At 32.7% G+C, this 174,829-nt stretch carries 173 protein-coding genes, 1 tRNA gene and 17 pseudogenes (2 of these 191 only partly in view); 180 read left to right on the forward strand and 11 right to left on the reverse strand.

The features are described from left to right. The 10 genes from infB to recA all read left to right on the forward strand — a co-directional run. Nucleotides 1–687, forward strand: partial view of a translation initiation factor IF-2 gene (gene infB, locus C7D97_RS00310; RefSeq protein WP_105300234.1) — the final stretch only. 1,440 nt of this gene lie to the left of the window's left edge; the window shows 687 of its 2,127 coding nt (coding positions 1,441–2,127); the start codon falls outside the window, past its left edge; the stop codon is at nucleotides 685–687. Then, the gene (gene rbfA, locus C7D97_RS00315) at nucleotides 687–1,073 is read left to right on the forward strand and encodes a 30S ribosome-binding factor RbfA (RefSeq protein WP_105300235.1); all 387 of its coding nucleotides are present in this window, start codon (nucleotides 687–689) and stop codon (nucleotides 1,071–1,073) included. Before infB ends, rbfA begins: the two co-directional genes overlap by 1 nt. Next, nucleotides 1,051–2,025 carry a DHH family phosphoesterase gene (locus tag C7D97_RS00320; protein WP_105300236.1) on the forward strand — a complete coding sequence of 325 codons (975 nt, stop codon included), beginning with the start codon at nucleotides 1,051–1,053 and terminating at the stop codon, nucleotides 2,023–2,025. Before rbfA ends, C7D97_RS00320 begins: the two co-directional genes overlap by 23 nt. Next, entirely contained in the window at nucleotides 2,018–2,905 is an 888-nt protein-coding gene (truB, locus tag C7D97_RS00325) for a tRNA pseudouridine(55) synthase TruB (protein ID WP_105300237.1), read from the forward strand. The genes C7D97_RS00320 and truB overlap by 8 nt, the downstream gene beginning before the upstream one ends. After that, complete coding sequence (locus C7D97_RS00330) at nucleotides 2,889–3,848, forward strand: bifunctional riboflavin kinase/FAD synthetase (protein WP_105300238.1); 960 nt, start codon at nucleotides 2,889–2,891, stop codon at nucleotides 3,846–3,848. The genes truB and C7D97_RS00330 overlap by 17 nt, the downstream gene beginning before the upstream one ends. Before the next feature lie 80 nt (nucleotides 3,849–3,928). Further along, the gene (rpsO, locus tag C7D97_RS00335) at nucleotides 3,929–4,195 is read left to right on the forward strand and encodes a 30S ribosomal protein S15 (protein ID WP_105300239.1); all 267 of its coding nucleotides are present in this window, start codon (nucleotides 3,929–3,931) and stop codon (nucleotides 4,193–4,195) included. Between the two features lie 53 nt (nucleotides 4,196–4,248). Next, nucleotides 4,249–6,384, forward strand: a complete 2,136-nt coding sequence (pnp, locus tag C7D97_RS00340) for a polyribonucleotide nucleotidyltransferase (RefSeq protein ID WP_105300240.1) — start codon at nucleotides 4,249–4,251, stop codon at nucleotides 6,382–6,384. Nucleotides 6,385–6,578: 194 nt separating this feature from the next. Next, nucleotides 6,579–8,891: a DNA translocase FtsK 4TM domain-containing protein gene (locus tag C7D97_RS00345; RefSeq protein WP_105300241.1), complete on the forward strand. Its 2,313-nt coding sequence runs from the start codon at nucleotides 6,579–6,581 to the stop codon at nucleotides 8,889–8,891. Beyond that, nucleotides 8,878–9,408, forward strand: a complete 531-nt coding sequence (gene pgsA, locus C7D97_RS00350) for a CDP-diacylglycerol--glycerol-3-phosphate 3-phosphatidyltransferase (protein ID WP_105300242.1) — start codon at nucleotides 8,878–8,880, stop codon at nucleotides 9,406–9,408. The genes C7D97_RS00345 and pgsA overlap by 14 nt, the downstream gene beginning before the upstream one ends. 237 nt (nucleotides 9,409–9,645) lie before the next feature. Beyond that, a complete protein-coding gene (gene recA, locus C7D97_RS00355) occupies nucleotides 9,646–10,683 on the forward strand; it encodes a recombinase RecA (protein ID WP_105300243.1) in 1,038 nt (345 codons plus the stop codon). Between the two features lie 53 nt (nucleotides 10,684–10,736). Here the strand turns inward: recA and C7D97_RS00360 are convergent, their stop codons facing one another. After that, nucleotides 10,737–11,774 carry a DNA polymerase IV gene (locus C7D97_RS00360; RefSeq protein WP_105300244.1) on the reverse strand — a complete coding sequence of 346 codons (1,038 nt, stop codon included), beginning with the start codon at nucleotides 11,772–11,774 and terminating at the stop codon, nucleotides 10,737–10,739. A gap of 87 nt (nucleotides 11,775–11,861) precedes the next feature. Here C7D97_RS00360 and C7D97_RS00365 point away from each other — a divergent pair, with 87 nt between their 5' ends. The 35 genes and pseudogenes from C7D97_RS00365 to C7D97_RS00535 all read left to right on the forward strand — a co-directional run bounded on the left by C7D97_RS00365 (nucleotide 11,862) and on the right by C7D97_RS00535 (nucleotide 36,929). Beyond that, nucleotides 11,862–12,107, forward strand: coding sequence for an RNA-binding S4 domain-containing protein (locus C7D97_RS00365; RefSeq protein WP_105300245.1), 246 nt, complete (start codon nucleotides 11,862–11,864; stop codon nucleotides 12,105–12,107). Next, complete coding sequence (locus C7D97_RS00370; RefSeq protein ID WP_015777573.1) at nucleotides 12,100–12,417, forward strand: FtsB family cell division protein; 318 nt, start codon at nucleotides 12,100–12,102, stop codon at nucleotides 12,415–12,417. Before C7D97_RS00365 ends, C7D97_RS00370 begins: the two co-directional genes overlap by 8 nt. Further along, nucleotides 12,401–13,771, forward strand: coding sequence for a tRNA lysidine(34) synthetase TilS (gene tilS / locus C7D97_RS00375; RefSeq protein WP_105301834.1), 1,371 nt, complete (start codon nucleotides 12,401–12,403; stop codon nucleotides 13,769–13,771). The genes C7D97_RS00370 and tilS overlap by 17 nt, the downstream gene beginning before the upstream one ends. Beyond that, nucleotides 13,761–14,330 carry a hypoxanthine phosphoribosyltransferase gene (gene hpt / locus C7D97_RS00380; RefSeq protein ID WP_105300246.1) on the forward strand — a complete coding sequence of 190 codons (570 nt, stop codon included), beginning with the start codon at nucleotides 13,761–13,763 and terminating at the stop codon, nucleotides 14,328–14,330. The genes tilS and hpt overlap by 11 nt, the downstream gene beginning before the upstream one ends. A gap of 34 nt (nucleotides 14,331–14,364) precedes the next feature. Continuing rightward, a complete protein-coding gene (locus C7D97_RS00385; protein WP_105300247.1) occupies nucleotides 14,365–14,856 on the forward strand; it encodes a DUF5673 domain-containing protein in 492 nt (163 codons plus the stop codon). A 64-nt stretch (nucleotides 14,857–14,920) separates the two neighbouring features. After that, complete coding sequence (locus C7D97_RS00390) at nucleotides 14,921–15,712, forward strand: type III pantothenate kinase (protein WP_105300248.1); 792 nt, start codon at nucleotides 14,921–14,923, stop codon at nucleotides 15,710–15,712. Then, complete coding sequence (gene dusB / locus C7D97_RS00395; protein WP_105300249.1) at nucleotides 15,690–16,670, forward strand: tRNA dihydrouridine synthase DusB; 981 nt, start codon at nucleotides 15,690–15,692, stop codon at nucleotides 16,668–16,670. The genes C7D97_RS00390 and dusB overlap by 23 nt, the downstream gene beginning before the upstream one ends. Then, nucleotides 16,657–17,130, forward strand: coding sequence for a transcription elongation factor GreA (greA, locus tag C7D97_RS00400; RefSeq protein WP_015777579.1), 474 nt, complete (start codon nucleotides 16,657–16,659; stop codon nucleotides 17,128–17,130). Before dusB ends, greA begins: the two co-directional genes overlap by 14 nt. A gap of 10 nt (nucleotides 17,131–17,140) precedes the next feature. Continuing rightward, on the forward strand, nucleotides 17,141–19,036 hold the full coding sequence (gene lysS, locus C7D97_RS00405; RefSeq protein ID WP_105300250.1) for a lysine--tRNA ligase: 1,896 nt from the start codon (nucleotides 17,141–17,143) through the stop codon (nucleotides 19,034–19,036). A gap of 246 nt (nucleotides 19,037–19,282) precedes the next feature. Next, nucleotides 19,283–19,575, forward strand: a pseudogene (locus C7D97_RS10625) (VirD4-like conjugal transfer protein, CD1115 family); the annotation flags it as partial. A gap of 63 nt (nucleotides 19,576–19,638) precedes the next feature. Beyond that, the gene (locus C7D97_RS00410) at nucleotides 19,639–20,157 is read left to right on the forward strand and encodes a ClbS/DfsB family four-helix bundle protein (RefSeq protein WP_105300251.1); all 519 of its coding nucleotides are present in this window, start codon (nucleotides 19,639–19,641) and stop codon (nucleotides 20,155–20,157) included. A gap of 37 nt (nucleotides 20,158–20,194) precedes the next feature. Further along, entirely contained in the window at nucleotides 20,195–20,617 is a 423-nt protein-coding gene (locus C7D97_RS00415) for an SRPBCC family protein (protein ID WP_105300252.1), read from the forward strand. Nucleotides 20,618–20,684: 67 nt separating this feature from the next. Beyond that, nucleotides 20,685–21,302 carry an SAP domain-containing protein gene (locus C7D97_RS00420; RefSeq protein WP_105300253.1) on the forward strand — a complete coding sequence of 206 codons (618 nt, stop codon included), beginning with the start codon at nucleotides 20,685–20,687 and terminating at the stop codon, nucleotides 21,300–21,302. Between the two features lie 104 nt (nucleotides 21,303–21,406). Next, nucleotides 21,407–21,695: pseudogene (locus C7D97_RS00425) on the forward strand (DUF3847 domain-containing protein). Nucleotides 21,696–21,934: 239 nt separating this feature from the next. Then, complete coding sequence (locus C7D97_RS00430) at nucleotides 21,935–22,678, forward strand: ABC transporter ATP-binding protein (RefSeq protein ID WP_105300254.1); 744 nt, start codon at nucleotides 21,935–21,937, stop codon at nucleotides 22,676–22,678. Continuing rightward, a complete protein-coding gene (locus C7D97_RS00435) occupies nucleotides 22,659–23,384 on the forward strand; it encodes a hypothetical protein (RefSeq protein ID WP_105300255.1) in 726 nt (241 codons plus the stop codon). Before C7D97_RS00430 ends, C7D97_RS00435 begins: the two co-directional genes overlap by 20 nt. Before the next feature lie 8 nt (nucleotides 23,385–23,392). Next, nucleotides 23,393–24,160 (forward strand): hypothetical protein, encoded by a 768-nt coding sequence (locus C7D97_RS00440; protein ID WP_105300256.1) that lies wholly within the window; start codon nucleotides 23,393–23,395, stop codon nucleotides 24,158–24,160. An 11-nt stretch (nucleotides 24,161–24,171) separates the two neighbouring features. Further along, nucleotides 24,172–24,852 (forward strand): response regulator transcription factor, encoded by a 681-nt coding sequence (locus tag C7D97_RS00445; RefSeq protein WP_105300257.1) that lies wholly within the window; start codon nucleotides 24,172–24,174, stop codon nucleotides 24,850–24,852. Then, entirely contained in the window at nucleotides 24,842–25,918 is a 1,077-nt protein-coding gene (locus tag C7D97_RS00450) for a sensor histidine kinase (RefSeq protein ID WP_105300258.1), read from the forward strand. The genes C7D97_RS00445 and C7D97_RS00450 overlap by 11 nt, the downstream gene beginning before the upstream one ends. A gap of 91 nt (nucleotides 25,919–26,009) precedes the next feature. Continuing rightward, nucleotides 26,010–26,316, forward strand: a pseudogene (locus C7D97_RS00455) (VirD4-like conjugal transfer protein, CD1115 family); the annotation flags it as partial. 79 nt (nucleotides 26,317–26,395) lie between these two features. After that, a pseudogene (locus C7D97_RS10630) lies at nucleotides 26,396–26,581 on the forward strand (KilA-N domain-containing protein); the annotation flags it as partial. 59 nt (nucleotides 26,582–26,640) lie between these two features. After that, entirely contained in the window at nucleotides 26,641–27,081 is a 441-nt protein-coding gene (locus tag C7D97_RS00465) for a GNAT family N-acetyltransferase (RefSeq protein WP_105300259.1), read from the forward strand. An 81-nt stretch (nucleotides 27,082–27,162) separates the two neighbouring features. Beyond that, a pseudogene (locus C7D97_RS10635) lies at nucleotides 27,163–27,328 on the forward strand (conjugal transfer protein); the annotation flags it as partial. Nucleotides 27,329–27,870: 542 nt separating this feature from the next. Then, complete coding sequence (locus tag C7D97_RS00475) at nucleotides 27,871–28,902, forward strand: PDDEXK nuclease domain-containing protein (protein WP_105300260.1); 1,032 nt, start codon at nucleotides 27,871–27,873, stop codon at nucleotides 28,900–28,902. A 65-nt stretch (nucleotides 28,903–28,967) separates the two neighbouring features. After that, nucleotides 28,968–29,531, forward strand: a complete 564-nt coding sequence (locus tag C7D97_RS00480) for a phage replisome organizer N-terminal domain-containing protein (RefSeq protein WP_105300261.1) — start codon at nucleotides 28,968–28,970, stop codon at nucleotides 29,529–29,531. A 245-nt stretch (nucleotides 29,532–29,776) separates the two neighbouring features. Beyond that, nucleotides 29,777–30,069: pseudogene (locus C7D97_RS10640) on the forward strand (VirD4-like conjugal transfer protein, CD1115 family); the annotation flags it as partial. Nucleotides 30,070–30,132: 63 nt separating this feature from the next. Continuing rightward, entirely contained in the window at nucleotides 30,133–30,651 is a 519-nt protein-coding gene (locus tag C7D97_RS00485; protein WP_105300251.1) for a ClbS/DfsB family four-helix bundle protein, read from the forward strand. 37 nt (nucleotides 30,652–30,688) lie between these two features. Continuing rightward, complete coding sequence (locus tag C7D97_RS00490) at nucleotides 30,689–31,111, forward strand: polyketide cyclase (protein ID WP_105300262.1); 423 nt, start codon at nucleotides 30,689–30,691, stop codon at nucleotides 31,109–31,111. 67 nt (nucleotides 31,112–31,178) lie between these two features. After that, nucleotides 31,179–31,796 carry an SAP domain-containing protein gene (locus tag C7D97_RS00495; protein WP_105300263.1) on the forward strand — a complete coding sequence of 206 codons (618 nt, stop codon included), beginning with the start codon at nucleotides 31,179–31,181 and terminating at the stop codon, nucleotides 31,794–31,796. Nucleotides 31,797–31,900: 104 nt separating this feature from the next. Beyond that, nucleotides 31,901–32,188 (forward strand): DUF3847 domain-containing protein, encoded by a 288-nt coding sequence (locus C7D97_RS00500; protein WP_105300264.1) that lies wholly within the window; start codon nucleotides 31,901–31,903, stop codon nucleotides 32,186–32,188. A 422-nt stretch (nucleotides 32,189–32,610) separates the two neighbouring features. Then, a complete protein-coding gene (locus C7D97_RS00505) occupies nucleotides 32,611–33,030 on the forward strand; it encodes a hypothetical protein (RefSeq protein WP_005398221.1) in 420 nt (139 codons plus the stop codon). Between the two features lies 1 nt (nucleotide 33,031). After that, nucleotides 33,032–33,457 (forward strand): MarR family winged helix-turn-helix transcriptional regulator, encoded by a 426-nt coding sequence (locus C7D97_RS00510; protein ID WP_002840511.1) that lies wholly within the window; start codon nucleotides 33,032–33,034, stop codon nucleotides 33,455–33,457. Nucleotides 33,458–33,951: 494 nt separating this feature from the next. Beyond that, complete coding sequence (locus C7D97_RS00515) at nucleotides 33,952–34,272, forward strand: DUF3847 domain-containing protein (protein WP_205408041.1); 321 nt, start codon at nucleotides 33,952–33,954, stop codon at nucleotides 34,270–34,272. A 313-nt stretch (nucleotides 34,273–34,585) separates the two neighbouring features. Then, nucleotides 34,586–36,223: pseudogene (mobQ, locus tag C7D97_RS00525) on the forward strand (MobQ family relaxase). 199 nt (nucleotides 36,224–36,422) lie between these two features. Further along, complete coding sequence (locus C7D97_RS00535) at nucleotides 36,423–36,929, forward strand: GNAT family N-acetyltransferase (protein WP_105300267.1); 507 nt, start codon at nucleotides 36,423–36,425, stop codon at nucleotides 36,927–36,929. A 404-nt stretch (nucleotides 36,930–37,333) separates the two neighbouring features. Here C7D97_RS00535 and C7D97_RS00540 read toward each other — a convergent pair whose 3' ends face one another. Then, nucleotides 37,334–38,239 (reverse strand): diacylglycerol/lipid kinase family protein, encoded by a 906-nt coding sequence (locus C7D97_RS00540; RefSeq protein ID WP_105300268.1) that lies wholly within the window; start codon nucleotides 38,237–38,239, stop codon nucleotides 37,334–37,336. A gap of 123 nt (nucleotides 38,240–38,362) precedes the next feature. Here C7D97_RS00540 and C7D97_RS00545 point away from each other — a divergent pair, with 123 nt between their 5' ends. The 29 genes from C7D97_RS00545 to C7D97_RS00685 all read left to right on the forward strand — a co-directional run bounded on the left by C7D97_RS00545 (nucleotide 38,363) and on the right by C7D97_RS00685 (nucleotide 65,871). After that, entirely contained in the window at nucleotides 38,363–39,793 is a 1,431-nt protein-coding gene (locus C7D97_RS00545; protein WP_105300269.1) for a CapA family protein, read from the forward strand. Beyond that, on the forward strand, nucleotides 39,793–40,350 hold the full coding sequence (locus C7D97_RS00550; RefSeq protein WP_105300270.1) for a phosphatase PAP2 family protein: 558 nt from the start codon (nucleotides 39,793–39,795) through the stop codon (nucleotides 40,348–40,350). The genes C7D97_RS00545 and C7D97_RS00550 overlap by 1 nt, the downstream gene beginning before the upstream one ends. A 26-nt stretch (nucleotides 40,351–40,376) precedes the next feature. After that, nucleotides 40,377–40,463: transfer RNA gene (locus tag C7D97_RS00555), tRNA-Leu, on the forward strand. A 164-nt stretch (nucleotides 40,464–40,627) separates the two neighbouring features. Next, on the forward strand, nucleotides 40,628–42,016 hold the full coding sequence (locus C7D97_RS00560) for an MATE family efflux transporter (RefSeq protein WP_105300271.1): 1,389 nt from the start codon (nucleotides 40,628–40,630) through the stop codon (nucleotides 42,014–42,016). 75 nt (nucleotides 42,017–42,091) lie between these two features. Then, nucleotides 42,092–42,808 (forward strand): UMP kinase, encoded by a 717-nt coding sequence (pyrH, locus tag C7D97_RS00565; protein WP_105300272.1) that lies wholly within the window; start codon nucleotides 42,092–42,094, stop codon nucleotides 42,806–42,808. Continuing rightward, on the forward strand, nucleotides 42,808–43,368 hold the full coding sequence (frr, locus tag C7D97_RS00570) for a ribosome recycling factor (protein ID WP_105300273.1): 561 nt from the start codon (nucleotides 42,808–42,810) through the stop codon (nucleotides 43,366–43,368). Before pyrH ends, frr begins: the two co-directional genes overlap by 1 nt. 40 nt (nucleotides 43,369–43,408) lie before the next feature. Next, on the forward strand, nucleotides 43,409–44,467 hold the full coding sequence (locus C7D97_RS00575) for a type II secretion system F family protein (protein WP_105300274.1): 1,059 nt from the start codon (nucleotides 43,409–43,411) through the stop codon (nucleotides 44,465–44,467). A gap of 9 nt (nucleotides 44,468–44,476) precedes the next feature. After that, nucleotides 44,477–44,833: a prepilin-type N-terminal cleavage/methylation domain-containing protein gene (locus C7D97_RS00580; protein WP_105300275.1), complete on the forward strand. Its 357-nt coding sequence runs from the start codon at nucleotides 44,477–44,479 to the stop codon at nucleotides 44,831–44,833. Between the two features lie 5 nt (nucleotides 44,834–44,838). Then, nucleotides 44,839–45,549 carry a prepilin peptidase gene (locus tag C7D97_RS00585; protein WP_105300276.1) on the forward strand — a complete coding sequence of 237 codons (711 nt, stop codon included), beginning with the start codon at nucleotides 44,839–44,841 and terminating at the stop codon, nucleotides 45,547–45,549. Then, nucleotides 45,546–45,995 (forward strand): prepilin-type N-terminal cleavage/methylation domain-containing protein, encoded by a 450-nt coding sequence (locus tag C7D97_RS00590; RefSeq protein WP_105300277.1) that lies wholly within the window; start codon nucleotides 45,546–45,548, stop codon nucleotides 45,993–45,995. The genes C7D97_RS00585 and C7D97_RS00590 overlap by 4 nt, the downstream gene beginning before the upstream one ends. Continuing rightward, nucleotides 45,976–46,287 carry a competence type IV pilus minor pilin ComGE gene (comGE, locus tag C7D97_RS00595; protein WP_105300278.1) on the forward strand — a complete coding sequence of 104 codons (312 nt, stop codon included), beginning with the start codon at nucleotides 45,976–45,978 and terminating at the stop codon, nucleotides 46,285–46,287. Before C7D97_RS00590 ends, comGE begins: the two co-directional genes overlap by 20 nt. A 1-nt stretch (nucleotide 46,288) precedes the next feature. Continuing rightward, nucleotides 46,289–46,783 (forward strand): PilW family protein, encoded by a 495-nt coding sequence (locus tag C7D97_RS00600; RefSeq protein WP_105300279.1) that lies wholly within the window; start codon nucleotides 46,289–46,291, stop codon nucleotides 46,781–46,783. Further along, on the forward strand, nucleotides 46,780–47,577 hold the full coding sequence (locus C7D97_RS00605) for a hypothetical protein (protein WP_105300280.1): 798 nt from the start codon (nucleotides 46,780–46,782) through the stop codon (nucleotides 47,575–47,577). Before C7D97_RS00600 ends, C7D97_RS00605 begins: the two co-directional genes overlap by 4 nt. Nucleotides 47,578–47,642: 65 nt before the next feature. Next, complete coding sequence (locus C7D97_RS00610; protein WP_105300281.1) at nucleotides 47,643–48,836, forward strand: acetate/propionate family kinase; 1,194 nt, start codon at nucleotides 47,643–47,645, stop codon at nucleotides 48,834–48,836. 63 nt (nucleotides 48,837–48,899) lie between these two features. Continuing rightward, on the forward strand, nucleotides 48,900–49,079 hold the full coding sequence (gene rpmF, locus C7D97_RS00615) for a 50S ribosomal protein L32 (protein WP_015777605.1): 180 nt from the start codon (nucleotides 48,900–48,902) through the stop codon (nucleotides 49,077–49,079). Between the two features lie 51 nt (nucleotides 49,080–49,130). Continuing rightward, nucleotides 49,131–50,105, forward strand: coding sequence for a phosphate acyltransferase PlsX (plsX, locus tag C7D97_RS00620; RefSeq protein ID WP_105300282.1), 975 nt, complete (start codon nucleotides 49,131–49,133; stop codon nucleotides 50,103–50,105). Continuing rightward, nucleotides 50,102–50,326, forward strand: a complete 225-nt coding sequence (locus C7D97_RS00625; protein ID WP_105300283.1) for an acyl carrier protein — start codon at nucleotides 50,102–50,104, stop codon at nucleotides 50,324–50,326. Before plsX ends, C7D97_RS00625 begins: the two co-directional genes overlap by 4 nt. Then, on the forward strand, nucleotides 50,326–51,045 hold the full coding sequence (gene rnc, locus C7D97_RS00630; RefSeq protein ID WP_105300284.1) for a ribonuclease III: 720 nt from the start codon (nucleotides 50,326–50,328) through the stop codon (nucleotides 51,043–51,045). Before C7D97_RS00625 ends, rnc begins: the two co-directional genes overlap by 1 nt. After that, entirely contained in the window at nucleotides 51,038–52,117 is a 1,080-nt protein-coding gene (locus tag C7D97_RS00635) for an elongator complex protein 3 (RefSeq protein WP_105300285.1), read from the forward strand. The genes rnc and C7D97_RS00635 overlap by 8 nt, the downstream gene beginning before the upstream one ends. Then, nucleotides 52,108–55,626, forward strand: a complete 3,519-nt coding sequence (smc, locus tag C7D97_RS00640) for a chromosome segregation protein SMC (RefSeq protein ID WP_105300286.1) — start codon at nucleotides 52,108–52,110, stop codon at nucleotides 55,624–55,626. Before C7D97_RS00635 ends, smc begins: the two co-directional genes overlap by 10 nt. A gap of 44 nt (nucleotides 55,627–55,670) precedes the next feature. Then, entirely contained in the window at nucleotides 55,671–56,147 is a 477-nt protein-coding gene (gene def / locus C7D97_RS00645; protein WP_105300287.1) for a peptide deformylase, read from the forward strand. Further along, the gene (gene fmt / locus C7D97_RS00650) at nucleotides 56,140–57,078 is read left to right on the forward strand and encodes a methionyl-tRNA formyltransferase (protein WP_105300288.1); all 939 of its coding nucleotides are present in this window, start codon (nucleotides 56,140–56,142) and stop codon (nucleotides 57,076–57,078) included. The genes def and fmt overlap by 8 nt, the downstream gene beginning before the upstream one ends. Continuing rightward, entirely contained in the window at nucleotides 57,071–58,363 is a 1,293-nt protein-coding gene (gene rsmB / locus C7D97_RS00655) for a 16S rRNA (cytosine(967)-C(5))-methyltransferase RsmB (protein WP_105300289.1), read from the forward strand. Before fmt ends, rsmB begins: the two co-directional genes overlap by 8 nt. After that, nucleotides 58,353–59,378, forward strand: a complete 1,026-nt coding sequence (gene rlmN, locus C7D97_RS00660) for a dual-specificity RNA methyltransferase RlmN (protein ID WP_205408043.1) — start codon at nucleotides 58,353–58,355, stop codon at nucleotides 59,376–59,378. Before rsmB ends, rlmN begins: the two co-directional genes overlap by 11 nt. 2 nt (nucleotides 59,379–59,380) lie before the next feature. Continuing rightward, the gene (locus tag C7D97_RS00665; RefSeq protein ID WP_105300291.1) at nucleotides 59,381–60,106 is read left to right on the forward strand and encodes a Stp1/IreP family PP2C-type Ser/Thr phosphatase; all 726 of its coding nucleotides are present in this window, start codon (nucleotides 59,381–59,383) and stop codon (nucleotides 60,104–60,106) included. Between the two features lie 8 nt (nucleotides 60,107–60,114). Then, nucleotides 60,115–62,118: a Stk1 family PASTA domain-containing Ser/Thr kinase gene (gene pknB / locus C7D97_RS00670; protein WP_105300292.1), complete on the forward strand. Its 2,004-nt coding sequence runs from the start codon at nucleotides 60,115–60,117 to the stop codon at nucleotides 62,116–62,118. After that, on the forward strand, nucleotides 62,115–62,987 hold the full coding sequence (gene rsgA / locus C7D97_RS00675) for a ribosome small subunit-dependent GTPase A (protein WP_105300293.1): 873 nt from the start codon (nucleotides 62,115–62,117) through the stop codon (nucleotides 62,985–62,987). Before pknB ends, rsgA begins: the two co-directional genes overlap by 4 nt. Further along, nucleotides 62,981–63,649 (forward strand): ribulose-phosphate 3-epimerase, encoded by a 669-nt coding sequence (gene rpe, locus C7D97_RS00680; protein ID WP_105300294.1) that lies wholly within the window; start codon nucleotides 62,981–62,983, stop codon nucleotides 63,647–63,649. The genes rsgA and rpe overlap by 7 nt, the downstream gene beginning before the upstream one ends. A gap of 95 nt (nucleotides 63,650–63,744) precedes the next feature. Beyond that, nucleotides 63,745–65,871, forward strand: a complete 2,127-nt coding sequence (locus tag C7D97_RS00685; protein WP_205408044.1) for a catalase — start codon at nucleotides 63,745–63,747, stop codon at nucleotides 65,869–65,871. Nucleotides 65,872–65,951: 80 nt separating this feature from the next. Here the strand turns inward: C7D97_RS00685 and rpmB are convergent, their stop codons facing one another. Beyond that, nucleotides 65,952–66,140 (reverse strand): 50S ribosomal protein L28, encoded by a 189-nt coding sequence (rpmB, locus tag C7D97_RS00690; protein WP_105300295.1) that lies wholly within the window; start codon nucleotides 66,138–66,140, stop codon nucleotides 65,952–65,954. Between the two features lie 180 nt (nucleotides 66,141–66,320). Here rpmB and murB point away from each other — a divergent pair, with 180 nt between their 5' ends. The 17 genes and pseudogenes from murB to C7D97_RS00775 all read left to right on the forward strand — a co-directional run bounded on the left by murB (nucleotide 66,321) and on the right by C7D97_RS00775 (nucleotide 84,429). Beyond that, nucleotides 66,321–67,223, forward strand: coding sequence for a UDP-N-acetylmuramate dehydrogenase (gene murB, locus C7D97_RS00695; RefSeq protein WP_105300296.1), 903 nt, complete (start codon nucleotides 66,321–66,323; stop codon nucleotides 67,221–67,223). Then, on the forward strand, nucleotides 67,223–68,071 hold the full coding sequence (gene rapZ / locus C7D97_RS00700; RefSeq protein ID WP_105300297.1) for an RNase adapter RapZ: 849 nt from the start codon (nucleotides 67,223–67,225) through the stop codon (nucleotides 68,069–68,071). The genes murB and rapZ overlap by 1 nt, the downstream gene beginning before the upstream one ends. Continuing rightward, nucleotides 68,065–68,787 (forward strand): tyrosine-protein phosphatase, encoded by a 723-nt coding sequence (locus tag C7D97_RS00705; RefSeq protein WP_105300298.1) that lies wholly within the window; start codon nucleotides 68,065–68,067, stop codon nucleotides 68,785–68,787. The genes rapZ and C7D97_RS00705 overlap by 7 nt, the downstream gene beginning before the upstream one ends. Before the next feature lie 12 nt (nucleotides 68,788–68,799). Then, entirely contained in the window at nucleotides 68,800–69,702 is a 903-nt protein-coding gene (whiA, locus tag C7D97_RS00710; RefSeq protein WP_105300299.1) for a DNA-binding protein WhiA, read from the forward strand. A 10-nt stretch (nucleotides 69,703–69,712) separates the two neighbouring features. After that, nucleotides 69,713–73,159 (forward strand): DNA polymerase III subunit alpha, encoded by a 3,447-nt coding sequence (locus C7D97_RS00715; RefSeq protein ID WP_105300300.1) that lies wholly within the window; start codon nucleotides 69,713–69,715, stop codon nucleotides 73,157–73,159. Nucleotides 73,160–73,168: 9 nt separating this feature from the next. Next, nucleotides 73,169–74,128 (forward strand): 6-phosphofructokinase, encoded by a 960-nt coding sequence (pfkA, locus tag C7D97_RS00720; RefSeq protein WP_015777625.1) that lies wholly within the window; start codon nucleotides 73,169–73,171, stop codon nucleotides 74,126–74,128. Between the two features lie 8 nt (nucleotides 74,129–74,136). Next, entirely contained in the window at nucleotides 74,137–75,909 is a 1,773-nt protein-coding gene (gene pyk, locus C7D97_RS00725; RefSeq protein ID WP_105300301.1) for a pyruvate kinase, read from the forward strand. Further along, a complete protein-coding gene (gene rlmD, locus C7D97_RS00730) occupies nucleotides 75,909–77,156 on the forward strand; it encodes a 23S rRNA (uracil(1939)-C(5))-methyltransferase RlmD (protein ID WP_105300302.1) in 1,248 nt (415 codons plus the stop codon). The genes pyk and rlmD overlap by 1 nt, the downstream gene beginning before the upstream one ends. Before the next feature lie 230 nt (nucleotides 77,157–77,386). Beyond that, nucleotides 77,387–78,160: a replication initiator protein A gene (locus tag C7D97_RS00735; RefSeq protein ID WP_105300303.1), complete on the forward strand. Its 774-nt coding sequence runs from the start codon at nucleotides 77,387–77,389 to the stop codon at nucleotides 78,158–78,160. Next, a complete protein-coding gene (locus tag C7D97_RS00740; protein ID WP_023058859.1) occupies nucleotides 78,157–78,984 on the forward strand; it encodes an ATP-binding protein in 828 nt (275 codons plus the stop codon). Before C7D97_RS00735 ends, C7D97_RS00740 begins: the two co-directional genes overlap by 4 nt. Then, the gene (locus tag C7D97_RS00745; RefSeq protein ID WP_000606600.1) at nucleotides 78,977–79,462 is read left to right on the forward strand and encodes a PcfB family protein; all 486 of its coding nucleotides are present in this window, start codon (nucleotides 78,977–78,979) and stop codon (nucleotides 79,460–79,462) included. Before C7D97_RS00740 ends, C7D97_RS00745 begins: the two co-directional genes overlap by 8 nt. After that, a complete protein-coding gene (locus C7D97_RS00750; RefSeq protein WP_054253454.1) occupies nucleotides 79,459–80,193 on the forward strand; it encodes a phage antirepressor KilAC domain-containing protein in 735 nt (244 codons plus the stop codon). Before C7D97_RS00745 ends, C7D97_RS00750 begins: the two co-directional genes overlap by 4 nt. Further along, nucleotides 80,186–81,982, forward strand: coding sequence for a VirD4-like conjugal transfer protein, CD1115 family (locus C7D97_RS00755; RefSeq protein ID WP_054253453.1), 1,797 nt, complete (start codon nucleotides 80,186–80,188; stop codon nucleotides 81,980–81,982). Before C7D97_RS00750 ends, C7D97_RS00755 begins: the two co-directional genes overlap by 8 nt. A gap of 18 nt (nucleotides 81,983–82,000) precedes the next feature. After that, complete coding sequence (locus C7D97_RS00760) at nucleotides 82,001–82,276, forward strand: hypothetical protein (RefSeq protein ID WP_105300304.1); 276 nt, start codon at nucleotides 82,001–82,003, stop codon at nucleotides 82,274–82,276. Nucleotides 82,277–82,316: 40 nt separating this feature from the next. Continuing rightward, nucleotides 82,317–82,766, forward strand: a pseudogene (locus C7D97_RS00765) (TraM recognition domain-containing protein); the annotation flags it as partial. A 164-nt stretch (nucleotides 82,767–82,930) separates the two neighbouring features. Then, nucleotides 82,931–83,845 (forward strand): Kiwa anti-phage protein KwaB-like domain-containing protein, encoded by a 915-nt coding sequence (locus C7D97_RS00770; protein WP_105300305.1) that lies wholly within the window; start codon nucleotides 82,931–82,933, stop codon nucleotides 83,843–83,845. Nucleotides 83,846–83,859: 14 nt separating this feature from the next. Next, nucleotides 83,860–84,429, forward strand: a complete 570-nt coding sequence (locus tag C7D97_RS00775; protein ID WP_105300306.1) for a hypothetical protein — start codon at nucleotides 83,860–83,862, stop codon at nucleotides 84,427–84,429. 288 nt (nucleotides 84,430–84,717) lie between these two features. Here C7D97_RS00775 and C7D97_RS00780 read toward each other — a convergent pair whose 3' ends face one another. Then, nucleotides 84,718–85,893: an IS110 family RNA-guided transposase gene (locus tag C7D97_RS00780; protein WP_105300307.1), complete on the reverse strand. Its 1,176-nt coding sequence runs from the start codon at nucleotides 85,891–85,893 to the stop codon at nucleotides 84,718–84,720. Nucleotides 85,894–86,169: 276 nt separating this feature from the next. Here C7D97_RS00780 and C7D97_RS00785 point away from each other — a divergent pair, with 276 nt between their 5' ends. The 36 genes and pseudogenes from C7D97_RS00785 to C7D97_RS00955 all read left to right on the forward strand — a co-directional run bounded on the left by C7D97_RS00785 (nucleotide 86,170) and on the right by C7D97_RS00955 (nucleotide 115,799). Next, complete coding sequence (locus C7D97_RS00785) at nucleotides 86,170–86,481, forward strand: single-stranded DNA-binding protein (protein ID WP_105300308.1); 312 nt, start codon at nucleotides 86,170–86,172, stop codon at nucleotides 86,479–86,481. A gap of 1 nt (nucleotide 86,482) precedes the next feature. Next, complete coding sequence (locus C7D97_RS00790; protein ID WP_004825242.1) at nucleotides 86,483–86,641, forward strand: Maff2 family mobile element protein; 159 nt, start codon at nucleotides 86,483–86,485, stop codon at nucleotides 86,639–86,641. A 117-nt stretch (nucleotides 86,642–86,758) separates the two neighbouring features. Further along, nucleotides 86,759–86,977, forward strand: coding sequence for a helix-turn-helix domain-containing protein (locus C7D97_RS00795; protein WP_019133880.1), 219 nt, complete (start codon nucleotides 86,759–86,761; stop codon nucleotides 86,975–86,977). 3 nt (nucleotides 86,978–86,980) lie between these two features. Then, nucleotides 86,981–87,358 (forward strand): hypothetical protein, encoded by a 378-nt coding sequence (locus C7D97_RS00800; RefSeq protein WP_020999723.1) that lies wholly within the window; start codon nucleotides 86,981–86,983, stop codon nucleotides 87,356–87,358. Nucleotides 87,359–87,853: 495 nt separating this feature from the next. Then, a pseudogene (locus tag C7D97_RS00810) lies at nucleotides 87,854–88,204 on the forward strand (MarR family transcriptional regulator); the annotation flags it as partial. Continuing rightward, nucleotides 88,194–89,525, forward strand: coding sequence for an MATE family efflux transporter (locus C7D97_RS00815; RefSeq protein WP_105300309.1), 1,332 nt, complete (start codon nucleotides 88,194–88,196; stop codon nucleotides 89,523–89,525). The pseudogene C7D97_RS00810 and the gene C7D97_RS00815, both read left to right, overlap by 11 nt. A 40-nt stretch (nucleotides 89,526–89,565) precedes the next feature. Continuing rightward, on the forward strand, nucleotides 89,566–89,715 hold the full coding sequence (locus tag C7D97_RS00820; protein WP_172975147.1) for a cysteine-rich KTR domain-containing protein: 150 nt from the start codon (nucleotides 89,566–89,568) through the stop codon (nucleotides 89,713–89,715). A 374-nt stretch (nucleotides 89,716–90,089) separates the two neighbouring features. Next, nucleotides 90,090–90,149 carry an erythromycin resistance leader peptide gene (locus C7D97_RS10790; protein ID WP_146743586.1) on the forward strand — a complete coding sequence of 20 codons (60 nt, stop codon included), beginning with the start codon at nucleotides 90,090–90,092 and terminating at the stop codon, nucleotides 90,147–90,149. A 57-nt stretch (nucleotides 90,150–90,206) separates the two neighbouring features. Further along, nucleotides 90,207–90,938 (forward strand): 23S rRNA (adenine(2058)-N(6))-methyltransferase Erm(A), encoded by a 732-nt coding sequence (erm(A), locus tag C7D97_RS00825; RefSeq protein WP_023610344.1) that lies wholly within the window; start codon nucleotides 90,207–90,209, stop codon nucleotides 90,936–90,938. Between the two features lie 216 nt (nucleotides 90,939–91,154). Beyond that, nucleotides 91,155–91,679 (forward strand): phosphotransferase, encoded by a 525-nt coding sequence (locus tag C7D97_RS00830; RefSeq protein WP_020999721.1) that lies wholly within the window; start codon nucleotides 91,155–91,157, stop codon nucleotides 91,677–91,679. A 45-nt stretch (nucleotides 91,680–91,724) separates the two neighbouring features. Further along, a complete protein-coding gene (locus C7D97_RS10645; protein WP_023610342.1) occupies nucleotides 91,725–91,865 on the forward strand; it encodes a hypothetical protein in 141 nt (46 codons plus the stop codon). A 57-nt stretch (nucleotides 91,866–91,922) separates the two neighbouring features. Beyond that, entirely contained in the window at nucleotides 91,923–92,237 is a 315-nt protein-coding gene (locus C7D97_RS00835) for a DUF3847 domain-containing protein (RefSeq protein ID WP_020999720.1), read from the forward strand. 349 nt (nucleotides 92,238–92,586) lie between these two features. Then, nucleotides 92,587–94,227 carry a MobQ family relaxase gene (gene mobQ / locus C7D97_RS00840; protein WP_020999719.1) on the forward strand — a complete coding sequence of 547 codons (1,641 nt, stop codon included), beginning with the start codon at nucleotides 92,587–92,589 and terminating at the stop codon, nucleotides 94,225–94,227. A gap of 73 nt (nucleotides 94,228–94,300) precedes the next feature. After that, complete coding sequence (locus C7D97_RS10560) at nucleotides 94,301–94,474, forward strand: hypothetical protein (RefSeq protein ID WP_020999718.1); 174 nt, start codon at nucleotides 94,301–94,303, stop codon at nucleotides 94,472–94,474. Between the two features lie 183 nt (nucleotides 94,475–94,657). Then, nucleotides 94,658–95,185: a PcfB family protein gene (locus C7D97_RS00845; protein ID WP_023610324.1), complete on the forward strand. Its 528-nt coding sequence runs from the start codon at nucleotides 94,658–94,660 to the stop codon at nucleotides 95,183–95,185. 202 nt (nucleotides 95,186–95,387) lie between these two features. Continuing rightward, the gene (locus C7D97_RS00850) at nucleotides 95,388–96,419 is read left to right on the forward strand and encodes a PDDEXK nuclease domain-containing protein (protein WP_023610325.1); all 1,032 of its coding nucleotides are present in this window, start codon (nucleotides 95,388–95,390) and stop codon (nucleotides 96,417–96,419) included. A 65-nt stretch (nucleotides 96,420–96,484) separates the two neighbouring features. Next, nucleotides 96,485–97,213, forward strand: coding sequence for a phage replisome organizer N-terminal domain-containing protein (locus C7D97_RS00855; RefSeq protein WP_023610341.1), 729 nt, complete (start codon nucleotides 96,485–96,487; stop codon nucleotides 97,211–97,213). Between the two features lie 154 nt (nucleotides 97,214–97,367). Then, nucleotides 97,368–97,592 carry a hypothetical protein gene (locus C7D97_RS00860; RefSeq protein ID WP_004825731.1) on the forward strand — a complete coding sequence of 75 codons (225 nt, stop codon included), beginning with the start codon at nucleotides 97,368–97,370 and terminating at the stop codon, nucleotides 97,590–97,592. Between the two features lie 3 nt (nucleotides 97,593–97,595). After that, nucleotides 97,596–99,242, forward strand: coding sequence for a recombinase family protein (locus C7D97_RS00865; protein ID WP_023610347.1), 1,647 nt, complete (start codon nucleotides 97,596–97,598; stop codon nucleotides 99,240–99,242). 6 nt (nucleotides 99,243–99,248) lie between these two features. Beyond that, nucleotides 99,249–99,329 carry a Maff2 family mobile element protein gene (locus tag C7D97_RS00870; RefSeq protein WP_425277032.1) on the forward strand — a complete coding sequence of 27 codons (81 nt, stop codon included), beginning with the start codon at nucleotides 99,249–99,251 and terminating at the stop codon, nucleotides 99,327–99,329. 10 nt (nucleotides 99,330–99,339) lie between these two features. Beyond that, nucleotides 99,340–100,203, forward strand: a complete 864-nt coding sequence (locus C7D97_RS00875; RefSeq protein ID WP_000466914.1) for a VirB6/TrbL-like conjugal transfer protein, CD1112 family — start codon at nucleotides 99,340–99,342, stop codon at nucleotides 100,201–100,203. 9 nt (nucleotides 100,204–100,212) lie between these two features. Continuing rightward, nucleotides 100,213–100,503 carry a hypothetical protein gene (locus C7D97_RS00880; RefSeq protein ID WP_000914148.1) on the forward strand — a complete coding sequence of 97 codons (291 nt, stop codon included), beginning with the start codon at nucleotides 100,213–100,215 and terminating at the stop codon, nucleotides 100,501–100,503. A gap of 1 nt (nucleotide 100,504) precedes the next feature. Continuing rightward, nucleotides 100,505–100,915, forward strand: a complete 411-nt coding sequence (locus C7D97_RS00885) for a PrgI family protein (RefSeq protein WP_105300310.1) — start codon at nucleotides 100,505–100,507, stop codon at nucleotides 100,913–100,915. After that, entirely contained in the window at nucleotides 100,827–103,229 is a 2,403-nt protein-coding gene (locus C7D97_RS00890) for a VirB4-like conjugal transfer ATPase, CD1110 family (RefSeq protein ID WP_420807423.1), read from the forward strand. The genes C7D97_RS00885 and C7D97_RS00890 overlap by 89 nt, the downstream gene beginning before the upstream one ends. Nucleotides 103,230–103,236: 7 nt before the next feature. Then, nucleotides 103,237–105,816, forward strand: coding sequence for a C40 family peptidase (locus C7D97_RS00895; protein WP_105300312.1), 2,580 nt, complete (start codon nucleotides 103,237–103,239; stop codon nucleotides 105,814–105,816). Between the two features lie 14 nt (nucleotides 105,817–105,830). Beyond that, a complete protein-coding gene (locus C7D97_RS00900) occupies nucleotides 105,831–106,070 on the forward strand; it encodes a hypothetical protein (protein WP_001080402.1) in 240 nt (79 codons plus the stop codon). Then, nucleotides 106,057–107,640 (forward strand): stalk domain-containing protein, encoded by a 1,584-nt coding sequence (locus C7D97_RS00905; RefSeq protein ID WP_105300313.1) that lies wholly within the window; start codon nucleotides 106,057–106,059, stop codon nucleotides 107,638–107,640. Before C7D97_RS00900 ends, C7D97_RS00905 begins: the two co-directional genes overlap by 14 nt. Before the next feature lie 14 nt (nucleotides 107,641–107,654). Continuing rightward, nucleotides 107,655–108,515, forward strand: coding sequence for a CD1107 family mobile element protein (locus tag C7D97_RS00910; protein WP_105300314.1), 861 nt, complete (start codon nucleotides 107,655–107,657; stop codon nucleotides 108,513–108,515). Between the two features lie 74 nt (nucleotides 108,516–108,589). Further along, complete coding sequence (locus C7D97_RS00915; protein ID WP_105300315.1) at nucleotides 108,590–109,201, forward strand: DUF6088 family protein; 612 nt, start codon at nucleotides 108,590–108,592, stop codon at nucleotides 109,199–109,201. Then, a pseudogene (locus C7D97_RS00920) lies at nucleotides 109,194–110,173 on the forward strand (nucleotidyl transferase AbiEii/AbiGii toxin family protein). Before C7D97_RS00915 ends, C7D97_RS00920 begins: the two are co-directional and overlap by 8 nt. Before the next feature lie 89 nt (nucleotides 110,174–110,262). Continuing rightward, nucleotides 110,263–110,670, forward strand: a complete 408-nt coding sequence (locus C7D97_RS00925) for a DUF1492 domain-containing protein (RefSeq protein WP_105300316.1) — start codon at nucleotides 110,263–110,265, stop codon at nucleotides 110,668–110,670. Nucleotides 110,671–111,127: 457 nt separating this feature from the next. Further along, a pseudogene (locus C7D97_RS00930) lies at nucleotides 111,128–112,420 on the forward strand (MATE family efflux transporter). A 295-nt stretch (nucleotides 112,421–112,715) separates the two neighbouring features. Next, nucleotides 112,716–113,218, forward strand: a pseudogene (locus C7D97_RS00940) (DNA cytosine methyltransferase); the annotation flags it as partial. A gap of 18 nt (nucleotides 113,219–113,236) precedes the next feature. Beyond that, nucleotides 113,237–113,458: pseudogene (locus tag C7D97_RS00945) on the forward strand (stalk domain-containing protein); the annotation flags it as partial. 14 nt (nucleotides 113,459–113,472) lie between these two features. After that, the gene (locus tag C7D97_RS00950) at nucleotides 113,473–114,300 is read left to right on the forward strand and encodes a CD1107 family mobile element protein (protein ID WP_105300317.1); all 828 of its coding nucleotides are present in this window, start codon (nucleotides 113,473–113,475) and stop codon (nucleotides 114,298–114,300) included. 80 nt (nucleotides 114,301–114,380) lie between these two features. After that, the gene (locus C7D97_RS00955; RefSeq protein ID WP_105300318.1) at nucleotides 114,381–115,799 is read left to right on the forward strand and encodes an AlbA family DNA-binding domain-containing protein; all 1,419 of its coding nucleotides are present in this window, start codon (nucleotides 114,381–114,383) and stop codon (nucleotides 115,797–115,799) included. A gap of 726 nt (nucleotides 115,800–116,525) precedes the next feature. On the opposite strand, the gene C7D97_RS00960 is transcribed toward C7D97_RS00955, so the two are convergent. Beyond that, nucleotides 116,526–117,749 (reverse strand): IS110 family RNA-guided transposase, encoded by a 1,224-nt coding sequence (locus C7D97_RS00960; RefSeq protein ID WP_105300319.1) that lies wholly within the window; start codon nucleotides 117,747–117,749, stop codon nucleotides 116,526–116,528. A 607-nt stretch (nucleotides 117,750–118,356) separates the two neighbouring features. Between C7D97_RS00960 and C7D97_RS10650 the strand changes: the two genes are divergently transcribed. From C7D97_RS10650 to C7D97_RS01005, 9 genes are all read left to right on the forward strand, one after another. After that, nucleotides 118,357–118,593 carry a flavin reductase gene (locus C7D97_RS10650; RefSeq protein ID WP_240308869.1) on the forward strand — a complete coding sequence of 79 codons (237 nt, stop codon included), beginning with the start codon at nucleotides 118,357–118,359 and terminating at the stop codon, nucleotides 118,591–118,593. Between the two features lie 51 nt (nucleotides 118,594–118,644). Further along, nucleotides 118,645–118,920: a hypothetical protein gene (locus C7D97_RS10655; protein ID WP_240308870.1), complete on the forward strand. Its 276-nt coding sequence runs from the start codon at nucleotides 118,645–118,647 to the stop codon at nucleotides 118,918–118,920. Between the two features lie 255 nt (nucleotides 118,921–119,175). After that, nucleotides 119,176–119,775: a DUF4143 domain-containing protein gene (locus C7D97_RS00970; protein WP_240308871.1), complete on the forward strand. Its 600-nt coding sequence runs from the start codon at nucleotides 119,176–119,178 to the stop codon at nucleotides 119,773–119,775. Nucleotides 119,776–119,924: 149 nt separating this feature from the next. After that, nucleotides 119,925–120,395 carry a hypothetical protein gene (locus C7D97_RS00975; protein WP_105300320.1) on the forward strand — a complete coding sequence of 157 codons (471 nt, stop codon included), beginning with the start codon at nucleotides 119,925–119,927 and terminating at the stop codon, nucleotides 120,393–120,395. A 22-nt stretch (nucleotides 120,396–120,417) separates the two neighbouring features. Continuing rightward, complete coding sequence (locus tag C7D97_RS00980; protein WP_105300321.1) at nucleotides 120,418–120,939, forward strand: DUF2975 domain-containing protein; 522 nt, start codon at nucleotides 120,418–120,420, stop codon at nucleotides 120,937–120,939. Nucleotides 120,940–120,941: 2 nt separating this feature from the next. Next, nucleotides 120,942–121,166 carry a helix-turn-helix domain-containing protein gene (locus tag C7D97_RS00985; RefSeq protein ID WP_004816332.1) on the forward strand — a complete coding sequence of 75 codons (225 nt, stop codon included), beginning with the start codon at nucleotides 120,942–120,944 and terminating at the stop codon, nucleotides 121,164–121,166. 80 nt (nucleotides 121,167–121,246) lie between these two features. Then, nucleotides 121,247–121,519: a type II toxin-antitoxin system RelB/DinJ family antitoxin gene (locus C7D97_RS00990; RefSeq protein WP_004812197.1), complete on the forward strand. Its 273-nt coding sequence runs from the start codon at nucleotides 121,247–121,249 to the stop codon at nucleotides 121,517–121,519. Nucleotides 121,520–122,442: 923 nt separating this feature from the next. After that, nucleotides 122,443–123,126, forward strand: coding sequence for a response regulator transcription factor (locus C7D97_RS01000; RefSeq protein ID WP_004816327.1), 684 nt, complete (start codon nucleotides 122,443–122,445; stop codon nucleotides 123,124–123,126). After that, nucleotides 123,119–124,165, forward strand: coding sequence for a sensor histidine kinase (locus C7D97_RS01005; protein ID WP_004816329.1), 1,047 nt, complete (start codon nucleotides 123,119–123,121; stop codon nucleotides 124,163–124,165). Before C7D97_RS01000 ends, C7D97_RS01005 begins: the two co-directional genes overlap by 8 nt. 503 nt (nucleotides 124,166–124,668) lie before the next feature. Here C7D97_RS01005 and C7D97_RS01015 read toward each other — a convergent pair. After that, entirely contained in the window at nucleotides 124,669–125,892 is a 1,224-nt protein-coding gene (locus C7D97_RS01015) for an IS110 family RNA-guided transposase (protein WP_105300322.1), read from the reverse strand. Nucleotides 125,893–126,151: 259 nt separating this feature from the next. Between C7D97_RS01015 and C7D97_RS01020 the strand changes: the two genes are divergently transcribed. From C7D97_RS01020 to C7D97_RS01100, 16 genes and pseudogenes are all read left to right on the forward strand, one after another. Continuing rightward, a complete protein-coding gene (locus C7D97_RS01020) occupies nucleotides 126,152–126,466 on the forward strand; it encodes a YdcP family protein (RefSeq protein ID WP_000420682.1) in 315 nt (104 codons plus the stop codon). Between the two features lie 15 nt (nucleotides 126,467–126,481). Continuing rightward, nucleotides 126,482–126,868, forward strand: a complete 387-nt coding sequence (locus C7D97_RS01025) for a YdcP family protein (RefSeq protein ID WP_000985015.1) — start codon at nucleotides 126,482–126,484, stop codon at nucleotides 126,866–126,868. Between the two features lie 28 nt (nucleotides 126,869–126,896). Next, on the forward strand, nucleotides 126,897–128,282 hold the full coding sequence (locus tag C7D97_RS01030) for an FtsK/SpoIIIE domain-containing protein (protein WP_000813488.1): 1,386 nt from the start codon (nucleotides 126,897–126,899) through the stop codon (nucleotides 128,280–128,282). 177 nt (nucleotides 128,283–128,459) lie between these two features. Continuing rightward, a complete protein-coding gene (gene mobT, locus C7D97_RS01040) occupies nucleotides 128,460–129,665 on the forward strand; it encodes a MobT family relaxase (RefSeq protein WP_000398284.1) in 1,206 nt (401 codons plus the stop codon). 42 nt (nucleotides 129,666–129,707) lie between these two features. Continuing rightward, the gene (locus C7D97_RS01045; protein WP_001009056.1) at nucleotides 129,708–129,929 is read left to right on the forward strand and encodes a hypothetical protein; all 222 of its coding nucleotides are present in this window, start codon (nucleotides 129,708–129,710) and stop codon (nucleotides 129,927–129,929) included. Between the two features lie 116 nt (nucleotides 129,930–130,045). Next, the gene (locus tag C7D97_RS01050; protein WP_000342539.1) at nucleotides 130,046–130,543 is read left to right on the forward strand and encodes an antirestriction protein ArdA; all 498 of its coding nucleotides are present in this window, start codon (nucleotides 130,046–130,048) and stop codon (nucleotides 130,541–130,543) included. Nucleotides 130,544–130,631: 88 nt separating this feature from the next. Then, entirely contained in the window at nucleotides 130,632–131,024 is a 393-nt protein-coding gene (locus C7D97_RS01055) for a conjugal transfer protein (RefSeq protein ID WP_000723888.1), read from the forward strand. Beyond that, nucleotides 131,008–133,455, forward strand: a complete 2,448-nt coding sequence (tcpF, locus tag C7D97_RS01060; RefSeq protein ID WP_000331160.1) for a conjugal transfer ATPase TcpF — start codon at nucleotides 131,008–131,010, stop codon at nucleotides 133,453–133,455. Before C7D97_RS01055 ends, tcpF begins: the two co-directional genes overlap by 17 nt. Before the next feature lie 2 nt (nucleotides 133,456–133,457). Continuing rightward, nucleotides 133,458–135,635, forward strand: a complete 2,178-nt coding sequence (locus C7D97_RS01065; RefSeq protein ID WP_000804748.1) for a CD3337/EF1877 family mobilome membrane protein — start codon at nucleotides 133,458–133,460, stop codon at nucleotides 135,633–135,635. Further along, a complete protein-coding gene (locus C7D97_RS01070) occupies nucleotides 135,632–136,633 on the forward strand; it encodes a bifunctional lytic transglycosylase/C40 family peptidase (RefSeq protein ID WP_000769868.1) in 1,002 nt (333 codons plus the stop codon). The genes C7D97_RS01065 and C7D97_RS01070 overlap by 4 nt, the downstream gene beginning before the upstream one ends. A gap of 14 nt (nucleotides 136,634–136,647) precedes the next feature. Further along, nucleotides 136,648–137,562: a conjugal transfer protein gene (locus C7D97_RS01075; protein ID WP_000975333.1), complete on the forward strand. Its 915-nt coding sequence runs from the start codon at nucleotides 136,648–136,650 to the stop codon at nucleotides 137,560–137,562. Nucleotides 137,563–137,836: 274 nt separating this feature from the next. Then, nucleotides 137,837–137,923: a tetracycline resistance determinant leader peptide gene (locus tag C7D97_RS01080; protein ID WP_011058339.1), complete on the forward strand. Its 87-nt coding sequence runs from the start codon at nucleotides 137,837–137,839 to the stop codon at nucleotides 137,921–137,923. A 15-nt stretch (nucleotides 137,924–137,938) separates the two neighbouring features. After that, nucleotides 137,939–138,319 (forward strand): annotated as a pseudogene (locus C7D97_RS01085) (GTP-binding protein); the annotation flags it as partial. 232 nt (nucleotides 138,320–138,551) lie between these two features. Beyond that, nucleotides 138,552–139,775 (forward strand): IS110 family RNA-guided transposase, encoded by a 1,224-nt coding sequence (locus C7D97_RS01090; RefSeq protein ID WP_105300322.1) that lies wholly within the window; start codon nucleotides 138,552–138,554, stop codon nucleotides 139,773–139,775. Between the two features lie 131 nt (nucleotides 139,776–139,906). Continuing rightward, nucleotides 139,907–141,451, forward strand: a pseudogene (locus tag C7D97_RS01095) (tetracycline resistance ribosomal protection protein); the annotation flags it as partial. Between the two features lie 118 nt (nucleotides 141,452–141,569). Next, the gene (locus C7D97_RS01100; protein WP_000336323.1) at nucleotides 141,570–141,737 is read left to right on the forward strand and encodes a cysteine-rich KTR domain-containing protein; all 168 of its coding nucleotides are present in this window, start codon (nucleotides 141,570–141,572) and stop codon (nucleotides 141,735–141,737) included. A gap of 59 nt (nucleotides 141,738–141,796) precedes the next feature. Here the strand turns inward: C7D97_RS01100 and C7D97_RS01105 are convergent, their stop codons facing one another. After that, nucleotides 141,797–142,150: a helix-turn-helix transcriptional regulator gene (locus tag C7D97_RS01105; protein ID WP_001227347.1), complete on the reverse strand. Its 354-nt coding sequence runs from the start codon at nucleotides 142,148–142,150 to the stop codon at nucleotides 141,797–141,799. 504 nt (nucleotides 142,151–142,654) lie between these two features. Between C7D97_RS01105 and C7D97_RS01110 the strand changes: the two genes are divergently transcribed. The 11 genes from C7D97_RS01110 (at nucleotide 142,655) to C7D97_RS01160 (ending at nucleotide 151,145) form a co-directional block, all read left to right on the forward strand. Continuing rightward, a complete protein-coding gene (locus tag C7D97_RS01110) occupies nucleotides 142,655–143,077 on the forward strand; it encodes a sigma-70 family RNA polymerase sigma factor (RefSeq protein ID WP_105300323.1) in 423 nt (140 codons plus the stop codon). 14 nt (nucleotides 143,078–143,091) lie between these two features. Next, entirely contained in the window at nucleotides 143,092–143,304 is a 213-nt protein-coding gene (locus C7D97_RS01115) for a helix-turn-helix domain-containing protein (RefSeq protein ID WP_050212332.1), read from the forward strand. Between the two features lie 456 nt (nucleotides 143,305–143,760). After that, nucleotides 143,761–143,964, forward strand: a complete 204-nt coding sequence (locus tag C7D97_RS01125) for an excisionase (RefSeq protein WP_105300324.1) — start codon at nucleotides 143,761–143,763, stop codon at nucleotides 143,962–143,964. Between the two features lie 81 nt (nucleotides 143,965–144,045). Further along, a complete protein-coding gene (locus tag C7D97_RS01130; protein WP_050255545.1) occupies nucleotides 144,046–145,263 on the forward strand; it encodes a tyrosine-type recombinase/integrase in 1,218 nt (405 codons plus the stop codon). Nucleotides 145,264–145,605: 342 nt separating this feature from the next. Then, nucleotides 145,606–146,493 carry an ABC transporter ATP-binding protein gene (locus C7D97_RS01135; protein ID WP_004818904.1) on the forward strand — a complete coding sequence of 296 codons (888 nt, stop codon included), beginning with the start codon at nucleotides 145,606–145,608 and terminating at the stop codon, nucleotides 146,491–146,493. A gap of 1 nt (nucleotide 146,494) precedes the next feature. Beyond that, entirely contained in the window at nucleotides 146,495–147,769 is a 1,275-nt protein-coding gene (locus C7D97_RS01140; RefSeq protein WP_004818871.1) for an ABC transporter permease, read from the forward strand. After that, on the forward strand, nucleotides 147,735–148,025 hold the full coding sequence (locus C7D97_RS01145; protein ID WP_004818854.1) for a hypothetical protein: 291 nt from the start codon (nucleotides 147,735–147,737) through the stop codon (nucleotides 148,023–148,025). Before C7D97_RS01140 ends, C7D97_RS01145 begins: the two co-directional genes overlap by 35 nt. 169 nt (nucleotides 148,026–148,194) lie before the next feature. Further along, entirely contained in the window at nucleotides 148,195–149,424 is a 1,230-nt protein-coding gene (locus tag C7D97_RS01150; protein WP_004827278.1) for an ABC transporter permease, read from the forward strand. Between the two features lie 30 nt (nucleotides 149,425–149,454). Continuing rightward, nucleotides 149,455–149,865 (forward strand): ABC transporter transmembrane domain-containing protein, encoded by a 411-nt coding sequence (locus C7D97_RS10665; protein ID WP_236587200.1) that lies wholly within the window; start codon nucleotides 149,455–149,457, stop codon nucleotides 149,863–149,865. A 95-nt stretch (nucleotides 149,866–149,960) separates the two neighbouring features. Further along, on the forward strand, nucleotides 149,961–150,596 hold the full coding sequence (locus C7D97_RS10670; RefSeq protein ID WP_240308911.1) for an ATP-binding cassette domain-containing protein: 636 nt from the start codon (nucleotides 149,961–149,963) through the stop codon (nucleotides 150,594–150,596). A 27-nt stretch (nucleotides 150,597–150,623) separates the two neighbouring features. Next, on the forward strand, nucleotides 150,624–151,145 hold the full coding sequence (locus tag C7D97_RS01160; protein WP_105300325.1) for a VanZ family protein: 522 nt from the start codon (nucleotides 150,624–150,626) through the stop codon (nucleotides 151,143–151,145). Between the two features lie 146 nt (nucleotides 151,146–151,291). Here the strand turns inward: C7D97_RS01160 and C7D97_RS01165 are convergent, their stop codons facing one another. Both C7D97_RS01165 and mobC read right to left on the reverse strand, forming a co-directional pair. Beyond that, nucleotides 151,292–152,623, reverse strand: coding sequence for a relaxase/mobilization nuclease domain-containing protein (locus C7D97_RS01165; RefSeq protein WP_105300326.1), 1,332 nt, complete (start codon nucleotides 152,621–152,623; stop codon nucleotides 151,292–151,294). A gap of 1 nt (nucleotide 152,624) precedes the next feature. Further along, a pseudogene (gene mobC, locus C7D97_RS01170) lies at nucleotides 152,625–152,801 on the reverse strand (plasmid mobilization relaxosome protein MobC); the annotation flags it as partial. Nucleotides 152,802–152,826: 25 nt separating this feature from the next. On the opposite strand from mobC, the gene C7D97_RS10675 reads away from it, so the two are divergent. The 8 genes from C7D97_RS10675 (at nucleotide 152,827) to C7D97_RS01215 (ending at nucleotide 160,594) form a co-directional block, all read left to right on the forward strand. After that, nucleotides 152,827–152,994, forward strand: coding sequence for a hypothetical protein (locus C7D97_RS10675; protein ID WP_240308872.1), 168 nt, complete (start codon nucleotides 152,827–152,829; stop codon nucleotides 152,992–152,994). A 210-nt stretch (nucleotides 152,995–153,204) separates the two neighbouring features. After that, nucleotides 153,205–154,347 (forward strand): AlbA family DNA-binding domain-containing protein, encoded by a 1,143-nt coding sequence (locus tag C7D97_RS01180; RefSeq protein ID WP_105300327.1) that lies wholly within the window; start codon nucleotides 153,205–153,207, stop codon nucleotides 154,345–154,347. Between the two features lie 138 nt (nucleotides 154,348–154,485). Further along, nucleotides 154,486–155,160, forward strand: coding sequence for a DNA alkylation repair protein (locus tag C7D97_RS01185; RefSeq protein WP_105300328.1), 675 nt, complete (start codon nucleotides 154,486–154,488; stop codon nucleotides 155,158–155,160). A 1,208-nt stretch (nucleotides 155,161–156,368) separates the two neighbouring features. Then, nucleotides 156,369–157,061: a response regulator transcription factor gene (locus C7D97_RS01195; protein ID WP_105300329.1), complete on the forward strand. Its 693-nt coding sequence runs from the start codon at nucleotides 156,369–156,371 to the stop codon at nucleotides 157,059–157,061. Nucleotides 157,062–157,064: 3 nt separating this feature from the next. Then, on the forward strand, nucleotides 157,065–157,997 hold the full coding sequence (locus tag C7D97_RS01200; RefSeq protein WP_240308873.1) for a sensor histidine kinase: 933 nt from the start codon (nucleotides 157,065–157,067) through the stop codon (nucleotides 157,995–157,997). Nucleotides 157,998–158,116: 119 nt separating this feature from the next. Further along, nucleotides 158,117–159,040 (forward strand): ABC transporter ATP-binding protein, encoded by a 924-nt coding sequence (locus C7D97_RS01205; protein WP_105300330.1) that lies wholly within the window; start codon nucleotides 158,117–158,119, stop codon nucleotides 159,038–159,040. After that, the gene (locus tag C7D97_RS01210; protein WP_105300331.1) at nucleotides 159,033–159,818 is read left to right on the forward strand and encodes an ABC transporter permease; all 786 of its coding nucleotides are present in this window, start codon (nucleotides 159,033–159,035) and stop codon (nucleotides 159,816–159,818) included. Before C7D97_RS01205 ends, C7D97_RS01210 begins: the two co-directional genes overlap by 8 nt. 2 nt (nucleotides 159,819–159,820) lie before the next feature. After that, nucleotides 159,821–160,594 (forward strand): ABC transporter permease, encoded by a 774-nt coding sequence (locus C7D97_RS01215; RefSeq protein ID WP_105300332.1) that lies wholly within the window; start codon nucleotides 159,821–159,823, stop codon nucleotides 160,592–160,594. Between the two features lie 474 nt (nucleotides 160,595–161,068). On the opposite strand, the gene C7D97_RS01220 is transcribed toward C7D97_RS01215, so the two are convergent. Both C7D97_RS01220 and C7D97_RS01225 read right to left on the reverse strand, forming a co-directional pair. Beyond that, nucleotides 161,069–161,743 (reverse strand): DNA alkylation repair protein, encoded by a 675-nt coding sequence (locus tag C7D97_RS01220; RefSeq protein WP_105300333.1) that lies wholly within the window; start codon nucleotides 161,741–161,743, stop codon nucleotides 161,069–161,071. 516 nt (nucleotides 161,744–162,259) lie between these two features. After that, nucleotides 162,260–162,607 carry a DUF3784 domain-containing protein gene (locus tag C7D97_RS01225; RefSeq protein ID WP_105300334.1) on the reverse strand — a complete coding sequence of 116 codons (348 nt, stop codon included), beginning with the start codon at nucleotides 162,605–162,607 and terminating at the stop codon, nucleotides 162,260–162,262. Between the two features lie 490 nt (nucleotides 162,608–163,097). Between C7D97_RS01225 and C7D97_RS10680 the strand changes: the two are divergent. From C7D97_RS10680 to C7D97_RS01285, 9 genes and pseudogenes are all read left to right on the forward strand, one after another. Further along, nucleotides 163,098–163,948: pseudogene (locus C7D97_RS10680) on the forward strand (IS256 family transposase); the annotation flags it as partial. Nucleotides 163,949–164,413: 465 nt separating this feature from the next. Beyond that, nucleotides 164,414–165,100: a response regulator transcription factor gene (locus tag C7D97_RS01245; RefSeq protein WP_105300337.1), complete on the forward strand. Its 687-nt coding sequence runs from the start codon at nucleotides 164,414–164,416 to the stop codon at nucleotides 165,098–165,100. A 9-nt stretch (nucleotides 165,101–165,109) separates the two neighbouring features. Beyond that, nucleotides 165,110–166,150 carry a sensor histidine kinase gene (locus C7D97_RS01250; protein WP_205408046.1) on the forward strand — a complete coding sequence of 347 codons (1,041 nt, stop codon included), beginning with the start codon at nucleotides 165,110–165,112 and terminating at the stop codon, nucleotides 166,148–166,150. A gap of 70 nt (nucleotides 166,151–166,220) precedes the next feature. After that, nucleotides 166,221–166,916, forward strand: a complete 696-nt coding sequence (locus C7D97_RS01255) for an ABC transporter ATP-binding protein (RefSeq protein ID WP_105300338.1) — start codon at nucleotides 166,221–166,223, stop codon at nucleotides 166,914–166,916. Beyond that, a complete protein-coding gene (locus C7D97_RS01260) occupies nucleotides 166,900–168,711 on the forward strand; it encodes an ABC transporter permease (protein WP_105300339.1) in 1,812 nt (603 codons plus the stop codon). The genes C7D97_RS01255 and C7D97_RS01260 overlap by 17 nt, the downstream gene beginning before the upstream one ends. 1,023 nt (nucleotides 168,712–169,734) lie before the next feature. After that, nucleotides 169,735–170,325 (forward strand): TetR/AcrR family transcriptional regulator, encoded by a 591-nt coding sequence (locus C7D97_RS01270; RefSeq protein ID WP_105300340.1) that lies wholly within the window; start codon nucleotides 169,735–169,737, stop codon nucleotides 170,323–170,325. Between the two features lie 99 nt (nucleotides 170,326–170,424). Further along, on the forward strand, nucleotides 170,425–172,218 hold the full coding sequence (locus tag C7D97_RS01275; RefSeq protein ID WP_105300341.1) for an oleate hydratase: 1,794 nt from the start codon (nucleotides 170,425–170,427) through the stop codon (nucleotides 172,216–172,218). Nucleotides 172,219–172,281: 63 nt separating this feature from the next. Continuing rightward, the gene (locus C7D97_RS01280) at nucleotides 172,282–174,354 is read left to right on the forward strand and encodes a ring-infected erythrocyte surface antigen domain-containing protein (RefSeq protein ID WP_240308875.1); all 2,073 of its coding nucleotides are present in this window, start codon (nucleotides 172,282–172,284) and stop codon (nucleotides 174,352–174,354) included. After that, nucleotides 174,351–174,829, forward strand: the start of a protein-coding gene (locus C7D97_RS01285) for a hypothetical protein (RefSeq protein WP_105300343.1). The gene runs 730 nt beyond the window's last position; the window shows 479 of its 1,209 coding nt (coding positions 1–479); its start codon is at nucleotides 174,351–174,353; its stop codon lies off the right edge, out of view. The genes C7D97_RS01280 and C7D97_RS01285 overlap by 4 nt, the downstream gene beginning before the upstream one ends.

Genomic DNA, 174,829 nt, shown 5'->3' on the forward strand with positions numbered 1-174,829 from the left:
AAACGTGAAGAGCACCTTAAGGCAAAGGCTAATACCAACCTTGAAGATATGTACTCAGATATCGGAGATGGTGAGCTAAAAGAACTTAATATTATAGTTAAGACAGACGTTAAAGGAACAGTAGATGCTGTAAGCCACTCACTAGTAAAACTTTCTAATGAAGAAGTTAAGGTTTCTGTTATAGCAGGAGCTGTAGGAGGAATCACAGAATCAGATATCCTTCTTGCCCAAGCGTCTAACGCAGTTATCATAGGATTTAATGTAAGACCAACCCAAGGAGCTTTGGAAAGAGCAAAGGATAATAACATTGAAATCAGAACATATTCTGTAATCTATGAAGCAATCGAAGATGTAGAAAAAGCTATCAAGGGTATGCTTGATCCAGAATTTAAGGAAGTTGTCCTTGGTAGGGCTGAAGTACGTGATACCTTCAAGGTTCCAGGAGCAGGAACAGTTGCTGGTGTTATGGTTACAAATGGTTCTATTCCAAGAAGAGCAAGCATCAGACTTCTCCGTGACAATATCGTAATATTTGATGGTGATATTTCATCAATGAAAAGATTTAAGGACGATGCCAAAGAACTTGCAGGTGGTTACGAGGGAGGTATTGGTCTAAACAGATTCAACGATATCAAGGTTGGAGATGTCATGGAAGCCTATGAAATGGTTGAAAAGGAAAGAGATTAATGAATAAAAGAAGAACAGAAAGAATCTCATCTGAAGTCAAAAAAGAATTATCTAAAATTCTAAGAGATGACTTAAATGATCCAAGACTTAGCACAGAGGCTATGGTTACTATAACAGATGTGGAAGTAACCAACGACCTCTCTTACGCGGATTGTTTCGTAAGCGTACTAGGAGATACTACAAACAAGGAAGATGTAATCGAAGCCCTAGAACAAGCTAAAGGCTACATCAAAATTCTTATTGGAGAGAGGATGAGACTTAGATCTATGCCAGAATTTAGATTCAAAATTGATAACTCGATCGAACACGGAGCTTACATGGATAAGCTAATAGCTGAAACAATTGCAAAGGATAAGAAAGCTAATGAAGAAAGAGAAAATCAGTAAAGAAAAACTCGATAAATTTAAAGAACTTGTCGATAATGCCGAAACAATCGCAATAGCAAGCCACATCAACCCAGATGGAGACAATCTGGGTTCTACCCTTGCCCTCAGGAAATCCCTAGAGCTTTATGGTAAGAATGTCGAGCTTCTAGCCAATGATACCATAGATGATTATCTACACTTCTTGCCTGAGAAGGAAAATTACAAGGAAGCCTCAAGGGACGCTTATGACTTATTTATGATTTTGGACTGCTCAGAATTTGATAGGATAGGCGATAGCCTTACACCTATTGCTAAAGCTTCCAAAAACACCTTGGTTATAGACCATCACGTAGGAGGAGGAATAGATACAGACCTCAATCTAATCTATGACACAGCTCCTGCTACATGTGAGCTTGTATTTGAAATTATCGAAAGACTAGACCTTCCTATAGATAAGGATATAGCAAGTTTAATCTATACAGGACTATGCACAGATACCAACAGATTCCTATACTCAAATGTAACAGAATATACTTTCTATGTTGCAGGAAGACTTCTAAGCCTTGGAGCAGACAGCGAATATATCTATAGAAACCTATATCAATCAAAGCCTATGAAGGTAATGAAATTCCAAACAGAAGTTATCTCAAATGCTGAGTTTATGGACAAAAAAGCTTATTCTATTATCTCCAAGGGCCTTGTCAAAAAACACGGAGTCCAAATGGGAGATGCTGAAACAATCGTAGGCATGCTAAGAGATATAGATGAAGTTGAAGTTTCTATGATTCTTAAAGAATACGACAAGGGCGAATACAAGGTATCCCTAAGAAGTAAGGATGTCGATGTAGCAAAAGTTGCCCGTGAAAACGGAGGCGGAGGCCATATCAAGGCGAGTGGATTTTCAATTTTTGATGATTCCCTAGAAGCTGCAAGCAAGAAGGCTATTGCTATTCTAAAGGAAATTGATGTATAGCGGAATTCTAAATGTAGATAAGGAAAAGGGCATATCTTCAGCAAGGGTGGTATCTCTCGTAAGGCGAGCCCTAAATCAGAAGAAAGTTGGTCACACAGGAACCCTTGACCTTGAGGCAAGTGGGGTCCTTCCTATTGTTGTTGGGAAAGCAACTAGGGTATCCGACTACATGATGGATAAGGATAAGACCTACGAATGTCTAATGGAATTTGGGAAAAAGACCGACACTCTGGATGCAGCAGGGGAAGTTATCAAAGAAAGCTCTAAGACTTGCAAGAGGGAAGACTTAGAAGAAGTTCTAGAAAAATACAAGGGCGAGATAGAACAAATTCCTCCCATGTATTCTGCCCTAAAGGTAGACGGCAAGAAGCTTTACGACCTTGCAAGAAGCGGTAAAGAAATCGAAAGAAAGAAAAGAAAGGTCAAGATCTATGACCTTAAGCTAATAGACTTTGACTTTCCCTATGCCAAAATCTCCGTAACTTGCTCCAAAGGCACCTATATTAGAACTCTTGTAGATGATATAGGAGAAGATTTAGGGTGCTTGTCTTTTGTAAAAGAGCTTAGACGAGTTAGGGTTGGAGACTTTCTAGTAGATGAGGCAGTTAAGTCTTCTGATATTTTGGAAATGGATAAGGATAAGCTTATATTGAAACTTGAAAGAGTAGATAAGGCCCTTGATAAGTTTCCAAGATTCGACCTTTCTGATAATCTTTTCGAGAAGGCCGTAAATGGCATGACCATAAAGATAGATGAAGAGATAGACGAAGAAATTAGAGTATACTCGAGAAATGAATTTATTGGCTTGGCAAAGAGTTTTGAGAGTAGGGGCGGATATTTTCTAAAGATGGAGAAAGTATTTTATGATAGAGAAAATTAAAATATATGACCTAAATATGGACTTACCAGATCTTGAAAAAAAGGCGGTAAGTCTTGGAAACTTCGATGGAGTTCACTTAGGCCATCAAAAATTAATGAAAAATAACCTAGAAATTAGCAAAAAGTATGACCTAGAGCCTTCAGTCTTGTTGTTTAAGGAAAACACTAAACTAAGACTAAAGGATGAGAAAGAATATATGACAAGTCTTGAAGATAAGATCGAGATTTTGGCATCGATGGGGATTAATACCTTTTGCTTGATAGATTTTGATGAAAAGTTTATGAATCTTTCTCCAAGAGAATTTATAGCTGAGATTATTAACAAAAAGCTCAACGCATCCTACGTTATTTGTGGCAAGGACTACAGATTTGGTAGGAAGGCCTCAGGTGATGTCGAAACTCTTAGAAAGCTTGAAGATGAATATGATTACAAGACTTCAGTAGTTGAATTTGAAAAGGAAGATGAGGTAAACAAAATCTCATCCAATCACCTAAGAGATTTAATAAGAGAAGGAAATATCAGAAAAGTAAACAAACTCCTTGGTAGAAATTACAAGATAAAAGGAAGAGTTGTAGATGGAGCTAAAAGAGGAAGGACCTTAAACTTTCCTACAGCAAACCTTAAGCTCAGCTTTAACTATGTCCTTCCAGTAGATGGAGTTTACTTTACAAAAGTTAATATTGGCGGAGCGTCTTTTTACGCCTTAAGCAATGTAGGTACCAACCCCACCTTTGATGAAAGCCACAGAAAGGTAGAGACCTATATTCTTGACTTTAATCAAAATATTTACGGTAAGGATATTTCTATAGAATTTATAGAGTTTTTCCGTTATGATATCAGATTTGATAGCAAGGAAGCCTTGATAGATCAGATGAATTCAGATAAGGAAAAAGCCTATGCGTATCTAGAAAATATTTTGCAAAAGGAAAATGAGAAAGTATAATAGTAGACGGTACCTTTGCTAAGTAAATGATACCTCGACCTTTACTTGGTAAATGGCAAATATTATAAATGGAGGAAATTATGTTAAAAGCAGAAGAAAAACAAGCAATAATCAAAGAATACCAACTAGAAGAAGGAGATACAGGTTCTCCAGAAGTTCAAATCGCAATCCTTTCAAAAAGAATTGCTGATCTTACAGAACACTTAAAGAACAACAAAAAAGACCACTCTTCAAGAAGAGGTCTTTACAAAATGATTAGACGTAGAAAAGGCATGTTAAACTACCTAAGAGAAAATGATATTGATAGATACAGATCAATCATCGAGAGACTAGGTCTAAGAGGTTAATTATTGGCGGGGCATTCCCGCCTTATTTTATATAGAAAAACATAGGAGTAAAGATGGTAAAAACTTACAAATACGAATCAAAATTAGGCAAAGATTTTGAAGTTACTATTGGTAAATTCGCAGAACAGGCCAATGGTGAATGCTACATAAAAAGTGGCGATACTTCTTTGCTTGTAACAGCAGTTGCAAGTGAGAAGCCTAGGGAAGGGATAGACTTTTTCCCACTAATCTGTGATTTTCAAGAAAAGCTATACGCAGTAGGAAAAATTCCTGGGGGATTTCTCAAAAGAGAAGGAAAGGCAAGTGATGAGGCAACCCTTATCTCTCGTCAAATGGATAGACCTCTAAGACCACTTTTCCCAGAAAACTACTACAATGACGTACAAATCATAGCCACAGTTTTGTCTATGGATGAAGATAACCTTCCAGACCCACTTACAACAATTGGAGCTTCAATCGCTCTAGGTATATCTGACATACCATTCGATGGTCCTGTTGGAGCTTGTATGGTTGGTAAAGTTGGAGATAAGCTAATCATAAATCCAAACAAGGAAGAAAGAGAAAAATCAAGCCTTGAACTTACTGTAGCAGGTAAGAAGGGCGCTATCAACATGGTAGAAGCTGGAGCAAAGGAGATTTCTGAAGAAGAAATGCTTGAAGCAATGCTTCTTGCCCTAGAAGAAATTGGTAATATTTCTGACTTTATCCAAACTATAATCGATGATATAGGAAAAGAAAAAATCGAAGTAGATGGGGCAGAAGAGACAGAACTTGATAGAAAGATTTCAGCTGATTTTGAAGAAGAAATCAAAAACTCAATCAGAACTACAGATAAGACTGAAAGAGAAGATAATATCTTCAATATTGAGGAAGCTGCTAAGGAAAAATATCTAGAAGAATATCCAGAAAGTGAAGATGAAATTCACAGAAGGATAGATAATATCATGAAAAAAGAAGTACGTCGTATGATCTCAATCGATAAGATTAGACCAGATGGACGTGATCTTACAGAAATCAGACCACTTTCTGCAGAGGCAGGACTTCTTCCAAGAGTACACGGATCAGGACTTTTCCAAAGAGGTCAAACTCAAGTTTTATCTGTTGTAACCCTAGGCTCTCCTGCTGATGTTCAAATTATAGATGGACTTAATAGAGAAGAAATTCAAAAAAGATACATCCACCAATACAACTTCCCACCATTTTGTGTTGGAGATGTAAGACCACTTAGAGGACCAGGTCGTCGTGAGATTGGTCACGGACGTTTGGCTGAAAGAGCCCTAATACCAGTTCTTCCAGATGAAAAAGACTTCCCTTACACAATTAGAGTTGTATCAGAAGTATTATCATCAAACGGTTCAAGCTCTCAAGCCTCTATCTGTGGATCAACCCTTTCCCTAATGGATGCAGGTGTACCAATATCAAAACCTGTTGCAGGAATTGCCATGGGTCTTATCAAGGAAGATGACTCTATATCAATCCTTACAGATATCCAAGGTCTGGAAGACCACTTAGGAGATATGGACTTTAAGGTAGCTGGAACTCGTGATGGAATCACAGCCCTACAAATGGATATGAAAATCGACGGAATAACAAGAGAAGTTCTAGAAGAATCTCTAAACGATGCTCACAGTGCTAGAATGAGAATCCTAGATGTTATAGAATCTGCGATCGATAAGCCAAGAAGCGACATATCTAATTATGCGCCAAGACTATTTACAATCGACATCGATCCAGAAAAGGTTCGTGATGTAATAGGTTCCGGTGGAAAGACAATCAACAAGATTATAGATGCTACTGGAGTGAAGATCGAAACAGAAGATGATGGACACATTACAGTTGCTTCAGAAGATGGCGAAAGCGGCAAGAAAGCAATTGATATGATCAAATCTATCGTAACAGATCCAAAGCCAGGCGATATCTATACAGGTAAGGTAGTTAGGATTATGAACTTCGGAGCCTTTGTAGAAATTGCAATTGGTAAGGAAGGTCTCCTTCACATCTCTCAAATAGATCATCATAGAGTAGAAAAGGTTGAAGATGTATTAAGCGTAGGAGATGAGGTTAAGGTAAAGGTAACAGAGATTGATAGACAAGGAAGAATTAACCTATCAAGAAAGGCCCTCCTAGAAAAACCAGAAGCATGGCCAGTAGACGAATCACCTTACAGAAAAGATAAAAAAGATAAGTAAGAGCACTTAAATAAACTGTTTGAGATAGTGAAGGCTTTGACAATCCTATGTTTCTTTAAGCTAGGCGTTAGAATTTCTTCGCTTAGCTTGGAGTAGGTCTTAAGTTTACGTTTCATAAACATAGTCTCTAAGCTAAACTGTCATGGGCAGTTTATTTTTTATGCCTCTTAATATATAATTATAGAGAGGTGGATATGACTAGTAAAAATCAAAATAGAATCAGAAAAAAATCGAATAAAAAATCACCCAACAGGACCAAGACTAAAAAGCCTAGGGAAAGTAAGTTTGATTTTAGGAGATTTTCTCTAATAATGATGGCAATCCAGGTCATTTTATTTATATTTATTTTAAGTTCTAATACCGGACTTATGGGAGATGTCTTATCAGATTTCTTTGCTAAAATCTTTGGAAAATTTGCCCTAGTTTTCCCTGTTCTTGTATTTATAAGCTTTCTATCAGAGCTTAGGGGAAGATTTAGGGAAAATATATCTAAGTTCTTGCTCTTGTATGTAATATACCTACTTACCCTAGCATTGTTTTCTAGAGCTTTTATAAGAAATGAGCTTTCCTGGTCTGTCCAATATGCAGCGAGCCAAAAAACTGATGGGGGAGGAGCAATCGGTGGTGCAATTTCATTTTTCCTAGTAAATCTAATAGGAAATCTTGGCCTTTATATCCTTTATGGCCTTTCAATATTTGCTTTATTAATCGATATAAGTCCCCTAACTTATGGAGAATTTTTTGCTAAAGTTAAGGAAAGCTTTACCAAACTAGGGCAAAGCATAAAAGATTTGACCCTAAGAGCTAAAAGCTCAATCGATGAAAGAAAAAAAAGACAGGAAGAAGAAAGAATCGAAGATAAGAGAGAAGACGATTTAGGAGAAAGAAAAGCTCCAGTAAAGGAAAATCCTGTAAGTGTAAAAGAAAAAGAAGCTCCTAAAAAGGGAGAAGTAAAAAGAAGCCCTGTCAAAAACTTCGACTTAGATAGCTTAGGCGATGCCAAGGTAAATAATTACAAGTCCCGCCAAGTTGAGATGTCTGATTTCAATGAAAGTTTTAGGAGAGAATTTGGAGATTATACCTATCCATCCATCGATCTTTTGGAAGATATAAATGAAGATGGGGGAGTTGATGATAGAGAAATCAGATCTCGAGCAGTAGCTATAGAAGAGACTCTAGATTCATTCGGCATAGACGGTAAGGTTGTACAAATTGATGTAGGTCCTACAGTAACTTGTTATGAGCTAAAACCTCAAAGAGGAGTTAAGGTTAGTAAAATTGTAAACTTATCTGATGATCTAGCCCTTGCCCTTGCTACAAGCGGTATAAGAATACTCGCTCCAATTCCTGGCAAAAGCCATGTTGGAATCGAGGTTCCCAATGATAAGAAGGAAGTCGTTGGTCTTAAGGAAATCTTATCTTCAGAAAACTTCGTCAAATCCAAATATATTATTCCCTTTGCCATGGGTAAATCTGTATCAGGTGATGTTGAAGTTTCAGCGATTGAGAAGATGCCCCACCTTCTGGTATCAGGAGCGACAGGATCTGGTAAGTCCGTTTGTATCAATACCATCATAATGTCGATTCTCTATAAGCATTCGCCAAATGATGTAAAACTTCTCCTAGTAGACCCTAAGGTTGTAGAGCTTTCTATCTACAATGGCATCCCACATCTTATTATGCCAGTAATTACTGATCCTAAGAAGGCTTCATCTTCCCTTTTTTGGGCCATCAGCGAGATGGAAAAAAGATACAAATTATTTGAGAAAAATCACGTTAGAGATATAGTTGGATATAAGAAGGCCCAAGAATCTGACGATTCTATGGAAAATCTTCCATATATAGTAATTATAATAGACGAGCTTGCAGATTTGATGATGACTGTAGGAGCAGAGGTAGAAGATTATATAACAAGGCTTGCCCAAAAGTCGAGAGCTTGCGGCATTCACTTAATCATTGCGACTCAAAGACCAACAGTTGATGTTATAACAGGAACTATCAAGGCAAATATTCCTTCTAGGATTTCCTTTGCAGTAACAAGTCAAATAGACTCTAGAACAATTCTTGATAGCCAAGGAGCAGAAAAGCTTTTAGGCAAGGGTGATATGCTCTACGCTTCAAGCGATTCTATGAGACCAACTAGGATTCAGGGAGCCTTTGTTTCTGATGATGAGGTAATAAGCGTCGTCAGAGAAATCAAGGAAGGAAACGAGACCAACTACGACGAAGAAGCCATAGAGAAGGTAGAGGAAAACGTAGATAGTCCAAGCGAAGCTTCAGATGATGAGGATGAGTTAATAGATGAAGCTATAAAGCTTATAATTAACGAAAATACAGCCTCAGTATCCATGCTTCAAAGAAAGCTTAAGATAGGCTACGCTAGGGCTGGAAGGATAATAGACCAGTTGGAACAAAGAGGAGTAGTTGGAGGATATGAAGGATCTAAGCCAAGAAAGGTCTTAGTAGATAGGTCTTATTTAGAAGGAGAAGAAAATGAATTTAGCTAACAAAATAACCCTTGTAAGACTCTTTTTAATCCCTGTCTTTGTAATAATCTTTATGATTAGCGGAAGGGATATGAATATAGCAGCTATCGTCTTTATTATAGCAAGTTTTACAGATGCAGTAGATGGTCATATAGCAAGAAGCAGAAACATGATAACGAACTTTGGTAAGTTTACTGATCCATTGATAGATAAGGTCCTAACCATGGCAGCTTTCTTGGTACTAGTAGAAGATAATACAATACCTGCATGGCCTGTTATAATAATAATATCAAGGGAGCTTATCATAACAGGATTTAGGACTCTTGCGGCAGATTCTGGAATAACAATTGCAGCAAGCATGTGGGGCAAGGCAAAGACAACAAGCCAAATGATCTCGCTAGTGATGCTTTTACTAAATGCACCTAGTCTAAATAAAGCTGGAATTTTTGTCTTCTATATAGCAGTAATTCTCACGGTAATATCTGGAGTGGACTATATAGTTAAGAATAAAAAAGTCCTAGACTTAGAAAATATATAAGAGCTTTAGGAAGAAAAATAGAATAATATTAATAGGATTAGCTTTTGTAAATAATAGTTCTATCATTAAGTTAAGAGTTAAAGCATTCTTAAAAGAACTTTGACCTATAAGCTTGTGATAGAAAAGATTTTGTTTGCGAAAGCTTCTTTATTTTGTATAATGCTTTAAGAAAATTAATAAAATGATATAATAATAGTAAGATTTTGTACAGATTATATAAATAGTAGAGGAGAGTTTATGGATAAAGATAAGCAAAAAGCCTTAGACCAGGCTTTTAAAAATATAGAGAAAAAATACGGTAAGGGAGCTATAATGAAGATGGGTGAAGCTCCTAGAGTTTCAGTATCTGCTATTCCAACTGGAGCAGTCAACCTCGATATAGCTTTAGGTATAGGTGGAATTCCTAGAGGAAGAGTAGTTGAAATCTTTGGACCTGAATCATCCGGTAAGACAACCCTTGCCCTTCATATAGTTGCAGAAGATCAAAAGCAAGATCAGACCTGTGCTTTTATCGATGCTGAGCACGCCCTAGATGCAGAATATGCAGAAAACTTGGGAGTTGATATAGATAACCTAATCCTCTCTCAACCAGATACTGGGGAGCAAGGTCTGGATATAGCTGAAAGTCTTGTAAGAAGTGGAGCGGTTGACCTAATAGTAATCGACTCAGTTGCAGCCCTCGTCCCTAGAGCAGAAATCGAAGGAGAGATGGGAGATAGCCACGTCGGTCTTCAAGCGAGACTTATGAGTCAAGCCCTTAGAAGACTAACCGGTGTAATTGCAAAATCTAACACAACAGTGATTTTTATCAACCAGCTAAGAGAAAAAGTCGGAGTTATGTTTGGATCTCCTGAGACAACACCAGGTGGTCGTGCCCTTAAGTTCTACTCATCTGTAAGACTTGACATCAGAAGGATAAAGACAATAACCCAAGGAGATAATTCTATAGGATCAAGAACTAGGGTTAAAGTTGTCAAAAACAAGGTAGCTCCTCCATTCAAGGTAGTAGAGTTTGATATCATGTATGGTAAGGGTATTTCCAAATCTGGAGTACTTTTAGATACGGCTGTAGATATGGACATAGTTGATAAGGCAGGATCTTGGTTTTCCTACAAGGATGAAAAGCTCGGCCAAGGTAGGGAGAATGTAAAAGATCTCTTAGAAGAAAATTCAGAACTTATGGCCCAAATCGATGCAGAGGTTAGAAAGAGCATAATTCAAGCCCAAGAGGATGAAGAAGAAAATACAGAAGAAGATAAAAAAGAAGAAAAATAATTCATTTTAAAAGAGTACCCCAAATTCCAGTATTCGGATTTGGGGTATTTTTCTTATTCGAGAAAGCTTAATTGATTTAGTTTTCTTTCCTGAAGATTTGATAAAGATATTCCTATTAGCCTAAGCATCTCGCCCTTGTGGATATCTTCTAAGAGACTTAAGGCTTCGTTGTAGATATCTTTTGCCCTATAAATTGGCTCTTGGAGGGTAATAGATCTAGTGTGATTTTTGAATTTGGCATCCTTTATTTTTAAATTTACGGTTTTTCCTTGAATATTTTTGATATCCATCTCATCTTCTATAAGCTCAGATAAGTTTCTAAGATAGGAAGTGAGAATTGCCATATCATTGGTGTTTTGGGCAAAGGTCCTCTCTTTTCCTATACTTTTTCTAACCCTAGAAGGATTAATCTTCCTATCATCAACTCCTCTTATTACCTGATAGATATAGGCTCCTTGCTTACCAAAGTTATCAATCAGGTATTCGTAGTCGAGCTTAAGGAGGTCTTTAACTTTATAGACACCTATTTTATTTAATCTCTCGCTAGTTTTCTTACCTATGCCGTAGACTTTATTTACAGAAATATCAGGTAAGAAGTAATCTAAGTCTTCTTTTCTAATTTGAGTTATCCCATGGGGCTTTTGCCAATCGCTTGCAAGCTTTGCTAGAAACTTGTTGTAGGATATACCGATAGAAATACCTATACCAGTTTCCCTTAAGACTTCGTCTTGAAGCTTTCTAGCAAGCTTTTTGGGAGAGTCTGTTTCTACAAGTAGATAAGCTTCATCTACAGAAACTTGCTCCATTAGCTTAGCATATTCTTTTACAAGAGAAAAAACTTCTTTGGACTTTTCTCTGTAATATTTGTGATCTACTGGCAGAAGAATAAGATTTGGACAAAGTTCTTTCGCCATAAAGACAGGCATAGCTGAATGTAGGCCAAATTCTCTTGCCTTGTAGTTGGCAGTAGTAAGGATTGATTTGTTTGACAAACCTCCAACAGCTAGGGGATGATTTTTCAGTTTTGGATTTCTTAATTCTTCGCATGATGCATAAAAAGCATCACAATCGACATGGAATATGTATTTCATAAGACCATTATACTATTTGCTAGATATTAAGCCCACGATCTATGATAAAGCTTTGCCTATAAAGAGTATATACAGTATGATATTCTTATGAGAATAGATAAATTTTTAAAAAATGCGAGAATTATAAAAAGAAGACAAGTTGCTAAAGAGGCTTGTGAAAACGGCAGGGTTAAGATAAATGAAAAAGAAGCCAAGCCGGGAAGCCTCGTAGAAGAAGGAGACATAGTAGAAGTTGCCTTTGGCAAGAGCAATCTTAAATTTAGGGTTCTAAACTTGATTGACGGAGCCAAGAAAAACGATGCTTTTTCTATGTATGAGGTTATCGATGAGTAAGAAGAATTCGTATCTTAAGCAAAGAAGGAAGAAAAACCAAAGATTTCTATTGACTATCCTATCAATCCTTGCTCTATCGGCGGGATCTTTTAGCCTATACAATAAGGCTATTGAAAAAGAATACGCCAAGGTAAATAAGGATATCGAATCATTGAATAAGAAAAAAGAAGACTTGCAAATTACCATCAAGTCCTTGAAGGAAGATTACGACAATAGAAATACTGATGAGTTTAAGGAAAAGATTGCAAGAGATAGACTAGATATGGTTAAGAAATCTGAAGTGGTCTATGAAGATGACAATAATAAATAAAGTTAGAGAAACTATAATAGCGAATAAACTTATAGAAAAAGGTGATGCTATCATAGTCGGCGCAAGCGGAGGTCCCGATAGTCAGTTTTTAATCTATGCTTTGATGGAACTTAGAAAAGAAATGGATTTTACAATTATCCTTGCCCACCTAAACCACCTCCATAGGAAAGAAGCGGATTTCGATGAGAGTCTAGTCGAGAAGACCTCTGAGAAATTCGGATTAGATTTTAGGAAGAAATCTGCTAGCATGGATGATTACGCCAAGAAATATGGCCTATCTTCAGAAGATGCTGGAAGAAGGCTGAGGTATGAGTTTTTTAGGCAAATTCAAGAAGAATATCCCAAGTCAAAAATTGCCGTCGCCCACAATCTAGATGACCAGGCAGAGACTGTCCTTATGAGGATTATTCGAGGAACTGGGGTAGAAGGTCTTAGGGCTATGGATTATAGGAATGGGGATATAATAAGGCCCATCCTAGATATTAAAAAGGCTATGATCTTAGATTATTTGAACAGTGAACAAATACCCTATGCAATCGATAAGACAAATTTCACGACAGATTATACTAGAAATAAACTAAGACTTGAGATAATTCCTGAGATTGAAAAGATCAATCCGAACTTTAAGGAAAGCCTAGTCAAGCTTTCTGAAATTGCGACTGATGAGATTTCTATTAGCGATTCCTATATAAAAAATATTTATGAAGATATTATTATTCAAAGAAAAACAGATTCTGTAAGCTTTGACAAAAAAGCTTTTGAAAGTCATGATAAGGCCATACAAAGTAAGCTTATAAGAAGAGCTATAGGAGAAATAAAGAGGGAAGTTCGAGATATCTCCAAGGAAAATATTGATACATTCCTAAAGCTAGTTGATCTTGCTAATGGAAAGTCTATCATAAAAGATGATTTAGTTTTTCTTAAGTCCTATAAGTTTTATAAGTTAGGCTTAATAAAAGAAAAATCACAGAAGGGAACAAAACAAATCTCTATAGATATAGGCGAAGAGATAAGCTTTGGAGAAAAAAGGATAAGGGTAAGACAAGTCTCAGATTTTAGCAAAAAACATGGGAGAAATGTTGAATATTTCGATAGAGACAAATTAACTTTTCCCTTACAAATTAGATATAGGAAAAACGGTGATAAGTTTAAGCCGATAGGCTTAGGTCATTCGAAAAAGATTAAAGACTTTTTTATTGATATGAAGGTAGATAAGGAAAAAAGAGAAAAAATCCCCCTTATTTTATCAGAAAATGATATAATATGGGTGACATCTTTTAGAAGCTCGGAGGATTACAAGGTAGATCCTTCTACAAAAAATATTATAAAGATAGAGGTATATGATGAAGACTGACTACAGTGACATAATTGAAAGAGTATTGATTGATGAGGAAAGTTTGAAGCTAAAGATAGAACAATTAGCGAAAACCATCAACAGTCATTACGAGAATAAGGATACTTTAATACTCGTAGGAATTCTCAAGGGTTCGGTAATGTTTATGGCGGAACTTGCCAAAAATTTGAATATCGACCTTCAGATGGACTTTATGGTAGTTTCATCTTATGCGGAAAACACCTATTCAAGTGGAAATGTCAAAATCCTAAAGGACCTTGATATTGATATCAAAGACAAGGAAGTTCTAATTGTCGAAGATATTATAGATACCGGTTATACCTTAAAGAAGACTAAGGAAAACTTAATCAACAGACAGGCAAAAGACGTTAAGATTGTAACCTTACTAGATAAACCTGAAAGAAGAGAAGTAGAAATTAAACCTGACTGGACAGGATTTAAGATACCAAATGAGTATGTTGTAGGTTTTGGTCTAGACTTCGATCAAATGTATAGAAACCTACCATATATTGGCGTTGTCAAAAGATCATTTTATGAAAATATAGAAGATGCTAAATAGGTCTTTGGGCCTATTTTGTTTTTGAGGAGGAAAAATGAGGAATTTAGATTCGATGATTATAATTATGTATGGGGCAATAGTAGTATTTTTCCTATACAGAGTATATAAACAAATGAAAGATAAGAAAAAGCTTGAAGGAGAAATATCAACATTTAAGAGACCTTCATCTAGCTTTGAGATGATTCTTTTTGCAGTATTAGTTGTAACTGGCGGGGTTAATCTATACGCAGGTTACCAACAGGGAAATAAACAGAGTATGCTCACAGCTCTTGTTATGATTGCTCTTGCAATTGTATTCATGATATCAACAAGGGCCAAGCTAAGTGTAGCAGAAAATGGTATCCTTGCTAATTCTAACTTTAGAACCTACAAGGAAATTAGAAAATGGGGCTTCGATACAGACAATGCTGACCTTATTATGGTTGTCAAAGATAGCAAGGGCGAAAGTCGTGAATCAACTAAGGTTAGAAAAGAAGATATAGAAGAGATCAATAGGCTAATTAGAAAATATAAGTTAGGCAAATAAGCTTGAAATTTCACCAAATAACCGTATCATATAAGAGTTAATTTGAAAGTGATTTGGAGATTTTATGTTATTAGTAATAGATATCGGAAACACTAATACGGTTATAGGTGTTTACGAGAAAGAAAATTTGAAATCAAAATTTAGAGTGGCGACCGACCTCAAAAAGACAAGTGATGAATTGGTTGCTACTTTATTTAATATGCTAGCAATTAAGAAAATCAGTGTAGAAGACATCGAAGATACTATTATGAGCTGTGTCGTACCAGATGTGATGTATAACTGGCAGTCTGCTAATAGGAAGCTCTTTGATAGGGAAGCTATAGTGGTAGACTCTGATACGCCAACCTTTCTTACTATTGAGTACGAAAATCCTAGAGAAGTTGGAGCTGATAGGATTGTAGATGCTGTAGCTGCCTTTAGCAAATATGGAGGACCTACTATAGTCGTAGATATGGGAACTGCCATTACCTTTGATGTAATTACAGAAGATAGGAAGTATCTTGGTGGATCGATTGCTCCAGGTATAAGAATTGCCCAAGATGGACTCTTCGGATCTACTGCCAAGCTACCTAAGATCGAGCTAATGGAGCCAGAATCTGCTATTGGTAAAAATACTTCTGAATCCATCAATGCAGGTATAATTTTCGGCTATATAGGAATGATCGATAATATTATTTCAATCTTGGAAAAAGAAATGGAAGACAAATACGATATAGACGAAAGCGATATAACTGTTGTTGCTACAGGAGGTTTCTCTGAGCTAATCTCAGCATCTAGTAAATTTATAGAAATTATTGAACCTGACTTAATGCTTGAAGGATTGAGACTAATCTATGAGCGAAACAAAAATCTTTAATGAAATAATGCTTGCCCCCATGGCGGGAATTACCGATTCAGCCTTTAGGCAAATCTGCGAAGAAAACGGCTGTGATAAGACCTTTACCGAAATGGTTTCAGTAAACGCTCTTGATTTTAATAATAGGGCGACAGAAGAGATAATGTATACAGCAGATAGTGAGAAAAACTGCAATATTCAGATTTTCGGAAAAGACACAGATATTATCGAAAGAGTCATCAAGGATAAGATAAATCCTAGGGAAGACTTTAAGGAAATAAGCTTTAATATGGGCTGTCCTGCTCCAAAGATATTTAATAATGGCCAGGGCTCAGCCCTTATGAAAGATGTGAAGAAAGTCTATGAGATAGGCAAATGCCTTAAAGAATCCACAGACAAGATTGTTAATGTTAAAATCAGAATGGGCATTGATGATGATTCCATAAACTATATAGAAGTCGGTAAGGCCCTCGAAGATAGCGGAATAGATTACGTCATCCTTCATGGAAGAACTCGTAAGCAACAGTATTCTGGCAAGGCAGATTGGCAGGCTATCAGAAAGCTGAAGGAAACTTTATCGATTCCTGTTATAGCCAACGGTGATGTCTTTAGTGTTAAAGATTATAAAGATATGCTCGATGTGACTGGGGCTGATGGGGTAATGATAGCAAGAGGGGCTATGGGTAATCCCTTTATTTTTAGGCAAATTAAAGATTACATCCAAGGAAAAGAGACTAGTCCCATAAGTTATGAAGAAATACTTGCAACTATAAAAAGACAATATGACCTATCTCTTAAGTACAAGAAGGAAAAGCTTGTAATAAATCAAATGAGAAAGCATGTCGGCTGGTACATCAAAGGCCTACCACAAGCTGCAAGCTATAGGGATAGGGCAAATAAATTAAAAACTAGTGAAGAAATATTTGAATTACTAGAAGAATATAGGAAATTTTTAGAGGATAATTATGACAGAAAATAAAGAAGTAATATTAAGTAAAGAATATTTAGAAAAACTTGAAGATGAACTAGAATATCTTAAGACCAAAAAGCGTCCAGAAATTGCTGAAAAAATCAAAGTAGCAAGAAGCTTCGGTGACCTTTCTGAAAATGCTGACTACGATGAAGCTAAAAACGAACAAGGTGAAGTAGAATCTAGGATTGCCAAGGTTGAAGATATGATCAGAAACGCCAAGACAATCGAAGTTATCGAAAACTCAGATGAAGTTGGCGTTGGAAATACTGTAACAGTTTATGATGAAGAGTTCGACGAAGACTTGGAATATAAAATCGTAGGAACTGCTGAGTCAAATCCACTTGAAGGATTTATTTCTAATGAATCTCCAGTTGGTGCTGCCCTTATCGGAAAAAAGGTAGACGAAAGAGTAGAAGTAAGCACACCAAATGGAAAGATGTATTTTGTAATCAAAAATATTAAGTAAAGGAGAAAACATGGCTGATAACAAAGATTTAAATGAAATGCTACAAATTAAGAGAGACAAGCTAGAAGACCTTAAAAATGAAGGCAAAGATCCTCACAAGATCGTAAACTTTAGGGGTAGAATTGCTTCAAGCCTTATCAAAGATAATTTTGAAAAATATGATGGCGAAAAAGTAAGGATTGCTGGAAGAATTATGGCCAAACGTGGGCATGGAAACATGAGCTTTATGGATATCCAAGATGCAGAAGGTCAAATTCAGATAGTAAACCGTAAAAATGTTATTGGCGATGAGTTCAAACAAGTTAAAAAATACGATATAGGTGATATCGTAGGTATAGAAGGAAAAGTATTTAAGACAAATCAAGGAGAAATCTCAATAGAGACAGAAACTCCACAGCTTATGACCAAATCTCTTCAAATGCTTCCTGAAAAATGGCACGGATTAAAGGACCCTGACCTAAGATACAGACAAAGATACCTAGATCTTATAGTAAATCCAGAAGTAAAAAGCGTATTCGTTCAAAGAAGTCAAATCATATCAGAAATCAGGAGATTTCTTGACGGTCAAGGCTTCCTAGAAGTTGAAACTCCAATCCTAAACACAATAGCAGGAGGAGCCACAGCTCGTCCTTTCACAACTCACCACAATTCACTAAACATAGGCATGTATCTAAGAATTGCTTCAGAGCTATACCTTAAGAGATTAATCGTAGGTGGATTTGATAGAGTATACGAAATAGGAAGAATGTTTAGAAATGAAGGAATGGATGCAACTCACAACCCTGAATTTACAACAATGGAACTTTACCAAGCCTATGGAGATTTCGAAGATATGATGGAAATCACAGAAAACATGGTAGAGCATGTTGCAAGTAAAGTTAAGGGAACAACAGTTGTAGAATTCGATGGCCACGAGATAGAACTAAAGGCTCCTTGGAAGAGAATCTCAATGATAGATGCAGTTAAAGAGCATTCTGGTGTAGACTTTAATGAAATCAAAACTGATGAAGAAGCAATCGCTATTGCTAAAGAAAAGGGAGTAGAAGTAAAGGAAACAAGAGGCGAGATTATAGCAGAATTCTTCGATGAATTTGTTGAAGATAAACTAATCCAACCAACCTTTATCGTTGACTATCCAGTAGAAATTTCACCACTTGCAAAAAGAAAGAACGATGATCCTTCCCTAACATATAGGTTCGAAGCCTTCATCAACGGTGCAGAAATAGCTAACGCCTTCTCAGAGCTAAATGATGCCCTAGATCAAAAACAAAGATTCCTTGATCAAGTTGCTAAAAGAGAAGCAGGCGATGACGAAGCACAAATGATGGACTACGACTTCGTAAATGCCCTAGAAATAGGAATGCCTCCAACAGGTGGACTCGGTATAGGAATCGATAGACTAATCATGATCCTAACAGGTCAACACTCTATAAGAGACGTATTACTCTTCCCAACAATGAAGCCAATAGGACTTGAAAAGGAAGAAAGTGATAAGCAAAAGATTGATTCAATTGACGAAGAAGATGTAGAAATTGACTTTTCTAAAGTACAAATCGAAGATATCTATGAAGATGTAGACTTCGATACCTTCAGCAAATCAGACTTCAGGGCAGTTAAAGTTAAAGATTGTGTAGAAGTACCAAAGAGTAAGAAGCTTTTACAATTCACCCTAGATGATGGAACTGGTGAGGATAGAACAATCCTATCAGGAATTAAGGCTTACTATAATCCAGAAGATCTAGTAGGAAGAACCCTACTTGCTATAGTAAACCTACCTGCAAGAAAGATGATGGGAGTAGAAAGCCAAGGAATGCTACTATCAGCAATCCACGAAGAGGAAGGCGAAGAAAAACTAAACCTAATCATCCTATCAAACAGAATTCCTGCTGGAGCAAAATTATATTAAAAGATCGCGCTAATTATGAAACTGGGGTTTGTAATGAATCCCAGTTTAATTTTTATATTAAGTATGATGGGGCTGTTGCAAAACTATGAATAACCATCGTACCATCGTTAGAAGGTTCTCTTAGGAAATTTTACCTCTCCTGGCCGGTGGGCCGATCGGTGCCTGCCGGATGAAGGAGGCAAAATTGACGTGGAGGTTCTTCTAACGATAATGGTACGATTTATTCATTCTGCAACAGCCCCTTCTACTTTAGACCTATATAACACATCAGAAACCAGATCCAACCAAAAATCTTTTGGACTAAATTATCAAAAGACTGGCAAGGAACTTATGAGTCAAGATGAAATAACTGTAATGGATGGATTTACCAGCCAAGAGGAGTAAGACCTTTTCTATCTGATAAATTCGATATTACAAAGCATAAGAATTACAAGTTGTTGGAAGATTATGATAAGAAAAACTTGTTTTATGTGGAAGAGTATTTAAAGAATAGAGATAAAATAAAAATAAACAGGAACAGTTTGATTACAAGATTATGAATTAAGCTTAGGATAAAAATATTTTTGGTATAATATCTATATATAAACCATGGAGGTAGGCATATGAGGTCTTATGAAAGTAAGGAAGAATTAAAAAATGAGATAAAGAAAACTTTTGAAAAGTATATTTCTGAGTTTGATAATATACCGGAAGAACTAAAAGACAAAAAAGTAGAAGAAGTTGATAGGACACCGGCAGAAAATCTTGCCTATCAAGTAGGTTGGACAACTTTACTCTTAAAATGGGAAGAAGATGAGAAAAAAGGACTGGAAGTTAAAACGCCATCAGATAATTTCAAATGGAATCAACTTGGAGAATTATATAAGTGGTTTACAGATACTTATGCTCATAAATCTTTAAAGGAGCTAAAAGAACAACTAACACAAAATGTAGAAAATATTTGTCTTATGATAGATGAATTAACAGATGAGGAGTTATTTAAACCCCATATGAGAAAATGGGCGGATGAAGCAACAAAAACCGCAACTTGGGAAGTTTATAAATTTATTCATGTAAATACAGTAGCGCCATTTGGAACATTTAGGACTAAGATTAGGAAATGGAAGAAATTAGTTCTATAGATAGAAAGGTATAAATAAGTTTACTTAGGAGGATTTTATGGCAGTTTCAAATATCAAAGTTACATTAAATTGCCCAATAGAAAAAGTATGGGATAAAGTTACTGACCTTCGTGATTTTGGTTGGAGAAGTGATATCAAAGATATCAAAATTATTGATGATAAGAATTTTGTAGAGATTACAAAAGATGGGATAGAAACAAATTTTAAAGTTATAGAATGTACGAAACATCAATGCTGGTCTTTTGAAATTGAAAACGCAAATATAAAAGGAACTTGGATAGGAAAATTTTATTCGAATGGAGATAAAACAACATTAGATTTTACAGAAAATATTATTTCTAAAAAATTTATATTTAAACCTTTTGTAGGACTATATTTAAGAAACCAACAAAAACTGTATTTTAAAGATTTGAAGGAAGTACTTAATTGTGAAGAAGCAAGTCATGTTCAAGTGTTATGAAAATAATGAAATAGATAAATTGGAGTAGCCTATTCATATATTCAGATCTTTTCGAAAGGATAAAACAATGATAGAAAGTAGACCTAAGTTTGATAAAATCACATCGTTTGATGAGTTTAATAAATACTATTGGTATCGTGAAGAACTTTCACAGATATGCAAGTTATTAGGATTAGAATATAGAGGTACAAAACAAGAACTCACTTATATTATTGAGCAGTACTTTAAGGGTGATGTGATTAAAAAGTCATCAATAAAAAACATAAAGAAACAAGTTGATTATATTACTTTAGATATGCCTTTACTTGAGTGTGGATTTTCCTTTAATTCAAAATTCAGAGAATATTTTTCTGTTGTAACAGGTGTTTTGCCTTTCAAATTTACTGCAGATATGGCAACGGCTTGGAGAAAAGTGAAAAGACAAAATGATTTGAGTTTTACAATTCAAGATATGCTCAAAGTTTATTATGGAAAATCAGATTATGCTAAGTATGATAATTCGGTTTGTCAATGGAATCAATTTTTAAAGGATTTTTGTGCAGACGAAATTAGTTGTAACTACTCTAATAAAATACAAGTAGCTGCAATTATTTGGAAAGAAGTCAGAGATTCAAAAAACAAAAAAGTTTATTCACGAAAACTTATAAAAAAATATGAGGATAAAATAGAAGACTATCACAAGTAAACAGAAACTATTTTTTTGAATGAAAAAAATTAATACAGATAGATGTTAGGCGATAGAAATTAAAAAACTCTATCGTCTTTTTTAATACAAGAAAGGAGTTATATATGAAAAATTTAGAGCAAATAAGACAAGAATCAAAAGAAATAAAAGACAAAATTGACGATACAGAAGAGAGATTAAGGCAACTAAAAAATCAAGAGAAAAATATTAAAACAAGACATAATAAAAAGAAGAAAAGAAATAACTCATAGGCTAATAACAAGAAGACCAATCTTAGAAAGCCTTATAGAAAATGCAGAAGAACTAACAGACGAAGAAATAAGAATTCTATTAGAAGAAGCAACAAAGACAAAAGAATTTAAAGAAACACTAAAAATAATAAGAAAAAATTAGGAAAAATAAAATAACCAAATCTTTTTATTAAGAATAATAATAGCAGGACTTGTAATAATGCCATTGCAATGCTAGGGCTTGCGAAGATTGTGGTACTAGTTTCGTATCATTAATATGAAATTAAAAGACCAATTAAAATAATATTACTGATTGTTATTCAAAAATTAGTTAAAAATTATGTTGTTTTTATAGTTTTGTTATATTTACCTCTTATAATAGAATCATTAAAGGAGGAAATTATGTCCGAAAAAGTACTTGAAATAAAAAATTTATGTAAATCTTATGGTAAAAGAAAGATTATAAATGATCTGAATATGACTGTGTTTAAAGGAGATGTTTATGGTTTTCTCGGAGCAAATGGAGAGGGGAAAACAACTACTATTAGAATGATTACATCATTAATTAGGTCTGATTCTGGAGAAATTTTAATAAATGAAAAGTCTGTAATAAAAAATAGAGATCAAGCAATTAAAAATATAGGTGCTATGGTAGAAGCTCCTAAGTTTTATGAAAACCTATCTGGATATGAAAATTTAAAATTAATGTCAAAACTAATTGATGGCACAAGTGATAAAGATATTAATAAATTACTTGAATTAGTAGGTTTAAAAGATAGGAGCAAAGATAAATTTGCCTCATACTCCATGGGTATGAAACAAAGACTTGGCATTGCTAATGCCTTATTAGGCAATCCAGATTTAATAATTTTAGATGAACCTACAAATGGACTAGATCCGTATGGTATGAGGGATATAAATGAACTTATAGTATCTTTGGCAAAAACTTCTAATAAAACATTTATAATCTCATCCCATCTTCTCCATGAAATGGAAGGTATTTGCAATAGAGTTGGAATTTTACATGACGGGAAATTATGTATAGAAGGTGATGTAAAAAAATTAGTTTCAGAAAATAATGTTTCTAATCTTGAAGAACTTTTCTTTGATAAAGTAGGTGGGAAAAATGAAAGCATTAATTATTAATGAATTAGAGAAAATCATTAAATCAAAGATAGGATATGTATTTTTATTGTCAGCCGGACTTTTGATTTGGATGAATATTACCATGTATGATCCAAAAGAAGGCGTTTGGAATATTGATAGTTTTTATACTTTTCCTGCAAGCCTTTTAGATATTTATATGCAAATATTAATATTTTTCATACCAATTTTAGCAAATACCTTAGTCACTAAGAACCTAGTAGCAGGTACAATGAAATTGAGCATATTGAAAGAACCGTCAAGAATTAAAAATCTAGTCAGCAAACAAATCGCCTTTATTATATTTTGTATAATGGCAACCACAATTTTTGTTCTCTTGTGCTATTTATTTGGAATCCTATATTTTAAAAATATGAGTGATTTATCTTTAATAAGACCAGGATTTACAAAAGCTAGTGATTTAATCTATACATTCTTAACTTATGGGAAGATTCTTTTACCAACAATTACCTACGGCTTATTAAGTATGTCAATAGGATTATTTATAGAAAATGTTAGCCTAGCAAATATCATTTCTATTGTTGGTCTTATATTTTTCTTTAATACAAGCATGGGAGAAAAATTTACAATGATAAAAAATGTATCAGCTAATGAATTTAATATTCTAATATTAGCAAGCGGGATATTATTAGCTTTATTTTTAATAATAAGCAATATTTATTTAGAAAAGAAGGATATTTTATATTAGGGTAAGATATGAAAAAATTTATAGATTTTGAGTTATATAAACAAAGGAAAAATAAATTTTATTATCTATTTTTTCTAATAATTTTAATTTCTCATATAGTAAAAGCGAATCAATTTATTCATACGGATATGAATTGGATGTCATTTCCCTTAGTTTCAGTTCCAGATACAGTTTTGTTTTTGGTTTTATTTGTGATTTATATATCCTCAGACTTAACAGCTATAGAGTATGAAAAAGGTCTTATCAAATTACCAATAATGGTAAATGGAGCTCGAAACAATTTAATAAAAGCAAAAATATTAACTATAATCATGTGGCTAATAGCCTTAGTGATTTTTGATATAATATCATCTTTTCTAGTTGGAAAAATAATACTTAATGATGGAACAGTTTTAATTTCTGATGGAAAAGATATTTTGCTTGGAGGAGTAAAGTTAGAGGGAATAAGAGCCTTCGTTAGTGTATTTTTTAGTGAAATTTCTATTATTTTGCCACTAATATGTTTAGCTATGATTATTGTGTATGGTGGTCTTGTTTTAAAAAATGCTTCAAGTGTTATGGGAATGGGCTTTTTATATTATATTCTAAGCTTAATAGGTCCTGAAAAATTAAAATATTTATTTTTAGTAAGACATGTTTATAAAATACCATCTCTATTAATCAAAGGGGAATTTGGTATTGAACTTAGCTTGTATATTGCTACTTCATTAATAGGTATTTTAATCTTATATTTTGTCAATATTTTCTATTTTAAAAGGGTAGAAATATTAAAATAGGAGAGGATAGGATGAGTAGGATTTTAATTGTAGAAGATGAACTTGACTTAGCAAATATAATAAAAGATTATCTAGTAAAAGAGCTATATGAGGTAGAAATTTTTACAGAAGGTGATAAGGCAATAGAAATTTTTGATAAATTTAAGCCGTCCTTAGTAATATTAGATTTAATGCTTCCAGGTATGAATGGTTATGAAATCTGCCAAAATATAAGAATAAAATCTACAATACCGATTTTGATTTTGTCGGCAAAAATTGATGAATTTGATAAGGTAAAGGGACTTAATCTTGGAGCAGATGATTATATTACCAAACCCTTTAGACTAAGAGAATTACTTGCAAGAGTTAATGCTCAACTTAGAAGAAGCCAGGTATTTAATAAGGAAAATCTTGAAATAATAGACATAGAAAATATCAGAATATATACTAAAGAATATAAGGTAGAAAAAAATGGTAGGGATCTTGATTTAAGTAGAAATGAATTTGAACTTTTGGTATTTTTATCTGAAAATCCAAGACAAGTTTTTAGTCGAGAACAACTATATGAGAGAATCTGGGGCTTCGATAGTTATGGAGATTTAAATACTGTAACCGTTACTATAAACAGACTCCGCCAAAAAATCGAAGATAATCCAAAGAATCCAAAGTATATATTAACAGTTTGGGGAGTAGGTTATAAATTTGAAATCTAAATCACTTAAAAAAAACTTAATAGTATTTGTCATATCAATCATTCTAATACCAATTTTATTTTTGTTGGTCTTAGGAATACCAGAAAAAGAACCTAAAAGTATTTTATTATCCATAGCATCAATTTTTTTCTTGATTGCTATAGTAATTGCCATCATATCAACTATATTTTTAGTCTACGTCGATAAGATTATTATAAAGCCTATATATAATTTGCTAGATAATTTTAAAAAGTTATCTAAAGGGGAATATGATTTATATATAGAAAATGATAGGGTGGATGAAATAGGAGAATTATTAGATAATTTTAATAAAATGGTAGCGTCATTAAAATCATATAGGGAAAGAGAAAGCAAAGCAAAGGAAGAAAGAGAAGAGCTGATATCATCTATAAGCCATGATTTATCAACTCCCATATCTGTAATACAAGCCCACATAGATGGAATAAGTGACGGAGTTGCTGATAGCCAAGAAAAAAAAGACGAATATATAAGGATAATAAACAAAAAGATCAAACAATTGAATAATCGAATCAAACAACTAAAAGACTATTCATCACTTGGTATATATGACATAGAAATAAATAATATCAGAGCTAGAGAATCTTTGGATAGAATTGTAGATGAATTAAATAAATCATTTACAATTGAAATAGAAAATTTATTTTATCAAAATGATATAAATGAAAGTACAGTGATAGGTTTATCTGACAGGATGCTTGAAATCATATTAGAAAATTTGTTTTCAAATTCTATAAAATATAGAGGAGAAAATCCATTGGAAATTGATATAGTTGCAAAAGAAAACCCAGATACAATTATAATAGAATTTAAAGACAATGGAAAGGGCATAGAGAAATCAGAATTAGATAAGATTTTTAATCCATTGTACACAGTGGATAAAGCTAGGACGACTGATAAAGAATCAATGGGATTAGGCTTATCAATAGTAAAAAAAATACTTAATAATGCTGGAGGAGACATAGGGGTAAGAAGTGAGTTTGGACAATATACAGTATTTTTTATAGAGATACCTATAGCTCGCAAAATCGAAATGTGTGTGAAATAAATAGGATAAATAACCTAGGCGTTAGAAATTAAAAACTCTATCTTCTTTTTTTTATATTAAGCATGGTACTACGTTATTAAACGTGGTTTCTACTTTAGACCTAGATAACACATAAGAAACAAGATCAAATCAAAAATCTTTTAGTCTAAATTACCAAAAAACTGGTAATGAACTTATGAGTCAAGATGAAATAACTGCAATGGATGGTGGTAAGTGTATTTATCAGTTAAGAGGAGTAAGACCTTTTATATCTGATAAATTTGATATTACAAAGCATAAGAATTACAAGTCATTGAAAGATTATGATAAGAAACTTGTTTGTTGTGGAAGAGTATTTAACAAATAGAGATAAGGTAAAGTTAAAATCAAGTTATAAAATAAATAGGTTAAACATGTAAATAGAAATTTAGAAACACAAAAACGTAGTAACGATCGCACAAATGGCTTATATATGATAAGATAATAATATATTATGATGACTATGCAAGTTTAAATGAGTTATTGGTGCTTGCAAATATTGAAAGCTATAATGCAATTCTTATTGGTAAAGGTACAGATCAAAAAGAAAGAATGATATAGCTAAGAAATCTTGCTAGAACACAATTGATGTCACTTAAAAAAATTGGTGAAAGTGATATTAAAAAAAAAGAGGGAAAGAAATAATAATTTTCAAATAAAAAGCACATCAGTTACCGAATAAATATATATTTAAGGTGAAAGTAATGAATGTTAGAGAAATGAATATTAATGATATTAATAAAGTTATTGACCTGTATATTAAATATTATAATAAAATTGAAAAGTCTTGTTGGTCAGAAAAAACAGCTTTTAAAAGAATACATCAAGTATTAACCATGGAGGATTCATTTTCATTAATTTTGGAAGATAATGAAAACAAAGCCATGGGTTTTGTTATGGGATATTTTAAGCAATATGATGATATTGTGGGGTATACTCTTGAAGAAATTATAATTGAATATGACGAACAAAATAAAGGTTATGGAAGTAAACTTTTAAAGGCGATTGAGGAATTAGCTGTGAAGGAGGGGGCGGCCTGTATTGAATTACAAGCAGTTAACGACAAGATGCATTCCCATTTTTATGGTAAAGCAGGTTACTTAGATTCTGAGAGCTTTGTAAATAAAGTAAAGTGGCTTGACTAACATTCGATAGAATTAGCATCCATCAGCTTAAAAAAATCATTGAGTTCCAGAACTGTTGTCATTTACTAAGATTTTACACCCGGAGTAAGACCTTTTATATCTGATAAATTTGATATTACAAAGCATAAGAATTACAAGTCATTGGAATATTATGATAAGAAACTTGTTTGTTGTGGAAGAGTATTTAACAAATAGAGATAAGGGAAAGTTAAAATCAAGATATAAAATAAATAGGTTAAACATATAAATAGAAATTTAGAAACACAAAGACGTCGTAACGATTACACAAATAGCTTATATATGATAAGTTAATGATATATTATGATGACTATGCTGATCATTCTTTAGACATCATCTTTGAGTATTATCCAATCTGGTCAAACACATAGGGTGGGGCTATATGCCACGCATTATTTTGTATATTTATTTAGAGAAAGGGCGTAGGTTATGAAAAAAAATTTTAAAAATTTTTATTTTTCTTGAAATAATACTCTTCGCATATATTTTTAATACTTCTATTTACAACATTTACGAAAAGAATAACATTTCTTCCGAGAATTTGAAGGGTATGTTTTAGAAGAAACTTCTCCAGAAATTCTCGACAAATTTTATACAATATTTACAGAAGAATATTCTCAAAACAAATTAGAACTTATTAATATTACGCTCACTTCTACAGATAAATCCTTTTATGATTTATATTGCTATCCAGTAGAAAGGATATAAAATAGAAGGAACACTATATTTATGATATAATTAAAGCAGTTAAGAGGTCAAAGAGGTGCTTGTATGAATAAGAAAAATAACATAGATAGAGTTCATGATGATGTTTTTAATAGTATAAAAACATTAATGGATAAGGCAAGAAATGAAGTCGCAAGAGAAGTCAATAATATTTTGGTGCAAACTTACTGGGAGATTGGACGTATCATTGTAGAAGATGAGCAAGGTCATTCAGAAAGAGCCGAGTATGGTAAAGAGCTTATAAATGACTTATCTAGACAACTTACAAAGGAGTATGGTAAAGGATTTTCTAAGTCTAATTTATTTAATATGAGAAACCTATATTTATCCTATCCAATATTCCAGACACTGTCTGGAAAATTGACCTGGTCACATTATTGTGAACTTTTATCCATTAGCGATGAGAAAAAGCGAAGTTTTTATGAAAAAGAAAGCATCAACGCAAATTGGTCGGTAAGAGAACTTAAAAGACAAATTAAAACATCGCTTTTTGAAAGATTGCTCTTATCATCAGGAGAAGAGAACAAAGAAAAAGTCCTAGACCTAGCTTTAAAGGGTAATGAAATAAATAAGGCAGCAGACCTTGTAAAAGATCCTTATGTATTTGAATTTTTAGGCTTGCCAGAAGAAAAGCCAATGATGGAAAGTGATTTAGAAAAAGCACTCATAGATCATATCGAAAGATTCTTGCTAGAACTTGGCAAGGGGTTTATGTATGTAGGTAGTCAGCAAAGGGTAACCCTAGGCAACACTCACTATTACGTAGACATGGTATTTTATAATAAAATATTAAGGTCTTATGTCTTAATCGAACTAAAAACAAGCAAGCTGATGCCGGAAGCAGTAGGTCAAATAAATATGTATCTCAATTATTATAAGGCAGAAGTCAATGACGAGATGGACAATGAACCAATAGGAATAATCCTTTGTACAGATAAGGACGGAGTCCAAGCAGAATACGCATTAGGGAATTTATCAAATAAAATATTCGCATCAAAATACACCTTGTATATACCAGACAGGGAAGAGCTTGAAGAACAAGTAGAAAAAGTTATTAAAAAATATAATGAAAAATAAAATATAAATTATAAGGAGAAGTAGAGAAAAAATTTACTTCTTTTTTTATTGCAAAGAGGATTAGAATGGCAGCAAACAAAAGATATTATTGGATAAAACAAAAAGAAGAATTTTTCACAGACAAGAGGATAAAAAGATTAAGAAGAATATCGGGAGAAGATACCTACACGATAATCTACCTCAAACTTCTACTACTAAGCCTAAAAGATGATGGCAAAGAAACTGTAGCAGCAATTGACCAAGAAGATGTAGAAATTGACTTTTCTAAAGTACAAATCGAAGATATCTACGAAGATGTAGACTTTGATACCTTTAGCAAATCAGACTTCAGGGCAGTTAAAGTTAAAGATTGTGTAGAAGTACCAAAGAGTAAGAAGCTTTTACAATTCACCCTAGATGATGGAACTGGTGAGGATAGAACAATCCTATCAGGAATTAAGGATTACTATAATCCAGAAGATCTAGTAGGAAGAACTCTACTTGCTATAGTAAACCTACCTCCAAGAAAGATGATGGGAGTAGAAAGCCAAGGAATGCTATTATCAGCAGTCCACGAAGAAGAAGGCGAAGAAAAACTAAACCTAATCATCCTATCAAACAGAATTACTGGTGGAGCAAAATTATATTAAAAGAACACGCTAATTATTAAACTGGGGTTTGTTATGAATCCCAGTTTAATTTTATATTAAGTATGATGGGGCTGTTGCAAAACTATGAATAACCATCGTACCATCGTTAGAAGGTTCTCTTAGGAAATTTTACCTCTCCTGGCCGGTGGGCCGATCGGTGCCTGCCGGATGAAGGAGGCAAAATTGACGTGGAGGTTCTTCTAACGATAATGGTACGATTTATTCATTCTGCAACAGCCCCTTCTACTTTAGACCTATATAACACATCAGAAACCAGATCCAACCAAAAATCTTTTGGACTAAATTATCAAAAGACTGGCAAGGAACTTATGAGTCAAGATGAAATAACTGTAATGGATGGATTTACCAGCCAAGAGGAGTAAGACCTTTTCTATCTGATAAATTCGATATTACAAAGCATAAGAATTACAAGTTGTTGGAAGATTATGATAAGAAAAACTTGTTTTATGTGGAAGAGTATTTAAAGAATAGAGATAAAATAAAAATAAACAGGAACAGTTTGATTACAAGATTATGAATTAAGCTTAGGATAAAAATATTTTTGGTATAATATCTATATATAAACCATGGAGGTAGGCATATGAGGTCTTATGAAAGTAAGGAAGAATTAAAAAATGAGATAAAGAAAACTTTTGAAAAGTATATTTCTGAGTTTGATAATATACCGGAAGAACTAAAAGACAAAAAAGTAGAAGAAGTTGATAGGACACCGGCAGAAAATCTTGCCTATCAAGTAGGTTGGACAACTTTACTCTTAAAATGGGAAGAAGATGAGAAAAAAGGACTGGAAGTTAAAACGCCATCAGATAATTTCAAATGGAATCAACTTGGAGAATTATATAAGTGGTTTACAGATACTTATGCTCATAAATCTTTAAAGGAGCTAAAAGAACAACTAACACAAAATGTAGAAAATATTTGTCTTATGATAGATGAATTAACAGATGAGGAGTTATTTAAACCCCATATGAGAAAATGGGCGGATGAAGCAACAAAAACCGCAACTTGGGAAGTTTATAAATTTATTCATGTAAATACAGTAGCGCCATTTGGAACATTTAGGACTAAGATTAGGAAATGGAAGAAATTAGTTCTATAGATAGAAAGGTATAAATAAGTTTACTTAGGAGGATTTTATGGCAGTTTCAAATATCAAAGTTACATTAAATTGCCCAATAGAAAAAGTATGGGATAAAGTTACTGACCTTCGTGATTTTGGTTGGAGAAGTGATATCAAAGATATCAAAATTATTGATGATAAGAATTTTGTAGAGATTACAAAAGATGGGATAGAAACAAATTTTAAAGTTATAGAATGTACGAAACATCAATGCTGGTCTTTTGAAATTGAAAACGCAAATATAAAAGGAACTTGGATAGGAAAATTTTATTCGAATGGAGATAAAACAACATTAGATTTTACAGAAAATATTATTTCTAAAAAATTTATATTTAAACTTTTTGTAGGATTATATTTAAGAAACCAACAAAAACTGTATTTTAAAGATTTGAAGGAAGTACTTAATTGTGAAGAAGCAAGTCATGTTCAAGTGTTATGAAAATAATGAAATAGATAAATTGGAGTAGCCTATTCATATATTTAGATCTTTTCGAAAGGATAAAACAATGATAGGAAGTAGACCTAAGTTTGATAAAATCACATCGTTTGATGAGTTTAATAAATACTATTGGTATCGTGAAGAACTTTCACAGATATGCAAGTTATTAGGATTAGAATATAGAGGTACAAAACAAGAACTCACTTATATTATTGAGCAGTACTTTAAGGGTGATGTGATTAAAAAGTCATCAATAAAAAACATAAAGAAACAAGTTGATTATATTACTTTAGATATGCCTTTACTTGAGTGTGGATTTTCCTTTAATTCAAAATTCAGAGAATATTTTTCTGTTGTAACAGGTGTTTTGCCTTTCAAATTTACTGCAGATATGGCAACGGCTTGGAGAAAAGTAAAAAGAGAAAATGATTTGAGTTTTACAATTCAAGATATGCTCAAAGTTTATTATGGAAAATCAGATTATGCTAAGTATGATAATTCGGTTTGTCAATGGAATCAATTTTTAAAGGATTTTTGTGCAGACGAAAATAGTTGTAACTACTCTAATAAAATACAAGTAGCTGCAATTCTTTGGAAAGAAGTCAGAGATTCAAAAAACAAAAAAGTTTATTCACGAGAACTTATAAAAAAATATGAGGATAAAATAGAAGACTATCACATGTAGACAGAAACTATTTTTTTGAATGAAAAAAATTAATACAGATAGATGTTAGGCGATAGAAACTAAAAAACTCTATCGTCTTTTTTAATACAAGAAAGGAGTTATCTATGAAAAAATTAGAACAAATAAGACAAGAGTCAAAAGAAATAAAAGATAAAATAGATGATACAGAAGAAAGATTAAGGCAACTAAAAAATCAAGAAAAGAAGATATTAAAACAAGACATAGTAAAAAAAAAAGAAAGAACTCATAGACTCATAACAAGAGGAGCAATCTTAGAAAGCCTTATAGAAAATGCAGAAGAACTAACAGATGAAGAAATCAAAATCCTATTAGAAGAAGCAACAAAGACAAAAGAATTCAAAGAAACACTAAAAATAATGAGAGAAAATTAATAAAAATAAAGGGTGTTGTAAATAATCAAATCTCCCTTAGATTTTCTAAGGGCGCAATTATACAGCTATCAGAGATTGATGCATTGCGTTCTCCGAAGGCTCATAATCGGAGGGCTGTGATTTGTGCGATCAATGAGCCAAACGGATATACTTGCATATTCACTCGCCGAATGCCCCAACAGCCGACAGAATGTCGGCTTCCGCAGTCATGGTCTGCTCCAAATCAAACACGGACGCTACGCTTCCCCTGCGCTGGCTGCCGCCAGCCACCCTTTGAAAGGAAAAATTTTTATAAACAGTATTTACTACGAAGTTTACCAATAAAATATTATTTTAAGAGATCTAAGCTTAAAAACAAATTAGTTGACGCATCAACTAATTTGTGATATACTTCAGTTATTCTTAAAAGTGAGGTAAGAGTAATGAAATATAAACGTTATATTTTCCCTATATTGATGGGGAGTACAATGAGTTGTATTATGTCTCAGATGAATACTGGAAAAATTGTTTTTCCGTCTATACTTGCAATGATGTTATTACAATCTATAGTTGCAAGTATAGCATCTTTGATTTTTCCGGCTGGACTTATAGGTGCAAAAGTAACAGAGAAACTATATACTGGAAAATCATATATTGTTTTTTTAGTTTTTTCATCAATAATTCCAGCGATATATTTTACTGCAATTATGTCTATAAGCGGATTGTTAAGAATGAAGGGATATGATGAGAATTTCTGGAAAATATATTTTTCCTCATTTCCTATTAATGTTGTATTTGGATATTTTTCTAGTATTTTTTGGAATGTGATATTGGACAAATTTTTAAGAAGAAAAGAGGCATAAAGTGAACAAAAGCATTGGAAAACTTATAACTTATTTATCAAGATGTATTCAGCAAGAATTAAAAAATGTAGTTGTTCCATTTGATATAAGTGTCGGAGAAGAGCCTTATTACATGGCACTTACAAAACAGGATGGATTGACTCAGGATGAATTAACAAAACTTGTGAAAGTAGATAAGGCTGCTACGACTCGAATGGTTAAATCATTAGAGCAAAAGGGATATATCACACGAGAAACAGACCCTAAAGATAAGAGAAACAAAAAAATATATCTTACAGAAAGGGGACGATTAAAATATGAACCTTTAAGTAGAGCATTAAAAGAATTTAATCAGAAGTTAACATCAGAATGGACAGATGAACAATATAAAATCGTTTATCAAAGTCTGGAAATGCTACAAAAAAAATTTGAGATTGATAATAAATAAGTTTTAATTTATTGCTCCTCTTCACATCGGGTCAACTTGCCACTAACTTTCACAACTAAATACCCACCGCTAAAACAGCGGCACACCAAGCAGGAAATCTGAAAAAGGTCTCCTGGTATGGATACAATAAATAATAAGTAATCATAGGAGGATTTTAAATTAGCTAGACACTACGAAGAAGACTTCAAAAGGCAAATAGTAGAAATCTTTAATCAAGGTAACAACACATATAAAAAATTGGGAGAAGAATACGATATAGCACCGTCAATAATCAGAGTATGTTTATTGGAAAATAACCTAAGGGTTAATGGATCATTAGGTTACTTGACACCAGTTAAATATAGGCAATCAAGATTAACTAGTAGTTATTAGTTAATCTAAAATTAGTACGTTCGATTTTAGATTGTACAAATAGGTGTTGACAATCCACAATAAGCTGAAAAACGATTAGAAATAAAAATCTATTCGTTTTTTTATTTTAAGAAATGATACAAATGGCAATTAAAAGAATAAAGTTAAGTATTGAAGAACAGATCGAAAAGAAAGAAGAAAGCATTAAGCAATTAAAAAATCAAAAAATACAGCTGAAGAAAAAACTTAATGAGCAAGAAAGAAAAGCAAGAAACAAAAGACTTATAGAAAAAGGTGCAGTGTTTGAAAGTGTTTTTGAAGAAAGTATTAATTTAACAATAGATGAATTTTATAAGTTAATAAAAATGTTAAATGATGAAGAAATAAGATTAAACATGATGGAAATTTTAGGAGAAAGAATAGATGATAATGCAGGAAAATCATCTAAATATGAAATAACATAATTGTCCCTTGGTTACAAGGGCGCAATTATACACCCTAAAGGGTGCTTGCGTCCTGCGGAGCCAAACCCTTGCAGGGAGCAACAACCATTCGCTTTTTAAAAGTCAAGGGTAAATAAACTCGCTAAGGCTCGCCCTTGACTTTTAAAATTTGAAATGAACAAAACAATTAAGCCGACATACTGAAACAACAAAAATTAATTCAGTAGTCGGCTTTTTCTATTCTATCATTTCAAAACGCTCATTCACAAAGAGGATATAAAAATCTATTAAGCCTCCACCTAAAACAACAAAAAAAGAAAGGAAGTGATAAAAAATGACAGACAGTTTTCATTTTTCAGTAAACATAATATCAAGAGGAAAAGGGAAAAGTGCAGTAGCAAGTGCAGCATATATAAGTGGAGAAAAAATAAAAAATGAATTGGACGGAGTAACCCATGACTATACAAGAAAAGAAAAAGTATAAGTAAAAAATATGATATTGCCTGATCATATATCAAAAGAATTTGATGATGGGTCGGCCTTATGGGATAAGGTAGAAATGGCAGAAAAAAATTCTAATGCACAACTAGCAAGACAATTCATAATAGGACTACCAAAAGAATTAACTTTAAGTGAAAATAAAAACTCAGTTGAAAGATTCATAAAAGAAAATCTAACATCACAAGGAATGATAGTAGATTATGCAATTCATTATGAGAGTCAAGATAAAAATGGAAATATCCATTGTCATATAATGACCATAATGCGACCCATAAACGAAAAAGGAGAGTTCTTAGCAAAGTCAAAAAAAGAATATATACTAGATGAAAAAGGAGAAAAGATTTTAAACAAAAATGGAAAACCAAAGACAAGAAAAGTAGAACTAACAACATTGAACGATAAAGACAATGTAGAAAAATGGAGAGAAAAATTTTCAGACCTTTGCAACGAATACCTAGATAAAAACAAGATAAAAATAAGAGTAGACCATAGGAGTTTTAAAAGACAAAATTCTGATTATCTACCGACAATCCATTTAGGATCAGCAGCAAGTGCAATGGAAAGAAAGGGAATAGAAACTGACAAGGGAAACTATAATAGAGAAATAAGAAAATATAATGACCTTGTAAAAATAATAAAAGAAGAGATAAAAACATTAAAGGGTTGGATAGGGAATTTATTAGATACCTATCTACTGTTTATGAAAAATTTAAGGATATAGAAAGAGATAAGATAATAGACAACCCTAAACTTTTCAATTTAACAAATTATCTATTAACTTATTCAGAAATTCAAAAAGAAAAAAGTAAATATTTAAAAAGATATGCAAAAGCCAATAAAGAAAAATATGACTTTAAGAAGCTAACAAGTGCATATAGTTATTTAAGAAAAAATGACATAGAAACCATAGGTCAGTTACAAACAAAAATAGAAGTTTTAAAGTTTAATAGTTACAAACTAAATAAAAAAGCAAAGACAATCCATAAAGAAATGGAAGATGTAGAAAAGAAAATTCTATACTATGAAATCTACAAAGCCAAAAAAAGAATTTTATAAAGAATATCAAAAGAAAAATATATTCAGAAAAGAAGCATTTTATAATAAACATAAGAAAGATATAGACCAATATAAAGTAGTAAGTGGGAAACTAAAAAACTCCTATCAGATAAGGAAAAAATAAGTTCTAAAAAGTGGAATGAAGAAAAATTCTTTTAATGGCGAATCTTGAAGAAATAAATAAAGAAAAAGACAAGATAAAAGATGAATACCAGGAAATTAATCATATAAAATATTAGTAGATTTTGTAAACAAAGAACTTGGCATAGATTTATCCATAGAAATAGATAAGCTAATAAAACAAGGTGAAAAACCAAGTGTAATAGCACAGATTAAAAAATTCCAAGACCAAGTTAATAAAGATAATGAATACAGAGAAATGATGAAAAACAAGAAAATGAATCAAGAAAGATAAGACATTGTAAAAATATCTTATCCAAGCTATAATATAACCAAGAAAATAAAGGCAGATCTAGGAGGTAATAGAGATGAATAAAAGACAAGAGCTAATAGATGAACTCATAAAAGCAGATCAAGACGGAACATACAAAACCTATAAAAGCACAGAAGAAATAAAAGCAATGAACAATGAATAAATACAAAAGGAGATAAAAATGGAAATAAAAATTAGACCAGCAAATCCAAGTGACGCCGAACAAATATTAGACCACACAAAAATTTGTGGAGGCGAAACAGACAATATGTCCTATGGCGAAGAAGGCTTTAATATAACAATTGAAGAAGAAGAAAAAATCCTAGAGCAAATAGGAAAAAGCCACAAGCAGGCGTTATTTGTAGCTGAAGTTGAAGGACAAATAGTTGGAACAGGTAATTACACAGGATCAAACAACAAGAGAATAGCCCACCGTGGATCCATTGGCCTTTGTGTCCAAAGATTATATTGGGGACAGGGAATCGGATCAGCCCTAATGGAGACCTTAATTGACTTTGGGAAAAATACAGGTCAAGCAAAAATTATTTCCCTAGGAGTAAGGTCTGATAACCAAGCAGCTATCCACCTATACGAAAAATATGATTTCAAAAAAATCGGAACCTTTGAAGGTTACTATGAAATTGAAGGTAAACTCATTGACGTAGATTATATGAATTTGAAACTTTAACTTCCGATACTAAACTTCATTATAAGATAAATTAACAAAAATCATGACTAGGCAAGGAAAGTGCCAGCCTAGTTTTTTAATTCAACAAGCCAGGACTTAAATTTGAAGAATAAATTGAAAAATACGCCCTAAAGCTAAATTATAAAATATATACAAGACCCTTATGTAATTTTTATAGGCGAACTAGGAGATGACTTTATGACTGATAGAATAAATTACCTTTCTAATAAACTAAAGGCAAATATAATTATATTTTATTTTAGATAATTTACGTTTTAAAACCAAGGAAAAAACAGAGGTAAATATTTGCCTTTGTTTAAAAAAATAAAAAATCATAATAAGCTCGCCATTTATATATTATTATTAAAGTTTTGGATTGTATAAAATATTTCGTATATATTTACTTAATGTTCAAAGTAAATCCATGATATAGCGGAAGGTATTAGCTTAAAATCTATTTTATTCGTAGTAAATATTTCTCCATCTATATTAGCAAGAAAGTCCTTATCTGATGAGATTTGTCCGCAACTTATTTTATATTCACTCAGATGAGGGCTAGTCCTGTGCTTACCTTTTTTGTATTTTAGAATCATAAGGGGAAGCTTATAGAAGGGGATTTTTTCTGCTGTGATTAAATTTATTAATCCATCACTAAGGCTCGCTTCTGGAGCTGGATTAAAGCCTGATCCGTAGAAGGCTCCATTACAGATTGCACTTATTAGAAAGTCACCTTTGATTTCCTTACTTTCTCCATTTTCCATTAGCATTTTTATCTTAAGATTCTCATATTGGATGTTTCTAAGTGAAGATATAACTCCTTTGATATAAGCTTTTTTTCCTAGTTTTGGATTTTTTTCTAAAAACTTGTAAGCCTCCTTTAAGACTTGAGTGTCAAATCCAAGGCTTGTCACATTTATACAAAGTTTGTCATTAATTTCTATTAAATCTATAGGCTTTGTGTAAAATGAAAAGATTTTTTCTAGATTAAAGTTTTTGTAATCAAAGTTTTTGGCAAAATCATTTCCTGTTCCTGTAGGTATCAAGCCTATAGAAATATCTTTCCCATAAGATACATTGGCAAGCTCGTTAAGAGAGCCATCTCCTCCACAGATTATGGCGTATTTTTCAAAATTATCTTCTTTGGCAAAGTCTTCAATAATCTTATCGATATGACCCTTGTACTTTGTTTCTATTACTTCTATTATAAGATCACCAGGAGCTTTTTTCTGTAAAGCCAAGAGATCATTTCTATTAACATCAAACTCAGTCTTACCAGCTTTGGAGCTGATTATAAATAATATTTTCTTCATAATATCACCTTCTATATTATACTGAAAACATTTATCATTTAAAGATAAATAAAAAGCTATGACTAGTATTTATGGATGAAATTCATTATAAAAGAGTTAAAATAATAGGTAGGGAGTGATTTAATGAGAAAGAAAATATTTAATCTTATAATGAGTATATTACTTATGACAAGCCTAACTGCTTGTGGTACTAATTCAAATAATAATGTAGAAGTAAGTGCAAAAAGTACGGGAGACCTTATAGAAAATCTAGATCAGGAGAGTACAGAACTTGCAAGTACCGATTCTACTGAGGGAGAAAAATCAAAAGAAAAAACTAGTGACAGAGAAAAGGCTAAGGCCAATTGGGAGATGAGTCTAGCCAAAGAAAAGGAAAATGATAGCAAGAAGGAGAAGGAAAGGGAAAAGGACCTAAAATCCTTTAAGGAAGCATCTGAAGCTAAAAAGCCTGAGAAGGAAAATAAAAATACAGAAAAGGATAAGGATAAAACAGAAGATAAAGACGAAGATTATGCCAAGGTAAAGGTAAAGTTTTTTGGAGATACCATGGCCCACCTCGGTCAAATCCAATATGCCTACTATTATGGAGGAGGAGACTATGATTTCTCTAACCAATTCGCTTATATTTCAGATTTTGTCAAGGATAGTGATTTATCTATCACAAACTACGAGACAACCTCTAATCCAAATAGGGAATACGCTGGTTTTCCTGCCTTCAACGCTCCGCCAGTTTATCTTAAAAATATAAAGGATGCTGGTTTTGATGTAGTTACTACTGCAAACAACCACTCATTGGACACGGACGAAGAAGGAGTTCAGACAACAATCGCAGCTGCCAAGGAAGCAGGCCTAGATTATGTAGGAAGCAAGGAAAAAGAAAGTGATAAGATTCTTTATAAAGAAATAAATGGGATGAAGATTGCAATTCTCGCTTATACTTATGGAGCCAATGGTAAGGAAGACCTCCTAAACTTAAGAGAAGAAGTAGATTCCCTAAACTACCTACACGAAGAAAATATCAAGTCTGATATAGAAGAAGCCAAGGAGAATGGGGCGGACTTTATCATAGTTTATCCTCACTGGGAAATAGAATATCAGTCTTATCCTCAAGAAAGTACAGTGGAACTTGCTCATAATATGATTGATTGGGGAGCAGATCTTGTAATAGGTAACCATCCACACGTTGTCCAACCTGTTGAGATCTACAAGAATAAAGATGGTAAGGAAGGGCTTATAGCCTACGCCCTAGGTAACTTTATCTCTAAGCAATCTCTCGAAGTAAGTGGAGATATAAGATGTGAGCAATCCCTTAGCATTGAGCTAAACCTTAACAAGAACGAAAAAACTGGCAACAAAAAAATCAGCGACATAAAACTTCACCCACTTTGGGTAGGAACAAACTACGATGATTACGGAGCCAGCACCAAGACCTATCTATGTGAAGATTTCCTAGAAGGTGGAGACAAGTATGATTTAGTAGATGATAATCAAAGAGCAAGAATACAACAAGCCTACGATATGACAATGGAGACGGCAAAAACTGAGGTGAACTAATGGGAACATATGAAATAGGAATCCTAAACGCTATACAAAATATAAGAAGTGAAAGTTTGGACAATTTCTTTCTAACTATCACTTCTCTAGGCAATATGTCTATACTGTGGATTAGTATGATCCTAATATTTATGACGACAAAAAGATACAAAAAGATTGGAGAAATAATCTTAATATCATTTTTCTTAAATCTAATAATTGTAAATATAATTCTTAAAATTTCAGTTGGAAGAGTAAGACCCTACGAAGCGGTAGGATTTACTGACTTATTGATAAATAACCTATCAGATAACTCCTTTCCTTCAGGGCACACTTCATACGCAGCTTCCTTTGCGACGATAATAATCCTTCTTGCAAAATCGAAACCTTTAAAATACTACGTAGGGATAATAGCTATACTAATAGCCTTCTCAAGATTATATCTCTACGTCCACTATCCAACAGACGTCCTTGCAGGAGCAATATTAGGAATAATTATAGGAATAGGGTCAATCAAAATATACCAAAGTCCTATGTATAGAAAACTTAAGGAAAAAATTAATTTACAAAGACAGTAATGGATGGTATAATGTATGGGTACTAAGCCGGTGTGTTGGAATTGGCAGACGAGACAGACTCAAACTCTGTTGTCCACCAGGGCGTGTGGGTTCGAGTCCCACCACCGGCACCATTACTTTTTATTGAATATTTTTATTAGGAGTGTTATTAGCAATGCTCTTTTTTATCTCTTATTTTAATATATTTAAACAGATATTTCGCTCTAATATTTAAGTAAAAGTTCCTAAATTCCAAAATCTATGATAAAATTATAGTAATACTTACTTAGGAGTTTATATGAGAAATGATCGAAGGGAATTGATTTTACATGGTAGTATTTACAAGGCTATTTTTGTGATTTCTATACCTATAATTTTAAACTTTTTCATCCAGCAACTATATTCTTTGGCGGATGCTTTCTGGCTTGGCAAGCTTGGGACGGCGGAGTTTGCATCTACTTCCTTCACTTGGCCAGTTATTTTTTTATTTAACTCGATAGGAATGGGGCTTTCTATTGCTGCAACTTCTCTAGTTTCTCAGCTTTTGGGAAGAGATGATGTGGCTAATGCACAGAAATATACTGATACTCTCATTAATATTTCCTTAATCTTTTCTATAGTATTTATGGCCTTAGGTTATTTTACGGCGGAAGGGATTGTAAATCTTATGGGAGCTAATGGAGAGCTTCACGATTTTTCTGTGATATATCTTAAGTATTCCTATTTTGGAATTCCTTTTATATTTTTATATTTTATTTATTCTGCAGTTTTTTCTGCTCAGGGAAAAAATACTGTACCTACTGTGATAAGTACAACTTGTGTAGTCTTAAATATGATTTTAAATCCTTTTTTCATCTTTGATGAGATTCCTATTATAGGTCTTAGAGGACTTGATATGGGAGTTAAGGGGGCTGCTTTAGCCACTGTCCTAACACAAGCTTTGATGTTGATTTTGGGATTTATTCATTTAAGGATTAATAAAGATTATATAAAGCTCAATTATAAATACTTATTTTTCATAAAATGGGAGAAAGATATTCTTAAGAGAATTTACAGGATTGCTACTCCTTCTGTAGTTGGTCAGATGGGAACGGCGATTGGCTTTATAATTTTAAATGCCTTTATCCAGTCATACGGTACAGAAACTGTCGCAGCTTATGGAATGGTAAATAGGATTACAGGTCTTTTAAATATTCCGCCTAGCGGGATTGGTTCAGCTATTACTGGTATTATTGGTCAAAATATTGGAAATAGGAATATCGAAAGGGTGAAGGAAACTTTTAGGAAGGCTTCACTTATAGTAATAGTGATGTCTATAGTAATAGCTATAGTAAGCTTTATCTATAGGTATGAGATCCTTACGTTTTTTATAGACGCACCTAAGGATTCAGAGCTTATGGTTCAGGCCAATACATATATGTTTTATACCTTGCTTACCCTTGTAATGCTTAATATGTTCTTTATATATCAAGGGCTTTTCCAGGGGTCAGGAAATAGCAAATATTCAATGTTTGTTGATTTGTTGAGACTTTGGGCAATAAGAATACCGCTACTGTTTTTCTTTAAGTATTTTACAGACTTAAAGGCAACCGGCATTTGGCTTGCTATGGCTATTTCGAATGTCCTAGTTACTTTTATCGCCCACTTTATCTATGCCAAGGGTGATTGGAAGGGCGGATCTTTCTAGCTTGATGAAAGAAAAATTTGCTCTTGCAAATGTTAACATCAATAGGTTATAATTAGTATGAGTAGGAGGAAAATTTTGCAAGATTATAAAAGAGTTATTCTTAAGTTAAGTGGTGAAGCTTTGGCTGGTGACAAGGGTTTTGGCTTCGACGATGATATTATAATAAATATATGTGAAAATATTAAGGCAGTTACTAAGCTTGGTGTCCAAGTTGCTATTGTTGTAGGCGGAGGCAACTTCTGGCGAGGAAGGTCTGGTAAGGAAATCGACAGAGCAAGCTCTGATACAATCGGTATGCTAGGAACTGTCATGAATGGTTTGAGAGTTCAAGGAACCTTAGAAGAGATGGGTCTTGATACTAGACTTATGACTGCAATCGATATGAAGGAAGTAGCAGAGCCTTATATTAGAAGAAGAGCGGTAAGACATCTGGAGAAGGGAAGGATTGTAATCTTTTCTGCAGGTACTGGTCTTCCATATTTCTCAACAGATACCACAGCAAGTCTAAGAGCCCTAGAAATAAATGCAGACATGATTCTTCTTGGAAAGACTGGAACTGATGGAATCTATGATAAAGATCCAAATGTCTATCATGATGCAGTAAGATTTGATAAGCTTACTTATAAGGAAATTCTTCATAAAGAATTAAAGATAATGGATACAACTGCTACATCATTGTGTATGGATAACGATATGCCTTTGTTTGTCTTTGGCATAGATGATCCAAGCAATTTAGTAAGAATATTTGAAGAGGAAAACCCAATAGGGACTATAGTAAAGGAGAGTTTTTAATGATTTATGAACAAATAAAAAAACAAGCAAAAGATGATATGACTAAGGCACTTGATTCTTTCGATAAGAGAATTGCGACAATCAAGGCTGGTAGAGCGACTGAAGCAATCTTAGATGGTATTACTTTCTCATATTACGGAACAGAAACACCAATCAACCAAGCTGCAACAGTTTCAATCCCAGAGGCAAGACTTCTTGTAATCAAGCCATGGGATAAGACAAATATAGGACCAATAGAGAAGGCTATTCTTAAATCTAATATTGGTATAACTCCTCAAAACGACGGTGAAGTTATTAGACTTCCTTTCCCACAATTAACAGAGGAAAGAAGAAAAGAATACACTAAAGAAGTAGATACTTATGCAGAAGACGCTAAGATTGTCATTAGAAATAAGAGAAGAGAAGCGATGGATGAAGTTAAAAAGAGTGAAAAATCAGGAGACATCACAGAAGATGATAGATACACTCTTGAAGATGAAATCCAAAAGATTACTGACAAGATGATTGAGGATGTTGAAGCATTGGCTTCAAAGAAGAATAAAGAGTTAATGTCAGTATAGTAAATTGAATAAGATTAATTTAAAAAGTTTAGGCGAAATTTTGAATAAGGATATTGGCCCTGGTAGGATACCTGCTAGGACAGTATCCTTATTTCTTAATGAACTTTCACTACTTTTAAGCTCAGGAATAAGTCTCGATGAGAGTCTTTATATCATAAAAGATCAAAATATGGACAAAAAGCTAACTAAGGCTCTTTCGAATATACTTGAAAATTTAAATAGAGGATTCAGTGCCTATGAGTCCTTCAAGAGACAAAGTAAATACTTTAGTCCGATGTTAATAGCCTTCATTAAGTCAGGAGATGAGAGCGGAAATATGGCGGAAATTTTGGCGGAATTCTCTGAGTATTTGTCAAATGATAGCAAAAACAAATCCAAGATTAGACAGGCTTTTATCTACCCAATTATTCTTTTACTAGTGACATTAACAGTAGTAGCCCTGATTGTAACTCTAGTTATGCCGACTTTTACAGAAAGCTTTGCGTCTTATGAAATGGAGCTTCCCTTATCAACGAGGATGCTTTTGGCTATTAGTGCTTTCTTTTCTGAATATGGATTAATAGTATTATTAGTAATTTTAACCATAATGCTACTATATATTTTTATGTACAATAGTAAGTCCTATAGATTAAAACTAGACACATACAATTTTAAATATCTTCCCCTAAAAAGATTCAGAGAGCTTTCTATGGATTATCAGATAAGTTCTCTATTGTATATTCTACGTAGTGGAGATATTGATATAATTAGCTCGATTGGAATAATTAGAGAATCTTTTGCCAATACTTTTATCAAAAAGAAACTTATCCTTATACAAAAAGACCTCCTAGATGGTTTAAGCTTATCCTATGCCTTTAAGAGGGCTGGGATTTTTTCAAATCTTTTAGTTTCTATGATAGAGGTAGGTGAAGATAGCGGATATTTGCTTGAATCTCTTAAGAAGACTTCAGACTACTTTGCAAATGAATACATATATAGGTTAAAGAAGATATCTACCATAGCAGAACCTGTTTTGATCTTGATCATGGCTCTTATTGTAGGATTTGTCGTATTTTCTGTTACAATACCGATGTTTGATTCGGTTAATTACTTATACTAAGGAGATATTATGAAAAAGAAAAAGGGTTTTACGTTAATTGAGCTTGTAATAGTTGTAGCAATAATTACAATACTTGCAGCGATAGCAATTCCTAAATATAAAAACTCTAAGCAAAAGGCAGCCATAGCAGCCCACAACGCCAATGTAGAAATGCTTACAACAGCAGGGACTATGGCAAGCTCCGATGGAGTTAATAATAAGACTTGGACAAGCCAAAGTGATGCGAACGATTATGTACAAAAATGGCCAGAAGTACCAAAGGGAATTGGTCATGATAGTGAAACTTACAATGTTACAATTGATACGAATGGCCATGTGAGTGTAAGTCCAGGACAAATAAAGGAAAATCCAGCTAGTAATAATTAGGTAAAATGATTTATATATTTCTATTTATAATAGGGTCAATATTTGGTTCATTTGCAAATCTCATCGTCCATAGGAGAATGAGAGATGAAAGTATAGTTTTTCCTAGAAGTCATTGTGAATCTTGTGGGAAGTCTCTTAGCCCTTTTGAGCTAATTCCAGTAGTTTCTTTCCTTATTCAAAAGGGAAAATGCAGATCGTGCGGGGCTAGGATTTCTCCTGATAATATTATTATGGAGATTATAGGTGGGAATTTACTAATAATAAGCTCATCCTATGGTCTTAATCTTAAAAGCCTTATAATTTTTGCTTCCTTAATTATAGGTCTTATAATATCTTTGATAGATCTTAGGACTATGGAAATATATAGGAAGCATTTGATTATGCTTTTACTCTTAGGGCTTATTTATAGGTTTCATTTCTTTGATAAAAAATTCTTTATAAATATAATAATATTTTCCTTAATTTATTATTTGATATATAGGATTTCTGGAAGAAATATCGGAGATGGAGATTATTATTTTTACTTAGCCCTAGGGCTTTTCCTAAAGGATAGCTTATTTATTGTTTTTGTCTTATTTTCCGTTTGGATTGGCGGATTTGTTGGACTTTTAATCCTTCTTAGGGAAAGAAAAAGGGGAAGACGCATGCCTTTTGCAGTATTTATCTACCTTTCTTACATAATAGTATTGATAATATATGAGGGAAGAGTCTTATGAGAAAGAAGGGATTTACTTTAATTGAACTAATTGTCGTCATTGGTATTGTTTCTCTTATTTCCTTTGTGGGAATGGTTAGATTTGACTTTTTAGGAAAAATGAGAGCTAAAAACGAACTAAATATCCTGATTAATGATATGTACTATGCTAAGGAAAAGGCCCTAATTAGCGGGAGAAATTGTACAGTTTATTTTCGTGAAGATAAGTATATGCTGAGGTTTTCCAAAGTTTCTGTTATGGATGATATGGAAGATATTGATAGGGATTTAGATTATCTAACTTTGTCGAAGAAAGTAGATCCAGTTGTATTTAATGGAACAGGATCAGTATCTGGAGCAAAAACAATTGTCTTTTCTTCTCCCTACCTTGTGGGAGATGACGGAAATATAAAGCTTATAATAGGAGTTGCAGGAGGTTCTATTAGAATTGAAGAAAATAAAAACTAAGGGCTTTACCCTAATCGAATGTATAATTGCTCTAGGCTTTATGGCAATCCTTTCGCTTATACTTCTTCCAAGTCTCAATAATATAAATAGGATTAATCAGAAATCAGAGGATAAAATTAGGATGATTTATGCCCTTGAAGAAGCTATTGAGAAAAATAAAAATCAGGATTTAGGAGAATATTCTTATAATATAAATGGCTTTGGAGTTGAAGTTAGTATAGAAGAATACTCTCCAGGACTTAAGAAGATTACTGCAAGCTGTGAGGGCTTTGGCCTTGAATTGGTAAGATAAGATGAAAAAAGGATTTACTCTAATAGAGATTTTAGTAAGTATTGCCATAGCAAGTCTTCTTATAGGGGCCTTATCTATGGTATTTTCTCTAAATGTGGGATTTTTAAATAAAAAATATATAGACGAGAGGCATTACAAGAACGCAAGCCATGCCGCCTTATATATAGAAGATAAGATCAGAAGAGCTCATAAAATTGTTAAAACCGAAGATGATAATTGTAATTTCACACTTTATATCAGTGAATACGAACAAGCCCGTGATAAATTTGTGGAATCTGCCTATAGATTTAGTCTAGAGAAAGGAAATGTCCTTTACGCCTATATATATAACACAGATAAATTTTCGGAAAGAGAAGGCAAGGTTAGGATTTGTGAGATAGATGACCTTTATCTTTATTATAACGACGATGATGAGGATAACAAATACATAGAAATGAGGATAGACTCTTCGACTAACTCTATCAAGACATTTATAAACTTAGGAAGACGATTATGAAAAAAGGTTTTATAACAATCTATGTGCTGCTCGTATTGCTTTTCCTATCTATAAGTCTTGCTTTTGTAAGCAGAGAAGTCCAAAGTAAGAATGATTTATCCAAAGATCTTTTAAATAAGAAACAGGCCGTCTATGAGGCAGAAAGCCGAGCCAATATCTTTGTAAATAACTACGAAAATGATATAAAAGAATATATACTGGAAGATTATAAAAGGATAATCGATGACGGTTTAAGTGATATAGGCCACGCTAATGCCAAGAAATATTATATCAATTATAATAATTCAAAGAAAAGCATAATGCTTATGAGAGTTATAGATTCTAATATTGCTCCTAGGAAAGAGAAGGTCTATAGGATATTTGAGCATATCTTTTATAAAAATGTAATAGCTGAAGCAAATATATATCTAAGAGCCCGTGAGAATATACTTATATCTAGCGAAGAAATTGTAAGGTATGAAGATATAAAAGATGAGCTTAATAAATTTGAATTCAAGGAAGATAAAACAATCCATAATGAAATACCGGCTACAAGCAAAGAAAAACCTTATAAGGGAGTAATAATATTAGATCAAGAAACGACAATTGATAAGGACTTATATGTAGAAGGTATTCTGATAGCTAAGGATAGGATTGATACAAAAGGAAAAAAGATAAGGATTAAGGGACTTGCAGCTATAGATCAAAATAAGGGAAATATAGAATATGTTAAGGATTACGGACCTATTATTGATAATATAGTGAACAAAGCTGATCTTATAGAATTAGAAATCTTGTCAAACCATAGCTTTTAGCCTTGCCTAAAAGTTATTTAAGGTATAATGAAAATAGAGAAAATTTGTAAATAATTGGAGGAAACATGAAAATATTAGTAATAAACTGTGGTAGTTCATCACTTAAATATCAATTGTTTGATATGGCAAATGAAGAAGTTATGGTAAAGGGTCTTGTTGAAAGAATAGGAATCGACGGATCAAGACTTATCCAAGAAAAAGGTGATGATGAATTTACAATCGAAGAAGATATGAAAGATCATACTGAAGCAGTTAGTCACGTATTTGATGCCCTAGTTGATAGTGAAAACGGAGTAATCAAAGATCTATCTGAAATCGATGCAGTAGGCCACAGATTCGTACACGGTGGAGAAAAAATCACAAAATCTTGCCTAATCGATAAAGAAGTAAGAGATGCAATCGAAGAATACAGCAAGTTCGCCCCACTTCACAATCCAGCTAACCTTATGGGACTTGAAGCTTGTGAGAAACTACTCGAAGGTGTCCCAAATGTAGCTGTATTTGACACAGCCTTCCACCAAACAATGCCAGAAAAAACTTTCCTATATGGTATAGACTACAAATACTATGAAGAAGATTCTATTAGAAAATATGGTTTCCACGGAACGAGCCACAACTTTATTACTAACAAGACAGCAGAAATCCTAGGCAAAGACGTAAACGATCTAAATATAATTTCTTGCCACCTAGGAAATGGTTCATCAATCACAGCTGTTAAAGAAGGAAAAAGCTATGATACATCAATGGGACTAACCCCACTTGAAGGACTAATCATGGGTACAAGATCAGGTGATATCGACCCAACAGCTGTAACATATATAATGAAAGAAAAAAATCTTACAGCTGATGAGATGGAAAATATCCTAAACAAAGAATCAGGAGTGCTCGGAGTTAGTGGAGTTAGCTCAGACTTTAGAGACCTAGAAGCTGCTGCCAAAGAAGGAAACGAAAGAGCTCAATATGCCCTAGATATGTTTGTAACAAGAGCTAAAAGATATATAGCAGGTTACATGGCAGAAATCGGAAGCGTTGATGCCATAGTATTTACAGGCGGAATCGGTGAAAATTCAATCGATATGAGAAAAGATATCATGGAAGGATTCGAACAATTCGGAATCAAGATTGATGATGAAAAGAACAACGTTCGTGGTGGGGCTCACGAAGTATCTACAGATGATTCAAAAGTTAAGATAATGGTCGTTGCAACTAACGAAGAGTTGATGATTGCAAGAGATACAAAATCAATCGTAGAAGCTTGACAAAAAACTCTTATCATTATATAATATAAAAGATTGCTAAACTGATAAGAGGAGGTGTCAAAGATGGCAGTACCAAAGAGAAGAACATCAAAAACAAGAAAAAATAAAAGAAGAGCCTCAGCTTATACTTTGAATAGATCAAACTATGTTGAGTGTCCAAATTGTCATGAGCCAAAACTACCACACAGAGTTTGCCCAAACTGTGGAGATTATAAAGGCGAAACAATTCTTGATGTAGAGTAAAGATAGTGTTTTACACTATCTTTTTTAATATAATATTTTAAAGAGGTATATATGAAGATATTAATTGATACATACGGTGCAGATAAGGGTGAGAAAGTCTTAGTCGATGGAGCTATAATAGCAAAAGAAAAACGCGACTTTACTCCAGTATTTGTTGGAAATAAAGAAAAAATCGAAGAGTTAATAGATGGAAGAATAAAAGACTATGAGATTATTCACACAGATGAATTCATCTCTAATGACGAAGACCCAGCAAGGGCTATTAGGAGAAAGAAAAATGCCTCTATAGTATTGGCCTTCGAAAAGTCTAAGGAAGAAGGCTATGATGGTGTGCTTTCTGCCGGATCTACCGGGGCACTTCTAGCGGGAGGACTTTTCATAGCTAAAAGGATAAAAGGAATCGACAGGGCCTGTCTTGCTACGAGCCTTCCAACCCTAGGAGAGACTACTCTTCTTATGGATACTGGTGCTAATATGGATTGTAAGAAAGAATTTTTGGAAGAATTCGGATTAATGGGTAAAGTATATCTAGAAAATGTTCTTAATATAGAAAATCCAAAGATTGGCCTACTCAATGTTGGAGTTGAGGAGCACAAGGGAAATAAGCTTGCCAAAGAGACTTATGCTCTATTAAAAGAAGCAAATCTTAATTTTGTAGGAAATATCGAAGCAAGAGATTTATTTACAGGTAAGGTCAATGTTATCCTTGCAGATGGATTCGATGGAAATATTGTCATAAAGACAGCTGAAGGTATATTTAGCCTGATGGGTAAGGAGCTTAAGGATGTATTTTACAAATCCTTATCTAACAAACTTGCAGCAGGAATTTTGAAGAAGGATCTTAAGTCCATGTTTAACAAGTTTTCTGCTGATGAAGTCGGTGGAGCTCCACTTTTAGGAGTAAGGTCCTATGCCTACAAAGCCCATGGCAATGCCAATGAAACAGCAATATCAAACGCCCTTTTGGGGCTTATGGATTATATAGATAAGAATGTTATTGAAAAAATAGAAGGAGAATTGATTTGATTAGAGAAAGACTTAAAGAATTAGCAGTTGAAAACCTTGATCTCAACCCTAGTGAAATTGACTTCGATAGTAAGATTTCTGATTTAGATATCGACTCTATTGACCTAGTTGATTTTATTATGCTAATAGAAGATGAGTACTCAGTAGAGTTTTCTGATGAAGAATTAGATGAGATTGAAACACTCGCTGATATTGTCAGTGTGATTGAGAGCAAAAATTAATGGCTATTTCTAATAATAGACTAAAAAAAATAGAAGAATTTGAAAAAAGTATTGGCTACACCTTCAATGATAAAGATTTGATTGATGTAGCCTTTACTCATTCTTCCTATACAAATGAGGTCAAAGGAAAGAAAAAAAGCAACGAAAGACTAGAGTTTTTGGGAGATTCTATCCTAGATATGATAGTAAGTGAAGTACTATTTAAACACTATTCTATAAAGCCTGAAGGCTGGTTAACCAAAACTAGATCAAGGCTCGTGTGTACCTCATCATTTGCTAAGGCTTGTGAGAAGTTTGAAATGACGACTTTTCTTAACTTTGGAAATGGGGAAAGACAAGGTGGAGGCGAGCTTAAAAAGCATGTCAAGGCGGATACCTTCGAAGCAGTTTGTGCTGCAATCTACCTAGATTCTTCATATGATAACTTGTTTAAGTTTTTAGAGAAAAATTATAAGGAAGAAGCTCTAGAGATCATTAATGACGATACAATCTTCAACGATTATAAGACCAAACTTCAAGAATATCATAATGCAAAAGATAGGAAAATCTTAAAGTATGTTCTAGTAAAAGAAGAAGGACCTGAGCATGAGAAGACCTTTACCATGGCTGTTAAGCTAGGAAACAAGGTATTGGCCCATGGGGTTGGCAAGAATAAAAAGCAAGCAGAGCAAAAAGCTGCCCAAGCTGCATATGAAAAAATAAAGAGAAAAAATGGCTAAGAAAGAATATATAATACCTATATTTATACCTTTTTTGGGATGCCCTCACGATTGTGCCTTTTGCAATCAAGTGAAGATCACAAATTTTAAGGACAAACTAGATAAGGATAAACTCATAGAAGAAATCGAAAAAAATCTTTCATATTTTCCAGGAGAAAAGGCCGATGAAATAGCATTTTTTGGAGGATCTTTCACAGGACTTGACGAAGATGTGATGATAGCTTATCTTGATGTCGCAAAGTCTTACAAAGATAAGGGAATTATTGATAGAATCAGACTTTCTACTAGACCTGATTATATAAATAATTCTATTCTAGATATATTAAAAGAAAAAAGTGTGGATGTAATCGAGCTTGGCATCCAGTCTCTAGACCAGAAAGTATTAGATTATAACGAGAGAGGCCACAAAATAGAGGATTCATACAGGGCAAGTGAGCTTATCAAAGAATACGGCTTCAGCCTAGGTCATCAGATTATGCCAGGGCTTTTCATGGACGAGGATCAAAAATCTATAAAGTCCGCCATAGATTCGGCTAATATGAATCCTAATATGGTAAGAATTTATCCAACTTTAGTTATCAAAGATACGAAGCTTGAAGCTATTTATAGTATCGGAGTCTATAAGCCACTTGACCTAGAAAAGGCGGTCGAGCTTTCTGCCGAGCTTTACATGATCTACAGGGCAAAGGATATAGACGTAATAAGAATTGGCCTACAAACTACTGAAAACATCAATGATAAGGCAGATGTGGTGGCAGGTCCCTTCCATCCAGCTATTAGGCAACTAACGGAATCTTTGGTATATAGGAAATATCTAGAAGAGCTTATCGAAAGAGAAAATATCGATAGAAACTTTACCATACACACAGACAACAGAAGTATTTCCATAATTGCTGGCAACAAAAAATCCAACAAGAAATATTTCTATCAAAAATATGGGATAAATCTCTCCTTTGAGCCTGATAGATTGGATTTTATTAGCTTAGAAGACAGAAAGATTAAGCTTGACTTAGATGGATTTATCTACTCTTATGTAAAGAAATCTTACGGTGGTGATTTGATATTAGATTAGAAAATGTAGAGCTTAAGGGCTTCAAGTCCTTCGCTGATAGAACAAAAATTGAATTTGATGAAAAGATTACAGCTGTGGTAGGTCCCAATGGTTCGGGCAAAAGTAATATATCTGATGCTGTAAGATGGGTTCTAGGAGAGCAATCTGCAAAAAGTCTTAGAGGATCTAAGATGAACGATGTTATCTTTCAAGGAGGAGAAAGCTCCAAGTCCCTTAACCTTGCGGAGGTAAATCTAAACTTTTCAAATGAGGATAAGGCTCTTGATCTAAGTTATGACAAGGTAAAAATCTCAAGGCGAATCTATAGAGACGGAGAAAATGAATATAGGATCAATGGCAAAAAGGTAAGGCTTAAGGATGTAAGAGAACTTTTCCTAGACACCGGAGTCGGCAAGGAAGGTTACTCAATCATCTCCCAAGGTAGGATTGATGAAATTATATCGTATTCTCCTAAGGATAGGAGAAATATCTTTGAAGAAGCGAGCGGTATAGCCAAGCATAAGTTTAGACGAGATGAAGCGGGTAAGAAGCTTGATAGGGTAAGCGATGACCTTGAAGTCATAGAAAGAGACTGGGAATATAAGAAAAAAGAACTAGGCCTTCTTAAAACCTATAAGGAAAATCACGAGGAAAATGAGAGATTAACTGAGAAGCTTGACCAGAAGGCGTATTTTTACCTAAAAGATAAGTCTAAAGCTCTCCTAGATGAGAAAAAAGAAGCGAGTGAAAATATCACAAGGCTTGATAAAGAAATTAGCAAATCTGAAATAGAGCTTGATAATATCAGAAAAAAGCTTGCTCCATTTACAAAAGATTATAAAGAAGTAGAAGAAGATATAGGAAAAACTAAAGATAGTATAGACAAATATAACAAATCAATAGAAAAATCTAAAAGCAAGCTTCTTCTAAACAAGCAAAAATATGATTATAATTCTAAAGATTTAGAAAGACTTAGATCAAATATTTCATCGAATGAAGAAAAAAGAGAGAAGGGTCGAAAAGACCTAGAAAATGAAGAAAAAAACTTAAATGATAATAGGAAAAGGCTTGAAGAAATAAGCCAAAGTCTTAAAGAAAACCAACTTATAGTCAATAAAACACAAAGTGAATTAAAAGACCTAGTCGATAAAAACTCTAAGGAAGAGTTAAGATTAAACAAACTAGCAAGTGAAATTTATAACTACGAAATAGAGGAAAAATCCAAGGCCATAATTGACGAAAAAAAGGCCAAAGATGCCGAAGAAAGGTTGGCCAAAATTAAAGCTATTGACAAGGACTTATCTATCCTTGAAGAAAGCAAAACGAAACTTGAACTTGAGCTTAAAGAAGTTACAAATAAGCTAAAAGATTTCCAGAAAAAAGAAGAAGATTATAGGAAAAATCTCTTAGATAAAAGAAGAAAAAGCGATGACTTATCAAAGGCTAATGCTGAAAATAACATCAATCTTAAGACTTTAATTTCAGAATTTAAGCTTCAAAAGGAAAATCTCGACAAGAATAGGGGATATTTCTATTCAATCCAAGACTTCCTAAATAAAACTAAGGAGTACGGTCTAGATAATTTGTATTTAGATTCCCTTGCTAACCTCATTAGAGTTAAGGAAGGCTATGAGGATGTAATCGACAATCTAATGGGGGCAGGTCTTCAAAACATTGTAACAAGAACTAAGCTTGATACGAGAGAGTTAATCAACTTTGTAAACAAGAATAGATTGGGAAGGATCACCTTTCTTCCTATAGATTCTATAAAATCTTATAGAAAAGATAGGCCAAAAGAGGATGAGGTAATCGCTATGGCCTACGATTTGATCGAAGCAGACCCTGAACTTACAAATATAATAGATCATTTTTTGGGATCGACTGTAGTAGTAAAAGATATTGATAGCGCCGTTAGCCTTTCCAATAAGATAAGAGGCTACAGGATAATTACCTTGAATCTAGATATTATAAATAACTGGGGTTCTATGGTTGCTGGTAATGACAAAAATAGGAAGAAAAATACCAATCTTTTAAATAGAAACAAGAGGCTTGAGGAGATAAAAGAAAGGATTCTCTCCTTAAGAAATAAGAAAGATTCCTATAACAAGACATATAGGGAGATTAGTGCTGATATAAATATCCTCGATGATAAGCTTAAAGAAATTACTAGCCTTATAGAAGAAGAAAGAAACTCATTGAGGGATAGGGAAAACAATCTTTCTTCAGTCAATATAAGAATTGAAAATGCTATCAAGAGAAAAGAGGAGCTTTCTGAAGAAAGCGACTATGATTTAGTCCTTACAGGATCCTTAGATATAGATAGTCTAAGAGAAAATCATGAGAGACTAAAAGAAGAAATCGAAAATATAAAAGTAACCATCGCAAGTAAAGAAAAGATTCTTAGCTTTAAGGAAAAGGAAAGTATTAATCTTGAAAATACTTCTGCTATGATTACTAGAGATATTAATCTCATTATAAATACCATCACAGATCTTAAAAATTCCCTAAGGGATTTAGATAATTCTAATAGGATGGAGATTAAACTTAAGGGTGAAATCGACGATTCTCTAGGAGAAATTGATAAGGAAGATCAAAATCTTGAAAAGGCAATTGACTTTTCTAAGAAAAAAATAAGAGAAGAAGAAGAAAAACTTAAAATCTTATCAGAAGATAAAAGTAAGATGGAAGAAGAAAATTCCAACCTGCTTGATAGAGAAAAGAAAGTCGATGAGAGAATAAAGGAATTAAACATAGAGAAGGTAAAAAGTGATTACGCACTTTCTACTGCGACAAGCAAATATGATTCTATTATTGATGAGATTAGTCCTTTCATTAGCCAAAGCCTAGATGAGATGGATAAGAAATATAGGGACTTAAGTTTTGATAGAATAAGCAAAAAGTCTTTAGTAGATCTTCAAAGAAAGATAAACACTATTGGATTTTTCGATGAAAACTCTCTAGAGGCCTATAAAGAAGCCAAAGAAGAATTTGATTTCTTGGATAAGCAGATGACAGACCTTGTAAATTCCAAGTCAGATATTGAAACCATGATTAAAAGGCTCGAAAAAGATATGAAAGAAGAATTTATCAAAAACTTCAATATTATAAATGAGAAGTTTGCGAGGATTTTCAAGATCCTGTTTATTGGAGGGGATGCAAAGCTAGTTTTAGATAGTGACGATAGCTTAAATGCAGGTATTGAAATAGAAGCTCGTCCTCCATCTAAGTCAGCTAAGTCGATTTCGCTTTTATCAGGTGGGGAGAAGGCCCTTACAGCAGTGGCCTTACTCTTTGCAATCTTTGAGACTAATCCCGCTCCCTTTGCAATCCTGGATGAGATAGATGCTGCCCTAGATGAGACAAATATTAAAAGATATATAGAATATTTGACAAGCTTGTCTGATAAGACCCAGTTTATAATGATAACTCACAGGCAGACGACAATGCAGCTTGCAGAGAGAATCCATGGGGTTACTATTGGCGATGATGGCAAAAGTCAAGTATATTCTATAGACTTTGCAAATAATTGAAAATAAGCTTTACAAAAGTACAATAATGTAGATAAGGAGGAAGTATGGCAATTAGAAATATAAGAAAAGAAGGGGACCCTATTTTAAGGAAAACTTCCAAAGTTGTCCCTGAAATTACAGATAGAATTAAAGTTTTACTAGACGACATGGCTGATACTATGTATGAAGCTGATGGTGTCGGACTTGCTGCTCTTCAAGTCGGAATTTTAAAAAGAATTATAGTGGTAGATCCACATGATGATACTACAGGTCTAGTCAAGCTCGTAAATCCTGAGATTATAGAATCAGATGGAGAACAGATTGGTATTGAAGGTTGTCTTTCTATACCTAATTTTAATGCGACTGTCAAAAGGCCAGAACATCTAAAGGTAAAATATTTAGACGAAGAAGGAAACGAGAAAATCTGGGACGCCCATGGTTTTCCAGCAGAAATCTTATCTCACGAAATAGACCATCTCGATGGAATTTTATTTAGAGATAAGGCTATTGAAGAGGTTAAATTCGATACAGAAAATGATTAATATATGTTTTATGGGCAATCCAAAGTTTGCAGTGCGAACTTTGGATGTTCTTTATAATGATGAAAATATAGATGTCAAACTTGTTGTAAGCTCTCCTGACAAGAAGAGAAATAGGAGAAAAGTTACACCAACAGAGATTAAAAAATATGCTCAGGATAAGGGGATTGATGTCATAACACCAAAGTCAGTAAACAGCCCTGAATTTGTAGAAAAACTCAAAGCTTTAGAGATCGACTACATTGTAGTAGTAGCCTTCGGTCAACTTATAGGAAAACACCTACTTGAAGCCTACGAAGATAGGATTATAAATCTACATCCATCAATCCTTCCTGCCTTAAGAGGAGCAAGCCCTATGCAGTTTTCTCTCCTTAAGGGTGACGATGTGACTGCAGTTACGACTATGCTTATAGAAAAAGGCATGGATTCTGGTGATATACTTATCCAAGAAGAAGTTCCTATAGAAGAAAGTGATGATTATATAAGTCTTGAAGAAAAATTAAGTGAGATTGGAGCAGAGAAAATCAGAGAAACTATCCTAAACTTTGATGAAGTCTATAAGAATAGACAAAAACAAGACGATAGCAAAGCGACTTTCTGTACAAAAATCACAAAAGATATGGGAAGAATTGATTGGAATAAGAATTCTTCAGAAATCATTAATAAAATCAGGGCCTTTGTAGAATACCCAGTGGCCTTTTTTGCTTACGAAGGATCTAATGTTAAGGTTTACAAGGCAGAAATCGCTCAAGGCTATGAAGGAAAGCCTGGCTATGTCTATCAGGCAAATCCTAAGGAAAAGATTGTTATAGGAACAAAAGATGGGGCTATTAGGATAGAGAAAATTCAATTTCCAGGAAAGAAGGCCATGGATACTAAATCCTTCCTCATGGGCAATTCTTTTGAAGAGAAAATTACTTTAGCCAATGAATGATTTAGAACTAATATTAAACTCGCTTGTAAGAATAATCTACGATGATAAGAAGAGTAACGAGGAGATAAATTATCTAGAAAAGAGAGTCGATAATCTCCCATACGCTACCAAAGTTATTTATGGAGTCCTAGAAAATAAAATCTATATAGATTATATGATAGGAAAATTATCTAAGATAAAGCTTAAGAAAATCCACAAAAATGTCCTTACCATTCTAGAAATCGGTGTTTATAACATACATTTTCTAGAAACTAAGGATTATGCCACAGTGGATAAGCTAGTTGAACTTACAAAGAGAAAAAATAAGAGATCATCTGGATTTGTAAATGCTATCTTAAGAAATTTCATAAGAGATGAGAAGGAAATAGCAAAGATTAAGATAAGCGATGATATAAAGTCACTTTCCGTAAGATACTCTATGCCAGAAGAGATTACTAGATATATATTTGATAATTATGGTATGGATTATACCAAAGCCTTCCTCCGCTATAGCAATAAGGAGGCGGTACTTTCTATTAGGATTAATAGATTAAAGGCTTATAAGGAAAGTTTAATTAAAAAGCTAAAAGCTAACGGATTTGAAATAGAAGTGTCAAAGATAAGTGAAAATGCCCTCTTGGTAAAGAATCCTTCAGGTCTTGTAGCCACTAGTGAGTTTAAGGATGGGCTTTTTACTATCCAACAAGAAGCGAGCATGAAGACGGTTGAAGTTCTTGATCCCAAAGAGGATTCAAAAATCCTAGACCTATGTGCAGCCCCTGGGACAAAGACCAGCTACCTTGCTGAATATACGAGAAATACTGGTAAAATAATAGCGAATGACATCTCTAGGAATAAGTTAAGTCTAATAAGAGAAAATATCGAAAGATTAGGCCTTAGTAATATCGAGCTTGACTCTTTTGATGCAAGTGCCTACAGATCTGATTTTGAGGAAGAGTTCGACTATGTCTTAGTCGATTCCCCTTGCTCTGGTCTTGGAGTAATGGCGAGAAAGCCTGAGATTAGATATAACAGAACTATGGCTGATATTAAAGTTTTGGCAGAGCTTCAAAGAAAAATTCTAGCCACTGCAATTAGATATCTAAAGCCTGGGGGCTTTCTAGTTTACTCAACTTGTACCCTAGGCAAGGTCGAAAACCTTGATAATTTTAATTTCTTAAAAGCAGATGAAAGATTAACTTCTTTAGAGATTGATGGCAAGAAATACTTGGAATTTGTAAGTTTTGAGGACGAAACTGACGGATTTTTTATAAGCAAATTTAAGAAGAATGATTATGAAAGATAAATTAAATGACAAATCCATAAAAGAATTGGAAGAAATTTTCACCAAAGAAGGCTATCAAAAATTTAGGGCCAAGCAAGTTTATAGGCAAATTCACGTAAATAAAGTCAGAGACTTTACACAAATGAGCGATCTTTCTAAGGATATGAGGGAGAAATTATCAGAAAAGTATGACTTCCCTCAGATGAAAGTAGAAAGGGAATTTGTATCTGAGCTTGATAATACAAAGAAATACCTATTTTCTCTAGCAGATGGAAATATTATAGAAGCTGTCTTTATGGATTATGATAAGAGAAAAACTATTTGTATCTCTTCACAAATAGGTTGTAGGATGGGGTGTAAGTTCTGTGCTTCAACCAAAAACGGCCTTGAAAGAAACTTAAGTGCAGGAGAACTTATAGAAGAAGTCTATGCACTAGAGAGACTCAATGGAGATATAAATAATATAGTGATAATGGGCATAGGTGAACCTTTGGATAATTATGATAATATTAGAAAATTCATCGAAATTATTACTGACGAAAATGGAAGAAACCTTTCCCATAGGTCAATCACCCTTTCAACATCTGGCCTAAGCCCAATGATTAGAAAGCTTGCTGACAGCGGTCTTGATGTAAATTTAGCAGTCTCCCTGCATTATGCAGATGATGATAAAAGACGCAAATTTATGCCGATTGCTAACAAATACAGTATTGAAAGTCTAATGGAGGCGACAGATTATTATCTGGATAGGACTAAAAGAAGGGTAAGCTTCGAGTATGTAGTTATAGATGGGGTTAATAATCTCGATAGTGACGTATCTAATTTAACTAGCCTACTTAAGGGCAAAAACGTCCATATTAATTTAATCCCTCTAAATCCAATCGAAGAATTTTCCTATGATAGACCAAAGTCAACTGCTCTAAGGGACTTTAGAGACAAGCTTTTAAAGAAAAAATTAAACGCAACCATAAGAAAGTCGATGGGGTCAGATATCGATGCATCTTGTGGCCAGCTTAGAAATAATTATGCGAGGTGAGCATGAAATTTAGTACAATATCAAATATTGGAAAAATAAGGCAGGAAAATGAAGATGCCTATGCAAATACGACCATTGGCGACTTAGATTTTTTTATAGTTGCCGATGGGATGGGAGGCCACAGTAGGGGAGAAGTCGCTAGCAAGCTTGCAAGCAAGTCTTATATAGACTTTATAGAAAATGCAAACTTAGATGACTACTCATCTTACGTCGACCTTCAGGAGGAAGCAATAAAGTATGCCAATAGCGAGATCTATAAACTATCTGACGATAGCGAAGGGCTTAGGATGGGTACAACTGTAGTTTGCATGCTAGTTGATAGAAAAAATGCGATTTATTACATATCTCATGTAGGAGATTCTAGGATTTATATCTATCAAGATAAAAAACTTAGAGTAAGAACTAGAGACCACTCTCTGATAAACGACCTAATAGATACAGGTTCTCTAACAGAAGATGAGGCCGAAAACTTTATCAATAAGTCTGCTATCACAAAGGCTGTCGGTACAGAAGAAGAGATAGAACCAGAAAGTCAGACCTTCTCTATGAAAGATGGAGATGTAGTTTTGATGTTTACAGATGGTTTGTCTAACGAGCTTAAAGATGAAGAGATAACAAAAGTAGTCAACGAATTTGATGAGGCATATGATATTTCATCAAGACTTGTTGAACTAGCACTTAATAAGGGTGGTCGCGATAATATAACAGTGACTACGATTTTGATATAAGAGGTAATATGGAAAAGATAATTTTGGACAATAGGTACGAGATTATAGAGCAGATAGGCGTTGGAGGAATGGCCAAGGTCTACAAGGCCAAAGATAGGCTACTCGATAGATTTGTTGCCATTAAGGTACTTAAGGAGCAGTATGCGGAAGATGAGGAATTTCTAAAGAAATTCAACAACGAAGCTCAATCAGCTGCTAAATTAAATCATGTAAATATAGTAAATGTCTACGATATAGGAGAAGACCTACTTGAAGGAAGAAAAATTTACTATATTGTCATGGAATATGTTGAGGGACAAACTCTTAAGGATCTAATAGATGAAAAGGGAAAGCTTTCTAATCACGATATAATAGATTATTCTGTTCAGATTGCTCAAGCCTTAAAATCCGCTCACGCATCAGGAATTATACACAGGGATATCAAGCCACAAAATATTCTGATAGATAAGTTTGGTCTTGCTAAGGTAACAGACTTTGGTATTGCTAGAGTATCATCAAATGCGACCATAACTTACACATCATCAATTCTAGGAACAGTTCATTATATATCACCTGAACAAGCCAAGGGCAAAATCGTTGATGAAAAAAGCGACCTGTATTCCCTTGGAGCTGTGATGTATGAAATGGCAACCGGAAAGGTACCATTTGATGCTGATAATTCTGTAGGAATTGCTGTAATGCATATCCAAGATAAGGCAAAGCCTGCCAAGGAATTAAATGAAGATTTATCTGATCATCTAAATTTCATTATTATGAAGCTTCTTGAAAAGGAGCCTGGAAATAGATACCTAAATGCGACAGAGCTTATAGAAAGTCTTGAAAATCAAAATTCCGTGAAAGACCAAGCCCTAGAAGAGACAGCGAGAATTCCAATAGTTGTTCCAAATAAGGAAAAGAAAAAGAAAAAAAAGGCAAAGAAGGAAGAGACACCAAAGTCAGAAGAAGCAGTTTATGTTTCTCCGACTGATGAAGCGTCAGAAGATAAAGGGAAAAATAAATCACTTAAAATTTGGCCACTGGCCCTACTTGCTCTGATTTTGGTTTCAGCGGTGTATTACTTTATGTCAAGACCTAAAGAAGACGTTATTGAAGTTCCAACAGTCATAAACCTAAGCCAAGAAATGGCGGTCAAAGAGCTTGAGAAGAGAGGGCTTAAGGCAAATATTTCAAGAACTGAAGAAAGCGACGATTATGACAAGGGCAAGGTCATGAAGCAAGATCCTGAAGCAAATACAGAAGTTAAAAAGTCAACTACGGTAAATCTTGTAATTAGTGCTGGAAGAGAAGTAAGCGTGCCAGACCTTGCTGGATTAAATCTTACAGAGGCAGAAGAAAAACTTAAAGAGCTGGGTCTAAGCATAGGAAGGACAAGCACAGAATATAGCGAAGAAGTTGAAAAAGACTTAATAATTGATCAAAACCCAAGATCTGCTACAAACCTTCAAGCAGGAAGCAAGGTCGACCTTGTAATCAGTGCAGGACCTGAAGAAAAAATTGAAAATATTGAAGTTCCAAGCCTTATAGGAATGAGTGAAGAACAAGCAGAAAGTCTAATTAGTCAGTACGGACTTATCCTTAGAAATATCGACTACAGGGAAAGTGAAGATGTTGAAAAAGGCAACGTTATAAGCCAATCAATATCAGAAGGAACCCAAGTAGCGCCACAATCTCAAATAGATCTAGTAATTTCTACTGGTAAGAAGGAGAAAGAAAAGGAAAAGGATAAGGATAAGGATACGGATAAGGATAAGGAAAAAGAAGAAGATAAGACAGGCCAGGCTAAAAACGTAGATTTAAGACTTAATATAAACAATGGTAAAGATAAATTCAATGTCAAAATATATAAGCTAGACGATAACGACAAGAGAAGTGATATCTTATATGATCAAAATCAAACTAGCAAGGATTTAGATGAGAATCAAGTCTTACAATTAAACTTCCAAGCAATCCAAAATACTAAGTTTGAAGTCTTGGTAGACGATGAATCTTACGGAGTGTATACAGTAAATTGAAAGAAGGAAAGATTACAAAAGCTCAAAAAGAATTATATTATGTAGACTGCGATGGCAAAATCTTAATGGCCAAGGCTAGGGGAAATTTCAGGGTAAAAAAGATTAAACCCCTGGTTGGAGATAATGTAGTAATCGATGATCTTGAAGATCGTAAGGCCTATATTACTGAAATTCTCCCAAGAAAGAACGAAATAAAGAGACCAAATATTTCTAACATAGACCAGATCTTATTATTTGCGACGATCAAAGATCCAATCCTAAATCTCTATAATCTTGATAAATACCTCGCTATGTGTGAATACAAGGATATAGATGTAGTGATAGTTCTTTCGAAGATTGACTTATGTGATGAAAATGAAGTAAAAGATTTCGAAAATATTTATGAAAATATAGGATATAAGATTATAAGTCTTGACAATTTCGACAATTTCCCTAAAGAAAAAATACTCGATATCTTAAAGAACAAGACATCTGCAGTATCAGGAGCAAGCGGAGTAGGTAAGTCCACCTTCCTTAATAACCTAATCGACATGGAAGTAGAGACTGGCTCAATTTCAGAAAAGAGTAAGAGGGGAAAAAACACCACCCGCCATACAGAAATATTCAAAATAGGGGAGTCCAGCTTCCTCTTCGATACTCCTGGCTTTGACTCATTTGATATTGACTTTATAGAAGATGAGACAGAATTAAAGTATTTGTTTAGAGAATTTAGGGATAAGAAATGTAAGTTTAAGGATTGTAATCATATAAATGAACCAGCCTGTGCTGTAAAAAATGAACTAGCTGATGGACTTATTTCTAAGACTAGATATGATAATTACCTCATGCTTTTTGAGGAAGTTAAAAAAAGGAGAGAAAACAAATGGTAGAATTAGCACCTTCAATACTTTCATGTGACTTTTCAAGACTACAAGAAAATCTAGACGATACTAAAGATACTAGACTTAAGATGCTTCATATAGACGTGATGGATGGGATTTTCGTACCAAATATCTCCTTTGGCTTTAAGGTTATAGAGGATATTAGAAAGAGAAATGATTATTTCTTCGATACCCACCTTATGATCGAAAGACCTGAAAGATATATAGAAAGATTCGTAAAAGCAGGCTCTGATAGGATTACTTTTCATATAGAGGCTACTGATAATCCAAGGGAAGTAATTAGACTTATAGAGTCTTTTGGGATTGAAGCAGGAATTACCCTAAAGCCTGCGACAGATCCAAAAGAGGTTTTGCCTTTGCTAAAAGATTTGGATTGTGTCCTTGTAATGAGTGTCGAGCCAGGATTTGGCGGACAAAGCTTTATGGAAGATAGTCTTGATAAGGTGAAGCTTTTTAGAGAATATATTGATAAAAATAAGCTTAATACCAAGATTGAAATCGACGGCGGCATCAAAACCGCTAATGTAAGTAGGGTAATAGAGGCAGGTTGTGATGAGATAGTATCAGGTTCTGATATATTTGCGAAAGATAATATAAAAAATCAAATCAATACTTACTATGATATCTTTGAAGAGATAGAAAATAATTAGGTAAAAGCTTAGCTTACTATTTGACTTAATAATGAGTTAAGCTTTTTTTATTGGGTATAAGTCTAATGATAACGTTAATTTAAAAGGAGGCTCTAATGGCTAAAAAAGATGATAAAAATAAACATGAATTTAAGAAGGCTCCTCTTATTCCCGATGGTGAGAAAAAGCCTAAGAAGGTAGCTGATAACGCTAAACAAAAGGATTTAAAGAAGAATAAGGTAGATAATAAAAATAAGGCATTTACCACAAATAAGGGCCTTAAGATGGCTGAAGATGAATTCTCTTTAAAGGCAGGTGTGAGAGGACCAAGCCTACTTGAAGACTTCCATCTTAGAGAAAAAATCATGCACTTTGACCATGAGAGGATTCCTGAAAGAATCGTTCATGCACGTGGTGTTGGTGCTCACGGTATTTTTAAATGTACAAAAGATATGAGTGAATACACAAAGGCATCCCTATTTACAGAAGTAGGTAAGGAAACTCCTTTATTTACAAGAATTTCTACAGTGGCAGGATTTAGAGGATCTACTGATACTCCTCGTGACGTTCGTGGTTTTGCTCTTAAATTTTATACAGAAGAAGGAAACTACGACATAGCGGGAAACAATATTCCAGTATTTATCATTCAAGATGCGATTAAGTTTCCTGATTTCGTCCATGCAGTAAAACCTGAGCCAGATACAGAAGTTCCTCAAGCTCAATCTGCTCATGATACTTTTTGGGATTTTGTTACGAGAAATCAAGAGTCAGCTCATATGACTATGTGGCAGATGAGTGATAGAGCTATACCAAGATCTCTAAGGATGATTGATGGTTTTGGAGTTCATACTTTTAGATTCGTCAATGCAAAAGGAAAGGGAACTTTTGTAAGATTTCAGTGGAACCCACAACTTGGGGTTCACTCAAGAGTATGGGATGAGACTTTAAAGGTTTCAGGAAATGATCCTGACAGCCAAAGAAAAGACCTCTATGAAGCAATTGATGGAGGAGATTATCCAGTTTGGGACTTCTGTGTTCAACTTTTACCAGAAGAAAAAGAATTTGACTATCCATACGATATCTTAGACCCAACCAAGCTTTGGCCTGAGGAAGATATAGAAAAGATTAAAATCGGTGAGATCATCCTAAACAAAAACGTCGATAACTACTTTGCAGAAACTGAACAAGTTGCCTTTAACCCAGGTAATATAGTACCAGGAATTGACTTTACAAATGACCCACTCTTACAAGGAAGACTTTTCTCCTATACCGATACTCAACTACTAAGACTAGGTGGTCCAAACTTCGCTCAAATTCCAATAAATAGGCCTATAACTGAAGTCCACAACAACCAAAGAGACGGCTGGCACCAACATATGATAAATAAAGGACCAGTTGCTTACCACAAGTCAAGCATAGATGATCAGTCTCCTTACTATGAAAGTGTAGAAGACGGCGGATTTGAACATTATCAAGAAAAGATTGATGGTAAGGTAATTAAGAATCGTGATGATAGTTTTAGAGACCACTTCAGTCAGGCTACAGCCTTCTATAAATCTCTAAGTGATGTAGAAAGAGAACACATTATCAATGCTTTCTCATTTGAATTATCCAAGGTTAAAAGAAGCGCAATTAGACAAAATGTCGTAGATATGTTTGCAAATGTTGATGAAGACATGGCAAAAGCGATAGCAGACAATGTAGGAGCAGACTCTCCAGATAAGGAAAGAGGATTTGATCCAGCGGGAGTAAAACCTACAAAAGAAGCTCTTAAAGTAAGGATGCCAGAATTCTCTCAAGAAAATACAATATTTAAAACGGATACCTTGAAGGTTGGTATATATTCAGATGATGAAGATGATTTTGATTTCAAATCATTGAAAGAAAAAATAGAGGAGAGCAAGGCAAAAGCTGAGATAATTCAAAAAACACTTAAGGAAACAAAGGATGGAGTAAAGGTTGACCATAGATATGATACAGTTCATCCAGTCCTTGAGGATAGCTTGATCATAGTAGTTCCTGAAAAACCTTCAGATGAATTTATGAAAAATGTCAAAGAATTTGCAGAAGAAACATATAAACATTACAAACCATTATGGATAATAGGAGATCCAAAAGACATCTTAGATAAAGATAAGCAAGATGATCCAGGAGTAATGGTCACAAAAGATATGTCTGATGCAGATAAATTTATAAAAAACTTAGAAAAACAAAGATTCTGGGACAGAAACGGATCAATTTAGACAAATAAAAAGGGATGGGGCTTGACCTCATCCTTTTACATTTCTAATATTTTATTGGAAATAAAAAAAACATTTTGCAATTATGCTTTTTCTACTTTACCGCTTTTTAGACATTTTGTACATGCATTAATTGTTTTAGGTGTTCCATCAACTAAAGCTTTTACTCTATGAACATTTGCCTTAAATTTTCTATTGATTTGTCTGTGAGAGAAAGTTACATTCTTACCTGATTGTGTTCCCTTACCGCAGATATCACATGTTCTTGCCATTCTTACACCTCCTAGCTTTTATTCATCTTTATTATTCTACCAAATATCAATACAAATTACAACTTTTTCTTATATTTTCTCGAAAAATGATAGTCAATTTCCCTCAATAGTTATTGGACCTGCTTTATGGTATAGTCTTTGTAGAATTAAAAGAGATTTAAATGAATCGCAGGAGGTAATATGGATTTTGAATCTATATACAAAAATGAGGATATAGGCGAAGTTTTATTTGACCAATCCTTAAGAGACTACACTACTTTTGGCATAGGCGGAAAAGCTGATGTCATGATCAAACCAGAGACTGAAAACCAACTACAAAATATATTAAAGATAAACTCCAGAGAAAATATTAAGACTACAGTTATAGGAAGAGGCTCCAACCTTCTAATCAGTGATAAGGGGATTAGGGGTTGTGTCATAGTTTTAGCAGATAATTTCGACAAAATTGAAAGGGATGGCGATATCCTAACAGCCCTAGCAGGTACAAGCTTAAATGAGCTTGCCCTATTTGCTATCGAAAGAAGCCTAAAAGGTATGGAAGAAATATCAGGTATACCTGGCTCAGTCGGTGGAGCTGTAGCTATGAATGCAGGAGCCTATGGCGGAGAGATAAAGGATATATGTGTAAATGTCAAAGCATTTGACTTTGCGGGTAAAGAATATAATTTTACTAACAGCCAAATGAATTTTTCCTACAGACATTCCAAAATATTTGAAGATGACCTTATAGTTTCTTCTGCAAGCTTTAAATTGAAGGCAGGAGTTAAAGAAAATATAGAAGAAAGATACGAAGACTTCACCAATAGAAGAACTACTAAGCAACCCCTAGATAGAAAATCAGCTGGCTCGACTTTCAAAAGGCCAACTGGATCTTATGCATCCAAGCTAATAGACGAATGTGGTCTTAGGGGCTATAGGAGAGGCGAATGCCAAGTTAGCGAGAAACATTGTGGTTTTATAATCAATGTAGATAATGCTACATGCGAGGATATGCTTTCATTTATAGAAGAAGTTTCTAAGATAGTAAATGAAAAGACAGGATTTGTATTAGAAAGAGAAGTTAAACTAATCGGAGACTTTTAATGATACTTAAAATTATCACAGGCCTAAGCGGTTCAGGCAAGACTACAGCCCTTCGTGCCTTTGAGGACATGGGATATTACGCTATGGACAATGTCCCAGGATATTTGATAGAAAAATTCATAGAGCTTAACGCAAATCAAGAAAAACCTATTGAAAAGATGGCAGTGGTAATAGATTTTAGGTCTTATGCTGTAGACGATGACCTTTACGATTCGCTCCTTAGGCTTAAGAAAGCCAATATAGATACAGAAATCATCTATATATATTCCTCAGATGAGGTGATTTTCAAAAGGTACAACGAATTAAGACGCCCTCATCCTATGGGTGAGTATGGAAATGTTAGCGAAGGAATCGAGAAAGAAAAGGATATGCTTAAGCCTATCAGAAAGATTGCAGATAGGTTTATCGATACAAGCAATTACAAGATTGCAGAGCTTAAGAGGGTAATCGAGGACTCCGCCCTAAAGAAGGATAAAATCATAATAAATCTCATATCTTTTGGTTTCAAATATGGACTTAGTGATAATTTTGAATTTGTATTTGATATGAGATTCTTGCCCAATCCTTACTATATAAAGGAACTTAAAGGGATGAATGGGACTTGTAAGGCCCTACAAGATTATTTAGATAGCTTTGAAATCTCAAAGAAATTTGAGGATGATTTATATGAAATGATAAAAAACTTAGTACCAGAATTCTTAAACCAGGGCAAGGATATAATAAATATTGCCATAGGATGTACAGGAGGCCAACATAGGTCTGTCTATATGGTAGAAAAGCTCTACGAGAGAATGAAAGATGACGATTATATTTTAGTTAAGAAACATAGAGAGAAGGATAGATGGTAAAAAAATATATGAAAAGATATCCCCTAAAGGATGTCCAAAACGCCAGAGACTTAGGTGGAGTACCAACACTTGATGGCAAGGTGACAAACTGGGGAAAGTTTATTAGAACAGCGACTCTAGATGATGCGAAAGATTGGGACATTAACTACCTTAAGGAAATGGGAGTTACTAGAGTAATAGACTTAAGACGTGAAGGTGAGATTGAGCCAAATAAGAAAAGTATTGCCAAAATCAAGGAGAATTTCGACTATTACAATGTATCTCTTGCAGGAGATAGGGAGTTTAGGCAAGAAGATATAGACAAAATTGTAAATAAAGAAATATCAGTAGGAGCAAGTTATAGGAATCTGATTGATAACTATAAGGCAGTCAAAGAGATTATGGAAATATTCGCTGATAATGATGGTATTAGCCTATTTCACTGCCAAGAAGGTAAGGATAGGACAGGGATTATTTCTATGATTCTTATGGGGATTTCTAATGTGGCAAGAGCTGATATTATAGCAGATTATGAAGTAAGCTCGGCCCATCTTGGCTATATCGAAAGATATGATGAGGATGATCCTTTTTCTGTTTTTAGGATTACAAGTCCTTACAATATGAAAGAAGCCTACGACTATATTCTAAGAAAATACAAGACCTTTGACGATTATCTTCTCTATGCAAAGGTCGATAGTGAGACAATAGAAAAAGTGAGGGACAAAATAGCTGGATAGCTAGGGTGATATATGTCTTTTTCAAAAAGATGTAAGAAAGAAGTACTAAAAAAAGAGCCGATATCAAAGATGGGTGAACTTCTATCGATTATTCATTTTATTGGCTCCATTAGAATAAATATGGGTGGTTATAATATTAAGTTTGAAACTGATTCCAACTCATATGCCAGATATATTTATAACCTAATCAAAGACTTGTATGATTATTCTTCAACCTTTGAGATATTTGATAAGTCTTATAAGGATATGGATAGAATTTTTACGGTTCTTGTGGAGGATAATGAAATATCAGAGGATTTGATTAATAAAAAGTCTCATGGTTTTATAGACAACTTTAAAGATATTGAAGATGTCTCCCTTGATGATATCAAGTCTTTTCTTAAGATTGCCTTTATTTATAAGGGGTCTATTAACGACCCTCAAAGAGGCTACAACCTAGAAATCATAGCTCGAGAGAAAAACGAGCTTAGGCTTATCAAAGAATCTATGGATACCTTTGACTTAAATGCGAAAATTAATGATAGGGGAGATTATTATATAGTCTATATCAAAGATTCCGATAAGATAAGCGACTTTCTTGCTATAATTGGAGCAAATAAGTCTTTGTTCGAGCTAGAAAATGTTAGGGCCATGAAGTCTATAAGAAATGATATAAATAGGCAGACAAATTTCGATAAAGCCAATATAGATAGGACAGTCAAGGCTTCCTTAAGGCAAGTAGATGCAATAAAAGCTGTGATTAATAGCGAAGAATACGATAAATTATCAGAAGACATGAAGGAAATTGCAAGTATTAGAATTGATAATCCCTATATTTCTATCGAAGAAATTGGCCAGATGATGGATCCTGTGATGAGCAAGGCCAAGGTTAATTATAGGCTGCAGAAATTTATAAAGCTTGCGGAAGACTTGTAGAGGAGGATAAATGCAAGGAAAATTTACACACTTACACGTTCATACGGAATATTCCTTACTTGACGGGTTCTCAAGAATTGATCTTCTCCTCGATAGGGCCAAAGAGCTCGGAATGGAATCTCTTGCCATAACAGACCATGGTCAGATGTATGGAGTTATAGAATTCTACAAGCAAGCTAAAAAGCGTGGAATCAAGCCCATAATAGGCTGTGAAGTCTATGTTAGTGAAAATGATCATACCATAAAGGAAGCGTCAAATAGGAGATATTATCATTTGATTCTTCTAGCAAAGAATATGGAAGGCTATAAGAATCTCATTAAGATCGTATCAGAAGCCTATGTAAATGGGTTTTACTACAAGCCAAGGGTTTCCTTTGATTTTATTAAAAAGCATAGTGATAATATTATAGCCCTATCCGCTTGCCTTAATGGTGAGGTTAGCCAGAGACTTATAGAAAATGACTATGAAGGGGCAAAAGAAACAGCCAAAAGATATGAAGAGGCCTTCGGCAAGGGAAACTTCTACCTAGAGCTTCAAAATCACGGGATAAAAGAGCAAAATATTGTAAATAGGGGACTTGTAAGAATCCATGAGGAAGAGGATATTCCCTTAGTTGCGACCAATGATATCCATTATATAAATAAAGAAGACGCCTACTATCAAGACGTCCTTTTGTGCATTCAAACAGGAAAGCTCGTTAAAGACGAAGATAGAATGAAGATGCCAGCTAGTGAGTTTTACCTCAAATCTTATGATGAGATGAAGGAGATTTTCGGAGCCTATGAGGGGGCTATCGAAAATACTCAAAAAATCGCTGACCAATGTAATGTAGAATTTACTTTCCATGAACCCCACCTGCCATACTTTACTAAGGTTGAGGAAGGATTAACTGACTTAGAATATCTAAAAAAACTAGTAGATCAAGGACTTATCAAAAAATATGGAAGTATAAATGAGAAGATTAGATCTAGGGCAGATAAGGAAATAATGGTAATTGCTGATATGGGCTATGTCGACTATTTCCTTATAGTTTGGGATTTTGTAAGATATGCCAGGGAAAATGACATAGCTGTAGGACCAGGGAGAGGTTCTGCGGCGGGATCTATAGTATCTTATGCATTGGATATTACTCAAATTGATCCCTTAAAATACAAGCTGATTTTCGAAAGATTCCTAAATCCTGAAAGAGTATCAATGCCTGATATAGATATAGACTTTGACTACGTCCTCCGTGATAAGGTAGTAGAGTATGTGAACGAACTTTACGGTAGAGATCACGTATCCCAAATAGTAACCTTCGGTAGGATGCAGGCAAGAAATGCAGTAAGAGATGTAGGAAGAGTCCTAGATATTTCTTATGCCAAGGTAGATAAGATTGCTAAGCTCATCCCCCAAGCCATAGGGATGACAATCGATAAGGCCTTTGATTCTTCGTCTAAGTTTAAGGAAATATATGAAAGTGATGTCGAAGCGAAAAGACTAATCGATACAGCAAGAAAGGTTGAGGGCCTTCCAAGACATACCTCGATTCACGCTGCAGGAGTGGTGATTTCCAAGGAGGTCCTAACTGATATAATCCCATTAGCCTTATCCAATGATTTGGTAGTTACCCAATACGACATGACTGAAATCGAGGAGCTAGGTCTACTTAAGATGGACTTTTTAGGTCTTAGAAACTTAACAGTCATCAAAAACACCATAAAAGATGTCAAAAAGAATAGGGGAATCGACGTAGACCTATCCAAAATTGATGTAAATGACAAAAATGTTATAGATCAATTCAATAATGCTAAGACGATAGGAATTTTTCAGTTTGAATCGGCAGGGATGAGAAACTTCCTAAAGAATCTAAAGCCGACAGTCTTCGATGATTTAATAGCAGCAAACTCCCTATTTAGACCAGGTCCAATGGATGAGATTCCCAAATACATCCATAACAAAAATAACCCGGCGGATGTGACTTTTATAGATCCGGCCCTTAAGCCAATCCTTGATGTAACGTACGGTATTATTGTCTATCAGGAACAAGTAATGCAGATTGTCCAGAAACTTGCAGGTTACTCCTTGGGAGAAGCGGATAATCTAAGACGAGCCATGTCCAAGAAGAAGATGGCAGTTATGGAAGAAAATAGGGAAATTTTCATCAAGGGGAAAACTGATTCAAGTGGCAATGTTGTAATTCCAGGTTGTATCAGAAATGGAGTTGATGAATCTTCGGCAAATCAAATCTACGATGAAATGATTTCCTTTGCCAAATATGCCTTCAATAAATCTCACTCGGCAGCATATTCTTTGGTTGCTATACAAACGGCTTATCTAAAATACTATTATCCAGAAGAGTACATGGCAAATCTGATCTCTTCTGTGATGGATCAATCATCTAAGCTTTATCTTTATGTAAATGAAACCAAGGCCTTAGGTATAGAAGTCCTACCTCCAGATGTAAACAAGAGCTTTGCTGAGTTTAGTGTAGAAGAAGGTAAGATTATCTTTGGTCTTTCTGGAATCAAAAATGTAGGAAGCAATCTTATCGATTCTATAGTTAAGGCTAGGAAAAAGGATGGGAAGTTTACAAACTTCAAGGACTTCCTCCAAAGAGTTGACGAGATCGATTCGAGATCTCTTAACAAGAAGGGAATAGAATCCCTCATCAAGGCAGGAGCCTTCGATAGCTTAAAATACACTAGGTCTTCCCTCATGGCAATCTATGAAAAAGCAATTTCTGCTGTCTCTGATAATAGAAAGATTAATGTCAAAGGTCAACTTAATTTACTAGACGACTTAGCCGATAAGCCTAAAGAAGATGTTAGGATTCAAGAGATTAATGAATTTCCTAAGAAGACTAAACTAAAGCTAGAAAAAGAGGTCTTAGGCTTTTATATATCTGATCATCCCTTATCAGATCTGGGAGATAGGCTTGGTGATTTTGTTAATTTCACAACAGATTATAAAGACCATATTGATGATACGAGGATTCATTTACTCGATAACAAATTTGTATCGATGGCTGGAGTCATCACAAACAAGTCAGAAATTATGACCAAGAAAAGGCAATTGATGTGCTTTGCTACCCTTGAAGACATGCAGGGGTCAATAGAGATTGTGATTTTCCCAGAAGTCTACAGGAAATATAGGAATGTAATAGATGAAGATAGTGCGGTAATAGTTAAGGGAAATCTTCAAGTAGATGAAAGAGATATAAAACTATTAACAAACGAGTTTGTCGACATAGAGAAGTTAAATTTTAAAACTTTATACTTAAAATCTGAATACTTAGAGTATAATAAAGTTAGAAACATTCTAGTGCAAAATAAGGGGACTACACCCGTTGTTATATATTTTGCTGACAAAAATAAAAGTGTCAAACTAGATAAGAAATTATGGTTTGATATTAATGAAAAAAGCATTAAAGTATTAGAAGAGTTTTTAGGAAAAGAAAATGTTAAGATTACTTAAGGAGTTGTTATGAAAACTATAGGAATACTTACAAGTGGAGGAGATGCTCCAGGTATGAATTCCGCTATAAGAGCTGCGGTAAGAACAGCCCTTAACAGTGGTTTACGTATCAAAGGTATAAGAAACGGTTATGATGGACTGATGCAAGGAGATATCTATGAGATGAATGTATCATCAGTTGCAGATATCATCCATAAGGGTGGTACCATTCTAGGTACTGCAAGAAGCTTAGAGTTCGAAACACCAGAAGGACAAAAAAGAGGTGCACAAATCCTAAATGATTATGGCATTGAAGGCTTAATCGTAATAGGAGGAGACGGATCCTTCAAGGGAGCTAAAGCCCTATCTGATCTTGGAATCAACACAATAGGAATCCCAGGAACAATCGATAATGACATGGGCTATACCGACTTTACAATCGGATTTTTCACAGCGATTGAAACTGTAACAGATGCTATAGGCAAGCTCAGAGATACATCAAGTTCTCACGGCAGGGCTGTAGTTATCGAAGTTATGGGTCGTCACTGCGGAGACCTCGCTCTTTACTCAGGACTTGCAGGAGGAGCTGAGTCTATTATAGTACCAGAGCACAATTTCTCTATCAGTGAAATAATCGATAAGATGGAACACGGTAGAAAAAGAGGTAAGCTTCACCACCTAATCACGCTTGCTGAAGGTGTTGGCGATCCTTATTCTCTTGCCAAAGAGCTAGAAGAGAAGACAGGAATCGAAACTAAGGTTACAATCTTAGGCCACGTACAAAGAGGAGGTTCACCATCTGCGGTAGACAGACTCTTAGGTTCATCAATGGGATCTCGTGCTGTTAGACTGCTTGAAGAGGGAAAGACAAACCTTGCGATCGGCTATGTAGATGGAAGCATTATAGAAGTTAGCATTGATGAAGCAGTAAGCAAAAGAAGCGAATTCGACGAAAAATTATACGAACTTGCAAATTCTTTATCAAGATAGGAGTAATAATGAAACCTGAAATTTTAAAAAAGACAAAAATAGTATGTACAATTGGACCAGCTAGTGAAGATCCAGCAGTTCTTGAAGAACTAATCAACAATGGGATGAATGTCGCAAGACTTAACTTCTCTCACGGAACTCACGAAGAGCACTTAGCAAAGATTAAAACAATCAGAAGAATAAGAAGAAAACTAAACGTACCTGTAGCTATAATGCTAGATACAAAGGGACCAGAAATCAGAACTGGTAACTTTAAGGTTGATGAAATCTACCTTAAACCAGGAGATATCTTTACCCTAACAACAAGAGACGTTGAAGGTGACCAATCAATTGTATCAGTTTCTTATGAAGGACTACCAGAAGATGTATCAGTAGGAAGCGAAATCTATATAGATGATGGATTAGTACAATTAGAAGTAATAGAAATCAAAGACGGAACAGACGTTGTTTGTAAGGCACTAAACAATGGAATCCTTTCAGACCATAAAGGAGTTAACCTACCTGGATCAAAGACAAACCTTCCAGCCATCACTCCAAAAGACGTTGATGATATCAAATTCGGTATAGAAAATGACATTGACATCATCGCAGCATCTTTCGTTCGTAAAAAAGAAGACGTATATGATATCAGAAGGGTTCTAGAAGATCACGGTGGAGAACACATCAAGATTATTTCTAAAATCGAAAGCCAAGAAGGTGTAGACAACCTAGACGAAATCATAGAAGCAAGTGATGGAATCATGGTAGCTAGAGGAGACCTCGGTGTAGAAATTAGAACAGAGCTTATTCCACTAGTACAAAAAGAAGTCATTAGAAAATGTAATGATGCTGCAAAACCAGTTATCACAGCTACACAAATGCTTGACTCAATGATTAGAAACCCAAGACCAACCAGAGCTGAGACAACTGATGTTGCCAACGCTATTATCGATGGAACTGACTGTGTAATGCTTTCAGGAGAAACAGCTGGTGGAAAATACCCAATAGAAGCAGTTAAGACAATGAGAAACATCTGTATCACAACAGAGCTATCAGATGACTTCTATCAAAACATCTACGATGTTAAGATCCACTCAGCAAATACAACAACCAACTCAATAGCAAGATCAACCAAAAATATTGCAGAAGAGCTAAATGCCAAGGCAATAATCTCTTGTACAGCAAGTGGTAACACATCTAGAGTAATCTCTAAATTCAAACCTAAGACAAATATAATAGCTGCCACAATATCTGATAGAGTTGCTAGACAACTATCCATAGTTTGGGGAGTATATCCAATAGTAATCCAAGAAGCAACAGAAACAGATGAGTTAATCGAAAGAGCAATAGTTGGGGCACTCGCTGAAAATTACGTAGAAGAAGGAGACCTAACAGTTGTAACAGCAGGAATCCCTCTAGGAGTATCTGGAACAAGTAACCTAATCAAAGTTCACGTTATTGGAGATATCCTAACAAGCGGAACAGGAATTGGAAGCAAATCAGTATCAGGAAAAGTTGTAATAGGATCAACTAAAAAGGAACTCGAAGGAAAATTTGAAGAAGGCGACATCATAGTTGCGAAATTCACAGATTCTGATATCACTGAATATATAGAAAAAGCCTCAGCTGTAGTAACTGAAACTGGTGGACTAACAAGCCACACAGCAGTAGCCGCAGTTCACTTTGGAATCCCTGCGGTAGTAGGAGCTGTAAATGTAATCAACCTCGTAGAAGAAGGCGAAACAATTACAGTAGACCCAATAGGCGGAGTAATATACAAAGGAGAAACAAAAGTTATCTAATGATCATCAAAGATATTAAGATAATTGATATCCTACAAGACGGCAGAGGAGTTGGCAAGAAAGATTCAAAAGTATATTTTATAGAAGGCGTAACTTTTGGAGAAACTTGTGACATTGAAATAATAAAAGAAAAGAAAAATTTCATAGAAGCAAGAAAAGTCAAAACAACTTCTCAGAGTCCGTATTATACACAACCTCCATGTCCATATTATTATGAATGTGGGGGTTGTACTATTATGGATATAAATTATGATGAGCAAATTGAATTAAAGAAAAACCTAATCACAAAGGCAATCAAGAAAACTTGTGATATAGAAATAGGCGATTTAGAAATAATTACAAGCGAAAATCTGTCATACAGAAATAAAATCAGGCTACAAGTAGACAGCAAGGGAAGGCTTTCCTATAACAAAAAGTCTTCAAATGATCTAGTAGCTATCAAAGATTGTAAGCTAGCGAATAATCATATAAGAAAAAATCTAGAAAAAATCCAAAATCTAGTAACTTCTATAGTTGAAAATCTTGGCAATATAATAAGAGAAATAAGCATAAGAAGTAATAGAGCTGAAATCCTCCTAAATATCTATAGCAAAGAAGAAGAAAAGCTATATAAACATCTAAAAGAAAATTACAAGAACCTTCCATATAATATTAATATAATAAACAAAAAGAAAATAAAAACCATAGGCAAAGACCATCTCATATTCAAAGTGAAAGATAAGTCCTTTAAGGTATCAAGAGATGACTTCTACCAAGTAAATGATTATCAAATAGAAAACTTATATGAAATAGCAAGAACTTACCTAGAAGATGACAAAAAGCTCCTAGACCTCTTCTGCGGATCAGGAATCTCATCAATCGCCCTAAATGATGATAATATAGTGGGAATAGAAATCAACAAAAGCGCCATCAAAGATGCTTTAGAAAATGCTCGAAGAAATAATTTAGACAACTACAAATTTATAGACAAAAATGCCAAATACATCGATCAAAGTTTCATAGAAAAAGAAAAAATACAAACAGTAACAGTAGACCCACCAAGGGCAGGCCTAGATAAAGAAATAATCAAAACCCTAGCAAATACAAAAATAAAAAACATAATCTACATCTCCTGCAACCCCCAAACCCTCGCAAGAGATATTAAAAGATTTATGGATAGAGGCTATGAAGTTAAAGAAATAAAAGCAGTGGATATGTTCCCTCAGACTATGCATGTGGAGACTATAGCGTTGATACAAAAGATGTAAATCTAGAAATCCTGCATTTCAAGCAGTTTTATAAGCATTTTGTCTTCGATAAAGATGAAGAAGGATACGTCAAAAAGACCCAAAAAAACTACATGGACGTAAGAGTAGTTTTGCAACTGGTATGAGGAGACACAAAGAAAAATATAATAAGAAAAAACCCATTTTATACTTTCTACAAGAGTAGCTTAAATAAGGCTGCTCTTTTTTTATTTTAAAGAAAGGAGGTAGTAATGAATTTTGATTATTTTTATAATAGGCAATCTGAAATGTATAACTTCATTAGGTTACCTATGGTATTAATGGAAGATGAGATTTTTGAGAGCATTTCTATAGAAGCAAAAGTTTTGTATTCATATATGCTTAATCGAATGGGTCTTTCATATAAAAATGGCTGGATAGATGAAGATGGAAAAGTCTTTATTTACTACACAATTGAAAGTATAAAAGAGCAATTTAATTGTGCGAGTGAAAAAGCAAATAAACTAATAGCTGAGCTTGATATTAAGTCAGGGATAGGACTTATTGAAAAGAAAAGACAAGGACTTGGAAAGCCTAATAGAATTTATGTTAAAGACTTTATGAGCATATTTAATAATATGGAATTAAAAAATCAAGAAGTTCGAAAAACAAAATTCCAGAAGTTCGATAATCGAAATTCAAGAGATTCGAATATCGAAAGTCAAGATTTTCGAAAATCGGAAGGTAACTATAACAATATTAATAATAATGAGTTAAGAAATAATGATTTTAGTAAAGGGCAAAAGCCTTATGGAATATATAAAAACATATTTTTGACTGATGAAGAATACAAGGACTTAACAAATGAGTTAGGAAGTAGAATTAGTGAATACATTGATAGGTTGTCGTCATATATGAAAGCAAATAATAGAGCCTATCAAGATCACAAGGCAACAATAATTAACTGGTATCTTAATGATCAGGCGAAAAGCATTAATGACAAATCAACAAGAAAAATGAATTACGATATAGGAGAGAGTTTATGAAAAGTTTAAAAGATTTTGTATTAAGAGAAAATGATATTGAAAGAAATGGACATATCTATTGTAAATCATGTGGTAAAAGAGTCGATGGAGAATTACTTGACCTTGGATTTACAAAGTTTATTCCAAGAATTAAATGTGAATGTGAAATAAAAAGAGATATGGAAAATGCAGAAAGAGAAATATTAACGAGAATATCATCGCTAAAAAGAGATTGTTTTTCATCGCCAAACCAACACCAATATACTTTTGAGAAATTCCTAAATGAAAAAGGTCAAGCTTACAAGGTTGCTTACAATTATGCTAAAAGTTTTGAACAAATGAAGGAAGACAATGTTGGACTTTTATTTTATGGAGATGTTGGCAGTGGAAAGACTTATCTTGCTTGTTCTATTGCAAATGAATTAATTGAAAGAGAACAAGTTAAAGTTAAGATTATGAATTTATCTCAGGTTATAAATCAAATACAAAAATCTGCATTTAAGGTTGATTCAAATGAAATAATAAGTAACCTCTCTAATGTTCCTTTGTTAATCTTAGATGACCTTGGAATTGAAAGGGATACATCTTATGCAAGAGAACAAGTATATAACATTATAAACTCAAGATACTTAAAGGGTAGGCCGACAATTTTTACTACAAACTTATCATTGGAAATTATTCAAAATCCTAATATTGAACTTGAGTATCAGAGGATATATTCAAGAATACTTGAAATGACAATACCAGTTAAAGTTACGGGAGAAGATTTTAGAAGAAAAATCCATCAAGAGAAGTTAAGAAAATACAAAGAGTTACTTTTATATGGAGGTGGAATAGATGATTAATGAAGAAGTATCAAGGTCAAGTCTTAATCTTGAAGTAAGACTGGCAAAAGCAACAAGTAAAGCAATTCTTGATGCCTTAAAGAAAGTACACAAGCAAATAGAAGAACAAGGAGGCTTGAAAAATGTAATAAAAAATAACGGAGAAGAAGTAAAACTAAAGGATATGGTTAAAAAGGGACAGTTAGAAGAAATTAATCTAAAAGATCCTGAGTTAAAAGAACTAAAGAAAATTTTAAACAAACACGGAGTGAAGTTTTCTGTTATGAAAGATAAGGAAACTGGTAACCACTCTGTGTTTTTTCAATCTAAGGATATAAAAGTTATGGAACACGCCTTTAAAAAAGCAGTTAAGGCTTCTGAAAGAAAGGCCGATAGAAAAGATTCAATAACGAAGACTATAAATAAGTTTAAAGATATGGCTAAGGACACCATTAGTAAAGATAAAGTTAAAAATAAACATAAGGAGCAAAGCTTATGATAAGTAATTTAAAAACATTTGAAAATAAGAATTTTGGGAAACTCACTGTTATAGAAAAAGACGGTGAGTTTTTCTTTATAGCAAATGAAGTAGCAACTATGTTAGGTTATGTCAATCCGAGGAAAGCTGTTTATGACCATGTAGATGAAGAAGATAAGGGTGTAACGAAATGGAACACCCCTGGAGGAATACAGAATATTTCAATAATTAATGAGTCAGGATTGTATTCACTTATCCTCTCATCAAAACTACCACAAGCAAAAGTATTCAAAGCTTGGGTAACTAGAGAAGTCTTACCAAGTATTAGAAAAAATGGAGGATATATAGTAGGGCAAGAAAAGAAAACTAATGAAGAGTTACTTGCAGATGCAATTCTTGTAGCCAATAGAATTATTGCCGAAAGAGAAGAAGAAATTGAAGTATTAAGACCAAAGGCAGACTATTATGACAAATTAGTAGATTATAACCTACTTACAAACTTTAGAAATACTGCCAAAGAGTTAGGAATACCACAAAACCAATTTATAAATTTTCTAATGGATAAGGGATTAATTTACAGAGATAAGAAAAAGAAACTATTACCTTATGCAGATAAGAACAAGGGATATTTTGAAGTGAAAGAATGGGTTGATCCACTAGGTACACTTGTAGGAATACAAACATTTATAACACCAAAGGGAAGACACTTCCTACTAATTTTATTAGATAGTGAAGGTTACTACGATGAATAAGATATTGGAAGCTATTCTTTCTGATATTAAAAACTTAATTAAAATAGACAACCCAAAGAAATTTATATTAGCAAACATTCCTTATCTATCATTCTTCTATATTGGCAATATTTTTTCTAAGCACATCAATTCTTATGTAGGAGGAGATATTATTGATAGAATAATGGTTGGAATTTCTGATATAGGAACTTTATCTTATGTACCAAGCCTTAATCCAAGGGACTTGTTATTGGGTATTTCAGTTGCTGGTCTTGTTAAGCTAATAGTTTATAGTAAAGGTAAAAATAAAAAGAAATACAGGCAAGGTAAAGAATATGGATCTGCAAGATGGGGAGAAAGTAAGGATATTGCTCCATACATTGACCCTAAGTTTGAAAACAATGTTCTTATAACTAATACTGAAAGACTTACAATGAACTCAAGACCTAAAAACCCTAAATATGCTAGAAATAAAAATGTATTAGTAATAGGAGGTTCTGGATCAGGTAAAACGAGATTTTATGTAAAGCCAAATCTAATGCAAATGCATTCTTCTTATGTAGTAACAGACCCTAAAGGTACACTTGTGTTAGAGTGTGGAAAAATGCTTTATGAAAATGGATATGACATAAAAATTTTAAATACAATAAACTTTAAAAAATCTATGAAATACAATCCCTTTGCTTATCTTCGATCAGAAAAAGATATTTTAAAGCTTGTTCAAACCATAATTGCTAATACCAAGGGAGATGGAGAAAAGGCAGGAGAAGATTTCTGGGTAAAGGCTGAGAAGTTATATTACACTGCTCTTATCGGTTATATCTATTATGAAGCACCAGAAGAAGAAAAGAACTTTAAGACACTTTTAGATATGATTGACGCAAGTGAAGTTAGAGAAGATGACGAAACCTATATGAACCCAATTGATAGGCTCTTTGAAGCTCTTGAAAAGAAAGACCCAAGTCATTTTGCAGTTAAGCAATATAAGAAATATAAGCTTGCAGCAGGAAAAACTGCCAAGTCAATTTTAATATCTTGTGGAGCAAGACTTGCACCTTTTGATATAAGAGAGCTTAGAGAACTAATGAGCGAAGATGAATTAGAACTCGATAAAATTGGAGATAGAAAAACTGCTTTATTCGTAATAATATCAGATACTGACGATACCTTTAACTTTGTAGTTTCAATAATGTATTCTCAACTATTTAATTTATTATGTGACAAGGCAGATGATGTGTATGGTGGAAGACTTCCAGTTCATGTAAGGTGTCTACTTGATGAGTTTGCAAATATAGGCTTAATTCCTAAATTTGAAAAACTAATAGCGACAATTCGATCAAGAGAAATATCAGCAAGTATAATACTGCAAGCACAATCTCAATTAAAAGCAATCTATAAAGACCATGCAGATACAATAGTTGGTAACTGCGACTCAACACTCTTTCTAGGAGGAAAAGAAAAAACAACAGTAAAAGAATTATCAGAAACCTTAGGAAAAGAAACCATAGACCTATATAACACATCAGAAACAAGATCCAACCAAAAATCTTTTGGATTAAATTATCAAAAGACTGGTAAGGAACTTATGAGCCAAGATGAAATAACTGTAATGGATGGTGGTAAGTGTATTTATCAGTTAAGAGGAGTAAGACCTTTTTTATCTGATAAATTTGATATTACAAAGCATAAGAATTATAAGTTGTTGGAAGATTATGATAAGAAAAACTTGTTTGATGTAGAGGAGTATTTAACAAATAGAGATAAGGTAAAGTTAAAATCAAGTTATAAAATAAATAGGTTAAACATTTGATTTTATGGAGAAAGCAAAATGTGTGAAAATAGAAAATCATATTTAATTATATTAAATATAAATGGGGAGCAGTTTATTTTAGAAAGTGATACAGAACTCACTATGGATAAGAAAAATTATATTGAAGCAATATGTGAGACAATGTACGATGAAAGTAATGAATGGTATGAAGATATATACGATATGTCCCCATATGATATAGCTGAGCTATTTGAAAAAACAGTAAAAGACGAAGTAGGAATAACTGTTACATTTAAAGCGATAGACCTTGAAGTATCGATTTTAGAAGACTAGAAATAATGTGTTAATAGGCGATAGAAATTAAAAACTCTAAAGGGAAATATCATCAAGCATAATGCTGCAAGCACAATCTCAATAAAAAGCAATTTATAAAGACCATGCAGATACAATGGTCGGTAACTGTAATTCTACAATCTTTCTAGTAGGAAAAGAAAAAACAGTAGTAAAAGAATTATCAGAAACCTTAGACCTATATAACAAATCGGAAATAAGATCAAATCAAAAATCTTTTGGTTTTAATTAACAAAAAACTGGCAATGAACTTATGAGTCAAGATGAAATAACTGTAATGGATGGTGGTAAGTGCATATACCAACTAAGAGGAGTAAGACATTTTCTATCTAATAAATTTGATATTACAAATCATAAGAACTATAAATTATTAGAAGAATATGATAAGAAGAATTTATTTGATGTTGAAGAGTTTTCAAATAAAAGGGATAAGGTAAAAATAAATACAAACAGTTTGATTACAAGAATATAATTAAATATGAGATTACAAATATTTTTGATATAATCTTTATATGTTTATTCATGGAATTTAAAATATTATATCTTATGAAAGCAAATCTGGATAAAAAAGACCTAAGAGAAGATTGATTCTGTTAAAATCTATGGTAATAAATATATAATAGGAGGATTACGAATATGAGTATTAGTATAGCTGATTTAATTAGTAATTTGAGAGAAAATGATTTGGAATTTAATTTATTTTTTTCACGTAAATTAAGAAATGGTAACTATGTTAGTTTTTCCCCAAATATAGATGCACAAATTTTCGATGATTTATTAAATTTGATAATTGATTACATCGAAACTTTTTCTGAAAAAGAGATAGTTGAATACAATCCGACGGGATATAAAGATGGTACTATAGAAACTTGTGAAACATCTTATATCAATCACTATAATAGCATTATTGAAAGTTTTAATAATAGTGACCATGTAGAGACAGAAATAGATCCAGATAATTATAATTTCTATACATTTGAGATTAAAAAAGAAGATGATAGTTTCCCTAATATAAAAATATTCAGGAGAGTAACTAAATTTAAAAAACTTCATTCCAAGGGAATCATTGCAAGATTTAATGGAAATACATTAAATAAAATAGAAAGTAAATTGATAGGAATAGATGGCGAAGTAGACTTTATAGTTATAGACGATAATATAATAATATTATCTCATTACTCTTTGGAAAGAATATTTAACTTAGATGAACAGTTTAGAGATACTGCATCAGATTTTTTATCCCAAGAAGGTTTAAGTGATGGAATAGTTAATTTTGAAAGTTTTTATGAAGATTGTTTAAATGATGGCCGCTATAGAAAAACTTTAACCAAGATGACTAGTGAAAATATAAATGTATCTAAGACATATGATAATTATGAAAATATAAAGGAAACCATTGAAATGTTTAATTTAGACATAAACTACAATGAGGAACCTTATTTTACAATAGTTTATGAGGAAAAAAATCAAATTATGGATATATTGAGGATATTAAGAGATTCGTATTACTTAAGTATTATTAATAAACAAAAGGGAGTAGATGATAAATAAAGGAGTGTTCTTTAATGAATAGAAAGGTGGATAAATTTTATAATAATTTAGTAAGAACAATTATGTTTATTTCCTCATATTTTCCGCTTTATATTATGATTACAATTCTTTATTACAAAAAAATTATTGAGGGATTTAAGAATATGAATATTTTTTCGATTGTTATTACCTTAATATTAGTTTTATTGATTATTGTATCAATGCTAAGCATTATACTACTGAAATTAGGAAAAGGAAATAAGGAGAAATTAATCGAAAATTTAGAAAGACCGGACGATACTGTTCTTAGTTACATTATGACATATATAATCCCTCTTGTAACAAATGGAGATAACACAACAGAGGTGTATTTAGCTAATATTTTTTTGTTTATCTTAATTGGGTATATCTATCTAAGATTGAATTTGATATATTTAAATCCTTTATGGGCTATGTTTGGTTATATGATTTATAGAGATTCAAATAGGGAGGTAATTATTACAAACATATCAAGAGAGAAATTAAGACATATTAAGAGATTAAAGGGATATTATTTAAGTAATTATGTATTCATTGCTCATAAAAAAGATAATTTAAACTACTAGATAATTAGTTAAAGGCGATAGAAATTAAAAACTCTATCGTCTTTTTTTATATTCAAAATTAGGAGGCTAAAATGGTAAGGATAAGAAGTCCCACTTAAAACAATTTAATATATAAGAAATTTAGCGATTGAAATATAAGTTCAGTCGCTTTTTTAATTGAAATTTATAGATTAAGACCAGCTATCAAATGTCAAGAGAAAATAAAAAATAATTAATCTTGTAATTTGTGGCACACCAAACAAGCCTAAAAATTAGGCTTGGAAAAATTAAATAACAATTGAATAACAACTAAATATTAGGTATGTAAGCTTTGTTATCCCTCAAAACAGCAAAAATAATGTTAGTAAGTTTTCTAGCAACTGCACCAATAGCTGTACCATGAGCTTTACCTCTTTGTCTAAGTTTTTGATAATACACAGACAAAGCAGGATCCTTAAAAGCAGCAACACTAGCAGCAAGCCAAATAGCACGTCTAAGATAAGGAGAACCACGTTTAGAAATCTTAGTATCGGTAGCATTAAAATTGCCAGATTGCTTAACAGCAACATCTAAACCAGCATAAGCAACCAACTGATTAGCTCTCTCAAATCGTGAAATATCACCAATTTCTGAGAAAATAGCAGCACCTAAGACATCACCAATACCGGTGATAGAAGTAATAACAGGGCATAAAGAATTAATCATAGAAGAAATTTCATCTTCAATATCAGCTATCTGATCTTCAAGAAAAGAAATTTGAGCAATAATCTGTTTGATTTGAAAAGAAAAAGACTTCAAAGCAAACTTAACACCAAAAGAATTAGAAGCCTTCTCTTGAATTTCTTTAGCCTTATCAATACCAAAGCGACCCTTACTACACTTAGACAAAAGCTTAGCAAGCTCATCAGCAGGAATAGAAATCATATCCTCAGGCAAAGGATACTTACTCAAAAGCTCTTTAGAAGTAACACCATAAATATTAGAAAAAAGCGAAGAATACTCAGGGAAAACCTGATCTAAAATAGCAACAAGCTTTCTTTTCCAATCAGAAGCTTCATCAACAAGAGCAAACCTGAACCTAGAAAGATTTCTTAAAGCAAAAGTATCCTCATCAGAAAAATGAGAAACAGAAAACTCACCAAACCTAAGAATTTGAGCAATAACAAAAGAATCCACAGAATCATTCTTAGTCTGTCTAATATACATCTTTCTAAAAGCATCAGATTGAATAGGGTTAATAACAATACAAGAAAAACCTAAATCAATAAGGAAAGAATAAAGAGACAGCCAATAATGACCTGTAGCTTCCATACCAATAATACAATTGTTAGAATCAATCGAAAAAGAGGAAATAAATTTCTGAAACTTCTCTAACCCCCTAATAGAATTAGAAAAAGAAAAAGACTCAGAAACAAGTTTCCCATTAGAATCAATTATTGAGGCTTCGTGGTTAGATTTTGCAATATCAACACCAATGTAAAACATAAAATCACCTAGCTTTAATATAAATTTAGATAGAGAAAGAACCCTCAAGAACTTTACGCCAATCAAACCTCGTTAGACATACAGCAACGAAATGTGCTATCCAGCTCATACTGATAAAGACGTAAAGAAGAGGCGTAACCCTTAATCGGGAAGACAAGCTTCAAGGAGGATCGCTACGACCTCTATCTATACAATTATTATCCCACAAGAAAGTGGGATTGAGAATAAAATGTAGTATTTATTACTACAACTATAATATACGAGGAGAAGAAATTAATGGATAGAGAAATGGTAAATATTAATGCAAATTTAGTTAATGAAGCTGAATTTTCAGAATTTGAAAAAGATGGAGAAAATGTTCAAGTAGCAAATTTTGCTCTTGTTAAAAAATATGGAAAGGGCAAAGAATATACAAATTGCTCAGTATATGGAGAAAAGGTAGAAATTGTAAAAGAATTTGAAAAAGGAGATCTAATCCATGTCTTTGGATATTTCAAAGAAAACAAAAAAGGAGATAAGGTCTACAAGAATTTTATAGTTAAATCACTAAACAAAATAGAAAATAAGAAAGAAAACGAGGAGGAATAATATGGAATTTTTTACAGCTGGAGTTGGAGTTTTAAAGACACTTGTAACTGCAATTGGTGCAGGTTTAGGAGCATGGGGAGTTATTAACTTGATGGAAGGTTATGGTAATGATAACCCTGGTGCTAAATCTCAAGGTATTAAGCAATTTATGGCAAAATAAGGACGGAATAACACAACAAATTCTCTAAAACAAATCACTAAATCAATGTAAGATTGAATGAAATCAATATTTATGCTATAATTAAATAAATCTAATACAGAGAAAAAGAGGGATATTATGGCACTTAACTATAAACCATTATGGATACAGTTAGCAAAAAAAGGATTAAAGAAAACAGATGTAATAGCTATGGCAGGACTAACAACAAATGTTATGGCACAAATGGGTAAGGATAAACCAATTACATTTAAGAATTTAGAAAAAATATGTAATGCATTAGATTGCACTCCTAATGATATCATTAGTTTTGAAGATAATTTTAGTGACGAGGAATAGTAAATGACTTTAAGTACAGAAGACCAAGTTAGGGATTATGCAAAAGAAATATTAGGCTTTGATGAAATTGAAGAAAACATCAATCAAGGTACTGGACAAATAACCACTTTTAATCAATTAGGCTTTAAGGAATATTCAGATAAGCCAGATGGTTGGTATTTGCCTAAAAATATGAATGATGTAGCAATAATCCTTGAAACAAAATCAGAAGAAAGAGATATTAGCAAACAAATTTTTATTGATGAGCTAATAAAAAATATAGACATAATTTCAAGCAAATATAAAAAGACAATTGGGATTTTGTACAATGGCAAAGAAATCGCTATATATAAAAATAAGGAACTCATAAGAGTAGCTAATAAACTTCAACATATGCAATAATATATTGATTTGTTTAAAGAAAATTATATAGATAAAAACAAAATTTTCACTCTAACAAAAAGAATAAATGGTATGGATAAAATAAATGGTACAATTTAAAATCGAACATATAGGAACGCTTTGAAACGCTCACAGAGCAGGTGAAACAGGCATAGGGTATCACGGAACAGATAAAGATGGAAAACGCCTTAGAATGGACTGGACGAATGAATAACATACGAGCGTGTGCATGAGAGATTCTAGAAGTAGAAATGATCTTTGCGTAAATACAGAAAAGTAGCAGAGCTTAAAACTCTGTTGCTTTTTTAGTTTTACCTCTTGACAAATAGTACGGTTATGGACTATACTGATTTAGTACGGATATAGACTAAATGTGAGGAGGATATTATGATAAAAAATATTCAATTTATGGAACAACTAAATCAATACTATACAACATGGCAGGAATGGAACTGTATGTATTAAGAATGGGCAAAGGCAAATGGATTATCTGCCAACAGTCTGTTAGTGCTTTCTGCGATTTATGATAGTAAGGAAGAATGCACACAGAAAAAAATCAGTCAAAGATGGTTGGTTCCCAAGCAGACAGTGAACATGATTTTGAAAGATTTTGAAAAACAGGGCTTGGTCGAATTGTCTCCTATGCGGACAGACAAAAGGCGCAAGACAATCTGCTTTACACCAAAGGGAAAAGAATATGCAAAAACCATTTTGTCTAAACTTCGAAAAGTGGAAATGAATGCAATTGATGAGATGGGGATAGAACGTATGAAGCGATTTAATGAAGATGCCGCCTTGTTTGTAAAGCTACTCGGAAAAGCAGAGGGAAAAAATAATGAAATATAAGCATGACATTAGAATTTTTTTTCAATATGTAATTCCCTCCGTATTATCTTTTGCATTATCTGGAGTATATGCGATTGTTGATGGTTTTTTTGTCGGAAACAGTATGGGAGATATAGGCGTTTCCGCTATAAACATAGCATATCCCCTTGTGGCAGTCATTCAATCTCTGGGAACGGGAATTGGAATGGGAGGAGCAATTTATTATTCAATCAGCAGAGCCGAAAAAAAGGAGGCACGAGCAAAAGCGTTTACTGCGGGAGCTGTGTGGCTGTTAATTGTTACAAGTGTTTTTGTAACAATCACATTTTTCTTTTTGAGCAGTTTCCTTTTAAGGCTGTTAGGAGCAGGAAATCAGCTTCTTTCTTTGGGAGAGGACTATATTTCTATTATTGCGTTAGGCGCAGGTTTACAGATTATAGGAACTGGTTTAGTTCCGTTCATCCGTAATCACGGCGGCTCGTCTTATGCAATGTTTTCTATGATTGCAGGGTTTGTGACAAACATAATTTTAGATTATCTGTTCGTATGGGTATTAGGGCAAGGTCTTTCGGGTGCAGCATGGGCTACGGTTATCGGACAGGGTGTTACCATGTTGTCAGCACTTGTCTATTTGTTGTGGAAAAAACAGTTTACGCTGAAGATTGCATTTGGAGATATAGGTAAAGTATCATTATCCATTATAAAGGTTGGGATTGCTCCTTTTGGACTTGCTATGACACCCAACTTATCCATGATTATTATTAATCGTTTTTCCGTATTCTATGGGGGAGAGCAAGCAATTGCAACCTATGCTTCTATTGGCTACGTTATGAGTATTATTTATCTGATTTTACAGAGAGTTGGAGATGGCAGCCAGCCGATTATGAGCAAATATTACGGCGAAAAGGCGTTTGATAGACTGAAAAACATAATGAGATTAGCAAATGGATCTGGGATACTCCTTTCTGTAATAGGCTGTGTGATTATGTATGTGGCAAGAGCAGATATTGGCTTATTATTCGGCACATCAAATGAAGTGAATGCAGAAATCCAAAAAACCATACCCATATTTTTAATTTCTGTACCATTTGTTTCTATTAACCGTATTACAACTGCAAGTTTTTATGCAACAGAAAAAAGTATATTTTCTTATATTTTGTCTTTTGTAGAGCCGATATTTATGCTAATTCTAATGCTTATTTTACCGACTTTATTCGGCGGTCAGATAATGATTTGGTGGAGTACAGTGTTCGCACGAATTTTATCTGCCATTTTGGCATTGATATTAAAACAACATGCCGATGAAAAAGAAATTTTAGTATCAGCAAATAATGAATATTGATAAAAAGTGAGAGGCTATGTAAAATATACAAAACCAATGGTTGTTATGCCTTGTCTGCGGCAATAAAACCTGTACTATGATACGGGAAGATACGGAATTAAAAAACTTTCCTTTCTACTGTCCGAAATGTAAGCGGGAAACAATCATCAATATTCAGGATATGGAAATCACACTTGCAGACAGTAAATAATTATGTAACCCGCCGCTATAGATAACACCATACACGTTGAAGCAGCAATTCTGATGACGTATTGTGGTTTGGACAAGGAATAATAGGAGTCAACCACAACATGTAGTGGTTTGAGTACGAAAATTGGGTCAAAAACAGGCTAAAAAATACCGTTTTTTGACCCTTTTAAATAGGGCATTTGACAGATGACATTTGATGTTTCGGGATTAAAAATCCATAGGGTGAGGTAGATTAGCACAGAACTTTATTGAATAGAGAAATTAAAAGTTATATAATCAGTTGCATAAGGAGGAGTTAAATATGTGTACATGTATTGCAGTAGTAGATATTACTTTATCTCATTTATAATGAAAAAAATTAAAGGAGGTAAAGGTATGGGTATGTTTTCTATATTTGTTATTGAGAGATTTCATTATCAACCAAACCAAAAATAATTGGTTATAATGAGCTCTTAAGATTAGTTCATTATAACCGGCAAGGAGAAGGTTATAATGAAACAGAAAAACCCGAAAAATACGCAAAATTTCATTACATCTAAAAAGCATGTAAAGGAAATATTAAAATATACGAATATCAATAAACAAGATAAAATAATAGAAATTGGGTCAGGAAAAGGACATTTTACCAAGGAACTTGTGGAAATGAGTCAACGGGTGAATGCTATAGAGATTGATGAAGGTTTATGTCATTCCACGAAAAAAGCAGTTGAACCTTTTCAGAATATAAAAGTTATTCATGAGGATATTTTGAAGTTTAGCTTTCCTAAAAATACAGACTATAAAATATTTGGTAATATTCCCTACAATATTAGTACTGATATTGTAAAAAAGATTGCTTTTGATAGTCAAGCGAAATATAGCTACCTTATTGTAGAGAGGGGATTTGCTAAAAGGTTGCAAAATACCCAACGAGCTTTAGGTTTGCTGTTAATGGTGGAAATGGATATAAAAATTCTTAAAAAAGTGCCACGAGCATATTTTCACCCTAAGCCTAATGTAGATTCTGTATTGATTGTACTTGAAAGGCATAAACCATTTATTTTAAAGAAGGACTACAAAAAGTATAGATTTTTCGTTTATAAATGGGTAAACAGGGAATATCATGTTCTTTTTACTAAAAATCAATTAAGACAGGTGCTGAAGCATGCGAATGTTACTGATCTTGATAAATTATCCAATGAACAATTTTTGTCTGTTTTCAATAGTTACAAATTATTTCAATAAATTAAAAATAATTAAGCGTTCTCTAACTTTAAGAGAACGCTTAATCTTATTACATTGAAAAATGCATTCTATTATTTTCAATTATTATGATATAACATAACTATCATTTTACTTATTTGCATATTTGCACGAAAATATAGTTATCGACGACTATTCTGATAATAGCAACTAATATAGTCAATGATAACTCAAAATTTATTGATATAGTAGGTATATGTGCAACTAATTAGGGAAGATTTTATCTTGCCATTTCTGAAACAGCTAAAACAAGTATTGCGTAAAGAATGCGCCAGTCTTCCCATGGACTTAAAATGCTTGCTTGGGGCACACATAAAACCCCTTGAACAATCTATTGACAGAGTTGAAGGACTGTCGGAGATTCTAAGACGAAGTAATCCTAAAATGGCCCTATGCCATACAGATATTCATAATTGGAACTTGATGCAACGGGATGAGCAGTTAGTTCTAATTGACTGGGAAGGCTTGAAATTGGCTCCAGTAAAAGCTGATCTCATGTTTTTTGTTGATAAGCCATATTATGATGTATTTATGAACATATACCTGAAATTACACAAAGATTTTTTAATCAATACGGATGCTTTGTTATTCTATCATATTAGACGTAAACTAGAAGATATATGGGAGTTTATTGAACAACTTTTATATGACAATCAAGAGGATAAGGAAAGAAATGAAACTATAAAAGTTCTTGATGGTGAACTGAATAACTTAGTGTTTTGAAAAAAGAATAACGTATTATTAAGCTAAATAATATTGGAGAAGAAAATGAATAAACAAGAATTATATCAAATTGCTTTCAGTATAATTAATCATAAAAAGTTACGGAACTTTGGAACTTCAGGGCATGTTGTAATATGGGCAGACAAAAAAATAGAAGCGACAAAACAAGTTGTATTAAAACACTAAGCTGAAAAACGATTAGAAAAAATCTAGTCGTTTTTTTATTTTAAGGAAGGAAATATTATGACAAGTAAAAGATTAAGTATTGAAGAACAGATCGAAAAGAAAGAAGAAAGCATCAAGCAATTACAAAATCAGAAAAGACAGTTGAAGAAAAAACTTAATGAACAAGAAAGAAAAGCAAGAAACAAAAGACTTATAGAAAAAGGAGCGGTGTTTGAAAGTATTTTTGAAGAAAGTACTGATTTAACAAAAGATGAATTTTATAAGTTAATAAAAATGTTAAATGATGAAGAAATAAGATTAAACATAATGGAAATTTTAGAAGAAAGAATAGATGATAATGTAGAAAAATCATCTAAAGATGAAATAACATAATTGTCCCTTGGTTACAAGGGCGCAATTATACACCCTAAAGGGTGCTTGCGTGCCTTTAGAGCCAAACCCTTGCAGGGAGCAACAACCATTCGCTTTTTAAAAGTCAAGGGTAAATAAACTCGCTAAGGCTCGCCCTTGACTTTTAAAATTTGAAATGAACAAAACAATTAAGCCGACTAACTGCCTGTACCCGTAAGGGTAAAACAACAAAAATTAATTCAGTAGTCGGCTTTTTCTATTCTATCATTTCAAAACACTCATTCACAAAGAGGCTATAAAAAATCTATTAAACCTCCACCTACTTGTACCCGATAGGGTGAAACAACAAGAAAGAAAGGAAGTGATAAAAATGGCAGACAGTTTTCATTTTTCAGTAAACATAATATCAAGAGGAAAAGGAAAAAGTGCAGTAGCAAGTGCAGCATATATAAGTGGAGAAAAAATAAAAAATGAATGGGACGGAGTAACCCATGACTATACAAGAAAAGAAAAAGTATTAGTAAAAAATATAATATTGCCTGATCATATACCAAAAGAATTTAATGATAGGTCTACCTTATGGAACAAAGTAGAAATGGCAGAAAAAAATTCTAATGCACAACTAGCAAGACAATTCATAATAGGACTACCAAAAGAATTAACTTTAAGTGAAAATAAAAACCTAGTTGAAAGATTTATAAAAGAAAATCTAACATCACAAGGAATGATAGTAGATTATGCAATTCATGATGAGAGTCAAGACAAAAATGGAAATATCCATTGTCATATAATGACCATAATGCGACCCATAAACGAAAAAGGAGAGTTCTTAGCAAAGTCAAAAAAAGAATATATCCTAGATGAAAAAGGAAAAAAAGTATTAAACAAAAATGGAAAACCAAAGACAAGAAAAGTAGAACTAACAAGCTGGAATGATAAAGGCAATGTAGAAAAATGGAGAGAAAATTTTTCTAGCCTTTGCAATGAATATCTAGGAAAAAATAATATAGAAAAAAGAGTAGACCATAGGAGTTTTAAAAGACAAAATTCAGATTATCTACCGACAATCCACTTAGGATCAGCAGCAAGTGCAATGGAAAGAAAAGGAATAGAAACTGACAAGGGAAACTATAATAGAGAAATAAGAAAATATAATAACCTTGTAAAAACAATAAAAGAAGAGATAAAAACATTAAAGGGTTGGATAGGAAATCTATTAGATAACCTATCTACTGCTTATGAAAAATTTAAGGATATAGAAAGAGATAAGGTAATAGACAATCCTAAACTTTTTAATCTAACAAATTATCTATTAACTTATTCAGAAATTCAAAAAGAAAAAAGTAAATACCTAAAAGGATATGCAAAAACAAATAAAGAAAAATATGACTTCAAAAAGCTAACGAGTGCATATAGTTATTTAAGAAAAAATAACATAGAAACCATAGGTCAGTTACAAACAAAAATAGAAAGTTTAAAGTCTAATAGCTATAGGCTAAATAAAAAAGCAAAGACAATCCATAAAGAAATGGAAGATGTAGAAAAGAAAATTTTATACTATGAAATCTACAAAGCTAAAAAAGAAGTTTATGAAGAATATCAAAAGAAAAATATATTCACAAAAGACACATTCTATAACAAACATAAGAAAGATATAGACCAATATAAGGTAGTAAGTGGGAAATTAAAAAAACTCCTATCAGATAAGGAAAAACTAAGTCCTAAAAAATGGAATGAAGAAAAAAATCTTTTAATGGCAAATCTTGAAGAAATAAATAAAGAAAAAGACAAGATAAAAGATGAATACCAGGAAATTAATCATATAAAATATTCAGTAGATTTTGTAAACAAAGAACTCGGAATAGATTTATCTATAGAAATAGATAAGTTAATAAAACAAGGTGAAAAACCAAGTGTAATAGCACAGATTAAAAAATTCCAAGACCAAGTTAATAAAGATAATGAATACAGAGAAATGATGAAAAACAAGAAAATAGATCAAGAAAGATAAGACCTGGTAAAAATAACTTATCCAAGCTATAATATGACCAAGAAAATAAAAACCGTTCTAGGAGGTAATAGAGATGAATAAAAGGCAAGAGCTAATAGATGAACTCATAAAAGCAAATGAAGATGGAACATACAAAACATATAAAAGCACAGAAGAAATAAAATCAATGAACAATGAAGAAATACAGATATTATATTCCAACATGAAAAACTATCTATCAGACAAAAGAACACACATAAACTACTAAAGGTGGAAAGGCATTGTAAGCTATTTTAAAGTATAAAAGGTACAAATACCTAAGAAATATATAAAAACATCAAAATAAAGCATTCCACCACCAAAAACAATAAAATAAAAACAATCAAAGGGAAGTATAGAAAAATTAAAGCCTATACTTCCTTTTTTTTAATTCAAGCAAAGGAGATAAAACATGATAAACGAAGAAATAAGCAAAGAAGCAGGTCAAGCAGCACAAACCATAATATCATACACAATAAAGGCAGCAAAAGAATCAATCAATCTTGAAAAAGAAATAAGAAAAAAGATGAATGATACTTTAGAAAAAGCAAACGGAAACTTAAAAAGTCTTATGGGCGATGAAATGAAAATAAAAGACCTCTACAAAAAAGGACAACTAGAAAATATAAGCATAGATCAAAGTGACCTCAAAGACTTAAAAAAAGAACTAAACAAACTTGGAGTAAGTTTTTCAGTAATGAAAAACAAAGAAAACCAAAACTATGAAATATTCTTCCAAGCCAAAGATATAAAAGTAATGGAATATGCCTTTAAGCAAGTCATAGCCAAGGAAAATAAAAAAGAAAAAGAAAGTATCCTAAAACAAATAAAGAAATACAAAGACCTATCCAATAACAAGGATAAGACAAAAGAGAAAGTCAAAAGGAAAGTAAAAGAAAAAGTAAAACCAAACAAAAAAGATATGACCAGAGAAATCTAAGGGAGTAACAAAAAGTTACACCCTTAGATAACCATAATAACAAGACTTCCAAAAAGCAGAAGTCCAGAATTCCGAAAATCGGAAATCAAGAATTTCGATTATCGAAAATCTGGAACATATCAATGTAGAAAGGATATAAAATTGAATAAACACAATATTTATGATATAATTAGAACAATTAAGAGGTCAAAGAGGTGCTTGTATGAATAACAAAAATAACATAGATAGAGTTCATGATGATGTTTTTAATAGTATAAAAACATTAATGGATAAGGCAAGAAATGAAGTCGCAAGAGAAGTCAATAATATTTTAGTTCAAACTTACTGGGAGATTGGACGTATTATCGTAGAAGATGAGCAAGGTCATTCAGAAAGAGCAGAGTATGGCAAAGAGCTTATAAATGACTTATCAAGACAGCTTACAAGAGAGTATGGCAGAGGATTTTCAAGGTCTAATTTACAGAATATGAGAAACCTATATTTATCATATCCAATTTGCCAGACACTGTCTGGCAAATTGACCTGGTCCCATTATTGCGAACTCTTATCTATCAGCGATGAGAAAAAGCGAAGCTTCTATGAAAAAGAGAGTATAAATGCAAACTGGTCAGTAAGAGAGCTTAAAAGACAAATTAAAACCTCACTTTTTGAAAGATTGCTCTTATCATCAGGAGAAGAGAACAAAGAAAAAGTCCTAGACCTAGCCTTAAAGGGCAATGAAATAAATAAAGCATCTGACCTTGTAAAAGACCCTTATGTGTTTGAATTTCTAGGCTTGCCAGAAGAAAAACCAATGATGGAAAGTGATTTAGAAAAAGCACTCATAGATCATATCGAAAAATTCTTGCTTGAACTTGGCAAGGGATTTATGTATGTAGGTAGTCAGCAAAGGGTAACGCTCGGCAACACCCACTATTATGTGGATATGGTATTTTATAATAAAATATTAAGGTCTTATGTCTTAATCGAACTAAAAACAAGTAAGCTTATGCCGGAAGCAGTTGGGCAAATAAATATGTATCTCAATTATTATAAGGCAGAAGTCAATGACGAGATGGACAATGAACCAATAGGTATAATCTTATGTACAGACAAAGACGGAGTACAAGCAGAATACGCCTTAGGAAATTTATCAAATAAAATATTCGCATCAAAATATACTTTGTATATACCAGATAGGGAAGAGCTTGAAGAACAAGTAGAAAAAGTTATTAAAAAATATAAGGAAAAATAAAATATAAATTATAAGGAGAAGTAGAGAAAAAATCTACTTCTTTTTTTATTGCAAGGAGGATTAGAATGGCAGCAAACAAAAGATATTATTGGATAAAACTAAAGGAAGAATTTTTCACAGACAAGAGGATAAAAAGACTAAGGAGAATATCGGGAGGAGATACCTACACGATAATCTACCTCAAACTTTTATTACTAAGCCTAAAAGATGAGGGCAAACTCTATTATGACGGAGTAGAAAGTGATTTTATAAAAGAGTTAGCACTAACCATAGATGAAACAGACGATGATGTAATGGTCACAGTTAATTATTTAATCAATCAAGGCTTATTAGAAGTTGTAACAGAAAATGATGAATATTACCTAACTGAAATACCAAACTTAATCGGATCAGAAACAGCCTGGGCAGAGAAAAAAAGAAGATACAGACAAAATAAACAGAGGACATTGTCCTTAATGAGTCCAACCCATGTCCGACAAGAGATAGAGATAGAGAAAGATATAGAGATAGATAAAGATAGAGAGGGAGAGATAGATAAAAAGTCCACCCCCATCTTTTATGGAGAATTTAAAAATGTAAGATTAAGCAAAGAAGAATATAAAAATCTTAAAGAAAAATTAAACTCACACACAGAAATAATGATAAATAAACTATCCAGATACATGGAAAGCAGTGGTAAGACCTATCAAAACCACTATGTGACAATCTTAAAATGGTATGAAGAAGACAAAGAAAAACTAACACAGAAAAGTTTAAATAAAAAAATGAACTATGACGTAGGAGAATCTTTATAGATAAAAAGAGGTGGAAAGGCATTATTAAAGACTTTAAGTATGAAAAGGTATAAAAGTATGCCAGAGATAATAAAAAGATAAATATGACACTTAAAAGGCGATTAGAAAATTAAAAATCTAATCGCCTTTTTTTTATTGCATGAAAGGATAAGCTATGACAAAAAGACAAACAAAATATATTGTAAAAAGAAATTATGATAATAGAAGAACAGACACAGACGCTTTTCTAAGATTAATAAAAAAATCAAGCAAATTAAATAAGACTAATGAAATTGAGTACAACAAATATAATATTGATAGTAATAAAAAAGAGTGCTATAATAAAAATAGTTTTAGAGAAAGTTGTGTTATTTCCGAAAACTCAAATAAGGAGGAATAGGAAATGATACAAACAAATTCAAATCACTTTTCATTCAAAGCTGCAATTTATTGCAGACTATCTAAAGATGATGAGCAGAAAGGAGAGAGTGCCAGCATACAAAACCAAAAGGAACTTTTAGAAAACTATGTAAAATCAAGAGGTTGGAGTATTTACGATGTATATATAGATGATGGATATACTGGATTAAATACAAATAGACCATCATTTCAAAGACTAATTAGAGATATTGAAAATAAAAAAGTGGATATAGTCATCACTAAGGACTTATCAAGGCTTGGAAGAAACTATTTACAGACTGGATACTATACAGAAAATTTCTTCCCAAAGAACAATGTCAGATATATAGCTTTAAATGATGGAGTAGATACCTTTCAAGAAAACAATGAAATAGTTCCTTTTAAAAATGTTTTAAACGAGTTTTATTCAAGAGATGTTTCCAAAAAGATGAAATCTGCCTATATGACAAGAGCAAGGCAAGGGAAATTTATTGGTTGTCTTGCTCCAATAGGATATAGGAAAGACAATGATGATCCACATAAATTAGTAATCGATGATGAAACTTCATGGATTGTTGAAAAAATTTTTGATCTTGCTTTTAGTGGTTATGGAGTACAAGCAATTAGGAGAAGACTTTTTGAAGAAAAAATACCTACACCTACCTGGTGGAATAGAAAAAAAGGACTTAGAAATAAAAAAACTAAGTTAGAAATGACCGTAGATGGTGGAGAGTATTGGTGGGATTGCACAACCCTAAAAGAAATTATTGAAAACCCAGTTTATATTGGTCATATTGCTAGTCAAAAAGTTAATTATAAATTCAAAGTAGGTTGGTTATCCGATAAACCTAAAGAGGAATGGATAATAGTAGAAAATACACACGAACCAATTATTTCTGAAGATATTTATAATATAGCAAATGAAAAATTAAAGAGCAGGAGAAGACCATTTAAAAATGGAGAAGAAAGTATATTTGCAGGTATTGTGAAATGTCCCGATTGTGGAAAATCTTTAAATCTTGGAAGAAACAAATCGAAAAAAAGAGAAAAGTTACTCACTTGTAACACTTATAGAAGATATGGAAAGTCATTATGTAGTCAACATAGAATTTATTACGATACTCTTTATGAGATAGTGCTTAAAGATATTAGAAAAAATGCAGAAATAGCATTAAAAGACGAAAAAGAAATTATAAAAGCACTTGAAAAATCACGAGAAATTGATAATGAAGAAGAACAAAAATTTATCATGGATAAGATTTACGAAGATCAGATAAGAGTAGAAGACTTAACTAAAAAGATTGAAAGACTATATGATGACTGGCTAGATAACAAGATAAGTGAAAGCAACTTCCAAAAAATTCTTGAAAAATCACAGAAAGAACAAGATTATCTAAACCAAAGAATAGAAGATAATCAAAAATTGATTGTTAAAGAAGATCTTGAAGATATTAATGTCAAAAAATGGATTGAACTCATAAAAAAACATAAGGATATAAAGAGGCTGGACAAAGAAACCTTAAATGAACTCATCTCAAAAATCTATGTTCACGAAAAAGAAGTAGTGAATGGAGAAATCACCCAAACAATTGATATTTACTACAATTTCATAGGAAATACAGACACACTACAAGTATTTTACAATCTCTAATTAGGCATAAAGCAGCTTATGGCTGGTGGAGGAATTGTACTAATCGGTATCAAATTAATTCCACTACTTGCAAATGTTTTAAATTAGGAGAAAGTCTATGTTTGGTATCTTTGACAAGCTAACTGAATTTTTTAAGGATATGCTACTCGGAGGTATCAAAGCAAATCTTGAGTCCATGTTCTTAGATATAAATGACAAGGTAGGAGTTATTGCAACTGATGTTGGGAAAACACCAATGGGTTGGAATGGAGAAGTATATAACTTCATAAAAAACATTAATGATAATGTGATTGTTCCAATAGCAGGTCTTATCATAACAGCAGTTTTATGTATTGAGCTCATAAATATGGTTATGCAGAAGAATAATATGCATGATACAGATACTTTTGAGTTTTTCAAATACATTATAAAGATGTTTATAGCAGTCTACCTTGCAAGCCATGCCTTTGAATTTTCAATGGCAGTCTTTGATGTGGCACAAAATCTTGTAAACAAAGCGGCAGGGGTAATCACTACTTCTGCCACTGTTTCAGGAGATCAGATAGTTGCAATGGTTGATACATTAAAAGAAAAAGATGTTGGTGCATTAATAATGATATTAGTTGAAACAAGCCTTGTAAGGATTGCAATTCAATGTATATCTTTAACTATTACCCTAATAGTATATGGGCGTATGTTTGAAATATATGTCTACTCATCAGTATCATCCATACCGTTTGCGACTATGGGAAATAAAGAGTGGGGTCAGATTGGAACAAATTATATCAAGGGACTTTTTGCCTTGGGACTACAAGGTTTGTTTTTGATGGTATGTTTAGGTATCTACACCGTTTTAATAAGAACGGTACAGATTACAGATATTCACGCAAGCTTGTTTAGTATATTAGGATATGCTCTACTACTTGGACTTATGATGTTTAAGAGTGGAACAGTTGCAAAAAGTATTATGAATACGCACTAGGAGGAATAAATGTTAAAAAAGAAAAATTGTGCTTTATTGGGACTTGGAATTTTATTGGGAGGAACGTATGAAATCTTAAAAGAGAAAAAAAGAAATGAAGAGATTAGAAACTTAAAGAGAAGAATAAATAGACTTGGAAGATGTCACAATGAATTTGTTATTTATCAAGGAGAATACAATGACAGAAATGAAGAAAAACAAGAAGAATTAGAAGAAAGAATTAGCTACCTAGAAGAGGAAACAACATCTAATTATGACCATATACTTGAACTTTCCAAAGAAGAGGTAGAGGGAGATTAAAATGGCGTATGTACCAATACCAAAAGATTTGGACAAGATTAAAACAAAGGTTGCCTTTAACTTAACTAAAAGACAACTTATAGGTTTTTCTGTGGCAGGACTAATTGGCATACCAACTTATTTATTTATGAAAAAATATCTAGCTAATGATGTTTCAATCATTGTAATGCTAATAGTAACCCTGCCAATCTTTTTTATAACCTTATATGAAAAAGACACCTTAACTTTTGAAAAGTATTTTAGATTTTTCTATCTTCATAAGTTTTATCAACCAACTAAGAGAATAAGAAAGGAGGCATACCTTGAAGCAAAGAAAAAAGCAAATCAGCGACTTAAATCTAAGAGAAAAACAATTAAAAAAATACCGAAAGGAAGTAAGAAAGCTAAAAACAAAGAAAGATCCAACAAATAGTCTTCTAAGTGTACTTTTAAAGAAAGAGAAGAAGAGATTTACTGTTGAGGATACAATTCCATATATAAGAATGTTACCAGAGGGCATTTGTCAGTTAGATGAAAAAAATTATTCAAAGACAATTTCATTTCAAGATATAAATTACCAGTTGGCATTGGAAGAAGATAGAGATTTAATCTTTAACCAATTTGCCAACTTTTTAAATTCTTTTGATCCAAGTGTCCACATTGAACTTTCATATGTAAATCAATTAGGAAGAAATAAAGACCTGCAAGATGCAATTAAAATTGCTGATAAGGGAGACTTTTATGACGATGTAAGAAAAGAGTTTAGGGAGATGTTAAAGCTTCAACTTGCAAAGGGGAATAACGGACTTAAAAAGATGAAGTATATAACCTTTACCACAGAAGCCGATAACCTAGAGCAAGCAAGAGCAAAGTTAAATAGACTTGAAGTAGATATTTTATCTAATTTTAAATCTATGGGAGTAAGAGCAGAAAGCCTTGATGGCGAAGAAAGACTAAGACTTGTTCACGATATGTTAAATCCAGACAAGAACTTTGGTTTTTCATATAAAGACTTGAAGAAGAAAGAGTCTACAAAATCACATATAACTCCCAATATCTTTAATTTTGCACCAGCAAATAATTTTAAATTTGGCAAATTCATTGGAGCAGTAAGCCATTTTCAAATACTTGCGAGTGAGTTATCAGACAGAATGTTATCTGAGTTTTTAGATATAGATGACAATATTTATGTAGCTTTTCATATAGATGTAGTTGAACAAGCAGAAGCTATTAAACTCATTAAGAGAAAAAACACAGACCTAGACAGAATGAAAATTGAAGAACAAAAGAAAGCAGTGCGTGCTGGATATGATATGGATATTATTCCTTCAGATATAAATACTTTTGGGGCTGATGTTAAGTCTATGTTGTCTGACTTACAAAACAGAGATGAAAGGCTCTTTGTAGTTACCATAGTAATGATGAATTTTGCTAGGACTAATCAAAAATTAGAAAACACTATTGCTCAAATTTCATCAATTGCTAATAGACATAATTGTCAGGTAAAAAGATTATCTCACCAACAAGAACAAGGACTTGTTTCTGTCTTGCCTTTGGGAGTCAATCAAGTCGAAATAAAAAGATTTTTAACTTCATCATCAACGGCAGTCTTTATGCCTTTTACAACAGAAGAGCTATTTATTGATTCGGCAAATTCCTTGTATTATGGCTTAAATGCCCTTAGCCAAAACTTGATTATGGCAGATAGGAAGAAACTAAAAAATCCTAACGGACTAATATTAGGAACACCAGGTTCTGGTAAATCTTTCTCGGCAAAGAGAGAGATGGCAAATGCAATTCTTGTAACAGACGATGATGTAATTATTTGCGATCCTGAAGGCGAATATTCAAACCTTGTAAAACAATTTAATGGAGAAGTTATTAAAGTTTCAGCAAAGTCAAAGGACTATCTAAATCCACTAGATATTAATATGAACTATGGAGATGGGGACGCACCTTTAAAAGATAAGGCAAACTTCATAATGTCTATGCTTGAACTTGTAGTAGGAGGATCTGGTCTTACTGCTGCAGAAAAATCTGTTATAGATAGGTGTTTACCAAAGATATACCAAAAATATTTTGAAGACCCAAAACCAGAAAATATGCCAATATTAGGAGATTTATACGATATGCTCCTATCTCAAGAAGAGGGAGTTGGTAGAAAGCTAGCAACAGAAATGGAAATTTATGTTAAGGGAAGTCTTAATGTATTTAATAATAGGTCAAATGTTGATCTAAATAGGCAACTGCTCTGTTTTGATATAAAAGAGCTAGGAACACAACTTAAAAAAATAGGTATGCTTGTAATTCAAGACCAGGTTTGGAACAAGGTTTCCTTAAATAGAGGGAGCAAGTCTACAAGATACTATATAGACGAGTTTCACCTTCTATTAAAAGACCCACAAACTGCTTCATATTCAGTAGAAATCTGGAAAAGATTTAGAAAATGGGGCGGTATTCCAACAGGCATAACTCAAAACGTAAAAGACCTTTTAACAAGTCAGGAAATTGAAAATATCTTTGATAATACAGACTTTGTTCTAATGTTAAATCAAGCATCTGGAGATAGAGATATACTTGCTAAGAAATTAAAAATATCACCTTATCAGCTAAACTATATAACTAATTCAAATGCAGGTGAGGGACTACTATTCTTTGGAAATACTATTGTTCCATTTATAGATAAATTCCCTAAAGACACCATGTTATATAAGCTGATGACAACAAAACCAGAAGAAGCTAAGTAGGTGTGATATGGATAAAAAACTAAAAAAAGATTTTCAAAAGAAAATTATACGAAATAGGGACGCTCCTGAAAAAAATATTGATAGTAAACTTGTTCATTCAGATGATTATACCAATAAGATAATTAAAACTAAGGATAGGTTCGGGAATAAAATTTCAGAAAAAGAATCTAAACTTATCCATGAGAATGTATTATCTAAGGATCAAAAACAAGATAAACTAAAAGACTTTCAGAAGGCTAAAAACAAGGAAAGAATCAGAAAAGAAGTTTTAGATAATAAGGATAAGGCTGAAGAAATAAAACAAGCTAATCTTGAAATAAAGACAGATGAAAGCTTTAAACTTGATGAAGACTTAGATGTAGACTTTAAAAAAGTAAACTTTGATAGTGAAAACAGTAGAAATATTAATTCTAATAAACTAACAACAGATGATATTTCAGCTAAGGCTCAACCAATAAGCAATAAGAAGGCATCAAGTAAAAGACAAGTTATCAAAAATTACGAGGATAAACTTATCCATAGTAAGGATAAATTCCAAGACAAAATCAACGAGAAAGAGTCTAAGCGAATCCACACAAGTGAAGATAAACCTATCGAAGCAAAGAAAAGCAAGAGAGTATATAGAAAAGATAAGCTTGTTTTAGATGAAGAAAACAAGAACGAGAGTAATACTAATATCGATAAAAAGCAAAAGCAAAAGCTTTATCAAGAAAAAAAGTTTAGAGATAAGGGAAAAATTTCTAATGAAATAGATAAAGAAAATAAGCTAAGCGAAGTTGATACAGATAAAACTTTTGACAATTCGAAGGTTAAAGACAACAATCCTGAATTTATAAAAGATGAAAAGGAAACAAGCCTTAAAGCTTCAGAACAAAAGCAAGTTAATAAAAAGAAAACTTACTACAAGAGAAAAAATTATGAAAGTGATAAATTCACTCGAAAGAAAATCGATGAATTAAAAAATGAATCTAAGAAAGTTACAACTAAAGATTCTAAGAAATCACAAGATGTTAAAGATTTTATCTCGGATAAAAAGATTGGAGAGCTTGAAAAGTCTAAAAGCAAGCTAAAGGATAATATCTTAAAGAATAAAACTAAAGGAAGTCTATCTTCTGGAGTTTTATTATCTGGAGCTAAGTCTTCAGAATTAGTGAGAGATTATTTAAGTTCAGGATCTGATAATACTGGCGTAGAATCTGGAGAAAAGGCCGCTAATGTAAGCTCTAAACTCCAGCATGGAATAAGGAAATATAAGCTAGACAAAAAGAAAAAGTCCTTAAAAAAGCTATCTAAACTTGATAAGAAAATAAGAAAGAGAAAAAGCAAGCTGGAGTTTAAAAGTGGCTTGGAAGATTTAAAAAAGTCAGAATCCTATATAAAGAAAAATAGATTTAAGAAGTTTTACCAAAGAAAACAAATGAAAAGCATGATAGCTAAAAAGCACGAAACAAGACTTGTAGATAGAGTTAAAAAGGCTATTTTAAGTTTAGGTAAGGCTTCTAAAGAACTAATCGTAAGAAAAAGTAAGATGATTCTATTTCTAGTAATAGGACTAGGTCTTATGCTATCAATCATGATTGGTGGTGGAAGTGTTGGTATGAGTGGATTAAGTAACTCTGTTAACTCAGTAATGACAACAACATACCTATCACAAGATACAGTTCTAAGTGAAGTTAATCAAGAATTTTCATCAATGGAATATGACCTACAATCACAAATGGAAAGTGTAAAGACAAGTCATCCTGGATATGACGAATATATCATAAACAAAGAAGAAGAAATTGGTCATAATACCCATGAACTTTTATCCTATATAACTTCAAGATGTGGAGAAGTGAAATCAGCATCTGAAGTAAAAGGAATTTTAAAAGAACTTTTCGATAAGATGTATAAGCTTGATTTTAAGGAAGAAATTGAAATTAGAACAAGAACAGTAGCAAAAACTAGATATGATAGTCGTGGCAATCCTTATACTAGCTATGAAAAAGAAGAGTACGAATATAAAAAGTTAATTGTAACTTTAAAGAAAAAAGAAATGGATGAAGTTGTTAGGGAAATATTTAAAGATTATCCAGACAATGTAGTTCATTATGAAGCTCTTCTTGAAGCTAAGGGAAATATGGGAGATGTTTTTGGATCAGGTAATGGGGACTTAGGAGAAATAGTAGACAATCCAAACTTTGGAAATCCTGGTCTTGCTTTTGATTCAGCTACTGCCAAAGCCTTATTTAATGAAGCAGAAAAACATATAGGCAAAAGATATGTGTTTGGAGCAAGTGGACCATCTAACTTTGACTGTTCAGGTTTTGTATGTTGGTCATTTACAAAGTCTGGTGTAAAGAGAATGCCAAGAACAACTGCATGGAGAATATACAAAGACTATTGTAATCCAGTTAGTCCAAGTGAAGCCCAACCTGGAGATATTATATTTTTCCATTCAACATATAACAGTGGAACTCCAATATCTCACGTAGGAATATACGCAGGTAACGGAATGATGATTCATGCAGGAGATCCAATTCAATACACATCAATAAATTCAAAATATTGGAAATCACACTTTTATGGTTTTGGAAGACCAAGATAGAAGGGAGATATTATGTGAACAGGAAACTTATAAGTATTAGGAACAAAAAGAAAAAAATAGAAGAGAAATTGAAAGATTTAAATGCAAAATACAAGGAAATTTGCGATGAAGAAATACAAGTTGAAAATGAAGAAATAATTGTAACTCTTAGGAGGAACAATATTAGTTTGGAAGAATTAATGGAGAAAATTAATGATAGAAAAAGAGAAGAAAAATTAAAAGAAAAGGAGAACATTCATAATGAAGAAATTTAATACGAACAGACTAAGAGCCTTTTTTATGGCTCTTTTATTAGTTTTAACATCAACTTCAACTACTAATGTACTAGCTAAAGCTGATGATACAGATGGTAGTAAAAAAGTGATAGAAAGTTCAATAAGTAAAATTAGTGATTTAGAAAATCAGATCAAAGACTTAAATGATAAGAAACAAGAAGACCAATCAAAGATAGATGAATTAAAGGAAAAGTTAGAATCTTGCAAAGATAATGGAGAGAAACTGAAACAAGAAAAGGCTAAGCTTGAAGAAGAAATTAGAGATAAAGATAATAAGATTGCTCAATTGAATAAAGAAATTGAGGATCTTAAAAACTCCAATAATGATGAACTAATAGCAGAAATTACTCAGCTTAAAGATGAATTAAAAAGATTACGAGATGAAAATGCAAAATTAAAAGAAGATTATTCATCTACAAAATGGGAGTTAGAAGCTGAGAAAGAAAAGACCGACAAAAACGAAAATAAAATCAAAGAAATGCAAGAAAAGCTCGAGTCTTTAGAAGAGGAACTTGCAAAGAGGACTAAAGAAATTGAGGATAAAGATAATAAAATTAAGGACTTAGAAAAAGCTCTTGATGAAAAAGATAATAAGATAAAAGAATTAGAGAATAAAAAGAAAGAAACAGAAAAGACTAAGTCAGAATGCTTTAAGAAAATTGAAGAGATTCAAAAGGCTATTGATAGCTTAAAAGAATCTTCTGAAAATACGAAAAAAGAATTAGAAGAGAAGATTAAAGGGTTAGAAGAAAAACAAAAAGCTTCTGAAGAAGAAATTAAAAAGCTAAAAGAAGAATTAGATAAGAAAATTGAAGAAGCAAAGAAGTTAATCGAGGAAGCAAATAAAAAAGCTAAAGAAGAACTTGAAAAGCAGGCTAAAGATGAAAAAGAAAAAAATATAAACCAAGACTTCTCTAAGAAATTAGATGAACTTCTAAAACTCCAAAAAGAAAATAAAGAGAAGAAAGAAGATAATAAATCTCAAGATAAAAAATGGGACGAACATTTGAAAGCTGATGATAAGAACATCCTAAACCAATTTGATCTTAACAAGATGAAAAAGCAAGAGGAACAACAAGGTAAAAAACAAGTTAAAGATGAAAAAGAATTTGCAGTTTTCCAAGTAGACAAAAACTTCTATAACATTATCAACAAAGATGGTAAGACAACAGTCTACATGGATGTAAAAACTTATGTGGATCAAGGAAGAACTATGATTCCAGTAAGATATATTGCCTATACTCTTGGTTTTAATGTTGAGTATGACAACTCTACTCGTGAAGCCATTTTCTCCAATAAAGAGAATAATATCTTAGCTAAAAAGACATTAAGACTAAATATTGATACTGGTGTTATGAAAGATTCAGATGGAAAGGTCTACAATTCAGATGTTAAGCCAGTTATTATAAATGGAAAAATTCATGCTTCAATTTCAAACATTGCCAAAGCTTTCGGAGCAAGTCATGGAGATATTAAAGATGACAAAAACCAAACAATAGAATGGGACAATGCTAGAAAAGCAGTCTATGTATTTAAAAATGTAAAATAAGAAAGGATAGAAAAATGAATAAGAGCATTAAACGAGGAGTAGCCATAGCGTTACTCCTTTTTACATTTACAGTACCAGCAACTACATTTGCGATGACAAATGAAGGACAGATTGAAAGTCAAAACGAATCAATCTATGAACCACAAAAAGAAGAATTTGAAAAAATGTTGAAAGATGATGTTTTTACACCATCAAAAGAAGAGATTCCTTATCAAGATGTTCCAAGAATACCAGGAAATACAAGTGAAACAAATAAGCCTTCAAATAATCCCCCTAAGAAAACATCACTTGTAAAAGGTGATAATACAAAGGCAGTAAATAATCTTGCGACTGGGGAAAATAAAGCAAGAGGGTCAGTAATTGAAAATGTAGATAGGAATGGAAAAGATATTACACCAAGTGGAGATACAGAAAAAGATAAAGAAAATCCAGTAGATGTAAGACAATTTTTAACATTTCAAACCAAAAGTGGAAAAACTATGCACCTATTAGTGGATCACTCATCAAATCAAGATAATGTAATGCTATTAACAGAAGTAGGAGAGCAAGACCTACTTAATATGATTGAATCAGAAGATAAAAACACTATAAAGGTTGAAGAGCCTAAGAAAGAAGAAGTAAAAAAAGAAGAGCCTACGGTTGTTCCAGTAAAAGAAGAAAAGAAAAGCGGGATAGGTTCATTTCTAATTGTTGCACTTGTAATTGGAGGAGTTATAGGAGCAGGATATTATTTTAAGGTAGTCAAAGCAAAAGAAGATAAAATGTTGGAAGACTTTGAAGAAGATGATGAGGATTATATTAGCGAGTCAGAAGATGAATCTGACAATGAAGAAAGTCATGAAGAATCTTTAGATGAAGATGATGAACTATTATAAGGATATGAAAATTTAATCTAAATTGATTATTTCTCCCGAATATGATACAATATTCGGGAGAAAGATGGTGCAAAATGAATTCCTATTTAGATCAAATAAAAAATAGAATTAATGATTTTGATAGCAGAAAAGTTTTTATAAACAATGATTTCTTAGATATAGCAGGAAATGAAACTGTTCGTAGAACTTTAAATCAACTAGTTAGTGAAAATAAAATAAAAAGAGTAATTAATGGATTCTATTATAATCCAATATACAGTGAATTAATCGGAGAGTACGAAGCAGTATCAATTCACGAGTTAGCACTTGCCATAGCAAGAAAATACAATTGGAATATTGCACCATATAATAGTACAGCCTTAAACTTATTAGGACTTTCAACACAAGTTCCAACTCACTATAAATATATATCTAGTGGAAGATATAAGGAATATAAAATTGGAGATACAATTTTAGAATTTAAAAAAGTAAATCCGGGAGAAATTGCTAATATGTCTTTGAAGACAGCGACTGTAATTCAAGCAATTAAGTCTTTAGGTAAAGAAAATATCAATGATCAAGTTATACAAAAGATAAGAGAAAACTTAACTGAGAAAGAAAGAACAGACTTAATGAATGAATCAAAATCAGTGCCAGCATGGATATATGAAGTAATAAGGGAAATTTGTGAGGGTCAAAATGAATAAGTTTTATGTAGAAAACAAAGAAGATCTAAGGATTTTAATAGTAAATACTGCAAGAAAGAAAAATATATCTGAGGCAGTTATTGAAAAGGACTATTGGGTTACTTTTATTTTAGACTATCTATTTAATGAAAATAAATGGAAAGAATATTTTACTTTTAAGGGTGGCACATCACTTTCAAAATGTTTTGGACTTATAGAAAGATTTTCTGAAGATATAGATCTAATCTTAGATTGGAGAGTATTAGGATATGAAGAAAAAGAACCATGGATAGAAAGATCAAATACCAAGCAAGATAAATTCAACAAAGAAGTTAATGAAAAGACAGAAGAATTTTTAAGAGATGAATTTGTAAAAATTTTAGAAGAAGATTTAAAGGATTTTGAATTTGAATTTTCAATAGATGCAATAGACCCACAATTCTATGTAAATATCCTAAAATCTTTGAATCTAATTATTTAACACAAAATATAAGGCTTGAAATAGGAAGCCTTGCAGCATGGACACCTGCAATTGATGTTGAAGTTTTGCCGATAATTAGCGAAGTCTACCCAAATATATTTAAAGAAAAAACTAATATAAGAACAGTATCAGCAGAGAGAACTTTTTGGGAAAAGGCAACTATACTTCATCATGAAGCGAATAGACCAGAATCTTCTCCTATGCCCCACAGATATGCAAGACACTTTTATGACCTATACAAAATAGCAAACTCAGATTATAAAAATAATGCCTTAGAGGATAAAGAATTACTAAAAAAAGTGACTGAATTTAAAATGAAATTCTACCCTAGAGAGTGGGCAAGGTATGAAGATGCATTAAATGGTAGACTAAGGTTAGTCCCAAGAGATTACCGACTTTCTGAAATAGAAAAAGATTATAAAGCTATGGCAGAAATGATTTATGGAGACTATCCCAACTTTGAAGAGGTTATAAAAGTTCTTCAAGAACTAGAAAAAGAAATTAATAAGTAGAATTCTCCCGAAAATAATACAATATTCGGGAGAAAAACTTTGAGCGAGAGAGAAATCTTTCGCTCTTTTTTTATTTATGGAGGTAAGAAATGAATGCAAAAGAATATTTAAAACAAGCTCTTTATTTAGACAAAAGAATTAATAGTAAGCTGGAGCAAGTTGAAAGTTTAAATGCCCTAGCTACGAAAGCTACATCAACCTTATCCGATATGCCTAAGAATCCTAACAGAGGGACATCTAAACTTGAGGACACAATCGTAAAGATTATTGATCTTCAAGAAGAAATCAATAGGGACATAGATAAGTTGGTGGACTTGAAGAAGGAAATAGCTAATTCAATTTTTGCATTAAAAGACAAAGAGGAACAAACAGTGCTTGAAAAAAGATATCTTTGTTTTAATACTTGGGAGAAGATAGCAGTTGAAATGAATTACTCAATTCAGCATATTTTTAGATTGCATAGTAAGGCTTTGAAAAATATAGTAATTAGTGTTTAGGGTTGGACAAATTGAAATATAGTTCAGATTATGCTATAATGAAAAATATAGAAGAGAGAGGATATATATATGAAAACATCATTAAAAAACCATCCTAAGAACAAGCTATACTCTGTACAAATAAAACCGATGAAACATTGTACAGAGTATAGCAAATAGATTGCATTTAAGATTTCATCGGGAAATATACAGTCAAGTCATTGATATGGCTTTATTTTGGTGTGCATTTCTCGATATATAACTGAATGTAAAAGGCTACTGGCAATGTTTTGTTTGTAGCCTTTTGTTATATTTTCAAGCAAAAGGCAGATGCTGTATTGTATTTATGCCTTTTTTTCTTGCATAAATATTGGAAGTTATATATTGAGAAATGGAGAATAATAAAATGAATGAAAATAGAATAAAAATATTGAAAGAAGAAAATATTGATAAAGCACTCTTTAAGCTTGGGATTCCTATGGTTATCAGCTTATTGGTAGCAGCGTTATACAATGTTGTAGATACCTATTTTGTTTCGGGACTTGGGAAAGAAGCTGTAGCTGCCGTTTCAGTTGCATTTCCAATTCAACTTATCTTTTTAGGAATAGGATTAACATTTTGAGCAGGATCAGGCTCTTATATTTCACGATTATTAGGAGCGAAAAATAACAAAGAAGCAAATATTGTAGCTACAGTTTCTTTATTTTCTAGCGCTATTATGGCGATAATACTAGCAATTGTGTTATTTTACTCTTTAGATAGTGTGATGAAGTTTATGGGAGCGACTCCAGTTATTATGGAACTTGCTAAAACATATACTAGTCTGTTTATAATAGGTGGAGTTTTAGGAGCTGTGAATGTTACTCTAGGGAATTTAGCAGTTTCACAGGGAGCAGCTAAAATCTCCTTGAAAGCAATGATTGTAGGATCTATATCAAATATAATTTTAGATCCAATATTCATCTTTAAATTAAATTTGGGAGTGAAAGGTGCTGCAATTGCAACACTAATAGCTAGAGTTATAACTAGCTTAATGTATCTTATTTACTTTATTGGAGATAAAAATTTAATTAAAATTAAAATACAGAACTTCAAACCTACAGTTGCAATTTATAAAGAAATACTAAAAATAGGAATATCTCTATTAATACTTCAGATTTTGCAAACCATAGCAATAAGTAAAATATCTTATGCTGCTTCTTTTCATGGAGAAGAAGCAATAGCAGCAATGGGAATAGTTCTTAGAATAGTAACTCTTGGTACAAATGTAGTGGCAGGATATATGAAAGGATTACAACCTATAGCAGGTTTTAATTACGGAGCTAAAAATTATGAAAGAGTACAAGAAGCAATGAAAGCGAGCATAAAATGGACGACTCTATTTTGTATAGTTTGGACAGCTATTATATATTTATTTGCACCAAGTATATTATCAATATTTGGGAAAGATAAGGATGTACTGAGGATAGCAATTCCAGCTTTAAGAGCAGCAGTAATTATGTTTATAACATTTGGGTTTCAATTTACCTATGCAACATTATATTTAGCAATAGGTAAAGCATTGGCTGGAGCTTTTTTAAATTCCCTAAGACAAGGCATTGTATTTATCCCAGTTATTTTACTATTACCCAAAATGATGGGATTAGATGGTGTGATATATGCTCAAGCAATATCGGATGTATTGACAACAATAATTACGGTTCCATTTGCTCTTAGCGTTTCTAAGCAATTGGAATCAAAAATAATTTTCAGTAAAAATTTTAAAATTTGAATTTAATCAATTTAAATGAGAGTAAAGTTGATAGAATAAGAGTAGAGAAATGTAGTATAGTTAAAATAGCAAAAGAATAATAAAACGAGCCTTGGAGATTAAATCTTCGAGGCTTTTAATATTTAGAGGTGTTTAAATGCCAAGTAAACCTAAGAGACCATGTTCACATCCAGGTTGTCCAGAGTTAGTTGATGGACGATTTTGTAAGGAACATGAGAAAGAATACAACAAAGCTTATGAAAAATACAAAAGAAACCCTGAGACTCATAAGCGCTATGGAAAAGCATGGAGGAGTAAAAACTCAGGAACTAGATCAAGCCTACTATTTGAAACAATTAGAATAATTAAAGAAATGAAAGATAAACCTAAATGGATAATTTGGGAAAATGTAAAGGAAGTCCTTGATAGAAATATGAGGGACTCCTTTTTTATTTATCTAAAAGAGCTAGAAAACCTTGGATATAAAAGCAAATATGAAATCTTAAATGCAATGGATTTTGGCATACCTCAAAAAAGGGAGAAGATATTTGTTGTTTCATTTCTTGGGGCAAATAACTTTTCTTTTGATAAATTGGATAGAACAGAAACAAGACCATTAAGTGAATTTTTAGAAAAGGATGTAAGTAGACTTTACACAATGACTCAACCTTATATGCTGAAATTTTTAAATAAAGGCATAGATAACAGTTTTAGGGGCGACTAAAAGTGATTAAAGATTTTTCTTATACTATTTCTACAAAACAGATGAGAGTACCAAATTCTGGAATAATAGATATTGGAAATGGTAGGTATAGGTATTAAACAGAAAGAGACTGTTTAAGATTAAATATTGATACTAGTGTTATGAAAGATTCAGATGGAAAAGTCTACAATTCAGATGTTAAGCCAGTGATTATAAATGGAAGAATCCATGCTTCAATTTCAAACATTGCAAAAACTTTTGGAGCAAGTCATGGAGATATTAAAGATGGTAAAAACCAAACAATAGAATGGGACAATACTAGAAAAGCAGTCTATGTATTTAAAAATGTAAAATAAGAAAGGATAGAAAAATGAATAAGAGCATTAAACGAGGAGTAGCCATAGCGTTACTCCTTTTTACATTTACAGTACCAAAAGCTACATTTACTATGACAAATGAAGGACAGATAGAAAGTCAAAACGAATCAATCTATGAACCACAAAAAGAAAAATTTGAAAAAATGTTGAAAGATGATGTTTTTACACCGTCAAAAGAAGAGATTCCTTATCAAGATGTTCCAAGAATACCAGGAAATACAAGTGAAGCAAATAAGCCTTCAAATGATCCTCCTAAGAAAACACCACTTGTAAAAGGTGGTAATACAAAGGCAGTAAATAATCTTGCGACTGGGGAAAATAAGGCAAGAGGTTCAGTAATTGAAAATGTAGATAGGAATGGAAAAGATATTACACCAAGTGGAGATACAGAAAAAGATAAAGATAAAGAAAATCCAGTAGATGTAAGACAATTTTTAACATTTCAAACTAAAAGTGGAAAAACTATGCACTTAATAGTGGATCACTCATCAAATCAAGATAATGTAAGGCTATTGACAGAAGTAGGAGAACAAGACCTACTTAATATGATTGAATCAGAAGATAAAAATACTATAAAGGTTGAAGAGCCTAAGAAAGAAGAAGTAAAAAAAGAAGAACCTAAGACTGTTCCAGTAAAAGAAGAAAAGAAAAGCGGAATAGGTTCATTTCTAATTGTTGCACTTGTAATTGGAGGAGTTGTAGGAGCAGGATACTGTTTTAAGGTAGCCAAAGCTAAGGAAGACAAAATGTTGGAAGACTTTGAAGAAGATGATGAGGATTATATTAGTGAGTCAGAAGATGATGACGATGAACTATTATAAATCTCAAGTCCTATTATCGAATAAACAATACAAAAATATGGTATAATTAAATATAATGTTTGCCAGAGAGGAGGGATACTTTGAACTTAAAAGATTATTTAGGAGAAACAAATCTATATGACAAAAAAGAAAAATTAGAAAGGAACAAACCAAAGTCTTGGTTAAAATCTGTGTCAGCCTTTGCTAATGGTAGAGGTGGGAAGCTAATATTTGGAGTAAAAGAAGATAACACAATTCTTGGACTTAGTGACTATCAAGAAGTTTCTGAAAATATTTCTGAAATCATAAAAATTAAAATGGATCCGAATCCAGAATTTGATATGGAAATCAAGGAATTTGATGGAAAAGTTATATTGATTTTAAGTGTATTTGCTGGGAAAAACACTCCATATTTTGTAGTAGATGGTGGAACGAGAACAGCCTACAAAAGAGTAGGAAATCAAAGTGTCCCTGCAAATAGAATAGACCTATTTAATCTATCACTAAAAGGAGAACATATAAGTTATGACTCACTAGAATCAAAGAAAAGATTAGAAGATGTGAGATTTAAAGAGCTTAGTATAGAATATAAAAATAGGACTGAAAAAGAATTTGAAGATAAAGATTTGAAATCTTTCGGACTTGTAAATGATGAGGGAAATCTAACCATAGCAGGAGCTTTATTTGCAGATAACTATCAAGTTTATCAGTCAAGGGTATTTTGTACTAGGTGGAATGGGCTTACTAAAGCTAATGGGAGAATGGATGCCTTAGATGATATAGAATTTGAAGGAAATATAATTTATCTTTTAAAAGCTTCTTTAGACTTTGTGAAGAGAAATTCTAAAAAGATGTGGAAAAAAGGTCCAGTCTATAGAATAGAATATCCAGAATATCCTGAAAGAGCAGTGCAGGAAGCCTTAGTAAATGCACTTATTCACAGAGATTATTCTGTAGTAGGTAGTGAAGTCCATGTAGATATTTATGATGACAGGTTAGAAATATATTCTCCTGGTGGTATGTATGATGGGACTTTTGTGCAAGATCTCAATCCATTAAACGTATCTTCAATAAGAAGAAACCCAATTATAGCGGATGTATTTGCTAGGATGGATTTAATGGAAAGGAGAGGATCTGGACTTAGGAAAATTATAGAAGCTTATGAAGCAGAAGAAAATTATAAAGAAGAATTAAAACCAGAGTTTAAGTCAACAGAATCTTCTTTTACTACAATTCTAAAGAATTTAAATTATGACACTCAAAATGACGGTCAAAGTGAGGGGCGAAATGAGGGTGAAAATGAAGGTCAAAATGACGGTAAAAAGTTAAAACCAAAAGATAGACGAAATAAGATAGTGAAACTTATGAAAAAAAATTCAAACATAACAACAATTGAATTATCTCATATATTATTGGTGTCTGTAAGCACGATAGAAAGAGATTTAAAAATTCTCACAGATGAAAAAACAATAGAGTATATAGGCAGTGCTAAAGATGGATATTGGAAAGTAAACAAATAAAGTTGAAAAAGAAAATAGAATTCTCCCGAAAATAATACGATATTCAGGAGAAAAACTTTGAGCGAGAGAGAAATCTAAGGTGACCCCACAAATTTGTACCTAATACCAGAGTTAGAACTATACTAGCTCTGGTATTTCTTGTATGACGGGCATGTTCTAATGCTGGGGTGAAATTCCCTACAGAGCGTAGTTACCGACGAATCTAATAGCGACTTGCAAGTTTTAGATGGCGACATCTAGGAGAGAAGAATGGGTAGCAAAATCGTGGCTTGACGAACAGGAACAGAATACAAGGCGTAACAGGTGGGCAAGCTAGCCAAAGATAGCAAAGACCCAAAAGGTAACCGTAAACCCAAGGCGTAAATTCTGCAAGTAAACGATGAAAGTATTAGGGCTTATCCCGTGAGGTCTCACTAGCGAGGCAGTAGTAACAACGAATAGTGAGAAGTCAGCAGACTCCATAGTAGTGAAGAAGTTTCTGTAATAGAAATGGAGCGAAGGGAGGAACGATATTTATTGTAATATTTGAAAAGGATGTACTATGACTTGATGGAACACAAGGAATGACGTATTCATTTCTCAAGGTTCGGATACAAAAACCTGCTAACAAAAGTCAAGGAGAAAAGCAAATTAATTTTACTTTTCTACTTGTTATTTTGAGTTTAAATTTGAGCACAGCAAATAAGCCGGCTACGATCGGCTTGTTTATCTATTGCATCCTTAATTCTAGGCTACTTTTAACAACATCTTCTCTTGTTTTGATGCCATAACTTTTGCATAGTATATTCTTAAGAATTTATTTAATCCTGCAAATTTACAGACTTTTTTTGCTTTCCCATCTTTTTCTTTTTTTACCATATACAGATATATTACATTTTCAGGATCTTTTGCACTCATCATACATTTCATAGCTTGATAACCTACTTTTCTTAGTATTGCATTGCCTCTTTTTGTTATTTTTCTCTGGTCTGCTTTAAAATTCCCTGATTCATATGGTGGTGAATCTATTCCTACAAAAGATATTAAACTTTTTTTATTTTTGAATTTTGATAAGTCTCCAAACTCTGCTGTGATTTGTACTGCTAATTTATCTGATATTCCTGAGAATTTTTTTGCTTCTTGATATTCTTCTAGGGGCTCGGCAATTTCTATCATTTGTGATAAAATAGTATGTAGAATTTGATTTATATGTTTTATCAATTCTATTCCTTCTTGTATGCTAGTCTTTATATATGAGCTATTAGAAGGTTGAGTTGAGATACTTTCCTCTGCGAGCTTGTATATGGATTTAGCTTTATCAGCATTAGGATGGTATCTCTTTTCTTTTGCCCAGTTTTTAAAATCTTCTATGAATTTTTCTTCTGTTTTTTCTAATACTAGGTTTTTATGCCACCATCTTTCTAAGAAGTCTAATAGTTTATCTTTTGAAAAGTCTCCTGACGCGTGTGGAATTAATTTCTTTATTCCTGGAAATGTTTGACTTATTGTTTGGTCTATGAAGTTCATTTGATTTATTCTTAAGTCCATATAGTGCTGATAGGATCTGTTTAATTCTTTTAGGACTCTGAAATTTTCTGAATCTATTTTGTATTCTTGTAATTCTTTCCAGTACATCAAGCCATATTCTGCTATTTGTATGGCATCTATATTATCATTTTTTGCTTTTCTAAAGTTAAGTACTCGACAAAACTGTTTCATTTTCAAAGGGTTTACCACAGTTACAAAGTATCCTTTGTCTTTTAATTCATAGAGGATTGGAAGATGGTATTTACCTGTTGCTTCCATGATTATTTTTACTTCTTCGTTTAATGAATCTAGTTTCTTTAAAAATTCTTCTACTTTTGTTTTCTTAAGATGGACATCAAAAGGCTTCCAAATGATTTTGCTACCTTGTTCTAGTGCACAGACTGTAAACTTCTCTTTTGCTATATCTATTCCTATAGATATCATTTTATTACCCTCTTTCTTTTAATTTGTAGTTCCTACCTGCACCATTACACTCATTTTAGCTCGTGACACGGACTTTTTGCCCAACCTGCTTAACCGAATATGAATAATGAAGAGGTAGTTGACAGTTTGTATAACGGATATTCTAACCCTAAAACCCCTTCGTCATACTACATCTTCATTATACAAAAATAGCGCAAGATAGAAATAATTTTCTTTCTTACACTATTTATGGTACTAAAGAATAAAGTTAAATAGAAACATCAGTAATAAATAATATGATACAAGAAAATATTAAACCGTCGTATGCCGAACGGCACGTACGGGTGGTGTGAGAGGGGCTATAAATTAGCCCCTACTTGATTTTAAAACCTCTATCTTATTTCTTTCATTTAATGTAAGATGTTTATAACTCACATTAACCTCCGCGTGTATTTTTGTCGTCATTAACATTTTACACGAAGTTAGTATGAGTTTTTTATTTATTTGAGGTGTCGCATTTAATTTTACAATCATTGATTAATAATAAATTCTTTGTTATAGTAAAATTACAAATAAATTTACGAATAAAATTACAATAAAACTATTTATAAATTGAAGGGAGATTATTATGAAGAAAGAAATTAAGACCACCCAAGCTGTTTTTCCTATGCCTGTACTTATGATTTCAACTTTTAATGAAGATGGAAGTGTAGACGTGATGAATGCAGCTTGGGGAACTATGTTAAGCCGAGATATGGTTGCACTAAATCTATCTGAAACTCACAAGACAGTTGAAAATATAAAAGCTAGAAAGGGATTTGTAGTCCACATTGCAGATGCTAAACACATGTTGGAAGCTGACTGATTCGGTGTTGTAAGCGGAAAAAAAGATCCGGAAAAGTTTGCAAAATCCAAGATGACTTTTGAAAAATCTGAGTTAGTTGACGCTCCTATAATCAATGAATTTCCAATTGCCATTGAATGTGAATTTATTGAGTACCAGGGTAGCGAAAGAGGTATCGGCGTAATCGGAAAAGTACTTAGAACATCTGTTGAAGAAGCTCATCTAAAAGATGGCAAGGTTGACATTGACTCCATTGAAGCTATATCTTTTGATCCATTTACTATGGGATATTACAAAGTGGGCGGAAGAGTTGGCAATGCTTTTAAAGACGGTTTACAACTTAAATAAATATCGTTAGTTAAAAAATGGAATTAGATTTTAATTTAAAACCTAAAGACCAAGATTCTTTTTATAAGAAGTTCTTGGCCTTTTTTAAGTTCTATACCAACCATTGGGAAATCTAGTGAAAACTAGGCTCCTTATGAGATTGATAATAGGGATGAATTTGGTCAGTTTATATTAACTGGTTCAGCAGTACCTAATGAATTTGATGACTCAATGCATACATGTACGGGTAGAATTTCTAGACTTCTAATGCGACCTATGAGTTTATATGAATCAAAGGATGCAAGTGGAGAGATTTCTCTCAGGGATTTATTTAAAGGAGAAAACATCTCAGCGATTTCTGAAACCAGTCTTGAAAAAATAGCCTTTTTTATATGTAGAGGTGGATGGCCAAAAGCAATTGGTTTAGATGAAAAACCATCCTTATTCCAAGCTATAGATTACTTTGATGCTGTTGTTTCTACCGATATTAGTAGAGTAGGCTCGGTAAAAAGGGATAAAGAAAAGGCAAAAAGGCTACTGAAATCCTATGCAAAACATGTAGGCACACAAAGTTCGATAGAAACTATTAGGCAAGATATGTTAGCTAATCAATCAGATACATTTGATCAGGGGACCCTTTATTCTTACCTTGATGCTCTAAGAAAAATATTTGTAATAGAAGATTCCCCAGCTTGGAATCCAAATTTAAGGTCGGAAACATCTATAAGATCAACAGATACCAGATACTTCCCAGACCCATCCATCGCAACGGCATCATTAGGCATAGGTCCTAAGGATTTACTAGATGATTTAAATACCATGGGATTTTTATTTGAAAACTTATGCATCCGTGATTTAAGAATTTATAAAGAATAACGATGAATATAAATACAAAGTAGTAGCTACGCAAGAAGACTTTGATAAGTTTTAAGTCATACGAATGATATTGACAAATTATAATTATTGTTTTACAATAATAATCAAAGATAATTATCGTTTTACAATAATTCGATGGGAGGATCATAATGAGGAAAAAATTTTTAATAATGGCTATTTTTCTTGTTTTTCTTATAGTTTTAACTTCTTGTAGTCCAAATACTACAACAGAACAAACAAGTAGTAAAAAAGAAGAAAAGATTGAAATATTTGATTCTAAAAATAAAAAAATTGTTGAGACAGAAGAACAAGAAGTTTTAGACTACTTTGGCAATTTAACAGGAATGAGCGTAGCAAATATTAATGATAAAAACTTCGACAATTATTTTAAAGAAATACCAGATGATGCAATAGAGTCTTACCATTTCATATTAACCAGCAAGAGAGAGGATAAAAAAGCTACAAAGATAGATTTTTACATTTATGAAAATTATCCATATATTACAATGGAGGGAATGCCCATGATTCCATCTTCATTAACCTGGGAACTTTCTAAAGAAGATTTAAATGATCTGAAAGATAAAGTACAAGAATGGAAAGATGTAGATGATAATAGATAAACGAAAGTGTTGAGGAGAAGTTATGAAGAGTTTTATTTTTAAAATAGCGATTATATTATCTAAGGTTGTAAGACATATTTCATATTTAGGAGCAGGTTTTACCTTGCTTGGAAGTGTATTAACTCTGATTTTTAAAGATGATGTAATACAAGTAGTTGAATCTAATCAATTTAATCTACAAGAAGTTTCACTTCCTTTTATTATTTATTCATGCTTGAGTGCTCTTATGATATTCATTGTTGCTGGTTTCTCATTGGATAAATTTGAGAAGATTTTAGTGAATTTAGAGAAGAAAGATTATTTTTCAGACTTAAATTCAAAATATTCGAGAGATATATTAATAGCACTTATAATTCTGACGATTTGTCAAATTATTTCTATGCTAGTTTTCAATTATCTTAAAGTGGACAATATTAGCGGTGTTTTTAATTTAACTATTAAGGATTATTTAACGAATATAATTTTGATGGTTATAGCATTTTCATCAATGATGATATTTAATTCGGGAAAATCCTTAAAAGAAGATTCGGAAAGTATAATTTGAAAATGAAGGATCAAATAATTATAAATCTGGATCAAGTATTAAAAAAGAAAAATATGACATCAAAAGAGCTCGCAGGAAGGATAGGAATAACCGAAGCAAATTTATCAATATTAAAAACAGGAAAGGCCAAAGGTATCAGATTTAATACTTTAGCTAGCATCTGTAAGGAGCTTGATTGTCAACCAGGTGATTTACTTGAGTATGATAATGAAGAATATCAACAGTAAAATTAATGCATAAAATATAATGACAGTGTATTGACTACGCACAAATTTGGTCATATAATAAGGTCAAAGGAGATGGGGAAATGGCTACAACAAATTTGAATATACGAACAGATAAAGAAATAAAAGAAGCTGCCGAAAAAATCTACTCCAGTCTAGGCTTAAATATGACTACTGCCATTAACATGTTTTTAAGGGCGAGTATTAGAGAAAGTGGCATTCCTTTTGATTTAAAACTTAATGTTCCAAGTGATGAAACTATAAAAGCGATTGAAGAAGGAAGAATGATAGCTAAAGATACGAATGTGAAATCCTATGACAATATGGATGACTTGAGGAAAGCCCTTGAAGTATAAGATAAAGTTTACAAGTAAATTTAAAAAAGACCTAAAGCAAGCTAAAAAGCATAGGAAAAGATAATAAGGAATACACAAGTCTAAAAGTATACTCTGCCAAATTATTAAAAGCTAAAGAGCATACTAAAGCAAAAATATCAACAATAGAGAAATTAAAGAAATTTAAGACTAAAGGGGATATGAAAGTGGATGAAAAGAAGAAAAATGATAAAAGCATAGAAAGGTAAAAGATTATAGGGGCAGGTTTTTGTCTGCTTACTGTATTGTATGATGGGGCAAGTTCCAATACTGGGGTGAAAGTCCCTAAACAGCGTATTTGTCGACGAATTCCATAGCAATCCTGAAATTTCACATGGAGATATGTGGAAGAGAGGAACGACCTGACTTGATGAACATGAATATGATATTAAGGTTGGTTAGATATGTAGATTACAGTATACTAACAGTAGCAAACAGTGTAGTGGCAAATAGAGTAATAGTTTTAGTAACCAATGTATAGAAAAGAAGTTAGGATTAAAATAAATGCAACAAAATTCAAAGTTATTAAACCAACAAAGCTAAAATGTTTTGGATTTGAAGTCTGAAAAAGAAAAGACGATTAGAAGGCTAGAACAGACGAAAACTTTTTAAAAGATATAGTATATGTGATGACAGCAAAGACAATCTATTATCAATATAGTAGATATAGATATTGAAATGAGATAAAGAATAATGGTACAATATCTATAAGTAGACATTTATAAACAACGAAAGAAATGTATATTAAATCAAAAATTATAGATTTAAGAAATTTAGAAAGATATATTTAATTCATTAAAAGGATGTTGTATTGTTCTTCTTGATTCTTTTAATTAAAAAATTTCTTTATTTTTTTAAAGTTGTTTTGACAAAAGTGATAGATTTAAAATGGTGGAAATTTAGTTATGAATTACTCAGTATTAGTAGTAGAAGATGATGAAAGTATTTTAGATTTAATAGAGATATATCTAGAAAATGAAAATTATATTATAAAAAAGGCAACATGTTCAGAGGAAGCAATTAGATATATTAAGGAAGAAGAATTTGATTTAGCGATTTTAGATATTATGTTACCTGATAAAGATGGATATTATTTATGCAAAAAGATTAGAGAGTCTTTTAATTATCCAATTATTATGCTTACATCAAAAGATGATGAGTCAAGTAAAATTAAGGGCTTAACCTTTGGAGCGGATGATTATGTAACTAAACCATTTTTACCTGGAGAGTTAGTTGCTAGAGTAAAGGCTCAATTAAGAAGATACAATAATTATAATTTAAAAACTAAAGAAGGTACAGGAAATATTTTAACTTATCAAAATGTGGATTTAAATATCAAATCAAGAGAAGTTTTAGTTGATGGACAGGAAATTGATTTAACTCCTATTGAATTTATTATTTTAAAATCATTACTAGAGAAAAAATCTGAAGTACTAGGATCCGAAGATTTATTCTATAAAATATATCCGGATGAATATTATATAAAAAACAATACGGTTTCAGTTCATATTAGGCATATTAGAGAAAAATTAGGAGAAAAAAATAATATAATAACAACTGTTTGGGGGGTAGGTTATAAGATTGGATAAAGATAAATACTTTGAAAGTATTCTGAAAAAGCTGATAAAAGAAATTGCTATATTTTTAATTATAGTTTTAAGTTGTATGCTTGCAATAGATAGCAATATTTTTAGATTTAATAATGAAATACACGAATTTTTTGTTAATAGATTGGATCTGATTTTTTTTGTTATTTTATTATTGGGGATATTAATTATTATAATAAAAGAATTTTCAAAATTAGAGAAAGATTATATTGACTTATGCAAAAAAATAGACGATTTGGATGAGAATGTTGTTAGTTTCCCGACTCCTTATAAAACTTTAGAAGATTCCATAAATAGATTAAAATTTAAACAAAAAGAGATAGAATATACGCTTAAAAAAAGAGAAAATGAAGATAATGATTTAATCACCTACTTAGCACATGACTTAAGAACTCCTTTGACATCTATCATTGGATATTTATCAATGCTCGATGAAATGAAAGACTTGCCTAATAAGCAAAGAGAGAAATATATTAGACAATTATTAGAAACAGCATTAGGATTAGAAGATCTTATAAACCAATTTTTTGAAATTGCTAGATTAAATAATGGTGAATTTAGTATTCATAAAGAAAAAATTGATTTAGAATATTTTTTAATACAATTAAGAGATGAGCTTTATCCTATGATGAAAGAGAATAATCATAAGATAAATATCTCAAGTGAAGGCTCAATATTTGTAAATGTCGATCCAAATAAAATGAAAAGAGCCTTAGAGAATATTTTAAAAAATGCAATCTTATATTCTTATGCAAATACAGAGATAAAAGTTAAAATATATCAAACGTATAAGTGTGTAATATTAAAAATTATTAACAAGGCCGATACACTAGAAGAAGCGCAGATAAGAAATATGTTTAACAAATTTACTAGATTAAATCTAGCAAGAAATTCAAAAAAAGTGGGATCTGGCTTAGGTTTACCTATCGCAAAAGAAATTATTGAATTACATGAGGGTAAGATAGAGGTAGAAAGTTCTAATAATGAAGTTATTGTCATTGTAAGATTAAAAAATAAATGAGGATTACACCTTAATTATGTATAAAACTACATAATTAAGGTGTTTTTTTATTTTTTAAAAAATAGCATAAAAATCTAGTTATCCGCATAAAAACTGGACTTATCACACTTTATCAAGGTCAAAACCACTCAATTTACTACTAATTTACTACTTATGAATGAGCTTTGATACGACGATTTATCCTTGAAAAGTGAAGATATAAAGATACTTCCAATAAAATTTGAATATTTAATAGGTAGACACTTCAAAAAATGAGGTGTCTATTTTTTTACCCGATTTTGAAAGGAAGTGAACTTATGAAAACAAAAAATCAAGAATCAAAAGGTCGTTCCCCACTCTTTAAGACCATCAAACATTCATTCAGCCAATAAAACCTGCTAACAAAAGTCAAGGAGAAAAGCAAATTAATTTTGTATTTCTCCTTGTTAATTAGAGTTTAAATTTGAGCATACCAAATAAACCGGTTACTATCGGCTTGTTTTTTTACTATTGCATTCTTAATTCTAGGCTACTTTTAACAACTTCTTTTCTTGTTTTGATGCCATAACTTTTGCATAGTATATTCTTAAGAATTTATTTAATCCTGCAAATTTACATACTTTTTTCGCTTTTCCATCGTTTTCTTTTTTTACCATATACAGATATATTTCATTTTCAGGATCTTTTGCACTCATCATACATTTCATAGCTTGGTAACCTACTTTTCTTAGTATTGCATTGCCTCTTTTTGTTATTTTTCTCTGGTCTGCTTTAAAATTCCCTGATTCATATGGTGGTGAATCTATTCCTACAAAAGATATTAAACTTTTTTTATTTTTGAATTTTGATAAGTCTCCAAACTCTGCTGTGATTTGTACTGCTAATTTATCTGATATTCCTGAGAATTTTTTTGCTTCTTGATATTCTTCTAGGGGCTCGGCAATTTCTATCATTTGTGATAAAATAGTATGTAGAATTTGATTTATATGTTTTATCAATTCTATTCCTTCTTGTATGCTAGTCTTTATATATGAGCTATTAGAAGGTTGAGTTGAGATACTTTCCTCTGCGAGCTTGTATATGGATTTAGCTTTATCAGCATTAGGATGGTATCTCTTTTCTTTTGCCCAGTTTTTAAAATCTTCTATGAATTTTTCTTCTGTTTTTTCTAATACTAGGTTTTTATGCCACCATCTTTCTAAGAAGTCTAATAGTTTATCTTTTGAAAAGTCTCCTGACGCGTGTGGAATTAATTTCTTTATTCCTGGAAATGTTTGACTTATTGTTTGGTCTATGAAGTTCATTTGATTTATTCTTAAGTCCATATAGTGCTGATAGGATCTGTTTAATTCTTTTAGGACTCTGAAATTTTCTGAATCTATTTTGTATTCTTGTAATTCTTTCCAGTACATCAAGCCATATTCTGCTATTTGTATGGCATCTATATTATCATTTTTTGCTTTTCTAAAGTTAAGTACTCGACAAAACTGTTTCATTTTCAAAGGGTTTACCACAGTTACAAAGTATCCTTTGTCTTTTAATTCATAGAGGATTGGAAGATGGTATTTACCTGTTGCTTCCATGATTATTTTTACTTCTTCGTTTAATGAATCTAGTTTCTTTAAAAATTCTTCTACTTTTGTTTTCTTAAGATGGACATCAAAAGGCTTCCAAATGATTTTGCTACCTTGTTCTAGTGCACAGACTGTAAACTTCTCTTTTGCTATATCTATTCCTATAGATATCATTTTATTACCCTCTTTCTTTTAATTTGTAGTTCCTACCTGCACCATTACACTCATTTTAGCTCGTGACACGGACTTTTTGCCCAACCTGCTTAACCGAATATGAATAATGAAGAGATAGATGACAGTTTTATTGGCGGATGTTTAAACCCTAAAAGACGGTCGTCATACTACATCTTCATTATACAAAAATAGTGCAAGATAGAAATTAATTTCTTTCTTACACTATTTATGGTACTAAAAAGAAAGGATAGGTAAAAATATGGAACTTAAATTTGTGATTCCCAACATGGAAAAAACATTCGGCAATTTAGAATTTGCTGGCGAGGATAAAGTCGTTCAGCGAAGAATCAACGGACGGCTAACTGTCTTATCAAGAAGCTATAATCTCTATTCTGATGTTCAAAGAGCAGATGATATTGTGGTGGTGCTTCCTGCTGAAGCTGGCGAAAAACATTTCGGCTTTGAGGAACGTGTGAAGTTAGTCAATCCACGTATTACCGCAGAGGGCTACAAAATCGGCACTCGTGGTTTTACAAATTACCTTTTACATGCTGACGACATGATAAAAGAATAAAGAAAGAGAGGAAAAATGATGAGATTAGCAAATGGCATTGTATTAGATAAAGACACGACTTTTGGAGAATTGAAATTCTCTGCTCTACGTCGTGAAGTGAGAATCCAAAATGAAGACGGGTCGGTTTCAGATGAAATCAAGGAACGTACCTATGACTTAAAATCCAAAGGACAAGGACGCATGATTCAAGTAAGTATTCCTGCCAGCGTGCCTTTGAAAGAGTTTGATTATAACGCACGGGTGGAACTTATCAATCCCATTGCGGACACCGTTGCTACTGCCACCTATCAAGGAGCAGATGTTGACTGGTATATCAAGGCAGACGATATTGTGCTGACAAAGGATTCTAGTTCATTCAAAGCTCAACCACAAGCAAAGAAAGAACCGACACAAGACAAATAGTCGCTAGGTAGAAAGGAGACTTTTTCGCATGAAACAGCGTGGTAAAAGGATTCGCCCATCTGGTAAAGATTTAGTCTTTCATTTTACGATAGCGTCACTCCTGCCTGTTTTCCTGCTGGTTGTCGGACTGTTTCATGTGAAGACAATCCAGCAGATCAACTGGCAGGATTTTAACCTATCACAAGCAGATAAGATTGACATTCCCTATTTAATTATCAGTTTCAGTGTCGCAATTCTTATCTGCTTGCTGGTAGCGTTTGTATTCAAACGGGTTCGCTATGATACGGTTAAACAACTTTACCACCGTCAAAAACTGGCAAAGATGATACTTGAAAACAAGTGGTATGAATCTGAACAGGTCAAAACAGAGGGTTTCTTTAAAGATAGTGCTGGTCGTACAAAGGAAAAGATAACCTACTTCCCTAAAATGTATTATCGACTTAAAAATGGCTTGATACAGATACGGGTGGAAATCACGCTGGGAAAATATCAAGACCAACTCTTACACTTGGAAAAGAAATTAGAGAGTGGCTTGTACTGTGAGCTGACGGATAAAGAGTTAAAGGATTCCTATGTGGAATATACTTTGCTCTATGACACCATAGCCAGTCGTATTTCTATTGATGAAGTAGAAGCTAAAGATGGTAAACTTCGCTTAATGAAAAACGTATGGTGGGAATATGATAAGCTCCCTCATATGTTGATTGCTGGTGGTACAGGTGGCGGTAAAACTTACTTTATACTGACACTGATTGAAGCCTTGCTTCATACAGATTCAAAACTGTATATTCTTGACCCGAAAAATGCTGACCTTGCGGACTTAGGTTCTGTGATGGCAAATGTCTACTATAGAAAAGAAGACTTGCTTTCTTGCATTGAAACATTCTATGAAGAAATGATGAAACGTAGTGAGGAAATGAAGCAGATGAAGAACTATAAGACTGGCAAAAATTATGCTTACTTAGGTCTCCCGGCACACTTCTTAATCTTTGATGAATACGTCGCTTTCATGGAAATGCTGGGAACAAAAGAAAACACCGCAGTTATGAATAAGCTGAAACAGATTGTCATGTTAGGTCGTCAAGCTGGCTTCTTTCTAATACTGGCTTGTCAACGTCCAGACGCAAAATATTTAGGCGACGGAATCCGTGATCAGTTTAATTTCAGAGTGGCTTTAGGTCGTATGTCTGAAATGGGCTATGGCATGATGTTTGGCAGTGACGTACAAAAGGATTTCTTCTTAAAGCGAATCAAAGGTCGTGGCTATGTTGATGTAGGAACAAGTGTCATATCAGAGTTTTATACTCCCCTTGTACCAAAAGGATATGATTTCTTGGAGGAAATTAAAAAGTTATCCAACAGCAGACAGTCCACGCAGGCGACGTGCGAAGCGGAAGTCGCAGGTGTGGACTGATCTTGCTGGCTGGTGTGGCAATAGCCACGCCAGCACTTAACCCCCCGTATCTAACTGGGGGGTACAAATCGACAGGAAACAGTCAAAAAAACATTAGAAAATCCTTTGGTTACAAGGGATTTACAAAATTTCAGCGTATGTCAAATGGGCTTTAAAAGTTGACATACGCCTTTTTGATTGGAGGGATTTTTACTGAATGAACAAACTTGGTTACAGCATTTAAAAGAAAAACGCTTGGCTTATGGACTATCTCAAAACCGTTTAGCTGTTGCGACTGGTATTACAAGGCAGTATCTAAGCGATATTGAAACAGGAAAAGTCAAGCCATCAGAGGATTTACAGCAGTCCCTTTGGGAAGCTCTGGAACGCTTCAATCCCGACGCTCCCCTTGAAATGCTGTTTGATTATGTAAGGATTCGCTTTCCGACAACAGACGTACAGCAGGTGGTCGAAAACATCTTACAACTGAAACTGTCCTATTTTCTTCATGAGGACTATGGTTTCTATTCTTATTCAGAGCATTATGCTTTAGGCGACATATTCGTCCTTTGCTCCCATGAACTGGACAAAGGAGTTCTGGTGGAATTGAAAGGTCGTGGGTGCAGACAATTTGAAAGCTATCTTCTGGCACAACAAAGAAGCTGGTATGAGTTCTTTATGGACGTTTTGGTGGCTGGCGGTGTGATGAAACGCCTTGACCTTGCCATTAACGATAAGACAGGGATTTTGAATATCCCTGTACTCACTGAAAAGTGCCAACAGGAAGAATGTATCTCCGTCTTCCGCAGTTTTAAAAGCTATCGCAGTGGCGAACTGGTACGCAAAGAGGAAAAGGAATGTATGGGAAACACCCTCTATATCGGTTCATTACAAAGTGAAGTTTATTTCTGTATCTATGAAAAGGACTACGAGCAGTACAAGAAAAATGATATTCCCATTGAAGACGCAGAAGTAAAAAACCGTTTTGAGATTCGATTGAAAAATGAGCGTGCCTATTATGCAGTCCGTGATTTACTCGTCTATGACAATCCAGAGCATACCGCCTTTAAAATTATCAATCGGTATATCCGTTTTGTAGATAAAGACGATTCCAAACCTCGTTCTGATTGGAAACTGAATGAAGAATGGGCTTGGTTTATTGGGAACAATCGTGAACGATTAAAACTAACCACAAAACCAGAGCCTTACTCCTTCCAAAGGACGCTGAACTGGCTATCTCATCAAGTTGCCCCGACCTTAAAGGTTGCGATTAAACTTGATGAAATCAACCAGACGCAGGTTGTAAAAGACATTCTCGACCATGCGAAACTGACAGACCGACACAAGCAGATTTTGAAGCAACAGTCAGTAAAAGAACAGGACGTGATAACAACAAAAAAATAACTCAAATACAAATTCATTGAATATAGAGAGGAGAACATTTTTATGAATTTTGGACAAAACCTTTATAACTGGTTTCTATCAAACGCTCAATCACTGGTGCTTTTAGCAATCGTTGTGATTGGCTTGTATCTTGGCTTCAAGCGTGAGTTTAGCAAACTGATTGGCTTTTTAATTATTGCGATTATTGCGGTTGGCTTAGTCTTCAACGCTGCTGGAGTAAAAGACATTTTACTAGAGCTATTCAATCGCATTATTGGTGCTTAAATAAAACCGTTCTTTTGTGGAATATAAGTGGTTTTCTTATGTTCCGCAAAGGAATGGTACACCAAACGAAGTGCGGTAGGGATTTTTGAATCTCTACAAAGAAAGGACGTGAATATATGGACGATATGCAAGTCTATATTGCGAATTTAGGCAAATACAATGAGGGCGAATTGGTCGGTGCGTGGTTTACCTTTCCCATTGACTTTGAGGAAGTCAAAGAGAAAATCGGCTTGAATGATGAATATGAGGAATACGCCATTCATGACTACGAGTTACCCTTTACGGTTGACGAATACACTTCCATTGGCGAACTCAATCGACTATGGGAAATGGTATCGGAATTACCCGAAGAATTACAATCGGAGCTATCTGCTCTGCTCACTCATTTTTCAAGCATTGAAGAACTAAGCGAACATCAAGAGGATATTATCATTCATTCCGATTGTGATGATATGTATGACGTGGCACGCTACTACATTGAAGAAACGGGTGCTTTAGGCGAAGTACCAGCTAGTCTTCAAAACTATATTGATTATCAAGCCTATGGTCGGGATTTAGACCTTTCAGGAACGTTTATCTCAACCAATCATGGGATTTTTGAAATCGTCTATTAAATCTGTCGGTACATTACTACTGGCAGATTTTCTATTTTACGGGGTGGCTCAATCAGCTACCCCTATTTTTTATGAAAGGATTGATTACATGAAGAAAATACGAAGCTATACCAGTATCTGGTCTGTGGAAAAGGTACTGTATTCTATCAATGATTTTAGACTTCCGTTTCCCATAACCTTTACGCAAATGACATGGTTTGTCGTGTCACTCTTTGCAGTGATGATACTTGGCAACTTGCCCCCTCTTTCCATGATAGAGGGAGCATTTCTCAAATACTTTGGGATTCCTGTGGCTTTCACATGGTTTATGTCTACAAAAACTTTTGATGGTAAAAAGCCTTATGGATTTTTGAAGTCTGTCATTGCTTATGCACTGCGACCAAAGCTGACCTATGCAGGAAAAAAAGTAACGCTTGGCAGAAACCAGCCACAAGAAGCCATTACAGCAGTTAGGAGTGAATTTTATGGCATATCCAATTAAATACATTGAAAACAATCTCGTCTGGAATAAAGACGGGGAATGTTATGCTTACTATGAGCTTGTTCCTTACAATTACTCATTTCTAAGTCCAGAACAGAAAATACAAGTGCATGATTCTTTCAGACAGCTTATCGCACAAAATCGTGATGGCAAAATTCATGCTTTACAAATCAGTACAGAATCCAGCATACGTTCTGCACAAGAGCGTTCCAAAAATGAAGTCACTGGCAAGCTCAAAGCGGTTGCCTATGACAAAATCGACCAACAGACAGACGCTTTAATATCCATGATTGGCGAAAATCAAGTGAACTACCGTTTCTTTATCGGCTTTAAGTTGCTTCTCAACGATCAGGAGTTTTCTATGAAAAGTCTTACCGTTGAAGCAAAAAATGCTTTGTCTGATTTTGTCTATGATGTGAACCATAAGCTGATGGGCGATTTTGTTAGTATGAGTAATGATGAAATCCTGCGTTTTCAGAAGATGGAAAAGCTCTTAGAAAATAAAATCTCTCGTCGTTTCAAAATCCGCAGGTTAGATAAGGACGACTTCGGCTATCTGATTGAACACCTTTACGGACAGACAGGCACTGCCTATGAAGAGTATGAGTACCATCTATCAAAGAAAAAGCTGGATAATGAAACGCTGATTAAATACTATGACTTGATTAAGCCTACTCGCTGTTTGGTGGAAGAAAAACAGCGATATTTGAAAATCCAGCAGGAAGATGAAACCGTCTATGTAGCTTACTTTACCATTAACAGCATTGTCGGAGAACTGGACTTCCCGTCCTCTGAAATCTTCTACTACCAGCAACAGCAATTTACATTCCCGATTGATACGTCAATGAATGTGGAAATTGTAGCGAATCGTAAAGCCCTATCTACTGTCCGCAATAAAAAGAAAGAACTGAAAGACTTGGATAACCACGCTTGGCAAAGTGATAATGAAACCAGCTCCAATGTGGCGGAAGCTCTGGAAAGTGTGAATGAGCTGGAAACCAATTTAGACCAAAGCAAGGAATCTATGTACAAGCTGTCTTATGTGGTAAGGGTATCAGCAAATGATCTTGACGAACTCAAACGTCGTTGTAATGAAGTGAAAGATTTTTATGACGATTTAAGCGTAAAACTGGTACGACCATTTGGGGATATGCTCGGCTTACATGAAGAATTTTTACCTGCCAGCAAGCGTTATATGAATGATTATATTCAATACGTGACCTCTGATTTCCTCGCTGGTTTAGGTTTTGGTGCTACTCAAATGCTGGGGGAAAATGAGGGGATTTATGTTGGCTACAGCTTAGATACTGGACGCAATGTCTATCTGAAACCTGCTCTTGCCAGTCAAGGGGTTAAGGGTTCAGTAACCAATGCGTTAGCGTCGGCTTTTGTTGGTTCGCTGGGTGGTGGTAAATCCTTTGCGAATAACCTTATCGTCTATTATGCGGTGCTTTATGGGGCACAAGCAGTGATTGTAGACCCAAAAGCAGAACGTGGCAGATGGAAAGAAACCTTGCCAGAGATTTCCCATGAAATCAATATCGTCACTCTGACTTCTGATGAGAAAAACAAAGGCTTACTTGACCCTTATGTGATTATGAAAAATCCCAAAGATTCTGAATCACTGGCTATTGATATTCTGACATTCCTTACGGGGATTTCCTCTCGTGATGGGGAACGCTTCCCAATCCTTAGAAAAGCCATTCGTGCAGTAACCAATAGTGAAGTACGAGGGTTGATGAAAGTGATTGAGGAATTACGGGTTGAGAATACGCCACTAAGTACCAGTATAGCCGACCATATCGAAAGTTTTACAGACTATGACTTTGCACATTTATTATTCAGTAATGGTTATGTGGAGCAGTCTATCAGCTTAGAAAAACAACTGAACATTATACAGGTTGCGGACTTGGTACTTCCCGACAAGGAAACTTCCTTTGAGGAATATACCACTATGGAGCTTTTATCCGTTGCTATGCTGATTGTCATTAGTACCTTTGCTTTAGACTTTATCCATACAGACCGAAGCATTTTCAAGATTGTAGATTTAGACGAAGCATGGAGCTTTTTACAGGTAGCACAAGGAAAAACACTATCTATGAAGCTGGTTCGGGCTGGTCGTGCTATGAACGCTGGGGTATATTTCGTGACCCAAAATACAGACGACCTCTTAGATGAAAAACTGAAAAATAACCTCGGCTTAAAATTTGCATTTCGTTCCACTGACCTTAACGAGATTAAAAAGACCTTAGCCTTTTTTGGTGTAGACCCAGAGGACGAAAACAATCAGAAGCGATTGCGTGATTTGGAAAACGGGCAATGCCTTATCAGTGATTTATATGGTCGTGTCGGTGTGATACAGTTCCACCCTGTATTTGAAGAACTGCTCCATGCCTTTGATACCAGACCACCTGTGCGAAAAGAGGTGTAAATGTGAAACCATCAATAGTAAACAGAATAAAATCAAACTGGACGCTGAAACGTCTAGGTAAAGTGGCAATGACAGTGGCTTTCACACTTGTGATTGCCATTTTTCTTTTAGCTATGCTGGGAACGGTGGTTCAAGCTGCGGGCTTGGTAGATGATACGGTCAATGTGGCAAATGAATACAGCCGATACCCACTTGAAAACTATCAACTGGATTTTTATGTGGATAATAGCTGGGGCTGGCTTCCGTGGAACTGGTCGGACGGGATTGGAAAACAGGTCATGTATGGACTATATGCCATTACCAATTTTATTTGGACAATCAGTTTGTATGTTTCCAATGCGACAGGTTACTTAGTACAGGAAGCCTATTCCTTAGACTTCATTTCCGCTACAGCAGATTCCATTGGTAAGAATATGCAGACCTTAGCTGGTGTGAGTGCAAACGGATTTTCAACAGAGGGTTTCTATGTTGGATTCCTCTTACTCTTGATTTTGGTTCTTGGGGTTTATGTTGCCTATACGGGACTGATAAAGAGAGAAACCACAAAGGCAATTCATGCCATTATGAATTTTGTGCTGGTGTTTATCCTATCGGCTTCCTTTATTGCCTACGCTCCCGACTACATTAAAAAAATCAATGACTTTTCATCAGACATCAGTAATGCCAGTTTATCACTTGGCACGAAGATTGTCATGCCCCATTCCGATAGTCAAGGCAAGGACAGCGTGGACTTAATCAGAGATAGCCTGTTTTCCATACAGGTTCAGCAACCGTGGCTACTGCTTCAATACAACAGTTCAGACATTGAAAGTATCGGTATTGACCGTGTGGAAAGCCTGCTCTCCACCAGCCCAGATTCCAACAATGGCGAAGACAGAGAAAAAATTGTTGCGGAAGAAATTGAAGACAGAAGCAATACCAATCTAACCATTACAAAGACCATTAACCGTTTAGGTACAGTCTTCTTCCTATTTGTCTTCAATATTGGGATTTCCATATTTGTATTCCTATTAACAGGAATCATGATTTTCTCGCAGGTACTTTTTATCATCTATGCTATGTTTCTGCCTGTGAGCTTTATTTTAAGCATGATTCCATCATTTGATGGTATGTCAAAACGAGCCATAACAAAGCTCTTTAATACCATTTTGACACGAGCTGGAATCACATTGATTATTACGACAGCATTTAGTATTTCAACCATGCTCTATACCTTATCGGCTGGTTATCCGTTCTTTTTGATTGCTTTTCTACAGATTGTGACCTTTGCAGGAATCTACTTCAAGCTGGGCGATTTAATGAGTATGTTTTCTCTACAGAGTAACGATTCTCAAAGTGTGGGAAGTCGTGTGATGAGAAAACCTCGTATGCTTATGCACGCTCACATGCACCGTCTACAGCGGAAACTTGGACGTTCCATGACTACTCTAGGGGCTGGGTCTGCCATTGTTACAGGTAAAAAAGGACAGTCGGGTTCGGGGAGTTCTGCAAGGACACAAGCAGATCACTCCCGACCAGACGGAAAGGAAAAATCAACACTTGGAAAACGTATCGGTCAAACCATCGGTACAGTAGCTGATACCAAAGACAGAATGGTAGACACTGCTAGTGGTTTGAAAGAACAGGTTAAAGATTTGCCGACCAATGCAAGATATGCAGTATATCAAGGAAAATCCAAAGTAAAAGAGAATGTCCGTGATTTAACCAGTAGTATTTCTCAAACCAAAGCGGACAGAGCCAGTGGACGCAAGGAACAGCAGGAACAAAGGCGAAAAACCATTGCGAAGCGTCGCTCTGAAATGGAACAGGTCAAACAGAAAAAACAGCCTGCTTCTTCTGTTCATGAAAGACCGACTACAAGACAAGAACAATATCATGATGAACAGACCTCAAAACAGTCTAATATTCAGACTTCATATAAGGAATCTCAACAAGCCAAACAAGAGCGTCCAGCAGTTAAGTCCGATTTTTCAAGTCCAAAAGTGGAACGCCAAGGCAATACCGTTCAAGAAAAAACCGTTCAAAAGCCAGCAACTTCAACCACTACAGCAGATAGAACTTCACAACGTCCAATCACAAAAGAACGTCCGTCTACTGTTCAAAGAGTACCACTACAAAATACAAGAAGTAGACCACCAATCAAAACCGCCACCATTAAGAAAGTCGGTAAGAAACCATGAAGTTGAAAACTTTAGTGATTGGTGGTTCTGGATTATTCTTGATGGTCTTCTCACTGCTTCTGTTTGTTGCCATTTTATTTTCAGATGAACAGGACAGCGGAATTTCCAATATTCATTATGGAGGTGTGAATGTTTCCGCAGAAGTGCTGGCTCATAAGCCTATGGTAGAAAAATATGCCAAAGAATATGGCGTTGAAGAATATGTCAACATACTTCTTGCGATTATACAGGTGGAATCGGGCGGTACTGCGGAAGATGTTATGCAGTCCTCGGAATCCCTCGGTCTTCCACCTAATTCATTGAGTACAGAAGAATCCATTAAGCAAGGTGTGAAGTATTTCAGTGAATTATTAGCCAGTAGCGAAAGGCTCAGTGTAGATTTAGAATCGGTTATCCAGTCCTACAATTATGGTGGTGGTTTCTTAGGGTATGTGGCTAATCGTGGAAATAAATATACCTTTGAACTGGCTCAAAGTTTCTCAAAAGAGTATTCAGGTGGCGAAAAAGTGTCTTACCCCAATCCCATAGCCATACCTATCAATGGGGGCTGGCGATACAACTATGGCAATATGTTTTATGTGCAACTGGTAACGCAGTATCTTGTCACAACAGAGTTTGATGATGATACGGTACAAGCCATCATGGACGAAGCACTGAAATATGAGGGCTGGCGATACGTTTACGGTGGAGCTTCCCCGACTACTTCTTTTGATTGTAGCGGACTGACACAATGGACGTATGGAAAAGCTGGAATTAACTTACCACGAACCGCACAACAGCAATATGATGTGACCCAGCATATCCCACTATCGGAAGCACAAGCTGGCGATTTGGTTTTCTTTCATTCTACCTATAACGCTGGCTCTTATATTACTCATGTTGGGATATACCTTGGCAATAACCGTATGTTTCATGCAGGCGACCCAATCGGTTATGCCGACTTAACAAGCCCCTACTGGCAACAGCATTTAGTGGGAGCAGGACGAATCAAACAATGAGAAAGGAAGATTTAATGATGAAATTTAGAAAAAATCAGAATAAAGAAAAACAGATACCAAAGGAAAAGAAACCTCGTGTCTATAAGGTCAATCCTCATAAAAAGGTTGTGATTGCCTTGTGGGTACTTTTAGGGCTTAGTTTCAGCTTTGCGATATTCAAGCACTTTACAGCTATAGATACTCATACTATTCACGAAACAACTATCATAGAAAAGGAATACGTTGATACTCATCATGTAGAAAATTTTGTAGAGAACTTTGCGAAAGTCTACTATTCATGGGAGCAATCCGATAAGTCCATTGATAATCGAATGGAAAGTCTAAAAGGCTATCTGACAGATGAACTTCAAGCTCTCAATGTTGATACAGTACGCAAAGATATTCCTGTATCGTCTTCTGTAAGAGGATTTCAGATATGGACGGTAGAGCCAACTGGCGACAATGAGTTTAATGTAACCTACAGTGTAGACCAGCTCATTACAGAGGGAGAAAATACAAAGACCGTCCACTCTGCTTATATAGTGAGTGTCTATGTAGATGGTTCTGGAAATATGGTACTGGTTAAGAATCCGACCATTACCAACATACCTAAGAAATCAAGTTATAAACCAAAAGCCATTGAAAGTGAGGGGACGGTTGATTCCATTACAACCAATGAAATCAATGAGTTTTTAACGACGTTCTTCAAGCTCTATCCTACAGCGACAGCCAGTGAACTTTCCTACTATGTGAATGACGGGATATTAAAACCAATCGGAAAAGAGTACATCTTTCAAGAACTGGTAAATCCTATTCACAATCGTAAGGATAATCAAGTCACGGTATCGCTGACAGTGGAGTATATCGACCAGCAGACCAAAGCAACGCAGGTATCTCAATTTGATTTGGTACTTGAAAAGAACGGGAGTAATTGGAAGATTGTAAAATAACAAATATTGGTACATGATTACAGATACTTTGTAATCATGTACTCTTTTTGATAAAAAATTGGAGATTCCTTTACAAATATGCTCTTACGCGGTATTATTTAAGTGACTATTTAAAAGGAGTTAATAAATATGCGGCAAGGTATTCTTAAATAAACTGTCAATTTGATAGCGGGAACAAATAATTAGATGTCCTTTTTTAGGAGGGCTTAGTTTTTTGTACCCAGTTTAAGAATACCTTTATCATGTGATTCTAAAGTATCCAGAGAATATCTGTATGCTTTGTATACCTATGGTTATGCATAAAAATCCCAGTGATAAAAGTATTTATCACTGGGATTTTTATGCCCTTTTGGGTTTTTGAATGGAGGAAAATCACATGAAAATTATTAATATTGGAGTTTTAGCTCATGTTGATGCAGGAAAAACTACCTTAACAGAAAGCTTATTATATAACAGTGGAGCGATTACAGAATTAGGAAGCGTGGACAAAGGTACAACGAGGACGGATAATACGCTTTTAGAACGTCAGAGAGGAATTACAATTCAGACAGGAATAACCTCTTTTCAGTGGGAAAATACGAAGGTGAACATCATAGACACGCCAGGACATATGGATTTCTTAGCAGAAGTATATCGTTCATTATCAGTTTTAGATGGGGCAATTCTACTGATTTCTGCAAAAGATGGCGTACAAGCACAAACTCGTATATTATTTCATGCACTTAGGAAAATGGGGATTCCCACAATCTTTTTAGTACCATAAATAGTGTAAGAAAGAAATTAATTTCTATCTTGCACTATTTTTGTATAATGAAGATGTAGTATGACGACCGTCTTTTAGGGTTTAAACATCCGCCAATAAAACTGTCATCTATCTCTTCATTATTCATATTCGGTTAAGCAGGTTGGGCAAAAAGTCCGTGTCACGAGCTAAAATGAGTGTAATGGTGCAGGTAGGAACTACAAATTAAAAGAAAGAGGGTAATAAAATGATATCTATAGGAATAGATATAGCAAAAGAGAAGTTTACAGTCTGTGCACTAGAACAAGGTAGCAAAATCATTTGGAAGCCTTTTGATGTCCATCTTAAGAAAACAAAAGTAGAAGAATTTTTAAAGAAACTAGATTCATTAAACGAAGAAGTAAAAATAATCATGGAAGCAACAGGTAAATACCATCTTCCAATCCTCTATGAATTAAAAGACAAAGGATACTTTGTAACTGTGGTAAACCCTTTGAAAATGAAACAGTTTTGTCGAGTACTTAACTTTAGAAAAGCAAAAAATGATAATATAGATGCCATACAAATAGCAGAATATGGCTTGATGTACTGGAAAGAATTACAAGAATACAAAATAGATTCAGAAAATTTCAGAGTCCTAAAAGAATTAAACAGATCCTATCAGCACTATATGGACTTAAGAATAAATCAAATGAACTTCATAGACCAAACAATAAGTCAAACATTTCCAGGAATAAAGAAATTAATTCCACACGCGTCAGGAGACTTTTCAAAAGATAAACTATTAGACTTCTTAGAAAGATGGTGGCATAAAAACCTAGTATTAGAAAAAACAGAAGAAAAATTCATAGAAGATTTTAAAAACTGGGCAAAAGAAAAGAGATACCATCCTAATGCTGATAAAGCTAAATCCATATACAAGCTCGCAGAGGAAAGTATCTCAACTCAACCTTCTAATAGCTCATATATAAAGACTAGCATACAAGAAGGAATAGAATTGATAAAACATATAAATCAAATTCTACATACTATTTTATCACAAATGATAGAAATTGCCGAGCCCCTAGAAGAATATCAAGAAGCAAAAAAATTCTCAGGAATATCAGATAAATTAGCAGTACAAATCACAGCAGAGTTTGGAGACTTATCAAAATTCAAAAATAAAAAAAGTTTAATATCTTTTGTAGGAATAGATTCACCACCATATGAATCAGGGAATTTTAAAGCAGACCAGAGAAAAATAACAAAAAGAGGCAATGCAATACTAAGAAAAGTAGGTTACCAAGCTATGAAATGTATGATGAGTGCAAAAGATCCTGAAAATGAAATATATCTGTATATGGTAAAAAAAGAAAACGATGGAAAAGCGAAAAAAGTATGTAAATTTGCAGGATTAAATAAATTCTTAAGAATATACTATGCAAAAGTTATGGCATCAAAACAAGAAAAGAAGTTGTTAAAAGTAGCCTAGAATTAAGAATGCAATAGTAAAAAAACAAGCCGATAGTAACCGGTTTATTTGGTATGCTCAAATTTAAACTCTAATTAACAAGGAGAAATACAAAATTAATTTGCTTTTCTCCTTGACTTTTGTTAGCAGGTTTTATCAATAAGATTGACCAAAATGGAATTGATTTATCAACGGTTTATCAGGATATTAAAGAGAAACTTTCTGCCGAAATTGTAATCAAACAGAAGGTAGAACTGTATCCTAATATGTGTGTGACGAACTTTACCGAATCTGAACAATGGGATACGGTAATAGAGGGAAACGATGACCTTTTAGAGAAATATATGTCCGGTAAATCATTAGAAGCATTGGAACTCGAACAAGAGGAAAGCATAAGATTTCATAATTGTTCCCTGTTCCCTGTTTATCACGGAAGTGCAAAAAACAATATAGGGATTGATAACCTTATAGAAGTGATTACGAATAAATTTTATTCATCAACACATCGAGGTCCGTCTGAACTTTGCGGAAATGTTTTCAAAATTGAATATACAAAAAAAAGACAACGTCTTGCATATATACGCCTTTATAGTGGAGTACTACATTTACGAGATTCGGTTAGAGTATCAGAAAAAGAAAAAATAAAAGTTACAGAAATGTATACTTCAATAAATGGTGAATTATGTAAGATTGATAGAGCTTATTCTGGAGAAATTGTTATTTTGCAAAATGAGTTTTTGAAGTTAAATAGTGTTCTTGGAGATACAAAACTATTGCCACAGAGAAAAAAGATTGAAAATCCGCACCCTCTACTACAAACAACTGTTGAACCGAGTAAACCTGAACAGAGAGAAATGTTGCTTGATGCCCTTTTGGAAATCTCAGATAGTGATCCGCTTCTACGATATTACGTGGATTCTACGACACATGAAATTATACTTTCTTTCTTAGGGAAAGTACAAATGGAAGTGATTAGTGCACTGTTGCAAGAAAAGTATCATGTGGAGATAGAACTAAAAGAGCCTACAGTCATTTATATGGAGAGACCGTTAAAAAATGCAGAATATACCATTCACATCGAAGTGCCGCCAAATCCTTTCTGGGCTTCCATTGGTTTATCTGTATCACCGCTTCCGTTGGGAAGTGGAATGCAGTATGAGAGCTCGGTTTCTCTTGGATACTTAAATCAATCATTTCAAAATGCAGTTATGGAAGGGATACGCTATGGTTGCGAACAAGGATTATATGGTTGGAATGTGACGGATTGTAAAATCTGTTTTAAGTATGGCTTATACTATAGCCCTGTTAGTACCCCAGCAGATTTTCGAATGCTTGCTCCTATTGTATTGGAACAAGTCTTAAAAAAAGCTGGAACAGAATTGTTAGAGCCATATCTTAGTTTTAAAATTTATGCGCCACAGGAATATCTTTCACGAGCATACAACGATGCTCCTAAATATTGTGCGAACATCGTAGACACTCAATTGAAAAATAATGAGGTCATTCTTAGTGGAGAAATCCCTGCTCGATGTATTCAAGAATATCGTAGTGATTTAACTTTCTTTACAAATGGACGTAGTGTTTGTTTAACAGAGTTAAAAGGGTACCATGTTACTACCGGTGAACCTGTTTGCCAGCCCCGTCGTCCAAATAGTAGGATAGATAAAGTACGATATATGTTCAATAAAATAACTTAGTGTATTTTATGTTGTTATATAAATATGGTTTCTTGTTAAATAAGATGAAATATTCTTTAATAAAGATTTGAATTAAAGTGTAAAGGAGGAGATAGTTATTATAAACTACAAGTGGATATTGTGTCCTGTATGTGGAAATAAAACACGATTAAAGATAAGGGAAGATACTGAATTAAAAAAATTCCCCCTCTATTGTCCGAAATGCAGACAAGAAAATTTAATTGAAATAAAGCAGTTCAAAGTAACTGTGATTACAGAGCCAGACGCAAAGACGCAGAGCCGATAAAATGAGATTAATACAATCTCATTTTATCGGCTCTTTCCGTTATGTATGGATTCTTTTAATTAGTCTTCGATGTTTCTTGCTTCGTTGATACCGCTGGCTAAAGATTCCATTAAGGATAGTTCTTTGTCTGTAAAGCTATCCATGTATTTCTCTATCTGTAATCGTCGGGTGCTTTTTACCAAGTTATTAGCAGGTAAGAAAAATTCATCAACGGAAACATGAAGTAACGATACAAGGTCATAAAGAACTTGTATGCTGGGGTGTTGCCCTTTATTTTCAATATTAGTTAAGTAACGTGGGTCAATTTCAATCAATGCTCCCACTTGTTCACGAGTTAAACCTCGTTTCAATCGAGCTTCTTTAATGGCTAAACCAAAGGCTCTAAAATCATATTTATCTTCTTTTTTACGCATAGTAGACCACCTCTATACATTTTATTGTTCCTACTGAATTAAAAACAGGTATAGAAAAACGTGTTATATAGTTTATAGGTTCATATTTAATAAAAAGCACTACTAAACGCCAATAAAAAAAACCGTTATATGGTAGTGCTATTTATGCTGTTAAAATATTGTATCTTACTTCCAAATGGCGGTTTGTTGGAGGTCAAAGTCGCCATGAAGTATATCACATACAATCAAGTTCCCCACATTGAGTATTTATCAAAAAAAGTCGTCTATCTGCAATAGATAAGTACGTCCACCAATGTGGTTTTATAAATCATATAGATAGAAAAATAAAAGCATGTAAACAGAGAAATCAATCTGTTTGTGTGCTTTTTTGGTTATTCAGAACTTTTTTACAAAGTTTATTCATCAGTAATGCAACAAATCCCCCTTTCACATTGGGACTAAGAGTGAAAGGAGATAAAAGAGCAAGGCTCACTTCCTTTCCTAGACAGAAAGGGGGTGAGAAACATGAAACCATCTTTTTTTCAGACCACAATAGAAAATCAGTTTGACTATATCTGTAAACGTGCTATGGAAGACGAGCGAAAGAATTATCTGATTTATCTTTCAAGGATCGCAAAGCGTGAAGTGTCCTTTTCTGATGTTGGCGATTATCTTGTTAGCCAGTTTGCGACAACAGATAACTATTCAACTGACTTTCAGATTTTTACACTCAATGGAATATCAGTTGGTGTTGAAAATGATTTATTGAGTGAAGCATTACGTGAGTTGCCAGACAAGAAACGTGAAATTCTACTGCTGTTTTACTTTATGGACATGAGCGATTCAGAAATTGCAGACCTGTTGAAATTGAACCGTTCTACTGTCTATCGGCATAGAACCAGTGGACTAGCCTTAATCAAAAAGTTTATGGAGGAATTTGAAGAATGAAAACACAATATCCTATGATTCCCTTTCCTCTCATTGTAAAGGCAACAGATGGCGATACAGAAGCGATTAACCAGATTCTACATCATTACAGAGGGTACATAACGAAACGTTCCCTACGACTTATGAAAGATGAATATGGCAATCAAAGTATGGTCGTTGATGAAGTCTTACGTGGAAGAATGGAAACCAGACTGATTACAAAGATTCTGTCATTTGAAATTAAGTAATAACCTCTCTCTTTTCGTGGAAGCGTGCCATACTATTCCACGCTTCCCGAACAGGGAGGTTTGTTATTCCATCAAAGCATATTGAGCTTTCAATGTGTTTTGATAGGCTAACGAGCCATTGTTCTTTGAAAACTGAATAAAAGTAATTGAATACGTTTCGATAAGAAAAGAGCCAACGGAGCTAACCGCCATGACCTATCTTCTAAAGATAGCGAGCGTTTCAGTTAGTGTTCCGAAAAACAATCTTTAGCAGGATTGCCAGCGACGACTTTCTTATCGTGATAATGATACTCCCATACAGTCAATAGTCCGAGCGTTAAAAGCGTCGCAGGCAATGAGTATGGCTACATGAGAACCATGCAGGGGTGGAACTCCCGTGAGCTTTGCTAGAGCTGTTCGATTGCTTGTAAAACAACTTTTATGAAATCCAATAAGTGATTTGGAAAGGAGGATTTTATGAAGCAGACTGACATTCCGATTTGGGAGCGTTATACCCTAACTATTGAAGAAGCGTCAAAATATTTTCGTATTGGCGAAAACAAGCTGCGTCGTTTGGCAGAAGAAAATAAAAATGCAAACTGGCTGATTATGAATGGCAATCGTATTAAGGTTAAACGAAAACAATTTGAAAAAATTATAGATACATTGAATGCAATCTAGCGTAGCCAAAGGGTCTTGTATATGATAAAATAGTATTAAGTCGTATCAGGGCTCTTTCCATAATGGAAAGGAGCAAATGCCATGTCAGAAAAAAGACGTGACAATAAAGGTCGAATTTTAAAGACTGGAGAGAGCCAACGAAAAGACGGAAGATACTTATACAAATATACAGATTCATTTGGAGAACCGCAATTTGTTTACTCGTGGAAACTTGTGGCTACAGACAGAGTACCAGCAGGAAAGCGTGATTGTATCTCACTTAGGGAGAAAATCGCAGAGTTACAGAAAGACATTCATGATGGTATTGATGTTGTAGGAAAGAAAATGACACTCTGCCAGCTTTACGCAAAACAGAACGCTCAAAGACCAAAGGTTAGAAAAAATACTGAAACTGGACGCAAATATCTTATGGATATTTTGAAGAAAGACAAGTTAGGTGCAAGAAGTATTGATAGTATTAAACCATCAGACGCTAAAGAATGGGCGATTAGAATGAGTGAAAATGGTTATGCCTATCAAACCATCAATAACTATAAACGTTCTTTAAAGGCTTCATTCTACATTGCGATACAAGATGATTGTGTTCGGAAGAATCCATTTGACTTTCAACTGAATGCAGTTCTTGATGATGATACTGTCCCTAAGACCGTACTAACAGGAGAACAGGAAGAAAAACTGTTAGCCTTTGCGAAAGCTGATAAAACCTACAGCAAAAATTATGATGAAATTCTGATACTCTTAAAAACAGGTCTTCGTATTTCAGAGTTTGGTGGTTTGACACTTCCAGATTTAGATTTTGAGAATCGTCTTGTCAATATAGACCATCAGCTATTGAGAGATACTGAAATTGGGTACTACATTGAAACACCAAAGACCAAAAGTGGTGAACGTCAAGTTCCTATGGTTGAAGAAGCCTATCAAGCATTTAAGCGAGTGTTAGCGAATCGAAAGAATGATAAGCGTGTTGAGATTGATGGATATAGTGATTTCCTCTTTCTTAATAGAAAGAACTATCCAAAAGTGGCAAGTGATTACAACGGCATGATGAAAGGTCTTGTTAAGAAATACAATAAGTATAACGAGGATAAATTGCCACACATCACTCCACATAGTTTGCGACATACATTCTGTACCAACTATGCAAATGCAGGAATGAATCCAAAGGCATTACAGTACATTATGGGACATGCTAATATAGCCATGACGCTGAACTATTACGCACATGCAACATTCGATTCTGCAATGGCAGAAATGAAACGCTTGAATAAAGAGAAGCAACAGGAGCGTCTTGTTGCTTAGTAGTACAAATGAATTTACTACTTATTTACCACTTCTGACAGCTAAGACATGAGGAAATATGCAAAGAAACGTGAAGTATCTTCCTACAGTAAAAATACTCGAAAGCACATAGAATAAGGCTTTACGAGCATTTAAGAAAATATAAAAAGATAATTAGAAATTTATACTTTGTTTTATATAAAAATTAATGAAATCTTAAGAATTAATCAATAGAATATTAAAACACTTTTTTATTGTATCAATTAAAATAAAATCATAGAGGAGTAAAATTTTTATCACTAACATGAAGATGTATTTTTTACTTTTTAATAAGGAAGCATAAAAGATAAGGGAGGTAGTTTAGTGGAATTAGAGATTAAAAATGTAAGTAAGAAATTTAAAGATAAATTAGCGGTTGATAATGCATCAGCTACGTTATGTCCAGGTGTTTGGGGACTCTTAGGTGCAAATGGTGCTGGGAAAACAACTTTAATTAAAATGATCACTGGAATTAGTATACCGAGTCAAGGCGAAATTTTATATAATGGGGAAAGAATCAACAAATTAGGAGAAGAATATAGGAATTTGTTAGGGTTTTTACCTCAAGAATTTATTTGTGCTCCAGAGTTTACTGTAAATTCATTTTTACAATATGTAGCTGCTTTAAAAGGTATAGACAAGAGCAAAACAGAAGAAATGATTGATAAACTCCTAGAAGTATTAAACTTATCTGATGTCAAGTACAAAAAAGTAGTAAAGCTTTCAGGAGGAATGAGAAGGAGAGTAGGAATATGTCAAGCTATTTTAAATGATCCTAAAATATTAATTTTAGATGAACCAACAGCAGGACTTGATCCTGGTGAGAGAATAAAATTAAGAAATTTTATCACGGAAATATCAAAAAATAAAATAGTTTTGCTTTCGACTCATATAGTCTCTGATATTGAATATATATCAACATCAAATTTAATTATGAAAGATGGTAAATTTGTATATTCTGGAACAACTGATGAACTGATATCTAAAATTAAGAATAAGGTATACGAAGCATCTATATCAAATAGAGAATATGCAGAAAAAGAAACACAATTGAATGTTGTTAATGTAAAACAACAAGATGATGGAAACGTACTCATTAGATACATATCAGATAAAGATGATGTTTTAAATAATTCTAAATTAACAAAAGCTCATCTAGAAGACTTCTATTTATGGGTCTTTCCAGAAGATAGAAGTTTTAAGGTGAATTAAAATGAAAATTTACTTAAATGAGATAAAGAGGATTTTATCAATAAGATCAAATCAAATTATAATATTGTTTTCATTACTACTTGCTATATTGCTTTCCATAGCTCCAATTAATTTTACAAAAATTACCTATGGAGAAGGAGATAAAGTAAAAAATTTAAAAGGAAAAGAAGCAATAGAATATATTAAAAAAGCTAAAGAGCCTTATTCAGGAAAGATAACAGAAGATTTAATTTATAATGGCACAAAAAAATATAGAGAAATACTAAGAGAATATAATGTTACTGATAGGTCTGAATTAAAACCTGAAATTAATACAAAGGAGCTTATGCCTATAGAACATATAAGTAAGAAAGTAAATGAAGTATTCACTGATTCTCAAAGTAATAACCTTCCTCCAGTTTTAAGCATAGATATCAATGATACCAAATATTTTTACAATAAAGTATTTGATTATCTAAATAGAGTAATTGAAAATGAATATCCTAATAAAGCTCAGAATCAAATTATAGAAAAATCTGAAAAAGCACTGAGTAAAATAAAGACTCCATATGAATATTATGGATATTATAGTACAGATGCAAATGATTATAGAGGATTTTATAATACGATAATAATAATTTTAATGGTTGTAGTAGCAGCTACAATATTCTCGTCAGATAGTGAGAATGATTTAGATTATATATTTAAAACAACTAAATATGGCAGAAGAAAGTTTGCCATCTATAAAATCCTAGCAATACTTACGATTTCGGTATTAACTTTGCTCTTAGGAAACTTCATACAAGGCTCTATATTAGACTATGCTTTTGGAACAGAGTATAAAAAGACTTCTGTTCAGATGATGTTTAGTGCTTTAAGTTTGCATAATTGGAACTTTGGACAGTTTAATAAATATATGCTTATTTGTAATAGTATCATATTGATTTCAACCATTCTTGCTACACTAATTATTTCTGTATTAAGTAAAAGAAAAGTTGAATCCATAATGAAATCAATTTTATTAGCAGTATTTCCAACAATAATTTCTCCTATTGGTATGATTAGTGCTATAAACTATATTTTTCCATCTTCAGGAGTAGGACTACTCAATTCATTACAAAATCAAATAGCTGATTTTAATTTTGTAAATGTTTTTGGAAATTGGATGAGTTCATCAAGTCTTATAATGATATCAGCTGTAATATATATTATTATTTTACCAAGTTTAGTAGTAATGATGTATTCAAAAATTGGAGGTAATTATGGACTTAATAACCCTAGAAGCAGAAAAATATAATAATAAAGAAAACATTACCTTAAACATGGTAATCGAAGGACCTGATTATGAGGATAAGTATGATAAGATACAAGTTTATTTAAATGAATGCGATTGGTTGCCTAAGAATATAAACATATTAACATCTTCCATAGATTATGGACCACATGAAAGTATATATACAAGACCACAATCTTATGAAGAAAGAATGATTTTAAAAGATTATTATGATCCAATTTTATCGTGGGATGAAAAAAATAAAATAAGGAGAATATAGAACTGGTAACAGAGTTCGCGCTTTAAAAACTCTTAGAGCATCATATTAATGATGAATCATAGAGGCTCACACTATATAGAAATTTTAGTCTATATTTTGTGGGCTTCTATATTAATTATAAATAATAAGACTAGTTTGCTTTGTCAAAGCTGTAGGGGAGGTATAGATTATGAACATATATTTACAGGAACTAAAAAGATTTTTATCTAAAAAATCAGTAAGAGTTTTTTTGGTCGTGGGTTTATTTTTTACTTTTTTGATATCATTTATTACTTATAGAAGTGTACAATATGATGATATAAGTTCTGGTGATACAATTACCTATTTTGGAAAAGAGGCTATAGATCATTTTAATGAGGATAATAAAGCCTCTGAAGGTTATTTGACAGAAGAAAAAATAACTAAAGTAGTAAAATCTTATAAAGAAATATTAAATAATGAAAATGTAAACAGTAGAGAAAACTTATCAGAGGATGCTAAAAAAAATATATCGAAATTTGATCCTATATTAAGAGTAATAACATACCCATATACAATTACAACATCTGGAAGTTTACTTGATGTAAACGAACTTGATACAGAAAAAGATTTAAATTTTTATCAAAGTTGTTATGATGCATTGGAAAGGGACATAAAACAGAAATATGACAATGACAAGATAACAGAATTTGCTCTAGAAAAATATAAAGAGGTAAATAAACCATTTTATTATGGAGGATATTTTAGTGAAGATATACTATTTTTCGTAAATATTTTTATAACGGTATTATCACTAATTTGTATATTGATTTCATCACAATGCATTGTCGAAGATAAAGAAAATTACCTAGATTCAATTTTTAGAACAACTAGAAATGGAAGAAATAAATATATTTGCAGCAAGATACTTGCCTTAGCAAGTATTATATCGCTTTATTTGATATTAAATATATCTATTTATTATGGAACTATTAAATATCTTTATACTAATGGTTTAGATTCATCTTTTCAAATGTTACTATTTAATCAACTGTCAATATCTAATTTAACTATAGGTAAAGTTATATTAAGTGTATTTTTGTTAAGTATATTATTTACTATTGCAAGTTCAATGATGTCAATATTTGTCGCTATAAATTCAAAAGTTTCTATGGTTTCATCAGCCATATCGAGTGTTTTATTTTTTATTCCATCATTATTGTATGGAAAAAAATTGTTTAAATCAATATTTTATTTTTTGCCGTCTATGGGATTAGGTACTGCAGAAAATAGCTTAATTGAACAGTATCAAAAATTTGAATTTGTTAAGTTGCCAGGTAAAATTTTATGGATTCCAAAGTTTCTAGTAATAATGGCTTTAATTAATATTGCTCTGTATTTATTGCTAAGTATAAAATCATATAACAAAATAGAGCAATAAATATTTTAATGGGAAGTAGAGGATAAATATATGGGTAAGGATAAAATAAATCATCTTGAATGTATAAAAATAGCATTCAAGATGATTTATGAAGTAGATAAAAATTCTTTTGCGATTACTATAATATTGTCAATTGTAAGTGGTGTTTTTCCGTTTTTAGTTCTTAAATTAGGACAAACAATAATTAATATAATTCAAATTCATTCCACTAGATTTGATAATATTATAATACTTATACTTATATATTTATCTTTACAATTTATATCTGTAATAGTAGATAATATTAAAAACTACTATTTACAAAGGTTAAGTAATGAAGTTACCTATTCTTCCATGAGGAAAGTAATGGGAAAATGTGCTGATTTGCCTTTAAAAAAACTTGAAGATAATAAAACTTACGATATTTTGAACAGAATAGAGCAAGATGCTACATTAATGTAATATCGTTATCTAATATAAACTTTTCTTATGATGATAATAGTTTAGCTCTGCAAGACATTTCTTTAAAGATAAAAAAAGGAGAATCCATTGCAATAATTGGGGAAAATGGTTCAGGAAAAAGTACACTTCTAAAAATTTTAGCTGGATTGTATAGTCCAGATTCAGGTGTGTTTTTAATTAATGGGATGAAATTTGATGATATTGAAATAGAATCTTATAGAACACAGATTAGTTCATTATTTCAAGATTATTTGGAATATGAGGGGACAATAAAAGAGAATATTATATTAGGGCAAATTGATAGAAATGAAGACGACTTTTCGATTCTAACAGCATTAAATAGTGCTGATGCAAAATTTTTAAAAAATGATGGTAAATATAATATTAATAAAGTAGTAGGTAATTGGTTTGAAAATGGGCAGGAACTTTCAGGCGGACAATGGCAAAAAATTGCAATAGCACGAACTATGTATAGAAAATCAAGTCTATTGTTATTTGATGAGCCAAGCTCGTCATTAGACATAATTTCTGAAAAAATCATATTTGATAATATTTTAAATAATTTGAATGATAAGATTATTATATATATCACCCATAGGATAAGATGTGCGATGAATTCTGATAGAATTATTGTGATGGATAATGGAAAAATAGTAGGTGATGGGAGTCACGATGATTTAATTGAAAACTGTAATAGATATAAGTTAATGTATAATAAGGAATTTAAGTGACTTTAATAGATTGAAGGGGAATTAATTATGAAATTGAAAAATCAATATATTTCAGTTGGGATGAAAGTGGTAACTGTATACTATATAATTTGGGTAATCTTTATTGTAGTATTTAAAATGACATTTTCAATCAATAATTTATTGATTGAGCGACAAATAAATTTACTACCATTTTATTATGACAATACAGTTAATATTAAAGTTATTTTTGATGAGATGGTATCAAATATACTCATATTTTTACCTTTGGGAATTATGATTAGATCAATTTTATTTCGTAAAAACAATTTAAAAAGTATTCTTTTTGTATTTTTCTTTAGTTTAGCTATAGAGTTTTTACAGTACGCATTGTCAATTGGAATATTTGATATAACTGATATAATTAATAATACATTAGGCGGTGTATTGGGCGTGGGAATATATAATTTAGCTTTAAAAAAATTTAAATCTAAGTTTAAAGTAGATAAATTTATTTTTTGGATAGCTTTTATTAGTGCTATTTTTATAAGTTTAGTATTAATTGTTTTTTTAAAATATAATGGTATTTAAAAAATTTAGTCAAGTCCATAATATTGTACTAGTTTAATTTACACAATATTATGGACTTGACTCTTAAATTCTTATACTTAATAATAAATATTATAATACCCTTTAATGCAATTACACAGAGTTATCGTTTACTCTTTCATAGCTTTTTATCTCTCCACTTCCTTCCCATAATAATTTTCATAGTTTTTCCTATACTGAACAAGGTCATAAAATTGTTCTTTATTCAAAGAATACTCTTGCATAAGGGTGTTCTTTTTTTCTTGCAATTTATCGAGCTTTGATAGTATTTCTTTTGTATTTGGTAGTTTTTTATAGCTTTCTAAGATTCCTTTAGCGGCTATTTTGTAGACGGAAAGTTCACTATAATATTCTTCTGCAAATTGCTTATCCTCAGGATTTTTCTTGTGGTATTTGTAGATTTCACGATACTTATTTATAGTATTTATATTTTCCATATCTTGAGATAAACTCTTAATCTCAGTTTCAATTTTCTTTATTTTATCTAACAAGTCTTGTCTATCATCAGCAGATTTTTTGATTAGATCATCGAGTTGAGTGATTGAATTAATTCCTTGTTCTCTAAGTTTAATTATTGAATCAGCCATAGTTTTGATATTGTGCTTTCTTGCCCAAACTTCATAACCTTTAGAGGATTGAGCTTTTTCATTAGTAGATATATCAATGAAATTTCCTACACGCTTTTTAATAGGATTAGCTTTATTTTTAATTGCTAAATCTATTCTTTCTTTGATTTTTTCCTCAGTATAATCTTCTCCGATAGTCTTCGATCTTGTAAATCTTTGCTTATCTTTATGACGAAAAGCAATGTGTTTACCAAACTTAATTTCATAATCAAGAGATTTCATATTTTCTAAAAACTCTTCCCACGAGTTAGACTTATTAATCATTCTATCTATATCAAATTGCAGTTTAGTCTTCCAAGAATTTCCTTTCTTGTTTTGGTCACATTCGTACCAAGATTTACCAGCAGTTTTATATTTTCTTTTGTAAGCTTCATAATATTCATCAATGACTGAAGGTTTATTTTCTTTACATAATTCGTCACTTTGATACCTGATTTTGTGGTAAGATTTTTTGTTAGATTGGTAGCATTTACCAGTCTTGTAATTAACATTATTAAAAATAATATGGTTATGGATATGCCCTCTATCTATATGAGTTGCAAGAACAAATTCATAATCTTCTTTTAAAATTTTCTTACATAATTCCATTCCAATTTCGTGAGCTTTTGTAGGATCGACCTCTCCTGGTAGAAAAGATTGAATTAAATGTCTAGCTAAGACTGTTCCTTTAGTATCATTGTCTTCTCGTGTTTTTATAAACTGAATATGGGCAGTAGATGGATGACATTTAAATGAAGATACTAAGATTTTTTCATCAGTTTTTTCACTCTTAGTAATATAATCTATTGCCAAGTTTAGAGTTGATTTTATAGGATGTATTTTTGTAATTGCCATACTAATCACCAGAACTTTCTTTTGGTTTATTTATAAGTAGGGAATGGATCTGCCATATTTCTCTTGATAATTTTTCTATTTCTTTATTCATTGCTTCAATTTCATTTTTGTAAATAACACCAGTTGTATTAGTTGCTTTTGCAATCTGGTTTATATTATTTGTTGCATTTGAAAGTAGGCAGATAGATAAAATAGACAAAGAAATGCTGGAGGTTCAAGAAGAACTTTTAAAAGTAGCTAATGCCAAAAAAGACTATACAGACCTCGCAGACAGAGTGGAAGAATTAAGAAATGAGAAAGAAAAGATACTCCTAAGTATAGAAGAAGAGAAAAATGAACAAAGCAGACTAATGGAATTAGAAGAGTTTTAGACAATCAAGAATTAGAAATAGACAGCTATGATGAAGAATTGGTGAGGAAACTTATAGAGAAGATTATAGTTTATGATGAAAACTTAAAAGTGGTATTTAAATCTGGCCTGAAAGTTAAGATTGACTAGTAAACAGCTCATATTATTGGGCTGTTTTTGCTTTGCTTACAAATGGTATAATATAAATAATAAATATTGGTGGAGAAGGTATATGGTTGAACTAGAGGAAATATTGGAATTGATGAATCTTAGGCAAGAAGGTGGGTACTGGGATTTTAAGAAAGAATGGTATAAATCTGATAATAAAGGAAAGCAAGACTTACTTCATGATATTATTTGCATGTCTAATAATTTAGATAATAGAGATTCTTATATAATAATAGGTGTCAACGAAGAGGATAATTATAATCTTAGAGATGTAAGTGAAGACAATGGAAGAAAAAATACTCAAAACATAGTTGATTTTCTAAAAGACAAGAAATTTGCGGGTGGTTTAAGGCCAACGGTATATGTAAAAAGCTATCAAATATCAGGTAAAACAATTGATGTAATTGTGATATTGAATGACAATAATACACCATATTATTTGACAGATAACTTTCAGGGAATTAGAGCAAATCATATTTACACGAGAATTCAAGATACTAACACGCCTATAGATAGATCAGCAGATTTAGATAAAGTTGAATATTTGTGGAAAAAACGATTTGGACTAACACAATCTGCTATAAGTAGATTGGAGATATATTTAGAAGATTATGAAAACTGGGTTGATGGACCTTATGGAGAGATGCAAAAATATTATAAATATTTTCCTGAGTTTACAATCAATTATGATTTTAACGATATGAAGGATGGAATTGAGTACTATTTGTTTTCACAATATGATCAAACACCCAGCTGGATAGATATTAATTTTTATTACCATCAAACATTGTTAACTAGTATTGTAGGAAACTCTTTAGACGGTGGACGTTATGTTACGCCTAGTCCAAAAGTTGATTTTATACAAATAAATGATAATGAAAGTGAAGACGTATCTTATTGCTATTTCACAAAAGGAAGTTTTTTATATAAGTTAAATGAGTTTTTTTATCAGCAAGAAATCAGTAGTGAGTATGCAAGAACCAGACTATTTGGTGTTCTTCTATTATTTGAATCGGAAAATGAGAGAATGATATTTAAGGAATATGTTAAGAAAAATTGGTACAAAAGAGATGGATATTTAAATAATGTAAATATTCCATATATTCCGAATTTCCCTCAATACAAAGAGGGGGCATTTGTTGAAGAATATGAAAATGCATTAGTTTTAAATAAAATGTTAAAAGAATTCAGATATAGTTTAGAATAAATATGTTCCCACATACGAGACTTGGGAAAATATCAAATTTGGTCCATACTTACCACTCAAGCCACTTGGAGACTATAGCATTGATGAAAAAGATTCATAGTAGAGCGACAAATTAGAATTATATGGAGAGTAAAAGAAGTGAACATCAAAGAAGAATTATTGGCATTGCAGGATATTTCATACGCTGATTTTCAAGCGAAATTGACACCAAATATTCCGAGAGACCTATTTATAGGGGTTAGAGTTCCGGAGGCTAGGAAGCTTGCTAAAAGAATTATAGGGGAGCCGGAAACATCTAAATTTCTAAGAGATTTACCCCATAAATATTATGATGAAAATATGCTTCACGGACTCCTAATTTCTGAAATGAAAGACTATGATGCCTGTATTGAGGCAGTCGATGAATTTCTGCCTTATGTAGATAATTGGGCTGTTTGCGATATTATGTCTCCAAAGATTTTCAAAAAAAATAAAAAAGCTCTTTTGGAAAAAATTAAAGAATGGTCCAAATCGGAAGAAGAATATACTTGCCGTTTTGGTCTTGAGATGTTAATGTCTCACTTTCTTGATGATGACTTTAAACCTGAGTATTTGGAGATACCTCTTTCTGTTAATAACGATCAGTATTACGTTAAGATGATGATTGCATGGTTCTTTGCAACGGCTTTGGCGAAAGAGTGGGATATGGCCATAAAATACATTGAAGATCAGCGCCTAGACACATGGACTCACAACAAGACAATACAGAAAGCACGTGAAAGTAAGCGCATTACACCGAAACAAAAAGAATATTTAAAGTCACTTAAAGGATGACGAAATTTAGTTGATATTGAACTTTAGATTACACCTCCTAGGACATATTTTTTTGCATTTTATACCATGCAAGGAGTGTTAAAATCAACTTTTCGATGTATGCTATCATCAGGTTGGTCTAAATAAATATTAAAATTGTTGTGTGTTCGACAAGAAAACAGGGAATTGAAGTTTTGCTGGTAAAGTAAGATGGTAACGGGAATGTTAAAACGCTAATTTAAAAATATGTCCGATATGGAATTATTTCTAAATAGATTTGAATTATATGACCTTATTCTTCATAATATACTTAGATTAAGTTCCAAATTTGCTAAACAATTTGTTAAACAAGGAAAGTTTAGACTTATAATGAATAGCTTAGCTTATTCGTTATGGAAATATCCCCACATACGAGGCTTTTGAAAAGTTTCAAAATTTATTCATATTGACCACTCAAGCTATGAGTAGACCATAGCGTTAATACAAAAGATGTAAATTTAGAAATCCTGCTTTTTCGCATATCCCCAAGGGGAAAGGAAGAATGTGGTCAATTTTTTTTATATGTGGATCACTTTTCGGTAATAATGGTGGATCATTTTTCGGTTGACATTTACAGTCTAGACTATGTTATGGTTATATCATAAGAGATGGAAGATTAGAAGTTCAAGAGAAAGAAGCGGAAAATATAAGAAAATCTTTAAATACTATCTTGCTGGCAACGACCTTATAAAGTCGGCAGACTTTGCAGGCTTAAAGAAAACAGCTCAAGTGTAAAAAGAATCTTAACCAATAAAAAGTATTTAGTAAATGAAATTTATTCTAAGAAAATAGACAAAGAAATGCTGGAGGTTCAAGAAGAGCTATTAAAAGTAGCTAATGCCAAGAAAGACTACACAGATCTTGCAAACAGGGTGGAATATTTAAGAAATTAAAAAGAAAAGATACTCCTGAATGTGTCGGAAGAGAAGAATTAACAAAGTAGACTAATAGAATTAAAAGAGTTTTTAGACAATCAAGAATTAGATATAGAAAGCTATGATGAATATTTAGTAATAAAACTAATAGATAAGATAGTAATTTATGAGGAGAAATTAAAGTTAATATTCAAGTCTGGAATTGAAATTGATATCAATGCGTAAATTAAATTTATTATGATTATTTTAAAAGTTTGAAGAAGAAATGATATAATAAGCTATGAATAGACTATAAAAAATGAAAGGTGCAATAAAATGTTTAAAACTTTGATTGTAGATGATGATAAAGAGTTGTGCAATCTTATAAAACAAAGTTTGATTCATGAGGGGATAGATGCAGACTATTGCTACTCAGGAACTTCTGCCTTAAAAAAATTGAAGAAATTTGACTATCAAACTATAATACTTGATGTTATGATGCCTGGATTAGATGGTTTCGAAACATTGGAAAGAATCAGAGAATCAAGTGATGTTCCGATACTAATGTTAACAGCAAAAAACAATACTAAATCAAAAGTTATTGGACTAAAATCAGGAGCAGATGATTATCTTACAAAACCTTTTGATATGGATGAGTTGATTGCTCGAGTTGGTTCTTTGCTAAGAAGATATGTACATTTCTACGATGGAACAAGAGGTAAGTCAGTATTGTCTTTTAAAGGTTTAGAAGTAGATACAAATAATCGAACAGTAAAAACAAACCTAGGAACTTTTGAATTGCCGCCTAAGGAATATGATGTTCTAATTTATCTAATAAGAAACCAAGGAAAAATACTCACTAAACAAATGATTTATGAAGAAGTATGGGATGAGGATTATATCTATGATGATAGCAATATTATGGCAATAATAAGCCGAATAAGAAAAAAGATAGAAAAAGATACAAGTTTACCTGTTTATATTCAAACAGTTAAGGGTGTAGGGTATCGTTTCAATGAGGAGGTTTAAAGTGTGATTAATAAAGTATTAATAATTTTAATTTTTCTCTCCATAGTTTTTAATATAATCCAGTACAATAAAAATAAAAAAGTAAAAAGACAAATAAAAAATATGGATTTCATTTTAACAGATATGCTTTCAGGTGAAGTAGGTCATAAGATACTTGCCTCTAATGATGAAATCACGTCTGATATTGCTTATAAGATTAATGCTATAGTATACCAGCTAGAAAAAGAAATATCAGATTTAAAGATAGATAGTGAGGCAAATAAAGAATTAATGACTAGTCTTTCACATGATTTGAGAACACCACTTACAACTTTGATAGGTTACTTAGATGCTATTGATAAAGGAGTTGTAAATGGAAAAGAAAGAGAAGATTATTTTCAAATTGCTAGGTCTAAAGCTTATGACTTGAAAGAGTACATAGATATACTTTTTGAATGGTTTAAATTACAATCTAGTGAAATTGATTTATTAATAGAAAAAATAGAAATAAATGAATTAACGAGGCGTATTTTAAGAGATTGGATTCCTATACTAGAAGAAAATGATATTGATTTTGAAATAGATATGCCTGAAAGACCAATTTTTATAAAAATTGATAGAGATAAGTATGAGAGGATAATAAATAATCTACTACAAAATGTAATAAGTCACAGTAAAGCTTCTAAGCTATACATTAGTATTTCTAACAATGATAAGCGAGTATTCATTTCTATAAAAGATAATGGAATAGGTATTTCTGAAACTAATTTACCATATATTTTTGATCGACTCTATAAATGCGATGCAGGAAGAAGCAGAAAAGGAAGTGGACTTGGACTTGCTATTGTAAAGCAAATGATTGAAGTTATGCAAGGAGAAATAACAGTAGAAAGTAAAGAAGGAGAATTTACAAATTTCATAATTCAATTTAATATTACACCGAATAGATATAAATAATATTTTAGTTCTTGTTTTTACAAGGACTTTTTTATTGCAAGGTTAATGCAAGGTTAATATAAGGTTAATGCAAGGATGATGATTTATAATGTAATTATAAATAAAAGGAGGTAGATTTCATGAGCAATTACATTATAGAAACTAAGAATCTTACAAAAATTTATGGAGAACAAAAAAGTGTTGATAATCTAAACATCCATGTCAAAAAAGGAAGAATATATGGACTTTTAGGGAGAAATGGTGCAGGGAAAACTACAACAATGAAGATGCTTTTATCTTTAACTGAACCGTCTAGTGGAAATGTTTATGTTTTTGGAAAACCACTTAAAGGAAATGAAAAAAAGACTCTTCCACGAATAGGAAGTTTGATTGAATCACCAGGGTTTTATCCTAATTTAACCGCTACGGAAAACTTGCGTATTTTTGAGACACTAAGAGGCGTGACAAATCGTAATGCTATTAAGGATTCGTTGGATTTAGTAGGGCTACCATATAATGATAAAAAACTATTTTCCGAGTATTCCTTGGGAATGAAACAAAGGCTTGCAATTGCTCTTGCAATTATGCATGATCCAGAAATCCTAATACTTGATGAGCCCATTAATGGCTTAGATCCAATTGGTATTGCAGAAATACGTTCATTTATTCTAGATCTTTGTAAAAAAAGAGGAAAAACAATATTAATATCAAGTCATATATTATCTGAAATACAACTTTTAGCAGATGATGTAGGAATTATCGACAAAGGCATATTATTAGAAGAATCTAGTCTTGAAGATTTAGAAAAAAGGAGTAATAAGCATACACGTTTCATTGTTTCTGATGCACCACAAGCAGCAAGAATTTTAGAGCAAGCATTTGGAGAAACACAGTTTGATATTGAAAATAATAATAAATTAAGATTATATAATCTTGAAGTACCTATTGAAAAGATAATAACTTCATTTGTGAAAAATGATATTGAAGTATCGGAAGCACACACATATGAAGAAAACCTTGAAGACTACTTCAAGCGTGTGACAGGGGGTGAAGGAATTGCTTGATTTGATTAAGTGTGAGTTTTGGAAATTAAAAAGGAAAAAGTTCATTTTATTTGTGGTTATATCAGCTTTTTTATTTCCAGTTCCTTTAACTTATTTAATGACTACGCCCAATATGCTAGAACAATATGCTGATAAAAAAGATGCTTTTGATGGACTATTTAATATGGTTTTAGGATATGGAGTACAATTTTTGTTACCTTGTATTATAGGTGTAATAGCTGCCATTTTATTTTTTATGGAAAGAGATAATGATACATTTAAAAATTTAAGGACAATTCCCATAACAAGCACACAAATGATACTTGCTAAAATTATTGTATTATTTATTTTTGGAGCAGTTTTTTGTGTTGCATCTATCTTTGCGACAATTATATGTGGAAGTTTTACTACAGAAATATACGGTATTGGATATAAACTGTTGTTAGCACTTGAAACAGGAATTTTTATTACAGCTGGAACATTACCCCTTATTGTACTAATAGTATTTTTCAGTAAAAGTTATATATTTTCTGTTTTGATTTGTATTTTTTACAGTGTACTAAATATGAGTGCTACAGCTTTATATGATACTTTACCAAAGATGACTTTGTGGACTCTTCCTACTCCTTTAACTACATTCTGGGGTGCGGGAGATATGGCAGCACATGGAATCAAGATGAACTTGGAAGATTTAACAGGCTTAATCCCTTCAACATCTCAAGTAGTTTTGATTTTAAGTATTACAGCAATACTATCATTTATACTTATAGATTATATATATAAGAAGAGGGGGGAATAGAGATGCGTCGTATTCTAAAAGCTGAATTAATAAAACTAAAAAGATACAATATTATATGGGCAGGAATTATACTAATGCTTCTTTCGGTTGTATTGACATTGTTCACATCAATGGCAAATGATGGCTCTACATGGGACTTTACTTATTTGATGGAACAAGTAATTAAGAATAATATGTCCACTATTTTTCCTATGTGTATTACGTTAATTGCAGGATATATTATAGCAAGAGAGCAAAAAGACGATACATTAAAAAATATAAAAGTAGTTCCCATTTCTTATCGAAAATTGTTATTTGGAAAACTATTAGTTTGTGGCTTAATTGCTATTTTTTTAGGTATTGTTTGTACATTGTTTACAGTAATTGCAGAAATTTTAGTTAAATTTCCAGGCTTTTCTATGCAACTAGTAGGACAAGCATTAATACAGATTACATTAAATTGCCTATTTTTATATATAGCAGTATTACCAGTTATTATTTTAACTAGTAGATTGTCTAATGGTTATATGATAGGAGCTATTCTATCTTTCGTATATGGTTATGGAGGAATGTTTGCAGTAGCTAGTATGACTTTGGCAAATATGTATCCTATTACCGCAAGTCTTGGATTAATAAATTATCGAAGCTATGATAGTGCAGTTAATTGGAATAAGAGTATTTGTATTATTAGTTTAGTAGCGATAATAATTTTATCAACTATTCTATTGATCAATTCTAAAGAAGGTGAATGGAGTAAAAGAGAAAAGAAGAAACAAACATTAAAGAAAGGATGGTGATCTAGTGAAAAGTAATAGTTATTGTTTTAAAAAAAGATAGATATAAAGAAACCATGTGAGTAAAGGTTATTGATATTTTCAAATTCTATATTAGACAATAAATATAGACAGCTCTTTTGTAGGGCTGTTTTATCTTTACTCTAAAATGATATAATGTATTATAAGATGCGTATTTATTAACATATTCCCACATACGAGGCTTTTTAGAAAAATTAAATTTTATCCATACTCACCACTCAAGCTAGCTTTAGTGGTCAGTATGGATAAATTTTGAAACTTTTATCATCTTACTTTACCAGAAAAACTTCAATTTCCTGTTTTCTTGTCGAACACACAACAATTTTAATATTTATTAAGACTAACCTTATGATAGCATACATCGAAAGGTTGATTTTAACACTCTTTGCATGGTAGAAAATGCAAAAAATATGTCCTAGGAGGTGTAAGTTAAAGTCCAATATTAACTAAATTACATCATACTTTAAGTGACTTTAAATATTCTTTTTGTTTCGGTGTAATGCGCTTACTTTCACGTGCTTTCTGTATTGCCTTATTATGAGTCCATGTGTCTAGGCGCTGATCTTCAATGTATTTTATGGCCATATCCCACTCTTTTGCCAAAGCCGTTGCAAAGAACCATGCAATCATCATCTTAACGTAATACTGATCGTTATTAACAGAAAGAGGTATCTCCAAATACTCAGGTTTAAAGTCATCATCAAGAAAGTGAGACATCAACATCTCAAGACCAAAACGGCAAGTATATTCTTCTTCCGATTTGGACCTTTCTTTAATTTTTTCCAAAAGCGCTTTTTTATTTTTTTTGAAAATCTTTGGAGACATAATATCACAAACAGCCCAATTATCAACATAAAGCAGAAATTCATCGACTGCCTCAATACAGTCATCATAGTCTTTCATTTCAGAAATTAGGAGTCCATGCAGCATATTTTCATCATAATATTTATGGGGTAAATCTCTTAGAAATTTAGATGTTTCCGGCTCCCCTATAATTCTTTTAGCAAGCTTTCTAGCCTCTGGAACTCTAACCCCTATAAATAGGTCCCTCGGAATATTTGGTGTCAATTTCGCTTGAAAATCAGCATATGAAATATCCTGCAATGCCAATAATTCTTCTTTAATGTTCACTTCTTTCACTCTCCCTATAATTCTAATTTGTCGCTCTACTATGAATCTTTGTCATTAACGCCACACAGTCTCAGCCGTCAAATCTTGCCAATCTAAGCTCCCTTATTAGTCGCTTTTCTTGGAGATTTTTGGCATGAGACCTACCTCTGTCGCTACTTCGATTCGCTGTGTGAATCTCGTACCAATAGGGTTAGGGCTTCAACGTATGTGGAGAGTGTAGCGTTGATACAAAAGATGTAAATTTAGAAATCCTGCATTTTATTTAGTTTATAAGCATTTTGTCTTCGATAAAGATGAAGAAGGATACGTCAAAAAGACTCAAAAAAAACTACATGAACGTAAGAGTAGTACTGCAACTGATATGAGGAGACACAAAGAAAAATATAATTAGCCCATTTTATACTTTCTACAAGAGTAGCTTAAGGTGACCCCACAAAATTGGACATAATACCAGAGTTAGGACTATACTAGCTCTGGTATTTCTTATCCTATCCTACTTCTAGGGGTAGGAATTTTTTATTTTCTTATAGAATAATTTACAACTACAATTCCTAAAATCGTAATTAAGCCAAACAACCCCCATGTACCAATAAGAATGTCATTAAAAAGCTTAATATCCTTAACAATAAAACTAGACAAAAAGGCAATTATTAAAGGTAAAACCATTACATAAGTCATTTTTTTGACTTTAGCTAGATATCCTTTTCTTATTAATTGTTCCTTCTTTTCATCTTCCATAGTATTAAATCCAGCTATAATATTTCCATTAGTTTTATCTATCAGGTATGAAGTAAACAATGTTAAAATAATAGGAATCAATAAAACTATTTTAACGATAATATCATCGGGATCTGCTAAATTCATATGTAACTCACTCTCCTTCAAAATTAAAAAATTATTTTCTTTTAATTATTATACCTAGCTAGTTTGAAAAATTATACTACATCATATATAAATCTTTTCGATTGTCAAATTAACCTAGACAGAATGTACTAAATAATAAATTTTTATAAGGTTCTTTAATAGTTTAAGGATTTCCCTAGGGTAATGATTCTATAGCTAGCTACATATACAATATCCTTTTCCTTGATTAGCCTAAATCAGTTTATTTTGCTAATCTTTTGATAGGTCAATTGAATTTTCGTTCAATACTCTTTGACTTATACATCAGAAATATGTGAAGAATATTAATGTATCACGTTTATTGCATATATTTTTCCAATTTGAAAATTCTTTGAAACAGTCGAATGTTATTGAATTCACTAATTTTATTGTCATTTCTGCTAATCATTAGTGCAATCTTTATTTGATACTTTTCGATAATAACTGTGGACCATTTTTCGGTTGACATTTGCAATATTTAAATAACAAAGCCTATAAAAGGGATTCTAATAGGACTAGCTATCGTAATGGCTACTATGAACGTGATTATACAACAAAAATAGGTACTCTAACCCTAAGAGTGCCTAGAACAAGAGACGGTAAATTCAGGGCAGAGCTTTTTGAAAGGTATCAAAGGAATGAAAAAGCTCTACTTACAACAATGCTAGAAATGTATGTCCAAGGAGTATCAACAAGAAAAGTATCCAAAGTAATAGAAAATATGTGCGGCAAAACATATTCTAAATCCTTTGTATCATCCCTAACTAAAGAACTTGACGAAGAAGTAAAACTATGGAGAAATAGCGACCTAAGTACGATAAAATATCCTTATCTAATTGTAGATGTTGTATACATAAAAGTAAGAGAAAACAATAGGGTAGTATCAAAAGCTTGTCATATTGCAATAGGAATAACTGAAAAAGGAAATAGAGAAATCATAGGCTTAGACTTAAGCTCTAGCGAGAGTGAATACTCCTAGTCAAACTTCTTTGAATATTTAAAATCCAAGATATAAACTTGGCAAGAAAATTGAAAGATGAAATATTCTTAAAATACGAAAATGAAAAGAAATTTCAAAACTCTTTAAACACCTTAGATGAAGGATTTGAAGATACTTTTGCATATCTAGCTAACGATGTAATTCATAGCAGACTTAAATCAACAAATAGCATAGAAAGATTAAATCAAGAAGTTAGAAGACGAGAAAAAGTCGTTAGAATATTTCCTAATGAAGATTCAGCCATGCGTCTAATAGGCGCAATCCTCATAGATATCAATAGGAACCTTCTAACATCTTCTAAAATATATATTAGAATGAAATAGTAAATATTGTGCTAGTATATTTTACACAATATTATGGACTTGACTAATTTAATGTGAATGAAATTAAAAACTTATATAATGATGTTGGCTGGAAGACTATACTGACCTTGCAAAAAGGATGGAAGAATTAAAGAACGAAAAAGAAAAGATACTCCTTGAAATGGCGGAAGATAAGAATGAACAAAGCAGGTTATAGGAATTAGAAGAATTTTTAGAAGATCAGGAATTTGAGATAGAGAGATACGATGGAGACTTAGTAAGGAAACTCGTAGATAAGATAGTAATTTACGAGGAGAAATTAAAGGTAACATTCAAGTCAGAGATTGAAATTTATATTGACAAATAGCGGATCCGTGAAGGTTCTGTTTTTACTTATATTGGTAATAGGGTTATAATAAAATTAGGTGTATTTGAGTACTTATGACGTATTAAATGAGATAAATCGAGTATTTTAGGAGATTTTATATGAGCAGGTTATTACTATTAGAAGATGATCAGAGTCTTATTTATGGTTTGTCATTTTCTTTTAAGAAGCAAGGGTTTAATGCTGATATAGCTAGAACAATAAGCGAAGCTTTAGATTTATGGGCGAAGAATGAATATGAATTATTAATTTTAGATGTATCTCTTCCTGATGGCTCAGGATTTGAATTTTGTAGAAAAGTAAGAGAAAATTCCGATGTACCTATTATTTTTCTAACAGCTTCTGATGAAGAAACAAGTGTGATTATGGGTCTGGATATTGGTGGAGATGACTATATAACTAAGCCATTTAAATTGAGTATTTTAATTTCAAGAATAAATGCACTCCTTAGGAGAACAGAAAAATATAAATATACTAGTCAAGAAGTAGAATCAAATGGAATCAAAATTCATTTATTAGAGGGCATAGCTTATAAAAATGGTCACGCTTTAGATCTAACGGGTGGTGAGTATAAGTTACTTTGCTTCTTAATGGAAAATACCAATATTGTTCTATCTAAAGATCAGATTTTAGAGAAATTGTGGGATGTTAATGGTAATTATATAGACAATAATTCTGTGACCGTCTATATTCGTAGGCTCAGAGTAAAAATTGAAGATAATCCGAGTCAACCTAAAATGATACAAACCATTAGAGGTTTGGGATATAAGTGGAATGTTTATTGTTGAGGTGGAAAAATGATGTCCGTGTTTTCAGACGAAAATAATAAAAAATATTTCAAGTATATATTTGTTGTTAGTTTTTTATATGCAATATTGGTGCAAATGTTTATTTGGAAACAATTTAAAACTATTTCTGTTACTTTAATTTTTATAGGCCTTATTTTTACTATGGTGACACTAGGTGTCTTTTATCTTTATTTAAAACACCAAGAAGGGATTATAGAAAATGCAGAAGAACAGATCAATATGTATCTTGAAGGTAATAGTAATATTCAGATTGATTCTGAAAGAGAGGGGACAATTTATAGGCTATTTAATTCAATAAATCAGATGATTTTAATATTAGATGCACGTGCCAAGAGTGAAACGAAAGAGAAAAAATTTCTAAGAGACACTATATCTGATATATCTCATCAACTAAAAACACCATTAGCAGCTTTAAATATATATAATGAACTTATTTTTAATGAGGTAGATAAAGATTATCCTATTAAAGATTTATGTAAAGCGTCAGATCATGAGCTTAATCGAATGAATACTTTAGTACAAAATTTGTTGAAATTAGTTAGGTTTGACGCAGGTGTGATTGTTCTTGAAAAATCAAAGGAAAATGTGTATGAGATGATTAAAGATTTAGAGCTTCACTTTATATATCGTGCAAAAAGTGAAAAAAAGTACCTACAAGTATGTGGAGATAAAAAAATTAAACTCATTTGCGATAGAGATTGGCTATTGGAAGCAATAAATAATATTGTGAAAAATGCTTTTGATCATACCAAAAGCGGAGATATAGTTAAAATTGAATGGAAACAGTTCTCTTCTATCTTACAGATAAAAATTACAGATAATGGTTTAGGAATACATGAAGATGATCTTTATCATATTTTCAAGCGATTTTATCGAAGCAGACATTTAAAAGAAACACAAGGGATAGGTTTAGGCTTACCCCTTGCGAAGTCTATTATCGAAGCACATGGTGGCACAATAGAAGTTTTTAGTGAATTAGGATATGGAACCACATTTCTTTTAAACTTTAGAAATCCTACAAAATTGTAGTCTTTTAGTAATTTAATTGTAGGATTGGATTGTTATTCTTTTTATAAATAAAAGATGAAAGAGGTGTTTTATGAGTTTATTAGAGATTAAATCTATTTCTAAAATATATGGAAAAGGAAATAATGCAGTGCATGCACTAAAAGATGTTAGTTTTTCGGTAGATAAAGGAGAATATATAGCGATAGTAGGAGAATCAGGTTCTGGGAAAAGTACGCTCTTGAATATAATAGGTGCGATAGATATACCGACTGATGGCAAGGTTATTATTAATAATAAAGATTTGTTTACAATGACGGATAGTGAGCTTACAGTATTTCGTCGCAGAAATATAGGTTTTATTTTTCAGGGATTTAATTTAATTCCAGAATTAACTGTGGAACAGAATATAATCTTCCCTGTTTTATTGGATTATAAGAAACCAGATAGAGAGTATCTTGATGAGCTATTAAATATATTAGGATTACAAGAGAGAAGAAATCACTTACCAAGTGAACTTTCTGGAGGTCAGCAACAGAGGGTTGCTATAGGTAGAGCACTTATAACGAAGCCTTCTCTAATTCTAGCGGATGAACCAACGGGAAACCTAGATTCTAAAAATAGTTCAGAGGTTATTAGTTTACTTAAGGAATCTTCACAGAAATATGAACAAACTATAATCATGATTACACATAGCCACTCGATAGCTCAATCAGCAACTAGAGTTTTAAGAGTTTCGGATGGAATACTAGTTGATCAGGGGAGTGCTACAAATGAAAAGTTATCTTAGTTTAATTCCAATATCAGCTAAAGTTCGTAAAAAACAGAATCATTTAACTTTAATGTGCATAGCTATTTCAGTATTTTTGGTAACATCAATTTTTAGTATGGCTGAAATTGTCTTACGAATGGAAATGGATAGATTGAAATTAAAACATACTGGATTTAGTTTTAATGATGTATTAAAGAGTAACTTGGGGCAAACCTTAATACCAATAGCTATAATATTATTTATACTTATACTTGTAGCTGGAGCTTTAATGATTTCTGGAAGTATTAATAATAGTATTGCTCAAAGAACTAAGTTTTTTGGGATGATGCGTTCTCTTGGAATGAGTACGGGTCAGATTAAAAAATTTGTTAGGCTAGAGTCGCTAAATTGGTGTAAAACATCTATTCCTGTTGGTACATTAATAGGTGTTGTTTCAACTTGGATTCTTTGTGGAGGGCTGAGATATATAGTTGGAGAAGAATTTTCTAATGTACCTGTTTTTACAATAAGTATATTTGGAATTCTAGCAGGTATTCTGGTAGGACTTGCAAGTGTTTTAATCGCCGCTAAAAAACCAGCTAAAGAAGCTTCTAAAATTTCACCAATTGTAGCTCTTTCTGGAAATGAAAAATCTAACATGGGAAATAAACAATTAGTAAATAATAAGTTTTTTAACATCGAAAAATCACTAGGAATAAATCATGCTATAGAGAATAAAAAGAATTTATTTCTAATGTCAGCTTCCTTTGCTTTAAGTATTATCTTGTTTCTAACATTTATAGTTTTCGGACAATTTGTAAATTATATCATGCCACAATCTTCTGCCAGGGCTGACATAGCAATTATGAGCAAGGATACTTCAAATAATATTGATCCTAATTTGTTGGATAAATTAGAAAAAGTGGAAGAAGTAAAAAATGTATATGGGAGAAGAAGTGCTTTTGATGTAAATTCTATTTTAGAATCTGAATCTAACCGTGAAGAAAAGATAGATATTATCTCATATGATGATTTTGATTTAAAAGGTCTAAAAAAGGATAAAGTTTTAAAGAAAAAAAGTGATTTGTCGAAGGTATTTGGCAAAAGCCATTATATTTTAGCTACTTGGGATAGGGAAAGCGATAAGGAGATTGGGGATAAAATAAAAATTAACGGAGAAGATTTCGAAATAGCTGGATTATTGAAATACGATCCATTTACTAGCGATGGTGAAACTAGAGGTAAAACTACAATAATAACTTCAAGTGAAACTTTTAAACAGATAACTAATGAGGTTGAGTATAACTTAGTTATGTTGCAGACCGATGAGAATTTTTCGGATGAAAGTATAAATGAAATTCAGAAACTTATAGGAAATAAAAACATAATAAGAGATCGTCGAGATCAAAAGACAACAGGAACCTACATGGCATTTATGTTTTTTGTATATGGTTTCATAGCAATTATCGGTCTTGTAAGTCTATTAAATAGTATCAATAGTATATCCATTAGCGTATCTTCAAAAATAAAACAATATGGAATGATGCGTGCAGTGGGTATGGATAAGCTTCAAATCAAGAGAATGATTAAAGTAGAATCAGTAACCTATGGTTTCTTTGGTTGTTTTATAGGGATATTAGTTGGTGTTTTACTGAATAAAATTATCTTCACAAAACTGATAGAAAACCACTTTTCCTATGCTGTTTGGCAGTTTCCAATTTTGCCAGCAATGATTTCGATAGGATTTATATTGATTTCAGTAATTCTTTCAACTTATAAACCTATTAAGAGAATTAATAAGATGTCCATAACTGCCAATATAAATGAATTATAAGATATTCTTGCTAAAAAACATAAAATGTTGTGTTTGGTTGATATTTGGAGGAAAGAAAAAACAAGTTATTTGTAGTGTTAATTACCAACACTCTTATTACCTTTTATGTAATGTTTACAGTTCTAGTATCATAACTTGTTCAATTAGAGGATTTAAACAGCTTTTTTGTGGGCTGTTTTTTCTTTTTTCAAAAATGATATAATAAATTATAAGATGAATTACAATTGAATTTATTCCCAGATACGAGGATTCCTCAAAATAAGAAATTTTATCCATACCGACCACTCAAACCATGTGGAGACGATGGTACTGATGTCAAAATAGAATAAAGCTTTGAAAGTAAAAATCTCTTTGATAGATTATAAGTTGAAAGGATACTGATTTAATAGATAAGTTAAAAAACATGGTGTTCTATCTACTGCTGCTATAGACTTTTATTTATTCCTTGGTTTATAGGATACACAGAAATTGCGATCAGTGTTATATTAGTAATTATTCCTCTAATATGTTTAATAATTTCTGTTTATAATGGAATTAGAAATGGGTTAGTTTTGTGTTACATTTTGAGCGTAGCAATTATATCTATCTCATCAATATTTATATTTCATAACTTAAGTGCACGGGTTTATGCAGTTGTACACGCAGATGTTGTTTTGTTTGGGAATTTAATAGCTTTGCCATTGAGGCAAAGATGAATTTCATTTATCAATCTAATATATTTTAACTATATTTTGGAGATATTTTAAAATTTTCGTGTTTATCTTCTTAATTTATATTTTATTATCTGACATTGAAAGTTAGTACTGGTTTGATATTGAGTTACTGGCTTTAATTATAGAGTAGCATGGATTATAGATAGGTAGTCATAAGCCTGATGCTAATATACAAATACTAGAAGGGATAAGTTGCTAGAAAACCTCAGTTATAACTAATGAATTAATGCCTTGATAAATAACAATTGTTAGATAAACCTTTTAAATGGGAAAATATTAAATATAACTTACTTTAGAAAGGCGTAATTATATGACCAAAAACTATACTAAAAATTTAATAAAAAAAGAATTTATGAATCTTTTAGATAAAAAGACATTAAATAAGATAACTGTTACTGAATTAGCTAAGAAGTGTGATATTGAAAGGAAAACTTTTTACTACCACTATGAAAATTTAGAACAATTAATAAAAGAAATATTTGAGTCAGAGCTAGATGTAGTGATTGAAGAATTTAATGAGAATCTTTCATGGGAAGATAGTTTTATCTTGGCTGCAAAGTTTATCCTAGAAAATAAAAAAGCTATTAGACATATCTACTATTCAGACTACAAGGCAAATGTAGAAAAATATGTATATTCTATGGCAGGTGAAGTTATTACAAAATATGTCAAACATATATCAAAGGCTACTAGAGCAAAAGAAGTCGATATTAATCTAATATCTTATTTTTATCAGTGTGCTTTAAGTAGTGCACTGATACAATGGATAGCTACCGATATGCAAACTGATCCTGTAGTCATTACCAACAGGCTAGGAAAATTAATGGATGGTAATATTTTGTTGTCATTAAAAAGGAGTGAAAGACTAGATTCCTTTACCCAGATTCCTCTAATTGAGTAAAATTTACACAAACCACTAATATTGGTAGATGAAATCATTCTCTTTTTATGGTTTAATAGATATATAAGATGATAATGTTAAGTTATTAAAGGAGAAGTTATGGAACTTAAAACTCGTGATAAAAGATTAAAGCTAACTAATGGAGACTTTGAAAGATTAGTTAAAGCTAGAAAACCTGAAGGAATAGAAAATAAATCAGCTTATCTAATTGGAACAGGTATCGCTTCTTTAAGTGCAGCTTGTTTCTTAATTAGAGATGCTCACATGGAAGGTGAGAAAATCACTTTCTTAGAACAACTAGACATACCTGGTGGATCACTTGATGGTGAATACATGGATACTAAAGGATATGTAGCTCGTGGTGGTAGAGAAACAGGCGCTCGTTTTGAATGTCTTTGGGATATTTGGAGTTCAATACCAAGTTTAGAAGATCCTGAAATGAGTATATTAGATGACTATTTCTATACTAACTACGATGATCCAAACTACAGTAACTGCCGTATTACTCACAAACAAGGTGAAAGATATGACAATAATAAATTTAATTTAACCCAAGATCAAGTTAAAGAAATTGCTGAGCTTTGTATGACTAAGGATGAAATACTTGAAGATAAAGCTATTGAAGATGTATTCTCAGATGGTCTTTTAAATTCAGATTTCTGGACCCTATGGAGAACAATGTTTGCCTTTGAAAATTGGCATTCTGCATTAGAGATGAAATTATATTTGAATCGTTTTATCCATCACGTAGGTGGTCTTACAGATTTATCAGCACTTAGATTTACAAGATATGACCAATACAATTCAATTGTAAAACCTATGGTTAAGTACCTTGAAGATCATGGATGTAAATTCCAATATGACACAAAGGTAACTGATGTTGATTTTGATATTTCAGAGAATAAAAAAGTTGCTACAAAGATTATAGCTGAAGATAAGAATGGCAACGACAAATCAATTGATTTAACAGAAAATGACCTAGTATTTATAACAAATGGTTCAATAACTGAAAATTCTAGCTATGGTGATGACAATACACCAGCTGAGTTAAGCGATGAACAAACTGGTTGCTGGGAAATGTGGAAGAACATTGCCAAAAAATCTGATGATTTTGGTCGCCCTGAAGTATTCTGCTCAGATGTTGAAAAGAGTAACTGGGAATCATGTACAGTAACATGCCATGATGATTCAGTTCCAAAATATATTGAAAAAATTACAAAGAGAAGCCCTTATGGTGGAAAAACTGTAACTGGTGGTATTGTAACCTGCGTTGATTCAAGTTGGTTAATGAGCTGGACAATTAATAGACAAGGACAATATCCTGAACAACCGGAAAATGATGTTGCTGTTTGGGTATATGGATTATTCTCAGACGTTGAAGGTGACTACATCAAGAAGAAAATGAGAGATTGTACAGGTAAGGAAATTACTAAAGAATGGTTATATCATATTGGAGTACCAGTAAATGAAATTGATACTCTTGCAGAAACTTGTACTGCAGTCCCAGTTATGATGCCATACATTACAGCTCAATTTATGCCAAGAAAATTTGGTGATAGACCACTAGTTGTTCCAAAAGGTGGAGTAAACTTTGCTTTCCTTGGACAATTTGCAGAAACATTAGATGATCCAGGAAGAGATACTGTGTTTACTACAGAATATTCCGGAAGAACAGCAATGGAAGCAGTTTATGTACTTTGTGGTGTAGAAAAGGCTGTTCCAGAAGTTTTTGCTTCAAGATATGATTTAAGATATCTTCTAAATGGAATGGTTGCTTTATCTGATGGTGAAAAACCTGAAATTCCTCTTAGCCCACTTCAAAAAATCAAAGTTGCAAAACTTATAAAAGGAACAGATATAGAGGAAATGTTGAAAGAATTTAATATTATTTAATAATATATAAACACATTTGGGGCGATAATATATCGTCCCATTATTTTTTTATTAAGGAGACCAATGATGAATAACAACTTGAATAATCAAGCTGTGCCTACTTTAGAAGAAATAGAATCCATATATGAAGATATTTTAAGAAGCGAATCTAGGTCAAATGAAGAAAATGACTTGGAAATTTTAGGAGAATTTTATAAAAGATTTAGGAAAGAAGAAAATAAAACAGAAGAATCAAAGTCAGAAAACGCAATAATAAAAGAATATAGAAAATATTTAAGAAATGAAGAGAATAAGCAAAAAAAATTAATAGAAGAACTAGAAAATTTGATAAGCTATGAGAAATTCTTTTTAGAAGTAGAGAGAAAAAGAAATCAAAAATATTATAACAGCAATTTTTATGGGAGCAACGAAGCTACTAGATATAGGGTAGATAAGATTAATTCTTATTCAAAAGAACTCAGGGAAATAATAAATAATTCACCTGATGCCTGGCGATATTATTATCATAGACAACTAATTAATGATATACAAACAGGATATAATCAAGACCTTGTAGAAGTACCCTATGTATTAGGGGCAAAGAGAAAAATTATAGAATCTTTAAAGCAATCTACGCCAGTGTATATAATAGGCCATTTAGGTAGTGGAAAAACCCAAATAGCAAGAGAAGCAGCAATTGAATTTACATTAGAAAACATAATTCAAGAAGAATTAGAAGATTTAATGGAAAAATGGTTTTTAGAAAACTGTCAAGCCACTGAAGATGAGGCTATAGAAGAGTTCAGTGAATTAAATAGAGATAGAAGGAATTATTATAAAAATTTACTAAAAGAAGGCAATCAGGCAGAACTTGAAAAAATATATCCCTATTTTATATCAGGTTCATATAATCTAACCTATGAAGATATGTTTGTTGAAAAAACTCTATCCTTAGAGAAAGCATCTTCTAGCGAAAGTAATTTAGAATTAATAGATGACGTTGTAGACCAATATTTTACTTGGCTAAAAACACATGAAAAGGAACTTAAAAATATACCGGTAAAAAAGCAAGATATAATAAAAAGTAAGGTTTGGGATAGTATTTCAGAAATTTTTATAGCTAGAAATACAATTTATGGAACAGTGGTAAAGAAAATAGAAAGAGAAATATTACTAGCTGTAAGAAATGGTAGGCCTGTTATTATAGATGAACTAAATACTATTGCTATGCAAAATTTAATAGGACTAAATGATATATTACAAAGTAAATTTGGATCAAAAGCCTATGTTACAGGGATAGGACCTGTAGAAATAAAAAAAGGTTTTGGTCTAATAGGCACAGGAAACTTATCAACTGACCAAGTTAGTTATGAGGGAACCAACGACCTTAACCCTGCTTTTAAATCACGTTTTTTGACACTAGAATATAATTATGTAAATCAAAATACCGTTGGATCTTTAAAAAACCAAACTAATCCAGAGAAAAATGAACTTTTTAGGATTATGTTGGTAAGATTAGCCGACAATAATGGGAATTTACACCTTCCAACTCCTACACGAAGCTTAGAAGAAATATTTAGACTAGCCCAGTTGTCTAGAGTAAGTCAAGAAGTTTTTATGGGCAGACGGATTTCGACTGAAAAAGAAAGTTCATCTGAAGATGTTCCTGAGCTTAAAGAATCAGTTTTATCACTAAGAAATGTTCTAAGAATATTAGATAATTGGAATTTAGGAGAAGAAAAAGACTTAACTTTAGCTTTGTGGGATGGCTTTATTAGTTCAATAACAAATCCAAAAGACCAGGCATATATTTTAACCCAAGCAGTAAGATTTGGATTTTTCAAAGAATCCGAAGGATGGGATATTAATAATGAAAATCTAGGAAAAGTTGTCCTAGAATATGATGATTTAAGGACTAGGCCTTACCAATATATCAGGGGAGAAATTGAAACTTTAAGTTATCTAGATTTAATAAAAATAATATTTGGTCCAGAACCAAAAAGAAGTGAAATACCTGAATTTTTGAAGGCTTATGAGGATGGAGAAAATATAATATCCATAGAAGAATATGAAGAGCTTGATCAAAGATTGAATAAGTTGGAGCATTCAAAGTATCTTTTAGATTATTTACTAGATATGGAAAATAATAGAAAATGAAATTTTCAATTAATATAAATGAATATAAGAAAAATTTAACAAAACTAAGGGCTCAGTTAGACCAGACCCTAGCAGAAGGTCATCTTAATGGAAATTTTAAGGAAAAATTAGATGAGTTAGAAGAGCTTGAAAATAAAATGCTTAAAGAATTGTTGCCTTATTATAGAATCTATGCTCCAGAACTTTACCAAACAAAGATAAGAGGACTAGAAGTTAAAATTGATGGAGATAACAAGCTCCAATCTTATCTTAAAAGCTACCTTCACGTTGAAGAAAACTTATTTGTATTAGCAAGTGCAGATCAAAAAGTTTATTTTATGAGAAGAAATGGAGAAAATAAGCAGCATATAGAATTAAGTCAAGCTATTAAAAATTTCAATAAACTAGTCATATATATGTATAAACTAGGTAAAGAAAAAATTTTGCTATTTACAGTCTCAGGAGATATTTATGTATTTATGTCAAATAATTTCAC

Source organism: Anaerococcus marasmi, assembly GCF_900290195.1.
GTDB classification, from domain to species: Bacteria; Bacillota; Clostridia; order Tissierellales; family Peptoniphilaceae; genus Anaerococcus; species Anaerococcus marasmi.

Bases quoted from the DNA above. Each gene is read 5' to 3' on its own strand.
- mobQ (WP_020999719.1), top strand. From the start codon at position 92,587: ATGGCAGACAGTTTTCATTTTTCAGTAAACATAATATCAAGAGGAAAA.
- C7D97_RS00685 (WP_205408044.1), top strand. From the start codon at position 63,745: ATGGCTAAAAAAGATGATAAAAATAAACATGAATTTAAGAAGGCTCCT.
- C7D97_RS01165 (WP_105300326.1), bottom strand. From the start codon at position 152,623: ATGGCAATTACAAAAATACATCCTATAAAATCAACTCTAAACTTGGCA.
- rbfA (WP_105300235.1), top strand. From the start codon at position 687: ATGAATAAAAGAAGAACAGAAAGAATCTCATCTGAAGTCAAAAAAGAA.
- C7D97_RS00755 (WP_054253453.1), top strand. From the start codon at position 80,186: ATGAATAAGATATTGGAAGCTATTCTTTCTGATATTAAAAACTTAATT.
- C7D97_RS00975 (WP_105300320.1), top strand. From the start codon at position 119,925: ATGAGGAAAAAATTTTTAATAATGGCTATTTTTCTTGTTTTTCTTATA.
- C7D97_RS00635 (WP_105300285.1), top strand. From the start codon at position 51,038: ATGGCTAAGAAAGAATATATAATACCTATATTTATACCTTTTTTGGGA.
- greA (WP_015777579.1), top strand. From the start codon at position 16,657: ATGACAGAAAATAAAGAAGTAATATTAAGTAAAGAATATTTAGAAAAA.
- C7D97_RS00550 (WP_105300270.1), top strand. From the start codon at position 39,793: ATGGGAACATATGAAATAGGAATCCTAAACGCTATACAAAATATAAGA.
- C7D97_RS00815 (WP_105300309.1), top strand. From the start codon at position 88,194: ATGAAATATAAGCATGACATTAGAATTTTTTTTCAATATGTAATTCCC.
- C7D97_RS00490 (WP_105300262.1), top strand. From the start codon at position 30,689: ATGGCAGTTTCAAATATCAAAGTTACATTAAATTGCCCAATAGAAAAA.
- C7D97_RS10655 (WP_240308870.1), top strand. From the start codon at position 118,645: ATGACTTTTGAAAAATCTGAGTTAGTTGACGCTCCTATAATCAATGAA.
- tilS (WP_105301834.1), top strand. From the start codon at position 12,401: ATGACAATAATAAATAAAGTTAGAGAAACTATAATAGCGAATAAACTT.
- C7D97_RS00865 (WP_023610347.1), top strand. From the start codon at position 97,596: ATGATACAAACAAATTCAAATCACTTTTCATTCAAAGCTGCAATTTAT.
- C7D97_RS01070 (WP_000769868.1), top strand. From the start codon at position 135,632: ATGAAGTTGAAAACTTTAGTGATTGGTGGTTCTGGATTATTCTTGATG.
- C7D97_RS00780 (WP_105300307.1), bottom strand. From the start codon at position 85,893: ATGTTTTACATTGGTGTTGATATTGCAAAATCTAACCACGAAGCCTCA.
- rlmN (WP_205408043.1), top strand. From the start codon at position 58,353: ATGAAAGATAAATTAAATGACAAATCCATAAAAGAATTGGAAGAAATT.
- C7D97_RS10560 (WP_020999718.1), top strand. From the start codon at position 94,301: ATGAATAAAAGGCAAGAGCTAATAGATGAACTCATAAAAGCAAATGAA.
- C7D97_RS01270 (WP_105300340.1), top strand. From the start codon at position 169,735: ATGACCAAAAACTATACTAAAAATTTAATAAAAAAAGAATTTATGAAT.
- C7D97_RS00990 (WP_004812197.1), top strand. From the start codon at position 121,247: ATGGCTACAACAAATTTGAATATACGAACAGATAAAGAAATAAAAGAA.
- murB (WP_105300296.1), top strand. From the start codon at position 66,321: ATGGATTTTGAATCTATATACAAAAATGAGGATATAGGCGAAGTTTTA.
- C7D97_RS00580 (WP_105300275.1), top strand. From the start codon at position 44,477: ATGAAAAAGAAAAAGGGTTTTACGTTAATTGAGCTTGTAATAGTTGTA.
- C7D97_RS01225 (WP_105300334.1), bottom strand. From the start codon at position 162,607: ATGAATTTAGCAGATCCCGATGATATTATCGTTAAAATAGTTTTATTG.
- pgsA (WP_105300242.1), top strand. From the start codon at position 8,878: ATGAATTTAGCTAACAAAATAACCCTTGTAAGACTCTTTTTAATCCCT.
- C7D97_RS00465 (WP_105300259.1), top strand. From the start codon at position 26,641: ATGAATGTTAGAGAAATGAATATTAATGATATTAATAAAGTTATTGAC.
- C7D97_RS00770 (WP_105300305.1), top strand. From the start codon at position 82,931: ATGAGTATTAGTATAGCTGATTTAATTAGTAATTTGAGAGAAAATGAT.
- C7D97_RS01015 (WP_105300322.1), bottom strand. From the start codon at position 125,892: ATGATATCTATAGGAATAGATATAGCAAAAGAGAAGTTTACAGTCTGT.
- C7D97_RS00740 (WP_023058859.1), top strand. From the start codon at position 78,157: ATGAAAAGTTTAAAAGATTTTGTATTAAGAGAAAATGATATTGAAAGA.
- C7D97_RS01045 (WP_001009056.1), top strand. From the start codon at position 129,708: ATGAATTTTGGACAAAACCTTTATAACTGGTTTCTATCAAACGCTCAA.
- C7D97_RS00445 (WP_105300257.1), top strand. From the start codon at position 24,172: ATGAGTAGGATTTTAATTGTAGAAGATGAACTTGACTTAGCAAATATA.
- rpmF (WP_015777605.1), top strand. From the start codon at position 48,900: ATGGCAGTACCAAAGAGAAGAACATCAAAAACAAGAAAAAATAAAAGA.
- C7D97_RS01275 (WP_105300341.1), top strand. From the start codon at position 170,425: ATGGAACTTAAAACTCGTGATAAAAGATTAAAGCTAACTAATGGAGAC.
- plsX (WP_105300282.1), top strand. From the start codon at position 49,131: ATGAAGATATTAATTGATACATACGGTGCAGATAAGGGTGAGAAAGTC.
- C7D97_RS00560 (WP_105300271.1), top strand. From the start codon at position 40,628: ATGAGAAATGATCGAAGGGAATTGATTTTACATGGTAGTATTTACAAG.
- C7D97_RS00875 (WP_000466914.1), top strand. From the start codon at position 99,340: ATGTTTGGTATCTTTGACAAGCTAACTGAATTTTTTAAGGATATGCTA.
- C7D97_RS01245 (WP_105300337.1), top strand. From the start codon at position 164,414: ATGAGCAGGTTATTACTATTAGAAGATGATCAGAGTCTTATTTATGGT.
- def (WP_105300287.1), top strand. From the start codon at position 55,671: ATGGCAATTAGAAATATAAGAAAAGAAGGGGACCCTATTTTAAGGAAA.
- C7D97_RS01000 (WP_004816327.1), top strand. From the start codon at position 122,443: ATGAATTACTCAGTATTAGTAGTAGAAGATGATGAAAGTATTTTAGAT.
- C7D97_RS01130 (WP_050255545.1), top strand. From the start codon at position 144,046: ATGTCAGAAAAAAGACGTGACAATAAAGGTCGAATTTTAAAGACTGGA.
- C7D97_RS01105 (WP_001227347.1), bottom strand. From the start codon at position 142,150: ATGCGTAAAAAAGAAGATAAATATGATTTTAGAGCCTTTGGTTTAGCC.
- C7D97_RS00860 (WP_004825731.1), top strand. From the start codon at position 97,368: ATGACAAAAAGACAAACAAAATATATTGTAAAAAGAAATTATGATAAT.
- truB (WP_105300237.1), top strand. From the start codon at position 2,018: ATGTATAGCGGAATTCTAAATGTAGATAAGGAAAAGGGCATATCTTCA.
- C7D97_RS00605 (WP_105300280.1), top strand. From the start codon at position 46,780: ATGAAAAAAGGTTTTATAACAATCTATGTGCTGCTCGTATTGCTTTTC.
- C7D97_RS00715 (WP_105300300.1), top strand. From the start codon at position 69,713: ATGCAAGGAAAATTTACACACTTACACGTTCATACGGAATATTCCTTA.
- C7D97_RS00410 (WP_105300251.1), top strand. From the start codon at position 19,639: ATGAGGTCTTATGAAAGTAAGGAAGAATTAAAAAATGAGATAAAGAAA.
- C7D97_RS00895 (WP_105300312.1), top strand. From the start codon at position 103,237: ATGGATAAAAAACTAAAAAAAGATTTTCAAAAGAAAATTATACGAAAT.
- C7D97_RS10675 (WP_240308872.1), top strand. From the start codon at position 152,827: ATGCTGGAGGTTCAAGAAGAACTTTTAAAAGTAGCTAATGCCAAAAAA.
- rpe (WP_105300294.1), top strand. From the start codon at position 62,981: ATGGTAGAATTAGCACCTTCAATACTTTCATGTGACTTTTCAAGACTA.
- C7D97_RS01280 (WP_240308875.1), top strand. From the start codon at position 172,282: ATGATGAATAACAACTTGAATAATCAAGCTGTGCCTACTTTAGAAGAA.
- C7D97_RS01195 (WP_105300329.1), top strand. From the start codon at position 156,369: ATGTTTAAAACTTTGATTGTAGATGATGATAAAGAGTTGTGCAATCTT.
- C7D97_RS00800 (WP_020999723.1), top strand. From the start codon at position 86,981: ATGACTTTAAGTACAGAAGACCAAGTTAGGGATTATGCAAAAGAAATA.
- C7D97_RS00835 (WP_020999720.1), top strand. From the start codon at position 91,923: ATGACAAGTAAAAGATTAAGTATTGAAGAACAGATCGAAAAGAAAGAA.
- fmt (WP_105300288.1), top strand. From the start codon at position 56,140: ATGATTAATATATGTTTTATGGGCAATCCAAAGTTTGCAGTGCGAACT.
- C7D97_RS00980 (WP_105300321.1), top strand. From the start codon at position 120,418: ATGAAGAGTTTTATTTTTAAAATAGCGATTATATTATCTAAGGTTGTA.
- C7D97_RS01260 (WP_105300339.1), top strand. From the start codon at position 166,900: ATGAAAAGTTATCTTAGTTTAATTCCAATATCAGCTAAAGTTCGTAAA.
- C7D97_RS00905 (WP_105300313.1), top strand. From the start codon at position 106,057: ATGAAGAAATTTAATACGAACAGACTAAGAGCCTTTTTTATGGCTCTT.
- C7D97_RS01050 (WP_000342539.1), top strand. From the start codon at position 130,046: ATGGACGATATGCAAGTCTATATTGCGAATTTAGGCAAATACAATGAG.
- C7D97_RS00415 (WP_105300252.1), top strand. From the start codon at position 20,195: ATGGCAGTTTCAAATATCAAAGTTACATTAAATTGCCCAATAGAAAAA.
- rpsO (WP_105300239.1), top strand. From the start codon at position 3,929: ATGTTAAAAGCAGAAGAAAAACAAGCAATAATCAAAGAATACCAACTA.
- C7D97_RS00855 (WP_023610341.1), top strand. From the start codon at position 96,485: ATGGCAGCAAACAAAAGATATTATTGGATAAAACTAAAGGAAGAATTT.
- C7D97_RS00545 (WP_105300269.1), top strand. From the start codon at position 38,363: ATGAGAAAGAAAATATTTAATCTTATAATGAGTATATTACTTATGACA.
- C7D97_RS01030 (WP_000813488.1), top strand. From the start codon at position 126,897: ATGAAACAGCGTGGTAAAAGGATTCGCCCATCTGGTAAAGATTTAGTC.
- C7D97_RS01090 (WP_105300322.1), top strand. From the start codon at position 138,552: ATGATATCTATAGGAATAGATATAGCAAAAGAGAAGTTTACAGTCTGT.
- C7D97_RS00885 (WP_105300310.1), top strand. From the start codon at position 100,505: ATGGCGTATGTACCAATACCAAAAGATTTGGACAAGATTAAAACAAAG.
- rsmB (WP_105300289.1), top strand. From the start codon at position 57,071: ATGAATGATTTAGAACTAATATTAAACTCGCTTGTAAGAATAATCTAC.
- C7D97_RS01080 (WP_011058339.1), top strand. From the start codon at position 137,837: ATGCTTTGTATACCTATGGTTATGCATAAAAATCCCAGTGATAAAAGT.
- rapZ (WP_105300297.1), top strand. From the start codon at position 67,223: ATGATACTTAAAATTATCACAGGCCTAAGCGGTTCAGGCAAGACTACA.
- C7D97_RS00960 (WP_105300319.1), bottom strand. From the start codon at position 117,749: ATGATATCTATAGGAATAGATATAGCAAAAGAGAAGTTTACAGTCTGT.
- C7D97_RS00320 (WP_105300236.1), top strand. From the start codon at position 1,051: ATGAAGAAAGAGAAAATCAGTAAAGAAAAACTCGATAAATTTAAAGAA.
- pnp (WP_105300240.1), top strand. From the start codon at position 4,249: ATGGTAAAAACTTACAAATACGAATCAAAATTAGGCAAAGATTTTGAA.
- C7D97_RS00665 (WP_105300291.1), top strand. From the start codon at position 59,381: ATGAAATTTAGTACAATATCAAATATTGGAAAAATAAGGCAGGAAAAT.
- frr (WP_105300273.1), top strand. From the start codon at position 42,808: ATGATTTATGAACAAATAAAAAAACAAGCAAAAGATGATATGACTAAG.
- rpmB (WP_105300295.1), bottom strand. From the start codon at position 66,140: ATGGCAAGAACATGTGATATCTGCGGTAAGGGAACACAATCAGGTAAG.
- C7D97_RS00420 (WP_105300253.1), top strand. From the start codon at position 20,685: ATGATAGAAAGTAGACCTAAGTTTGATAAAATCACATCGTTTGATGAG.
- C7D97_RS00735 (WP_105300303.1), top strand. From the start codon at position 77,387: ATGAATTTTGATTATTTTTATAATAGGCAATCTGAAATGTATAACTTC.
- C7D97_RS01215 (WP_105300332.1), top strand. From the start codon at position 159,821: ATGCGTCGTATTCTAAAAGCTGAATTAATAAAACTAAAAAGATACAAT.
- C7D97_RS00495 (WP_105300263.1), top strand. From the start codon at position 31,179: ATGATAGGAAGTAGACCTAAGTTTGATAAAATCACATCGTTTGATGAG.
- C7D97_RS01075 (WP_000975333.1), top strand. From the start codon at position 136,648: ATGATGAAATTTAGAAAAAATCAGAATAAAGAAAAACAGATACCAAAG.
- C7D97_RS00500 (WP_105300264.1), top strand. From the start codon at position 31,901: ATGAAAAAATTAGAACAAATAAGACAAGAGTCAAAAGAAATAAAAGAT.
- C7D97_RS00585 (WP_105300276.1), top strand. From the start codon at position 44,839: ATGATTTATATATTTCTATTTATAATAGGGTCAATATTTGGTTCATTT.
- C7D97_RS00540 (WP_105300268.1), bottom strand. From the start codon at position 38,239: ATGAAGAAAATATTATTTATAATCAGCTCCAAAGCTGGTAAGACTGAG.
- rlmD (WP_105300302.1), top strand. From the start codon at position 75,909: ATGATCATCAAAGATATTAAGATAATTGATATCCTACAAGACGGCAGA.
- C7D97_RS00390 (WP_105300248.1), top strand. From the start codon at position 14,921: ATGTTATTAGTAATAGATATCGGAAACACTAATACGGTTATAGGTGTT.
- C7D97_RS00795 (WP_019133880.1), top strand. From the start codon at position 86,759: ATGGCACTTAACTATAAACCATTATGGATACAGTTAGCAAAAAAAGGA.
- C7D97_RS00785 (WP_105300308.1), top strand. From the start codon at position 86,170: ATGGATAGAGAAATGGTAAATATTAATGCAAATTTAGTTAATGAAGCT.
- rnc (WP_105300284.1), top strand. From the start codon at position 50,326: ATGGCTATTTCTAATAATAGACTAAAAAAAATAGAAGAATTTGAAAAA.
- lysS (WP_105300250.1), top strand. From the start codon at position 17,141: ATGGCTGATAACAAAGATTTAAATGAAATGCTACAAATTAAGAGAGAC.
- C7D97_RS01110 (WP_105300323.1), top strand. From the start codon at position 142,655: ATGAAACCATCTTTTTTTCAGACCACAATAGAAAATCAGTTTGACTAT.
- C7D97_RS10650 (WP_240308869.1), top strand. From the start codon at position 118,357: ATGAAGAAAGAAATTAAGACCACCCAAGCTGTTTTTCCTATGCCTGTA.
- C7D97_RS00760 (WP_105300304.1), top strand. From the start codon at position 82,001: ATGTGTGAAAATAGAAAATCATATTTAATTATATTAAATATAAATGGG.
- C7D97_RS00385 (WP_105300247.1), top strand. From the start codon at position 14,365: ATGAGGAATTTAGATTCGATGATTATAATTATGTATGGGGCAATAGTA.
- C7D97_RS00475 (WP_105300260.1), top strand. From the start codon at position 27,871: ATGAATAAGAAAAATAACATAGATAGAGTTCATGATGATGTTTTTAAT.
- pknB (WP_105300292.1), top strand. From the start codon at position 60,115: ATGGAAAAGATAATTTTGGACAATAGGTACGAGATTATAGAGCAGATA.
- C7D97_RS01255 (WP_105300338.1), top strand. From the start codon at position 166,221: ATGAGTTTATTAGAGATTAAATCTATTTCTAAAATATATGGAAAAGGA.
- dusB (WP_105300249.1), top strand. From the start codon at position 15,690: ATGAGCGAAACAAAAATCTTTAATGAAATAATGCTTGCCCCCATGGCG.
- C7D97_RS00850 (WP_023610325.1), top strand. From the start codon at position 95,388: ATGAATAACAAAAATAACATAGATAGAGTTCATGATGATGTTTTTAAT.
- C7D97_RS01145 (WP_004818854.1), top strand. From the start codon at position 147,735: ATGGACTTAATAACCCTAGAAGCAGAAAAATATAATAATAAAGAAAAC.
- C7D97_RS01140 (WP_004818871.1), top strand. From the start codon at position 146,495: ATGAAAATTTACTTAAATGAGATAAAGAGGATTTTATCAATAAGATCA.
- pyk (WP_105300301.1), top strand. From the start codon at position 74,137: ATGAAACCTGAAATTTTAAAAAAGACAAAAATAGTATGTACAATTGGA.
- C7D97_RS00360 (WP_105300244.1), bottom strand. From the start codon at position 11,774: ATGAAATACATATTCCATGTCGATTGTGATGCTTTTTATGCATCATGC.
- recA (WP_105300243.1), top strand. From the start codon at position 9,646: ATGGATAAAGATAAGCAAAAAGCCTTAGACCAGGCTTTTAAAAATATA.
- C7D97_RS00600 (WP_105300279.1), top strand. From the start codon at position 46,289: ATGAAAAAAGGATTTACTCTAATAGAGATTTTAGTAAGTATTGCCATA.
- C7D97_RS01180 (WP_105300327.1), top strand. From the start codon at position 153,205: ATGGTTGAACTAGAGGAAATATTGGAATTGATGAATCTTAGGCAAGAA.
- C7D97_RS00435 (WP_105300255.1), top strand. From the start codon at position 22,659: ATGAAAGCATTAATTATTAATGAATTAGAGAAAATCATTAAATCAAAG.
- C7D97_RS00370 (WP_015777573.1), top strand. From the start codon at position 12,100: ATGAGTAAGAAGAATTCGTATCTTAAGCAAAGAAGGAAGAAAAACCAA.
- C7D97_RS00345 (WP_105300241.1), top strand. From the start codon at position 6,579: ATGACTAGTAAAAATCAAAATAGAATCAGAAAAAAATCGAATAAAAAA.
- C7D97_RS00610 (WP_105300281.1), top strand. From the start codon at position 47,643: ATGAAAATATTAGTAATAAACTGTGGTAGTTCATCACTTAAATATCAA.
- C7D97_RS01205 (WP_105300330.1), top strand. From the start codon at position 158,117: ATGAGCAATTACATTATAGAAACTAAGAATCTTACAAAAATTTATGGA.
- C7D97_RS00775 (WP_105300306.1), top strand. From the start codon at position 83,860: ATGAATAGAAAGGTGGATAAATTTTATAATAATTTAGTAAGAACAATT.
- C7D97_RS01025 (WP_000985015.1), top strand. From the start codon at position 126,482: ATGATGAGATTAGCAAATGGCATTGTATTAGATAAAGACACGACTTTT.
- C7D97_RS00985 (WP_004816332.1), top strand. From the start codon at position 120,942: ATGAAGGATCAAATAATTATAAATCTGGATCAAGTATTAAAAAAGAAA.
- C7D97_RS00880 (WP_000914148.1), top strand. From the start codon at position 100,213: ATGTTAAAAAAGAAAAATTGTGCTTTATTGGGACTTGGAATTTTATTG.
- C7D97_RS00505 (WP_005398221.1), top strand. From the start codon at position 32,611: ATGAAATATAAACGTTATATTTTCCCTATATTGATGGGGAGTACAATG.
- C7D97_RS00750 (WP_054253454.1), top strand. From the start codon at position 79,459: ATGATAAGTAATTTAAAAACATTTGAAAATAAGAATTTTGGGAAACTC.
- C7D97_RS10645 (WP_023610342.1), top strand. From the start codon at position 91,725: ATGAATAAACAAGAATTATATCAAATTGCTTTCAGTATAATTAATCAT.
- C7D97_RS01250 (WP_205408046.1), top strand. From the start codon at position 165,110: ATGATGTCCGTGTTTTCAGACGAAAATAATAAAAAATATTTCAAGTAT.
- tcpF (WP_000331160.1), top strand. From the start codon at position 131,008: ATGGCATATCCAATTAAATACATTGAAAACAATCTCGTCTGGAATAAA.
- C7D97_RS01160 (WP_105300325.1), top strand. From the start codon at position 150,624: ATGAAATTGAAAAATCAATATATTTCAGTTGGGATGAAAGTGGTAACT.
- C7D97_RS01115 (WP_050212332.1), top strand. From the start codon at position 143,092: ATGATTCCCTTTCCTCTCATTGTAAAGGCAACAGATGGCGATACAGAA.
- C7D97_RS01020 (WP_000420682.1), top strand. From the start codon at position 126,152: ATGGAACTTAAATTTGTGATTCCCAACATGGAAAAAACATTCGGCAAT.
- C7D97_RS00950 (WP_105300317.1), top strand. From the start codon at position 113,473: ATGAATAAGAGCATTAAACGAGGAGTAGCCATAGCGTTACTCCTTTTT.
- C7D97_RS00705 (WP_105300298.1), top strand. From the start codon at position 68,065: ATGGTAAAAAAATATATGAAAAGATATCCCCTAAAGGATGTCCAAAAC.
- C7D97_RS00910 (WP_105300314.1), top strand. From the start codon at position 107,655: ATGAATAAGAGCATTAAACGAGGAGTAGCCATAGCGTTACTCCTTTTT.
- C7D97_RS00330 (WP_105300238.1), top strand. From the start codon at position 2,889: ATGATAGAGAAAATTAAAATATATGACCTAAATATGGACTTACCAGAT.
- whiA (WP_105300299.1), top strand. From the start codon at position 68,800: ATGTCTTTTTCAAAAAGATGTAAGAAAGAAGTACTAAAAAAAGAGCCG.
- C7D97_RS01125 (WP_105300324.1), top strand. From the start codon at position 143,761: ATGAAGCAGACTGACATTCCGATTTGGGAGCGTTATACCCTAACTATT.
- C7D97_RS00970 (WP_240308871.1), top strand. From the start codon at position 119,176: ATGAGTTTATATGAATCAAAGGATGCAAGTGGAGAGATTTCTCTCAGG.
- C7D97_RS00485 (WP_105300251.1), top strand. From the start codon at position 30,133: ATGAGGTCTTATGAAAGTAAGGAAGAATTAAAAAATGAGATAAAGAAA.
- C7D97_RS00365 (WP_105300245.1), top strand. From the start codon at position 11,862: ATGAGAATAGATAAATTTTTAAAAAATGCGAGAATTATAAAAAGAAGA.
- C7D97_RS00745 (WP_000606600.1), top strand. From the start codon at position 78,977: ATGATTAATGAAGAAGTATCAAGGTCAAGTCTTAATCTTGAAGTAAGA.
- C7D97_RS00515 (WP_205408041.1), top strand. From the start codon at position 33,952: ATGGCAATTAAAAGAATAAAGTTAAGTATTGAAGAACAGATCGAAAAG.
- C7D97_RS00590 (WP_105300277.1), top strand. From the start codon at position 45,546: ATGAGAAAGAAGGGATTTACTTTAATTGAACTAATTGTCGTCATTGGT.
- C7D97_RS00440 (WP_105300256.1), top strand. From the start codon at position 23,393: ATGAAAAAATTTATAGATTTTGAGTTATATAAACAAAGGAAAAATAAA.
- C7D97_RS00430 (WP_105300254.1), top strand. From the start codon at position 21,935: ATGTCCGAAAAAGTACTTGAAATAAAAAATTTATGTAAATCTTATGGT.
- C7D97_RS01055 (WP_000723888.1), top strand. From the start codon at position 130,632: ATGAAGAAAATACGAAGCTATACCAGTATCTGGTCTGTGGAAAAGGTA.
- C7D97_RS00915 (WP_105300315.1), top strand. From the start codon at position 108,590: ATGAATTCCTATTTAGATCAAATAAAAAATAGAATTAATGATTTTGAT.
- C7D97_RS00845 (WP_023610324.1), top strand. From the start codon at position 94,658: ATGATAAACGAAGAAATAAGCAAAGAAGCAGGTCAAGCAGCACAAACC.
- C7D97_RS00480 (WP_105300261.1), top strand. From the start codon at position 28,968: ATGGCAGCAAACAAAAGATATTATTGGATAAAACAAAAAGAAGAATTT.
- C7D97_RS10665 (WP_236587200.1), top strand. From the start codon at position 149,455: ATGGGTAAGGATAAAATAAATCATCTTGAATGTATAAAAATAGCATTC.
- hpt (WP_105300246.1), top strand. From the start codon at position 13,761: ATGAAGACTGACTACAGTGACATAATTGAAAGAGTATTGATTGATGAG.
- pfkA (WP_015777625.1), top strand. From the start codon at position 73,169: ATGAAAACTATAGGAATACTTACAAGTGGAGGAGATGCTCCAGGTATG.
- C7D97_RS00535 (WP_105300267.1), top strand. From the start codon at position 36,423: ATGGAAATAAAAATTAGACCAGCAAATCCAAGTGACGCCGAACAAATA.
- C7D97_RS00925 (WP_105300316.1), top strand. From the start codon at position 110,263: ATGAATGCAAAAGAATATTTAAAACAAGCTCTTTATTTAGACAAAAGA.
- C7D97_RS00790 (WP_004825242.1), top strand. From the start codon at position 86,483: ATGGAATTTTTTACAGCTGGAGTTGGAGTTTTAAAGACACTTGTAACT.
- C7D97_RS01150 (WP_004827278.1), top strand. From the start codon at position 148,195: ATGAACATATATTTACAGGAACTAAAAAGATTTTTATCTAAAAAATCA.